This window comes from Streptomyces sp. H27-C3 (genome assembly GCF_030063415.1).
Lineage (GTDB): Bacteria > Actinomycetota > Actinomycetes > Streptomycetales > Streptomycetaceae > Streptomyces.
This window is the reverse complement of sequence record NZ_JASITA010000008.1, coordinates 1-229,505: the sequence shown is the minus strand read 5'-3', so window position 1 is coordinate 229,505 and position 229,505 is coordinate 1. Positions and strand designations below refer to the sequence as shown.

209 protein-coding genes, 5 tRNA genes and 9 pseudogenes (1 of these 223 running past the window's edge) are annotated in these 229,505 nt (G+C 68.4%); 136 read left to right on the top strand and 87 right to left on the bottom strand.

Annotation, left to right across the window (positions count from 1 at the left end; translation table 11 throughout):
• The 9 genes from dnaA to QMK30_RS10710 all read left to right on the top strand — a co-directional run.
• Positions 1-1,498 carry the 3' portion of a chromosomal replication initiator protein DnaA gene (gene dnaA / locus QMK30_RS10750; protein WP_283517130.1) on the top strand. It extends 266 nt beyond the left edge of the window, so 1,498 of the gene's 1,764 nt are visible here — the last part of the coding sequence; its start codon lies beyond the left edge, outside the window; its stop codon occupies positions 1,496-1,498.
• 1,004 nt (positions 1,499-2,502) lie between these two features.
• Positions 2,503-3,633 carry a DNA polymerase III subunit beta gene (dnaN, locus tag QMK30_RS10745; RefSeq protein WP_283517128.1) on the top strand — a complete coding sequence of 377 codons (1,131 nt, stop codon included), beginning with the start codon at positions 2,503-2,505 and terminating at the stop codon, positions 3,631-3,633.
• A gap of 126 nt (positions 3,634-3,759) precedes the next feature.
• Positions 3,760-4,638, top strand: a complete 879-nt coding sequence (gene gnd, locus QMK30_RS10740) for a phosphogluconate dehydrogenase (NAD(+)-dependent, decarboxylating) (RefSeq protein ID WP_283517127.1) — start codon at positions 3,760-3,762, stop codon at positions 4,636-4,638.
• A gap of 30 nt (positions 4,639-4,668) precedes the next feature.
• On the top strand, positions 4,669-5,799 hold the full coding sequence (gene recF / locus QMK30_RS10735) for a DNA replication/repair protein RecF (RefSeq protein ID WP_283517125.1): 1,131 nt from the start codon (positions 4,669-4,671) through the stop codon (positions 5,797-5,799).
• Positions 5,800-5,939: 140 nt separating this feature from the next.
• Positions 5,940-6,494, top strand: a complete 555-nt coding sequence (locus QMK30_RS10730) for a DciA family protein (protein ID WP_283517124.1) — start codon at positions 5,940-5,942, stop codon at positions 6,492-6,494.
• Between the two features lie 269 nt (positions 6,495-6,763).
• The gene (gyrB, locus tag QMK30_RS10725; protein WP_283517122.1) at positions 6,764-8,833 is read left to right on the top strand and encodes a DNA topoisomerase (ATP-hydrolyzing) subunit B; all 2,070 of its coding nucleotides are present in this window, start codon (positions 6,764-6,766) and stop codon (positions 8,831-8,833) included.
• 49 nt (positions 8,834-8,882) lie between these two features.
• A complete protein-coding gene (gene gyrA, locus QMK30_RS10720; protein ID WP_283517120.1) occupies positions 8,883-11,510 on the top strand; it encodes a DNA gyrase subunit A in 2,628 nt (875 codons plus the stop codon).
• A 93-nt stretch (positions 11,511-11,603) separates the two neighbouring features.
• Complete coding sequence (locus QMK30_RS10715) at positions 11,604-12,230, top strand: DUF3566 domain-containing protein (protein ID WP_283517119.1); 627 nt, start codon at positions 11,604-11,606, stop codon at positions 12,228-12,230.
• A 61-nt stretch (positions 12,231-12,291) separates the two neighbouring features.
• Positions 12,292-12,365: transfer RNA gene (locus QMK30_RS10710), tRNA-Ile, on the top strand.
• Positions 12,366-12,586: 221 nt separating this feature from the next.
• On the opposite strand, the gene QMK30_RS10705 is transcribed toward QMK30_RS10710, so the two are convergent.
• Both QMK30_RS10705 and QMK30_RS10700 read right to left on the bottom strand, forming a co-directional pair.
• Positions 12,587-12,913: a DUF6344 domain-containing protein gene (locus QMK30_RS10705; protein WP_283517117.1), complete on the bottom strand. Its 327-nt coding sequence runs from the start codon at positions 12,911-12,913 to the stop codon at positions 12,587-12,589.
• 115 nt (positions 12,914-13,028) lie between these two features.
• Positions 13,029-13,367 (bottom strand): DUF6344 domain-containing protein, encoded by a 339-nt coding sequence (locus tag QMK30_RS10700; protein WP_283517116.1) that lies wholly within the window; start codon positions 13,365-13,367, stop codon positions 13,029-13,031.
• A gap of 293 nt (positions 13,368-13,660) precedes the next feature.
• Here QMK30_RS10700 and QMK30_RS10695 point away from each other — a divergent pair, with 293 nt between their 5' ends.
• The 3 genes from QMK30_RS10695 to QMK30_RS10685 all read left to right on the top strand — a co-directional run bounded on the left by QMK30_RS10695 (position 13,661) and on the right by QMK30_RS10685 (position 17,267).
• The gene (locus tag QMK30_RS10695; RefSeq protein WP_003958712.1) at positions 13,661-13,795 is read left to right on the top strand and encodes a DLW-39 family protein; all 135 of its coding nucleotides are present in this window, start codon (positions 13,661-13,663) and stop codon (positions 13,793-13,795) included.
• A gap of 233 nt (positions 13,796-14,028) precedes the next feature.
• Positions 14,029-15,933 (top strand): vWA domain-containing protein, encoded by a 1,905-nt coding sequence (locus QMK30_RS10690; RefSeq protein ID WP_283517162.1) that lies wholly within the window; start codon positions 14,029-14,031, stop codon positions 15,931-15,933.
• Positions 15,930-17,267 (top strand): hypothetical protein, encoded by a 1,338-nt coding sequence (locus tag QMK30_RS10685; RefSeq protein ID WP_283517100.1) that lies wholly within the window; start codon positions 15,930-15,932, stop codon positions 17,265-17,267. The genes QMK30_RS10690 and QMK30_RS10685 overlap by 4 nt, the downstream gene beginning before the upstream one ends.
• Before the next feature lie 49 nt (positions 17,268-17,316).
• Here QMK30_RS10685 and QMK30_RS10680 read toward each other — a convergent pair whose 3' ends face one another.
• A complete protein-coding gene (locus tag QMK30_RS10680; RefSeq protein ID WP_283517099.1) occupies positions 17,317-18,678 on the bottom strand; it encodes a serine/threonine-protein kinase in 1,362 nt (453 codons plus the stop codon).
• A gap of 85 nt (positions 18,679-18,763) precedes the next feature.
• A complete protein-coding gene (locus QMK30_RS10675; RefSeq protein ID WP_283517097.1) occupies positions 18,764-19,312 on the bottom strand; it encodes a helix-turn-helix domain-containing protein in 549 nt (182 codons plus the stop codon).
• 162 nt (positions 19,313-19,474) lie between these two features.
• On the opposite strand from QMK30_RS10675, the gene QMK30_RS10670 reads away from it, so the two are divergent.
• Both QMK30_RS10670 and QMK30_RS10665 read left to right on the top strand, forming a co-directional pair.
• Positions 19,475-19,547, top strand: a tRNA-Ala gene (locus QMK30_RS10670).
• A 438-nt stretch (positions 19,548-19,985) separates the two neighbouring features.
• Positions 19,986-20,882 (top strand): annotated as a pseudogene (locus QMK30_RS10665) (alpha/beta hydrolase); the annotation flags it as partial.
• Positions 20,883-21,106: 224 nt separating this feature from the next.
• On the opposite strand, the gene QMK30_RS10660 reads toward QMK30_RS10665, so the two are convergent.
• The 3 genes from QMK30_RS10660 to QMK30_RS10650 form a co-directional block, all read right to left on the bottom strand.
• Complete coding sequence (locus tag QMK30_RS10660) at positions 21,107-21,475, bottom strand: methyltransferase domain-containing protein (RefSeq protein WP_283517096.1); 369 nt, start codon at positions 21,473-21,475, stop codon at positions 21,107-21,109.
• A gap of 50 nt (positions 21,476-21,525) precedes the next feature.
• Complete coding sequence (locus QMK30_RS10655) at positions 21,526-21,696, bottom strand: hypothetical protein (protein ID WP_283517094.1); 171 nt, start codon at positions 21,694-21,696, stop codon at positions 21,526-21,528.
• A 320-nt stretch (positions 21,697-22,016) separates the two neighbouring features.
• Positions 22,017-22,571 carry a TetR/AcrR family transcriptional regulator gene (locus tag QMK30_RS10650; RefSeq protein WP_283517093.1) on the bottom strand — a complete coding sequence of 185 codons (555 nt, stop codon included), beginning with the start codon at positions 22,569-22,571 and terminating at the stop codon, positions 22,017-22,019.
• 96 nt (positions 22,572-22,667) lie between these two features.
• On the opposite strand from QMK30_RS10650, the gene QMK30_RS10645 reads away from it, so the two are divergent.
• On the top strand, positions 22,668-23,270 hold the full coding sequence (locus QMK30_RS10645) for a DUF2867 domain-containing protein (RefSeq protein WP_283517091.1): 603 nt from the start codon (positions 22,668-22,670) through the stop codon (positions 23,268-23,270).
• Between the two features lie 383 nt (positions 23,271-23,653).
• On the opposite strand, the gene QMK30_RS10640 is transcribed toward QMK30_RS10645, so the two are convergent.
• Positions 23,654-24,880, bottom strand: a complete 1,227-nt coding sequence (locus tag QMK30_RS10640; RefSeq protein WP_283517090.1) for an MFS transporter — start codon at positions 24,878-24,880, stop codon at positions 23,654-23,656.
• Between the two features lie 117 nt (positions 24,881-24,997).
• On the opposite strand from QMK30_RS10640, the pseudogene QMK30_RS10635 reads away from it, so the two are divergent.
• Together QMK30_RS10635 and QMK30_RS10630 are read left to right on the top strand one after the other, a co-directional pair.
• Positions 24,998-25,276: pseudogene (locus QMK30_RS10635) on the top strand (FAD-dependent oxidoreductase); the annotation flags it as partial.
• A 207-nt stretch (positions 25,277-25,483) separates the two neighbouring features.
• Positions 25,484-25,843, top strand: a complete 360-nt coding sequence (locus tag QMK30_RS10630; RefSeq protein WP_283517089.1) for an ArsR/SmtB family transcription factor — start codon at positions 25,484-25,486, stop codon at positions 25,841-25,843.
• A 34-nt stretch (positions 25,844-25,877) separates the two neighbouring features.
• Here QMK30_RS10630 and QMK30_RS10625 read toward each other — a convergent pair whose 3' ends face one another.
• From QMK30_RS10625 to QMK30_RS10615, 3 genes are read right to left on the bottom strand one after another with little or no spacing between them, the layout of a single operon-like run.
• Positions 25,878-26,933, bottom strand: a complete 1,056-nt coding sequence (locus QMK30_RS10625) for an ArsO family NAD(P)H-dependent flavin-containing monooxygenase (protein ID WP_283517087.1) — start codon at positions 26,931-26,933, stop codon at positions 25,878-25,880.
• On the bottom strand, positions 26,930-28,021 hold the full coding sequence (gene arsB, locus QMK30_RS10620; RefSeq protein ID WP_283517085.1) for an ACR3 family arsenite efflux transporter: 1,092 nt from the start codon (positions 28,019-28,021) through the stop codon (positions 26,930-26,932). Before arsB ends, QMK30_RS10625 begins: the two co-directional genes overlap by 4 nt.
• Positions 28,018-28,326, bottom strand: a complete 309-nt coding sequence (locus QMK30_RS10615) for an ArsR/SmtB family transcription factor (protein ID WP_283517084.1) — start codon at positions 28,324-28,326, stop codon at positions 28,018-28,020. Before QMK30_RS10615 ends, arsB begins: the two co-directional genes overlap by 4 nt.
• A 91-nt stretch (positions 28,327-28,417) precedes the next feature.
• Here QMK30_RS10615 and QMK30_RS10610 point away from each other — a divergent pair, with 91 nt between their 5' ends.
• From QMK30_RS10610 to QMK30_RS10585, 6 genes and pseudogenes are all read left to right on the top strand, one after another.
• Positions 28,418-28,831 (top strand): arsenate reductase ArsC, encoded by a 414-nt coding sequence (locus tag QMK30_RS10610; RefSeq protein WP_283517082.1) that lies wholly within the window; start codon positions 28,418-28,420, stop codon positions 28,829-28,831.
• Positions 28,828-29,258 (top strand): annotated as a pseudogene (locus QMK30_RS10605) (NAD(P)/FAD-dependent oxidoreductase); the annotation flags it as partial. The gene QMK30_RS10610 and the pseudogene QMK30_RS10605, both read left to right, overlap by 4 nt.
• Positions 29,259-29,343: 85 nt before the next feature.
• Positions 29,344-29,565: an IS3 family transposase gene (locus QMK30_RS10600; RefSeq protein WP_283517080.1), complete on the top strand. Its 222-nt coding sequence runs from the start codon at positions 29,344-29,346 to the stop codon at positions 29,563-29,565.
• Positions 29,566-30,140: 575 nt separating this feature from the next.
• Positions 30,141-31,418 carry a molybdopterin-dependent oxidoreductase gene (locus QMK30_RS10595; protein ID WP_283517161.1) on the top strand — a complete coding sequence of 426 codons (1,278 nt, stop codon included), beginning with the start codon at positions 30,141-30,143 and terminating at the stop codon, positions 31,416-31,418.
• Positions 31,415-31,954 (top strand): hypothetical protein, encoded by a 540-nt coding sequence (locus QMK30_RS10590; protein WP_283517079.1) that lies wholly within the window; start codon positions 31,415-31,417, stop codon positions 31,952-31,954. Before QMK30_RS10595 ends, QMK30_RS10590 begins: the two co-directional genes overlap by 4 nt.
• 58 nt (positions 31,955-32,012) lie before the next feature.
• Positions 32,013-33,857, top strand: a complete 1,845-nt coding sequence (locus QMK30_RS10585; protein WP_283517078.1) for a glycoside hydrolase family 15 protein — start codon at positions 32,013-32,015, stop codon at positions 33,855-33,857.
• A gap of 652 nt (positions 33,858-34,509) precedes the next feature.
• Here QMK30_RS10585 and QMK30_RS10580 read toward each other — a convergent pair.
• The 5 genes from QMK30_RS10580 to QMK30_RS10560 form a co-directional block, all read right to left on the bottom strand.
• Positions 34,510-35,397 (bottom strand): slipin family protein, encoded by an 888-nt coding sequence (locus tag QMK30_RS10580; RefSeq protein WP_283517077.1) that lies wholly within the window; start codon positions 35,395-35,397, stop codon positions 34,510-34,512.
• Between the two features lie 325 nt (positions 35,398-35,722).
• Positions 35,723-35,926: an acyl-CoA carboxylase subunit epsilon gene (locus tag QMK30_RS10575; RefSeq protein ID WP_283517076.1), complete on the bottom strand. Its 204-nt coding sequence runs from the start codon at positions 35,924-35,926 to the stop codon at positions 35,723-35,725.
• On the bottom strand, positions 35,923-37,086 hold the full coding sequence (locus tag QMK30_RS10570) for a type III polyketide synthase (RefSeq protein ID WP_283517075.1): 1,164 nt from the start codon (positions 37,084-37,086) through the stop codon (positions 35,923-35,925). Before QMK30_RS10570 ends, QMK30_RS10575 begins: the two co-directional genes overlap by 4 nt.
• Positions 37,087-37,138: 52 nt before the next feature.
• Positions 37,139-38,344 carry a cytochrome P450 gene (locus tag QMK30_RS10565; protein WP_283517073.1) on the bottom strand — a complete coding sequence of 402 codons (1,206 nt, stop codon included), beginning with the start codon at positions 38,342-38,344 and terminating at the stop codon, positions 37,139-37,141.
• Positions 38,345-38,553: 209 nt separating this feature from the next.
• The gene (locus tag QMK30_RS10560; RefSeq protein ID WP_502963111.1) at positions 38,554-39,450 is read right to left on the bottom strand and encodes an RNA polymerase sigma factor SigF; all 897 of its coding nucleotides are present in this window, start codon (positions 39,448-39,450) and stop codon (positions 38,554-38,556) included.
• 297 nt (positions 39,451-39,747) lie between these two features.
• On the opposite strand from QMK30_RS10560, the gene QMK30_RS10555 reads away from it, so the two are divergent.
• The 5 genes from QMK30_RS10555 (at position 39,748) to QMK30_RS10535 (ending at position 48,373) form a co-directional block, all read left to right on the top strand.
• On the top strand, positions 39,748-40,029 hold the full coding sequence (locus QMK30_RS10555) for an STAS domain-containing protein (RefSeq protein ID WP_502963115.1): 282 nt from the start codon (positions 39,748-39,750) through the stop codon (positions 40,027-40,029).
• The gene (locus tag QMK30_RS10550; protein WP_283517069.1) at positions 40,026-40,994 is read left to right on the top strand and encodes an anti-sigma factor RsbA family regulatory protein; all 969 of its coding nucleotides are present in this window, start codon (positions 40,026-40,028) and stop codon (positions 40,992-40,994) included. The genes QMK30_RS10555 and QMK30_RS10550 overlap by 4 nt, the downstream gene beginning before the upstream one ends.
• Positions 40,995-41,213: 219 nt before the next feature.
• On the top strand, positions 41,214-45,518 hold the full coding sequence (locus QMK30_RS10545; RefSeq protein WP_283517067.1) for a HAMP domain-containing hybrid sensor histidine kinase/response regulator: 4,305 nt from the start codon (positions 41,214-41,216) through the stop codon (positions 45,516-45,518).
• A gap of 14 nt (positions 45,519-45,532) precedes the next feature.
• On the top strand, positions 45,533-48,085 hold the full coding sequence (locus QMK30_RS10540; protein ID WP_283517066.1) for a SpoIIE family protein phosphatase: 2,553 nt from the start codon (positions 45,533-45,535) through the stop codon (positions 48,083-48,085).
• A 108-nt stretch (positions 48,086-48,193) separates the two neighbouring features.
• Positions 48,194-48,373 carry a CsbD family protein gene (locus QMK30_RS10535; protein WP_283517158.1) on the top strand — a complete coding sequence of 60 codons (180 nt, stop codon included), beginning with the start codon at positions 48,194-48,196 and terminating at the stop codon, positions 48,371-48,373.
• Between the two features lie 97 nt (positions 48,374-48,470).
• On the opposite strand, the gene ppk2 is transcribed toward QMK30_RS10535, so the two are convergent.
• The 3 genes and pseudogenes from ppk2 to QMK30_RS10520 form a co-directional block, all read right to left on the bottom strand.
• Complete coding sequence (gene ppk2, locus QMK30_RS10530; RefSeq protein ID WP_283517065.1) at positions 48,471-49,442, bottom strand: polyphosphate kinase 2; 972 nt, start codon at positions 49,440-49,442, stop codon at positions 48,471-48,473.
• Positions 49,443-49,546: 104 nt separating this feature from the next.
• Positions 49,547-49,657: pseudogene (locus tag QMK30_RS10525) on the bottom strand (DNA-binding response regulator); the annotation flags it as partial.
• Positions 49,658-49,864: 207 nt separating this feature from the next.
• Positions 49,865-50,569 carry a DUF5324 family protein gene (locus QMK30_RS10520; RefSeq protein WP_283517064.1) on the bottom strand — a complete coding sequence of 235 codons (705 nt, stop codon included), beginning with the start codon at positions 50,567-50,569 and terminating at the stop codon, positions 49,865-49,867.
• A 272-nt stretch (positions 50,570-50,841) separates the two neighbouring features.
• On the opposite strand from QMK30_RS10520, the gene QMK30_RS10515 reads away from it, so the two are divergent.
• Positions 50,842-51,369: a peptidylprolyl isomerase gene (locus tag QMK30_RS10515; RefSeq protein ID WP_283517157.1), complete on the top strand. Its 528-nt coding sequence runs from the start codon at positions 50,842-50,844 to the stop codon at positions 51,367-51,369.
• 151 nt (positions 51,370-51,520) lie between these two features.
• Positions 51,521-52,417, top strand: coding sequence for a rhomboid family intramembrane serine protease (locus QMK30_RS10510; protein WP_283517062.1), 897 nt, complete (start codon positions 51,521-51,523; stop codon positions 52,415-52,417).
• 276 nt (positions 52,418-52,693) lie between these two features.
• Here the strand turns inward: QMK30_RS10510 and crgA are convergent, their stop codons facing one another.
• Positions 52,694-52,951 (bottom strand): cell division protein CrgA, encoded by a 258-nt coding sequence (crgA, locus tag QMK30_RS10505; protein WP_283517061.1) that lies wholly within the window; start codon positions 52,949-52,951, stop codon positions 52,694-52,696.
• Positions 52,952-53,091: 140 nt separating this feature from the next.
• Between crgA and QMK30_RS10500 the strand changes: the two genes are divergently transcribed.
• The 6 genes from QMK30_RS10500 (at position 53,092) to QMK30_RS10475 (ending at position 57,800) form a co-directional block, all read left to right on the top strand.
• Positions 53,092-53,871 carry a DUF881 domain-containing protein gene (locus tag QMK30_RS10500; protein WP_283517059.1) on the top strand — a complete coding sequence of 260 codons (780 nt, stop codon included), beginning with the start codon at positions 53,092-53,094 and terminating at the stop codon, positions 53,869-53,871.
• Between the two features lie 26 nt (positions 53,872-53,897).
• Complete coding sequence (locus QMK30_RS10495) at positions 53,898-54,602, top strand: class E sortase (RefSeq protein ID WP_283517058.1); 705 nt, start codon at positions 53,898-53,900, stop codon at positions 54,600-54,602.
• Between the two features lie 220 nt (positions 54,603-54,822).
• A complete protein-coding gene (locus tag QMK30_RS10490) occupies positions 54,823-54,993 on the top strand; it encodes a hypothetical protein (protein ID WP_283517057.1) in 171 nt (56 codons plus the stop codon).
• On the top strand, positions 54,990-55,667 hold the full coding sequence (locus QMK30_RS10485; RefSeq protein ID WP_283517056.1) for an aminodeoxychorismate/anthranilate synthase component II: 678 nt from the start codon (positions 54,990-54,992) through the stop codon (positions 55,665-55,667). Before QMK30_RS10490 ends, QMK30_RS10485 begins: the two co-directional genes overlap by 4 nt.
• Positions 55,664-57,013 carry a class E sortase gene (locus QMK30_RS10480; protein WP_283517054.1) on the top strand — a complete coding sequence of 450 codons (1,350 nt, stop codon included), beginning with the start codon at positions 55,664-55,666 and terminating at the stop codon, positions 57,011-57,013. Before QMK30_RS10485 ends, QMK30_RS10480 begins: the two co-directional genes overlap by 4 nt.
• A gap of 46 nt (positions 57,014-57,059) precedes the next feature.
• Positions 57,060-57,800 carry a class E sortase gene (locus QMK30_RS10475; protein ID WP_283517053.1) on the top strand — a complete coding sequence of 247 codons (741 nt, stop codon included), beginning with the start codon at positions 57,060-57,062 and terminating at the stop codon, positions 57,798-57,800.
• A gap of 87 nt (positions 57,801-57,887) precedes the next feature.
• Here the strand turns inward: QMK30_RS10475 and pknB are convergent, their stop codons facing one another.
• The 6 genes from pknB to QMK30_RS10445 all read right to left on the bottom strand — a co-directional run bounded on the left by pknB (position 57,888) and on the right by QMK30_RS10445 (position 66,012).
• Positions 57,888-59,909 carry a Stk1 family PASTA domain-containing Ser/Thr kinase gene (gene pknB, locus QMK30_RS10470; protein ID WP_283517051.1) on the bottom strand — a complete coding sequence of 674 codons (2,022 nt, stop codon included), beginning with the start codon at positions 59,907-59,909 and terminating at the stop codon, positions 57,888-57,890.
• 168 nt (positions 59,910-60,077) lie between these two features.
• Positions 60,078-61,541, bottom strand: coding sequence for a peptidoglycan D,D-transpeptidase FtsI family protein (locus tag QMK30_RS10465; protein WP_283517048.1), 1,464 nt, complete (start codon positions 61,539-61,541; stop codon positions 60,078-60,080).
• Positions 61,538-62,950 (bottom strand): FtsW/RodA/SpoVE family cell cycle protein, encoded by a 1,413-nt coding sequence (locus tag QMK30_RS10460; protein ID WP_283517042.1) that lies wholly within the window; start codon positions 62,948-62,950, stop codon positions 61,538-61,540. The genes QMK30_RS10465 and QMK30_RS10460 overlap by 4 nt, the downstream gene beginning before the upstream one ends.
• 22 nt (positions 62,951-62,972) lie before the next feature.
• Entirely contained in the window at positions 62,973-64,487 is a 1,515-nt protein-coding gene (locus QMK30_RS10455) for a PP2C family protein-serine/threonine phosphatase (protein WP_283517156.1), read from the bottom strand.
• Positions 64,488-64,607: 120 nt separating this feature from the next.
• Complete coding sequence (locus QMK30_RS10450; RefSeq protein ID WP_283517040.1) at positions 64,608-65,117, bottom strand: FHA domain-containing protein FhaB/FipA; 510 nt, start codon at positions 65,115-65,117, stop codon at positions 64,608-64,610.
• Positions 65,118-65,127: 10 nt separating this feature from the next.
• Entirely contained in the window at positions 65,128-66,012 is an 885-nt protein-coding gene (locus QMK30_RS10445; protein ID WP_283517039.1) for an FHA domain-containing protein, read from the bottom strand.
• 303 nt (positions 66,013-66,315) lie between these two features.
• Here QMK30_RS10445 and QMK30_RS10440 point away from each other — a divergent pair.
• Positions 66,316-66,398, top strand: a tRNA-Leu gene (locus QMK30_RS10440).
• Positions 66,399-67,413: 1,015 nt separating this feature from the next.
• Here the strand turns inward: QMK30_RS10440 and QMK30_RS10435 are convergent.
• Entirely contained in the window at positions 67,414-67,947 is a 534-nt protein-coding gene (locus QMK30_RS10435) for a hypothetical protein (protein WP_283517037.1), read from the bottom strand.
• A gap of 322 nt (positions 67,948-68,269) precedes the next feature.
• Here QMK30_RS10435 and QMK30_RS10430 point away from each other — a divergent pair, with 322 nt between their 5' ends.
• The 3 genes from QMK30_RS10430 to QMK30_RS10420 all read left to right on the top strand — a co-directional run bounded on the left by QMK30_RS10430 (position 68,270) and on the right by QMK30_RS10420 (position 71,302).
• Entirely contained in the window at positions 68,270-69,709 is a 1,440-nt protein-coding gene (locus QMK30_RS10430; protein WP_283517035.1) for a DUF2252 domain-containing protein, read from the top strand.
• A 48-nt stretch (positions 69,710-69,757) separates the two neighbouring features.
• A complete protein-coding gene (locus QMK30_RS10425) occupies positions 69,758-70,855 on the top strand; it encodes a J domain-containing protein (protein ID WP_283517033.1) in 1,098 nt (365 codons plus the stop codon).
• Positions 70,856-70,957: 102 nt separating this feature from the next.
• Positions 70,958-71,302, top strand: a complete 345-nt coding sequence (locus tag QMK30_RS10420; RefSeq protein WP_283517032.1) for a rhodanese-like domain-containing protein — start codon at positions 70,958-70,960, stop codon at positions 71,300-71,302.
• A 131-nt stretch (positions 71,303-71,433) separates the two neighbouring features.
• On the opposite strand, the gene QMK30_RS10415 is transcribed toward QMK30_RS10420, so the two are convergent.
• A complete protein-coding gene (locus tag QMK30_RS10415; RefSeq protein WP_283517155.1) occupies positions 71,434-72,567 on the bottom strand; it encodes an acyl-CoA dehydrogenase family protein in 1,134 nt (377 codons plus the stop codon).
• A 335-nt stretch (positions 72,568-72,902) separates the two neighbouring features.
• On the opposite strand from QMK30_RS10415, the pseudogene QMK30_RS10410 reads away from it, so the two are divergent.
• Positions 72,903-74,056: pseudogene (locus QMK30_RS10410) on the top strand (GDSL-type esterase/lipase family protein).
• Between the two features lie 63 nt (positions 74,057-74,119).
• Here QMK30_RS10410 and QMK30_RS10405 read toward each other — a convergent pair.
• Genes QMK30_RS10405 through paaA form a run of 5 tightly spaced genes read right to left on the bottom strand, consistent with a single transcriptional unit; the run spans position 74,120 to position 77,818 of the window.
• Positions 74,120-75,208 carry a 2Fe-2S iron-sulfur cluster-binding protein gene (locus QMK30_RS10405; RefSeq protein ID WP_283517031.1) on the bottom strand — a complete coding sequence of 363 codons (1,089 nt, stop codon included), beginning with the start codon at positions 75,206-75,208 and terminating at the stop codon, positions 74,120-74,122.
• A complete protein-coding gene (gene paaD / locus QMK30_RS10400) occupies positions 75,209-75,706 on the bottom strand; it encodes a 1,2-phenylacetyl-CoA epoxidase subunit PaaD (RefSeq protein ID WP_283517029.1) in 498 nt (165 codons plus the stop codon).
• A complete protein-coding gene (paaC, locus tag QMK30_RS10395) occupies positions 75,700-76,416 on the bottom strand; it encodes a 1,2-phenylacetyl-CoA epoxidase subunit PaaC (RefSeq protein WP_283517028.1) in 717 nt (238 codons plus the stop codon). The genes paaD and paaC overlap by 7 nt, the downstream gene beginning before the upstream one ends.
• A complete protein-coding gene (paaB, locus tag QMK30_RS10390) occupies positions 76,413-76,700 on the bottom strand; it encodes a 1,2-phenylacetyl-CoA epoxidase subunit PaaB (RefSeq protein WP_283517026.1) in 288 nt (95 codons plus the stop codon). Before paaB ends, paaC begins: the two co-directional genes overlap by 4 nt.
• Positions 76,697-77,818, bottom strand: a complete 1,122-nt coding sequence (gene paaA, locus QMK30_RS10385) for a 1,2-phenylacetyl-CoA epoxidase subunit PaaA (RefSeq protein WP_283517024.1) — start codon at positions 77,816-77,818, stop codon at positions 76,697-76,699. Before paaA ends, paaB begins: the two co-directional genes overlap by 4 nt.
• A gap of 120 nt (positions 77,819-77,938) precedes the next feature.
• On the opposite strand from paaA, the gene QMK30_RS10380 reads away from it, so the two are divergent.
• The 3 genes from QMK30_RS10380 to QMK30_RS10370 are packed head-to-tail and all read left to right on the top strand — an operon-like array spanning position 77,939 to position 80,543.
• On the top strand, positions 77,939-78,673 hold the full coding sequence (locus QMK30_RS10380) for a DUF5819 family protein (RefSeq protein WP_283517022.1): 735 nt from the start codon (positions 77,939-77,941) through the stop codon (positions 78,671-78,673).
• Positions 78,670-79,851 (top strand): HTTM domain-containing protein, encoded by a 1,182-nt coding sequence (locus tag QMK30_RS10375; protein WP_283517020.1) that lies wholly within the window; start codon positions 78,670-78,672, stop codon positions 79,849-79,851. The genes QMK30_RS10380 and QMK30_RS10375 overlap by 4 nt, the downstream gene beginning before the upstream one ends.
• A complete protein-coding gene (locus QMK30_RS10370; RefSeq protein WP_283517018.1) occupies positions 79,848-80,543 on the top strand; it encodes a TrmH family RNA methyltransferase in 696 nt (231 codons plus the stop codon). The genes QMK30_RS10375 and QMK30_RS10370 overlap by 4 nt, the downstream gene beginning before the upstream one ends.
• 473 nt (positions 80,544-81,016) lie before the next feature.
• On the opposite strand, the gene paaN is transcribed toward QMK30_RS10370, so the two are convergent.
• The gene (gene paaN / locus QMK30_RS10365; protein ID WP_283517017.1) at positions 81,017-82,708 is read right to left on the bottom strand and encodes a phenylacetic acid degradation protein PaaN; all 1,692 of its coding nucleotides are present in this window, start codon (positions 82,706-82,708) and stop codon (positions 81,017-81,019) included.
• A 124-nt stretch (positions 82,709-82,832) separates the two neighbouring features.
• Here paaN and QMK30_RS10360 point away from each other — a divergent pair, with 124 nt between their 5' ends.
• A complete protein-coding gene (locus QMK30_RS10360; RefSeq protein WP_283517016.1) occupies positions 82,833-84,353 on the top strand; it encodes a 3-hydroxyacyl-CoA dehydrogenase in 1,521 nt (506 codons plus the stop codon).
• The gene (locus tag QMK30_RS10355) at positions 84,350-84,976 is read left to right on the top strand and encodes a TetR/AcrR family transcriptional regulator (protein WP_283517014.1); all 627 of its coding nucleotides are present in this window, start codon (positions 84,350-84,352) and stop codon (positions 84,974-84,976) included. Before QMK30_RS10360 ends, QMK30_RS10355 begins: the two co-directional genes overlap by 4 nt.
• 36 nt (positions 84,977-85,012) lie before the next feature.
• Here QMK30_RS10355 and QMK30_RS10350 read toward each other — a convergent pair whose 3' ends face one another.
• Positions 85,013-85,513 (bottom strand): Lrp/AsnC family transcriptional regulator, encoded by a 501-nt coding sequence (locus QMK30_RS10350; protein WP_283517012.1) that lies wholly within the window; start codon positions 85,511-85,513, stop codon positions 85,013-85,015.
• A 189-nt stretch (positions 85,514-85,702) separates the two neighbouring features.
• Here QMK30_RS10350 and pdhA (QMK30_RS10345) point away from each other — a divergent pair, with 189 nt between their 5' ends.
• The 46 genes and pseudogenes from pdhA (QMK30_RS10345) (at position 85,703) to QMK30_RS10125 (ending at position 129,362) form a co-directional block, all read left to right on the top strand.
• Positions 85,703-86,836, top strand: a complete 1,134-nt coding sequence (pdhA, locus tag QMK30_RS10345) for a pyruvate dehydrogenase (acetyl-transferring) E1 component subunit alpha (RefSeq protein ID WP_283517154.1) — start codon at positions 85,703-85,705, stop codon at positions 86,834-86,836.
• Positions 86,833-87,852: an alpha-ketoacid dehydrogenase subunit beta gene (locus tag QMK30_RS10340; RefSeq protein ID WP_283517011.1), complete on the top strand. Its 1,020-nt coding sequence runs from the start codon at positions 86,833-86,835 to the stop codon at positions 87,850-87,852. Before pdhA (QMK30_RS10345) ends, QMK30_RS10340 begins: the two co-directional genes overlap by 4 nt.
• Positions 87,852-89,327, top strand: a complete 1,476-nt coding sequence (locus QMK30_RS10335) for a dihydrolipoamide acetyltransferase family protein (protein WP_283517010.1) — start codon at positions 87,852-87,854, stop codon at positions 89,325-89,327. The genes QMK30_RS10340 and QMK30_RS10335 overlap by 1 nt, the downstream gene beginning before the upstream one ends.
• A 177-nt stretch (positions 89,328-89,504) precedes the next feature.
• Entirely contained in the window at positions 89,505-90,404 is a 900-nt protein-coding gene (locus tag QMK30_RS10330; protein ID WP_283517008.1) for an NTP transferase domain-containing protein, read from the top strand.
• Positions 90,401-91,885 (top strand): molybdopterin molybdotransferase MoeA, encoded by a 1,485-nt coding sequence (locus QMK30_RS10325; RefSeq protein ID WP_283517006.1) that lies wholly within the window; start codon positions 90,401-90,403, stop codon positions 91,883-91,885. The genes QMK30_RS10330 and QMK30_RS10325 overlap by 4 nt, the downstream gene beginning before the upstream one ends.
• Positions 91,882-92,973, top strand: a complete 1,092-nt coding sequence (locus tag QMK30_RS10320; RefSeq protein WP_502963110.1) for a potassium channel family protein — start codon at positions 91,882-91,884, stop codon at positions 92,971-92,973. Before QMK30_RS10325 ends, QMK30_RS10320 begins: the two co-directional genes overlap by 4 nt.
• Before the next feature lie 260 nt (positions 92,974-93,233).
• Positions 93,234-93,623, top strand: a pseudogene (locus QMK30_RS10315) (alcohol dehydrogenase catalytic domain-containing protein); the annotation flags it as partial.
• A 95-nt stretch (positions 93,624-93,718) separates the two neighbouring features.
• Entirely contained in the window at positions 93,719-95,497 is a 1,779-nt protein-coding gene (locus QMK30_RS10310) for a recombinase family protein (RefSeq protein WP_283517004.1), read from the top strand.
• 804 nt (positions 95,498-96,301) lie between these two features.
• A tRNA-Thr gene (locus tag QMK30_RS10305) sits at positions 96,302-96,372 on the top strand.
• Between the two features lie 5 nt (positions 96,373-96,377).
• Positions 96,378-96,451, top strand: a tRNA-Leu gene (locus tag QMK30_RS10300).
• A 73-nt stretch (positions 96,452-96,524) separates the two neighbouring features.
• Positions 96,525-96,878, top strand: a complete 354-nt coding sequence (locus QMK30_RS38775) for an HNH endonuclease (protein WP_502963109.1) — start codon at positions 96,525-96,527, stop codon at positions 96,876-96,878.
• Between the two features lie 266 nt (positions 96,879-97,144).
• Positions 97,145-97,513 (top strand): phage terminase small subunit P27 family, encoded by a 369-nt coding sequence (locus QMK30_RS10290; protein WP_502963114.1) that lies wholly within the window; start codon positions 97,145-97,147, stop codon positions 97,511-97,513.
• A 107-nt stretch (positions 97,514-97,620) separates the two neighbouring features.
• The gene (locus QMK30_RS10285) at positions 97,621-99,174 is read left to right on the top strand and encodes a terminase large subunit domain-containing protein (RefSeq protein ID WP_283516998.1); all 1,554 of its coding nucleotides are present in this window, start codon (positions 97,621-97,623) and stop codon (positions 99,172-99,174) included.
• A gap of 190 nt (positions 99,175-99,364) precedes the next feature.
• Positions 99,365-100,618, top strand: coding sequence for a phage portal protein (locus tag QMK30_RS10280; RefSeq protein ID WP_283516996.1), 1,254 nt, complete (start codon positions 99,365-99,367; stop codon positions 100,616-100,618).
• Between the two features lie 28 nt (positions 100,619-100,646).
• Entirely contained in the window at positions 100,647-101,198 is a 552-nt protein-coding gene (locus QMK30_RS10275; RefSeq protein WP_502963113.1) for an HK97 family phage prohead protease, read from the top strand.
• On the top strand, positions 101,199-102,377 hold the full coding sequence (locus tag QMK30_RS10270) for a phage major capsid protein (protein ID WP_283516992.1): 1,179 nt from the start codon (positions 101,199-101,201) through the stop codon (positions 102,375-102,377).
• A 74-nt stretch (positions 102,378-102,451) separates the two neighbouring features.
• Positions 102,452-102,817, top strand: a complete 366-nt coding sequence (locus tag QMK30_RS10265; protein WP_283516991.1) for a hypothetical protein — start codon at positions 102,452-102,454, stop codon at positions 102,815-102,817.
• Between the two features lie 10 nt (positions 102,818-102,827).
• Positions 102,828-103,259 carry a hypothetical protein gene (locus QMK30_RS10260; RefSeq protein ID WP_283516990.1) on the top strand — a complete coding sequence of 144 codons (432 nt, stop codon included), beginning with the start codon at positions 102,828-102,830 and terminating at the stop codon, positions 103,257-103,259.
• A gap of 9 nt (positions 103,260-103,268) precedes the next feature.
• Positions 103,269-104,267, top strand: a complete 999-nt coding sequence (locus QMK30_RS10255) for a phage tail tube protein (protein WP_283516988.1) — start codon at positions 103,269-103,271, stop codon at positions 104,265-104,267.
• Positions 104,268-104,309: 42 nt separating this feature from the next.
• The gene (locus tag QMK30_RS10250; protein WP_283516986.1) at positions 104,310-104,738 is read left to right on the top strand and encodes an HK97-gp10 family putative phage morphogenesis protein; all 429 of its coding nucleotides are present in this window, start codon (positions 104,310-104,312) and stop codon (positions 104,736-104,738) included.
• Between the two features lie 2 nt (positions 104,739-104,740).
• On the top strand, positions 104,741-105,019 hold the full coding sequence (locus QMK30_RS10245) for a hypothetical protein (protein ID WP_283516985.1): 279 nt from the start codon (positions 104,741-104,743) through the stop codon (positions 105,017-105,019).
• 275 nt (positions 105,020-105,294) lie between these two features.
• Positions 105,295-107,625: a phage tail tape measure protein gene (locus QMK30_RS10240; protein ID WP_283516983.1), complete on the top strand. Its 2,331-nt coding sequence runs from the start codon at positions 105,295-105,297 to the stop codon at positions 107,623-107,625.
• Positions 107,626-107,673: 48 nt separating this feature from the next.
• Entirely contained in the window at positions 107,674-108,471 is a 798-nt protein-coding gene (locus tag QMK30_RS10235; protein WP_283516981.1) for a phage tail family protein, read from the top strand.
• Positions 108,471-109,541: a hypothetical protein gene (locus QMK30_RS10230; RefSeq protein WP_283516979.1), complete on the top strand. Its 1,071-nt coding sequence runs from the start codon at positions 108,471-108,473 to the stop codon at positions 109,539-109,541. Before QMK30_RS10235 ends, QMK30_RS10230 begins: the two co-directional genes overlap by 1 nt.
• A 4-nt stretch (positions 109,542-109,545) precedes the next feature.
• Positions 109,546-110,334, top strand: a complete 789-nt coding sequence (locus QMK30_RS10225) for a hypothetical protein (protein ID WP_283516977.1) — start codon at positions 109,546-109,548, stop codon at positions 110,332-110,334.
• A gap of 11 nt (positions 110,335-110,345) precedes the next feature.
• Positions 110,346-110,588, top strand: a complete 243-nt coding sequence (locus QMK30_RS10220; protein ID WP_283516975.1) for a hypothetical protein — start codon at positions 110,346-110,348, stop codon at positions 110,586-110,588.
• Positions 110,589-110,688: 100 nt separating this feature from the next.
• A complete protein-coding gene (locus tag QMK30_RS10215) occupies positions 110,689-112,446 on the top strand; it encodes a collagen-like triple helix repeat-containing protein (RefSeq protein WP_283516973.1) in 1,758 nt (585 codons plus the stop codon).
• An 82-nt stretch (positions 112,447-112,528) separates the two neighbouring features.
• The gene (locus tag QMK30_RS10210; protein ID WP_283516971.1) at positions 112,529-113,584 is read left to right on the top strand and encodes a peptidoglycan-binding protein; all 1,056 of its coding nucleotides are present in this window, start codon (positions 112,529-112,531) and stop codon (positions 113,582-113,584) included.
• A gap of 106 nt (positions 113,585-113,690) precedes the next feature.
• Positions 113,691-113,909 (top strand): hypothetical protein, encoded by a 219-nt coding sequence (locus tag QMK30_RS10205; protein ID WP_283516969.1) that lies wholly within the window; start codon positions 113,691-113,693, stop codon positions 113,907-113,909.
• Between the two features lie 62 nt (positions 113,910-113,971).
• On the top strand, positions 113,972-114,553 hold the full coding sequence (locus tag QMK30_RS10200) for a nucleoside/nucleotide kinase family protein (protein WP_283516967.1): 582 nt from the start codon (positions 113,972-113,974) through the stop codon (positions 114,551-114,553).
• Positions 114,554-114,728: 175 nt separating this feature from the next.
• Positions 114,729-116,087 (top strand): hypothetical protein, encoded by a 1,359-nt coding sequence (locus QMK30_RS10195; RefSeq protein ID WP_283516965.1) that lies wholly within the window; start codon positions 114,729-114,731, stop codon positions 116,085-116,087.
• A gap of 110 nt (positions 116,088-116,197) precedes the next feature.
• Positions 116,198-116,401 (top strand): hypothetical protein, encoded by a 204-nt coding sequence (locus tag QMK30_RS10190; RefSeq protein WP_283516963.1) that lies wholly within the window; start codon positions 116,198-116,200, stop codon positions 116,399-116,401.
• A gap of 176 nt (positions 116,402-116,577) precedes the next feature.
• The gene (locus QMK30_RS10185) at positions 116,578-117,417 is read left to right on the top strand and encodes a hypothetical protein (protein ID WP_283516961.1); all 840 of its coding nucleotides are present in this window, start codon (positions 116,578-116,580) and stop codon (positions 117,415-117,417) included.
• 60 nt (positions 117,418-117,477) lie between these two features.
• A complete protein-coding gene (locus QMK30_RS10180) occupies positions 117,478-118,158 on the top strand; it encodes a BRO-N domain-containing protein (protein WP_283516959.1) in 681 nt (226 codons plus the stop codon).
• A 128-nt stretch (positions 118,159-118,286) separates the two neighbouring features.
• Positions 118,287-118,997 carry a recombination directionality factor gene (locus QMK30_RS10175; RefSeq protein ID WP_283516958.1) on the top strand — a complete coding sequence of 237 codons (711 nt, stop codon included), beginning with the start codon at positions 118,287-118,289 and terminating at the stop codon, positions 118,995-118,997.
• 167 nt (positions 118,998-119,164) lie between these two features.
• Positions 119,165-119,605, top strand: coding sequence for an HNH endonuclease (locus tag QMK30_RS38770; protein WP_502963108.1), 441 nt, complete (start codon positions 119,165-119,167; stop codon positions 119,603-119,605).
• A gap of 7 nt (positions 119,606-119,612) precedes the next feature.
• Positions 119,613-119,879: a hypothetical protein gene (locus tag QMK30_RS10170; protein WP_283516957.1), complete on the top strand. Its 267-nt coding sequence runs from the start codon at positions 119,613-119,615 to the stop codon at positions 119,877-119,879.
• A 380-nt stretch (positions 119,880-120,259) separates the two neighbouring features.
• Positions 120,260-120,772 (top strand): hypothetical protein, encoded by a 513-nt coding sequence (locus QMK30_RS10165; RefSeq protein ID WP_283516955.1) that lies wholly within the window; start codon positions 120,260-120,262, stop codon positions 120,770-120,772.
• 136 nt (positions 120,773-120,908) lie between these two features.
• Positions 120,909-123,344: a phage/plasmid primase, P4 family gene (locus QMK30_RS10160; protein ID WP_283516954.1), complete on the top strand. Its 2,436-nt coding sequence runs from the start codon at positions 120,909-120,911 to the stop codon at positions 123,342-123,344.
• 75 nt (positions 123,345-123,419) lie between these two features.
• Positions 123,420-125,267: a DNA polymerase gene (locus tag QMK30_RS10155; protein WP_283516952.1), complete on the top strand. Its 1,848-nt coding sequence runs from the start codon at positions 123,420-123,422 to the stop codon at positions 125,265-125,267.
• A gap of 467 nt (positions 125,268-125,734) precedes the next feature.
• Positions 125,735-126,541, top strand: a complete 807-nt coding sequence (locus QMK30_RS10150) for a sigma factor (protein WP_283516950.1) — start codon at positions 125,735-125,737, stop codon at positions 126,539-126,541.
• 19 nt (positions 126,542-126,560) lie between these two features.
• Positions 126,561-126,722 (top strand): hypothetical protein, encoded by a 162-nt coding sequence (locus tag QMK30_RS10145; protein WP_283516948.1) that lies wholly within the window; start codon positions 126,561-126,563, stop codon positions 126,720-126,722.
• Between the two features lie 22 nt (positions 126,723-126,744).
• Positions 126,745-126,999, top strand: coding sequence for a hypothetical protein (locus tag QMK30_RS10140; RefSeq protein WP_283516947.1), 255 nt, complete (start codon positions 126,745-126,747; stop codon positions 126,997-126,999).
• Positions 127,000-127,035: 36 nt separating this feature from the next.
• Positions 127,036-127,467, top strand: coding sequence for a hypothetical protein (locus QMK30_RS10135; RefSeq protein WP_283516945.1), 432 nt, complete (start codon positions 127,036-127,038; stop codon positions 127,465-127,467).
• A 25-nt stretch (positions 127,468-127,492) separates the two neighbouring features.
• Entirely contained in the window at positions 127,493-127,744 is a 252-nt protein-coding gene (locus QMK30_RS10130) for a hypothetical protein (RefSeq protein WP_283516943.1), read from the top strand.
• A gap of 655 nt (positions 127,745-128,399) precedes the next feature.
• Positions 128,400-129,362, top strand: a complete 963-nt coding sequence (locus tag QMK30_RS10125) for a hypothetical protein (RefSeq protein WP_283516941.1) — start codon at positions 128,400-128,402, stop codon at positions 129,360-129,362.
• A gap of 153 nt (positions 129,363-129,515) precedes the next feature.
• On the opposite strand, the gene QMK30_RS10120 is transcribed toward QMK30_RS10125, so the two are convergent.
• A complete protein-coding gene (locus tag QMK30_RS10120) occupies positions 129,516-129,728 on the bottom strand; it encodes a DUF397 domain-containing protein (RefSeq protein ID WP_283516940.1) in 213 nt (70 codons plus the stop codon).
• On the bottom strand, positions 129,715-130,515 hold the full coding sequence (locus QMK30_RS10115) for a helix-turn-helix domain-containing protein (RefSeq protein WP_283516938.1): 801 nt from the start codon (positions 130,513-130,515) through the stop codon (positions 129,715-129,717). Before QMK30_RS10115 ends, QMK30_RS10120 begins: the two co-directional genes overlap by 14 nt.
• Positions 130,516-130,704: 189 nt before the next feature.
• On the opposite strand from QMK30_RS10115, the gene QMK30_RS10110 reads away from it, so the two are divergent.
• From QMK30_RS10110 to QMK30_RS10090, 5 genes are all read left to right on the top strand, one after another.
• Complete coding sequence (locus QMK30_RS10110; protein ID WP_283516936.1) at positions 130,705-130,947, top strand: hypothetical protein; 243 nt, start codon at positions 130,705-130,707, stop codon at positions 130,945-130,947.
• Positions 130,948-131,149: 202 nt separating this feature from the next.
• On the top strand, positions 131,150-131,416 hold the full coding sequence (locus QMK30_RS10105) for a hypothetical protein (protein WP_283516934.1): 267 nt from the start codon (positions 131,150-131,152) through the stop codon (positions 131,414-131,416).
• Positions 131,413-131,625, top strand: coding sequence for a hypothetical protein (locus tag QMK30_RS10100; RefSeq protein WP_283516933.1), 213 nt, complete (start codon positions 131,413-131,415; stop codon positions 131,623-131,625). The genes QMK30_RS10105 and QMK30_RS10100 overlap by 4 nt, the downstream gene beginning before the upstream one ends.
• Positions 131,626-132,120: 495 nt before the next feature.
• Positions 132,121-133,296: a methyltransferase domain-containing protein gene (locus tag QMK30_RS10095; protein WP_283516932.1), complete on the top strand. Its 1,176-nt coding sequence runs from the start codon at positions 132,121-132,123 to the stop codon at positions 133,294-133,296.
• 84 nt (positions 133,297-133,380) lie between these two features.
• Complete coding sequence (locus QMK30_RS10090; RefSeq protein WP_283516931.1) at positions 133,381-134,403, top strand: NAD(P)H-quinone oxidoreductase; 1,023 nt, start codon at positions 133,381-133,383, stop codon at positions 134,401-134,403.
• Between the two features lie 143 nt (positions 134,404-134,546).
• Here the strand turns inward: QMK30_RS10090 and QMK30_RS10085 are convergent, their stop codons facing one another.
• From QMK30_RS10085 to QMK30_RS10060, 6 genes are all read right to left on the bottom strand, one after another.
• The gene (locus tag QMK30_RS10085; protein ID WP_283516929.1) at positions 134,547-135,086 is read right to left on the bottom strand and encodes a bacterial proteasome activator family protein; all 540 of its coding nucleotides are present in this window, start codon (positions 135,084-135,086) and stop codon (positions 134,547-134,549) included.
• Positions 135,087-135,193: 107 nt separating this feature from the next.
• Complete coding sequence (locus QMK30_RS10080; RefSeq protein WP_283516928.1) at positions 135,194-138,025, bottom strand: FtsX-like permease family protein; 2,832 nt, start codon at positions 138,023-138,025, stop codon at positions 135,194-135,196.
• Positions 138,022-138,780 carry an ABC transporter ATP-binding protein gene (locus QMK30_RS10075; RefSeq protein ID WP_283516926.1) on the bottom strand — a complete coding sequence of 253 codons (759 nt, stop codon included), beginning with the start codon at positions 138,778-138,780 and terminating at the stop codon, positions 138,022-138,024. Before QMK30_RS10075 ends, QMK30_RS10080 begins: the two co-directional genes overlap by 4 nt.
• Positions 138,781-139,057: 277 nt before the next feature.
• A complete protein-coding gene (locus tag QMK30_RS10070) occupies positions 139,058-139,726 on the bottom strand; it encodes a PadR family transcriptional regulator (RefSeq protein WP_283516924.1) in 669 nt (222 codons plus the stop codon).
• An 84-nt stretch (positions 139,727-139,810) separates the two neighbouring features.
• Positions 139,811-140,488, bottom strand: a complete 678-nt coding sequence (locus QMK30_RS10065) for a hypothetical protein (RefSeq protein WP_283516923.1) — start codon at positions 140,486-140,488, stop codon at positions 139,811-139,813.
• 279 nt (positions 140,489-140,767) lie between these two features.
• On the bottom strand, positions 140,768-142,495 hold the full coding sequence (locus tag QMK30_RS10060) for a protein kinase domain-containing protein (protein WP_283516922.1): 1,728 nt from the start codon (positions 142,493-142,495) through the stop codon (positions 140,768-140,770).
• A gap of 338 nt (positions 142,496-142,833) precedes the next feature.
• On the opposite strand from QMK30_RS10060, the gene QMK30_RS10055 reads away from it, so the two are divergent.
• On the top strand, positions 142,834-144,468 hold the full coding sequence (locus QMK30_RS10055; RefSeq protein WP_283516920.1) for a protein kinase domain-containing protein: 1,635 nt from the start codon (positions 142,834-142,836) through the stop codon (positions 144,466-144,468).
• 14 nt (positions 144,469-144,482) lie between these two features.
• Here the strand turns inward: QMK30_RS10055 and QMK30_RS10050 are convergent, their stop codons facing one another.
• The 3 genes from QMK30_RS10050 to QMK30_RS10040 form a co-directional block, all read right to left on the bottom strand.
• Positions 144,483-145,610 carry a phosphotransferase gene (locus QMK30_RS10050; protein WP_283517150.1) on the bottom strand — a complete coding sequence of 376 codons (1,128 nt, stop codon included), beginning with the start codon at positions 145,608-145,610 and terminating at the stop codon, positions 144,483-144,485.
• A gap of 45 nt (positions 145,611-145,655) precedes the next feature.
• A complete protein-coding gene (locus QMK30_RS10045) occupies positions 145,656-146,081 on the bottom strand; it encodes a pyridoxamine 5'-phosphate oxidase family protein (RefSeq protein WP_283516918.1) in 426 nt (141 codons plus the stop codon).
• 116 nt (positions 146,082-146,197) lie between these two features.
• Positions 146,198-146,869, bottom strand: coding sequence for a response regulator (locus QMK30_RS10040; RefSeq protein ID WP_283516916.1), 672 nt, complete (start codon positions 146,867-146,869; stop codon positions 146,198-146,200).
• A 324-nt stretch (positions 146,870-147,193) separates the two neighbouring features.
• Here QMK30_RS10040 and pdhA (QMK30_RS10035) point away from each other — a divergent pair, with 324 nt between their 5' ends.
• Genes pdhA (QMK30_RS10035) through QMK30_RS10025 form a run of 3 tightly spaced genes read left to right on the top strand, consistent with a single transcriptional unit; the run spans position 147,194 to position 150,773 of the window.
• Positions 147,194-148,366, top strand: a complete 1,173-nt coding sequence (pdhA, locus tag QMK30_RS10035) for a pyruvate dehydrogenase (acetyl-transferring) E1 component subunit alpha (RefSeq protein ID WP_283516914.1) — start codon at positions 147,194-147,196, stop codon at positions 148,364-148,366.
• A gap of 2 nt (positions 148,367-148,368) precedes the next feature.
• Positions 148,369-149,349, top strand: coding sequence for an alpha-ketoacid dehydrogenase subunit beta (locus QMK30_RS10030; protein ID WP_283516912.1), 981 nt, complete (start codon positions 148,369-148,371; stop codon positions 149,347-149,349).
• Between the two features lie 14 nt (positions 149,350-149,363).
• Positions 149,364-150,773: a dihydrolipoamide acetyltransferase family protein gene (locus QMK30_RS10025; protein WP_283516910.1), complete on the top strand. Its 1,410-nt coding sequence runs from the start codon at positions 149,364-149,366 to the stop codon at positions 150,771-150,773.
• Between the two features lie 165 nt (positions 150,774-150,938).
• On the opposite strand, the gene QMK30_RS10020 is transcribed toward QMK30_RS10025, so the two are convergent.
• Complete coding sequence (locus QMK30_RS10020; RefSeq protein WP_283516908.1) at positions 150,939-151,376, bottom strand: ATP-binding protein; 438 nt, start codon at positions 151,374-151,376, stop codon at positions 150,939-150,941.
• Positions 151,377-151,603: 227 nt separating this feature from the next.
• Between QMK30_RS10020 and QMK30_RS10015 the strand changes: the two genes are divergently transcribed.
• Together QMK30_RS10015 and QMK30_RS10010 are read left to right on the top strand one after the other, a co-directional pair.
• Positions 151,604-152,482, top strand: a complete 879-nt coding sequence (locus tag QMK30_RS10015) for a helix-turn-helix domain-containing protein (RefSeq protein WP_283516906.1) — start codon at positions 151,604-151,606, stop codon at positions 152,480-152,482.
• Positions 152,483-152,484: 2 nt separating this feature from the next.
• The gene (locus QMK30_RS10010; RefSeq protein WP_283516904.1) at positions 152,485-152,661 is read left to right on the top strand and encodes a DUF397 domain-containing protein; all 177 of its coding nucleotides are present in this window, start codon (positions 152,485-152,487) and stop codon (positions 152,659-152,661) included.
• Between the two features lie 66 nt (positions 152,662-152,727).
• Here the strand turns inward: QMK30_RS10010 and QMK30_RS10005 are convergent, their stop codons facing one another.
• The gene (locus QMK30_RS10005) at positions 152,728-153,525 is read right to left on the bottom strand and encodes a VOC family protein (protein ID WP_283516903.1); all 798 of its coding nucleotides are present in this window, start codon (positions 153,523-153,525) and stop codon (positions 152,728-152,730) included.
• 187 nt (positions 153,526-153,712) lie between these two features.
• Between QMK30_RS10005 and QMK30_RS10000 the strand changes: the two genes are divergently transcribed.
• Together QMK30_RS10000 and QMK30_RS09995 are read left to right on the top strand one after the other, a co-directional pair.
• Entirely contained in the window at positions 153,713-154,399 is a 687-nt protein-coding gene (locus QMK30_RS10000) for a GntR family transcriptional regulator (protein WP_283516901.1), read from the top strand.
• Positions 154,396-155,694, top strand: a complete 1,299-nt coding sequence (locus tag QMK30_RS09995) for an MFS transporter (protein ID WP_283516900.1) — start codon at positions 154,396-154,398, stop codon at positions 155,692-155,694. Before QMK30_RS10000 ends, QMK30_RS09995 begins: the two co-directional genes overlap by 4 nt.
• A gap of 42 nt (positions 155,695-155,736) precedes the next feature.
• Here the strand turns inward: QMK30_RS09995 and QMK30_RS09990 are convergent, their stop codons facing one another.
• Positions 155,737-156,561 (bottom strand): maleylpyruvate isomerase family mycothiol-dependent enzyme, encoded by an 825-nt coding sequence (locus tag QMK30_RS09990; protein ID WP_283516898.1) that lies wholly within the window; start codon positions 156,559-156,561, stop codon positions 155,737-155,739.
• Positions 156,562-156,748: 187 nt separating this feature from the next.
• Between QMK30_RS09990 and QMK30_RS09985 the strand changes: the two genes are divergently transcribed.
• Positions 156,749-157,525, top strand: a complete 777-nt coding sequence (locus tag QMK30_RS09985; protein WP_283516896.1) for a carbon-nitrogen family hydrolase — start codon at positions 156,749-156,751, stop codon at positions 157,523-157,525.
• A gap of 30 nt (positions 157,526-157,555) precedes the next feature.
• On the opposite strand, the gene QMK30_RS09980 is transcribed toward QMK30_RS09985, so the two are convergent.
• A complete protein-coding gene (locus QMK30_RS09980; RefSeq protein WP_283516895.1) occupies positions 157,556-158,041 on the bottom strand; it encodes an LURP-one-related/scramblase family protein in 486 nt (161 codons plus the stop codon).
• 53 nt (positions 158,042-158,094) lie between these two features.
• On the opposite strand from QMK30_RS09980, the gene QMK30_RS09975 reads away from it, so the two are divergent.
• On the top strand, positions 158,095-159,873 hold the full coding sequence (locus QMK30_RS09975; protein WP_283516894.1) for an NHL domain-containing thioredoxin family protein: 1,779 nt from the start codon (positions 158,095-158,097) through the stop codon (positions 159,871-159,873).
• 200 nt (positions 159,874-160,073) lie between these two features.
• Here the strand turns inward: QMK30_RS09975 and QMK30_RS38765 are convergent, their stop codons facing one another.
• The 5 genes from QMK30_RS38765 to QMK30_RS09950 form a co-directional block, all read right to left on the bottom strand.
• Positions 160,074-161,429 carry an AfsR/SARP family transcriptional regulator gene (locus QMK30_RS38765; protein ID WP_502963107.1) on the bottom strand — a complete coding sequence of 452 codons (1,356 nt, stop codon included), beginning with the start codon at positions 161,427-161,429 and terminating at the stop codon, positions 160,074-160,076.
• Positions 161,430-161,507: 78 nt separating this feature from the next.
• Positions 161,508-161,735, bottom strand: coding sequence for a DUF6458 family protein (locus QMK30_RS09965; RefSeq protein ID WP_283516892.1), 228 nt, complete (start codon positions 161,733-161,735; stop codon positions 161,508-161,510).
• A gap of 144 nt (positions 161,736-161,879) precedes the next feature.
• Positions 161,880-163,172 carry a M18 family aminopeptidase gene (locus QMK30_RS09960; RefSeq protein WP_283516889.1) on the bottom strand — a complete coding sequence of 431 codons (1,293 nt, stop codon included), beginning with the start codon at positions 163,170-163,172 and terminating at the stop codon, positions 161,880-161,882.
• Positions 163,173-163,282: 110 nt separating this feature from the next.
• Complete coding sequence (locus QMK30_RS09955) at positions 163,283-163,999, bottom strand: hypothetical protein (protein WP_283516887.1); 717 nt, start codon at positions 163,997-163,999, stop codon at positions 163,283-163,285.
• A 109-nt stretch (positions 164,000-164,108) separates the two neighbouring features.
• Positions 164,109-165,935: an acyl-CoA dehydrogenase gene (locus tag QMK30_RS09950; protein WP_283516886.1), complete on the bottom strand. Its 1,827-nt coding sequence runs from the start codon at positions 165,933-165,935 to the stop codon at positions 164,109-164,111.
• 132 nt (positions 165,936-166,067) lie between these two features.
• On the opposite strand from QMK30_RS09950, the gene QMK30_RS09945 reads away from it, so the two are divergent.
• The 3 genes from QMK30_RS09945 to QMK30_RS09935 all read left to right on the top strand — a co-directional run bounded on the left by QMK30_RS09945 (position 166,068) and on the right by QMK30_RS09935 (position 168,855).
• Positions 166,068-166,532: an SseB family protein gene (locus QMK30_RS09945; RefSeq protein ID WP_283516884.1), complete on the top strand. Its 465-nt coding sequence runs from the start codon at positions 166,068-166,070 to the stop codon at positions 166,530-166,532.
• Positions 166,533-166,649: 117 nt separating this feature from the next.
• On the top strand, positions 166,650-167,609 hold the full coding sequence (locus QMK30_RS09940; protein ID WP_283516882.1) for a pirin family protein: 960 nt from the start codon (positions 166,650-166,652) through the stop codon (positions 167,607-167,609).
• A gap of 160 nt (positions 167,610-167,769) precedes the next feature.
• A complete protein-coding gene (locus QMK30_RS09935) occupies positions 167,770-168,855 on the top strand; it encodes an AI-2E family transporter (protein ID WP_283516880.1) in 1,086 nt (361 codons plus the stop codon).
• Here QMK30_RS09935 and QMK30_RS09930 read toward each other — a convergent pair.
• Entirely contained in the window at positions 168,804-170,936 is a 2,133-nt protein-coding gene (locus QMK30_RS09930; RefSeq protein ID WP_283516878.1) for an ATP-binding SpoIIE family protein phosphatase, read from the bottom strand. The genes QMK30_RS09935 and QMK30_RS09930 overlap by 52 nt on opposite strands.
• 165 nt (positions 170,937-171,101) lie before the next feature.
• Between QMK30_RS09930 and aspS the strand changes: the two genes are divergently transcribed.
• The 4 genes from aspS (at position 171,102) to QMK30_RS09910 (ending at position 174,886) form a co-directional block, all read left to right on the top strand.
• Entirely contained in the window at positions 171,102-172,868 is a 1,767-nt protein-coding gene (gene aspS, locus QMK30_RS09925; protein WP_283516877.1) for an aspartate--tRNA ligase, read from the top strand.
• 253 nt (positions 172,869-173,121) lie between these two features.
• Complete coding sequence (locus QMK30_RS38760; RefSeq protein ID WP_502963106.1) at positions 173,122-173,382, top strand: hypothetical protein; 261 nt, start codon at positions 173,122-173,124, stop codon at positions 173,380-173,382.
• Between the two features lie 44 nt (positions 173,383-173,426).
• Entirely contained in the window at positions 173,427-174,197 is a 771-nt protein-coding gene (locus tag QMK30_RS09915; RefSeq protein ID WP_283516875.1) for a L,D-transpeptidase family protein, read from the top strand.
• Between the two features lie 101 nt (positions 174,198-174,298).
• Positions 174,299-174,886, top strand: a complete 588-nt coding sequence (locus QMK30_RS09910) for a Uma2 family endonuclease (RefSeq protein WP_283516873.1) — start codon at positions 174,299-174,301, stop codon at positions 174,884-174,886.
• Between the two features lie 63 nt (positions 174,887-174,949).
• Here the strand turns inward: QMK30_RS09910 and metG are convergent, their stop codons facing one another.
• From metG to QMK30_RS09895, 3 genes are all read right to left on the bottom strand, one after another.
• Positions 174,950-176,566 (bottom strand): methionine--tRNA ligase, encoded by a 1,617-nt coding sequence (metG, locus tag QMK30_RS09905; RefSeq protein WP_283516871.1) that lies wholly within the window; start codon positions 176,564-176,566, stop codon positions 174,950-174,952.
• Between the two features lie 206 nt (positions 176,567-176,772).
• On the bottom strand, positions 176,773-178,932 hold the full coding sequence (locus QMK30_RS09900) for a VWA domain-containing protein (RefSeq protein ID WP_283516869.1): 2,160 nt from the start codon (positions 178,930-178,932) through the stop codon (positions 176,773-176,775).
• A gap of 113 nt (positions 178,933-179,045) precedes the next feature.
• Positions 179,046-179,345, bottom strand: a complete 300-nt coding sequence (locus tag QMK30_RS09895; protein ID WP_283516867.1) for a barstar family protein — start codon at positions 179,343-179,345, stop codon at positions 179,046-179,048.
• Positions 179,346-179,533: 188 nt separating this feature from the next.
• Here QMK30_RS09895 and QMK30_RS09890 point away from each other — a divergent pair, with 188 nt between their 5' ends.
• Both QMK30_RS09890 and QMK30_RS09885 read left to right on the top strand, forming a co-directional pair.
• Positions 179,534-181,609, top strand: a complete 2,076-nt coding sequence (locus QMK30_RS09890) for a PhoX family protein (RefSeq protein ID WP_283516865.1) — start codon at positions 179,534-179,536, stop codon at positions 181,607-181,609.
• 60 nt (positions 181,610-181,669) lie between these two features.
• Positions 181,670-182,047 (top strand): RNA-binding S4 domain-containing protein, encoded by a 378-nt coding sequence (locus tag QMK30_RS09885; protein WP_283516863.1) that lies wholly within the window; start codon positions 181,670-181,672, stop codon positions 182,045-182,047.
• A 60-nt stretch (positions 182,048-182,107) separates the two neighbouring features.
• Here QMK30_RS09885 and QMK30_RS09880 read toward each other — a convergent pair whose 3' ends face one another.
• The 4 genes from QMK30_RS09880 to QMK30_RS09865 all read right to left on the bottom strand — a co-directional run bounded on the left by QMK30_RS09880 (position 182,108) and on the right by QMK30_RS09865 (position 185,869).
• Positions 182,108-184,081 carry an FUSC family protein gene (locus tag QMK30_RS09880; RefSeq protein ID WP_283516862.1) on the bottom strand — a complete coding sequence of 658 codons (1,974 nt, stop codon included), beginning with the start codon at positions 184,079-184,081 and terminating at the stop codon, positions 182,108-182,110.
• Between the two features lie 242 nt (positions 184,082-184,323).
• Complete coding sequence (locus QMK30_RS09875) at positions 184,324-184,575, bottom strand: DUF2630 family protein (RefSeq protein ID WP_283516860.1); 252 nt, start codon at positions 184,573-184,575, stop codon at positions 184,324-184,326.
• A gap of 29 nt (positions 184,576-184,604) precedes the next feature.
• The gene (locus tag QMK30_RS09870) at positions 184,605-185,117 is read right to left on the bottom strand and encodes an endonuclease/exonuclease/phosphatase family protein (protein WP_502963105.1); all 513 of its coding nucleotides are present in this window, start codon (positions 185,115-185,117) and stop codon (positions 184,605-184,607) included.
• Positions 185,009-185,869: a hypothetical protein gene (locus tag QMK30_RS09865; RefSeq protein WP_283516858.1), complete on the bottom strand. Its 861-nt coding sequence runs from the start codon at positions 185,867-185,869 to the stop codon at positions 185,009-185,011. Before QMK30_RS09865 ends, QMK30_RS09870 begins: the two co-directional genes overlap by 109 nt.
• 230 nt (positions 185,870-186,099) lie before the next feature.
• Here QMK30_RS09865 and QMK30_RS09860 point away from each other — a divergent pair, with 230 nt between their 5' ends.
• On the top strand, positions 186,100-186,486 hold the full coding sequence (locus tag QMK30_RS09860) for a hypothetical protein (protein ID WP_283516856.1): 387 nt from the start codon (positions 186,100-186,102) through the stop codon (positions 186,484-186,486).
• A gap of 292 nt (positions 186,487-186,778) precedes the next feature.
• Here QMK30_RS09860 and QMK30_RS09855 read toward each other — a convergent pair whose 3' ends face one another.
• Complete coding sequence (locus QMK30_RS09855) at positions 186,779-187,288, bottom strand: hypothetical protein (RefSeq protein WP_283516854.1); 510 nt, start codon at positions 187,286-187,288, stop codon at positions 186,779-186,781.
• A gap of 151 nt (positions 187,289-187,439) precedes the next feature.
• Between QMK30_RS09855 and QMK30_RS09850 the strand changes: the two genes are divergently transcribed.
• The 3 genes from QMK30_RS09850 to QMK30_RS09840 all read left to right on the top strand — a co-directional run bounded on the left by QMK30_RS09850 (position 187,440) and on the right by QMK30_RS09840 (position 189,443).
• Positions 187,440-188,048, top strand: a complete 609-nt coding sequence (locus QMK30_RS09850) for a MepB family protein (protein ID WP_283516852.1) — start codon at positions 187,440-187,442, stop codon at positions 188,046-188,048.
• A gap of 29 nt (positions 188,049-188,077) precedes the next feature.
• On the top strand, positions 188,078-188,473 hold the full coding sequence (locus tag QMK30_RS09845; protein ID WP_283516850.1) for a nitroreductase/quinone reductase family protein: 396 nt from the start codon (positions 188,078-188,080) through the stop codon (positions 188,471-188,473).
• A 397-nt stretch (positions 188,474-188,870) separates the two neighbouring features.
• Positions 188,871-189,443, top strand: coding sequence for a YhaZ family DNA alkylation repair protein (locus tag QMK30_RS09840; RefSeq protein WP_283516848.1), 573 nt, complete (start codon positions 188,871-188,873; stop codon positions 189,441-189,443).
• An 18-nt stretch (positions 189,444-189,461) separates the two neighbouring features.
• Here the strand turns inward: QMK30_RS09840 and QMK30_RS09835 are convergent, their stop codons facing one another.
• The 4 genes from QMK30_RS09835 to QMK30_RS09820 all read right to left on the bottom strand — a co-directional run bounded on the left by QMK30_RS09835 (position 189,462) and on the right by QMK30_RS09820 (position 192,429).
• Positions 189,462-190,670: a hypothetical protein gene (locus QMK30_RS09835; RefSeq protein WP_283516846.1), complete on the bottom strand. Its 1,209-nt coding sequence runs from the start codon at positions 190,668-190,670 to the stop codon at positions 189,462-189,464.
• A gap of 551 nt (positions 190,671-191,221) precedes the next feature.
• Positions 191,222-191,677, bottom strand: a complete 456-nt coding sequence (locus QMK30_RS09830; RefSeq protein WP_283517148.1) for a tellurite resistance TerB family protein — start codon at positions 191,675-191,677, stop codon at positions 191,222-191,224.
• A gap of 131 nt (positions 191,678-191,808) precedes the next feature.
• A complete protein-coding gene (locus QMK30_RS09825) occupies positions 191,809-191,979 on the bottom strand; it encodes a hypothetical protein (RefSeq protein ID WP_283516844.1) in 171 nt (56 codons plus the stop codon).
• Positions 191,980-192,057: 78 nt separating this feature from the next.
• On the bottom strand, positions 192,058-192,429 hold the full coding sequence (locus QMK30_RS09820) for a hypothetical protein (RefSeq protein WP_283516843.1): 372 nt from the start codon (positions 192,427-192,429) through the stop codon (positions 192,058-192,060).
• Positions 192,430-192,543: 114 nt separating this feature from the next.
• Between QMK30_RS09820 and QMK30_RS09815 the strand changes: the two genes are divergently transcribed.
• A complete protein-coding gene (locus tag QMK30_RS09815) occupies positions 192,544-192,858 on the top strand; it encodes a PH domain-containing protein (protein ID WP_283516842.1) in 315 nt (104 codons plus the stop codon).
• A complete protein-coding gene (locus QMK30_RS09810; RefSeq protein WP_283516840.1) occupies positions 192,855-193,412 on the top strand; it encodes a hypothetical protein in 558 nt (185 codons plus the stop codon). Before QMK30_RS09815 ends, QMK30_RS09810 begins: the two co-directional genes overlap by 4 nt.
• A 24-nt stretch (positions 193,413-193,436) precedes the next feature.
• On the opposite strand, the gene QMK30_RS09805 is transcribed toward QMK30_RS09810, so the two are convergent.
• Complete coding sequence (locus QMK30_RS09805) at positions 193,437-194,297, bottom strand: TauD/TfdA dioxygenase family protein (RefSeq protein WP_283516838.1); 861 nt, start codon at positions 194,295-194,297, stop codon at positions 193,437-193,439.
• A gap of 193 nt (positions 194,298-194,490) precedes the next feature.
• Between QMK30_RS09805 and QMK30_RS09800 the strand changes: the two are divergent.
• A pseudogene (locus QMK30_RS09800) lies at positions 194,491-194,724 on the top strand (VOC family protein); the annotation flags it as partial.
• Between the two features lie 73 nt (positions 194,725-194,797).
• Here the strand turns inward: QMK30_RS09800 and QMK30_RS09795 are convergent.
• Positions 194,798-195,172, bottom strand: a complete 375-nt coding sequence (locus QMK30_RS09795; RefSeq protein WP_283516836.1) for a GNAT family N-acetyltransferase — start codon at positions 195,170-195,172, stop codon at positions 194,798-194,800.
• A 3-nt stretch (positions 195,173-195,175) separates the two neighbouring features.
• Between QMK30_RS09795 and QMK30_RS38445 the strand changes: the two are divergent.
• Positions 195,176-195,265: pseudogene (locus tag QMK30_RS38445) on the top strand (VapC toxin family PIN domain ribonuclease); the annotation flags it as partial.
• Between the two features lie 106 nt (positions 195,266-195,371).
• Here the strand turns inward: QMK30_RS38445 and QMK30_RS09790 are convergent.
• The 3 genes from QMK30_RS09790 to QMK30_RS09780 form a co-directional block, all read right to left on the bottom strand.
• The gene (locus QMK30_RS09790; protein ID WP_283516834.1) at positions 195,372-197,321 is read right to left on the bottom strand and encodes a YncE family protein; all 1,950 of its coding nucleotides are present in this window, start codon (positions 197,319-197,321) and stop codon (positions 195,372-195,374) included.
• A gap of 264 nt (positions 197,322-197,585) precedes the next feature.
• Entirely contained in the window at positions 197,586-198,050 is a 465-nt protein-coding gene (kilB, locus tag QMK30_RS09785) for a plasmid transfer protein KilB (protein ID WP_283516832.1), read from the bottom strand.
• A 238-nt stretch (positions 198,051-198,288) separates the two neighbouring features.
• The gene (locus QMK30_RS09780; RefSeq protein WP_283516830.1) at positions 198,289-199,068 is read right to left on the bottom strand and encodes an alpha/beta fold hydrolase; all 780 of its coding nucleotides are present in this window, start codon (positions 199,066-199,068) and stop codon (positions 198,289-198,291) included.
• Between the two features lie 902 nt (positions 199,069-199,970).
• Between QMK30_RS09780 and QMK30_RS09775 the strand changes: the two genes are divergently transcribed.
• Both QMK30_RS09775 and QMK30_RS09770 read left to right on the top strand, forming a co-directional pair.
• Positions 199,971-201,539: an APC family permease gene (locus QMK30_RS09775; protein WP_502963104.1), complete on the top strand. Its 1,569-nt coding sequence runs from the start codon at positions 199,971-199,973 to the stop codon at positions 201,537-201,539.
• 15 nt (positions 201,540-201,554) lie between these two features.
• Positions 201,555-203,186, top strand: a complete 1,632-nt coding sequence (locus QMK30_RS09770; protein WP_283516829.1) for a flavin monoamine oxidase family protein — start codon at positions 201,555-201,557, stop codon at positions 203,184-203,186.
• A 185-nt stretch (positions 203,187-203,371) separates the two neighbouring features.
• Here QMK30_RS09770 and QMK30_RS09765 read toward each other — a convergent pair whose 3' ends face one another.
• Complete coding sequence (locus QMK30_RS09765) at positions 203,372-205,984, bottom strand: AMP-binding protein (protein WP_283516828.1); 2,613 nt, start codon at positions 205,982-205,984, stop codon at positions 203,372-203,374.
• A gap of 265 nt (positions 205,985-206,249) precedes the next feature.
• Here QMK30_RS09765 and QMK30_RS09760 point away from each other — a divergent pair, with 265 nt between their 5' ends.
• From QMK30_RS09760 to QMK30_RS09735, 6 genes and pseudogenes are all read left to right on the top strand, one after another.
• Positions 206,250-207,269: an iron ABC transporter substrate-binding protein gene (locus QMK30_RS09760; protein ID WP_283516827.1), complete on the top strand. Its 1,020-nt coding sequence runs from the start codon at positions 206,250-206,252 to the stop codon at positions 207,267-207,269.
• Positions 207,266-208,819: an ABC transporter permease gene (locus QMK30_RS09755; protein ID WP_502963112.1), complete on the top strand. Its 1,554-nt coding sequence runs from the start codon at positions 207,266-207,268 to the stop codon at positions 208,817-208,819. Before QMK30_RS09760 ends, QMK30_RS09755 begins: the two co-directional genes overlap by 4 nt.
• Complete coding sequence (locus tag QMK30_RS09750; protein ID WP_283516825.1) at positions 208,816-209,856, top strand: ABC transporter ATP-binding protein; 1,041 nt, start codon at positions 208,816-208,818, stop codon at positions 209,854-209,856. The genes QMK30_RS09755 and QMK30_RS09750 overlap by 4 nt, the downstream gene beginning before the upstream one ends.
• Before the next feature lie 60 nt (positions 209,857-209,916).
• Positions 209,917-210,238, top strand: a pseudogene (locus QMK30_RS09745) (transposase); the annotation flags it as partial.
• A gap of 629 nt (positions 210,239-210,867) precedes the next feature.
• Positions 210,868-211,485, top strand: a complete 618-nt coding sequence (locus tag QMK30_RS09740; RefSeq protein ID WP_283516823.1) for a GIY-YIG nuclease family protein — start codon at positions 210,868-210,870, stop codon at positions 211,483-211,485.
• A gap of 451 nt (positions 211,486-211,936) precedes the next feature.
• Complete coding sequence (locus QMK30_RS09735) at positions 211,937-212,254, top strand: hypothetical protein (protein ID WP_283516821.1); 318 nt, start codon at positions 211,937-211,939, stop codon at positions 212,252-212,254.
• A 41-nt stretch (positions 212,255-212,295) separates the two neighbouring features.
• Here the strand turns inward: QMK30_RS09735 and QMK30_RS09730 are convergent, their stop codons facing one another.
• Both QMK30_RS09730 and QMK30_RS09725 read right to left on the bottom strand, forming a co-directional pair.
• A complete protein-coding gene (locus QMK30_RS09730) occupies positions 212,296-212,856 on the bottom strand; it encodes a hypothetical protein (protein WP_283516820.1) in 561 nt (186 codons plus the stop codon).
• Positions 212,857-212,940: 84 nt separating this feature from the next.
• Complete coding sequence (locus QMK30_RS09725; protein ID WP_283516818.1) at positions 212,941-213,504, bottom strand: hypothetical protein; 564 nt, start codon at positions 213,502-213,504, stop codon at positions 212,941-212,943.
• 289 nt (positions 213,505-213,793) lie between these two features.
• Between QMK30_RS09725 and QMK30_RS09720 the strand changes: the two genes are divergently transcribed.
• The 4 genes from QMK30_RS09720 to QMK30_RS09705 all read left to right on the top strand — a co-directional run bounded on the left by QMK30_RS09720 (position 213,794) and on the right by QMK30_RS09705 (position 221,084).
• Positions 213,794-215,365, top strand: a complete 1,572-nt coding sequence (locus QMK30_RS09720) for a type I restriction-modification system subunit M (protein WP_283516817.1) — start codon at positions 213,794-213,796, stop codon at positions 215,363-215,365.
• Positions 215,358-216,575 carry a restriction endonuclease subunit S gene (locus tag QMK30_RS09715; protein ID WP_283516816.1) on the top strand — a complete coding sequence of 406 codons (1,218 nt, stop codon included), beginning with the start codon at positions 215,358-215,360 and terminating at the stop codon, positions 216,573-216,575. Before QMK30_RS09720 ends, QMK30_RS09715 begins: the two co-directional genes overlap by 8 nt.
• Position 216,576: 1 nt before the next feature.
• Positions 216,577-219,651: a type I restriction endonuclease subunit R gene (locus QMK30_RS09710; protein WP_283516814.1), complete on the top strand. Its 3,075-nt coding sequence runs from the start codon at positions 216,577-216,579 to the stop codon at positions 219,649-219,651.
• 389 nt (positions 219,652-220,040) lie between these two features.
• Positions 220,041-221,084: a phosphotransferase gene (locus tag QMK30_RS09705; RefSeq protein WP_349362058.1), complete on the top strand. Its 1,044-nt coding sequence runs from the start codon at positions 220,041-220,043 to the stop codon at positions 221,082-221,084.
• Here the strand turns inward: QMK30_RS09705 and QMK30_RS09700 are convergent.
• The 11 genes from QMK30_RS09700 to QMK30_RS09650 all read right to left on the bottom strand — a co-directional run.
• On the bottom strand, positions 221,054-222,112 hold the full coding sequence (locus tag QMK30_RS09700; protein WP_283516812.1) for a glycosyltransferase: 1,059 nt from the start codon (positions 222,110-222,112) through the stop codon (positions 221,054-221,056). The genes QMK30_RS09705 and QMK30_RS09700 overlap by 31 nt on opposite strands.
• Before the next feature lie 7 nt (positions 222,113-222,119).
• The gene (locus QMK30_RS09695) at positions 222,120-222,734 is read right to left on the bottom strand and encodes a dTMP kinase (RefSeq protein ID WP_283516811.1); all 615 of its coding nucleotides are present in this window, start codon (positions 222,732-222,734) and stop codon (positions 222,120-222,122) included.
• Entirely contained in the window at positions 222,731-223,663 is a 933-nt protein-coding gene (locus QMK30_RS09690) for a PIG-L family deacetylase (RefSeq protein ID WP_283516809.1), read from the bottom strand. The genes QMK30_RS09695 and QMK30_RS09690 overlap by 4 nt, the downstream gene beginning before the upstream one ends.
• Positions 223,660-224,391 carry a glycosyltransferase gene (locus tag QMK30_RS09685; RefSeq protein ID WP_283516807.1) on the bottom strand — a complete coding sequence of 244 codons (732 nt, stop codon included), beginning with the start codon at positions 224,389-224,391 and terminating at the stop codon, positions 223,660-223,662. Before QMK30_RS09685 ends, QMK30_RS09690 begins: the two co-directional genes overlap by 4 nt.
• Positions 224,388-225,311, bottom strand: a complete 924-nt coding sequence (locus tag QMK30_RS09680) for a phosphotransferase family protein (RefSeq protein ID WP_283516805.1) — start codon at positions 225,309-225,311, stop codon at positions 224,388-224,390. Before QMK30_RS09680 ends, QMK30_RS09685 begins: the two co-directional genes overlap by 4 nt.
• On the bottom strand, positions 225,308-226,180 hold the full coding sequence (locus QMK30_RS09675; RefSeq protein WP_283516803.1) for a glycosyltransferase family 8 protein: 873 nt from the start codon (positions 226,178-226,180) through the stop codon (positions 225,308-225,310). Before QMK30_RS09675 ends, QMK30_RS09680 begins: the two co-directional genes overlap by 4 nt.
• A 65-nt stretch (positions 226,181-226,245) precedes the next feature.
• Positions 226,246-226,455 (bottom strand): hypothetical protein, encoded by a 210-nt coding sequence (locus QMK30_RS09670; RefSeq protein ID WP_283516802.1) that lies wholly within the window; start codon positions 226,453-226,455, stop codon positions 226,246-226,248.
• Entirely contained in the window at positions 226,452-226,895 is a 444-nt protein-coding gene (locus QMK30_RS09665; protein WP_283516801.1) for a hypothetical protein, read from the bottom strand. The genes QMK30_RS09670 and QMK30_RS09665 overlap by 4 nt, the downstream gene beginning before the upstream one ends.
• A gap of 188 nt (positions 226,896-227,083) precedes the next feature.
• A complete protein-coding gene (locus QMK30_RS09660; RefSeq protein ID WP_283516800.1) occupies positions 227,084-228,286 on the bottom strand; it encodes a helix-turn-helix domain-containing protein in 1,203 nt (400 codons plus the stop codon).
• Positions 228,287-228,392: 106 nt separating this feature from the next.
• On the bottom strand, positions 228,393-229,055 hold the full coding sequence (locus tag QMK30_RS09655) for an HAD-IA family hydrolase (protein WP_283516799.1): 663 nt from the start codon (positions 229,053-229,055) through the stop codon (positions 228,393-228,395).
• 225 nt (positions 229,056-229,280) lie between these two features.
• Positions 229,281-229,505, bottom strand: a 225-nt coding sequence (locus tag QMK30_RS09650; RefSeq protein ID WP_283516798.1) for an IS3 family transposase, incomplete at its 5' end; no start/stop codon positions are given.

The following is a 229,505-nucleotide window of genomic DNA, read 5'->3' as shown; positions in this document are numbered from 1 at the left end:
CTCGGCGGGGGATCCCTCCCCGTCGCTGGCCCCGCCCATGCAGCAGCAGTCCCGCTACCAGGGCCCGCCGCACGACGAGCAGCAGTCCCAGCACGAGCAGTACGACAGCTACGGGCACCGGCAGTCCGACGACGACCTCCCGACCGCCAGGCCCGCTTACCCCGACTACCGCCAGCCCCGGCACGAGCAGCCGGGCGCCTGGCCCCGCCCCCAGGAGGACCACGGCTGGCAGCAGCCCCGGCTCGGCGGCTTCCAGGAGCGCGACCCGTACGCCTCGCGCCCCCCGCAGCACGATTACCGTCCGCAGGCACCCGAGCGCCAGCAGTACGACCAGCCGCACTACGACCAGCCGCCGCGTCACGAGCGCCGGGACCACCAGGACCAGTCGATCCAGCACCGCGGGGTCGGCGGTATCCCCGGGCCGCTGGCCGCGCAGCCGTCGTCGGCGCCGGGCCCCGGCGAGCCGCAGGCCCGCCTCAACCCGAAGTACCTCTTCGACACCTTCGTCATCGGCTCGTCCAACCGCTTCGCGCACGCCGCAGCGGTCGCCGTCGCCGAGGCGCCGGCGAAGGCGTACAACCCTCTCTTCATCTACGGAGAGTCGGGACTGGGCAAGACGCACCTACTGCACGCCATCGGGCACTACGCGCGCAGCCTCTATCCCGGCACCCGGGTGCGCTATGTGAGCTCCGAGGAGTTCACCAACGAGTTCATCAACTCGATCCGTGACGGCAAGGGCGACGCGTTCCGCAAGCGCTACCGCGACGTGGACATCCTGCTCGTCGACGACATCCAGTTCCTCGCGAGCAAGGAGTCGACGCAGGAGGAGTTCTTCCACACCTTCAATACGCTGCACAACGCGAACAAGCAGATCGTGCTGTCCTCGGACCGTCCGCCCAAGCAGCTGGTCACTCTGGAGGACCGGCTGCGCAACCGCTTCGAGTGGGGCCTGACCACCGACGTACAGCCGCCCGAGCTGGAGACGCGTATCGCGATCCTCCGCAAGAAGGCGGTGCAGGAGCAGCTCAACGCTCCTCCGGAGGTCCTGGAGTTCATCGCGTCCCGCATCTCGCGCAATATCCGCGAGCTGGAGGGCGCGCTGATCCGGGTCACGGCGTTCGCGTCGCTCAACCGGCAGCCGGTGGACCTCGGGCTGACCGAGATCGTGCTGAAGGATCTGATCCCGGGCGGCGAGGACGCCTCGCCCGAGATCACCGCGAGCGCCATCATGGCGGCGACCGCGGACTACTTCGGGCTGACGGTGGAGGATCTCTGCGGCTCCTCGCGCAGTCGTGTGCTGGTGACGGCCCGGCAGATCGCGATGTATCTGTGCCGTGAGCTGACGGACCTCTCACTGCCCAAGATCGGCGCGCAGTTCGGCGGTCGCGACCATACGACCGTGATGCACGCCGACCGCAAGATCCGCGCGCTGATGGCCGAGCGGCGCTCCATCTACAACCAGGTCACCGAGCTCACGAACCGCATCAAGAACGCCTGACACGCCGAAGCGGATACCTGAGAAAGCAGCTGAAGGGCGCCCCTGGACGAACTCCCGGGGCGCCCTTCAGCGTTGTGAGGGCCTTCCGAGACCTCCTGCGGACCTCCTGAGGGCCCGCTGGGCGGGCCTTCCGAGACCTCCTGCGGACCTCCTGAGGGCCCGCTGGGCGCGTTCCGGGGAGGTTCTGGGGACGCTTCGGAGTGCTGAGAAGCCTTCCCGGGGCCTCCCGGAGTCGTCCCGTCAACGCCTCCGACGTCCTCGGTGTTCGAATAAGGCCCCCGGAGGCCCGGTTCTCCACAGATCAGGGCAGGATGTTCCGTCCACACCCTGGGGACTACGAAGTTGTCCAGATTGAGTCCACAGGCCCGATAGCTGAGACTTCATCACCCCAGGTCAACTGCCTGTGGATTTGTGGTCAACCTTCCTCCACAGCCTGTGGATAGTTTTTCTGTCCACAGGCGAAGATCACCGTTGTCCACCGGCGGCCCACAGGCGGAGCCACGTTTTGCACAGCTTCTCCACACCCCTGTCCACTGTTCGGCAACGAAACGCCCGGCGTCACCAGGTCGAGTGAAAGCGGTCACACCAAGGGGGTCGGTTGGGCTGTGGGGAACCTGGGTAAAGCTGGGGACGGCGCTGGGGAGAACTGCCCCCAGCCTGTGCATCGACTGTGCAGAACTTTCGGGCGTCCACAGGAAGCCCAAGTTGTCCACCGTCGCCGCCCACAGGGTCGGTGGACAAAAAAGTGGGTCTGACCTGCGAAAACGGGGTTATCCACGGTTTCCACAGGCCCTACTACTACTCCCACCTAGAGTTAGCTGAGAAATAGCTTGGAAGAAGGGCCTGTGCACAACTCGGGCCCGGAGCCTCCAGCGGCTCTCATCGCGACTTGACCCCATGCAGCACCGACTGTCGGTGCCGTAGGTCAGACTGGTCCCCGGCAACACAGCCAGACAAAGACGGCCAGCAGGGCGACGAGCCAGCAACAGCAGGAGGCGGTTCCGGTGAAGATCCGGGTGGAGCGCGATGTACTTGCGGAGGCAGTGGCCTGGACGGCTCGCAGCCTTCCGGCCCGTCCGCCGGTGCCCGTCCTCGCGGGCCTTCTGCTGAAGGCCGAGGAGGGCGCTCTGAGCCTCTCTGGTTTCGACTACGAGGTCTCGGCACGGGTCTCGGTGGACGCCGACGTCGAGGAGGACGGGATCGTTCTCGTCTCCGGCCGGCTGCTCGCCGACATCTGCCGCGCCCTTCCCAACCGGCCGGTGGAGATTTCCACCGACGGTGTACGGGCGACGGTGGTCTGTGGATCCTCGCGATTCACGCTGCACACCCTCCCCGTCGAGGAGTACCCGGCGCTGCCGCAGATGCCGACCGCCACCGGCACCGTGCCCGGTGAGGTCTTCGCGTCCGCCGCGGCCCAGGTGGCCATCGCCGCCGGTCGTGACGACACGCTGCCGGTGCTCACCGGTGTGCGCATCGAGATTGAGGGCGACAGGGTCACCCTGGCCTCCACCGACCGCTACCGCTTCGCGGTCCGCGAGTTCATGTGGAAGCCGGAGGACCCGGAGGCGTCCGCCGTCGCGCTGGTGCCCGCGAAGACGCTGCTGGACACCGCCAAGTCGCTGACCAGCGGTGACACGGTCACCATCGCGCTCTCCGGCTCGGGTGCCGGTGAGGGCCTGATCGGCTTCGAGGGCGCGGGACGGCGTACGACCACGCGACTGCTCGAAGGCGACCTGCCGAAGTACCGGACGCTCTTCCCGACCGAGTTCAACTCGATCGCGATCATCGAGACGCCCGCGTTCGTCGAGGCAGTCAAGCGTGTGGCCCTGGTCGCCGAGCGGAACACGCCGGTGCGGCTCAGCTTCGAGCAGGGCGTGCTGATCCTGGAAGCGGGATCGAGCGACGACGCACAGGCTGTGGAGCGGGTCGACGCCAACCTCGACGGCGACGACATCTCGATCGCGTTCAACCCGACGTTCCTGCTGGACGGCCTGAGCGCGATCGACTCGCCGGTCGCCCAGCTCTCCTTCACGACGTCCACCAAACCCGCGCTGCTCAGCGGCAAGCCGGCCATGGATGCCGAGGCGGACGAGGCGTACAAGTACCTGATCATGCCGGTGCGGCTCTCAGGCTGATCGCACGGTTCCGGGCCCGGCGCCGTGGTGGCTCCGGGCCCTGCTCACGCCCGTCGGCCCCTTGCAGGGGCCGGGCGTAGGCTCGGACCCGGGTACGAAATCGTCACAACGCTTAAGGAATCTCTGATGGAGCTCGGTCTCGTCGGTCTCGGCAAGATGGGCGGCAACATGCGTGAGCGCATCCGCCGCGCAGGCCACACCGTCATCGGTTACGACCGGAACCCGGACGTCGCCGATGTCCACAGCCTCGAAGAGCTTGTGGGCAAGCTCAAGGGCCCGCGCGTGGTGTGGGTGATGGTTCCGGCCGGTGCCGCGACCCAGTCCACGATCGACGAGCTGTCCGAGCTGCTCTCCCCGGGCGACGTCGTCGTCGACGGCGGCAACTCGCGCTGGACGGACGACGAGAAGCACGGCGTGGAACTCGGCCTCAAGGACATCGGCTTCGTCGACTGCGGCGTGTCCGGCGGTGTCTGGGGCCTGGAGAACGGCTACGCGCTGATGTACGGCGGCGCCGCCGAGAGCGTCGCCAAGGTGCAGCCCGTCTTCGACGCGCTCAAGCCCGAGGGCGATTTCGGCTCCGTGCACGCAGGCAAGGTCGGCGCCGGGCACTTCGCGAAGATGGTTCACAACGGCATCGAGTACGCCATGATGCAGGCCTACGCCGAGGGCTGGGAGCTGCTGGAGGCGGTCGACTCGGTCACCGACGTGCGCGAGGTCTTCCGCTCCTGGCAGGAGGGCACGGTCATCCGTTCCTGGCTGCTCGACCTGGCGGTCAACGCGCTGGACGGCGACGAGCACCTGGACAAGCTCCGTGGTTTCGCCGCCGACTCCGGTGAGGGCCGCTGGACGGTCGAGGCCGCGATCGACAACGCGGTGCCGCTGCCCGCGATCACCGCTTCGCTCTTCGCGCGCTTCGCGTCGCGCCAGGACGACTCCCCGCAGATGAAGATGATCGCCGCCCTGCGCAACCAGTTCGGCGGGCACGCGGTCGAGTCCAAGAAGTAGTTCAGAGCTGGGGAAGGTCGGCGTACACCCATGCATGTCACGCATCTGTCGCTGGCCGACTTTCGCTCGTACGCCCGGGTCGAGGTGCCTCTCGATCCGGGCGTCACCGCTTTTGTGGGTGCGAACGGCCAGGGCAAGACGAATCTCGTCGAGGCGGTCGGCTATCTGGCGACGCTCGGCAGCCATCGGGTCGCATCCGATGCCCCGCTGGTGCGGATGGGCGCGGAACGCGCTGTCATCCGGGCCGCCGTCACACAGGGCGAGCGGCAGCAGCTGGTGGAGCTGGAGCTGAACCCGGGCCGGGCGAACCGGGCCAGGATCAATAGGTCCTCGCAGGTCAAGCCCCGTGACGTGTTGGGGATCGTACGCACGGTGCTGTTCGCGCCGGAGGACCTGGCGCTGGTCAAGGGGGATCCCGGCGAGCGTCGGCGCTTCCTCGACGAGCTGATCACGGCGCGCTCGCCGCGGATGGCGGGGGTGCGGTCGGACTACGAGCGGGTGCTGAAGCAGCGCAACACGCTCCTGAAGTCGGCCGCCATGGCGCGCAGGCACGGCGGCCGTTCGATGGATCTGTCGACGCTGGACGTGTGGGACCAGCATCTGGGTCAGGTCGGCGCGGAGCTGCTGGCGCAGCGGCTTGACCTGATCGCGACGCTGCAGCCGATGGCGGACAAGGCGTACGAGCAGGTGGCGCCCGGGGGCGGTCCGGTGGGTCTGGAGTACCGGAGTTCGCTGGGCGAGGGCGTCGTGGCGGGGCAGTCGCGCGAGGAGCTGTACGAGCAGGTGCTCGCGGCGCTCGTGGGCGCCAGGAAGCAGGAGATCGAGCGGGGTGTGACGCTGGTCGGCCCGCACCGGGACGATCTGGTGCTCAAGCTGGGGCAGCTGCCGGCCAAGGGCTACGCGAGTCACGGCGAGTCCTGGTCGATCGCGCTGGCGCTGCGGCTGGCTTCGTACGATCTGCTGCGGGCCGAGGGGAATGAGCCGGTGCTGGTGCTCGACGATGTCTTCGCGGAGCTGGACGTACGGCGGCGGGAGCGGCTGGCCGAGCTGGTGGCGCCGGGTGAGCAGGTGCTGGTGACGGCGGCGGTGGACGACGATGTGCCGGGTGTGCTGGCGGGAAAGCGGTATGTGGTGTCCGGCGGCGAGGTGGCGCCCGCATGAGCCCCTTGAGCGGGTCAGGCGGGCCGGACGAGCCGCCCCAGGGGCCCCCGAGGGGGAAATCGCCCAAGAAGTCCAAATCGTACGATTTGCCCCTCTCTTTCTCGTCGCCTCCGCCTTCTTCGTCTCCTTCGTCCTCCCGGGTGCCCGAGGGGTCCCGGTCGCCCGCGTCGCTCCAGCCGCCGAAGGATGCTGAGCCCTCGGGTGTCGACCTGGCGCGGGTCGCGTTGCGTGCGGCCAAGGAGCAGGCGCGGGCGCGGGGTGCGGCGGCGCAGCAGAAGAAGCAGGCGAAGCGCGGCGGTCTGCGCTCGGGCGCGCGGGCCGACGGGCGTGATCCGCTGGCGCTGGGCGCGGCGATCAACCGGCTCATCACGGAGCGCGGCTGGGAGGCGCCCGCCGCCGTCGGCGGGGTGATGGGTCGCTGGCCGCAGATCGTCGGGGACGACGTGGCGAAGCACTGTGTGCCGACGCGGTACGACGATGGGGATGCCGAGCGGGTGCTGACGGTGCAGTGCGATTCGACGGCCTGGGCGACCCAGTTGCGTTTGCTGGCGCCGCAGTTGGTGGCCCGGCTCAACGCGGACCTCGGGCAGGGCGCGGTGAAGTTGATCAAGGTGATGGGGCCGGCGGGTCCGCCGCGCCGTTTCGGTCCGCTGCGCGCGCCCGGCAGCAAGGGGCCCGGGGACACGTACGGCTGAGCAGTGGGTGTACGTGTGAGGCGTCCCTCACGGTAGCGGGCGGTTGACAGCCCGAAGCGCTGGACGCCCGCGTGAGCCGCTTGGAGCCCCTTCCCGAATATGGGGAGTCGGATGGAGGCGGTTCAGGACGGCACATGGGGACTCAGGTACCGGCAAACCCCCATGAGTGTCTGCGGTACCGGTAGACTGGTGGACAATCCCGCCCGCTTGCGGGACACGTCGACTACACAGAACGATGCAGCCGGTCCCGCACGTGGCGGAGTCGGCTTGTGCTGTGCCAGAAAGGGCGCTTCGTGGCCGATTCCGGCAACCCCAACGAGACCATTCCGTCCACTGCCGGCGGGGGCGGCGAGGCAGCCGTCTCGGCCGCCTATGACGCCAGCGCGATCACCGTCCTCGAGGGCTTGGACGCGGTCCGCAAGCGGCCCGGCATGTACATCGGCTCGACCGGTGAGCGCGGGCTCCACCACCTCGTCCAGGAAGTCGTCGACAACTCGGTCGACGAGGCCCTGGCCGGGCACGCGGACATGATCGACGTCACGATCCTGCCGGACGGCGGCGTGCGTGTCATCGACAATGGCCGCGGTATCCCCGTGGACATCGTGCCCTCCGAGGGCAAGCCCGCCATTGAGGTCGTGCTGACCGTCCTGCACGCGGGCGGCAAGTTCGGCGGTGGCGGCTACGCCGTATCCGGCGGCCTGCACGGCGTCGGTGTGTCCGTCGTCAACGCGCTGTCGTCCAAGGTCGCGGTCGAGGTCAGTCGCGACGGCTACCGCTGGACGCAGGACTACAAGCTGGGTGTGCCGACGGCGCCCCTGGTGCGCAACGAGGCCACGGACCGGTCGGGTACGACCGTCACCTTCTGGGCCGACGCGGACATCTTTGAGACGACCGAGTACTCCTTCGAGACGCTGTCGCGGCGCTTCCAGGAGATGGCCTTCCTCAACAAGGGCCTGACGATCAAGCTCACGGACGAGCGTGAGTCGGCCAAGGCCGTCGTCGGCGCGGACACGGCCGAGGAGGTGCCGGCGGAGGAGCAGGCCCTCACCGTCTCGTACCACTACCCCGGTGGCATCGTCGACTTCGTGAAGTACCTCAACTCCCGCAAGGGCGAGGTCATTCACCCGACGGTGATCGACATCGAGGCCGAGGACAAGGGGCGCATGCTCTCGGCCGAGATCGCGATGCAGTGGAACTCGCAGTACAGCGAGGGGGTGTACTCCTTCGCGAACACCATCCACACGCATGAGGGTGGTGCGCACGAGGAGGGCTTCAGGGCCGCGCTGACGGGTCTGGTGAACCGCTACGCGCGCGAGAAGAAGCACCTTCGGGAGAAGGACGACAACCTCGCGGGCGAGGACATCCGCGAGGGTCTGACGGCCATTATCTCGCTGAAGCTGGGCGAGCCGCAGTTCGAGGGCCAGACGAAGACCAAGCTGGGCAACACGGAGGCGAAGACCTTCGTGCAGAAGGTCGTGCACGAGCAGCTGACGGACTGGTTCGACCGCCACCCGAACGAGGCCGCGGACATCATCCGCAAGTCGATCCAGGCCGCCACGGCGCGCGTCGCCGCGCGCAAGGCGCGGGACCTGACGCGTCGTAAGGGCCTGCTGGAGTCGGCTTCACTGCCGGGCAAGCTGAGCGACTGCCAGTCGAACGACCCGACGATGTGCGAGATCTTCATCGTCGAGGGTGACTCGGCCGGTGGCAGCGCGAAGTCCGGTCGTAACCCGATGTACCAGGCGATCCTGCCCATCCGAGGCAAGATCCTGAACGTCGAGAAGGCGCGGCTCGACAAGATCCTCCAGAACACCGAGGTGCAGGCGCTGATCTCGGCGTTCGGCACGGGTGTGCACGAGGACTTCGACATCGAGAAGCTCCGCTACCACAAGATCATCCTGATGGCGGACGCCGACGTCGACGGGCAGCACATCAACACGCTGCTGCTGACGTTCCTCTTCCGCTTCATGCGGCCGCTGGTCGAGGCGGGGCACGTGTACCTCTCGCGCCCGCCGCTGTTCAAGATCAAGTGGGGTCGGGACGACTTCGAGTACGCGTACTCGGACCGCGAGCGCGACGCACTGGTCGAGCTGGGCAAGCAGAACGGCAAGCGGATCAAGGACGACTCCATCCAGCGCTTCAAGGGTCTGGGTGAGATGAACGCCGAGGAACTGCGCATCACCACGATGGACGTCGATCACCGAGTGCTCGGCCAGGTCACCCTGGACGACGCGGCGCAGGCCGACGATCTGTTCTCGGTGCTGATGGGTGAGGACGTCGAGGCACGGCGCTCGTTCATCCAGCGCAACGCCAAGGACGTCCGCTTTCTCGACATCTGAGTCGGCCGTGCAAGCCACCAGCCGCAGCTCGAAAGGACTTTGACCAGCAATGGCCGACGAGAACACCCCTGTGACGCCTGTGACACCCGAAGAGCCGCCCGTTGCCGTTGGCATGCGGGTGGAGCCCGTGGGGCTCGAGACGGAGATGCAGCGCTCGTATCTCGACTACGCGATGTCCGTCATCGTGTCGCGTGCGCTGCCGGATGTACGGGACGGGCTCAAGCCCGTACATCGCCGTGTGCTGTACGCGATGTACGACGGCGGGTACCGGCCCGAGAAGGGCTTCTACAAGTGCGCCCGTGTCGTCGGTGACGTCATGGGTACGTACCACCCGCACGGCGACTCCTCGATCTACGACGCACTGGTGCGCCTCGCGCAGCACTGGTCGATGCGCATGCCGCTGGTGGACTCCAACGGCAACTTCGGTTCCCCGGGCAATGACCCGGCCGCCGCCATGCGGTACACCGAGTGCAAGATGATGCCGCTGTCCATGGAGATGGTCCGCGACATCGACGAGGACACCGTCGACCTCCAGGACAACTACGACGGCCGTAACCAGGAGCCAACGGTCCTGCCGGCGCGCTTCCCGAACCTGCTGGTCAACGGCTCGGCGGGCATCGCGGTCGGCATGGCAACCAACATCCCGCCGCACAATCTGCGGGAGGTGGCGGCCGGCGCGCAGTGGTACCTGGAGCACCCGGAGGCCTCGCACGAGGAGCTGCTGGACGCGCTTCTGGAGCGCATCAAGGGCCCCGACTTCCCGACCGGCGCGCTGGTCGTGGGACGCAAGGGCATCGAGGAGGCGTACCGGACGGGCCGCGGCTCGATCACGATGCGCGCCGTCGTCGCGGTCGAGGAGATCCAGAACCGTCAGTGCCTGGTGGTCACGGAGCTTCCGTACCAGACGAATCCGGACAATCTCGCGCAGAAGATCGCCGACCTGGTGAAGGACGGCAAGGTCGGCGGCATCGCGGATGTCCGGGACGAGACGTCCTCGCGTACCGGCCAGCGCCTGGTCGTCGTGCTCAAGCGCGACGCCGTAGCCAAGGTCGTACTGAACAACCTCTACAAGCACACCGACCTGCAGACGAACTTCGGCGCGAACATGCTGGCGCTCGTCGACGGGGTGCCGCGCACGCTGTCGATCGACGCGTTCATCCGGCACTGGGTGACGCACCAGATCGAGGTCATCGTCCGGCGGACGAAGTTCCGGCTGCGCAAGGCGGAGGAGCGGGCGCACATTCTGCGCGGCCTGCTCAAGGCGCTGGACGCGATCGACGACGTCATCGCGCTGATCCGGCGCAGCCAGACGGTCGATGTGGCGCGCGAGGGCCTGATGGGCCTGCTGTCGATCGACGAGATCCAGGCGAACGCGATCCTGGAGATGCAGTTGCGCCGACTGGCCGCCCTGGAGCGCCAGAAGATCGTCGCGGAGCACGACGAGCTGCAGTCGAAGATCAATGAGTACAACGCGATCCTCGCGTCGCCGGAGCGGCAGCGGCAGATCATCAGCGAGGAGCTCGCGGCGATCGTCGACAAGTTCGGCGACGACCGGCGCTCGAAGCTGGTGCCCTTCGACGGTGACATGTCCATCGAGGACCTGATCGCCGAGGAGGACATCGTCGTCACCATTTCGCGTGGCGGCTATGTGAAGCGGACGAAGACGGACGACTACCGCTCGCAGAAGCGCGGCGGCAAGGGCGTGCGCGGCACGAAGCTGAAGGAAGACGACATCGTCGACCACTTCTTCGTGTCGACGACGCACCACTGGCTGCTGTTCTTCACGAACAAGGGCCGGGTCTACCGGGCGAAGGCGTACGAGCTGCCCGACGCGGGCCGCGACGCGCGCGGTCAGCACGTCGCGAACCTGCTGGCCTTCCAGCCGGACGAGCAGATCGCGCAGATCCTGGCGATCAGGGACTACTCCGCTTCGCCGTATCTGATTCTGGCCACCAAGGGTGGTCTGGTGAAGAAGACGCCGCTGAAGGACTACGACTCGCCGCGTGCGGGCGGTGTCATCGCGATCAATCTGCGGGAGACCGCGGACGGCAGCGACGACGAGCTGATCGGTGCCGAACTGGTCTCGTCCGATGACGATCTGCTGCTGGTCAGCAGGAAGGCGCAGTCGATCCGCTTCACCGCGACCGACGACGCGCTGCGGCCGATGGGGCGCGCCACTTCGGGCGTCAAGGGCATGAGTTTCCGTGAGGGCGACGAACTGCTCTCGATGAATGTCGTGCGAGCAGGTACTTTCGTCTTCACTGCCACCGACGGTGGGTACGCGAAGCGGACTCCTGTCGATGAGTACCGGGTCCAGGGTCGCGGTGGTCTGGGTATCAAGGCCGCCAAGATCGTGGAGGACCGTGGCTCGCTGGTCGGCGCGCTGGTGGTCGAGGAGACGGACGAAATCCTCGCCATCACTCTCGGCGGTGGCGTGATTCGTACGCGAGTCAACGAAGTCAGGGAGACGGGCCGTGACACCATGGGCGTCCAACTGATCAACCTGGGCAAGCGTGATGCCGTCGTCGGCATCGCGCGCAACGCTGAAGCCGGTCGCGAGGCCGAGGAGGTCGACGGTCCCGATGGGGCGGTCGTCGATGCGGTCGAGGGCGATGCGGTCGAGTCTGCCGATGCCGTCGAGGGCGCACAGCCCTCGGTCGGGGAGCACGAGGAGTAAGACGTGAGTGGACCCACGGGCGCCGGAGCGGCCGCTTCCGGAGCTGGAGCACCTGGTGCCCGTGGCTCTGCCGCGGACTCCCAAGGGGGGACTGTGACGGATACCAGAGGGCCTCAGCCGAAGCAGTACGACGCGTACGCGAACGGGCCGTTGCCCAGTGAGCGTGAGCAGTCGGGGCAGGGGCAGTCGCAGCCCTATCACCCGCCCCAGGCGTACGCCACGCCACAGGGCGGCGAGAAGCCCGGCGCTACGCAGGCCGGGCAGCAGCGCGCCGGGCAGGCCGGTCCGGCCGCTCAGCAGGGCACGGCGGCGGTACGTCTGCCGCGCACGGGTGCGCGTACGACGCCGCGCACCCGCAAGGCACGGCTGCGGGTGGCCAAGGCCGACCCGTGGTCGGTGATGAAGGTCAGCTTCCTGCTGTCCATCGCGCTGGGCATCTGCACGGTGGTCGCGGCGGCGGTGCTGTGGATGGTGATGGACGCGATGGGCGTCTTTTCCACGGTGGGCGGGACGATCAGCGAGGCAACGGGCTCGAACGAGAGCAACGGCTTCGACCTGCAGTCCTTCCTGTCGCTGCCGCGTGTCCTGATCTTCACGTCGGTCATCGCGATGATCGACGTGGTGCTGGCGACCGCGCTCGCGACGCTCGGTGCCTTCATCTACAACCTGTCGGCCGGCTTCGTCGGCGGCGTCGAGCTGACGCTCGCGGAAGACGAGTAGCACCGCTCGGAATCCGATTTTGGACCTGCCACTGAGGTGCGCTAATCTTCAGGGGCAGCGCGGGGCTATAGCTCAGTTGGTTAGAGCGCATCCCTGATAAGGATGAGGCCACAGGTTCAAATCCTGTTAGCCCCACCGCGAGGACCGCAAGGTCCAAAGGCCGGTAGATCTCAGGATCTGCCGGCCTTCTGCGTTCCCTTGCGGGGCGCTTTCCGACCGGTCCGTGTGTGGCTCGGGTTCTACGGCTTCGTCCGTGCGGCTCGGGTGTACGTCTTCGGGTGTGCGGCACTTTTGTGCGCCTCATTGATGCGCTCGTTGGTACGGCACGTATGTGCCGCCCGCCGGTGTGGTCCGTCTCACGTTGTGGGAGTTGCTGCCGCTGCGATCTGTCCGAGGTCCGGCCGCTGTACGTCGCCCAGCTCGCGCGGCAGGTGCCGGGAGCTCGGGGAGGCGCCGTGGGCCTCGGCTCGGATGCGCTGCTTCATGGTGGGCGGGACCGACTGTTCGTGCGCCGGGGACCAGGTGACGGCCGCTGAGGCGGCCTCGGCTGCGGGGTGGCTGCTGGTCGGGGCGCTCGCTGTGGCGGGCTGCTGGGCGGCGGTGGCCGCCGTACTCAGCCCCAGGGCGGCGAGGAGTGCGAAGAGGGCTGTGATGAGCGCGGTCCACATCGGCCTGGCCTTCATTGCGGCGCTCCTTGCGTTGCTGCGTGGGCCGTCTGTCGGTCCGTCGGTCTGTCGGGCTGTTGTCTGTGGTGCGACTGCTGGCTGCTGACTGCCGGCGTACGCGGTGCTGCTCCCGCTATCCGGCGAGGAGTGCGTCCGTCTCGGTGAGGTCCGGCTGCGGGGTCCCGGCGAGGTTCAGCGAGCGGTTGCGGGAGGACGGGGAGGCGCCGTGGGCCTCGGCGCGGATGCGCTGCTTCATGGTGGGCGGCATTGAGCGCTCCAGGGCGCCGGCCCGGCGGGCCGCCGGTACCGTCGCCGGTGCGGTGCGCCCGGTGGTGTGCGCGGTCGGCTCCTGCGCCGTCTGAGTGGGGGCCGCGGCGGCGGTGGCCGCGGTGCTCAGCCCCAGGGTGGCGAGGAGGGCGAAGAGTCCGGCGATGAAGGCGGTCCACATCCTGCTGACCTTGATGACGGCCATGGCTTTCTCACTTTCAGGTGGTGCGGTTTGCTTACCTTTCAGATGATGTGCGCGCAACGTGGGGATCAGGGCGAGCGACGCACGCGTTGCGCAGTTCTTCTGATGAACACCACTCGGTTGGGGGAATGGGCTCTGCGGCCAGGTCCTTTCGCATAGGAGGGGGCAGAGGGGTGGAGTTGATTGCTTTGTGCCGGGCGCGAGTTGGGTCGGAACTAGGTCACTGATCGATATCGGTCGGTGTGTATAGTCGGGCGCCAGAAGTCCCCTACGCCAAGGAAAGACGAGGTCGCGCGGTGAAGAAGCTTCTCCTGGTCGCACTGGCCGCCATCGGCGGGCTCCTCGTGTACCGCCAGATCCAGGCGGATCGCGCCGAGCAGGATCTGTGGACGGAGGCGACTGACTCCGTGCCCGCAGGTTCGGGTGTGTGAGAGCCAGCAGCCAGCATTCTGAACACTTGCCCCGGTCGCAGAGCGGCCGGGGTTTTGTGCTGTCCGGGGGTTTCTGGTGGGTTTCTGGTGGGTCGGGTGAGCTGTTGCGGGACCGTGACGCCCCGCCCTTGAATTAGCCTACGCAAATCACTAGCTTGCGAGAGCAAAGCGCGGTCTTGGTTGAGGGGGAACGGGTGAAGGCACGATGGGGCCGCCGTACGGCGGTCGCGCTGATGGGCGCAATACTGCTCGGTCCGGTGGCGGCGACGGCGGGCCCGCTGCCCGCCGTCGCCGCACCCGCGCAGGAGGCGGCCGGCGGGAGCAGCCTGGTGATGGTGCTCGATTCGTCGGGCTCCATGGCGGACGACGACGGCACGGGACGTACGCGGATGGAGTCCGCCCGCGGAGCCGTGTCCACGGTGGTCGACACGTTGCCGGACGGCTATCCGACCGGCCTTCGGGTGTACGGCGCGGACCGGCCCAAGGGCTGCACGGACACCCGGCTGGTGCGGCCCGTACAGCCGTTGGACCGGGACGCCATGAAACGGGCCGTGGACGGCGTACAGCCCAAGGGGGACACTCCCATCGGGCTGTCGCTGCGCAAGGCCGCACAGGACCTGCCCGAGCCCGCCGAGAGGTCGCTGGGTCGGCGCACGATCCTGCTGATCTCCGACGGTGAGGACAACTGCGGTACTCCACAGCCCTGTGAGGTCGCCAGGCAGCTCGGTGAGGACGGGGTGGATCTGCGGATCGACGCCATCGGTTTCCAGGTGCGCGGCAAGGCCAGGGAGCAGCTGGAATGCGTCGCGGAGGCCGGGCACGGCTCGTACTACGACGCTCCTGACGCCGAGGCGCTGGCCCGTCAGTTGCAGCGCGCCTCCCAACTGTCCGCGCACGGCTACCGGTTCATGGGTGAGCGCGTCGAGGGCGGGGCGAGCGTGAGTGGCGCGGCCGGGATCGGGCCCGGCCAGTACACCGACACCATCGGCCCCGGTGAGACCCGTTGGTACGCCGCCGGGCTCGACGCCGGGTCCGCCGCGGACCTCGCGGTGACTGCCGTGCCGCAGCCGGGCGTCAAGGCCGCGTACGGGGACGGGATCGAGCTGGAGCTGACCGCCACCGGGAAGTTCGGCTCGACCTGCGACAGCGCGCGGGAGAACTTCGCGCAGGACGAGGGCGCGATGGTGCTCAGCACCGCGGTCAGCCGCGTCCCGTCCGCCGACGGTGGCCGGTCCTGCGATCCGGCCGGGAAGTATCTGCTGTCCGTGCACCGCACCAGCGCCGCGGGCTCCGACCGGGCGCGCTGGCCCTTCGAGTTGCGCTACGGGACCGAGAAGCCGCTCGCCAAGGGCACGGTGCCCGCACAGTCCGCGACCGAGTACGGCGCGGCGGGCAGGGACGCCATGCCTCCGGCGGGCGATCCGAAGGACATCGAGGGCGGCACGGGCTTCAACGACGCGCGGACCCTGGACAAGGGTGTGTGGCGCGACAAGCTGCTGCCCGCCCAGACCCGCTGGTACAAGGTGAAGGTCGGCTGGGGCCAACAGCTGCGCTACGCCGTGGACTTCGGGAACGAACCGACGCTGGAGGAGGGCGGATCGGACTTCAGCTTCGTCGACACCGCCGCGTTCAGCGCGGGCCGCAAGCCGATCGGTGGCGGCAGTGAGTTCAACGAGCACCGGATGTACAGCGGTAAGCCGGCCGCGGTCGATCTCGGCACCGTCCCGGTGACGTGGACGAACCGCTGGGAGTCGGCGACCCAGGTGGTTCCGGTGCGCGCGGCGGGCGAGTACTACGTCGCCGTGTCGCTCGGCCCGAACGCCGCCAAGTTCGCCGAGAACGCGGCGATCGGCGTGGTCCTGCGGGTGGATGTGGCCGGCCGGGAGCTGGCCGGCCCGCAGCACGACGCGCCGGCGCTCGCGAAGGCGGACGGCGACGCGGGGGGTGACGCGGGGGGCGAAGCGGACAAGAAGGGTGATGCGGCGGCCCCCGGAGACAGCGGTGGGGCCGCCGGGGCAGGATGGACCGGCATCGCGACCGCCGCGGCAGTGGGCGGCGCGGTCGTCCTGCTCGCGGGGCTCGTGTTCGTCACGGTGCGGCGCAGGGCAGCCAAGGCGACGACGAGGGGTGGCGCGTGAAGAGGCAGCGCAGCAGGGGTGGAACGGCGCCGGCCGTGGTGGCGGCGCTATGTGCGGTGGCGGCGCTGTCGGCGCAGGCGTGGGCGGCGGGCACGCCCAGCCCGTACGCCTTCGAGCCGTCCGCGAAGCCGGTCAAGGGCCGCGAGGTCAATACCGACGCCGAGCAGCTGAAGGCCGGGGAGACGTACAAGGACTCCATCAAGCCCGGTGGCAAGCTCTTCTACCGGGTGGTCCTCGACGCGAAGTCCCACGCGTATGTGTCGGCGACGGCGGTGCCCGAACTGGGTACGAAGGTCGCGTACGCCGACGAGCTGAAGGTGACACTCCAGGACCGCGACAGCAGCTCGTGCGGTTACGACAACGCTCAGTTCAACGCGGAGTTCGCGCGGCCCATCGGCACCTACGCGTCGCGGACCATCGAGAAGGACAGCACGTCCTGCCAGAGAGCGGACACGTACTACGTCCTCATCGAGCGGACCAGCGAGGCCACTTCCTCCAGCGAGCCGTGGGACCTGGAGATCCGGCATGTGACTGAACCGGCGCTGAAGGGCGCCGGGCCGACGGCGGCGCCCGAGAACTGGCCCAGGGCGTCCCCCGCGCCGCCGGCCGGCGCCCCGCGCGACCGCAAGGGCGGCACGAGCTTCTTCAACGCCCCCGGGCTTGAGCAGGGCGAGTGGCGCGACAAGCTGAAGCCGGGTGAGACCCGCTTCTACAAGGTGCCGGTCGACTGGGGGCAGCAGCTGTTCGTCAGCGCAGACCTGAGCAGCTCCACGGGCGAGGGTTACGTGCCCAGCGCGCTCGCGGTGTCGCTCTACAACCCGGCGCGGGGGCTCGTCGACAGCGACAACAACCTCGCGTACGACGGAAAGCCGAAGTCGGCGGAGCTGGATCCGCTGCCGCCCGTGGCGTACGAGAACCGGTACGACTCGAAGGAAACCGTGAACGCGATGCGGTTCGCGGGCTGGTACTACCTGCGGGTCAGCCTCAACCCCGCCGTGGAGAAACCGTTCGGGGCGAAGGCGCTGGGGCTGACGCTGCGGCTGAACGTCAAGGGTGACGCCAAGCAGGCGCCCGCTTACGCCGGTCCCGCCGGGGAGTTCCAGGTCAGCGACGACGACCGGGACCAGGCGGCGAGCGGGCAGTCCACGCCGGGGGCGGAGAAGAGCGACACGATGCGGCTCGTCGGGGCCGCGGGGATCGGCGCGGGCACCGTGCTGGTGCTCGGCCTCGGCGGGTGGATGCTGGTCGCCAGGCGCCGCGCGGCGGCCGGTCCCGCGGACCCCGGCCCCGGCAACGGAACACCACCGCAGTACGGGCCGCCGGCCGGTTGGTAGAAGGCTGTTGGGCAGCCCGTGGCCGACTGCCCGCGGGCTGCCCGCCGGGTCAGCTCTGGGTCAGCGCCCAGATGCCCACCGCGAAGCAGACCAGAGCGAGAAGCAGCACCGGGACCGTCACCTTCGGGGGCGGTCCCGGCCGCTTTCGCGGGGCCCGGGCGGGTGCCTGCGCGGGGGCGTGCGCTGCGTTGTTGTACGCGGGGGCGTACGCGCCTGCCTGCGGGGCGAGCGCCTCCGGAGCGGTGTAGGGGCGAGTGAGGGGCTGTCCGTACTGCACCCCGGACGTGGGGGCCTGGTGCTGCGCGGCGTCGAAGCGGGGAGCGGACGCGTGCGCCGGCACGGAGGTGGACGTGGGCGTCGGGGTGGGGGGAGTGGACGGCTGCCGCGGCGGCGGGGCGAGGTGGAAGCTGCCCGTCTCCGACATCGGCGGCGCCTGCGGAGCGGGGGCCTGCGGGCCGTTCTGTACGTGGGCCTGCGGGCTCTGGGTCTGTACGTGGTTCGGGATGCCCGGGGTCGGGGTCGCCTGCGGTGTCTCGGGGCCCGCGGTGCCGAAACCTTCCGGCAGTGGCCCGATCTGGTCGAAGACCTCCACCGGGTCGTCGCCCGGACCCGGCTCGGCCAGCATCTCGACGGCCGCGGTCAACGCCTTGCGCGCGCCCGTCGCCGTACGGAACCTGGCCTGCGGGTCGGGCTGCAGCATCCCGGCGATGACCTGCCACAGCGGCTCCTCGATGCCCTGCGGGGCGCCCGGGGTGCCGTAGGTGGCGAAGTGCTCCACCAGGGCCTGGGAGTCGGGCTTCTGCCCCTGGAGCAGATAGAGCGCGACCAGACCGACCGCGAAGAGGTCGGCAGGGAAGTCCGGCTCGGCGCCCGTCATCTGCTCGGGCGCGAAGTAACCGGGCGTCCCCACCACGTAGTTGGTCTCGGTGAGGCGGGGCTCGCCCTTGCGCATGGAGATGCCGAAGTCGGACAGCCGCAGATGCGGCCTGCCGGTGCCGGTGGCCTCGAGCAGGATGTTGGCCGGCTTGATGTCGCGGTGCACGACACCTTCCGCGTGCACCGCGGCGAGACCGGAGAGGAGCTGGTCCAGCAGGGTGCAGACGAAGCGGGCCGGGAGCGGGCCGTAGTCGCCGATCACATGGGCCAGTGAGCCCCCGCTCACCAGTTCCATGGTGAACAGCACCTTGTCGTCGTCCGCGGCCCAGCTGGCCGGGGCGAGGACATGCGGATGGTCGATCCTCAGCGCCTGCTCGCGCACGAAACGCAGCAACGTGTGTGCGTCGCTCTGCTGCAGGACCTTGGCCGCCACATAGCGGCGTCGCCTGTGGTCCCAGGACCGCCAGACGGCGCCCACTCCACCGCGTCCGATCGGGTCGATCAACTCGTACCGACCAGCGAAGATCTCACCCATTGTGCTGTGCCCGCTCCCCGGTCCGCTGCCTACGCCTTCGGCCGGATTCCGGCAGGCCCTCGCGGACCCTGCCGGACCGACCCCGTCAGCTCTGATGCGCCTCGTAGTGAGCCACCGCGTCAGCGGTGCGCCCGGCGCCGTACACCCGGAGGAACTCTGCCAGTTCCGGGTGGGTCGGTGCGAGGGTGTCCGCCGCATCGATGATGTCGCCGGCGGCGGCCACCGAGCGCAGCAGCGACTGAATCTCGCGCACCACACGGCGTACGGTCGGCGCTCCGGAACTGGCCGTGGTCGAGCCGGTGTTGCTGAGCACCGAACCACCCTGGGACTTCTTGATCTCTTCCATCCGGTCGGTGGCCTCCCCCGCGCTCACACTGCCGTCGGCGACCTGCCCCGCCAGATCCTGCAGGGCCTGGACGCGCTGCACGACGGCCGGATTGCCGATCTTGGCGCGCTGGCCGCTCATCAGCTGGGACAACATGGGTGCGGACAGGCCAAGCACCGCGGCGAGCCTGGCCTGGTTCAGCCCCAGATCATCGATCAGCCGACGGAAGAGCGCCCCCAGCGGCTCCCCGTACCAATTGCGCTGAAGCTCTCTGGCTCTTGCCGTCGCCTCTTGTTGCGCTGCGTCCATTGCGTCTCCCCTTCGCTGCTGCGAACCTCGCCGAGCATCCTACGGAGAGTGGTCACCAACCGGGAGTCCCCATCCTTTTTGCAGGATCGGGGGGTACAACCGGTACTCTGTTCTGCGGCGGTGGTCACGGTGTGTCTTTGACCGGTCATGTCCACCTTTCGAGGGGCCTTAGCTCAGTTGGTAGAGCGCTGCCTTTGCAAGGCAGATGTCAGGAGTTCGAATCTCCTAGGCTCCACAAGATCAGACCCCTTTGACCTGCGGAAACGCGGTTGGAGGGGTCTTTTTGTGTTGTTTGCCGTGAGGACATGCCAGCACGCTGGTGCTGACGAGAGCGGCGGTAGGCCCTATTTTCTGGGGCTCCGGGGGAGCTGCCACTCTCCTGCGGATCTCCTAGGCCTCTCGCAAGGGGGCGGGCGGCTGCTTTCTGGTCGGGATGTGTGTCTGATGCCATGATCCGAGTCCCTGCTGTAGCCGGCTGGCGCCGTCCCGAACGAGCGGCGCCGCACCGCGACCCGCGCGACTGGCACGGATCGGGAAGCCGCACGCCCTGAGCGGCACGCCCCGAGCCGGGCTTCCGGCCCGTGGCTCCCGGGGGCGACCGCTCCCGTCCCTTGAGCCCTCGCCCCGCAGTCCTTGTCCCACCGTCCGCTCGCGCGAAAGGAGTTCCGATCCGATGCCTCAGCTGTCGCCCGTCGCCGCAGCACCGCAGATCCGCGCAACCGCACTGCACGCCGATGGCTTCACCCTGTCCGCCCTGCTCGCCGAGCCGGTGGACGAGGCGCCGCGTGCGGTCGTCGTCGCCCTGCACGGGGGAGGCATGCGCGCCGGCTACTTAGACAACCGTGCCCGCCCCGGCCTCTCCCTCCTCGCCCTGGGAGCCCAGCTCGGCTACACCGTGCTGGCCGTCGACCGGCCCGGATACGGAGTCTCCGCCGCGCGGCTTCCCCGCGGCCTTGCCCTGGAGGATTCGGCTCCGGTCCTGCGTGCCGCGCTGGCCGACTTCTCGGCGCGGCACGACACCGGAGCCGGCCTGTTCTTCGTCGCCCACAGTGACGGGGGCAAGCTCGCCCTGTCGGCCGCCGACGCGTTCGGCGACGTACTGATCGGCATGGACATCTCCGGGCTCGGCAACCGCCTCGCCGTCGCGCCGCACCAACTGCCCGGCCCCGACGGTCAGGGCGACTGGCGCAAGCACTGGGGCGCCCTGCGCCTCTACCCGCCGGACGCCTTCCGGCTGGGGCAGGCGCTGGTCTCCCCGGTCCCGGAGATCGAGGCGGCGCAGGGGCCGCTGTGGCCGGCGCTGTATCCGGAGGTGGCCGCACGGGTACGGGTCCCCGTCCGCTTCACGTTCGCCAAGCAGGAGCAGTGGTGGCGGTACGACGAGGAAGCCGTGGCGGCCCTGACCCGGCCGCTCACATCGGCACCGGTGAGAGTCGACCACCAGCCCGACGCCGGCCACAACATCAGCCTCGGCTGGGCGGCCCGTACGTACCACCTGCGGGTCTGCGGATTCCTGGAGGAGTGCCTCCTCGCGCGCGCTGCGGCGGTGCCGCAGCGGCAGAAGCCCGGCCGGCCCCGCAGGCACACCCCGTGGGGGCGGCGACATGAACACGGGAGGCCCCATGCCGAACCTCATGCTCGATCACGACGACTCCCCGCTCCCGCTCCCGCTCCCACGCCCGCTCACGCTCGCGCCATGGACAGCCGGTCCCCAGCGCCCGGTGCGGCCGGTGCTCCTGGCCGGTGAGGACCTGGACGACCCCGACCAGCACATATTCCGGGGGACCGACTGAGTTACGCCGATGCGGTAACGACGAGGTCGAGATCCGCGCTTTGGCAGGACAGCCCCTCGGGGACCCGCAGCGTGGCGAACGAGACATTGCCCAGGTCGGCACAGTTACTCCTGGCCTGCTCGATTGCCGCACCGGAGCAGTCGGTGGCGAGCACGCTGTCGCAGTGCGGTTCCAGGAGCCGGGTGAGGGCGCCGACGCCGCACCCGATCTCCAGCGCGGAGCCGAAGCGCCCGGCGGGGAGGAGGGACACAGTGTCGGTGAACTTCTCGCGCGCACAGGTCTTGTGCAGGGTGCCCCAGGGATCAGTCCTGACCCGGTACGCCTGGTCGAAGTGTGCGGTGGACATGGAAGTGCGGGGGGCGGCGGACACGGTTCCTCCTGTGTACGTGTCGGGGCGTGGCGGTCGGACGTGTGGGGCGGTCACAGGGCCGCAGGGGTGTTCGTCGTGGGACCGGACAGCGCCTCGTCGGCGCCGCGGGGCTCCAGCTCCCGGACAAGTTCGGCCTGGAGGGGTCCTGGCCGGCGCATGAACGGCCCGTGGCCGACGGCCGGGCGAGTTGCGTCCGGGACGACGGGGCGCCCGGAGATCATCTCGGTTTCTTCTTCCACGTCGCCCGGTGGGACGGCGGACCGGAGAATCTCGAACCGTCCAATGCTCGGCCCTGCAGTGGTTCCGCATCGATGCGGTCCCCGCCGATCTGCTCCCCTATTCGGCGGCAGGCCTCGCCGGATCCATCGCCGACCCGGGCGGGATGTCCCTGTACGGGTGGAAGCAAACCGGCGCTCCCGACTCGCGTGCGTAGACGACCAGCGCCTCGAAGGCCGGGAATGCCCATCGGCCACGCCGGACCGGTACCCGGTCGCCGACTCGCAGGAGGCCTGGCGTGGGCGACACCGCACCGGGCCTCCGGCTACTCCAGCAGCCGTTGCCTGACCAGCTCCATCACTTCCGCGCGGCTGCGCTTGCCGTTGTCGGCGGCGTTGAAGTGGTTGCCGATGCGCACCGAGACGGCGAGCAGGCAGCGGATCTCGACCTCGTCCTCGTCGGGGCAGAAGGAGGAGAACAGGGAGCGCAGGTAGTCCATGCGACGGTTGTCGACTCGGCGCAGGCGCTCGGCGACGGCCGGGTCCCGGCGGGCCCAGTCGCGGACCGCGATGTCGGCGGTGGTGCCGCGCACCGGCCCGTCGGTGGCGGCGGCGGCGAACAGTCGCTCCAGTCTGGCCCTGGCGTGCCCCCCGTCGCTCTCGACCTGCTCGATCACGCCATCGGCGACCTCGTACTCCCAGGTGTCGAGCATTTCGGTGAGCAGCGCGCCACGGTTGCGGAAGTGCCCGTAGAAGCCGCCCTTGCTGACGCCGAGCGCCTGCGCCAGAGCCTCGATCCTGACGGCTTCCGGACCGCCCGAGACCAGTGCCCGCAAGCCTTCCTCGATCCACTTGCCGCGTGGCGTGCGGGTCGCGCCCATGGTGTGTGCCTCCTCACGTCCCGGCCGAGTATACGGCGGCGTATATACGGGTCTACGCTCCATCTGTACGCCACCGTATAGATATGGGGTCTGCTCATGCGACTTCCCCGAACCGCCCACACCGACCGCCCCTGGCGGATCCACGAGATCGCCGACGACTTCACGACCGAGGACGTGTGGGCGATGCCCACCCCCGGCGGGCCCGACGACCTCGATCGGCTGGTGCGCCAGCTCGCCGAGGGAATGAGGGGCGGGGTGAACGGAGAAGGAGCCGTCTCCCGCGCGCTCTTCGCCATCCGCTGGAAGCTCGGAGCGCTGCTCGGCTGGGACGAGTCCGCCGCAGGCGTCGGCGCCCGGCTGCCTTCCCTGCGCGACCGGCTGCCGGCGGACCTTCGTGAGGGCCCTCAGGGCCCCGACCTCGGCTCGTCCCCGTTCACTTCCCTCTACCAGAGGGACGACGAGTGGGCCGCCGAGATGGGCAACAAGACCGTGCACGCGGTGATGCACATCGGCTGGGTCCCGGACGGCGTCGGCGGCCACCGCGGTCAGATGGCCGTCCTGGTCAAGCCGAACGGGCTGTTCGGCGCCCTCTACATGGCCGCCGTCAAGCCCTTCCGGTACGTCGGGGTCTACCCGGCGCTGCTGCGCTCCATCGGCCGCGAGTGGCAGACGAACGCCGCTGGGCGGAGCGTCAGCTGACTGCCGTCCCACCCGGCGGTGGGACGGCGGTCCCCGGAGATCTCCTGGGCCTGGGGCACGTGAGGTGGGCCCATGGGGCGGATTCTCGGAGGTGCTGTGCGGCGCTGTGTGACTGGTGCCTTGATCCGAGTCCCTGTCGAGGTCCGTGACCGGCTCGCGGAACGTCCATCGGTTCCCTGGGTTCAGGAGTTTCGCCAGGAACCTGCTCACCGATGAGAAGCGGGGGCGCGGTTGGAGCGGACCCGCGCCCATCTGGGCGAGCGCTCCTGTGCGGGGGTAGCCGACGGGGAGAGCACTGCGCGGGCGCAGGCTTCACGTTGAATGCCGCCGCGTGATCCAGCACCATGTTGCTCTGGACACGAGTGACAGTCCTCAAACACGCCTCAACATGACGTTGGAGAAGGCTTCGTGCTGAGGCTGATGAGCGCTGCGAGCCCGGAGACGAGGGCGAGCACGGCGAACATCTGCGGGTAGCCGCCCACAGGTCCGGTGAGGGCGGCGCTCGCGAATGGGGCCAGTGCGGCGGCGGCTGTGGTGGGCGCGGTGAGGAGCCCGGACAGGCGTCCGTAGTGGCTGGTTCCCCATCGATCGGTGATCGCGGTGGCCTGGAGGAGCGTGAGGTTTCCGCGGATGGTCCCGGCCGCCATCGACAGGGCGACCAGCAGGGCGTACGGCCCCGGGACGAGCCCGACGGCGGCTGTGGCCAGCCCACCGAGCGCGATCAGCAGGGCGGTACGCGCCCTCGCTGTCGTACGGCGGGCGAGCGTGGCATGGAGGGTGCGGCCGAGGGTCTGCCCCGCGCCGCCCAGGCCGAGGGCCCAGGCTGCCTCAGTGGTCGAGTAGCCGCGCTCCAGAAAGAGCGGGACCAGGGCGACGACCACGGCATAGACGGTAAACGCGGACAGCGTCAGGGCGGTGGCCAGCATCCAGAACCGTTGGCTGCGCTCCACCGTGCCCGCGCTGCCGTTGGCACGGGCGGGGGTGTCCGGGGTCTTCGGCCACGGCGCGTTGAGGGCGAGCGCGTGCGCCGGGAACAGTGACGGCGGCGAGACCAGGGCGAGTACGGCGTAGGTCATGCGCCAGGACAGATGACCGGAGAGCATGGCCGTCAACGGCGCGAAGACTGTGGAGGCCAGCCCGCCGGCCAGTGTGACGATCGTGAGGGCGCGGACGTGGTCGGGGGCCCACCATTGGGTGAGGGCGGCGAAGGCCGGCTGGTAGAACGTGGCTGCCATGGCGAGCCCGGACAGCATCCAACCGGCGAGGAACACCGGAAGATACGGGGCCGCGGCCACGATCAGGATGCTGATCACACCGCGGATCGAGCCGGCGGTCATGACGGTGCGGGGGCCCCGCTGGTCGATGATCCGGCCGACGCGGATCCCGGCGATGGCGGAGACGAGCAGGGCGGCGGAGAACGCGGCCGTGGTCGAACCGCTCGACCAACCAGTGCTGGCGGTGATCTGCGGGTTCAGTACCCGAAAGGCGTAGTAGACGATCCCCCAGCTGGTGATCTGCGTGGCGCACAGTGCCGGGAGCACGGCGCGGGGTCGCGACCGGTCCCCAGTTCCGGTCGCGGCGCCACGTTCGCGGGCGCTGAGGGCGGTCACGACTCGCAGCAGCCGCCCGCCGGAGCCTCTTGCGTCGTCGGGGCCGGGGCGGCGGGGCCGATCCGCACGAGGGCGGCTGCGGGGGCGCAGCAGCCTCCGCCGGCGGTCTGTTCGGAGGTGGGGGCGTCGAAGAGTCCTGGTGGGCAGTCCGGCCTCGCCACCGCGCACGCCCTTCTCGGGCACGGGCTGAAGCCCGTCATCCTGGAGGCATCCGACCGGCCCGCCGGGTCCTGGCCGCACTATGACGACAGCCTCACCCTGTTCTCCCCGGCCCGGTACAGCTCGCTGCCCGGCCTGCCCTTCGGTGGAGACTCCGAGAGGTACCCACACCGCGACGAGGTCGTCGACTACCTGCTCCGCTACGCCGGCCGCCTGGGGGCGGACATTCGGACCAGCCACCACCGCGACGGCATGTCCCTCACGCAGCCCGGCCTCGCCTTTGTGGGTCTGGAGTGGCAGCGCAGTTTGTCCTCGGCGTCGCTGCGAGGTGTCGGCCGGGACGCGCAGCGCGTAGCCCAACGGCTCATGCGGCAGCTCGGCCGGGCCTAGCGGGCGGTGCGGCAACCCCTGGGGTATTACTTCGATGTGTGTCAACATAGACGTATGTCGAATGCAAAGGTGCTGCCATTGCTGGAGCCGCAGGTGGTGCCGTGCTGCCCGCCGCTGAATGAGCGCCCTCTCACACAAGAGGAAGCGGTGCGCACCGCGGCGATGTTCAAGGCGCTCGGTGACCCGGTGCGTCTGCGACTGTTCTCGGCGGTCGCCTCGCACCAGGGCGGAGAGGCGTGCGTCTGCGACATCTCCGACGTCGGTGTCTCCCAGCCCACCGTCTCCCACCACCTGAAGAAGCTCAGGGAAGCGGGGCTGCTCAGCTCCGAGCGCCGCGGCACCTGGGTGTATTACCGCGTCGAACCGTCCGTGGTCGCCGCGATGGGACAGATGCTCCACCACTCCGCGGCCTGACTCTCCCCCCACCATGTCGGTTCACCCCGTGCCGTCAGTGCAGCAGGTCGGCGATCTGGCGGGCCGCTTCGCGCGCGGGGCGGCCGACTCCGATGAGGGTGGCGGAGGCGGGGCCGGTCCAGTCGCCGTATCCGAGCAGGTGCAGACGGGGTTCGCCCGCAGCCTGTGTGCCGTGGGTGGGGATGTACCCGCGCTGCCCTCGGAGCCCGAGCGGTGCGAGGTGGGACAGGGCGGGACGGAAGCCGGTGCACCAGATGACGGCGTCGGCGTCGGCTCGGGTGCCGTCGTCCCACTGCACGCCGTCCGGGGTGAGGCGGCTGAACATCGGCTGGGCCTTGAGGAGTCCGGCGTCGCGTGCCGCGCGTACGGGCGGCACGGCGACGATGTCACCCAGCGACGCCACGCCACCGGTGTCCGTCACTCCTTGGTCAAGCGCGCGGCGCCGGGTGGTGGCCGCGTCGAACAGGGCGCGGCCGTCGATGTCGTCGGCGAGGAAGCGGGCCGGGCGCTGGGTGACCCAGGTCAGCTCGGTGTCGTACGCGAGATCGGCGGCGATCTGTGCGCCGGAGTTGCCGCCGCCCACGACGACGACGCGCTGCCCTGTGAAGTCGCGCGGGCTGTGGTACTCGACGGTGTGCAGTTGGCGTCCGTGGAAGTCGGCCCTGCCGGGCACCGCGGGGAGGAAGGGTCGCCACCGGGTGCCGGTCGCACTGACCGCGGCGCGGGCGGTCCACTCGCCTGAATCGGTCACCGCGCGCAGATTCCGTCCGTCCCGGTGCACTTCCCGCGCCTGTACCGGCCGCTGGACGGGGAGTTCGTAGCGTGCCTCGTACTCGGAGAGATAGCTGACGACGTGCCCGGCGTCCGGGTAGGTCTCACCCGGCTGGCCGGGCATCGGGCGTCCGGGCAGTGAGGAGTAGGCGGCCGGGGAGAACAGGTGCAGGGATTCCCAGGCGTGCCGCCAGGCGCCGCCCGCCCCGGCCTGGGCATCGAGGATGACGAAGTCCAGGCCGAGGCGGCGCAGGTGGTAACCGGCGGCGAGCCCAGCTTGGCCGCCGCCGATCACCACGACCTGTGTGCGGTGGTTCACGAACTCAGCGGGGAGGCCGTGAACTTCTTGCGCCAGGCCAGCGACACGTAGACGAGCGCGACCAGGACGGGGACCTCGATCAGCGGGCCGACGACACCGGAGAGAGCCTGGCCGGAGGTGACGCCGAAGGTGGCGATGGCGACCGCGATGGCCAGCTCGAAGTTGTTGCCCGCGGCGGTGAAGGCCAGGGTGGCGGTGCGGTCGTAGTTCAGGCCGATGGCCTTGCCGAGAAAGAAGGTGCCGAACCACATGACCGCGAAGTAGACCAGCAGCGGCAGCGCGATCCGGACCACGTCCAGCGGCTGCGAGGTGATCGTCTTCCCCTGGAGGGCGAAGAGGATGACGATCGTGAAGAGCAGGCCGTAGAGGGCCCAGGGGCCGATCTTGGGCAGGAAGGTGTTCTCGTACTTCTCCTGGCCCACCTTCTTCTCGCCGATGCGGCGGGTGAGGAAGCCGGCCAGCAGGGGGACGCCGAGGAAGATAGCGACGTTCAGGGCGATTCTCCACATCGAGATGTCGAGTGCCTCTCCGTCGCCCAGGCCCAGCCAGCCGGGCAGCAGGTCGAGGTAGAACCAGCCCAGCACGCCGAACGCGATGACCTGGAAGACCGAGTTGAGGGCCACCAGGACGGCGGCGGCTTCGCGGTCGCCGCAGGCGAGGTCGTTCCAGATGATGACCATGGCGATGCAGCGGGCGAGACCGACGATGATCAGGCCGGTGCGGTACTCGGGCAGGTCCGGCAGGAAGATCCAGGCCAGCGCGAACATGATGGCCGGGCCGATGATCCAGTTGATGACCAGCGACGAGGCCATGAGCTTGCGGTCGCCGGTGACCGCGTCGAGCTTGTTGTAGCGGACCTTCGCCAGCACCGGGTACATCATGATCAGCAGGCCGACTGCGATGGGCAGGGAGATGCCGCCGATCTCGACCTTGGCGAGCGCGTCGTTCAGGCCGGGGATCAGGCGGCCCAGGCCGAGGCCGAGGGCCATGGCGAGCAGGATCCATACGGCGAGGAAGCGGTCGAGTGTGGAGAGTTTCGCGACGACGGAGGCTTCCTCGGTGGTCGCGGGTGTTTCGGTGCGGGTCACGGACAGGCCCTCTTGTTTTCGGCGGCGGTACGAGCGGACTCGGCCAGGTCGGTGAACTGGCCGGCGAGCTGGGCGATGACATCGGGGCGCAGCTTGTAGTAGGTGAACCGGCCGCAGGGCTCGGTCTCCACCACTCCGGCCTCCCGCAGCACCTTCAGGTGGTTGGAGAGGTTGGTCTGCCGGGCCCCGGTCTCCTCCACGAGGTGCGTGGTGCAGAGCGTCTCGCGGGCGAGCAGGGTCACGATCTTGAGCCTGATCGGGTCCGCGAGCACCCGGATCAGTTCAGTGTCGACTGACGTCATCATGGACTGATACTCTCACATCAGTGGCGGCTGACGCCACCGGGTGCTGATGTCACTTGTGCCTGATTTCGTCGCGAGAACAAGAGAGACCCCGATGTCCGAGAAGCCTTCTGTGCTGTTCGTCTGTGTCCACAACGCCGGCCGTTCCCAGATGGCCGCCGCCTGGCTGACCCTCCTGGCCGGGGGCCGTGTCGAGGTCCGCTCGGCCGGTTCCAACCCGGGTGACGCCGTCAACCCGGCAGCGGTCGAAGCGATGGCCGAGGTCGGCATCGACATCTCCGCCGAGACCCCGAAGATCCTGACCGTGGACGCGGTCAAGGAGTCGGACGTGTGCATCACCATGGGGTGCGGCGACACCTGCCCCGTCTTCCCCGGCAAGCGGTACCTGGACTGGGCGCTGGAGGACCCGGCCGGTCAGGGCGTCGCGGCCGTACGGCCCATCCGCGACGAGATCAAGAAGCTCGTCGCGGGCCTCATCGAGGAGATCGCGCCGGAGAAGACGGCGTGAGCGACGAGATCCGCAAGGTCATCGTCATCGGCTCGGCCCGGCCGGTTACACCGCCGCTCTCTACTCGGCCCGTGCCGATCTCAAGCCCCTCGTCTTCGGTGGTGCGATCTTCGTGGGCGGTTCCCTGACCACGACGACCGAGGTGGAGAACTTCCCCGGCTTCCCCGAAGGCGTCCAGGGCCCCGAGCTCATGGAGAACATGCGGGCCCAAGCCGAGCGGTTCGGCGCCGAGATGATCGACAACGACATCGTCTCCGTCGACCTCACCGGCGAGATCAAGGAAGTCACCGACAGCGCCGGTACCGTCCACCGGGCGCGCGCCGTGATCGTCGCGACCGGATCGGGATACCGCAAGCTCGGCCTGGAGCGCGAGGACGAACTGTCCGGGCGCGGTGTGTCCTGGTGCGCGACGTGCGACGGGTTCTTCAACCCGCTTGGTGCGGGCGGGAAATGAGGCGTCCACGGGGTCGGTCGGGGACTCATACGTCAACGCCCTCGCGGAGAACCTGCGGATGCTGATCAAGACTGAGTGCGTTCGCGGCCGCGTCTTCGGCACGAGGGCCGAGGCGAACCTCGCGCTGTTCGAGTACATCGACGGCTTCCATAACGGCCGGCTCATCCAGAAGCGGCTCGGCTACCTCAGCCCGGTCGAGTTCGAGGAGAAGCACTACGCCGACCAGGCAGAGGCCGAACGAGCGAACCTGAACACCCGTCAACCCGACCTGACCAGCTGATCAGCACCTCCCGAACAACGGGGGAACCTCAGGCCCAGTACGGCGGGGCGCGCGGCCTCCACGCCCAGGCGTTGCCCCGGCATATGCGTCAGCCCAGCTTCTTGAGCGAGTTCCCGGACCGACTCGCGATCCGAGCGAGTGTCTCGCTCACGCACAAGGGTGATCGGGCCAGAGTTCACTCGAATGAATACCCGTTGAAATGGGATATTTAAGGCTACTGTTCGGCATGGTGGGCGGTGGTCTGACGTTCCGTGAACCACGCGAGGAATCCCATGGGCGAGATGCACGGCAAGGACGAGGAACCTCTCCAGCCGGATGAGCCGGCCGCCACCGCGGACGTGCCGGGTGGGCACGGCGCGGATGAGGCGTCCGGACAGCAGGAGGACGCAGCCAAAGCGCCTCCGAGCGGGTTGCGCGACATCGGGTTGGATGCGGGACACGAGGAGGCCGGCAGGCGGGAACACGGCTCCGTTGCGGGAGAACCACACCATGGGCGGGAAGGCGCCGGCCGCCTTGCGGCAACTCAGGCGGTGAGTCCGAGCCCGAAGGCGTCGAGGGCGCGCCTTGCTGCTCTGCTGCGGGATGGTCCGCCCGCCGGTCCGTCCCGGCCGGGGTTCTGGCGCAGCCCGTTGCGGGGGCCGTGGCTGACATCGGTGCTCGGCGCGGTTCTGCTCGGAGGCCTCACGGTGCTGCTCGTGACCGGGCTGCTCTCCTACGCCGCGTACAACCCGGATCTCGCGGGCAATGACACGACTCCGCAGAGGGGATGGCTGGGCTTCTATCTTTTCGCCTGGCCCACGGATCCGCACTGGCTCTACCGCCTCAACCAGGGTGTCCACGTCACGCTCGGCATCGTGCTGATCCCGGTGTTGCTGGCGAAACTCTGGTCGGTGATTCCCCGTCTGTTCGCGTGGCCGCCGGTGAGGTCGGTCAGTCAGGCGCTCGAACGGCTCTCGCTGCTGCTTCTGGTCGGCGGCGTGCTGTTCGTGTTCGCGACCGGTGTGCTCAATGTTCAGTTGGACTACATCTTCCCCGGCTCCTTCTATGTCCTGCACTTCTACGGGTCATGGGTGTTCATCGGTGCCTTCGTCGTTCATGTCGTCTTCCGCATCCCTCTGGTGATCCGGACCCTGCGCGGCGGCCGCCTCCGTGCTGAGCTGCGCACGCCGCTCAGCCGCACCAAAGCGGAACCGGCGGACGAGACCGGCCTGGTGACGCCGAACCCGGCTGTGCCGACGATGTCACGGCGGGGCGCGCTGGGCATGGTGGGTGCGGGCTCCCTGGTCCTGCTCGCGATGACGGCCGGGCAGAGCATCGGCGGCCCCCTCAGATCCACCGCTCTGCTCGCACCGCACGGTCAGGACCCGGGACCGGGTCCGAACGGTTTCCAGATCAACAAGACCGCTGCCGGAGTGGGAATCCGTGCCCGCGACACGGGACCCGACTGGCGGCTGGTCGTACGGGGCGGGGGCCGCGAGCGGACACTCACTCGTGAGCAGGTCCTGGAGCTGCCGCAGCACAGCGCGGCACTGCCCATCGCCTGCGTGGAGGGGTGGTCCACCGACGACCAGGAGTGGAGCGGGGTGCGGCTGTCGGACCTGGCCGCGCTCGTCGGCTTCACGGACCGTGCACCGGGTGTGTTCGTCGAATCCGCCCAGCGTCGCGGCGCCTTCCGCTCTGCCATGCTGCGCGACAATCAGGTGCGCGACTCACGCTCACTACTGGCGCTGCGGGTCAACGGGGCGGAGCTGTCGCCGGATCACGGATATCCGGCACGGGTCATCGTCCCGGCCAACCCAGGTGTCCACAACACGAAATGGGTCACCCGTCTGACCTTCGGGGAGAACGCATGAGCGGCTTCCGAACGCGCTACGGGGCCTCGCCCCTGCACCTGCTGCTGGTGCTGTGCTCCTTCGCCCTGACCGGGTACGCGGGAATCCGGCTGCTGGACGGAGACACCTTGATGGTCGTGGTGTGGTTCGTCGGCGCGGCGCTCCTGCACGACCTGGTCCTGCTGCCCCTCTACACGGTCACCGACCGCACCGCCCAGGCCCTGCTGGGCGGCCGCCGCGGCGAATCCGCCGCTCATGCCCGGGGCGAAGGCCGTCCGCTGATCCGGGAGTGGATCAACTACGTCCGGGTGCCGGTCTTCCTGTCCGGTGTGCTGCTCCTGACGTACTTTCCGCTGATCCTGGGGCAGGTGCACCGCTTCACCGCGTACACGGGGCTGTCCGCTGACGTGTTCCTCGGCCGCTGGCTGCTGATCACCGCCGTCCTGTTCGGTCTCTCGGCTCTCGTACTGCTGGCGCGCATGGGGTTCTCCCGCCGAGCGCAGCAGCCACTGAAGACGAAGCCGCGATCAGAGCCGGACGTGGAGTCCACTCCGTGACCGCCCTCCTCGGACCTGCGCCGAGGCTGCCCGCTGTCCCCACCGGCCGGGTGCGGCAGTGAGCACACGCCCCATCGGTGACTACGCACTGCTGTCGGACTGCCGTTCGGCTGCCCTCGTCGGCACCGACGGCTCGGTGGACTGGCTGTGCCTGCCGCGTTTCGACAGCCCGTCGGTCTTCGGCCTGCTGCTCGACGAGGGCGCCGGCCACTGGTCGATCCGCCCTCGCGGTCCCAGCGAGGTCAGCCGACGGTACGTAGAAGAGACGCTGGTGCTCAAGACCACCTTCCGCACACCGACCGGAACAGTGGTTCTGCTCGACGCCCTCGCGATGGGAAACGGAGAACGCGGACATGCGCTGGGCGCGTCCTCGCCCGGAGTCCTGCTGCGGCAGGTCACCTGCACCGCCGGCTCGGTGACGCTGGATACCAGCTACGCGCCGCGCCCGGAATTCGGTCTCATCCACCCCGTGATGACTGCCGTGCGTGGCGGCCTCACCGCTTACGGAGGCGCTCACCGGCTGGTGCTGTCGGCCCCTCGCGCACTCGAGGTCAGCGGGTCAACCGCGCGCGGTGAGATCACGCTGCGCGCGGGGGAGCGGGCCGGCTTCGCCCTGCAGTCCGTGTCCGCCTGGGGGGATACGGAGCCGGTCCCTTGGCGTGCCGGTCAGATCCGCCGCCGTATGAACGACACCATCAAGGGCTGGCGCTCGTGGACGCGCTCCCATCGCGGCTACCGCGGACCGTGGCAGGAACAGGTCGACCACAGCGGACGCGTACTCCAGGCCCTGACCTTCGCGCCGACCGGCGCCATCATCGCGGCGGCCACCACCTCACTGCCGGAAAGCATCGGCGCCGACCGCAACTGGGACTACCGCTACACCTGGGTACGCGACGCAAGCTTCACTCTCCAGGCCCTGGCCACCACCGCCTGTGAGAAGGAGAAGGCGGCCTACTTCGGCTTCCTCGCCCGGGCCGCGGCGACCCAGCTGGAACGGGGTGTGGACCTGCAGGTCATGTACGGGATCGGCGGGGAGAGGGACCTGAGTGAACGCACCCTCCCCCATCTGAGCGGCTGGCGCGGCAGCACACCGGTGCGTGTGGGCAACGACGCCTGGCGCCAGCGCCAGCTGGACGTCTACGGCGAACTGCTCGATGCGGCCCACCAAACGCTCCCCCGCCATGAGTGGTTCGATCAGCCCATCCGTGGCTTCCTCCTCCAGGCGGCCGAGACGGCTGCCCGCCGCTGGAGCGAAACCGACCAGGGCATTTGGGAAGTGCGCGGGCCGGGCCGGCACTTTCTGTACTCGAAACTAATGTGCTGGGTCGCGCTCGACCGCGCCATCGACCTCGCCCCTGCCCTCGGGGCGACCGCCGACCGGGTCGCCTCCTGGAAGGACACCCGGGGGCAGATCCGCGCGGCCATCGAAACCAGCGGGTGGAACCAGCACCTGGGGGCGTTCACCCAGTCATTCGGCAGCAGCGAGCTCGACGCCTCGGCGCTGATGCTCCCCCTGATGGGATTCCTGCCCGGTGACGACCCCCGTGTCCGCTCCACCGTGACGGCGATCGCGACCCAGCTCACCGACGGCCGCGGACAGGTACACCGCTATCTCAGCGATGACTTCGCCGCCGAGGAGGGATCGTTCCTGCTGTGCACCTTCTGGCTCGCCCACGCACTGGCGCTGACCGGCGACGTAAACCGTGCCCGCAAGGTCTTCGAGACCGCCCTCGCCTGTGCCAACGACGTCGGGCTCCTCGCAGAAGAGGTCTCTTCGACCACGGGAGAGGCGCTGGGAAACTACCCTCAGGCATTCAGCCACATCGGCCTGATCAATGCCGCGGATGCCATCCACCGAGCTGAGCAGGAAGCGGGATCGCGCAGTCCGAACGGTGGCCGATAGTCGTCACCGGGCACCTTTTCACGCAGGTGGCGAGTGGCAGCCACTCCGGCGCTCTCCGGGCCCTACGCCGTCCTGAAGTCGCCCGCGAATGGACCTCACCTGCGCGGAAGCCGCGCGGGCCTCCGCAGCCCATCTCCTGCGCCATCTGTCCTAAGGGCTGTCCCGCAATCCCTGGCAGGCGCACGACGACAGCTACGGCACCTCGCCGCGTTGTCGGAACACCCGAATACGTCCAGTATGCGAACGTCCCTCCGCCTTGCGATGCACCGCATCTGACGCCGTGCGCTGATCCACCAGGGATTACGGGACAGCCCTTAGACGCGGAATCATCCCTTATGGGAAACACAGCATCGGCGCTTTGCGTGCCGAGAGGCCGCAGACGACGTGGAAATCGGCACACTCAGGTGCGGGCGGAGGCATGACAACGGTCAGCTTTGGCTCTCAGCCTGGCTGATTTCTCCGACTTCCCGCTGGCCCTCGCCTCGTTTGCAAGGACTTCGAGGCGGTGAGCTTGCACCGTGAGGGCATTGCGGACGGTATCTCTGCTCAAGCCGCGCTCGGTACACATCTCCATCCACCCTTCTGATCTAGCCCGCCGGGCCGACAACCGCCCGGTTCGGGCGATGGGGACCGCCGCTCGCCATGAATGAAGTCACCCGGAACTGGCGCCGGCCTCCTCCTCGGACTCGTCGGTGACGCGCTCCTCAAGTGCGGGCTCGCCCTTTCCTGGCACCACCGGAGGCGGTCCCGTGGACGGCGCCGGGGGCTGGGCGGGTTGCGGCGGGGTGGCCCTTTCCAAGAACCGCAGCAACTCGACCGGGAAAGGCAGGACGAGGGTGGAGTTCTTCTCAGCGGCGACCGCCACCACGGTCTGCAGCAGCCGCAATTGGAGAGCCGCGGGCTGGTCGGACATCACGGCGGCCGCCTGAGCGAGCTTCTTGGAAGCCTGCAATTCGGCGTCCGCGTTGATGACCCGGGCACGGCGCTCCCGGTCGGCCTCGGCCTGCCGGGCCATCGACCGCTTCATCGTTTCAGGAAGCGAGACGTCCTTGATCTCCACCCGGTCGATGGTCACACCCCACTCAACGGCCGGGCTGTCCATCATCAGCTCCAGCCCCTCGTTCAGCTTCTCCCGATTGGAAAGCAGATCATCGAGATCGCTCTTCCCGACAATGGAACGCAGCGAGGTCTGCGCCATCTGGGACACCGCGAAGCGATAGTCCTCGACCCGGATCATCGCCTCGGCCGCGTCAACGACCTTGAAGTAGATCACCGCGTCGACCCGGACCGTGACGTTGTCACGAGTGATTCCGTCCTGCGCGGGAACAGGCATCGTCACGATCTGCATATTGACCTTGTGCAGCCGATCCACGAGAGGGATCACCATGGCGAACCCGGGCCCCCGGACATTGCCACGCAGCCGGCCAAAGCGAAGGACCACCCCTCGCTCGTACTGCTTGACAATCCGGGCTGCCGACGCCACGTACAGCACAGCTGCCCCGCCAATCATGGCTCCCGCTGTCAGTAGCTCCTCGACCATCACAGCCCCCTGTATCCGAACCGGACACGACATGTGAGTTATACCCGAATGGGGGAGTTTGACCCTCGCTCCGTGGAACACGGTAACGGTGGGCGAGACGCTCGATGATCATCAGCTTTTTCCACCCGAGATGGGCCCGCAGCCAGGCAGCGGCCATCGCCTTGGCCGTCTCGGCCGCCTGCCCAGGCCCTGCGCGCAGCCGCCTCGATCAGTCAAGATTTGCTCCGGTCCCCAGCCATCGGAAGGCTTCCTCAAAGACGTTGGCAGGGCTTCGGCTTGGGCAAGCCGAAGCCATACGGGCCGCCACGGGATCACCCTTGCGCCGTCAACAGGCCCAGCAGCCGGCCCAGCATGCGGACGGTCTCCGGTGCGCCTTCCGGGCGTGGAAGGCTGCGGAGCCGCGGAGGTGTCTGGCGGAGGAGTCTCTGCGGCTCTGTAGTCGGGCGAGGATGAGTGTCTTGATCGCGGCGAGTTCCTCGGGCTCGGCGTGGCCCTTTTCGATGCGCAGTCCGATTTCGTCCGGGTTCACCCCGCAGGCGCGGCAGCCGGCTGAGCCGCCGATCCATCGTCCAGGTCACCGTGCGCCTTCGCCTGGGGTTCGCGGCGAAGGACGGCTCTGTCCCGCTCACCGACGAAAGGCGCTGACGCCGTCCAGCGGCCCAGCGTGACCTCCGCGGTGATTCCGGGCCCAAAGCCCGCGATCAGCCCGGTGCCCAGGGCCGCGGTGCTGTCCTCCTCGAAGAGACGGTCCAGCGCGTCAAAGACGACCGCACTGGCGATATTGCCCCGCTCGGTGAGCGTCGCCCTGCTGAACCTGAAGGTCTCGGAGGGCAGACGCAGGATGCTGGAGAGGTCGTCCAGAATGCGCGGACCGCCCGCATGCACGATGTAAAAATCCAGTTCGGACACGTTCCACCGCTGCTGCTCGGTGAGAGTGCGCAGAGCCGGGGCCAGCATGCCCATAGTGGTCGGCACCCGCTTGTCCAGCAGAAAGTGGAAGCCGGTGGCCCGCACACTGTACGAGATCCAGTCCTCCGTATCCGGTACCAGATACGAACCGTTGCGCTCCAGCCGTACGCCCCGGCCTCCCTCGCCGCGCACGACGGCGGCGGCGATGGCGTCGCCGAACAGCCCGTTGGACAGCAGCGAGCCAACACCCAGGTCCATCGGCTGGTAGCACAGCGAGCAGAATTCGCAGGCCACGATGAGCACGTTGGCCTGCGGGTAAGCGCGGCAGAAATCGTGTGCCCTGTTGATCGCCGCGCTGCCGCCCGCGCAGCCGAGCTGTGCGATGGGCAGCTGCCGGGTGTCCGAGCGGAACCCCAGCTTGTTGATCATCCAGGCCGTCATCGACGGCATCATGAAACCGGTGCACGAGACGTAGATGATCAGGTCGATGTCGTGGGCCTCGACCTCAGCATGGCTCAGGGCCCGGCCGACCACCTCGGGGACGCGCGCTTTGGCCTCCGCCGTGTACAGGAGGTTGCGCCGCTCGAATCCCGGATGCTTCAGAGTGTCGGTGAGCGGCTGGACGAGGTGGCGTGTCTGTACACCCGTATTCTCGATCAGCCGCAACACCAGACCGAGCTGCTCATGGCCGGCGTGCAGGGTGCGCGCGAGATCAAGTGTGTCCTCAAGAGTGATGACGTGTTCGGGAACCGCGATCGCCGGTCTGCACAGTGTGGTCACCGAGGGTTGCCTCCGCTGCTTCTTCCGGATCGTTCCGTGGATACCACGCGCGTCACCAGGCGACCGGCAGTGTCTGCGGATAGCGCCAGATCGAGCCGGTGTTCCAGTCGATCTCGTCCTCACGCACGGCCAGCCGCAGCCGCGGGAAGCGCTCAAGGAGCGTGCCGATGGCGACCTGGAGTTCCATCCGGGCCAGGTGTGAGCCCAGGCAGTGGTGCGTACCGTAGCCAAACCCCATGTGGTGGGGGGTGCCGCGCTCCAAGTCCAGTGCGTCGGGACGGTCATACATCTCTGGGTCGCGGTTCGCCGCCAGGTACGACACATGCACCGCCTCACCGGCCCGTACCATCACTCCGTCGATCTCCACGTTCTCGGTGGCCACCCGCGCGATACCGACGCCCTGCCGGAAGGGGATGAAGCGCAGCAGCTCTTCGAGAGCGCGCGGCAGCATCTCCGGCTCGGCCCGTAGTTTCGCCAGCTGCTCGGGATGGGTCAGCAGCGTGTACGTGATGTTGCTGATCTGGTACGTCGTGGTGTCATGGCCCGTGACGAGCAGCACCATGCCCAGGACGGCCAGCTCTCGCTCGTCAAGCAGTTCATCGCCGTCCCGCGCCGTGGCCAGGCTGCTCAGCAGGTCCTCGCCCGGATCGCGCCTGCGCCGGGCCGTGAGGTCGGTGAAGTAGGCACGCAGCTCGCTCTTGGCCTCGTCCGCCGCTTCCCGGTCCGTGACGCCGACGGCCATCATCGCCATCGCCCAACCGCGCAGCCGGGGCCGGTCCAACTCGGGGATGTCCAGCAGCTCGCAAATAGTGGTGAGCGGCAGGCGGGCCGAGAGGTGCTGGACCAGGTCCGCGGGCGCGCCATGTTCGACCATCTCATCGAGCATTCCATCCACGACGCGCTGCGTGGTGGCGCGGAGCCGCTCGACCTGACGGTTGGTGAACCCCTTGGCCACCAGCCGCCGCAGCCTGTTGTGTTCCGGCGGGTCCATCAAGTTGATCGCCTCCGCCTGGGCGATCGGGGTCGGAGTCATACGAGGCAGATCGCGCCCGATGCCGGCCGCGCGGCTGAAACGGCGGTCGGTGGTGACGAACCGTACGTCGTCATACCTGGTCACCAGCCACGCCTCCCCCTCCCCGTAAGGCATACGGATCCGGGCGACAGGAGCCTCGGTCAGCAGCTGCTTGAGCAGCGGGTCGAACTCCAAACCGTTCACATAGTCGAACGGACAGCTATAGACCTCGGCGGAGGCAGTCACAGGTACTCCTAGCTCTCGGGGCGAAGAGATGTAGACCCGCTGAACACGCCGGACCGCCCCGCCATGCCGCTCTGCAACCCACCCGGCCCATAGAACAAACCCGATCAGCCCCGCCCCGGTTCGTCTCCGGAGCCGAGGCAGACCCCAAAAGAGGCCCCCGACCCGCGCTTCCGCGGGTCGGGGGCCTCTTTTTCGGCTGTGGGGGCAGGTCAGTCCTCGGTGAGCATGCCGGCCCTGAGGGTGGCCAGGGTGCCGGTCAGGAGGCGGGAGACCTGCATTTGTGAGACTCCGAGCTTCTCGCCGATCTGCGCCTGGGTCATTTCCTGACCGAAGCGCATCTCCACGATGCTGCGGCGGCGCTCGTCGAGTGCGCCGAGGAGCGGGGCGAGGGTCTGGAAGTCCTCGACCAGTTCCATCGCCGGGTCGTAGTCGCCCATGGAGTCGGCGTATGTGCGGCCGCTCTTGTTCACCGGGCCGTCGTCACCGCCGTCCGCGGACACGTCGAGCGAGCCGGCCGTGTAGCCGTTGGACGCCACCAGTCCCTCGATGACCTCGTCCTCGCTCAGCTCCAGGTGCGCGCCGAGCTCGGCGACGGTGGGGTTGCGGTCCAGCGTGACCGCCAGCTGCTCCTTGGCCTTGGCCAGCTCGACGCGCAGCTCCTGAAGGCGGCGCGGAACGTGGACGGCCCAGGTGGTGTCACGGAAGAACCGCTTGATCTCGCCGATGATGTACGGGATGGCGAAGGTGGGGAACTCGACCTCGCGGGACAGGTCGAACCGGTCGATGGCCTTGATCAGACCGATCGTGCCGACCTGGACGATGTCCTCCATGCCCTCGTTGCCGCGGCTGCGGAAGCGGTTCGCCGCGAAGCGGACGAGGGACAGGTTCATCTCGATGAGGGTGTTGCGGGCGTACTGGTGCTCGTGGGTGCCCTCTTCGAGGACCTGCAACTGGTCGAAGAAGAGCTTCGACAGCTCCCTGGCGTCCTTCGGTGCGATCTTCCCGGCGTCCTCGATCCACGGCAGTCCACCGACCAGTCGCTCGTCGGCGGCCGAGGACGCGGCAGAGGTGAGGGACAGCCCTGCGGACTGCGTGGGTATGGACACGTCATCACCTTTGAGATCGTCGGGGAGGTTGCCGAACCGCGTGTGCCCCCGAATCCCGGCCCCATTCTCTTTCCGCTGTCATTTCCCGATCTTTTTTTGATCACGTGCCTTCGCGGCTGAGGCTGCTGCCGTGGCGGCGAGCGGGACGTGCCCCGCGCCTGGCCATTCGGGTGCGGGCGTGGGCGATAATGAGCCGATGTGACAACGTGACGGCATCCGGGGGGTCTGGTGAAGCGTTCACGCACGACAGCCGGGGAGGCGCACTCGTCGCCCCCGGCCGAGCTTGAGGTCCGCCCGCTGGCGAACCGGTCCGGACTGAGCGCTGCGGGGGAGGTCAGCTTGACCACACACCAGACATGGGCGAGCGCGCTGGATGTCCTGGCCGACCGTCAGGAGGACGTCTATCTGGACCTGGCCGGTCTGACCTTCGTCGATGTGGCCGGGGCCAGCACGCTGGCCGCGACGGCCCTGAGCCGTGGGGTCGGCCGGCGGATGGTCATCGAGCGCCCGCCGCCCTCGCTGCGGCGGACGTTGGACATGTTCTGGCCGGACCTGGCGACGATTGAGGTGACGGGATGACGACCGGCGCAGCGCCGGCGACGGCGACGGACGAGTCGTTCGTACACCCGGCCCTCTTCTACCGGGACGACGACACCTACCTCGCGGGCACCCTGCCGTTCATCGACGCCGGACTGGCCGCGGGTGAACCGGTGGCCGTCGCCGTCCCCCGGCCGCGCCTCGACCTGCTGTCGGTCGAGCTCGGCGACCGGGCCGGGAAGGTCCGCATGATCGACATGGCGCAGGCCGGTCGCAACCCGGGGCGGATCATCCCCCGCGTGCTGCGCACCTTCGCCGACGCCCACCCCGGCAGCCGGGTGCGGATCATCGGCGAGCCGATCTGGCCCGGCCGCAATCAGGCCGAGTACCCCGCCTGCGTCCAGCACGAGGCGCTGATCAATGACGCCTTCCGCGACCGGGCGGCGACCATCCTGTGTCCGTACGACGTCACACGGCTCGACGAGCAGGTCCTCGCCGACGCTCACGCCACCCACCCGGTGCTCATAGAGGACGCGGTCGAGCGGCCCAGTACGGCCTATGCTCCCGACCGCACCGTGGCGGCGTACAACCAGCCGCTTCCGCGGCCGCCGGGGGTGCCCGCCTTCGCCTTCGACGGCCGGCTGCTGCCCGACGTCCGCACGTTCGCGACCCGGCTGGCCGCCGACCTGGGGCTGGTCGACGAGCGTCTCGACGATCTGGCCCTGGCGGTGGCCGAGTTGACCACCAACAGCGTGATCCACGGCGGCGGTACCGGCACCCTGCGTATCTGGGCCGAGGACGGCCAGGTCGTGTGCGAGGTGTACGACCGGGGCCATCTCACCGACCCGCTCGCGGGCCGGCGGCTTCCCCCGCCGACCCGTCCCGGCGGTCGTGGCCTGCTGCTGGTCAACCATGTGAGTGACCTGGTGCGCACCCACACGACGGAGAACGGGACCACCACCCGGTTCTACCTCGACCGCACGCCCCCGCGCTCCGGCAACCGCTAGCCCGGTTTCCGCGGGTTCGCCTGTGGACCGTTCGGGGTTCAGTACCGTTTCCAGGGGGTGCCGGGGTAATCTGCCTCGTACATTTGTCGTAGGGCAACGATCCATGACTGGATGACGGTCCGCGATCGTGGTTCTACGGTGCAGGGGGCGGCCCCGCTCGCGGGCCGTGGTGGTGTCCTGTCTTCGGCAGGGCGCCCGGGGAGCGCAACGAGGATGGGCATGGCTGAGACGACAGTCGAGAACTCGCGTCCAGTACAGCGGGCACGGTCGCGGGGAACCGCCAAGGTGGGGGAGCCGGAACTTCGGCAGTTGCTCGACGGACTCACCGCGGTGCGTGACGGGGACTTCGGCACGCGGCTGCCCGATGAGACGGACGGGCTGCTCGGCGAGATCGCCACCGTGTTCAACGGCATGGTCGATCAGCTGTCACTGTTCACGTCCGAGGTGACCCGGGTCGCGCGCGAGGTCGGCACCGAAGGAACGCTGGGCGGCCAGGCCGAGGTTCCGGGGGTCTCCGGCACCTGGGCGGACCTCACCGACTCGGTGAACGCGATGGCGGGCAATCTCACCACCCAGGTCCGCGACATCGCCCATGTGGCGACGGCCGTCGCCCGCGGCGATCTGTCGCAGAAGATCGACGTGGACGCCCGGGGCGAGATCCTGGAGCTGAAGGAGACCATCAACACGATGGTCGACCAGCTGTCCGCGTTCGCCGATGAGGTCACCCGCGTCGCCCGCGAAGTGGGCACCGACGGACGGCTCGGCGGCCAGGCCGACGTCAAGGGCGTCTCCGGCACCTGGCGCGACCTGACCGACTCCGTGAACTTCATGGCGGGCAACCTGACCGCGCAGGTGCGCTCCATCGCGCAGGTCGCCACGGCGGTCGCCCAGGGCGATCTGTCGCAGAAGATCGACGTGGACGCGCGCGGGGAGATCCTGGAGCTGAAGGAGACCATCAACACGATGGTCGACCAGCTGTCCGCGTTCGCCGACGAGGTCACCCGGGTGGCCCGTGAGGTCGGTACGGAGGGACGGCTCGGCGGTCAGGCCGACGTCAAGGGCGTCTCCGGTACCTGGAAGGACCTCACCGAGTCGGTCAATGTCATGGGCGACAACCTGACGGCGCAGGTGCGTTCCATCGCCGAGGTCACCACGGCCGTCGCGCAGGGAGACCTCACCCAGAAGATCCGGGTGGACGCGCGCGGGGAGATCCTGGAGCTGAAGGAGACCATCAACACGATGGTCGACCAGCTGTCCGCGTTCGCCGATGAGGTCACCCGCGTCGCCCGCGAAGTGGGCACCGAGGGCAACCTCGGCGGTCAGGCGACGGTCCGGGGCGCCTCCGGCACCTGGAAGGACCTCACCGACAACGTCAATGTGATGGCCTCCAACCTGACGGGCCAGGTGCGTTCCATCGCCGACGTCGCCAACGCCGTGGCGCGCGGCGACCTTTCACGCAAGATCACCGTCGAGGCGAAGGGCGAGGTCGCCGCGCTGGCCGAGGTCATCAACACGATGGTCGACACCCTGTCCGCGTTCGCCGACGAGGTGACCCGCGTCGCGCGCGAGGTCGGCACCGAGGGGCGGCTCGGCGGTCAGGCGCGGGTGCCGAACGTCGCCGGCACCTGGAAGGACCTCACCGACAACGTCAACTCCATGGCGAACAACCTGACCGGGCAGGTCCGCAACATCGCCCTGGTCACCACCGCCGTCGCCAACGGGGACCTGTCGAAGAAGATCGACGTCGACGCCCGCGGCGAGATCCTGGAGCTGAAGACCACCATCAACACGATGGTCGACCAGCTGTCCGCGTTCGCCGCCGAAGTCACCCGCGTGGCCCGCGAGGTGGGCAGCGAGGGCCGCCTCGGCGGTCAGGCCGAGGTCGAGGGCGTGTCCGGCACCTGGAAGCGCCTCACCGAGAACGTGAACGAGCTGGCGGGCAACCTCACCCGCCAGGTGCGGGCCATCGCCGAAGTCGCCAGCGCCGTCGCCGAGGGCGACCTGACGCGGTCCATCACCGTCGACGCCTCCGGCGAGGTCGCGGAGCTGAAGGACAACATCAACTCGATGGTCGGCTCGCTGCGCGAGACAACCCGGGCCAACCAGGAACAGGACTGGCTGAAGTCCAACCTGGCCCGGATCTCAGGCCTGATGCAGGGCCACCGCGATCTGGCCGTGGTCGGTGAGCTGGTCATGGACGAGCTCACCCCGCTCGTCTCCGCCCAGTACGGCGCCTTCTACCTCGCGGAAGAGACCCTGGACGGCACCGAGCTCAGGCTCGTCGGCTCGTACGGGCGCCCTGCGGGAAGCACCGGACCCCAGCGCTTCAAGCTGGGGGAATCCCTGGTGGGCCAGGCGGCACGCAGCCGCCGGACCATCGCCGCCGACGGCGTGCCCGGCGACTATGTGTCCATCTCGTCGGGGCTCGGCCGGACGACACCCGGCAGCCTGATCGTGCTGCCGATCGTCGTCGACGACCAGGTGCTCGGCGTCATCGAGCTGGCCTCGTTCACGGCGTTCACCGCCGTCCACCGGGACTTCCTGGAACAGCTCATGGAGATGGTGGGCGTCAACGTCAACACCATCGTGGCCAACGCCCGCACCGATGAACTGCTCGACGAATCACAGCGGCTCGCTGAAGAACTCCAGTCCCGCTCTGGAGAGTTGCAGGACCAGCAGGAAGAACTCCAGCGTTCCAACGCGGAGTTGGAGGAGAAGGCCGCGCTGCTGGCCGCCCAGAACAGCGACATCGAGGGCAAGAACCTGGAGATCGAGCAGGCGCGGCAGGAGCTGGAGGACCGCGCCCAGCAGCTGTCGCTGGCGTCCAAGTACAAGTCGGAGTTCCTGGCCAACATGAGCCACGAACTGCGGACCCCGCTCAACAGCTTGCTGATCCTTGCCCAGTTGCTCGCCCAGAACCCGAACCGCAACCTCACCTCCAAGCAGGTCGAGTACGCGGGCATCATCCACTCGGCGGGGTCCGATCTGCTTCAGCTGATCAATGACATCCTCGACCTGTCCAAGGTCGAGGCGGGCAAGATGGACATCCATCCGGAGCGCGTCGCCGTGCGCCAGCTCCTGGACTACGTCGAGGCCACGTTCAGGCCGATGACCACGCAGAAGAGCCTCGACTTCACGATCACCACCGCACCCGGCGTGCCGGTGGATCTGCTCACCGACGACTCCCGGCTGCGACAGGTCCTGCGGAACCTGCTCTCCAACGCGGTGAAGTTCACCGAGCGCGGCCGGGTGGAACTGCGTATCGAACCGGCGGCCGACAACGAGCTTCCCGGCGTGGTCCACCGCGGCGGCGCCGTCGTGGCCTTCCGCGTCAAGGACAGCGGGATCGGCATCGCGCAGCAGCAGCTGAAGACCATCTTCGGGGCGTTCCAGCAGGCGGACGGCACGACCAGCCGCAAGTACGGGGGCACCGGTCTGGGGCTGTCCATCAGCCGTGAGATCGCCCATCTGCTCGGCGGCGCGCTCACGGCCGAGAGCGCACCAGGCCAGGGCAGCTCCTTCACGCTCTATCTGCCCGTCGCCCGCGCCGACTTCAGGGAGCACACCCCGGACGGCACCGCCCATCCGGCGGGGACCGGCGAGGACGGCGATGAGCCGGGGAGCGAGCAGCGGGCCCCGGCCGCCGCGCCCGCGCAGCCACGGCAACCGCGCCGCCTCCTCGTCATCGAGCAGCGCCCACGCGGACTGCTCTCCCTCGTCGCCGAGAGCGCCGTCGCCGAACTCACCGGCGGTCACGACCTCACCGCCCGCGAGGACATCGAGGTCATCGCGGCGGTGGGCCCGCAGGAGGCCGCCGGCGCCCTGGCCACCGAGCCGTTCCACTGCGTGGTGCTGGAGCTGGACATGGCCGACGGCGAAGCGCTGCGGTTCCTGGACACGATGGACGGCGACCCCGCGCTGCGGTCCGTCCCCGTGCTCGCGCACAACAACCGGCGCCTGGACGCGGCGCACGAGCAGGCACTCCAGTCACGGGCCCGCAGGCGGCCGTTGGAGCTGCTGTCCAGCCTCGACGAGCTGCGCGAACGCATCGCGCTGCATCTGTCCGCCGAGCAGCCGGGCGCGGTGGTGCCCCTGGTCAGGACCGAGGAGACGCACCGGCAGACGCCGCTCAACATCGATGCCGGGCTGCGCGGCCGTACCGTGCTCGTCGTCGACGACGACGCCCGCAACCTCTTCGCCCTCAGCGGCATCCTGGAACTGCACGACATCCAGGTCCTGCACGCCGTGAACGGCCGGAAGGGGATCGAGGCACTCGCCCGGCATCCGCACATCGACCTGATCCTGATGGATGTGATGATGCCGGAGATGGACGGGTACGAGGCCACCGCCGAGATCCGGCAGATGCCCGAGCACGCCGGTATCCCCATCATCGCGGTCACCGCGAAGGCGATGCCGGGCGACCGGGAGAAGAGTCTCGCCTCCGGGGCGAGCGACTACGTCACCAAGCCGGTGGACGCCAACGACCTGATCGCCTGTGTCAGCCGATGGCTGAACGACCGCTAGGGGTGAGCAGCACTATGAGCACTCCTGAACACCATGGAGATGTTGTCGCGGACAGCGCGCTGCCGGCACCCCGCCCCCGCCGGGACCGCGGTCCTGCGGGGTCCCCGGAGACCCGGGATGCCGTGCCGGGCCAGGACTCCGCAGTCGGACGCCTCGCCGCCACGGTCGCGCGGCTGCGCGAGGAAGTACGCGCCGCGCACGCCGCGGCCGACGGCCGCGCCCTGATCGAACTCGCCAAGGGCATTCTGATCGAGCGGCTGGGGTGCGGTCCGGCCCAGGCGTCGCGTCAGCTCGCGGAACTCGCCGAACAGACGGGCCTGTCCCAGGTGGAGTGGGCCGCGGACATCATCAACCAGGCGGCCCGCGACCAGGTCGCCCAGGTCGCCGACGACTTCTTCCGGCGGACGAACGGCGACGCGGCGAGCGACGGGTCGGGCGACCGGCCTGAAGACGGGGCGGGCGCCGGATCCGGAGACGGTTCGGGAACCGGGTCGAGTGACCCGGTGGGCGACGGTACGCACGACGGGTACGCCGGCTCGTCCGTCGCCGTACGCCTGCGCACCGCCGAGAGCGCCGCGCTGGCCGCCGGGGACACCCAGGCCGTCGCCGAGTCCCTGCTCGAACACGCCCTCGCCCCGCTGGGAGCCACCGCGGTCGCCGTCTGGACCGCCAGTTCGGACGCCTCGCTCACGCTCCGCGGGCACGCCGGATTCAGCGCCGACGAAGCGGGACGCTGGCGGTACGTACCGCCCGGTGTGGCGACGGTCGCCCGGCAGGCACTCAGTGAGAGACGTACCGTCCACTTCTCCTCGCTCGCGGAGCAGGGCATTCCCTCCATCGGCCACAAGCAGACACCGGACGGTGGCCGTATCGCCCTGCCTGCCGGAACAGGCGGACGCATCCACGGCGTACTGGAGATCTGCTGGCCCCGGCCGCTCACGCCTCAGCCGCCGGCCGTCGCGCGCCAGATCGAAGCCCTGGCCGAGCTGTGCGCCCACACCCTCGAAGGCCTCTCCGACCCCGGTGTCCACTCCCCAGTGGCGCGCGTTCCCGCCGATGTCTTCGAGCTGGTCGACCTCGCCGACGGGCTGTACGACCCCGCGCTGGTCCTCACGCCGCAGCTCGACGCGGAAGGGCACCTCAGCGACTTCCGGATCCGCCATGTGAACAGTGACTTCGTGGATCCGGCGGGGCGCCCCCGCAGCAGCATCAACGGCGCCCTGTTGCTGGAGGCCTATCCCACGGCCGCCGGTGACAGCGAGCTCTTCGAGAAGGTCGAACGCGTCTACGCCACCGGTGAGCCCTTCCGCGCCCGGCGGATGACGCTGACCGCCCTCGTCGACCAGGTGTCTCTCGCGTCCGTCGCCGATCTCAGCATCAGCCGGCACGGCGACAGCATCCTGCTCATCTGGCGCATCGAGGACGAGACGGCCAGGCTCGCCAGCCTGCTGCAGCACGCCCAACGCCTGGGCCGCATCGGCGGTTTCGAGGAGAACCTCGTCACGGGCGAGATCACCTGGAACAGTCAACTCTTCGCCCTGTACGGACGGTTGGCCACCGCGGAGCCGGTGTCCCTGCAGGATCTCAGTGAGCACGCGCACCCGGACGACGCCGTGGTCATCGGCCGTTTCCTGCAGGCGGTTCTCCACCACCGCCGCGCGACCTCAACGGCTTTCCGGCTGACGCGTCCCGACGGAGTGACCCGGCACATGCGGGTCATCGCCGAGCCCGTTCTCGACGCCGACGACCGGCTCCTGGCCGTACGCGGCGCCTATCAGGACATCTCGTCCCAGCAGTGGACCGAGGTGGCGCTCGCCGCCACCCGTGACCAACTCGCGCAGACCGAGCAGGAGTCGGCCGAACGCAACCGGCTGACCCTACAGCTCCAGCACGCCATCATGCCGCCGACCCGGGGCCCGCTCGACGCCCCCGGCCTGCGGATCGCCGTACGCTACCGGCCGGCCGAGACGGAGTCGCTGGTGGGCGGCGACTGGTACGACGCCGTCGTCCTGCCGTCCAAGCGGATGCTGCTCTGTGTCGGGGACATCGCCGGCCACGGAATCGAGGCGGCCACCAGCATGGTGGTCCTGCGCAACGCCATGCGCGGTCTCGCCGTCACCGGCGCGGGGCCCGGCCAGCTGCTGTCCTGGCTGAACATCGTGGCCCATCACCTCACCGAACAGGTCACCGCCACCGCGGTGTGCGGCCTCTTCGACCCGGAGACCCGGGTGCTGCGCTGGGCCAGGGCGGGCCATCTGCCTCCGGTGCTGGTGCGGGGGCAGGACGCCAGCACTCTCCCGCTGCTCGGCGGGCTCCTGCTGGGCGCTCTTCCCGAGGCGGAGTACGAGGAGTCGGAAGTTCAGCTGGAGCCGGGCGACACGCTGCTGATGTACACCGACGGCCTTGTGGAACGCAAGGACACGGAGGTCCACGACTCCCTGGAGCAACTGCTCGCCGCGGCGAAGGCCCCGGCCCCCGACCTGGAACGCCGGCTCGACCGGCTGCTCTCCCTCAGCAAGTCGGACACCGACGACGACACCTGCCTCATCGGCGTTCAGGTGTCGTGATGCCCTGATGTTGGTGGCACGTATTCCAGTGGCACGTTTGGGGGGGCGCTTTTGCGGTCACATGAAAAGTGTCCCCACCATCCACCGGCAGGACAGGGCGTGATTGTTGTGACTGACAAGAAGAACGAAAAGTCCAAGGCGAAGACCGAACAGGTCAAGGGCAAGGTCAAGGAAACCGCAGGCCGGGCCGTGGGCAATGAGTCCCTTGAGGCCGAAGGCCGGGTCGAGCAGTCCAAGGGTGACGCGCGTCAGGCGAAGGAAAAGATCAAGGACACGTTCAAGCACTGACGTACCGATCTGCTTCTGCGGCCCGGACGGAGGAACTCTCCCGTCCGGGCCGCAGCCAGTCCGTACCGCGCCAGTCCGTACCGCCGTGCGTACCGGCTCAGGGATGGTCGCCGGGGCCGTCGTGGTGCCTGGCCAGCGGGGTCGGTGAGAGCGTGCTGTTCCCCTCGCCGGCCTCCAGCAGGGTGTCCGCCGGGCCGACGATCAGCGGGTCGGGCTTGCCGATCGCCTTGTCGTCCCTGTCGGTGTAGTCGAAGCGCCACAGCAGGCTGCGCATCGCCTCCAGCCTGCCGCGCCTCTTGTCGTTGTTCTTCACGACGGTCCAGGGCGCGTGCTCGGTGTCGGTGGCCCGGAACATGTCGACCTTCGCCGCGGTGTACGCGTCCCACAGATCCAGCGAGGCGAGATCCGTCGGCGACAGCTTCCACTGCCTGACCGGGTCGACCTGACGGATGGCGAACCGCGTGCGCTGCTCGTTGCGGGAGACCGAGAACCAGAACTTCACCAGCAGGACGCCGTCGTCGGTCAGCATCTGCTCGAACAACGGGGTCTGTTCGAGGAAGTTCCGGCACTCGGGCGGTGTGCAGAAGCCCATCACGCGCTCGACTCCCGCCCGGTTGTACCAGGAGCGGTCGAAGAAGGCGATCTCCCCCGCGGCCGGGAGGTGGGCGACGTAACGCTGGAAGTACCACTGGCCGCTCTCGCGTTCGGTGGGCTTGTCCAGAGCCACCACGCGGGCGCCGCGGGGGTTGAGCCGCTCGGTGAAGCGCTGGATGGTGCCGCCCTTGCCGGCCGCGTCCCGCCCCTCACAGAGCACCACGAGCCGCTGACCGGTCTCGCGAACCCATCGCTGCAGCTTGAGCATCTCGATCTGCAGCATCCGCTTGCTCTGCTCGTACTCCTGGCGCCGGATCTTGAGGTCGTACGGATGGTTCTCCCGCCAGGTCTGAAGCGGCCCCCCGTCGTCGTCCAGCAGTATGGGCCGCTCGGGGTTACGGTCGTCGACCGTCAGCCCTTCGAGGAGCGTCCTGTCGTCGGAGCCGTTGCCTGAACTGTCCTCGGCCTCAGTCATGAGTCTGTCGCCGCTCAGTCGCCACCGTGATCACGGTCCCCAATTTTATGAATGGCCGGTGCCTTCCGGAGACTCAGTGCCCGTGCTTCGCCCGCCCAATCACGCTACTCGCGGAGGAACTCCTCGGCGTCCCGGGCCAGCAAGGCGCCCCGCACCCTGTTCTCGCACTCCAGCTTCGCCAGGATACGGCTGACATACGTCTTCACGGTGGCCTCGCCTTAGGACTTCTTCTCGATCAGCTTGCCGTCCTTGAAGCAGAACCGGAAAACCGGCCGATTCTGCGCCCCGCGTACCAGCCCGCTCCGGGACGCGGCGGAGGGGGGGGGGGGGGGGGGGTGCCTGCGGCCACGAATCGTGGCCGCAGGCACCCGCCTCTTCATGCTGAGTACGTGACTACTTAAGTGCGTGACTACTTGGGTATGTCAGGTGCTCTTGTCGCGCTTCGCCGACTCGGCCTCGGCTTCGGCCTGTTTGGCCTGAACCTCGGGATCGAGTGCCTGACCACTGCCGTCGACCGAGGTCAGCGGCGCACGGTCGGGAACCTCGGTGGCGGCGGGGGGCTCGACCAGCCAATCGGGGTTGGCCTGCTTGTCCCACCACTTCCAGGCGGCGAAAGCGCCGCCCGCCAGCACGCCGACCACGGCGAGGCCCTTGGCAAGACGGCCGGCCCTCGCCCGCCGCTCGTGCTTCTTGACGAGCTTCCTGATCTCCTTCTGCGAGACCTGTCCGCGCAGGGCGGCCAGGGCCGCCGCGCTGCGTGCGGTGGCCTCCTCGCGAAGGGGCTGGGCGCTGGCCACCGCGTGTTCCACACGCGGCACCGTGTAGTCCGCGGCCTGTCGGGCGGCGTGCCGGGTGCGAACGGCGGCCCGGTGCGCGGCCTTGTCGACCTTCGGGGGCACATGGGTGCGGGCCTGCTCCACCCGCGGTGCCACATGTGCTCCGTATTGGACCTTGGCCTGCTGTGCTGCTTGCGACACTTTGGGCGCGAGCCGTACGCGGGTCTCGTGCGCAAAATGCGTGGCCTGGTCCTTGGCCGTACCGGCGTAGGGCGCCACCACTTCCGCGGCGTGCAGCACGCTCTCCTTGGCCGATTCGGATGCGGCGCGCACGCTGTCGATGCGGGTCACTGGATCCTCCTCCTTGGTGGCGGTTCGGTTACTCGCCTTTCCGCCCATTTCGAGATCATGCCTGTCAGCGGCCTCCGAGGCACGTATGAACGGGCATCCGGGTCATGAAAAGGGTCATGCGGGGTGACTTCGGGCATTGCGGTGCAAGGGGAGCTTGTCAGCGACAATGCCACGGTTTGCCGCTGAGCGCCCCGGTTCCGCCGCTACTCGTCGCAATCCGGTCCGTGCGAGGATCGGACATATCAATGCAGACGTTTGAGGAAGGCAGCACCGTGGCCGAGCAGCTTTACGCCACCCTGAAGACCAACCAGGGCGACATCCAGGTACGGCTCCTGCCGAACCACGCACCCAAGACGGTCAAGAACTTCGTGGAGCTCGCCAACGGTGAGCGGGAGTGGACGAACCCGACCTCCGGCAAGAAGGTCACGGACCGGCTGTACGACGGGACCGTCTTCCACCGTGTGATCAGCGGCTTCATGATCCAGGGCGGTGACCCGCTGGGCAACGGTACGGGTGGCCCCGGTTACGAGTTCGCGGACGAGTTCCACCCCGACCTCGCCTTCGACAAGCCGTACCTGCTGGCGATGGCCAACGCGGGTCCGGGCACCAACGGCTCGCAGTTCTTCATCACGGTGTCGCCGACGGCCTGGCTGACCCGCAAGCACACCATTTTCGGTGAGATCACGGACCCGGCCAGCCAGAAGGTCGTGGACGGCATCATCGCCGCGCCGACCAACCCGCGCACCGACCGTCCGGTCTCCGACATCGTCATCGAGACGGTCGTCGTCGAGACCCGCTGACGGCCGCTCGTCCGACGACCGCACGCCTTTACGGGAACCATCCCGCCCCGCCCGTCCGTAGTGGATAGGCGGGGCGTGGTGCATTGAGCCGTGCGGCGGGCCGTACCGCCACTGGGCACCGAGCCGACAGGCACCAGTTTCAAGGGGACCGATGGACCAGCCGCCAGGAAACCCGGACCAGAGCGCCGCCACCGGCGGCCCGCCGACCTGCTACCGGCACCCGGGTCGCGAGACGGGCATCCGGTGCACCCGCTGTGAGCGCCCCATCTGCCCGGAGTGCATGGTCGACGCCTCGGTCGGCTTCCAGTGTCCCGACTGTGTCCGCGAGGGGTCGGGTACGGGCCACTCCCCGACCGCGAACCAGCCGCGCACGCTGGCGGGCGGGACGATCGCGGCGGACCCGCGCCTGGTCACCAAGGTGTTGCTGGCCATCAATGTGGCCCTCTTCATCGCGGTGATGGCGACCGGGAGCCGGCTCGTCGGCGATCTCGACCTCATCGGCCTCGCCTACAACCCTCAGGTCAACGAGGTGGTGGGGGTCGCGGACGGCCAGTGGTACCGGCTGGTCACCGCGATGTTCCTGCACCAGGAGATCTGGCACATCGGGTTCAACATGCTGGGCCTGTGGTGGCTCGGCGCCCCGCTGGAGGCAGCGCTTGGCCGCACCCGCTTCCTGGCGCTCTATCTGCTCTCGGGCCTGGCCGGCAGCGCGCTCACCTATCTCGTCGCCGCACCGAATCAGCCGTCCCTCGGCGCGTCCGGCGCGATTTTCGGGCTGCTGGGCGCCACGACCGTGCTGATGCGACGGATGAATTACGACATGAAGCCGGTCCTGGTGCTCCTCGCGCTGAACCTGCTCTTCACCTTCACGTGGAGCGGGATCGCCTGGGAGGCGCACATCGGCGGCCTGGTCGCCGGGGTCGCCCTGGCGATCGGTCTGGTGCACGCGCCGCGCAAGTATCGGGCCCTGGTGCAGTGGGGCACCTGCGCCCTGGTGCTGGTCGTCGTTCTCGGCGTGGTGCTGGTCCGCACCGCCGCGCTCTCCTGAACGATTTCCACACCGGTTGTCGCCCAGTTGTCCACAGCGAGTGGCGGATCTTGTGCATCTTGTGGGGAACAGCTGTGCCCCTTGTCGCTGAACTGAGTTTTCCCAGTAAGGGCAAGGGGCGGGCCGTGTCACCCAGGGGGCCTGGCCGGTCATACCGGTGTCAACACCCTGGAAGTTATCCACAGATCTTCCGACCTTTTCCACCTGTGTGGACAACGCTGTGGATAACCTCTGGTCAAGGCTTGCGGAACCGGGCCGCGAGGGGCCTGGAACGCGCTACTTCCACTGCGTGGAGACACCGAAGCCGGCGGCGATGAAGCCGAAGCCGACCACGATGTTCCAGTTGCCGAAGCTCTTGATCGGGAGATCGCCCTCGGTCACGTAGAAGACCACGATCCAGGCGAGCCCGATCAGGAAGAACGCCAACATGATCGGGGCGACCCAGCTGCGGTTCGTCAGCTTGATGCTCGTTGCCTGCTTCGAGGCGGAAGGCGTCGCGAATTCTGCCTTCTTGCGGATACGTGACTTCGGCACGAGGGACTCTCCTGTCGATGCGCTGCGTTACCGCGCAGGGAACTGTGGCTGGTGCCTGGGGCGGGAGCTGCGGGAACACTGCCTCCCCCGGGCGTCCGTTAGCGTAGTGCTTCCGCGGCGTAGAAGGAGATAAGGGTACGTTGAGCAATTCTGCCGACTCCCCCACCGAGCCGGCTAGGCGTCCGGTCCGACGCCCTGCCCTGCGGCCGGTCAGGCTTCTGACCGCTGCCGTTTTCGCTCTCGCGGGTCTCATCTTCGTCACCAGCTTCAACACGGCCAAGGGCACCAACATCCGCACGGACGACTCCCTGCTGAAGTTGTCCGACCTCATCCAGCAGCGCAGCCGCAACAACGCGACGCTTGAGGAGTCCACCGCGGCCGTCCGCGGGGACGTCGACGCCCTCGCGCAGCGCGACGACGGCAGCACCAAGGCCGAGGACGCCAAGCTCAAGGCGCTGGAGCAGTCGGCCGGCACCAAGAAGCTCTCCGGCGAGGCCCTCACCGTCACGCTCGACGACGCCCCGCCGAACGCCACCGCCAACCCGGGCTACCCCGAGCCGCAACCCAATGACCTGGTCATTCACCAGCAAGACCTGCAGGCCGTCGTCAACGCGCTCTGGCAGGGCGGCGCCGAGGGGATCAGGGTCATGGACCAGCGGCTGATCTCGACCAGCGCCGTGCGCTGCGTCGGGAACACCCTGATCCTCCAGGGCCGCGTCTACTCGCCGCCGTACAAGGTCACGGCCGTCGGCGACCCGGACCGGCTCCAGCGCGCGCTCACGGCCTCCACGGCGATTCAGAATTACCAGCTGTACGTGAAGGCGTACGGGCTCGGGTGGAAAGTTGACGAACACGAGGCGATGACTCTGCCCGGCTACTCGGGCACAGTGGATCTCCACTACGCGAGTCCCGTCGGGTGACCGGCGGGTAGTGCTTGGGGGAGCCGGTGTCGGTGCGACTGGTCGTCAGGACCTTCAGCGAACTGTCCATCACCATCGGCACGGTGATCGTCCTTTTCGTGGTGTACGTGATGTTCTGGACCGGCGTGAAGGCCGCCGACGCGAGCGACGGGCAGATCGACCAGCTCCAGGACCAGTGGGCGCAGGGCGCCGTCCCGGACCGCTCGGCGCCCGTGCAGGGCTCGCCGCCCGACCCCGCGGCGTACCGGCCGGGCAAACCCTTCGCGGTGATGTACGTGCCGCGGCTCGGCAAGGGCTGGGACTGGCCGGTCCTGGAGGGCACGAAGGTGAAGACCCTGAAGAAGGGGCTCGGCCACTACGCGGGGACCGCGCGGCTCGGGCAGAAGGGGAACTTCTCCGTCGCCGGTCACCGCCGCACCTACGGCGACCCCTTCAAGGACTTCCCGAAGCTGCGGCCGGGCGACGCCGTAGTGCTGACCGACGGGGCGACCTGGTTCACGTACCGCATCGACAACAAGCCCTACCTGACCGTGCCGGGCGACACCGGTGTGATCGACCCGGTGCCGCGCCCGCTGGTGCGGAACGCGATCGATTTCGTCGGTCCTGGGCGCTATCTGACCCTGACGACGTGCGACCCGGAATGGGGCAGCAGCCACCGGCTGATCGTGTGGGCGCACCTGGACGCCACCCAGCCCGTCGAGAAGGGCGAGCCGCCCGCTTTGCGCCGCTGACCCACAAGCCACGGCCGCCGCCCTTTACGACCTCGGGGGCGATAGCGCGGGCTCCCGATGTCCCGCGACTCCGCCTCCGGCGTTGTCGTCGGCCGACGACGCTCCGCGTCGCCTCCCTCCTCCGCCTTGGACGCGAAGCCGCAGGACGCCACTCGCTGATCCACGCCCCATTGCCCCCGAGGTCGTTACTCTGGGTCCCGGACCGAACGGAAGGGACAGCATGTACGGCTGGATCTGGCGGCATCTGCCGGGCAACGTATGGGTGCGGGCGTTCGTCGCCTTTGTACTGATCCTCGCGGTCGTCTATGCGCTGTTCCAGTACGTCTTTCCGTGGGCGGAGCCGCTGCTCCCGTTCAACGATGTGACGGTCGACGGAGGGTCGGGCCCGTGAGCGCGCGCATCCTCGTCGTCGACAACTACGACAGCTTCGTCTTCAACCTGGTCCAGTACCTGTACCAGCTGGGCGCCGAGTGCGAGGTGCTGCGCAACGACGAGGTCGAGCTGAGCCACGCCCAGGACGGCTTCGACGGCGTGCTGCTCTCGCCGGGACCCGGGGCGCCCGAGCAGGCCGGTGTGTGCGTCGACATGGTGCGCCACTGCGCGGCGACGGGAGTGCCGGTCTTCGGCGTCTGTCTGGGCATGCAGTCGATGGCGGTGGCGTACGGCGGTGTGGTGGGCCGGGCACCCGAGCTGCTGCACGGCAAGACGTCCGCGGTGACGCACGAGGGCGTGGGCGTCTTCGCCGGGCTGCCCTCGCCGTTCACCGCGACGCGCTACCACTCGCTGGCGGCGGAGCCCGGGTCGCTGCCCGCCGAGTTCGAGGTCACCGCGCGGACGGCCGACGGCATCATCATGGGCGTGCGGCACCGGGACCTGCCGGTGGAGGGTGTGCAGTTCCACCCCGAGTCGGTGCTGACCGAACACGGGCATCTGATGCTGGCCAACTGGCTTGCGCAGTGCGGCGATCCGGGCGCGGTGGAGCGATCGGCCGGGCTCGCGCCGGGATGGGGTCTCCACTGCTCGAACAAAGCTGAGAGCTCGGGGAAGGGCAAGGCCGTCGCGTGACGGAGCTCCGCCCCGAACACGACGCAGGCCAGGAGGGTCCGTACGAGCAAGTCGCGTACGAGGCCGGGGCGGCGGCCGAGTTCGAGGCGGCGGTGGACCGGCTCGCGGATCCGCTGAACGACCCGCTGCCGGGCGGGGAGGGCTCGCCGTGGTTCCAGTCCTCGACCGCGCCAATGGCGCCGCAGCAGGGCCCTCAGGCCCCCTCCTGTCCCCTTCAGCCCGAACCGCAGCAGTCACGGCAACACCAGCAGCCTCAGCAGCAGCCGTATCACGAGCCTCAGGAGTGGTACGACCCCGAGGGCTACCGGCGCGACTGGTACGGCCGGCAACAGCCGGCGCCGATGCCGGCGCCGATGCCCGTACCGGCTCCCGGGCCGATGCCTCCCGAGCGGATATCCGCCTCCGCACCGATGCCCCCTCCCACCCATGCGGTCCGCGAGGGCCGCGGGGCTCACGAGGGCCGAGACGACGAGACGGTCGGGCTGCTGATCGCCGACACCCGGCGGACGCCCGAACCAGGCCCGCCGCCGCCCCCCGGTGGCCGCGCGGAGCGCCGCAGGGCGGCCAAGGGGCGGGGACGCAGACCCGCCGAGCCGGGCGCGCACGGACGCGCGGCGGGCGACGGCCCGGCGCCGCTCTCCCGCCTGGAGGCCAGGCGCGCGGTCCGGGCGGGCAAGGACGGTCCGGCCGTCGTCGCCAGCCGCTTCCTCGGTGAGCTGTTCATCACCGTCGGCGTCCTGATGCTGCTGTTCGTCACCTACCAGCTGTGGTGGACGAACGTCCTGGCCCAGCAGCAGGCCAACGGCACGGCCAGCAGTCTGGAGAGCGACTGGGCGAACGGCCGCAGGCCCGGCGCCTTCGAGCCCGGCAAGGGCTTCGCCATCATGCACATCCCCAAGCTGGACGTGAAGGTCCCGGTCGCCGAGGGCATCAGCAAGCCCGACGTGCTCGACCGCGGCATGGTCGGCCACTACGCGGAGGGCAAGCTCAAGACGGCGATGCCGTCCGACAAGCAGGGCAATTTCGCGGTGGCGGGCCACCGCAACACCCACGGCGAGCCGTTCCGGTACATCAACAGGCTGAAGCCGGGCGACGCGATCGTCGTCGAGACGCAGGACACGTACTACACGTACGAGATGGCGAGCATCCTTCCGCAGACCACACCGCGGAACGTGGCGGTGCTCCGTCCTGTGCCGCTGGGTTCGGGGTTCACCGGGCCCGGCCGGTACGTGACTCTGACGACCTGTACGCCGGAATTCACAAGTACGTACCGAATGATCGTGTGGGGCAAGATGGTCGACGAACGACCGCGCAGCAAGGGCCGGCCCGACGCACTCGTCGGCTGAGACCGCGCCGGTCGAAGGGGAAGCATTCAGGACGGGGTCGAGCGCGGTGGCAGCCAAGACGGAGCAGGACGAGCAGACCGGCGCACCCGCGCCCGCGTCGGCGCCCGCGGCGGGGCGGAGGGCGCGCGGACGTATCGCGGGCGCCGTCAGCCTCTTCGGTGAGCTGATGATCACCGCGGGCGTCGTGCTCGGTCTGTTCGTCGTGTACTCGCTGTGGTGGACGAACGTGCTCGCGGACCGCGAGGCGAACCAGCGGGGCAACGAGGTGCGCGACCGCTGGGCCGGTGGCCCCGGCGCCCTCGACACCAAGGACGGCATCGGCTTCCTGCACGTGCCCGCGATGAAGAGCGGCGAGATCCTGGTCAGGAAGGGCACCGACTCCAAGGGCCTCAACCGGGGTGTCGCCGGGTACTACACGGCCCCGGTCAAGTCCGCGCTGCCGTCCGACAAGCAGGGCAACTTCTCGCTGGCGGCGCACCGCGACGGGCACGGCGCGAAGTTCCACAACATCGACAAGCTCGAGGACGGCGACGCGGTCGTCTTCGAGACGAAGGACACCTGGTACGTCTACAAGGTCTACAAGAAGCTGTCGCAGACCTCGAAGTACAACGTGGACGTGCTCGACGCGGTCCCCGAGGAGTCGGGGAAGAGGAAGCCGGGGCGCTACATCACCCTGACGACGTGTACGCCGGTCTACACCTCGCAGTACCGGTACATCGTGTGGGGCGAGCTGGAGCGTACGGAGAAGGTCGACGCCGACCGCACTCCGCCCCCGGAACTGGGCTGATCCCCGGACCCGGCCGATCCGCCCCTTGCGGGACGCGGGCCCTCCGTGTGTGGCGCGTGCTGTGCGTGTCGTGCGTGCGGCTACGGGCTAGTCGTCGTCCCCGTTACGGCCGAAGGCGCCGCCGATGAAGCCGCCGTTGTCCTGCCCGCCGTTGTCCTGGCCACCGTTGTCCTGGCCGCCGCCCAGGGCGGTGGTGAGGGCGATGGCGGTGCCCTTGGGCACCTGGGTGCCGATCGCGGGCTGCGCGAGGGCGACGAGCGCCTTGTCCTCCTGCGGGCCGCTGATGGCGCCGACGGTCAGGCCCGCGTCCTCGATCGCCTTGCGGGCGTCCTTGAGCTGCTGGCCGACCACGGCGGGCACCGCGACCTGCTCCGGCGCCGGGGGAGCCTTGGCGACGGTCAGGGTGATAGTGCCGCCCTTGTCCGTCTGGCTGTTGCCCACCGGGTCCTGCTTGATGACCGAGTCGGCCGTGGAATCGGACTCCTCGTCCACCCGGGCCACCACGAAGCCGAGGTCCGTGAGCTGCTTCTTGGCCGCGTCGAAGCCCTGGCCGGTGACGTCCGGGACGTCGGCCTTCGAGGTCTTCGCGATGGAGAGGGTGACCGTGGAGCCGTTCTCGGCCTTGGAGCCGCCCTTCGGGTCCTGGTTGATGACCGTGCCGGCCTCTTCCTCGGACTCGACCGACTTGGTCTCCACCTTGAAGCCCTTGTTGTCCAGGATCTCCGTCGCGCTGTCCTTCGACTTCTCCTCGACGTCCGGGACCTCGATCTTCGGAGCGCCGGTGGACACGACGACCGAGACGGCCGTGTTGGGCGCGACCTCCTGGCCGGCGTCCGGGCTCTGGCTGCAGATCTTGCCCTTGGGCTGGTCCTCGCACTCCTCGCTCTTGGACACCTGGACCGTGAGGTCGGCGTTGGCCGCGATCCCCTTGGCGTCGTTGAGCCTCTCGCCGATCAGCTGCGGCACGGTCGAGTCCTTGGTGCTGCCCGCGTTGTCGCCGAAGAACGCCTTGCCGATCAGGATCGCGCCGACGAGCACCAGGACGCCCGCCACGATCAGCAGGATCGTCGAGGTATTGCTCTTCTTCGGCTGCTGCCGGCGGCGGTCCGGACGGTCGTCGTAGCCGTAGCCGCCGTCGTCCGGGTTGATCGGCGGCAGCATCGATGTGGCGCCCGCACCGGAGTCGCTGGGGTGCATCGCCGTGGTCGGCCGGTCGTTCGGGTAGCCGCCGTAGCCGACCGCGCCGACCGAGGCCGTGGCCGCGACCGGCTGGCCGTCGAGACACGCCTCGATGTCGGCGCGCATCTCGTCGGCCGACTGATAGCGGTAGTCGGGGTCCTTGACGAGCGCCTTCAGCACGATCGCGTCCATTTCGGGCGTGATCTCGGGGTCGAAGTTGCTCGGGGTCTGCGGCTCCTCCCGAACGTGCTGGTAGGCGACCGCGACGGGTGAGTCCCCGATGAAGGGCGGGCGGACCGTCAGCAGCTCGTAGAGCAGGCAGCCGGTCGAGTACAGGTCGGAGCGCGCGTCGACCTGCTCGCCCTTGGCCTGCTCGGGCGAGAGGTACTGGGCGGTGCCGATGACGGCGGACGTCTGGGTCATCGTCATGCCGGAGTCGCCCATGGCGCGGGCGATGCCGAAGTCCATGACCTTGACCTGGCCGGTGCGCGTCAGCATGACGTTGGCCGGCTTGATGTCGCGGTGCACGATCTGGGCGCGGTGCGAGTACTCGAGCGCCTGGAGGATGCCCACGGTCATTTCCAGGGTGCGCTCGGGCAGCAGTTTGCGCCCGGAGTGCAGAAGCTCACGCAGCGTCGATCCGTCGACGTACTCCATCACGATGTACGGGATGGAGACGTTGTCGACGTAATCCTCGCCGGTGTCGTAGACCGCGACGATTGCCGGGTGGTTGAGCGAGGCGGCCGACTGGGCCTCACGGCGGAACCGGGCCTGGAAGGACGGGTCGCGGGCGAGATCCACCCGCAGCGTCTTCACTGCAACGGTGCGGCCGAGCCGGGTGTCGTGTGCGAGGTGAACCTCGGCCATGCCACCACGGCCGAGCACCGAGCCCAGCTCGTACCGGCCGCCGAGGCGACGCGGCTCATCCATAGGTAATCCAGCCCTCTCCGTCTGTCCCGACCGCACCGGTGTGCGGTCCGGCGGTGTGCTGCTCGCGGATACGGTACCGGGCACTCCGCACCTGATCGGCCCGCGACGGTCAGCTGATACCCGACCGGTACCCCCACATGGGCATACGGGCCGTCAGCGTGACCGGCGTCACTTCTTGTCGTCCAGAACCGCCTGCATCACGCTCTTGGCGATCGGGGCGGCGAGACCGCCACCCGAGATGTCCTCACGGTTGGCGTTGTCGTCCTCGACGACGACGGCCACGGCCACGGGCGATTCGCCGTTCCCGGTCTTCGCGTACGAGATGAACCAGGCGTACGGCTTCTCGCTGTTGTCGACGCCGTGCTGGGCGGTACCGGTCTTGCCGCCGACGGTGGCTCCGTCGATCTGCGCCCTGGAGCCGGTGCCGTCCTTGACGACGGTCTCCATCATTTCCTGGAGCTTCTGCGCGTTGTCCCCGGAGAGCGGCTGGCTCATCTCCGTGGGGTTGGTCTTCTCCAGGACGTCCAGGTTGGGGTCGGTGAGCTGATCGATCATGTACGGCTTCATCAGCTTGCCGTCATTGGCGATCGCGGAGGTCACCATGGCCATCTGGAGCGGGGTGGTCGCCGTGTTGAACTGGCCGATGGAGGAGAGCGCGGTCTGCGCGCCGTCCATCTTCTGGGAGAAGACGCTGGCGCTGGAGCGTACGGGGACGAACTGCTCCTTGTTGAAGCCGAACTTCTCGACTGTCTCCAGCATCTTCTCGTTGCCGAGGTCGGCGCCGACCTTGCCGAAGACGGTGTTGCAGGACACCCGCAGCGCGTTGCGCAGGGACGCGTCCTTGCAGGGGATGTTGCCCTCGTTGGGGAGGTTCTTGGTGGACAGCGGCAGCCGCCAGGGCAGCGGCGAGTCGGTCTTCTCGTCGATGTCGTCGATGAGGCCGTGCTCCAGGGCCGCGGCGGCGGTGACCACCTTGAAGGTGGAGCCGGGCGGGTAGGTCTCGCGCAGCGCCCGGTTCGCGGTGGGCTTGTCCGGGTCCTTCTCGTACTTCTGCCAGTTCGCGGTGTCCTGGTCGGTGCTTCCGGCGACGAGCGACGGGTCGTACGAGGGGGCGCTGGCCAGAGCGAGGATCGCGCCGCTGCGCGGGTCGATGGCCGCGACGGCGCCCTTGCGGTTGCCGAGCCCCTTGAAGGCGGCCTTCTGCGCGGCGCCCTTGAGGGTGGTGACGACGTTGCCGCCCTGCTTCTTGTCCCCGGTGAACATCGACAGCGTGCGGTCGATGAAGAGGCGGTCGTCGGTGCCGGTGAGGATGCTGTCCTCGATCGACTCGATCTGGTTGGAGCCCATCGCCTGCGAGGTGAAGCCGGTGACGGGCGCCCACATCGGGCCGTCCTTGTAGGTCCGCTGGAACTTGAAGTCGCCGCGCGGGGACTCCTTGGACCCGGTGATCGCCTTGCCGTCGACGATGATGTCGCCGCGCTTGTGGGCGTAACGGTCGATCAGGACCCGGCGGTTGTCGGAGGCCTTGGAGAGCTCGTCGGCCTTGACGTACTGGATCCAGTTGACTCGGACGAGCAGGGCGAGGACGAGCAGGCCGCAGAAGATCGCGACCCGGCGCAGGGGCTTGTTCACGGGCGGACCACCTGGGTCATCTCGGCGTCGGAGGACGGGGCGGGGGCGGGGGCGGGCCTGCGCGCGGTGTCGCTGATGCGCAGCAGGATGGCGACGAGTGCCCAGTTGGCGATGACGGAGGAGCCGCCCTGTGCGAGGAACGGCATGGTCATACCGGTCAGCGGGATGACGCCGGTGACGCCGCCGGCGACGACGAAGACCTGGAGGGCGAAGGCGCCGGAGAGCCCGATGGCGAGGAGCTTGCCGAAGGGGTCGCGGGCGGCGAGCGCCGTGCGGACACCGCGCTCGATGAGCAGCCCGTACACCAGGATGATCGCCATCAGCCCGGCCAGACCCAGTTCCTCGCCGACGGTGGCGAGGATGTAGTCGCTCTTGGGGGCGATGCCGCCGATGAGGCGGGAGTAGCCCTGGCCGAGTCCGGAGCCGAAGAGGCCGCCGGAGCCGAAGGAGTACATGGCCTGGGCGGTCTCGGTGACCAGTCCGCACTCGTTGCCGTTGCAGACGGTCTTCAGGGGGTTGAGCCAGTTTTCGACGCGGGACTGCACGTGGCTGGCGAAGGAGGCGACGCCGACGGCGCCCGCGGCGCTGAGGGTGAGGCCGAAGACGACCCAACTGGTGCGCTCGGTGGCCACGTACAGCATGATCACGAAGAGGCCGAAGAAGAGCAGCGAGGTGCCCAGGTCGGTCTCGAAGATCAGGATCATCAGGCTGATGGCCCAGATGGCGAGGATCGGCCCGAGGTCACGGCCGCGGGGCAGGTACATGCCCATGAAGCGGCGGCTGGCCAGGGCGAGCGCGTCGCGTTTGACCATCAGATAGCCCGCGAAGAAGATCGCAATGATGATCTTCGCGAACTCGGCGGGCTGGAGCGAACCCACGCCGGGGATGGTGATCCAGATGCGTGCGCCGAACTTCGCCGGGAAGAACATCGGCAGGATCAGCAGAACGAGGGCCACGACCATCGAGATGTACGTGTACCGCTGCAGGACACGGTGGTCCTTCAGGAACAGCAGCACGCCCAGGAACAGGGCGACACCGACCGTCGACCAGATCATCTGCTTGGGTGCCATCGCGCCGCCGAGCGCCGCGGTGGTGATCCCCGGCTCCTGGTCGAGACGCCAGATCAGCACCAGGCCGAGGCCGTTGAGCAGAGTGGCCAGGGGCAGCATCAACGGGTCGGCGTACGGGGCGAATTTACGCACCGTCAGGTGCGCGACGCCCGCGAGCAGGCCGAGGCCCAGCCCGTAGCCGAGCATGCCGGTCGGCAGCGTGCCGTCCTTGGCGAGGCCGACATTGGCGTACGCGAAGACCGGGATGATGACGGCGAACACGAGCATGGCGAGCTCGGTATTGCGCCGGCTCGGCGCTTCGATCGCGCCGATGGTGGTCGTGTTGGTGACAACGCTCATGGTGGTAAGGCCCCCTACGGCTTTACGGCTTACCGCACTGCGAGACCAGCTTCAGATCGTCCTCGGAGAGGCTGGGGCCCGGAGTGGGCGTTGCTGTCGCCGTCGGAATCTTCTTGGACTTGTTGGCCTGTGTGGTGGGAGTGGAGCCGGTGGCGCCACCCGCTTCGCCCTCACCGACGGGCGGCTTGCTCTCCCGCTCGGCCTGGCGGCGCTCCTCGTCCTTCTTGCACGCGGACGCCTGGGCACCCAGTTCCGTCACCTTTTCGCGGGCGTCGGGGAGGCTGCCCTCGGTGATGGTCGCCTCGACCTGCTTGCGCTGGTAGGGCGGGAGGTATTTGAGTTCGATCTCGGGGTGGTCCTTCTCGATCTTCGAGAGCGAGACCCACGCCAAGTCCTGGCTGATGCCCCGGTAGAGCGCGACGTGCTCCTCGTTGGCGCCGACGTAGTACTGCGTCTGCGTCCAGCGGTAGCCGCCGTACAGACCGCCGCCGACGACGGCGAGCGCGAGCACGATGTAGAGAGATCTCTTGAACCACCTGCGGCCGGTGCGCGGCTTGACGAAGTCCTCGTCGCCGTACGCGCCGAAGCTCCCGTCGGGGGCCGCGCCGTAGCTGTCGCCTTCGCCGCTGCCTGGCGGGCCGAAGCTGCCCGGCGCGGGCGGGTGCGGCACGGGCCGGCCGAGACCCGCCGCACGGCCCGCGGGGGTCTGCATGGCGGCCGCGTCGTCGGCGGCGTTCAGCGCGAGCTGGTTCTCGGCGACCGCGCCGACGATGACCGGGGTGTCATTGAGCTGACCGGCCAGGGTGTCGTTGCCGTCGACGTCGAGGACGTCCGCGACGATGCAGGTGATGTTGTCGGGGCCGCCGCCGCGCAGGGCGAACTGGATGAGCGCCTGGATGGTCTCCTGCGGGCCTTGGTAGTCGGAGAGCGTCTCCTCCATCGTCTGGTGGGAGACCACCCCCGACAGCCCGTCGGAGCAGATCAGATAGCGGTCGCCGGCCCGGACCTCACGGATGGAGAGATCGGGCTCGACATGGTCACCGCTGCCCAGCGCGCGCATCAGCAAGGAGCGCTGCGGGTGGGTGGTGGCCTCTTCCTCGGTGATGCGGCCCTCGTCGACGAGACGCTGCACCCACGTGTGGTCCTGGGTGATCTGCGTCAGTACGCCGTCCCGCAACAGGTAGGCGCGCGAGTCGCCGACGTGTACGAGGCCGAGGCGCTGACCCGTCCACAGCAGGGCGGTGAGCGTGGTGCCCATGCCCTCCAGCTGGGGGTCCTCCTCGACCATGACGCGCAACTGGTCGTTGGCGCGCTGCACGGCGGTGCCGAGCGAGGTCAGGATGTCCGACCCGGGTACGTCGTCGTCGAGCTGGACCAGGGTGGAAATCACCTCGGAGCTCGCGACCTCGCCGGCGGCCTGGCCGCCCATCCCGTCGGCAATGGCGAGAAGGCGCGGACCGGCGTAGCCGGAGTCCTCGTTGCCCTCCCGGATCATGCCCTTGTGCGATCCGGCGGCGAAGCGCAGTGACAGACTCATGCGCACCTCGCCCGTCGGCTCCGGGTACATCCGCACGGTGCCCACCCTCCGGTCGGAAGCCTGCGGGGGTCCGTTGGTGGGACCGCCGCGACTCGCTCGCTCCGCTCGCTCATTGTCGTACTACTTCCGCAGCTCGATGACGGTCTTGCCGATGCGGATCGGCGCGCCCAGCGAAATCGGTGTCGGGGTGGTGAGTCGGGTCCGGTCCAAGTACGTGCCGTTGGTGGACCCGAGATCCTCGACGATCCACTGGCCGTCACGGTCCGGGTAGATCCTGGCATGCCGACTCGACGCGTAGTCGTCGTCCAGCACGATCGTCGAATCGTGTGCCCGTCCCAGGGTGATGGTCTGCCCCTGGAGTGCCACCGTCGTTCCGGTGAGGGTTCCTTCGGAGACCACCAGTTTGGTGGGTGCGCCACGGCGTTGGCGCTGCTGCGGCGGTGTGGCCGCAGCCTGCTGGCGTCCGGTCTGCGGCGGCCGTTGGTCGGCGTTCGCGGAGCGGCGTGAGCCGCGCTGCGTAACGCGCGTACCGAACAGGTCGCTTCGGATGACCTGGACGGCCACAATCACAAACAGCCACAGAACAGCCAGGAAACCTAGCCGCATGACCGTCAGGGTCAGCTCTGACATTGCCCCCGCTTCACCCTTCGGCTTGCCGATAAACGATGGTCGTACTGCCCACGACGATCCGCGAGCCGTCGCGGAGCGTAGCGCGGGTGGTGTGCTGTCCGTCTACCACGATGCCGTTGGTGGAACCGAGATCCTGGATCGTCGAGGGCGTTCCGGTCCGGATCTCACAGTGCTGGCGCGATACGCCGGGGTCGTCGATCCGCACGTCGGCGTCGGTGCTGCGGCCCATCACCAGGGTCGGACGGGAGATCTGGTGGCGTGTGCCATTGATCTCGATCCAGCGGCGCGTCTGGGCGCCCGGCATCGGGCCGGGACCCGGTGCGCCGGGGCTCTGTCCTGCCGGGCGTGCGGCCGCCGGGCCGGGCCTGGCGCCCTGGGACGACGGTGGGGCCGCGGGCATCGGGGGCGCTCCCGGCGACGCCGAAGGCGGGTAGCCGTAGCCGCCGCCCCTGGGCGCGGCGGGTGCCGCGCCGGCCGGCGGGCCGGCGGCCGGGCTCTGCTGGCCGGGGGACTGCGACGTACTCGCTGCGAGAGTGCGGCTGCGTACGCGGTAGAGACCGGTGTCGAGGTCTTCTGCCTTCTCCAGATGGACCTTGATGGGGCCCATGAAGGTGTAGCGCTGCTGCTTCGCGTAGTCGCGGACCAGGCCGGACAGCTCGTCACCGAGCTGCCCCGAGTACGGGCTGAGGCGCTCGTAGTCCGGGGTGGACAGCTCGACGATGAAGTCGTTGGGGACGACGGTCCGCTCGCGGTTCCAGATCGTGGCGTTGTTGTCGCACTCGCGCTGGAGGGCGCCGGCGATCTCCACGGGCTGGACCTCGGACTTGAACACCTTGGCGAAGGTGCCGTTGACCAGGCCTTCGAGCCGCTGCTCAAAACGCTTCAGGACTCCCATGGGGCACCTCCTCCGTCGTTGTCGCCCTGGTACTGCTTACTGATCGTATCCACGCGTGGGGAAATCGGCTGGTTCCCCTTGTCTGGGCAGTGGATGAGTGTCACCTCTCACAGGGATCGTAGAGGTGGCCTCCTGACAGTGTCCCGCACCCGGCACCGTGAAGGAGGTGCGGACCGTTAGCGGCGTTCCCTGCTCGGGTCCCCCAAAACAACGGGCGTGAATCACCCCGCGCCAGCGTGGTAATCTTCTGCATGTCGTCAGGGGCTCGCACAAACCAGTGAGAGATTCGAACGGCGTCACTTTGCGCGAGTGGCGGAACGGCAGACGCGCTGGCTTCAGGTGCCAGTGTCCTTCGGGACGTGGGGGTTCAAATCCCCCCTCGCGCACAATGAGAAACCGACGAAACGGGTTTCGGCAGGTGACGAAAGTCGCCCACCGGGGCCCGTTTCGCGTTGCCCGGATCGGCTGAGGTCTCGTCAGAGCGGATCGCGCCCCGGGTTCCGGCCTGCTTGCCGAGCCGGTCGGTGCGGTGTCGAGTGCGACGCCGATCGCGAGGCTGGGGAGGGCGATCGGTTCCGGTTCCGGGGTGCCGTCGGCGAGCAGAACGCCGTCGTGGCCGGAGGCCTCATCAGGGTCGCCGGGGGCGGTGCCGGGGTCGCGGTGGTCGCCTTCGCGAACGTACCGGCCGACGTGCGGCTCGGTCGCGAGTTCGGGCTGTTGCTCCGGTTGCTCCGCGGCCCGCGGGAGCGTGCGGATCGGGGTGACGTCGATACCGATGGCTCCGTCGGACTTCTCGGCGGGCAGGCTTTGAGGGGGCTTACGACCTCGGGGGCGATAGCGCGGGCTCCCGACGCCCTGCGACTCCGCCTCCGGCGTTGTCGTCGGTCGACGACGCTCCGCGTCGCCTCCCTCCTCCGCCTAGGACGCGAAGCCGCAGGACGCCGCTCGCCGATCCACGCTCCATTGCCCCCGAGGTCGTTACCGACTCGTCGGGAACGGCCTCGGGGAACTAGGGCCGACGGTGCTCCCGCTCGGCCCGCGGTCTCGGCTGCCGCGATGAGCTTCTGGGCGTCCGCGGGCAGCCGGGGAGGATTTCCGACTTCTGAGCCCCCGGCCCGCTGTGCGCTACGTCACCGGCATGTGTGACGTACATCACATCCGCCTGGGCGCTAACGACCTCACCCACGATTGGCAGCGGCGTCGCGGCGCCTGGGACCTCCGCCTCCGGCGTTGTCGTCAGTCGCGATGGCTCCGCCATCACTCCCTCCTCCGCCTTGGATTCGAAGGCCCCAGACGTCGCTCCTTCTCCCACTGTCAATCGCGGGTGAGGTCGTAATCGCTGAGCTGGATTTATGACTCGACCTGACCGGGTCGGGGCGGGCTTGGCGAACTGGCGTGGTGTCAGGGCCCTGCGGGTGCGGCGAGCGAGTCGAGCCTGGCCTGTGTGCGGCGCGCAACCAGTGCCTGCGGACCATGGATGTCGGAGACCGTGGCCAGGAGTTCGGCGCCGAGTCGGCGGGCCTCCGCGTCGGGGACCGCGATCCACAGGCCGTAGACCCGCCGGGTGGCCTGGTCGGTGTCGGGGTGATCGGGTCCCTGTACGGCGGCGCGCAGCTTTGCTGTGTGCAAGTACCAGCCCAGGGCGGTGCTTTCGTCGCCCGCGAGATGGGCCAGGTGGGCGCGGACCTCGCGGATGTGGACGGTGTGCAGGTGGACCTCGCCGCACTTGGCGGTGATCTCCTCGTCGAGCCGGTGGGCCAGCGTGCCGGCCTTGCCCGGGTCTCCGGCGGCGGACGCGTCGGCGATGGCGGCCAGGCGCTCGCGTACGGCCTCGGGCACCGGCGCGGGGACCTCGGCCGCCGGCGCGGTGGGGGCGCCGGCCCAGAAGAGGGGGGTGACGGTGCCCCAGGGGCGGTAGGCCGGGTCGTCGTCCACGATTACCTCGATCGGTGTGCGCGTGCGGTGGGGCCGCGGGGCGGGGTCAGATCCGCACGCCCTGCCGCCGCAGATAGGGGATGGGGCTGATGTCGGAACCGTAGGCCGGCCCGGTGCGGATCTCGAAGTGCAGGTGCGGGCCGGGCCCGCCGCCACCGCGCGCGAGACCTACCTGGCCGTGACGCTCTCGGCCGGCCGCGCCCGGCTGTTTTCCACAGGGGGCGACGGGTGTCGGCGGGCGGCGGTACGGTCGTGAGCAGTTGATGTTGCCGGCTCGGTGGCCGGTGGCCGGTGTGGTGTGAGAGCGGGGAGGCGGCGCGCCATGGCTGAGTTCGAGACGGCGATGCCCGAACAGCGCACGGATGCTGGGGGCGGGCGGATTCCCGTGGTGCCGGGCTTCGCCCGGCGTATCGCGCAGGGGGCCACGTCGCCCAAGGCGGACGGCAGGGCGCTGCGGGCGCGGGTGCCGCGGTCCTCGCACGATTCGCTGGTGCTCGCGGTCGAGCGCCCCGACGCGGTGCGGGCGGTGGAGGAGTCGAGCAGGGGCCGCGTTCCCGAGCTGGCTCCGATACGAATAGGGCGGATGACCGCCTCCCCCTTCGCTTTTCTCCGGGGTGCGGCCGGGCTGATGGCGCACGACCTGGTGGGTACGCCCGTCACCGGGGTGGGGGCGCAGATCTGCGGTGACGCCCACGCGGCGAACTTCGGTCTGTACGGCGATGCGCGCGGCGATCTGGTCATCGACCTGAACGACTTCGACGAGACTGCCGTCGGCCCGTGGGAGTGGGACGTGAAGCGGCTCGCGACCTCGCTCGTGCTGGCCGGGCGGCAGGCCGGGGCCGACGAGGACGTCTGCCGGAAGGCGGCGTTCGACACGGTCGGCGCGTACCGGCGCACGATGCGGCTGCTGGCCGGGCTGCCGGTGCTGGACGCGTGGAACGCGATCGCCGACGAGAAGCTCGTGTCGCACGCGGACGCGCGTGATCTGGTCGGCACCCTGGAGCAGGTCTCGAAGAAGGCCCGCAACAACACCAGTGCGCGCTTCGCCGCCAAGGCGACCGAGCACGGCCCGGACGGCGGTAGGCGCTTCGTCGCCGCGCCGCCGGTGCTGCGGCGGGTGCCGGACGGGGAGGCGGCTGCGGTGGCCGCGTCGCTCGGTGACTATCTGAGGACGCTCCCGGAGGACCGGCTGCCGCTGCTCGCGCGGTACTCGATCCAGGACGTGGCGTTCCGGGTGGTCGGCACCGGCAGCGTCGGGACCCGGTCGTATGTGGTGCTGCTGCTCGACCACCTGGGCGAGCCGCTGATTCTCCAGGTGAAGGAGGCGCGCGCCTCGGCGTTGACGCCGTATCTGCCGAAGGCCGGCTTCGCGGTGCCCAAGGCCGGGCACGAGGGGCGCCGGGTGGTGCTCGGGCAGAAGCGGATGCAGGTGGTCAGCGACAATCTGCTGGGCTGGACGGCGGTGGACGGCCGGCCGTTCCAGGTGCGGCAGTTCAGGAACCGCAAGGGCAGCGTGGACCCGGCGGCGCTGGCGGCCGACCAGATTGACGACTACGGGCGGATGACCGGCGCACTCCTCGCGCGGGCGCACGCGCACAGCGTGGACCCCCGGCTGCTCGCCGGGTATTGCGGGAAGAACGAGGAGCTCGACGAGGCGGTGGCGGCCTTCGCCGTGACGTACGCGGACCTGACCGAAGAGGATCACGCCGATCTGGTGGCCGCGGTCAAGGACGGACGGATAGCCGCCGAGCCGGGGGTGTGAAGGCGGGCGCGTGACCGCGGGGGCGCTGGACGCCCGTACGCTGGACGGGTGACGCAGGAAGCTCCCGGGGAGCCGACGACCCGAAACGACGAAGCACAGGACCGGCAGGCGGCCGAGCAGGGGGCCGCCGGACAGCAGGCCGTTGGGCGGGAAACCGCTGGGCAGGCCATCGGCGAGGAGGCCGACGGGGAACCCGGTGCGCGGGCAGCCGGTGAGTACGCGGCGGACGCGCCGGCAGCGGATGCGCAGGCTGCGCCTGCACCGGCTGCGGATGCGGAGGCTGTGGGCGAAACGGCCGGTGAGCGTGTGGCTGGTGAGCAGGTGACTGGTGAGCACGCCGGTGAGCGGGTGGCCGGGCAGGCCGGCGACGCGGAGCGGCCCGAGGCGCGGCTGGAGAAGGCCGTGCGCGCCGCCGAGCAGGCGCTGATCGAGTTCGAGATCGCGGTGGAGACCTTCCGCGTCGAGGTGGAGAACTTCTCCCGGCTGCACCACCAGAAGCTCGGCCCCATGTACGCGCGCCTCGACGAACTGGACGCGCAGCTCGCGGAGGCCAGGGCCGCCCTTTCCGGCGATCCGGATGACCTGCGCAAGGCGGACGAGCTGCGGGCGCTGGTCATGCCGATGCCCGGTGTCGAGGAGCTGTTCCACGACTGGATGGACTCGGACGGTCTTTCGCCCGAGGCCTCCGCGATGCTCACCGGCCAGGCCGTGCAGCCGCCCAAGCGGGTCAGGCCCAGCGAGGAGGCGCGCAAGCTCTACCGCGAGCTGGCCCGCAAGGCGCACCCGGACCTGGCGCAGGACGAGCCGGAGCGCGAGCGCAGGGACGAGTTCATCACCCGGGTCAACGCCGCCTACGGGCGCGGGGACGTGGCACAGCTGAAGCAGCTCGGCGAGGAGTGGGCCGCGGGACCGGTGCCCGCGGAGCAGCCGCCCAGCGAGAACGAGGAGCTCTACGCCCGGCTGGAGTGGCTCTCGCGGCGCAAGGAGCTGCTGTCCCTGATGGCTCAGGAGCTGGAGGAGAGCGCGATCGGCGCGATGCTGCGGATGGCGCCCGACGATCCGGACCGGCTGCTCGAGGAGATCGCCGAGCAACTGCTCGCGCAGGTCTCCGAGCGCGAGAAGGACCTGGCCAAACTGGTGCAGTAGGTTGCGTTGCCGGGACGGGCGACTGTTCCGGACTCATCACCGCGTGCACGGGTACGTGTACGCGGGTACGCCCCTGTGTACGTACGAGAGAAGGTATGACCCATGAATTTCGCTCCGCTCCCCGCCGTCGACGCCGCGAAGGTGCCGTCCGACGGCTTCGTGCTGGACGTACGGGAGAACGACGAATGGGCGGCCGGGCACGTCGAGGGCGCTCTGCACATCCCGATGGGTGACTTCGTCGGCCGCTTCGGTGAGCTGACCGAAGCCGCGGAGGACGGCCGGCGGGTGCACGTGATGTGCCGGGTCGGCGGTCGCTCCGCGCAGGTCACGCAGTACTTGGTGCAGCAGGGTGTCGACGCGGTGAACATCGACGGCGGGATGCTCGCCTGGGACAGCGCCGGGCGCCCGATGGTCACCGACAACGGCAGCCCGGCCTTCGTCCTCTGAGGCTTCGGGACTACAGGACGCCGGGACTCCCGGCCTGCCCCCGAGGTCGCAAGGGAGTACAGGACGCCGGGCCTTTAGGACTCCGGCCCCGCCCGATGGATTGTGGCCGGGTCCGCGACGGCTGGGCCGAATCAGCCGAGGGGGTGGGCGGCCAGCAGGTCGCCCAACGCCTCCTCGTGCGCCGCTGCCGGGCCGAGCGACAGCTCGATCTGTTTGGCCCACGCGTGGAAGCGGTGCAACGGGTAGTCGGTGTCCGCGCCGAAGCCGCCGTGCAGATGCTGCGCGGTCTGTACGACGCGGCGTACGCCCTCGGAGGCCCAGATCTTCGCCACGGCGATGTCGCCGGACACGGGCAGGGCGCCGCTCGCTCCCGAGGTCAGCCGCCAAGCCGCCTGCCAGAGGGTGACTTCCATGGCGCGCAGGTCGATATAGCGGTCGGCGGCCTGGACGGCGACGGCCTGGAAGGTCGCGACCGGGAAGCCGAACTGCTCGCGCTTTCCGGTGTATTCGCTCGTCATGGTCAGCACACGCTCGCCGAGGCCCAGCGCGAGCGCGCAGGTGCCGGTGGTGAGCAGGTCGCGCAGCCACTCCCAGGCGCCCTCGGCGTCGATCACCTCGCGACCGGTGACCCGTACGTCGTCGAGGTGGACCTCCGCGAAGGGCTCGCCGCTGGTGGACACCTGGTCGGCGAAGGTGAGGCCGTCCTGGCCGCGGGGAATCAGGGCGAGCACGGCGCGGCCCTCACCGGTGTGCGCGGGCACGGCGATACGGTCCGCGGTCCGGGCCCAGGGAACCCCGGTCTGGAGGCCGTCGAGCACCCAGTCGGCGCCCTCGCGCCGTGCGGTGACGGCCAGTTCGGCCGGGTCGTGGCCGGTGCGGCCGTTGGCGCCGACCGTCAGCACCAACTCGCCGCGTCCGACGGGGGGAAGGATCTCGGCGCTCAACTCGGCGTCGCCGAAATACTCCACGGCCATCGCGACCGCGCTGGTTTCCAGCAGCGGTACGCGGGCAAGCACCTTCGCGGACTCGCGCAGCACCAGGCAGAGCGCGATGGGATCGAGGCCCGCTCCGCCGTGCTCCGTGCCCAGGACCAGGCTCAGCAGGTCGGAGTCGGCGAGCTTGGCCCACAGCGGGCGGTCGAGATCCTCGGCCACCGCGCCCGCGGTGAGTGCGGGGCTCGGTACGCCGTCGGGCGCGACGCCCGAGAAGACCGCCTTCGCCGCCTCTACGGCCGCCTGCTGCTCCTCGGTGAAGGTGAAATCCACGTCCATGCCCTCCCGCGCCCCGGTACCGCGTACACCTGACGGAGCGTCAAGATAGAACACGTTCTAGCAGAAGGGAATGGGGCAGGCTGTAGCCGGTCTCTCAGGGGTATTGCCGTCGGTCCTCAGTGGTCCTGTCGTCGGTCCCTCGGCGGTCCTGCCGTCGGTTCCGCAGTGAGCCTGCCGTCGGCCCCGCAAGGCCTGTCCCCTCGTCCGCACGCGGAAAATGATTGTGCGGACCACGTATCCGGAGGGCAGAATGCGACCATGAACGACCTGCCTGACGACGTCCCGGCGCCCCCACGGCGGCCCGTGCGACGGACTGGATCACCACGCCCATCAGCACGGACCTCCTGCGCGGCGCCCTGGAGCTGGAGCGCACCGAGCACGGGGTGCTGCCGCACCGACTGCCGGCCCGGGCCCGTGCGCAGTGCGCCGACGGGCAGCTGGCCATGGCCGAGGCCCAGCCCTCGGGCGTACGGCTCGCGTTCCGCACGCGGGCCACTGCCGTCGAGCTGGATGCTCTGCGCACCAAGAACGCCTACGTGGGCGCCCCGCCCCGCCCCGATGGCGTGTACGACCTGCTCGTCGACGGGCGGCTGGCCGGGCAGGCCGGTGTGACCGGCGGCCATGTCCTGACGGTGGACATGACCACCGGGTCCGCTGAAATCCAGCCCGGCCCGGTCGGCACCGTCCGGTTCTCCGGCCTGCCTGACCGGCTCAAGGACGTCGAGATCTGGCTGCCGTACAACGAGATCACCCAGCTGGTCGAGCTGCGCACCGACGCCCCCGTCGATCCGCTGCCGGACGGGGGCCGCAGGAAGTGGCTGCACCACGGCAGTTCGATCAGCCATGGCTCCGACGCCGCGAGCCCCAGCACGACCTGGCCCGCGCTCGCCGGTTCCCTCGGCGGTGTGGAGCTGACCAATCTGGGCCTGTCCGGCAGCGCCCTGCTCGACCCGTTCACCGCCCGAGCCCTGCGCGACACCACCGCGGACCTGATCAGCGTCAAGATCGGCATCAACCTCGTCAACACCGACCTGATGCGCGTACGCGCCTTCGGCCCCGGGTGCACGGCTTCCTCGACATCATTCGCGAGGGCCACCCCACCACGCCGCTCCTGGTCGTCTCGCCCGTCCTGTGCCCCATCCACGAGGACACCCCCGGCCCCAGTGCCCCGGACTTCAGCAATCTGAGCGCGGGAAGGATCCAGTTCAAGGCGGCGGGCGACCCCGCGGAACGGGCCGTCGGGAAGCTGACCCTCAACGTCGTCCGGGACGAACTGGCCCGCCTCGTGAAGCAGCGGGCGGCCGACGACCCGAACCTGCACTACCTCGACGGCCGCGACCTCTACGGCGAGGCGGACTTCGCCGAACTGCCGCTGCCCGACCAGCTCCACCCGGACGCCGCCACCCACCGCCGCATCGGTGAACGCTTCGCCGCGCTGGCCTTTGGCTCCGCCGGCCCGTTCGCCGCCGCCTACCGCCCCTGACACGCCCGCCTCGTCCGGCCCCGGTCATGGCCGGGGCCGGAGGGGAAGCGCAGCGGCGCCGGCTCAGCGGTCGAAGTCCAACTCCACTTCCGCGGTGGTCGGATGGGACTGGCAGGCCAGGACATAGCCCGCCTCGGTCTCCTCGGGCTCCAGCGCGTAGTTGCGATCCATCCGCACCTCGCCGGAGACCAGGAAGGCCCGGCAGGTCCCGCACACCCCGCCCTTGCAGGCGTACGGCGCGTCCGCGCGGCTGCGCAGCACCGTCTCCAGGAGCGATTCTCCTTCCCGCACCGGCCAGTTGCCGGACCGGCCGTCGAGTGTGGCGGTGAGGGTCGCGGCGGTGAGTGGCGCGGCGGTGTGCATGATGCCGGTGGCGGTCGAGGCCGCCGTGGCGCCTGTGGTGCCCGCGCCGTCGTCGACGTGGAAGATCTCCTCGTGGATACGGGCCCTGGCGACCCCGAGGCCGCGCAGCGCCCGCTCGGCGCCCTGGACGAGGCCGAAGGGCCCGCACAGGAACCAGCCGTCGATGTCCGCCACCGGAAGCAGCGCGGGCAGCAGCCCGGCCAGCCGCTCCTGATCGAGCCGCCCGGACGGCAGCCCGGACTGCTGCTCCTCCCGGGAGAGCGCGGTGACCAGCTGGAACCGGTCGGGGAACCGGTCCTTGATGTCGGCGACCTCCTCCAGGAACATCGTCGAGGCCGCCGTGCGGTCGCTGCGGATCAGACAGAACCTGGCCGACGGCTGTCGCGCCAGCAGCGTCGCCGCGATCGACAGCACCGGTGTGATGCCGCTGCCGCCGACGATCGCCGCGAAGTGCCCGGCGCGCGGCTCCAGTACGAAGCGGCCCATCGGGGCCATCGCCTCGACGGTGTCGCCGACGGCCAGCTCCTTGAGGGCGTACGTCGAGAACTCGCCGCCGTCGACCAGCCGGATGCCCACCCGCAGCACCGGCTCGGCCGGCTCCTCGGTGGCCGGTGCGCAGATCGAGTACGTACGCCGGATTTCCTCGCCGGCCACGACGCGGCGCAGCGCCAGGTGCTGGCCCGGGGTGTGCCGGAAGGCCTCGCGGAGCTCGGGTGGCACGGTCAGGGTGACGGCCACCGAGTCGTCCGTGAGCCGCTCGATCTCGCGGACCCTCAGCGGGTGGAACATCTACAGCTCCTTGAAGTGGTCGAACGGCTCGCGGCAGGCCACGCAGCGGCGCAGCGCCTTGCACGCGGTGGAGGAGAACCGGCTGAGCAGCTCCGTGTCCGTCGACCCGCAGTGCGGGCAACGCACCGACAGGGTGAGGGGCACCGGGCCGCCGCCGACGGGCTGCGGGCGCGGCGGGGCTATGCCGAACTCGGCGAGCTTGCGCCGGCCCTCGGCACTGATGTCGTCCGTCGACCAGGCCGGGGACAGAACCGTGACGACCGAGACCTCCGGTATGCCGTTCTCGTGGAGGACGCGCTCGATGTCCGAGGACATCGCCTCGATCGCGGGGCAGCCGGTGTACGTCGGTGTGAGCTCGACCTCCACCCGGCCGGGACCCGACACATGCAGGGTGCGCAGGACACCCAGCTCCTCCAGCGTGATCACCGGCAGCTCCGGGTCGGGCACGGCACCGACGAGCACGCGCAGCCGCGTCTCCAGGGCGGTGGCGGTCACCATGACGCCCCCGGGTGGCTGCGGTGCAGGTGCTGCATCTCGGCGAGCATCCGCCCGAACGACTCAGTGTGCAGCCCCTGCCGGCCCGCTCCCGCCGCCCAGGCGCCGCTCTGCGGCCCGTCGGGCACGGTCAGCGTCGCCCGCTCCAGGACAGCTGCGACGGAGGTCTGCCAGGCGGTGTGGAGCTCCTGGAAGTCGGCTTCGACGCCTTCGACGGGCTGGAACATCTCCCCGGTGAACCGCCACAACGCGTCGCAGCCCTGCTGCATCCGCCGGTGGCTCTCGGCGGTGCCGTCACCGAGGCGCAACGTCCACTGCTCGGCATGGTCCCGGTGGTAGGCGACTTCCTTGACCGCCTTGGCCGCCAGCGGGGCGAAGACTCCGTCGCCGGAGGCCAACTGCCCGTAGAGCAGGTGCTGGTAGGTGGAGAAGTAGAGCTGGCGGGCGATGGTGTGCGCGAAGTCGCCGTTGGGCTGCTCGACCAGCTGGAGGTTGCGGAAGGCGCGCTCCTCGCGGAGGTACGCCAGCTCGTCCTCGTCGCCGACGAGGGTGAGCAGCACCCGGGCCTGCCCCAGCAGGTCGAGCGCGATGTTGGCCAGCGCCACGTCCTCTTCCAGGGCCGGGGCGTGGCCCGCCCACTCCCCCAGCCGGTGCGACAGCGTCAGGGCGTCGTCGCCCAGGGCGAGAGCCGCGGGTGCGAGTACGGCGGTCACAGGTGCTGCACCCCTTCCGGGATCTCGTAGAACGTCGGATGCCGGTAGACCTTGTCGGCGGCCGGCTCGAAGAACGGGTCCTTCTCGTCGGGGGAGGACGCGATGATCGCCGAGGACGGCACCACCCACAGCGAGACGCCTTCGGACCGGCGGGTGTACAGATCGCGGGCGTTGCGCAGGGCCATCTCCGCGTCCGGGGCGTGCAGGCTTCCCGCGTGCGTGTGGGACAGCCCGCGGCGCGAGCGTACGAAGACCTCCCACAGCGGCCAGTCGTTGCTGCTCATGCCCGTGCCTCCCCGTGCTGCTCGGTGGTCCCGTACTCAGCGGTCCCACTCGCTGTGGTCCCGTGTGCTGCTGTCCGGTGCTCAGCTATTGCGTCTGCTGCGGTCCGGTGCTCGGCGGTCCGATGGGCGGTGCGCGGATCGTGCTTCGCTGCGTACGCGGATGCCGCATCCCGGACCCAGGCGCCCTCTTCGTGCGCCCGGCGGCGCTGGGTGATCCGCTGCTCGTTGCACGGGCCGTTTCCCTTGAGGACGTCCCGGAACTCGGCCCAGTCGATCGCGCCGAAGTCGTGGTGCCCGCGCTCCTCGTTCCATTTCAGGTCCGGGTCGGGGAGGGTCAGTCCGAGCGCCTCGGCCTGCGGGACGGCGATGTCGACGAAGCGCTGGCGCAGATCGTCGTTGGTATGCCGCTTGATCTTCCAGGCCATGGACTGCGCCGAGTGCGCCGACTCGTCGTCCGGCGGGCCGAACATCATCAGCGACGGCCACCACCAGCGGTCCACCGCGTCCTGCGCCATCTCGTGCTGCGCCCGCGTGCCGTTGCTGAGGGTGAGCAGCAGCTCGAAGCCCTGGCGCTGGTGGAAGGACTCCTCCTTGCAGATGCGGACCATCGCGCGGGCGTAGGGCCCGTACGAGCATCGGCAGATCGGCACCTGGTTCGTGATTGCTGCGCCGTCCACGAGCCAGCCGATCGCGCCGACATCGGCCCAGGTCAGCGTGGGGTAATTGAAGATCGACGAGTATTTCTGGCGGCCGGAGTGGAGCTTGTCGAGCAGCTCCTCACGGCTGGTGCCCAGCGTCTCGGCGGCGCTGTACAGATACAGCCCGTGCCCCGCCTCGTCCTGCACCTTCGCCATCAGGATCGCCTTGCGCCGCAGCGAGGGCGCGCGCGTGATCCAGTTGGCCTCCGGCTGCATGCCGATGATCTCGGAGTGGGCGTGCTGCGCCATTTGCCTGACCAGCGAGGCCCGGTAGGAGTCCGGCATCCAGTCGCGCGGCTCGATGCGCTCGTCCGCGGCTACGGCGGCGTCGAACGCCGCCTCGTACGCCGCGGTGCTGTCGGCCGTCCGATTCCCTGCCGTCTTCTCGGCCGCCGTCCAGTGCGCAGGTGCTGTGGCCATCCGAGCCCCCTTCCGTCCCTACCGACCGATCGTTCGGTTCGCTGACTTCAATGGTCGGCCGGAGGCCCGTAGGGTGTCAACCCTGTGGATAACTTGCTGGATCTCGGGGATCGGGGCGGGATGGATTCGTACGACGACAGGGGCGTGATCGCCGGGCAGGATCCCGGGCCCGCACCGGACACCGCGCGAGGCTCCGACGCACCGAACGGCATCGCCGCGCTGTCCCTCCCGTACCAGGTCGCGGCGGCTGTGGCGCTGGCTCTCGTTGGTGTGCTCGCCTGTGTGCACCTCGGGATGGTCTTCCTGCATGTCGCGCCCGCCAACACCGTCAGCAAGCGGAACGGTGAGTTGGTTGACGACTGGATCTACCCCGAGTTCGAACAGAACTGGAAGCTTTTCGCTCCCAATCCGCTCCAACAGAACATCGCCGTGCAGGCGCGCGCCCAGGTCCGTACCGCCGGGGGCGAGTGGCGGACCACCGAGTGGATTGATCTCTCGGCCCAGGACGGCGCCGCGATCCGCGGCAACCTGCTGCCGAGCCACACCGTGCAGAACGAACTGCGCCGCGGCTGGGACTTCTACACGGGCTCGCACGACAGCGCGAACAAGGCGAACGGCATGCGCGGTGCGCTCTCCGAGCGCTACATCCGTCGCATTGTGATGCTGCGCCTCGCGCACCTGGACGTGGGCGGCAAGATCGCGCGGATCCAGGTCAGGTCCGAGACGACCCTGGTGAAGCCCCCGTCGTGGAGCAACGAGAGGGCCAACAACAAGCCGGCCCACCGGATCCTCCCGTGGTGGTCGGTGACCGAAGCGGACCTGCCCGCCGGGGCGCATACGGAGGTGACCGGGTGAGCTCGTTCAATCGCACGCTCGGCGACGCCGTCCAGCGCGTCACCTCCACCGCCCTCGGCCCGTACCAGAGCGCCGTCGTGCGGATCGGCTTCTCCGCCACCTGGCTGCTCTTCCTGCTCAGCGAACTCCCGCACCGCCGGGAGCTCTACGGACCCGACGGGCCGTGGAGCTGGGACATGGCCCAGCAGTTGATAGCGGGCAACCACGCCTTCACGGCGTTGATGTGGTCGGACACCGCGCTCTGGTTCGAGCTCGTCTACGCGCTCGCGCTCCTGTCCGCCCTGCTGCTGATGCTCGGCTGGCGCACCCGCACCATGTCGGTGCTCTTCATGATCGGTGTGCTCTCGCTGCAGAACCGCAGCATCTTCATGGGCGACGGCGGCGACAACATCGTCCATCTGATCGCCATCTACCTGGTGTTCACGCGCTGCGGGCAGGTGTGGTCGCTGGACGCGCGGCGTGCGGCCGACACCGGTCGGCAGGGTGTCGACCGGGTGGGCCCCGCTCTGTGGGCTGTCCTCGCCCTCGCCCTCGCCGTGGTCACGTTCATGGGTGAGCTCAGCTGGGGCTGGGCGGTCGTCCTCTGGGCGCTGTGGGCCGGTCACGGGCTGTGGTGGGCGGTCAACCGCTACGCGCCGGGGGAGCCGCGCACCCTGCTGGACGTGTTCGCCAACCTCGCGCACAACGCGGGCCTCTTCGTGATCATGGCGGAGGTCTGCCTGGTCTACGCGACCGCGGGCTGGTACAAGATCCAGGGCTCGCGCTGGCAGGACGGCACCGCGCTCTACTACCCGCTGCACCTCGACTACTTCTCCCCCTGGCCCTCGCTCTCCGGGCTGCTCGCCTCCAGCGGCGTGATGGTGCTGCTGCTGACATACGGGACAGTGATCGTGCAGGTCGCCTTCCCTTTCACGCTCTTCAACCGCCGGGTCAAGAACGTCCTGCTCGCACTCATGATCGCCGAGCATGCGGGCATCGCCCTGCTGCTGGGGCTGCCCTTCTTCTCGCTGGCGATGATCGCGGCCGACGCGGTCTTCCTGCCCACGGTCTTCCTGCTGTGGCTCGGCGGCCGGGCGGCGCGGGGGCGCGACCGGCTCCGGACGGCGACCCGGCGCGGCGACCCGGTGCCAGAGCAGCGTTCTGAAGGTGCGGAGGTGGACCGTACGCTCGTCGGGTGAGCAGCGACATCCCAGGCCCCGGGCCTGATGCGGAACCCATCCAGTACGACGAGGGCTTCACGGCGCCCGAGATCGGCGTGGGCCCGCATCCGCGGCCGTGGCCCGAGGGGGAGCGGTACGACCCCGAGCTGCTGGCCGCCGGCGACCGGCGCAACGTCGTCGACCCGTACCGCTACTGGCGCCGCGAGGCGATCGTCGAGGACCTGGACACCCGGCGCCACGACTTCCATGTGGCCGTGGAGAACTGGGGCCACGACTTCAATATCGGCTCTGTCGTACGGACTGCCAACGCCTTCCTCGCGAAGGAGATCCACATCGTGGGGCGGCGGCGGTGGAACCGGCGGGGCGCGATGGTCACCGACCGGTACCAGCATGTGCGCCACCACCCCGGCACGGAGGATCTGACGGCCTGGGCGGCGGCCGAGGGACTGCCGATCATCGGGATCGACAACCTCCCCGGGTCCGTACCGCTGGAGCGGACCGAACTGCCGCGGCGGTGCGTGCTGCTCTTCGGGCAGGAGGGTCCTGGGCTGACCAAGGAAGCGCGGGAGCACGCGGCGATGGTCTGCTCGATCGCGCAGTTCGGCTCGACCCGGTCGATCAATGCGGGGGCGGCGGCGGCGATCGCCATGCATGCGTGGGTGCAGCGGCATGCGGTTATTTCTGGGGACGCGGGGGCTGGGCGGGGCTGAGTAGGCGGTTGCCCCCTTGCCGGTGCCGGTGCCGGTGCCGGTGCCGGTGCCGGTGCCGGCGTCGGCGTCGTGGGGGGTGCGGGTGCGTGGGGGTGGGTGCGGGTGCCTGCGGCGCTGTCCCCCACCCGCCCCTTCCCGAAACTGGGGGGCAAGCCCTCAGGCCCCCTTTTGTCCTCCAACGCCGGACGGGCTGGATGGGCTGGAGGTGCCGGCCGACCGGAGGGGCCGGGTAGGCGGAGGGGCCGGGTGAGCGGGAAGCGCTCGGCCGACCGGATGTGTCGGGCGGGCGGATGTGCCAGCTGGCCGGAGGTGCCGGGTGGCCGGGGATGGCGGGTGGGTGAGAGAGGCCGGTTCCGCTGGATGCGCCGGCGGGGCGGCCGGGCGGGGGCCGGGGGATCGGTCGGCCGGATGCGCCCGTCCGGCTGTTGTGTCGGACGGGCGCAACGGGTCGGCGTGCGGGGCAGGGCGTCTCGTTACGCCTGCCTGCGGACCTCCACCACTCGGAAGCGGTTTGCCACGAATGCCGCGTCGCAGAGGGCCGCGTTCGCCGCCGGGTTGCCGCCCGAGCCGTGGAAGTCGGAGAAGGCCGCCGTCTGGTTGACGTACACCCCGCCCGTCAGGTTCAAGGACAGCTGCGCGGACTCCTCCAGGCAGACTTCCTCGATCGCCCTCTCCGTCTCCGGTGAGGTCGTGTACGCGCCGACCGTCATCGCGCCCTTCTCCCGCACCGTGCGGCGCAGCAGCTCCAGGGCGTCCGCCGTGGAGTCCATGGCGACGGCGAAGGAGACCGGGCCGAAGCACTCGGAGAGATAGGCCGCGTCGGCGTCCGTCTTGCCGCCGTCGAACTTGACCATGACGGGCGTACGGACCACCGCGTCCGGGAACTCCGGATTGGTCAGCTCCCGCGAGGGCAGGGCGACTTCGCCCAGGCTCGCGGCTGCTTCGAGGCGGGCCTTCACATCCGGGTTGACCAGGGCGCCGAGCAGCGCGTTCGCGCGGGCGTCGTCGCCGAGCAGGCCGTCGACCGAGGCCGCCAGGTCCGCGACCACCTCGTCGTACGACTTCGTTCCCGCGTCCGTCGTGATGCCGTCCCGGGGGATGAGCAGGTTCTGCGGGGTGGTGCACATCTGGCCGCTGTAGAGGGACAGCGAGAAGGCGAGGTTGGACAGCATGCCCTTGTAGTCGGCGGTGGAGTCGATGACGACCGTGTTGACGCCGGCCTTCTCCGTGTACACCTGCGCCTGGCGGGCGTTGGCTTCCAGCCAGTCGCCGAAGGCGGTGGAACCGGTGTAGTCAATGATCTTGATCTCGGGGCGGACCGCCAGCGTCTTGGCGATGCCCTCGCCCGGCTGCTCGGCGGCCAGCGCCACCAGGTTCGGGTCGAAGCCCGTCTCGGCCAGCACCTCGCGGGCGACCCGCACCGTGAGGGCCAGCGGCAGGACGGCGCGCGGGTGCGGCTTGACCAGGACCGGGTTTCCGGTGGCCAGGGAGGCGAAGAGGCCCGGGTAGCCGTTCCACGTCGGGAAGGTGTTGCAGCCGATCAGCAGCGCGATGCCGCGCGGGACCGCGGTGAAGGACTTCTTCAGGTCGAGCGGGTCGCGCTTACCCTGCGGCTTGGACCAGTCCGCGTCGGCGGGGGTGCGGACCTGCTCGGCGTACGCGTACGTCACGGCCTCCAGGCCGCGGTCCTGGGCGTGCGGACCGCCCGCCTGGAACGCCATCATGAAGGCCTGGCCGCTGGTGTGCATGACCGCGTGCGCGAATTCGTGCGTACGGGCGCTGATCCGCGCCAGGATCTCCATACAGACGAGGGCGCGGGTCTCGGGCCCGGCCGTCCGCCACGCGCCCATGCCGGCGCGCATCGCGGGCAGCAGGACGTCGAGGTCCGCGTGCGGGTATTCGATGCCGAGCGCCGGGCCGTAGGGCGATACTTCCGCGCCCGTCCAGGCGTCCGTGCCGGGCTGGTCGAGCTCGAAGCGGCTGCCCTGAAGTGCCTGGAACGCGGCAAGGCCATCGGCGGCGCTCAGGCTGCCGTTCTCGCCGTACGCCTTGGGGTGCTCGGGGTGCGGTGACCAGTAGGCGCGTGTGCGGATCACTTCGAGCGCCTGGTCGAGGGTGGACCGGTGCTTCTCGGACAGCTGGGATGTGGTGAGTTCGGCGGCCATGGCGGACCAACTCCTCGTCGAGCTGGGCAGGGACAGGCGGACACGAGATACAGTAACCGAACGATCGGTCGGGACAAGAGGGCCCGGTAAACCTGTGGATAACTTGTACGGGAGGATCGGGGTCATGACAGCAATCGATCGAGCCCGCACCGTCGCCGTCGTCGGCACAGGGACCATGGGCCAGGGCATCGCCCAGGTGGCTCTTCTCGCAGGTCACCCGGTGCGTGTGTACGACGCAGCCCCCGGGCGGGCGCGCGAGGCCGCAGAGGCCGTCGCCCGGCGACTGGACCGGCTCGTCGAGAAGGGCAGGCTCGACGTGGCGGAGGCCGAGGGGGCCCGCGCCCGGCTGCATCCCGCCGATGACCTCGCCGAGCTGGCCGACGCCGCGCTCGTCGTCGAGGCGATCGTTGAGCAGCTCGCGGTCAAGCAGGAGCTGTTCGCGGCGCTCGAAGCGATCGTCTCCGACGGCTGTCTGCTCGCCACCAACACCTCGTCCCTCTCCGTCACGGCCGTCGCGGGCGCGCTGCGCAATCCCGGCCGGTTCGTCGGGCTGCACTTCTTCAACCCGGCGCCCCTGCTGCCCCTCGTTGAGGTCGTCAGCGGCTTCGCGACCGACGAATCGAGCGCCACGCGTGCGTGGGCGACGGCAGCCGCCTGGGGCAAGACCCCGGTCCGCTGCGCGGACACCCCCGGTTTCATCGTCAACCGCATCGCCCGCCCCTTCTACGCCGAGGCCTTCGCGGTGTACGAGGAGGGCGGCGCCGACCCGGCCACCATCGACGCCGTCCTGCGCGAGTGCGGCGGCTTCAAAATGGGTCCATTCGAGCTGACCGACCTGATCGGCCAGGACGTCAACGAGGCTGTCACCCGCTCCGTCTGGGACTCCTTCTTCCAGAGCCCCAAGTTCGTCCCGTCCCTCGCTCAGCGCCGCCTCGTCCAGTCGGGCCGGCTCGGCCGCAAGTCGGGCCACGGCTGGTTCCCGTACGCCGAAGGAACCACGAAAGCCGCCCCGCACACCGCCCCGCAACGGGGCGCCCCGGAATCGGTCACCGTCGTCGGGGACCTCGGCCCCGCCGATGCGGTCGTCGCGATGATGGAGGAGGCGGGCATCGCCGTGAAGCGCGTCGAGACGGGCGGCCCGTACATCGAGCTGCCGGGCGAGGGACAGCTCGTACCGGCGGACGGCCGGACCTCCGTGGAGTACACGGACGTCGTCTACTTCGATCTCGCCCTCGACTACCGGGGCGCCACCCGGATCGCGCTCGCCGCCTCCGCCGACACCTCGCCGCGGACCCTCGACGCGGCCACCGGCCTCTTCCAGAAGCTCGGCAAGGACGTCAGCGTCATCGGCGACGTACCCGGCATGATCGTCGCCCGTACCGTCGCCATGCTGATCGACCTCGCCGCCGACGCCGTCGCCAGGGGCGTCGCCTCGCCCGAGGACATCGACACCGCGATGCGGCTGGGCGTCAACTACCCGCGCGGACCGGTCGAATGGGGCCGCGAGCTCGGCCAGGACTGGGCGTACGACCTGCTCGGGAATCTGCACGAGTGCTGCCCGACCGGGCGCTACGCGGCCTCCCTGGCGCTCTACCAGCAGTCCTTCGCCCAGCCGCTCTCCGCCCAGGAGGGGACCTCCGCGTGACTACCGCCAAGCGCGACACGTACACCCCCGAGACGCTCCTGACCGTCGCCGTGCGGGTGTTCAACGATCGCGGTTACGACGGCACATCCATGGAGCACCTCTCCCGGGCCGCCGGCATCTCCAAGTCCTCGATCTACCACCACGTGTCGGGCAAGGAGGAACTGCTGCGCCGCGCGGTCAGCCGCGCACTCGACGGCCTCTTCGGCATTCTGGACGAGCCGGGAGCGGTGCGCGGGCAGGCGATCGAGCGGGTGGAGTACGTCACCCGTCGTACGGTCGAGGTGCTGATGGCCGAGCTGCCGTACGTCACGCTGCTGCTGCGCGTCCGCGGCAACACCAAGGCGGAGCGCTGGGCGCTGGAGCGGCGCCGCGAATTCGACCAGCGGGTCGCCGATCTGCTGAAGGCGGCGGCCGCGGACGGCGACCTGCGTGCCGATGTGGACATGCGGCTGGCGACGCGGCTGCTCTTCGGGATGGTGAACTCCCTGGTGGAGTGGTATCGGCCGCCGTCGGCCGACGGCACCGCCGACGAGTCCGGCCACCCGGACGGCTCCGACGGCGGCGACCAGCTCGCGGAGACGGTCGTACGGCTGGCCTTCGACGGGCTGCGGACCAGCCGCTGACCACTCGGCGCCCGGTGGCAGCCCCGCCCCGGCCTGCTAGGACTCGCGGGGGAGCTGGGGGTCCAGATCCGTCTCCTCGAAGACCAGCAGGGTGCGCGTGCTGAGCACCTCCGGTATGGCCTGGATCTTCGTGAGTACGAGCTCGCGCAGTGCCCTGTTGTCCGCGGTGTGCACCAGCAGCAGTACGTCGAAATCACCGCTGACCAGGGCGATGTGGGCGGCGCCCGGCAGCGCCTGGAGCTGCTCGCGGACCGTGCGCCAGGAATTCTGCACGATCTTGAGCGTGATGTACGCCGAGGCGGCCTGCCCCGCCCTCTCGTGGTTCACCCGGGCGCTGAAGCCACGGATCACGCCGTCGTCGATGAGCCGGTTGATGCGCGCGTAGGCGTTGGCCCGCGACACATGGACGTGCTCGGCCACGGAACGTATCGACGCACGTCCGTCGGTCTGCAGCATCCGCAGGATGTCGCGGTCGATGGCGTCCAGCGGCCGGGCGGGCGGGTCCTGGCCCGCGTCGGCCATTTGTTCAGCTGTCATGTGTCCCCGCCTCTCTGTCATGGACGACCTGTCCCCATCCCAGGCTGTGGAGAACCGTTTGTCCACAGGCTGGAGGTGCCTGTAGCCAAAATGCGTCATCGACCGAACAATCGGTAGGTGAGGCGCACCACAATCCTGCGCCCCTCTGACCACTCCTATGAGGAGGTGCACGCGATGAAGAAGAGCACGATGACGGTTCAGGAGCTGCCTGGTGCCCCGGCCTACAGGCCCACTCCTCCCCCGTCCTGGAAGCCCCGCACCGACCCCGCACCGCTGCTTCCCGACACCGCGCCCTATCGCGTGCTCGGCACCGACGCGGCGGACCGGCTCGACGCGGCCCTGATGCGCCGGCTGTACGCGGAGCTGGTCCGGGGCCGCAGATACAACGCGCAGGCCACCGCCCTCACCAAGCAGGGCCGCCTCGCCGTCTACCCGTCGAGCACCGGGCAGGAGGCCTGCCAGGTGGCGGCCGCGCTGGTGCTCCAGGAGCGCGACTGGCTCTTCCCGAGCTACCGCGACACCCTCGCCGCTGTGGTGCGCGGGCTCGACCCCGTGCAGGCGCTCACGCTGCTGCGCGGCGACTGGCACACCGGGTACGACCCGCGTGAGTACCGCATCGCCCCCCTCTGTACGCCGCTGGCGACCCAGCTGCCGCACGCGGTGGGCCTCGCGCACGCCGCGCGGCTCAAGGGCGACGACGTGGTGGCGCTCGCCCTGGTCGGTGACGGCGGCACCAGCGAGGGCGACTTCCACGAGGCGCTGAACTTCGCGGCCGTGTGGAAGGCCCCGGTCGTCTTCCTCGTGCAGAACAACGGCTTCGCGATCTCCGTCCCGCTCGCCAAGCAGACCGCGGCGCCCTCCCTGGCCCACAAGGCCGTCGGGTACGGAATGCCCGGCCGGCTCGTCGACGGGAATGACGCGGCGGCCGTGCACGAGGTGCTGGCAGCCGCGATGGAGCGGGCCCGGCGGGGCGGCGGGCCGACCCTGGTCGAGGCCGTGACGTACCGCATCGAGGCCCACACGAACGCCGACGACGCGACCCGCTACCGGGGTGACGCGGAGGTCGAGGCATGGCGGGCGCACGACCCGGTCCAGCTGCTGGAGCGGGAGCTGACACAGCGCGGCATCCTGGACGAGGACGGCATACGCGAGGCGCGCGCGGCCGCCGAGACGATGGCCGCGGACCTGCGCGAGCGGATGAACGCGGAGCCGGTGCTCGACCCGACGGACCTCTTCGCGCACGTCTACGCGCAGAGCACGCCGCAGCTCAAGGAGCAGGAGGCCCAGTTGCGGGCCGAGCTCGACGCGGAGGGCGAAAGATGACCACGGTAGCGAGGAAGCCGGTCGCCACGAAGCCCGCGTCGATGGCGCAGGCCCTCGGGCGCGCGCTGCGCGACGCGATGGCCGAGGACCCGACCGTCCATGTGATGGGCGAGGACGTCGGCGCGCTGGGCGGGGTCTTCCGGGTCACGGACGGGCTGGTCAAGGAGTTCGGCGAGGACCGCTGCACTGATACGCCGCTCGCCGAGGCGGGGATCCTGGGCGCGGCCGTCGGCATGGCGATGTACGGGCTGCGGCCGGTCGTCGAGATGCAGTTCGACGCGTTCGCCTATCCGGCCTTCGAGCAGCTCATCAGCCATGTCTCGCGGATGCGCAACCGCACCCGCGGGGCGCTGCCGATGCCGCTGGTGATCCGGGTGCCGTACGGCGGCGGAATCGGCGGCGTCGAGCACCACAGCGACTCCTCCGAGGCGTACTACATGGCGACTCCGGGCCTCCATGTCGTGATGCCCGCGACCGTCGAGGACGCGTATGGGCTGCTGCGGGCCGCGATCGCCTCGGACGACCCCGTGGTCTTCCTGGAGCCCAAGCGGCTCTACTGGTCGAAGGCCGACTGGTCGCCGGAGGCGCCGACCGCGGTCGAGCCGATCGGCCGTGCGGTCGTGCGGCGCTCCGGAAGCAGCGCGACGCTCATCACGTACGGGCCCTCCCTGCCGGTGTGCATGGAGGCGGCGGAAGCGGCGCGGGCCGAGGGCTGGGACCTCGAAGTCGTCGATCTGCGCTCGCTCGTGCCCTTCGACGACGAGACGGTGGCCGCGTCGGTGCGCCGCACCGGACGTGCGGTCGTCGTCCATGAGTCGACCGGCTTCGGCGGGCCCGGCGGGGAAATAGCCGCCCGGGTCACCGAGCGGTGCTTCCACCATCTTGAGGCGCCGGTGCTGCGGGTCGCCGGGTTCGACATCCCGTATCCGCCGCCGATGCTGGAGCGGCACCATCTGCCGGGTGTGGACCGGGTACTTGACGCGGTCGCGCGGCTGCAGTGGGAGGCGGGGAGCTGATGCCCCAGGTGTTGGAGTTCAAGCTGCCGGACCTCGGTGAGGGGCTCACCGAGGCGGAGATCGTGCGCTGGCTGGTGGAGGTGGGCGACGTCGTCGCCATCGACCAGCCCGTGGTCGAGGTCGAGACGGCCAAGGCGCTGGTGGAGGTGCCGTGCCCCTACGGGGGCGTGGTCACGGCTCGCTTCGGCGAGGAGGGCACGGAGCTGCCCGTCGGGTCGCCGCTGCTGACGGTCGCGGTCGGGGCGGCCTCCGCCCACGAGGTGCCCGTCGTCGCGGGAGCGGCTGCCGCGGGAGGCGCCGCCTCGGGCTCGGCGGCCGGTTCTACTTCCGGCTCGGCCGAGGAGTCCTCGGGCAACGTGCTGGTGGGATACGGCACGGGGGCCGCGGCGGCGCGGCGACGGCGGATCCGGCCGGGTGCGCTGGGCGCGGGCCCTTCGGGCCAGGCGGGTGCTGCTGCCGTGGTTGGTTCGGCGGCGGACGCCACTGCCGGGGCCGGGCCGGGCGCGGCAGTGGGGGCGGCTGCGAGTGCCTCGGCGGCGGCTGCGGAGTCGGCCGTGGAGGTCGGTCCGGTGGCGGCTTCGCCGGAGCGTGCGGCTGGTCCGGTGCCGGTGATTTCGCCGCTGGTGCGTCGGCTGGCCCGGGAGAACGGTCTTGATCTGCGGGAGCTGGCGGGGTCCGGCCCCGACGGGCTGATCCTGCGGTCCGACGTCGAGCAGGCGGTGCGGGACGCGGCGTCTGTGCACGTGCGGGCACCGGAGCCGGTGGCTGCCGTTTCCTCGGCCGTCGTCGGGGAGCGCGTCCCGCTGCGGGGTGTGCGCGGCGCCGTCGCGGACAAGCTTTCGCGCAGCCGGCGCGAGATCCCGGACGCCACCTGCTGGGTGGACGCGGACGCCACCGAGCTGATGGCCGCGCGTGCGGCCATGAACCGGTCGGCGGGGCCCCCGGTCCCGGTCCTCGCGCTCCTCGCCCGGATCTGCACGGCGGCGCTGGCCCGCTTCCCGGAGCTCAACTCCACGGTGGACATGGCCTCCCGCGAGATCGTGCGCCTTTCCGGCGTGCACCTGGGATTCGCCGCACAGACGGAGCGGGGCCTGGTGGTCCCCGTAGTGCGGGACGCGCACGCCCGCTCCGTGGACGCGCTGAGCACCGAGCTGGCCCGGCTGACCGGGGCCGCGCGGGAAGGGAAGCTCACCCCGGCGGATTTGACCGGCGGCACATTCACGCTGAACAACTACGGGGTGTTCGGCGTCGACGGCTCCACGCCGATCATCAATCACCCGGAGGCGGCGATGCTCGGAGTGGGCCGCATCGTCCCCAAGCCGTGGGTCCATGAGGGCGAACTCGCGGTGCGCAAGGTCGTCCAATTGTCACTGACCTTCGACCACCGGGTCTGCGACGGGGGCACGGCGGGCGGATTCCTGCGGTACGTGGCCGACTGCGTCGAGCAGCCGGCGACCCTGCTGCGCGCCCTGTAGCGCCTGCACGCTCCTGAGCGGGAGCTGTAACGGGGTGGGCCTGCCTACGGCGGGCCCACCCCTGACTCTTGCGCGGACCGTGCGCACATTGGTGCTGAGGGGATCGTGCGCACATTGGTGCTCATGGGACGGGGGCCGCGAGGGAGCAGATCACCGGGGTGACCTCATACTCGTGGGATGACCACGTATGACGCCATCGTGCTGGCCGGAGGTGCCGCGAAGCGGCTGGGTGGGGCGGACAAGCCGGGTGTGAGCGTCGGCGGGCGGACGCTCATCGACCGGGTGCTCGGAGTCTGCGGCGACGCCGGGGTGACCGTGGTCGTCGGTGGACCCCGGGGCACTGTGCGGCCAGTCGAGTGGACGCAGGAGAAGCCCCCCGGGGGCGGGCCGCTGGCCGCGCTGGAGGCCGGCGTGCGGCGCACCACGGCGGGGAGCCTGCTCGTACTCTCCGCCGATCTGCCGTTCATCGGCGACGGAACGGTACGACGCCTGCTGGACGCCCTCGACGAGAGTGGCACGGAAGCGGCCCTCCTCGTCGACGCGGACGGCCGGGACCAGCCGCTCGTGGCCGCCTATCGCGGCGAGCCGCTGCGCCGCGAGCTCGCGCTCATCGCCACTGAGCACGGGAGCCTGTCCGGGCTGCCGCTGCGGCTGCTCACCCATGAACTCGACGTGGTCCGTGTCGCCGCAGGGCCCTTCGACTCTTTCGACTGCGACACCTGGGACGACATCGCGGCGGCTCGGGCCAGGATCAGGGAGCATGGACACGTGCTGGACGAATGGATCACCGCAGTCAAGGACGAACTCGGCATCGAGCTCGATGTCGACACCTCCGCCCTACTCGACCTCGCACGCGACGCCGCGCACGGCGTTGCCAGGCCCGCGGCGCCGCTGACCACCTTCCTGGTCGGTTACGCGGCGGCCAAGGTGGGCGACGGCGGCCCCGAGGCCGTCGCGCGGGCGACCCGCAAGGCCACTGAACTCGCCCTGCGTTGGGCGCGGGAGGCCGAGGAGGACAAGGCCAAGGAAGCCGCGGCCAAGGAGAACAAGGCCAAGGAAGAAGACAGGGAAAGGTGACCGGGCAGCCAGGCAAAACCGGTCAGGACCGGGAGACCGACCAGGACCGGGAGGTCGACGAGGCGCTCGCGCTCGTCAGTAGGGCAGCCCCGACCCCTACTCCGGTATCCGTCCCCGAGCACGCCACCGTGCCCTCGCCCAAGTCCCTTACCGGGGACACACCCTGGGCCGAGGCTCGCGCCGTCGCCGCACGGGCGGGCCGTGCCGCGGCTCCCCGCACGCACCGGGTCCCGCTGGGGCAGGCGCTCGGCCAGGTCCTCGCCGAGCCTCTCGACGCCCTCACCGACCTGCCGTCCTTCGACACGTCCGCCATGGACGGGTGGGCGGTCGCGGGGCCGGGGCCGTGGTCCGTCAAGCAGGGCGGCGGGGTCCTCGCGGGCCACGCCGCGCCCGAACCGCTCGCCGACGGCGAGGCCGTACGGATCGCCACCGGCGCCCGCGTCCCACCCGACGTCACCGCCGTGATCCGCAGCGAACACGCACGCGCGGAGGAGGGGAAGGGGAGCGGGAACGGGCTGCTGTACGCACTGCGCGCGGTGCTCCAGGGGCAGGACATCCGGCCCCGCGGCCAGGAGTGCCGCACTGGCGACAGGCTGCTGCCCGCCGGTAGCCTGGTGACCCCTGCCGTGCTCGGTCTCGCAGCCGCCGCCGGCTACGACGAGCTGCTCACCGTCCCCCGCCCTCGCGTCGAAGTGCTCATCCTCGGGGACGAGTTGCTGACCTCTGGGCTTCCCCACGACGGCATGGTCCGCGACGCCCTGGGTCCCCTGCTCGACCCCTGGCTGCGCGCACTCGGCGCCGATGTGACCGCCACCCGCCGACTGGGCGACGACGCCGACGCGCTCCACCAGGCCGTCACCACCTCCGACGCCGACCTCGTGATCACCACGGGCGGTACGGCCGCGGGCCCCGTCGACCATGTCCATCCGATCCTGCGCAAGGCGGGAGCCGAGCTGCTGGTCGATGGTGTCGCGGTGCGGCCGGGCCACCCGATGCTGCTGGCCAGGCTCACCCAGGACCAATACCTGGTGGGGCTCCCCGGAAACCCGCTCGCGGCCGTGTCCGGGCTGCTCACCCTGGCCGAGCCGCTGCTGCGCGCCCGCGCCCGACAGCCTTCGCTGGAGCCGTACTGCTCCCCCGTGCGGGACGCCGTGAGCGGCCACCCGTACGACACCCGCCTCGTGCCGGTCGTCCACCGCACCGAGCGCCGGACAGATCGCCGCACGGAGAGTCGCAAGGAGACCCGCTGGGGCAGCCGTTCGGGCAGCGGCACCTACGGCAGTACCGTCCGCGAGGGCGGCCAGGGAGGGGGTCAGGAGCAGGGACAGGAGCAGGCCGTACCGTTGCACTACAACGGCCCGGCCATGCTCCGCGGCATCGCCGCCGCAGACGGTCTCGCCGTCGTCCCGCCCGGCGGTGCTCAGGCCGACCAGGAGCTGGAGATCCTCGACTTGCCCTGGACAGAAGGACGTTTCACGTGAAACTTCCCGGCCACGATGCGATGGCCAGGCACGCCGACGAGCATCTGGTCACCAGCCGAATCCGGCTTCCGCGCCGCATCATCGACCGGCCTCTGCGCCAGGTCGGCAAACGGCTGGTGATGGCGATGCTCGTCCTGGCGTCGACGGTGTTCATCGTCTACGTCGACAACACCGGCTATCACGACAACTCCGACGACCACGTCGACTTCCTCGACGCCGTCTACTACGCCACCGTGACCCTCTCCACGACGGGTTACGGCGACATCGTCCCGTACAGCGACACCGCCAGGCTCATCAACGTGCTGCTGGTGACGCCGCTGCGGGTGCTCTTTCTGATCATCCTGGTCGGCACCACTCTTGAGGTCCTCACCGAGCGGACCCGAGAGGAGTGGCGGCTGAACCGCTGGAGGGCTCAGTTGCGTGAACACACCGTCATCGTCGGCTTCGGCACTAAAGGCCGTTCTGCGATGCAGACCCTCGCCGCAACGGGGCTGAAGAAGGAACAGGTCGTCATCGTCGACCCGAGCGCGAAGGTCATCGAGGCGGCCAATGCCGAAGGCTTCGTGGGCGTCCTGGGTGACGCGACCCGCAGTGATGTACTTCTGCGGGCCGAGTTGCAAAAGGCCCGCCAGATCGTCATCGCCACTCAGCGCGACGACACGGCGGTGCTCGTCACGCTCACCGCGCGCCAGCTCAACCGGGGCGCGAAGATCGTCGCCGCGGTCCGCGAGGAGGAGAACGCACCGCTGCTGCGCCAGTCCGGCGCCGACGCGGTGATCACCAGCGCCAGTGCGGCCGGCCGGCTCCTTGGCCTGTCCGTGCTCAGCCCCACCGCCGGTACCGTGATGGAGGACCTGATCCAGCAGGGATCCGGCCTCGACCTCATCGAGCGGCCGGTGATAAAGGCCGAGGTGGGACGCAGCGTGCGGGAGACCGACGACCTGGTGGTCAGCGTGTTGCGCGGACACCGGCTGCTCGGTTACGACGACCCGGCGGCCAGCCCGCTCCAGCTCACGGACCGGCTGATCGCCATCGTGCGTGCCTCGCCCGAGGACGAGGGCACGCCCGCACGGCCGACGTTCGGCTGAGGTCCGCCCTACGTACGCCTGCCCTACGTACGCCTGCCCTACGTACGCCTGCCCTACGTACGCCTGCCCTACGTACGCCTGCCCTACGTACGCCTGCCCTACGTACGCCTGCCCTACGTACGCCCGCCCGACCAACGGATGACGGCGCCCGGGGCGGGCCGGGGGCGGCGGGGCGGCGGGCCTCCCGGTGCACGGCTCGAAGGGCGTACGGAGGGGTGTTCGGGAGGTGCTCCACAAGAGCGCGGAGTAGCCTCGCGGCCATGTATGCGATCACGATTCCTGAACCCGGTGGCCCCGAGGCACTTGTGTGGGCCGAGGTCCCCGACCCCGTTCCCGGCGAGGGAGAGGTCCTCGTGGAGGTCGCGGCGAGCGCCGTCAACCGAGCCGACCTGCTGCAGCGCCAAGGCTTCTACGACCCGCCGCCCGGCTCATCCCCGTACCCCGGCCTCGAATGCTCGGGCCGGATCGCGGCGCTGGGTGCCGGTGTCTCGGGCTGGTCCGTCGGTGACGAGGTGTGCGCCCTGCTGAGCGGCGGCGGATACGCCCAGAAGGTCGCGGTCCCGGCGGGGCAACTGCTGCCCGTACCCGAGGGCGTGGACCTCGTCACGGCGGCGGCCCTGCCCGAGGTCACCTCGACGGTCTGGTCGAATGACCGTGTGAAGTCTCCCCCAGGGGGAGCGCGGCACCCGCAGTAGGCAACCGCCCCGCTCCCCCACCTGTAACCAGGAGAGGGAGACCAGACGGCATGTCACGAACGACGCTCAACGGGCACGTAGCCAACGAAGCAGCCGACGACCGGCCCCGCGCGATTCTGTACGCGCGTCAGAGCAAGCTCAACGAAGACGGCAGCGACGCTAGCCCCCTCATGCAGTGGGAGGCAGGCGAAGCCCTATGTGCCGCCCGTGGGTACCGAGTAGTCAAGCGGTTCCGCGATGTAGGTAAGTCCGGGTGGGACCCGAACGTTCAGCGCGACGGACTTGACGAAATGATGCAGTGGGTACGTGACGGCAAGGCCGACGTGGTGGTCATATTCACCTTGTCCCGGCTTACCCGAATGGGCGCTCAAGAGGCTTTCGCCATTGAGAAGGTCATGAGGGACAACGGCGTTTCCCTGGTCAGCGTCCGGGAACCGTACCTTGACACCAGCGACCCAATCGGCGCGGGAATCTTCGCCATCATCGCCGGGCTCGCAAAGCAAGAATCCGACACCAAGTCGGCGTTCATCGTGAACACCAAAGAGCTTGCCCGACAGGCAGGCGGGCACGTTTCCGGGAACGCTCCCTTCTGGGGTGAGAACGTCAAGGACTTCACCCCGGCAGGCGTGAAGTTCATCAAGATCAAGCCCACGGATGACGGGCGCGCAACCGTGCTTGTCATGCGGGAAATGGCGGAGAAGCAAGGACTGACGCCGGGCAAGATTGCCGAAGCGCTGACGGCCGACCCCCAGCATCCCGCACCCGGTTGGAGAACTCCGCAAGGTGTAGCCCGTGTAGCCGCTCGCCGGAAGCGCGGAAACTACAAGCAGCACCCGGAACCCCGTTGGACCCCTCAAGCGGTATTGAGGACGCTTCGAGACCCGCGAATTGCGGGCATGGCCGCTAACCGCATCACGTCCGACAAGTGGGAGATCCGGCGCGACGCCAACGGCGACCCCATGCACGTGCATGAGCAGATCATTACCCCGGCTGAGTGGTACGTCTTGCAGACGGCCATTTCCACCGAAGGGAAGATGCGTCGGCCGTACCACGGTGGCACCTACCTGCTTACCGGATGGCCGATCATGTTCTCTTACTGCGGCGCAACCATGAGTACGACCATGACGGACGGAGTTCCGCGCTACCGCAGCAACCGAGAAGGCAGCGGCGCGAAGCGTATGGGAGTGACGCGTGTGAGCGTCCGCGTGGACCACACCGACGAATACGTTGCCCGCAAGGTGTGGGCTCGCCTCATCAACATCGACGCTGCCAACGAAGATGACATGCGGCTCATGGCGGGTGTCTCCGAGCGCTTCGCACGGCAGCAAGACACGGCCGGTGTGACGATCGAATGCAATGAGCTTGAAGCCCAGCTCAAGCACACGGAAACCAGCCTCTTGGAGATCTACGCCGACAAGAAATCTGGGCTCTACAAGGGCACCGTGGGCCGGGCAGCGTTCACGGAAGCCGTCCAGTCCATGCAGCGGACCGAAGACGTTTGCCGGGCTCGCCTCAAGGCACTTCGGGCGCTCCAAGTCCAAGCCGTCCGCGTGCCGTTGGAAGACTGGAAAAACGGCACCCCGGACAAAGACCCGATCGGCGAAGGCTCGCTCTGGGCTCAGTGGGGCATGATCAAGCGCCGCGAATTCCTGAGCTTCTGGATTGACCATGTTGAGGTTGGCGTCCGCACAAGTACGGGGCGGTACCAGGACATCGCAGGCCGCGTAACGATCCATTGGGCCGAACCTGAGCCTGAGCCTGAGCCTGAAACCGAAGACGACGACCAGGACGCGACAGAAGAGGCAGGCAAGGAACTGATCAGCGCATAGCCGGGGGTGCCCCGGCGTGCGGGTAACACGCCGGGACGTTCCTAGCGTCCCATGAGGCGGCCTAGCCGGTCGCGTGAGTCCCCAAGAGCCCCGTTCGGCCCCAGCGGTCGGACGGGGCTTTCTCATGCCCGCAGACGGCCGCTGAGCCGAAACCGGCCCCAGCGTGACACCCCCTCAACTAGGGTGCTTCTCGTTCCCCTTGAGGGGCCGCGTAGAAGGTAGCTCCCGACACCGCGCAACTCTTGGACGTACGCCCCACCGGTCTAGAACGGTTCAAGCGGGTGGAACGGGCCCCGTCCGGGCTGATCTCCGGACGGGGCTTTCTCATGCCCGCAGACGGCCGCTGACGGCCCCCTGAGCCTCTGAGACGGCCCCGGTGAGGGAATGACCCTGCCGGGGCTCTCTCATGCCCGCAGGTGCGCGCCTAGTCTTGTCATGCCCCTGACATACATAGAGTGGCCGTGCGTGCGCGGAGTGTGAGGGGTTGCCGCCCTCAGCGCGGATGGGTGCGGTGAAACGGTGGTTCTAGAGCCTTTTTGGATATCCCATTGAAAACCACAAGGAAAGCTAGAACGGACCCTCAATCACCGCTTCACCGCACTGTGACCGGCGTCACCTATTCGAGCCCCCGGAAGCCGGGCAACAAAGCCGCTCCAGGGAACCACCACGCTCTAGTAATAGTAGAGAGCGGGGAGTACCGCGCACCCCACCACGACCGGCGGACTGAGTACCACCGCTCTCGCCCTCTTGGGGCTCGCTCGCGATCCCTCGGCATGGTGGGTAGCCCCCACGGAATTGCCTAAAGCGTTGGTCGTTCAGCGGCCTAGGACTCCCCCTTGTCGGGGGTAACGCTGGTTCGAATCCAGCCCGACGCAAGCTAGGCCACCTAGCCCAACGGTACGAGGCGCTGCCCTTAGGCGGCAGAGGTTCCCGGTTCGAGTCCGGGGGTGGCTACACAGAGGCCACCGACTCACGTGAGTCGGTGGTTCGAAGGGTGGGGGGTCTCCCCGGATAGGGGGGGTGTCCCATGCGTACCCGGTGTCTGGACTGCCGAGAGTGGGCGGCCGTCAAGGGGCGGTGCCCCGCGCATCACAAGGCGTACGAGAGTGGCCGGTCATACCAGTCGCACCGTAAGCGCCGTGAGGCTATAGCCCGTGGGCACAACGCGGCAGCCATCATGCGCAAGGGCATACGCAAGGCTGGTCGGTGTGCGTGCACATCGTGCGGCCTGAGCTACCTAGCGTCGGCCATTGACGTTGACCACATCATCCCGCTTGCCAAGGGTGGCGAAGACGTGGCAACGAATGTGCAGCCACTATGCAAGACGTGTCACAAGGCAAAGACGCGTCGTGACTTCGGGTATTCGTCTCCGCCCTTCTGAGGGAGGGGCGGGGCGCTTCCGAAGTTGGCGACACGTGGCCCCTGGCGATCCCGGCCCAAGCTCGCCTTTCGCGCGCTAGGTGTGACGCCGTTTTTGGGTGCCGTGCCCGCGTGAGTGCTGGGCAAGCCCGCATTCGGACCCATGAGAAAGGCACCCGTTAAGGGGTCGGTAAGGCCCGTGAAGGTGGTGTCAGCATGGCCCGAAGTAAGAGCCCCGAACTCCGCACCGGCAATGCCAACGGTGCCGCTGAGCCTGCCGCCCCAATCGTGTACGAGGGGCGAGCCCCGCGCGTGCCTGCCGGACTCAAGAGCGTCGGCCGTGAGGTATGGCGCAATGTCTGGTCAGCGGGCAACGGCGCTTACTCGCCGGACACCGACCGGAACATCATCCTTCGGTATTGCGAGCTTCACGACAGGCGAGCGGCCTTGCTCGCTGCCGTTGAGAATGACGGGCTTATGACCGTGGGCTCTACCGGTCAGCCTGCCGTTCATCCTGCCATGCGTTATGTGGAGTCCACGGAAAGGGAACTCCGCGCTATCGAAACGGTCATTGGCTTCACGCCCGAAGCGCGTATGCGGCTGGGCATTGTGGCAGCCGAAGCGCGCCGCGTAGCCGCTGGTCCCGAGGACTTCTAGCCCGTCACTCTCCGTCCATCCCGCGGTGCCCGTCATGTCCGTTTCTGTCCGGATAGGCCGATGCCGGCGGAGGGCCCAATTTTCACTGAACGTTACGGGGGTGGCGAGTGGGTGACATCGACCCCGTGATTGCTCGCCACATTCCCGCTGACGCGCCTTTCCCGTCTGAGGGCTACCGCGTGGCCAACTGGATTGAGCGCTTCTGTTTCCTCACTGGCTCGTTCGCCGGTCAGCCTTTCCGGCTTCTCGACTGGCAGCGTGACCTACTCGTTGACGCTTATGAGCTGAGGCAAGACATCTTCGGCCGGTGGGTTCGCAAACACCGCATGGTCGTCGTCTGCATTGCGCGGAAGAACGGGAAGAGCACGCTTGCCGCCGCTATCATGCTTTACCACCTGGTTGCCGACAGGGCAGACGCTCAGCGTCAGATCATCGCTGCGGCGAATGACCGCAATCAGGCGAGAATGGTTTTCGACGCTGCTAAGCAGATGGTGAACGCGAGTCCCAAGCTCTCTGCCGTCTGCGACGTTCAGCGCGACGTGATCCGTTTCAAGGACTGCACTTACCGCGTGGTCTCCGCTGACGCCGGACGGCAACAGGGTTTGAACCCGTGTGCGGTCAGCCTTGATGAGTACGCATTCTCAAAGAACGCCGACTTGTTCGACGCGCTGACGCTGGGCTCAGCGGCCCGTAATCAGCCCATGACGCTTGTGGTCTCGACGGCCGGACCTGACCCGGACGGCCCCTTTGCCAAGCTCTGTGAGCAGGGCGAGCGGGTGAACTCCGGTGAGGCGACGGACCCGACCTTGTTCTACCGGTCATGGGGCCCGAAGTTGGGCGACACTGTTGACCACCTTGACCCGGCTGTGTGGCGTGCGTGCAATCCGTCTTTCGAGATCCTGAACGAAGAGGATTTCAAGGCTGCCGCTCAGCGCAGTACGGAAGCTAGCTTCCGCATCTACCGTCTGTCTCAGTTCGTCCGTGGTGCGTCTACGTGGCTGCCTCACGGCCTTTGGGACTCCCTAGCGGTAGACGACACCCTGAGCCCCGGTGACGCCGTTGTGCTGGGCTTTGACGGGTCTTGGAAGGGTGACAGTACGGCCCTGGTTGCTGCCCGCGTGAGTGACCTTCGGGTGTTCGTGCTGGGGCACTGGGAAGCGCCTGCCGACGATGCGCATTGGCGTGTACCCATGGCCGACGTGCGTGACGCTCTCCGCTCCGCGCTGAGCACGTACACCGTGCGCACACTCGTTGCCGACCCGTACCGCTGGGAAGAGACGCTAGACAACCTTGAGGTCGAAGGGCACCCGGTTGAGGCGTTCCCCACCAACTCACTCAAGCGCATGGTTCCGGCGACGCAAGCCGTCTACGACGCGTGCCGGGACGGCCGCTTGTCCCATGACGGAGACCCGGCACTTGCCCGGCACATCGGTAACGCCGTACTCCGCGAAGACCGGAACGGCGCACGGGTCACGAAGGAACACGCGAGTTCGCGCCGGAAGATCGACCTAGCCATTGCCATGATCCTCGCCGTTCACGGTGCGGTCATGTGGCGGGACGAGAACCCCGGCTTGATAGACGCGCCAATCGTCGCCACATGGGAGAGCGACGGAGACGTATTCACCTTCGGCGGTTCAGCCGAATTCTTTGACGATCTATAGCACCGGCTCAACCGGCCACCGACTCACGTGAGTCGGTGGTCTGGGTTGCGAGTCACGGGGGGTGGCTCACATGGGCTTTTGGCGTGCGCTCTTCCGGGGGCCGTCTCAGGAAGTCGAGAAGCGGGCTCAGTGGGATTCGGCGTCAGAGCTATTCCCCATGCCCGGTGTCATATCCGCTGCCGGTCAGAAGGTGGACGCGAACAGCGCGCTTACCGTCTCTGCCGTCTTCGCGTGCGTCCGCCTTCTGAGCGAGACCATTTGCACGCTGCCGGTAGCTACCTACTCCCGAAGGGGTGGGGTCCGCAAGGGCGTCAAGTCGCCTGACTGGCTGGACTACCCGAACGCCGACCCCGGCGGGCTGGGCCGCATCGACCTTATCTCTCAGATCGTCCTTAGCCTGTTGCTGGACGGTAACGCGTATCTCGCCGTTCTCTGGGACGGCCCGAACATCGTGGGTCTTGAGGTACTGGACCCGTCCCGTATCGACACGCATACGGTCATCATCGAAGGCCGACGACGCAAGGTCTTCTACGCGTCCGACTATGACGACGACGGCAACGAAGTCGCCCTAGGTTGGTACACCACGCGGGAAGTCCTGCACATTCCCGGCATGATGCTTCCCGGCGAATTCACCGGCGTATCGCCTATCGCCTTCGCGCGTGAGTCCATCGGTCTCGCCATGGCGGCGCAGACGTACGGCGCAAAGTTCTTCGCCAATGGGGCCATGCCGGGGGCGCTCATTGAAGTGCCCGGCGCAATGTCCGAAGAGGGGCTAGCGCGAGCACGCGAAGCATGGCGACTCGCCAACTCCGGTGCTGAGAACGCGCACCGCGTGGCGCTGCTGACTGAGGGTGCCAAGTTCTCGAAGGTCGCCCTGTCGCCAGACGAAGCGCAGTTCCTACAGACCCGGCAATTTCAGGTCCCGGAGATTTCAAGGATCTTCGGCGTTCCGCCCCACCTGATTGCCGACGCGACCAACTCAACTAGCTGGGGTTCGGGGCTCGCTGAGCAGAACCAAGCCTTTGCGATGTTCAGCCTTCGCCCGTGGCTTGAGCGGATCGAAGCGGGCTTTACCCGCTTGCTCTTCGCTGAGACGGCCGACCGACAGAAGTTCGTCAAGTTCTCGCTAGACGGCATTCAGCGCGGTGCCCCGGCTGAGCGTATGAGCATGTATTCGATCGGCTTGCAGCAAGGCATTTACAGCATTGACGAAGTGCGGGGCTGGGAAGACCTAGAGCCCCTGCCGGACGGCTTGGGCGAAACGCACCGCGTGCCCATGAACCTTGCCGACGTGTCAGCGGATGACGAAGAGCCCGCGACCGAAGCGCCTGCCGCCATCGAGCCCCCGCCCGTAGACGACACCCCGGCAGACGACGGGGCCGACGACGAAGAGGGGGAACCGACGGATGACGACGGAGCGAAGGACCCTAGCCCTACCGGGTGAGGTTCGCACCGAAGGCGACATCGTGACCATGCGCGGATACGCCTACCGCTTCCATGATCTGAGTCAGAACCTAGGGGGTTTCCGGGAACGGATTCTTCCCGGTGCCGGTGCTGACTCGCTCAGGTCAAACGACGTGTTCGCCACGTTCAACCACAACGCGGACAACGTACTTGGGCGGTCGAGTTCGGGAACGCTGCGGACCGGCGAAGACGCCGAAGGCGGCTGGTATGAGATCGACCTACCCGACACCACGACCGGCCGTGACCTAGCCGAACTACTCAAGCGCGGCGACGTGCGCGGCAGTTCCTTCACGTTCACCGTGGACCAGGGCGGGCAGCGTCGGGCAACCGACGATGACCCGGAAACCGGCCTGCCGGTACGGGAGGTCAGCCGCATGAATGTAGTTGAGCTGGGCCCGGTACTGAATCCCGCCTACCTGACCGCAGACGCCACGCTCAGCCGCTCTATCGCGCTGAGCCTTGGCCTTGAGGACCACACCACCGACTCACGTGAGTCGGTGGTCTTTCATCCCGCGCGTGATCTAGTCCGCGCGCTATCACACAAGGGGGGTGTCCGTTAAATGGACGCTACTACTCTCAGCGCGAACTTCGACGCACGCGAGAAGGCGGCTACCGAACTCCGCGCGCTCTCTGATGAGTTCGCCGGTAAGGACATGTCCGCTGAGGCGCGCGAGAAGGAGACTCGACTACTCGACTCCATTGCCGACTATGACGGCCGCGTGAAGCGGGGAGTTGAGGCGATCAAGACTTCTGAGTCCGTGACTTCGCTCATGGCTGGACTCAAGGGCACCGGCAGCAAGAAGGCGACTCAGGACAAGCTAGCCGACGCGGCGGAGCAGCTTCGTTCGATGCCGAAGGACACTTCGGTTTCGTTCGTTCCGGAGAAGCGGGCCGTGGTCGATACAACCACCGGCAAGAACGTCATTCCGCGAACTCTCTTTGCTCAGCTTCTCGCTGAGGCCGTTGAGCGTTCCACGGTCATGCGCAACGGCGCTTCGATTCTCACCACGTCCGGCGGTGAGTCCATCGACTTCACGGTTGTGACCGGTCGCGCGTCGGCTGGGATCGTTGCCGAGAATGCCAACATTCCTGAGAGCACCCCGGCGACAGTTCAGCGGTCGATCCTCGCCTACAAGTACGCGTACGCGTCCGTCGTCTCGACTGAGTTCGTACAGGACCAGGCGCTAGACCTTGTGAGCTTCCTGGTTTCGGACGCTGGTCCGGCGCTGGGTCACGGCATGGGTCAGCACTTCCTAGCGGGTACCGGCACCGGTCAGCCGAAGGGCATTCTGAACGCGGCCCCGGCTGCCGTCGCTACCTACCAGGCAGGCGCAAAGGACGTGACCGTTTCCGATGCGCTCATTGACCTGTTCTACGAACTCCAGTCGTCTTACCGAGGCAATGCGGTCTTCGTCGTCAGCGACAAGACGGCCGCGCTCATGCGCAAGCTCAAGGACGCGAACGGTCAGTACCTATGGCAGTCCGCCCTAACGGCCGGTGCCCCGGACATCTTCAACGGCAAGGCCGTCGCCACAGACGTTGCCATGCCGGACGACAAGGTTCTGTTCGGAGACCTGAGCAAGTACAAGGTCCGGCTAGCCGGACCGCTCCGCGTGGAACGGTCCGTTGATGCCAAGTTCGGCACTGACCAGATCGTCTACCGGTTCATCCAGCGCGCGGACGGTCTGCTTGTTGATGAGCGGTCCGCGAAGGTTCTGACCGTTACCCCCAAGCCGTAAGGCAGGGGCGCTAGTTGAGGCAGACCACCGACTCACGTGAGTCGGTGGTCTGCCCCCTTGGGGGGGGTGGGTGAATGTCGTACGCGACGGTTGAAGAGATTCGAGCGCTGGACGGTCTGGACGACGTGGCGCTATTCCCGAACGAGACGCTGACGGACGCAATCGCGTACGCCATTGAGGTAGTCGAGAACTACACCGGCCGGAAGTGGGAAGGGGTGGACGCTCCCCCCGAAACGATCCGGTGGTGTGTGCGCACACTCACCCGCCAATACTGCCTTGACCTTGTGTCGCGCATTCCGGACAGGGCGCTACAGCTTCAAAGCGAGTTCGGCTCAGTCCAGTTGGCGCAAGCCGGGGGTACGTGGCGACCGACCAGCCTGCCCGAAGTCAACGCGCACTTGAACCGCTACCGCGTACGGCTGCCGTTCATCTTCATGTAAGGGGGCAGTCGTGGCGTTCGTATTCGACGCAAAGGTTGCCCTCTTCGACTGCCTCAAGGCTGCCATTCCGGCAGGGGTGCAATGCACCTTCGCTGAGACCGGCAAGAGCGACAGACGGCAACAGGTGTGGCTAGGGGCCACGGGGGACGAAGAGCTAGCGACCGTCGCCATGCGGCAGGGTCCGCGCAAGCCAACGGCCGTCACAAGCTACGTGGACGTTCACGGGCTGGTCATCACGCCCGGCGACCCCATAGGCGCTGAGAGGGCCGTCTACGGCCTTCGTGACGCCATTGCAGAAGCCTGCCGCTCCGTCGTACCGGCGAGCGTGCCGGGGCTTCTCGACGTGCGGCCGGAATCCTCCGAGACGGAGACGGCCGAATCAACTGACGGCGCGTACGCCGCGCTGACTGTCCGCGTGAGGATTCGCGGCCGGATCACCTAGGGGGAACACATGGCGCTAGACGCTGCCATCGGTATTGGCAAGGAAACGACTTACGGCACCGCTGCCACGGGCACATTGGGCTATGAGGGCAAGTCCGACAGTTGGAAGACCACGCGCGAGTTCATCGAATCCGTGGGCTTCCGTGCCGGTATGCAGACGGCGCGAGCCGACCGGCGAAACATTATCAACATGGGCGGTGAGGGCGAACTAGAGATTGACGTACTGGACGCCGGGGCCGCTGCCCTTCTGGCCGGTTCGTTCGACACCTACAACGGCGGTATCCCGAACGCGACCACGGGGCTTACCACGCACGTCTTCGAGACGGGCTCTAACAGTGCGTCCCCCTCGTTCACGGCACAGATGCTACGGCCGACCACGGACGGCAAGACGGTCGCCTACAAGCACGTCGGATGCGTCGTCACGGAATGGGAACTCACCTCTGAGGTTGAGAACCCCGTGACCCTCACGGCCACGTTCGACTTTCAGGACGTGTCCCATTCGGACAAGCCCGCTGACGCGCTCCCGATTGTGTACCCGGATGAGTCGTACGTGTACGACTGGACGCGTACGGCTATCTCGCTGACCATCGACGGCAACGCCGTAATCGTGGACGCGAACAAGCTTGAGCTGACCGGCGACCGTGGCATGAAGGTTGACCGCCGGTTCCTGCGCGGTAACGCGCTCAAGAAGACTCCCGTACGCGCGGCCATGCCCACGTATGAGGGCACGCTAGAGGGCGAGTTCACCACTGAGGCCGTGAAGCTGTACGAAGCGTTCATTGGCGGCAAGGTCGGGTCACTCGTCATCGACTTCGCGGGCATCCTGCCCGGCACGTCAATGAAGATCGAAGCCCCGGCAATCCAGTTCACGGGCGACAGTCCCGAAGCGTCGGTTGATGACGTGACCGTGACTGAGCTTCCGTTCCGCGTGCTGGACCCCGGAGACGGCCGGTCCGCACTCAAGGTCACGTACGTCGAACCCACCCCCGGCTTTGTTCCGGCGAAGTAGCGAAGCCACCGACTCACGTGAGTCGGTGGTCAAGGGGGAAGCGTGGGGCGCTCGCAATTCTCGGTACAGGTCGAAGGGCTCAACCAACTGAAGAAGACCCTTCGTCAGCTCAAGGACAAAGACCTTTCCAAGAAGGTGCGAGAGGCCAACAAAGAGGCAGCGGAGATAGTCAAGCCGGATGCCCAGAAGGGTGTACCACAGCACACGCGGACCCCGAAGGACAACAAGAGATACCGGCCCGGCAAGTTGGCCAAGTCCGTCAAGGTGGTCGCGTCGGCCAACTCCGCTGCCATCAAGGCGGGAACGTCCGCCCGCGCTCCGTACGCCGGGGCTATTCACTTCGGATTCCCGAAGAGGGGCATTAGCCCGAACCGATTCCTTTACAGAGCCATGGCGCGCAATAGCGACAAGGTCTCTCAGACGTACGAGCGTGAGATTGCCGCCGTACTCCGCGACAAATTGGAGAGCTGAAAATGGGCGCTAAGAAGACCGTGGACGCTGGCAGCCTGGGCGACATCCTTTCCATCGACATCGACAGTCTGTCGATTGATGAGATCGAGACCATCGAAGACATCATTGACGGCCCGCTAGACAGTCTCGGCAAGCCGGGAATGCGAAAGGGCAAGATGCTTCGCGCTATGGCCGTCGTCATCAAGCGCCGTGAGGACCCGACCTTTTCGGCGGACGATGCGGGCAAGCTGCGAATCACGCTCAAGAACAAGCCGAAGGACCCTACCGCGCTCAGCGAGTGATCACGTGCGCGCGTCTGGTCGGCCACTTCCGGGGGCTCACGTGGTCGGACGTACGCGCGCTCTCGCTGAGGGACTTTCACACGCTGACTGACCAGATGATCGCGGACGTTGAGGCACAGAAGAACCAGGACCGGCGCGGCTCGCGCGGCCGTTCCGGGGGTCCGGCGCAAGGGGAGCGACGGACGCCAGTCATGACGTAATTCTCACTCTGTGTATATCAAAACCCCTCGCCGGCTGGGCCGCGGGATATACGCAGCGTAACAACGGGGGGTGTCATGGCTAAGCCGATCACGATTACTTTGCTGGGCGATCTGGACGACCTGAGCCGGTCCCTCAACGAGGGAACCTCAGATGTCACGGCCTTCGCTGATGAGGTTGAGGACGCGCTACGGGCGGCCACGGAGGAAGCCGGGCGGCTGGGTGACGAAGTCGCCAACGGCGCTGACGGAGCGGGTGACTCGCTGGGCGGGCTTGCCGAGAGTTTTGGCGGGCTCGCTGCCGCTGCCGGTATCGCGGTAGGGGCCGCTCTCATTGCCGGTATTGGTGAGGCAATGGACCGGGAAGCCGGTAACGACCTTCTTGCCGCTCAGCTTGGCGCTAACCCCGACGAAGCTAAGCGGCTGGGCGAGGCAGCCGGGGCGATCTATTCGGCCGGATACGGCGAATCCATTGCCGACGCGAATGAGGCGCTAAAAGGTCTGTGGCAGCAAGGTCTAGTTCCGGCCGGTGCCACCGCAGACGAAATGGCGAACATCAGCAAGAAGGCCATGGACGTTGCCAACGTCCTAGGTGACGAAGTCGGGCCGACCGCTAACAGCGTCGGTCAGATGCTCAAGACCGGCATGGCGAAGAACGCCGACGAAGCGTTTGACATTCTCGTCAAGGGCGCGCAAGAGGGCGGCAACAAAGCCGAGGACTTGCTAGACACCTTCAACGAATACTCAACGAACTTCCGGACGCTGGGGCTCAACGGCAAAGACGCCATGGGTCTTATCAGTCAGGGGCTCAAGGGCGGTGCCCGTGACGCCGACTTGGTGGCCGACGCAATCAAGGAATTCAGCCTTGTTGCCGGTGCCGGTGGCGCGGCCGTTGAAGAGACCTTTGACTCAATCGGCCTGAACGGAAAGCAGATTGCCGCTGACGTTGCGGCCGGTGGCGATAGCGCCAAAGGTGCTATGGACAAGGTGCTTGACGCGCTCGCCAAAATGCCCGCGTCGGCTGAGCGGGCAAACGCTGTCAAGACTCTGTTCGGTGGTCCTGGTGAAGACTTGGGCGCTGCCCTCTTCTCGCTGAACGTGGACAAGGCGGCGGGCTCACTCGGCAAGATTGAGGGGGCCGCGAAGAGCGCGGGCGACGTGATGCACGACAACGCGTCACAGAAACTTACGGCCTTCTGGCGTGGTCTCCAGACCCTTGCCGTTGACGTAATCGGGGGCATCGCGCTTCCCGCCATTGAGACACTGGCCGACAAGTTCGCCGCGCTCGCCGGATGGGTGGAACAGAACAAGACCCCCATTCTCACCGTGGCCGGAATCCTTACGGCCGTCATGCTGCCCGCACTCATTCAGTGGGGCGTTCAGTCCGTCGTGTCTGCCGCCCTTGCGGTCGGTGCGTGGATAACCAGCGCGACCGCTTCGACCGGCTCAGCACTGACTCAGGTTGCCGCCTCATGGTCGGTGGTCGGTGGGTGGCTCAAGGTCGGCGTACAGGCGCTTATATCCGGGGCAATCGTGGTGGGTCAGTGGGTGGCCGGTGCGGCTGCCGCGATCCTCAACGGCGCAATCATGGTCGCTACGTGGGTCCTCATGGGGACTCAGGCCATGCTTCACGCGGCCCGCATGGCTGCCGCGTGGCTTCTCGCCATGGGCCCTATCCCGCTCATCATCGCGGCCATTGTGGGGCTCGCCCTTCTGATCTGGGCCAACTGGGACAACATCCAGAAATGGACCGGTGAAGCCTTCGAGTGGGTTTGGAACAAGGTCAAAGCCGTCTTCGAATGGCTCAAGAATCTGTTCCTGAACTTCACCGGCCCCGGCTTGCTCATCAAGCATTGGGACACCATCAAGGTGAAGACGGCCGAAGCCTTTATGTGGGTCCGGGACAAGGCGAAGGCCGGACTAGACGCCGTAGTCGGATTCTTCCGGGACCTACCCGGAAGGGTGCTTGCCTTCGTCGGCAGTGTCGGCAACGCGGCCCGCAACGTCGGTGGGGCGCTGATCAGCAAGCTAGGCGAGGGACTGTCCAAGCTATCGAGCTTCGGGCAGAACATCGGCGCTGCCGTTGGGCGCGGCATCAAGGCGTCTATCAACTCCCTTGTCGACCTACTCAACTGGGCCATTCCCGACCGCATTGGAATTGGCCCCGTGGGTGTCGATATCCCCGCCAACCCCATTCCCAAGATCCGCGCTATGGGTGGTCCGGCTTCCGGTCTGACCAGGGTTGGCGAGCGTGGCCCGGAGTGGCTGAACCTTCCCGGCGGTTCTCACGTGGTCCCGAACCACGCTGCCCCGGCAAGTAGTGGCGTGGTGGTCAACGTGACCAGCAACGCCGACCCGCACGCAATCGGGCGCGAAGTGGCTTGGGCCCTTCGGGTCGCGCCCCGGTAGACCACCGACTCACGTGAGTCGGTGGTCCGAACTCAACAGGGGGCAGGCATGGCGGAGTTGGACGACTGGACATGCGAGTACAACGGTCTGGTCATGGGGTCGCCCGACTCCGCCATATCCCTTGCGGCCGTTGACGGCTTGCTCTCGCTGCCGGACATGCGGACGGCGGACCTGACCCTTGTCCAGAAGCACGGGCTTTACCCCGGTGACGACTACATGAACGGGCGCGCGGTGGTCCTCACGCTTGAGGTCTACGGCAGTACGCGGGAAGAGTTCACGGAAGCGCTGAGCGCCATCTATGCGGCCTTCGCGCCTGCCGACAGGGAAAGACCCCTACGGTTCCTTTTCCCCGGCGTAGCGGGCGACCGAACGGCCTTCGTGAACGTGCGCCCGCGCAAGCGCACGGCACCGCTTGACCTGAACTTCGCACACATGGTGTGCAACGTGTCCGTCGAACTCTTCGCGACCGACCCATACGCCTACGGTGACGCACTGGTCTCGCTGAGCCTGGCAAGCCCCTTCGGTGGCACTGACCCCAAGCTCAGGTTCCGGCAAGCCGGTTCGGTTGCCGCGCTCCCCGTGATTGCGCTGGACAACGCCAAGAACATCAAGCTGACGGATGAGACCACCGGTCAGTTCTTCGGTCTGACCTACGGGGGAAACGCGACCATCAACAGTGCGGCCCAGACCGTGACCTCAAGCACCGGCACGAACCTGAACGACAAGATCACTGCCGGTAGCACGTGGCCGGAATACGGATACGGGGACCACCGGCTAAGCCTCACCAGTGAAGCGACCACGCGCGCCACGGTGGCTAGCCTCATGTGGCGGAATAGGTGGGTCTGATGAGTGCCGCATACTCCGTCGTTCAGACGGACCTCAAGACAGGCAATGTCGTTGCTGTGCTGCCGGTTACCGCAATCCAGTTCACGCACTCGCTGAATGCTGCCGGAACGGCCACGGTCGGCATTCCGCTATTCGCGCCGGAAGCCGACCCGAACTCACTGAGCCCCGGTATCAGCGGCCTTGTCATCCTCCGTAACGGGCTGCCGGTGTGGGGCGGGATTCTCTGGGCTCTAGCCGCTGACATTGCGGCTGGGACGCTGACGCTCAATGCGTCCGGCTATCACTCGCACTACCAGGGCCGTCACTTCGTCACCGGCTGGGCGACACGCACCACGGAGCAAGCCGTCATTCTCAAACGGTTCTTCGACTACTTTAACGCCGACAACGGCATTGGCACGGATGCAAGCGGCATGGCGGCTACCGGCCACTTGAGAACAACGATATGGACCCGGTACGAACTCAAGAATGCCGCTGAGGCCATCGAAGAGCTTGCCGACAACATCGGGGGGTTCAACTTCCGGTACGTCCCTTACTGGGTCACGGCCGGTAAGAAGGTCGGGCACCGCTTCGTCATTTCCAGCCGTGCCGGTACGGCTGCCACGCGCTCGCTGACGCACCGCGTGAACTGCAACGTGACCGGTGTGAGCTACGACAGCACCGCGCTAGCCACGGTCGCCTATGCGGTCGGTGCCGACAAGGGCAACGGGGAAAAGCTGGTCGGCATCTTCGAGAACCCCTCACTTGCCGCCCGAATGCCTGAGCGCGTCATGGTCGGCTCATACGCCGACGTGAAGGAAACCAAGACGCTCATAGATAAAGCACAGGCCACCATCAATGCGGGGGCCGTGCCGGTCGCCATTCCAGAACTCACGCTCTACCCGGACCAGTACAGCCCCCTTGACTTCGTGCCGGGCGACGTGACGGCCATTGACGTTGATGCCGGTTACATCGCGCTGTACGACGAATTCATCGTGACGGAGTGCGCGACGGCCGTTGACGCCAACGGAAGCGAGTCCATCAAGCTCGCTCTAGCGAGTAAGGAACTGTGGAGCAATGCCAACCCAAGCTAACGCCGTGCCCCCGTCCCTGGTAAACGAACTGTCCGAACTCAAGCGGCGCATGACGGCCATTGAGCGAGCCCCGGCACCGGTCAACAGCTTCGACCGGTACCCGCCCGTTGAGTGGGCCGCTCAGGGCCGCCCGCCCGTGGGTAGTAACGTCTGGTCGTCCGTCAGCGTCTCCAACGCTACGGGGCTCACCTTCGACCGCGTTGAGTGCAAGTTCATTACGGACTTCCTTTACACCGGCAAGCGGGAAGCCGAGATACGGCTAGCCGCATTCCGGCACACCGGCAACGCGTCACGCGAGATAGTCAGCGCGTCCGGCGTGCTGAACCTGACCGGCAACGCGAGCCGCACCATTGGCGTTGTGGTCCTCCGCTGGATTCATGGAATCCCGTTCGGCTGGGACTACCAGGACGACACCACCGTTTACACCATCGAGCTACAGCACCGGTACAAGAAGGGCCCGGAGAACCCCAAGGGGCGAACCATCTACGCCATTGCCGCCCCCGAAGATTCAGCCATCAACGGCAACATTCTGAACTGGGGCTACAAACAGGACGACGACGGTAAATGGTGGTGGGTGCCGACGTATCGGGCCGGTAGCCCGTGGGCCCCCGACTTCGTGACCGTGCCGAATGCCGACGAAGGCTCGTACAGCATTTCCGCAATGCAATATTGCGTCGGCCTACCGCAGACCCGCATTCCCGAAGCCAGCGAAAACGGCTGGGCGTGGATCAAGGGAAGTGGCGCGGCGTGGGGGCGTGGGCCGGATCTAACAGAGCCGTTCTTCGGCGTATGAGGATGTGAGCAATGGACTTCACCCGCCTTTACGGCGTCGCTGAGATCGTCATTCCCCTTCTGGTCTTCCTGGCTATCTCCCTGCGGAAGTTCCGCACCGGCATGGAAGCGTCATGGAAGGAAGAGGCGGAAGCCTATCGAAGCAAGGTCGAGCGGCAGTCAGAAGAGCTTGCCGCGCTTCACGTGGAGGTTCGCGCACTCAGGCGCGAGAACGCCGCGCTACAGGCTCAGATTGCTGAGCTTCTGAGCCGCTGACACGTACACCGCAGACCACCGACTCACGTGAGTCGGTGGTCTCTTTCATGCCTAGGGGGTTCGATTGGCAGCGCTACCCGCCAACATTCCTACGGTCGTCGTGCACGGTACCTACATGGGGCCGGACGGCCGACCGCTCGCCGGAACGGTGACGTTCAACGCTCCGTCACTTCTGACGTTCCCAGACTCGGACCTCTTCGTTGCCGGTCCCGTCGTGGCCACGCTGGACGAGAGTGGGCATTTCTCCGTTCGCCTCCCAGCAACGGACGCGCCGAACATGCAGCCTTCCGGCTGGTCGTACGTCGCCAAAGAGAATCTGAGCGGCGTCATTGGTGGGCGCACATTCAGCGTGCTACTGCCGAAGGCCGTACCGGACGTTGACCTTGCCGACATTGCCGCCGCTGACCCGACCACACCCAACTACGTGCCGGTGGCCGGAAGTCAGATATTCACGGGCTCCACTGCCCCGACTTCCGCACTGGGCCGTGACGGCGATTTCTACACGCAGTACGACACGCGCACCCTGCTAGGGATCACGTCCACCACGGTCAGTATGTGGACCAGGGCAGCCGGTTCATGGGCCAAGGTGGGCGACGCGATCCGGGGGGCCGCGTGGTACGTCAGTGCCACATCAACCCCCAGCGCTGACACGAAGGTTGGGGACTTCCTACTCAGGTCCGACACGGGTGAGGTGTGGCAGCGCGGCGCTTCCGGCTGGGGCAACCCCGTTGCGTCGCTCAAGGGTCCGAAGGGGGACGCCGGAGCGACCGGCACGGCTGGGGCTCAGGGGCTCAAGGGCGACACCGGAGCGGCTAGCACCGTGGCCGGACCGAAGGGCGACAAGGGCGACGTGGGCGCGACCGGCGCGACCGGCTCTCAAGGCCCGAAGGGTGACAAGGGCGACCAGGGCGAGCCCGGCAAGGACGGTACCGGAGCGGGCACCGTGACGGCCGTGAACGGCGTGCAGCCGGGCGGTACGGGCAATGTGGCGCTACTGCCGTCCGATGTGGGCGCAATCCCCGTTGCCGACAAGGGAGTTGCCAACGGCGTTGCCACGCTGGACGGCACCGGCAAGGTGCCATCGGGTCAGCTCTCCATTCCGTCCGGCGTTGTCACCACCGTGAACGGCAAGAGCGGGCCCACCGTGACCCTTGCGGCTGCCGACGTGTCCGCGCTCGCTGCCTCAACACGTGGGGCGGTCAACGGCGTTGCCTCGCTGGACGCCACGGGAGACGTGCCCATTGCGCAGATTCCCAACGTCGCACGCAACACGTGGACCCCTCAAGCAATGGGGTTCGCCGCATGGTCCGTCGACCCTGCCGGGGTGGCGAACCCTGCCGCCAAGGCTGCCGTGGTCAAGCGCCTGTACATGTCCGGAATCAACATCACTGAGCCGACCAGCGTCAACGCCGTGGTCATCTTCGCCCGTGGCTGGGCGGGCTCACCGGACGTACCGGCTGCCCGATTCCTCGCCGGTATCTACAACGAAGCGGGTAGCAGAGTCGCAGCGTCGGCCACGATATCCAGCCTTCCCGCCCCCGGTGCCGACAGTGCGCCCGGAGCCAAGAACAACCACATTGGCGCGGTGCCGCTCAAGCTCTCCGCAACCGTGGTTCTGCAACCTGGTCGCTACTGGGCTGCATTCCTCATGTCTGCCGGTGGCGCAACGGACTTCTATTACATGCACACCCAGAATGAGGCCCCTTCGGCACCCGCGAACTTTCACCTAGGCAACGTCTTTCACCGCGCGTGGTCCGTCGCTGGTGACACGCTCACCGCGCTACCGGCAACCGTCAACCAACTGACGGGGGAAGTCGGCATTGACCCTGCCGTAATGGCGCTTGCCGTTGTGGCCTGACCACCGACTCACGTGAGTCGGTGGTCTCTTCGCCCCGTCCGGGCATTCCTGACGGGGCTTTTCCATGGGAGGAACCCAAGACATGGCACGATTCAGCGGCGCTACGTGGCGACCGATTGCAGACAACTACACGGCCGGTGGGCAGGATGCCGTTTACGGCGTGGTCATTCACATCATGGACGGCACGCTAGCCGGTACGGATTCCTGGTTCCGGAACACTGCCGCTCAGGCATCGAGCCACTTCGGTACCGGCCGAAGCGGGGCACTCTACCAGTGGGTTGACACCGCTAACCGGGCTTGGGCTCAGGCAGGCGGAAACCGTACTTGGCTCTCCATCGAGAACGAGGGGCGCGGGGGCGACTCGCTGAGTGACGCTCAGATCAGCCGGTGTGCCGAAGTGCTCGCATGGGCCCACAAGACGCACGGCGTACCGCTACAGCTCACGAAGAGCCCCACGGGGCGGGGGCTGGGCTATCACGGTATGGGCGGTGGCGCGTGGGGCGGTCACACTTCCTGCCCCGGCAGCAAGGTTGTTGCCCAGCTTGACGACATCCTTGCCCGTGCCAAGTCCCTTGCCGGTGGCGGTAGTTCGGGCGGGGGTGGCGCGTCTGGTCCGTCCCGTACGAAGGTCACCATCAACGGGCTTGCCTACGGCTTTGGGGCGCACGGCGACCAGGTGACGAAGGTTGGCAAGGCGCTGGTCTCCAAGGGGTTCGGCAAGCACTACGCGAGCGGTCCGGGGCCGGACTGGTCGGACGCCGACACGCTCAACTATGCGGACTTTCAGCGGTCGTTGGGCTACTCCGGTGCCGACGCTGACGGGGTTCCCGGTGAGACCAGTCTCAAGAAGCTTCTAGGGACGCTGCCGGGCGCGAGCAAGCCCCCGGCTTACCAGCCGTTCCCCGGTGAGGCGTGGTTCAAGAAGAACCCCAAGAGCCCCGTGGTTGCGGCCATGGGCAAGCGCCTTGTGACCGTGGGATGTTCGGCGTACGCGTCGGGTCCGGGGGCTCAGTGGACCGGTGCCGACAAGGCTTCATACGCGAAGTGGCAGCGCAAGAACGGATACACCGGCACGGCTGCCAACGGGTGGCCCGGTAAGGCCACGTGGGACGCGCTCAAGGTTCCGCGCGTCTCGTAACACTCTGTCGTCCCCGCGGTGCCCGGCATGTCCGTTTCTGTCCGGATAGGCCGATGCCGGCGGGGCGCCAGAATTTCACTCAACGTAACGAAACGAGGATTTCAGAATGACCTTCGTCAAGGACCATGCAACCCGCCTTTACGCCGTGCTGGTTGCCGTGCTCGCCCTTCTCGCGCACTACGTGCCGACCCTGCCGACCGCGCTGATTCTGGGCGTTGCTGCGGCCGTGCTGGGTGCCGGTGAGGCAGTGCAGCGCGTAGAGAACGGCAAGACCCTAGACGCGCTTGAGACGGCGGGAATCGTCGCCCGGCACCGCAAGGCGTAATCCGGGGCAACGCTCGCGCTCCCGTGGTTAGGGACAGCACCTAGCCACGGGAGGTAAGCCCCATGGGATATCCGCACATTGCCCTAATCGGTCGCGCTCGCTCAGGGAAAGACACCGTTGCCGCACGGCTGGTAACTCGCTTCGCCTATACCCGCGTTGCCTTTGCCGACCCGCTTAAGGAAATGGCCCTGAGCATTGATCCCGTGGTTGCCTATGAGCCTTCGGGCTTTGGGCCCCTACCGACCCGGCTGAGCGACGTTGTGCGGCGCGTCGGGTGGGAGCGAGCCAAGGAAGAGTTCGGGGAAGTCCGGCGCACGCTACAGCGCGTCGGGCAGTCGGTACGCGAGCAAGACGCCGGTCACTGGGTCGGGCTCGCCATGGACAAGCTAGACGTGGCGGACGCGTGGAACCTGCCGGTGGTGCTGACTGACTGCCGGTACCCGAATGAGGCGGCAGCACTCAAGGCCCGTGGCTTCACGCTGGTGAGGATCACGCGCCCCCAGCGTGCCGCAATGACCATGGGGGAGATCCGCGCGGCACTCCATGAGAGCGAGACGGCGCTAGACGACTATCCGGCCGACGTGACCATTGCCAACGTGGGCACGGTCGATGAACTCAACTCCCTTGCCGACACGCTGACTTGAGCAAACGTCACCCGAAAGAGTGAGCCCCCTTCCTGCTTTGTGCAGGTAGGGGGCTTTTTTCGTATCGGACCACCGACTCACGTGAGTCGGTGCCTTGCGCGCGCTCGCGTACGTGTGCCATTGTTCGACCCGTAAGGCACCGCGAAGGGCGGGGCCACGGGGGGAAGGCGAGAACATGAGCGGCATCACGGCACCGGAGGGTTACCGGACTTTCAGCATGGGGACCGGCAAGGTAGTGCACGCGGCACAGGATGCTGACACGGTCACCCTGTGCGGGAAGCCCTTCAAGGTCGTGAAGCTCGCTCACTCACCTTTCGTGACTTGCTCGGCTTGCGGCAAGAAGGCTGCCATCCTCACCGCCCCGAAGCTTTCCGAAATCGACATTGACACCATCCCCGGACTTGGCAAGAACGCCCGTCCGGTCACCGCAGAGAAGGAAGTTCCCGACATGGCTGCAACGGCGAAGATGGACAAGGCCGCTCAGGACAAGGCAGCCGAAGAGATCCGCACGGACATCGAGCGCCTGCCGTCTCTCATTGCCGAAGGCAAGGCTGACGCCGCTACGGAACTTCAGGCGGAGATCAAGGCCGCATACGAAGCGATCACCGGCACGGGTGCCGCTGGTGTCAAGGCGAAGTTGAGGGCCGAAGCGAACAAGGCCGTCAAGGACGCCGAGAAGGCCGTCAAGGATGCCGAGAAGGCGAAGGCGGCTAAGGCCCCGGCGGCTGAGGTTGAGATCCTGGGAACGAAGGACTTCACGAAGGTTGAGGGTGTCCCGGAGCGCATCACTGCGGCTGCCGAGATGGTCAAGGAAGTTGCCGCACAGAAGTTCGCCCGTGGCAAGGAAGTAGCGGAAGCCATCTTCGACATTCGCTCTCACATTCTTGACAAGGAAGAGGACCCGGACCTGACGGCCCGCAGCGACCAGGCCAAGAAGGCGTCCACCAGCGTCTATGACACCGTGCTTGCCGGGCTGCCGGAAGAGGGCACGAACGAGTCAGCCGACATCATCCGTGAGGCAATCGGGGACATCAAGAAGGATGTCCGTAACGCCATGGGTGATGTGGTTGTTGGCTACGTCCGGTCGCTGGACACCACCCCCGAAGACCCCGAAGAACTCAAGGTAGTTGAGGCGGAGCGGGCGAAGTTCAAGAAGGCACTTGACGCTAACCCGGACCTCAAGCCGTCTGAGGCGATCTACAAGCACTACGAGAAGGCAGGCAAGGCGCTGCCGAGTCAGACCCGCGCCGAGATCGCAAAGGCCAACCGCGAGAAGAAGGCGCTTGAGGCCAAGAAGATCAAGGATGCCGTGGACGCTGGGGAACTCAGCGAGGAAGAGGCCGAAGCGGCGCTCAGCGGTGCGGCTGAGAAGAGCCCCAAGGAACTTCGCGCCGCGTGGATCAAGAAGACTGAGACCGCCTTCAAGAAGCAGATCAAGGCCGTCCGGGAGATCGAAGACGCCGAAGAGCAGGAAGCGGAGTTGGACACGCTGACGGCGCTTCTCGCCAACGTCCGCAAGGAGATCAAGGGCTAAGGCAGACCGGCCACAAGGAAGCCCCCGACTCGCGCCACGGGTCGGGGGCTTCCGCCTAGGAGGGACCACCGACTCACGTGAGTCGGTGGTCCGGGGAAGGGAAGAGCGGCATGACCGAGAACGTGCAAGCGCGCAACTTGGTGCGGGGGGACATGTTCCGCCTCAAGGACGGTAGGCGAGTAGAGATCATGACCGACCCTGAGCCCAGCGTGACAGGGGTCATTGCGGTGACTCTGTGGCAAGTCGACACGGATGACCGCAACTTCTCGTTCACGCTCCGGGGCTCCACAGAGTACGAAGTCGAGCCGGACTAGGTATCGAGCCCGAACCCTGAGCGCCCACCTAAGCGCCCCCTAGCCCCGTCTGGCCCCCGTGGTCCGGCGGGGCTTTGCTATGCCCTCAGAAGGCCACTCAGCCCTTTCTAGGGGTACGGGCAACCCTCACGCTCCCCACCAGGTGACAGAGCACCTAGCCCGTAGGGGGCACACCAGTGGGAAACGTTCGCACAATCCAGCGCGGCGGCAGCCGGTTCTACGTCCACCCGGACCGGCCAGAGATCAAGCACCCCGGCGTTACGTCGGTGGTCGCCATGCTGCCTAAGCCATTCCTCATGTTCTGGGCCGCGAAGATGACGGCCGAACTCGCCGTTGACTCGCTGCCGTTCGTGGCTCAGATGGCTGAGCGCGACCGACAGGGGGCCGTCGACTACCTCAAGGGCGCAAGCCGTAGGTACACGAAGGTGCGAGCCGACGTTGGTTCGGAAGCTCACGACCTGTTTGAGCGCATGATCCGGGGCGAGTTCATCGGCCACGTCCACCCCGACCTTGAGGCGTACCGCGAGAACTTCGCGGCATTCCTGGCAGCCGTGAACCCCGAATTGGTCCGCGCGGAAGACGTGGCTTGGAGTGATGAGCACGGATACGCAGGATCGTTCGACGCCGTGCTACGCGTGTGGCTGGACGAAGACGGCAACCCGACCCCGGACCGTTCCGGCGTGCCGCATCTGCTCATGGTCGATTGGAAGACCAGCAAGGACACATACCCGGACGTTGCCTTGCAGATGAGCGCGTACGCCAACGCTGAGCGGATCATCTCGGCGGACGGGTCCAGCGAGCCCATGCCGGAATTCGACGGCGCGGCCGTACTCCATATCACGCCGGAACTTTGGGCATTCAAGCCGGTACGTATCGACGCTGAGATCTTCGCGTTCTTCCTTGCGCTTCGGAAGGTGTTCACGTGGGACCGGGACGTGTCTAAGTCCGTCATCGGTCGCGCTATCGCGAAGAGCGCCGGACGGCTGATCACCGGCACTCAGCGCCGTGCCCGATAAACGGGGCAACCATCGCGCTCTAAGGGAGCTAGAAACCCATCTAGCTACGGAGACACGCACATGAACGCTCTTGAGGTATTCGAGTTCAACGGCGCTGAGGTTCGTACGCTGACGCGTGATGGGGAACCGTGGTTCGTCGCGTCGGACGTGGCGCGCGTGCTGGGGTACCGGGACGCCGAGAAGATGATTCGCAATCTCGATGCCGACGAAATGGGTACCCACATTGTGGGTACCCATGGCGGGGACCAGCGAGTCAGCGTCATTGGCGAGTCTGGGCTATACGCGGCCGTACTCCGCAGCCGTCGCCCGGAAGCGCGCGAGTTCCGCCGTTGGGTAACCGGCGAAGTCCTCCCGACCATTCGCAAGACGGGCGGCTACGTCCGGGAGGACGCGACAGCTCAGCAAATCGCAGAGCTTAAGGACATGCTCACAACTCAGCTCGAACTCATGCGTCCGGGCTATGAGCACGCATCACGCCAGGAACTCAACAGGGGTGGCGTAACACTGCGCGCTCTCGCTGATGAGTGGGGGGTCACTTACCCCATTGCTTTCGATGTCGCCATGTCATTTGGAGATATCGAGCGCGTCGCATTTCCGAAAGGTGTCACTTACTACGAAGTGACACCCATGGGTCGCCAGTCCGCGCGAGTGCTTCCGGGGGATGCGCGCGGCCGAAGCCCGCGCGTCACGCCCAAGGGGCGAGCTGCATACCTCAAGCGCCTTGAGGCGTGGAGCGCTTAGGCAACCCCCGCGCTCTAGGCCAAGTACGGGGCGGGCCGAAGACGGATAGCACCGACTCACGTGAGTCGGTGCTAGGAACCTCTTCCGCTCGCCCCTCTTCAACCCCCTGACTTGAGGAGTTCGCGCGAATGAAGCTGACCATTTTCGACACCGACCCGAACGCCAAGCCCAAGCCCCGGCAGACCTTTTCCGATGACACCGTTGGCCGGTTCGCTTCCGGCCGACAGGTGGACGGTCAGCCTGAGTCGCTTTCGGAGTGGCGCATTTCCACGGGTGACCCCGTGGTTGCAAAGGCAGTCGCTCAGCTCTTCGGCGGTGAGCCGATCGAGACCGATAGCGCCAACGAGAACTTCATAGACGTGTTCACGGAGCGGGAAACCGTGCTCATTGTGCTGGACGGCCCGGAGTCCGTTTACGCGGATATGAAGCTGTGGAACCGCAACAAGCTGGTTCACCACTGTGACGGCTCCGAATTCCTCTCCCCGGACGAGAAGAAGGGGCAGCCGTGCCACTGCCCGGAACTCTTCGCTGAGCGAAAGCAGGCAGCGAAGGACTTCATGGGCCCCGCCCCTTCGATCACGGTGACGTTCCGGCTCGCTGAGGATCTGGAGCTTGGCAAGTTCAAGTTCCAGTCCGGTAGTTGGACCATGGCGGCCGTGCTTCACGAGTATGAAAACGACCTTGAGGCCGTTGACTGCCCGGCGCTCGCTGAACTCACCCTTGAGCTTGTCGAGTACACCATCAAGAAGGGCAAGAACAAGGGTCGGGCCGTCAGCTACTACAAGCCGGTTATCCACGTGCTCAAGAGCTTCAACGACGCCATTGCAGATGAGCGCTGACCCGTGGCCGACGACATGGTTGCCGACGGTTGGGCGGGCTTCCTAAAGGGGGCGACGGACGAGAAGGTTCGTCGCCCCTTGTGGGAGTACCCACCGGCCGCACGCAAGGCAGTGATCAGCGAACGACGTAGGCGCTTCGGCGTAGACGATGACGAAGGACTTGAGCCGTGACGTGGGATGACTACGACCGGCGCGCCCTTGAGCGGCTGGTGAGCAAGTGCGCGGAGACCGGCGAAGGGTGCTGGGAGTGGTTGGCATCACGCGGTGGCGGTGGGTACGGAAACTTTCACTATCGGGGAACCAACAGGACGGCGCATGTCGCTTCTTACCTGCTGCACATCGGTGACATCCCGGACGGCTTGCAGCTCGATCATCTTTGCCGACTGCGAGCGTGCATAAACCCGTACCACCTAGACCCCGTTACCCCATCCGAAAACACCATTAGGTCAGATCTAGCGGAGCTTCGAAAGACGCATTGCCCGCAGAGGCACGAATACGACCAGGCCAACACATTTGTCGGAGCATCTAAGGCAGGGCGACCCTTCCGAAAATGCCGCGCGTGTGATCGGAACGGAAAGCGCAGAATGAGAGAAGGCGGCGTTGGGTAAGCGCGGAGTGGTCACGGACTATGCCGGGGAAGAGATCTACCCCGGCGATCTCATCAACTACGCGGCCCGGCAAGGCAATCGGGTACGCGTCTCAGACGCCATCGTCATCAAAGTGACGGCCGTCATTGAGAGCGGGCGACTTCGCCCAATGCTCAAGGTGCAGCCGACCGGCACTGAGTCCGGCTTCACGAAGCGCCGGACAATGCGCGCCGAGTGGATCAGCGCGGAACACGCGCGGCTCATCATGGCGAACGCCACGGGCGACGACGACTGACACGGACACCAGGGCCGGACGGTACCCAATGCGGGGCCGTCCGGCCCTTTCGTGTATCTGCACCGACTCACGTGAGTCGGTGGTCAAGGGGAGACATGGAACGGAAGATGACGGCCGACGCTGCCCCCGCACTGGGGGACGTACGGCAGATGGGGCGCGGTGACACGCTATGGCTCGCTCAGGGCACGGAGACGCGCCCCGACTGGTCTAGGTACACCGACGCCATAGGGGGCGCTGTAGCGCGCGGCGCTGACGCAAGGTGGGTGCGGTAGTGGGCTTCTGGGTTTGCGTGGGTGTGCTCGCCGTGCTCGCCGTGGTGGTCTGCTACCTGGTCGGCTGGGCTGTTGAGTCGGCACTGAGCGCGCTATGGGGGTGGCTTCGTGGCTAACCCCAACAAGGTCAAGGGCACTCAGTGGGAGTCAGACGTACGCGACTACCTCAACGCGGCGCTAGGTCTGGTCGATGAATACGGGAAGTTCCTTGACCCGTTCGACGCTCACAACGTCCGGCGACCGGCTCAAGAGGGGTCGGCCGACGTAGGCGACGTGCACGCCGTGCCGTTCATCCTTGAGTGCAAGAACGTCAAGCGGGCGAGCGTCCCAACGTTCCTACGGCAAGCGGAAGTTGAGGCGCGAAACGCGGGCTTCCCGTACGGCGTGGCCGTGGTCAAGGTAGCCCGGATGAACGTCCGGCGCGGCAAGGTGCATTTCAGTGTCGGCACGTGGACGCGCGTACGGCTCGCGCTGGGTCTGCCGTCTCGTTCGTTTGCGGAACGGTACGGCTTTGCTGCCTGCCTTCGGGGACTGGATACCGGCAAGTGGTACGTGACCACTGACCTTGAGGCGTTCCGGTGCTTGCTTGCCGACGTGCGCGCCCAGCATCACGCACGGTAAAAATCTGGCCCTCAGCCGGCTGCCGCATCGGGGGGTGAAACGGACATGATGGGCACCGCGGAATGAACGCAGAGTTACCAGCGGACTGAGGCAACCTTCGCGCTCAAGGGCGAGTAACGAAGGGAGTTGGTTACGAATGAAGTTCGCTGATGTGCTCGCCCGGTTCGCAGACGTGACGGAAGAGGCGGACGGGGGTTACCTCGCTGTGTGCCCGGCACACGCGGACTCGCGTCCGTCTCTCCGTATCTGGCGTGGCGACGATGGCAAGGTACGGATTACGTGCCGGGCAGGCTGCCCGACTGAGAACGTGGTCAAGGCTGTAAGCCTCACGTGGGCCGCGCTCTTCAACGCGACCGGCCCCGGTGCCACGGTGCCGCGTGAGCGTCCGGCCCTGGTCGGTGCGGGCCCAACTGCCGCACTCACTCAGTACGTTGACCAGACTGTTGAATGGCTGCATGACCCTTCGTCTCAGGTCGGTGCCGAAGCGCTCGCCTATGCCGCCGCACGCTTCGGCGTTGACGAAGACACGGCCGATGACCTTTGGCTAGGTGCTGACGACGGTTTCAGCATCCCCAAGTTCCCTTACCGCGCCCGTGCGTTCACGCGGTACCCCCGGCTGACCGTGCCCCTTCTCGACTTCGCGGGGGTGGCTCGTGGCTTGCAGGGTCGAGACCTGAGCGGGGCGTGTCCTGGTCGGTGGGTCTCGCTCCGCAACCCTGACGGGGAGCGCTGGGCCCCCTACGGGGTCTTCAAGGGGCAAGGCGGCTACGGGGTCACATTGGTCACTGAGGGGCCCGGAGACGCGCTTACAGCCGTTGCGGTGGGCTATGACGCCGTTGCCGTCCGGGGCGCGAGCCTCGCCGGTAACCCTGAGATTGCGGCCGAACTCGCTGACGGGCTCAAGGGCTCGCAAGTCATCGTTGCCGGGGACAACGACGCTGCCGGACAGGGATTCACTCAGCGCCTTGCTGAAGGGCTCGCCGCTCATGGCGTGGCCGTCTTCACGCTGAGGCTGCCCAACTCCGGTGACGACCTTACGGATTGGCGCGAGCGCGACCCGCACGCCTTCCCCCTTGCACTTCACCATGCGGTCAAGTCAGCCCGCCCCGTGGTCGATTCGGAGCACGCGAAGGCTGAGGCCGTCTCGGCTGAACTGACCGACCGCACCGGTACCGACGTGGTCACCAGAGACCAGGGCAGCGAAGCGGCCCGCATCCTTGCCGGACTCATCAACCGCTATGGCGAGTCGGACGCCATGAATGCCCATGCGCTAGTTGCTTGGGCGGACGGCTGCATTCGCTTCGCTCCGGGGCTGGGCTATTACGTGTGGGACGGCCGCACTTGGGGTCGCTCAGAAGTCCGCGTAAGGCAAGAGATCCACCGCATGGGGGCCGCCCTGGTCTTGGCCGGTGAGACTCAGAAGGCGCGGGGCTTCACGATGACCACGCGCATTGACGCGCTGATGACTGAGCTTCGCAGTGTGCCGCATGTCCACGTGGACGCTGCCGACTTCGACAACCGGCCGGAACTTCTGAGCTTCCGGAACGGGACCGTTGACCTTCGCACCGGCCGAATGCGCCCGCATGACAAGAACGACATGCTGACGTACACCCTTGATCTGAACTACAACCCGCAAGCGGAGTGCACCCGTTGGGAACAGTTCCTCACGGAGATCTTCCCCGGCGAAGCGGAGTTGCCCGGCTACCTGCAAAGGCTGGTCGGCTACGGCATTACCGGCAGCACCGCCGAACAGTGTTTCTGTGTTCTCTGGGGCAAGGGGGCGAACGGCAAGAGCGTCGCCACCGACGTACTCACGGCCGTCTTCCGGGCAATCAGCCGGACAACCCCGTTCGCCACATTCGAAGAGAAGCCGTCCGGTGGCATCCCCAACGACATTGCCGCGCTCAGGGGCTCGCGTCTCGTCATGGCATCTGAGGGCGAGTCCGGCAAGCCCATGAGTGAGGGGGTGTTGAAGCGGGTCACCGGCAAGGACATGATCAGCGCGCGCTTCCTGCGGCAAGAGTTCTTCGAGTTCAAGCCGACGTTCCTGTTGCTTCTCGCGACGAATCACAAGCCGAAATTCCGGGGGCAGGATGAGGGGCTTTGGCGACGCGTGAAGTTGCTGCCGTTCACTCGCTGGTTTGCCCCCGGTGAGCGGGATTACGGCCTTGACGCAAAGCTCTTGAAGGAGTCCGAAGGCATAGCCGCATGGGCCGTGCGCGGGGCCGTCGAGTGGTTCCGTGACGGGCTCAAGGACCCTGCCGTCATCACCAGGGCAAGCAAGGACTACCGGGCGACCAGTGACGCACTCGCCGGATTCTTCCCCGGCGTGCTTGAGCCGTGCGACGAAGAGCACGTCATGAACGGCAACGACGCTTTCAATCATTACTTGGATTGGTGCGAGGCGGAGAACTTGCCCGCGCGCGAGCGCTGGACGCGCCGCACCTTCTATGGCGCGCTCGAAGAGCGGGGGGTCACCCGCATTGCGAAGCGTGCCGGTATCGCGCTCGCCGGTGTGCGCATGGCGGACCCGAATCCCCCCAGCGAAGGACCCGGCATCTTCGCCAAGTAGCGCACACCGACAACCCCTCAACAGGCCACCGACTCACGTGAGTCGGTGGCCTGTTTGCGTAAGGAGAGAGCGCGCGTGCTGACCTACCGACACCCGATTGCCGGGGATGTGGTGAACGTCCACGTACCGGCCACCCCCGAAGAGCTGGACGACTTCCTTGCGTGGGCACGTGAGGCGAACCGAAGCGGCCCGATCGCGCTGGACACGGAGACCACGGGGCTTGACGTATTCTCCGACGGCTACCGCTTGCGCACGGTCCAGTTTGGCGACGCGCATGACGCATGGGTCATTCACTGGGAGCGCGGGGGGCACTTCCGCCGTGCTGCCCTTGAGGTGCTGACGAAGGCTCGCCGGTTCCTCATTCACAACGCTGCCTTTGACTGGCTGGTCCTTGACCGGTACGCGGGTATCTCCCTAGAAGACCTAGCGCCCCGCACGCGAGATACCAAAGTGATGGCCGCTTTGGTGGACCCCCGCCAACCCCAGGAAGGGGGCATTGGGACGGGCCTCAAGCCCCTGTCCGCGTACTACGTGGACCGGACGGCCCCGGATACCCAAGGGGACCTTACGGCCGTCTTCCGGGGGCTTGGGCTCACGAAGGCAACCGGCTGGGCAGCCATCCCGCTAGCGCACCCAACTTACAACCTGTACGCCGGACTTGACGTGATCCTCACGGCCCGTCTGGAGCCCCACCTGACGGCCGCACTCGCCACGCTGGGCGTGCGTGACCGGCTCGTTGAGTACGAGCATGAGATAGCCCGAATCTGCGCGCACATGCAGCGCAAGGGCATCGTCCTTGACGAAGAGTTCACGCGGGAACTTGCTTCCGCACTCAGCGACGATGCACGCGAGAACGCCGACAAGGCTGCCCGGTACGGCGTCGAGTCGGTCAACTCGAACAAGCAGATATCCGAAGCGCTCGCCGGTATGGGGGAGTCCCTGACGGAGCGGACGGCAGGCGGGGCCGTCAAGGTTGACGCATCGGTCTTGCTCGCCCTTGCCGACATGGACTTGCAATGGAAGCGTCTGGGCATCCGTGAGCCCAACCCGCTTGCGCTCGCCGTGCTCCGGAGCAAGCGCGCCGGTAAGTGGCGCTCAGCGTACGCAGACACGTTCCTAGAGACCGTGGACAGTAGCGGCAGGGTTCACCCGTTCATCAACGCTCTACAGGCCCGCACGGGGCGTATGAGCATCACGCGCCCGGCACTTCAAACCCTGCCGTCGAGTGACCAGATGATCCGGCGTTGCCTTCTCGCTGACGAAGGTCACGTCATGGTCAGTACGGACTTCAAGGCCGTTGAGATGCGCGTACTTGCCGCGCTCGCTGACGTGAAGCGCATGAAGGAAGCAATCCGCGCGGGCGAAGACCTGCACGACTTCACGGCATCGCTGGTATTCGGCCCCGACTTCACGGAAGCGCACCGCAAGCTAGCGAAGGGCATTGGGTTCGGAAAGGTCTACGGGGGTGGTGCGGGAACAATCCAGCGGCAGACCGGCGCACCCATGGCGGAAGTGGAGAATGCCCTAGCCGCCTATGACCGCATCTACCCGGAGATCAAGCGAGCGTCCGGCCGGTGGCAGCGTGAAGCACGCGCAACCGGAATGGTCCACGTGTCGGCTACCGGCCGACGCCTGCCACTCGATAGGGACCGTACCTATGCCGTCGTGAATTATGCGTGTCAAAGTGCGGCGCGCGACGTGTTGGGGCAATCCATGCTCAACATGGAAGCGGCCGGATTGCTTGAGTACATGCGCCTGCCCATTCATGACGAAGTGCTCGCGTCCATACCCGCTGCCGACGCTGCCGACATTGCCCGCGAATTCGAAAAGGCAATGACGTTCGACCTGTTCGGCGTGCCTATCGAGAGCAAGGCAGATGTGGGCGGTCGTTCCTGGGGCTCGCTTTATGGAGCGGATTTCTGACCGCTCCGCGGCTTCACTCTCCGTATACCAAACCGAGGCCGGCGGGCAACGCAGAGTGATTTGCAGGGGCCCTATGGGTCGGTTTGACCACCGACTCACGTGAGTCGGTGGTCCGTGATCACTCCGTTACTCACCTCATCAATCAGGCGTACAACCCCTCATTCGGTGTGCGTACTCCAATCAAGATCGCGCCACACTCGCAACCGTCCATAAAGACAAGCAGTCTTACCCATCACAAACGCCGTTGTCGCGCTTTTGTTCTGAATCTACGTTCAGCGCAGCAACGACGAAGGCAATGCGCAAGCCCCGTTCGAGCGATCCCGGACGGGGCTTTGCCATGCCCTGCATGTCCAGACGCTTTGGTGACTCAGGTCACCTATCGGTCTTTCGTGCTTCGCCCCGTTCCGGGCAACCCTGCCGCTCCGCAAGGAGTGCCAGCAACCCACGGAACACGCGGAGCACTCCAAATGATCGACCTGACCGAAGCACAGATTGCCGCCGCTAAGGACAACGACCTTGCAGCGGTCGCGGCCGTCGTCAAGGCCACCGAAGAGCGCGTACAGCAATTGGCTTGGAAGTACGCCACCGGTTCCGGCCGGACAGACCAGAGCCTTGCCGAAGACCTTGCCCAGACCGGCCGAATAGCCGTATGGGAGGGACTGAGCCGCTTCAACGGGCATTCAGTGGGGGAGTTCTTCACCTTCGTTGACCGGACGCTCAAGGGCTCCATGAGCGACGAACGCAAGGTACAGATGCGCCAAGGGGTAACCCGTGACCGCGCGGCCAACTTTGAGCGCGCCTTGTCTCTCGCGAATGGCGACCCGTACGAAGCCGAGTTCCTGGTGACCACCACTGAGGCCATGGGCAAGGACCGGACCCTTAGCCCCGAAATGGCGTACGCGGCCCGTCTGAGCTACCAGGGTCTTGAGTACCTTGACGCTCCCCTTGGGGAGAGCGAGACCGGCGAGAGCATCACGCTTGCCGACACGCTTGCCGCTGAGAGCGGAATACCGGTTGACCTTCTTGAGCCGAGCGACTATGACCGCGAGCGCCGCAAGAAGACGGGGCTAAAGGTCCGCAAGGTCCTTTCCCGGCTGGGCGAACATCAGCGCGTCGTTCTCATGGGCCTTACCGGCATCCTCCCCGTGGACTTCTACGGCACCGAACGAGACGACGAACTCTCAGCCGACCACGGCATCCCGCGCAATCAAGTGCGCATAGTCCGCAGCAAGGGCAAAGACCGCTTTGCCGAACTGTGGCTTGCCGCCGCGTAGTCGAGAGGAATTCGGCGAAATGAAATTCACGACTGCCGACGGCAGCACGGTTGAGGTAACCCGCGTGGGAATCCGGTCGGATATCCACGTGCGCGACGCTGCCGGGCGCACGGTCGCCACGGTCACCATGAACGGCCACGACACGGCGGGGCTTCTCACCAACCTTCGCGCCAACACCTGAACACCACACAAGGAGAAACGACGTGCTGAACGTAACCCGCGAAACGAAGGCGACCCTGACCGCGAAGAACGGCGGTCGCGTGCTGGCATGGCACACCGACAAGGAACGCGGAACGCTGAGCGTGGCCGTGCCGGGCGACCGCGCGAAGCTGACGCCGGTTGAGGCGCGCAACTTGGCCGCGTGGCTCATCGACGCCGCGAAGGCCCTAGAGACCCCTGACCACTCACCGCTTCGTACGGCCATGCTCCGGACCGAAGAGCGCGCATCGCGCTGGTGACCACCGACTCACGTGAGTCGGTGGTACCTTTTTGGAATGGAAAAGGCCAAGACGTGCAGCGCTTGCGGGAATTTCAAGCCGCCCGAGGAATTCCCCGCATCGGGCGTGAGTCCGAAAACGGGGGAGGTCAAGCGGAATCAACCTTGCAAAGCCTGCAAAGCCGCGCGGCAGGCAGACAGGCGCAAGGCGGACGCCACGGAAGGAAAGGCAAGGGACCACGCCCAAGATAAGATTCGGAGGCGCGCCAAATTGCTGGGGATTTCGGCAGGCGAACTGAATGCCCTGATGGATCGGGCGTGTGGCGTGTGTGGTGTGGAGTCCAATGCGGGTTGGCAGCGGAACAGCGCCTACCAGCACCCCATTACGGGCAAGTTGGTTGGCACAGTGTGCACCAAGTGCGCATCTGGCATCGGATACCTGGGGCACGACCCTGCCCGCATCGCGCGCGCATTGAAGCTCGTTCAATAGCTCCCGAGGGACGAAAGGTAGAGCAATGGCGAACAACACGGATCGCGTGGAATTCCTCGCAACGCTCGGTGCGACACTGGGGGATGCGACCACGCCCGAAGAGGTGACGGCCGCGTATGAGCTTGCGAGAAACGAAGGCCGCCCGCTGGGCAACTCCGCCAACTGGCAGGGTGCTTGCGACTGGTTGACCGCGAACTACGACGAGGCGACTAGCGCCGACCGGCGGAAGTGGGCCGTCGTCGAAGGGTCCACTTTGCTTGCCTACGCGAACACCTAGACCACCGACTCACGTGAGTCGGTGGTCTAGAACTGAGCCTCCGTCAGCAATGACGGGGGCTTTCTCGTGCGCCGAAACAACTTGCTTAGCAAAACTAATGGCATGTGCACGTGACGTGTTTCACAAAAGAGCAAGATCCTTAAGGGAACTTAAAATTGCAGGTGGGAGCCGCGTACAACCATCGGATGAGACCACGGGTCTACACCTGTGCCGAAGGATGAGATTCCGCTTAAGCGCTACCGCAATACGAACGCGTGTTCTAGGGTTACGGCATGGCTACGCACAGTGCAGGGGACGTACTTGTGTCGGTCTGGGTGCCAGAGCTGGGGGACAACCGTCTGTCTTGGCACCCGTGCACCGACTTGCCTTCACCGCTGAGGGAGGAACACATCAACACATGCGATGACACGGCTTCCGTGCTTCGCGCTCAGGGGGCGCTAGTCGCTCGCCTGCTGGGGAGGGGCCGGTTTCACGGCTTCCGGATGACGGTTACTGACGGCCGGTCCGGCGAGCTGGTTGGGCTCGCTGAGTGGTACTCAAGCCCAGAGACAGGGGCCTATCTGCCCTATCCGGGCGGGGCCTGGTCGGCGTGCGACTACGGGCAGCACGAACACCACCAGGACGACACCGAAGAGCCTGCCGTGACGCTCGCTGCATGACGAAGGCGAACGGCACCGACTCACCTACAGGAGAGCACTCGCAGTACCGCACCAAAGCCCGAAAGGGCACGCACACGCACCATGGGGGTTCCATGTTCAACCGTCGCTTCACCCGCCCCGCCTTCGCGCTCAGTGCGACGGCAGCCGTCTTCGGTCTGCTGTCCTGGACGACGACGCACCCTGAGCCCCAGCCCGTGAACGGCCACAGAGTAGCCACTGAGCCCGTGCGCGAGCTGACCGGCCAGACCGGCCCCGAAGGGCCTGCAACGGCCCCTGAGCGGCCCTACGTTGGTCCGGTGGCCCCAGCGGTGCCCATGACCCCCAGCGGCCCACCAGCGCCCGCCGAAGACCCTGCCACGGATGCGGACGACGGCAACGAGCTGGACCACGACGCGAAGCAAGGACCGGAGCCGACGAAGAGCCCCGGAGCACCGACGCGCACCACGAAGCGGCGGCAGCCGGACAACGCCGAGAAGCCCAAGAAGAACCAGGGCGAGAAGAGCGAGAAGGACGCCGGACCGTTCGGCAAGGACAGCGTGGGCAGCGCGCTGGACGTGGTCATGCCGGGCACCGAAGACATGGTTGAGAAGGTGCCGGACTGGGCTTGGCCATTCCGGGCGTACCTCACGACCGTTGCCGACCCCGGAACGGCCGTTGAGCTTGAGGTGACGGCCACCGACCCGGAGACGGACGCCGTGACTGTGATGGCCACGCTGACGGCCGCTGACGGCCCCGGAGACGGCACGCCCATTGAGGTAGCGGTCACGGTGACCCCACCGGCCGACGAGACCCCCAGCGAGCCCGTGACAGTCTCCGTTGAGGTGACCAACACCGAGACGGGGGAGAGCGCCACCACGGAGCGCGAGACCACGCCGGAAGCGGTCACCGTGGTTGCCACGGTCACCACCGTCGCAACGGTCGCTGACGTGCTGCAAGACGGGTACGCGCCTGCCGCGTGATCACGGAGCGTGAGTCCGTGGGCCCCCTATGTCCGTTTCACCCCCCGGAATTCTGGCCGGCTGGACCCCAAATTTTTACGCAGGGTAGCGAAGAGCCCCGCCGCTCCGAAGGGTGGAGTGGCGGGGCTCTGGTCGGGGGCTGGGGTCGGCCGGTCAGCCGTGGGACTTGGCGAAGGCGACCAGTCCGGCGAAGCCTTCGGCACTCAGGTTCAGGTGCGGGCCGTCCGGGTCCTTGCTGTCCCGGACCAGGAATGCGCCGGTGGCTGCCGCGTACTGCGGAGCCCACTCGATGCACTCGCCACCCTGCCCGTTGCTGTAACTGCTCTTGACCCAGTCCGGCGCGGACACGTTCTCATTTTTCGTCATCTTCATACTCTTTCAGGTACGCGTTCAACAGGGACACGCTCTCTCCGCCGTCAAGGGCTTGCGACCGGGCAATGTCTAGAAGCGTTGTCAGCTCCAGCACATCGGCCGGAGTCTCGACGGACACGCCGGACGCGAACGACTCGACATAGGCAAAGGTCGCGCCATCTCGGAGGGTGAGCAAGCTCAAGCTACCGCCCATGAGCGGATGCACTCCACGGGAGAAGGGGGCGACTTGAACCTGTACGGCGCTCTTCGACTCGATCATCTGGAGTATGTGCCGGATCTGCTCAGCCATGACGGACGGACCGCCCACCGGCCGACGCAAGGCCGCTTCATCCATGATCGCCCAGTACAGGGGCGGTTGGGCTGAGTCCAGCACCGCCCGACGATGCGCCCGCTTGGCCACTTGCAGTGCGATGTTCTCAGCATCCTTGCCCGGCATCGACTCGACGTAGAGGGCCGTCGTGTAGGGCTCAATCTGGAGAAGTCCCGGCACCACGCTTGAGTTGAACGTCTGGATGCGACCGGCCCGCTTCTCCGCCTCAAGGACCTTGTGGCCCCACTTCGGCGTCTCAGCGGCCATAGCCCGCGCCACGGCCGCTAGGTCGCTGAACAGCCCGTCTGTCTCATAGAAGGCGTCCATGGTCTCGGCCAGTGCGGCGGACGGCAGTTGCTCGCCGCTCTCAACCCGACTCAGGTACGTGTGTGGGAACCCCAGCTTCTCAGCGAGCGCGCGGAACGTAAGACCAGACCTCTTCCGGGCCCTCTTGGCGCGTGCGGCCAACATTTCCGCAGGTGAAGCGGGCCCGTCGGCCTCTTCCGGCTCTAATTCCATCCTGCTGACCCCCTCTCAAGTGCTTGTTCACTAAGGGTATTTGGTCACACGCCTTCCGTGTACCTGACTCGTTCCTTTGGCAATGGTGGGGAGACCGGAAGCACCCGCCCCCACGGGTGACGGCCAAGGTTCGGAGCTGGCATGACGACGGCAGGCAAGCCACAGACAGCAGGCGACACGCTGAACGATGTGAAGGCAGCGCGCGACGAGCTGGCCGACGCGCTCAGGGCGGTGGGAATCACGCTGCCGTCTCTCAGGCTGGATGTCGCCTCTTGTTCCGGCCCCGCCGCGTACGCCTTGATCGAACTGGGGCGCTGCAACGTCCAGACGGCCCGCGCTCTTGCTGCCGCGCTGAGCGGCCCGACCACGGAGGCAGAGCGGTGAGTGACACCAGGGCCGAACCGGTGCTTCGCGGCCCCGCCCTTGAGCCCGTGCCCGTGGACGGCTGCGATGTGTGCGGGGCTCTGGCTCGGCAGCGTGAGGCGGCCCGAATCCTGGGAAGCCCCGTCACGGTCCGAAGCTGCAACGAAGAGCTTGCGGCCCACCCGCACCGAAGGGCCGACCGGTCATGAGGACGAAGAACCCCGTGGCAAAGCAGCCGCGAAGCGTGAAGCTCGCGCCTGCCTTCCCCAGACCCGAAGCAATCGAAGTGGGGTCGGTCATCTTCGATCGCGACTACGAAATGCCGGGCACCGTGCGCGAAGTCGACGCGCCGTTCATCGAAATGAGCCGTCCGACCGGCCTTACGTGGCGCGTCCACTTCCGAAGACTCCGACCGGCAACCGAGTGGGAGCAGCGGCAACTAGTTGCGGTCGGCAGGCTGCACAGGCAACGGCAGAAGGGCAGGCCATGACGACGAAGACGCGACCCGACGAAACGACGGATTGGGCAGCGGGCACCGTCGGAGAAGACGTGATGACCGTGCACAAGCTCAGGGGTCCGCTCAACGACGACCGGCGAACGAAGGAACTCAAGTCGGTCTGTGGTGCGGGCAAGGCCCGAGACGAGAAAACCGTATGGGCTCGCGCCGTGAACTGCCCCCGCTGTCTCTCCGCCTCATGACGTTGCCCATACCGAATCCGACGCTTGATATCCGGCCCCGTACTCCGTCGACGGACGACGGCAACCACTGGGTCACGGGTGACTGTTGGTTCTTCTGCCGACGCGAGCGTGTACGTGTCCTCTGGGTCGGCCCCGCGCTCACACCGCAAGGGCACGCTGATGTGTTCGCCTGTGAGTTCTGCATGAACGAGCTGACGCACAAGGCACAGAAGCAATTGCGGGAACGGGACCGACGCGAGTTGGTAGCCCGCTAAGACTCCCGTCCCTGCCGGACGTACCGAATGCCGAGGCTCCCCCGTACTTGGCTCGGAATCCTGGCAGGGACGGGGCTAAACCTCCACAACACAAGGGAGCGAGCGAGTACATGACCACAACAGTGAGCACCACGCCCGGAACACCGTGGCCTCAGCCTAAGCAGCCCGAGCCGTATCCGCAGAAGCCGCACCCAGACGGCGGACCCGGATCACTGATTCCGCCCGGTGAGGCGTTCTACCTGTGAGCCAGAATGAGGGGCGGGACGCTCTCAGCGAACTCGGTTCCAGGCTCGTTAAATCGGGTGCTCTCGTGCCGGACTGGGCCCCCGCATTCGCGGCGGTTCCCCGATCGGCATTCCTGCCAGACCTCATGTGGGCGTACGACATGGATACCCGGCAGACGGTAGCCGTGGACCAGTTCACGGACCCGAACGTTTGGCAGGGATATGCGAGCGCCGATGTCCCCATCGTCACGCAATGGGACGATGGAAAGCACCAGGGACCCAAACCGGGCATGTTGTCCACAAGTTCGGCATCCATGCCGTCCGTGGTGTTCTCCATGCTCCGGGACTTGGACGTTCAACCCGGTAACCGGGTCTTGGACATTGGCACAGGAACAGGGTGGACAACAGCGCTTCTCGCACACCGGCTCGGCGACGTGAACGTGACCTCAATCGAGGTAGATCCCAACGTCGCCGACCACGCGCGCACCGCGCTGACACGGCTTGGAGCCGCTCCCACGGTCGTTACCGGGGATGGCTTCAACGGGCACCCGCCCGGAGCCCCATACGACCGGATCATGGCCACATGCGGACTTCGTCGAATTCCCCATGCCTGGATCGAACAAGCCCGCCCCGGTGCGGTCATCGTGAGCCCGTGGGGTACCCACTTCAGCAACCAAGATGCTGTCGCCCGGCTGGTCGTCGCTGCGGACGGCGAGGCAGCAGTGGGTGCCTTTACGGGACCGGTCGAGTTCATGAAACTTCGGGCGCAGCGACTGCCCCCGGTGACGCACGCCGAATACGTCGGAGAGCACGGCATCCGGTCGGGCCTGGAGTCGGACACGATGGTCACAGAGTCGCAATGGTGCCGAGGATCGTTCGATCCGCTGGAATTCGTGCTTGGGCTCCGCGTCCGGGACTGCGTGCAAGTAATGACAGCCAAGAGCGACGGTGTGCGGTCGGTGTGGCTCTACGGCCTCAAAGACCGGTCATGGGCGTGCGTGATGTTCGTGGACGGGCGGAATGGCGGGCACGTGTGGCAATCCGGCCCCCGCCAACTCTGGGATGAAGCCGAGACGGCTTACCAGTGGTGGGCGGGGAAAGGAAAGCCCGGATACGAGCGCTTCGGGCTCACCGTTACGGCGGAAGGGCAGAGCGCATGGGTAGATGACCCGTCCGATTCCTGGCCGGTCTGAGACCCCCGAAACGGCCCCGTCCGTCTGCTACCCCCGTGGCAGATGGGCGGGGCTTCCTGCATGTTCCGGGGGTAGCGTCGCTGTATGAAAGCAATCCAGATCACAGAGCCGGGCGGGCCGGAAGTGCTCGCATGGTCCACCGTGCCGGACCCCGTAGCGGGGCCGGGGGAAGTGCTCATTGACGTGACCGCTTCGGCCGTCAACCGGGCCGACCTGTTGCAGCGGCAAGGCTTCTATGACCCCCCGCCCGGCACGTCGCCCTATCCGGGGCTTGAGTGCTCCGGACACGTGGCGGAGCTGGGTCCGGGCGTGGTCGGCTGGGAAATTGGTCAGCCGGTGTGCGCCTTGCTCTCAGGTGGGGGCTACGCCGAGAAGGTGGCCGTTCCCGCTGGTCAGGTACTTCCCGTGCCCGATGGGGTGAGCGTGGCGGACGCTGCCGCACTGCCGGAAGCCGTCTGCACCGTGTGGTCAAACGTGTTCATGGGACATGGGGGGACTTGCACAAACTCCAATGTCTTCATGATCGCCCACCTGCGGCCCGGCGAGACGCTGCTGGTGCACGGCGGCGCGAGTGGCATCGGCACGATGGCGATCCAGCTCGCCAAGGCGGTCGGGGCGCGGGTCGCGGTCACCGCGGGCGGTCCGGACAAGCTGGCCCGCTGCGCCGAGTTGGGCGCCGACATTCTTATCGACTACCGCGAGCAGGACTTCGTCCAGGAGCTGCGCAAGGCCACGGACGGGGCCGGCGCGGACGTCATTCTCGACATCATCGGTGCGAAGTACCTGGACCGGAACGTGAAGGCGCTCGCCGTCAACGGCCGCCTCGCGATCATCGGCCTGCAGGGCGGGCTGAAGGGCGAGCTGAACCTCAGCGCCCTGCTGAAGAAGCGTGCGGCCATCACGGCGACGTCGCTGCGGGGCCGGCCGCTGGGTGAGAAGGCCGCGATCGTCGCGGCGGTGCGCGAGCATGTGTGGCCGCTGATCGATGCCGGCCGGGTCCGCCCCGTCGTGGACCAGGTGCTGCCGCTGTCCGATGCCGCGCAGGCCCATCGCGCGCTGGACACGGGCGACCACATCGGCAAGATCCTGCTGACCTCGGGCGCGTAAGCGCGTAGACACGTAGACGTCTACGCACGCAGACACGACGACGTGAGGCCCGGCCCGCAGACTGCGGACCGGGCCTCACGCCTGTGCGCTCGTGGTGATCGCTCTCGTGGCTGCGACTGTGACTGCGACGACTGCGCCTGCGACTACAGATACGGGCCGGAGCGGACCGGGCCGTGGTTGTCGTCCTGGTCGTCGTCCTCGTGGCTCGAACCCGGCGGCAGCGCGCGCCGCATCTGCTCCAGCTGAGCCCGCGCAGCCATCTGCTGGGCGAACAGCGCGGTCTGGATGCCGTGGAAGAGGCCTTCGAGCCAGCCCACCAACTGGGCCTGCGCGATGCGGAGTTCCGCCTCGGAAGGAATGGCCTCGTCGGTGAAGGGCAGCGACAGTCGCTCCAGCTCCTCGACGAGCTCCGGCGCCAGTCCGTCCTCCAGCTCCTTCACGGAGCTGGCATGAATGTTCTTGAGCCGTACTCGGCTCGCCTCGTCAAGGGGAGCTGCTCGGACTTCCTCCAGAAGCTGCTTGATCATGCTGCCGATGCGCATGACCTTCGCAGGCTGTTCGACCATCTCTGTCACTGGGACCTCGCGCGACTCGTCACCGCCGCCGCCGAGAGCCGTTCCGTCCTGTCCCACGACAAGAACCTGGGGGCTCTCCTGCGACCGTTCACTCCTCGGCATCTCCATGCTGCCCATTCTCTCGCACACCTGCGTCTGAACACGGTGTGCCCCCGTACAGAGGTGATCCACCCTGTACGGGGGCACGGGAAGCAGTCGTCCGGCTCAGCCCGCGCTCACGCTTCCGCGCGCCGCGACACGGCGGTGCGGGACCGGGTGACGAGTGCCGCGAGGAGCGCGGCGCCCACCGGGACGACGACGAGCAGGGCCGCGAGGGTCGCCCACGGGACGACGATGGGGACGTTCGGCACGTCGTTCATATAGCCGTAGCCCTGATCCAGGGCCTCTTCGTACCACTTCAGCTCCTGGCGTTCCTCGGCCAGCCGCAGCCCGACCGCGGGCAGTATGCCCGCCGCCGAGCCGAGGATCACGCCCATCGCTGCGACCACCCCGCACTGGAAACCGCTCAGCGTCTTGCGTACCCGCGGGGGTGCGCCGACCGCGGCGAGTGTCTTCAGGTCGGGTTCGGCGTCGGTCTGGGCGAGGCCCGTGGCGATGCCGGCCGCACCGATGGTGACCAGTCCGGCGAAGATGGTCAGGGACAGCAGGATGATGCTGTTGTCGCTGGTGTAGCCCTTTTCGACGTACACATCGCTATCGGCGCCCAGCTGGTCGAGCTCCGCGTTGAGCTTCTGCTCCTGGGTGCTGCTCGGCAGCTTGTCCGTCGAGAAGTACGAACCGAACGGGACGGTGGCGAGCCCGGCGGCCTTCGCGGCCGAAGGCGGCAACACGACCTTGATACCGTACGGCTCCGCGGACTTGGCGGCCTGGTGCACGGGGAGCGACTCGACCTTGCCGGGTGCCTCCTTGCCCTTCTCGACGAGCAGATCGGCCTTCGCGGAGTCGGTGATCAGCTTGATGCCGATCTTCCCCTTCTCGACATTGCGGTGGTCGAAGGCGACGGCCTTGCCGCTCTTGAGCGCGCTGACGGACGCCGGGTCGTTGACGGCGAGCGCCGAAAGAAGCTTCTCGTCGGCGACGACCACTTCCTGCTGGGAGTAGTGGTCGCTCTCCTTGCAGCGCCAGTCCTCGCTCAGCTTGTGGCGCTCGGCCGGTGAGAGTTTGTCCGAGTCGTCCCCGTGGAGGGCGCAGAAGTTGGCCTTGGGCACGACCAACTCGTAGCGCCCGCAGCCCTTCTCGGTGCTGTAGGTCTCGCAGCTGGGCCTGCCGACGACGATCCGGTCCACATCGGCGCGTACGTCGACGGGGTAGTTCTTCTGCACGGCGCTGCGGATGGCCGGGACATCGCGGCCACCGGCCTCCATGTTCTGGAAGGTGATCGCGCCGGCCGGCAACTGGGCCTGGTACGCGGCGCGCTGCTGTACGTCGGCACTGGCGGCGTACGTCGCGACGGCGACCGTGCCCGCGACGGCGGCGAGCACCGCTGCCACGGCGGGGGCCGTACGGCCCCGGTTGCGCACGGCGTCGCGCAGGGCGAGCCGGGGTGACAGCGGCAGCCGGCCGCCGATTTTGCCGAAGAGGCCGACCAGGGCCGGGGTGAGCGCGACGATGCCGAGCTCGGCGAGAGCGCTGCCGCCCGCGACGAAGACGACGCTGTCGGTGGACGTGGCCCCGTACAGGGTGATGGCGACGCCCAGGCCCACCGCGCTCAGGCCGATGACCGGCAGGACGCGGCTGGAGCGGCGGACGCCCCGACGGCCGGTGAGGGCGGCCAGCACGGTCTGCCGGGACGAGGTGATGGCCGGGACGATCGCGGCGAGCAGCCCGGTCACGACGGCGAGCAGGCCGATGCCCAACAGTTCCAGCGGGCGGATGTCGAAGCTGCCGAAGCGCCGGCCCATGTAGCCCTCCAGCACCGGTCGCAGCGCGAAGGTGAGGAGCAGACCGAGCGCGGTGCCGACCACGGCAGCGGCGGCGCCGATGACCAGGCCGCCGGAGAGCACGATGGCGCGGATGTGGCGGCGGTCGCCGCCGTTGGCGCCGACCAGCCCGAGCTGTCGGCTGGAGCGCCGGGCGCCGACCGCGAACGCGGGTCCTGCCAGCAGGCAGATCTCCAGCATGGCCAGGCCGACGACGGTGCCGACCACGGCGATCGCCGCGACCTTGGAGGCGTTGCTCTCCTGGTAGTTGCTCCACTCCTCCTGCTGGAAGAGCGGGACCTCGGAGTCGGGGGGCGGGTTGAGGGACACGGACCGCGAAATGACCGTGATTCCCTGGGCGTTGGTCTTCTTGACCATGTTCCACGTGAAACCGTCGCCGCCGAGCGCGACCAGATAGCTGCTGGTTGCCCCTGTGCCGGGCAGGTCGTCCGCCTTGAGCGCCTTGTCGAGCGGTGCCAGGAACGTGCCCGGAAGTGCGTTGACCTCGTCGGCCTTCAACTTGTTGGGGAGCTCGTACCCACCGACGATCCGGAACTCGCTGTCGAGCCCGCGCGCGGTGAGCGTGGAGCCGATGCTGAGTCCGCTGGACTCCAGGAAGTGGCTGGTCGCGGCGATTTCCCCGGCCTTCGTGGGGAAACGGCCGCTGTTGAGGGTCATCAGACCCTCGGCCAGCGGGTCGGTCGCGATCAGCTCACGGATGTCGGTGCTCAGCAGGCCGTGCTCGGTGCGGAGCTTGCCGCCGCCGGAGGTGTCCTTGAGCGTCTTGGCGCCGGCCGGGATCGCCCCCTTGAGGTCACCGGAACCCTCGGGCCAGGGCTTGTCGTCGAAGTTGCCCACCGGCGTGGGGTTGTGGCCGTCCGGGGCCTGGTGCATGGGCACTCCGCCCAAGCGCGGGTCCTCCAGCCGGGCGTCGGCCGCGCCGAGGAGGCGCTCCATCTTCTGCTCGGTGGACAGTTCGGCGCTGCGCAGCGTCAGATCGGCGGCACTCACCCCGAGGATCGGCAGAGCGATCATGGCAAGGACGAGGGTGCTGCGCCCCTTGAAGCGCCAGGCGTCGCGGCGGGCGATACGGACCGCGGCACGCCAGGCGTGGTACGAGCGGTTCACTTGGTGGCCGCCTGCCCGAAGAGCAGCGAGTCGGCCTGGCTGCGCAGGGTCTCGTCGACAACGGACCCGTCGCGCAGGAAGACGACCCGGTCCGCCCAGGCCGCGAAGCGCGGCTCGTGGGTGACGAGAACCCCGGCCGCGCCTGCGTCGCAGCGGGCCCGCAGCAGGGCGAGTACGGACTCGCCCGTCTCGGAGTCCAGGGCGCCGGTCGGTTCGTCGGCGAGGACGAGGCGGCGGTCGCCCACCAGGGCGCGGGCGATGGCGACGCGCTGCTGTTGGCCGCCGGACATCTCATCGGGGAAGCGGTCGGCGAGTTCGTCCAGGCCCATCTCCTCCAGCGCGGAGACGGCGGACACCCGGGCCTTGCGGGCGGATATGCCGTCCAGCTCGCGGGGCAGGGCGACGTTCTCGGCGGCGGTCAGGGCCGGGATGAGGTTGTAGTCCTGGAAGACGTAACCGACGCTGCGGCGGCGCAGGGCGGCGAGCTCCTTGCGGCTGACGGTCGTGATGTCCGTGCCTTCGACCAGGACCTTCCCCGAGGTGGGGTTGTCCAGCCCGCCCGCGATGGTGAGCAGGGTGGACTTGCCCGAGCCCGACGGGCCCATGACGGCGACGAGTTCACCGGGGAAGACGGAGAGGTCGACGCCGCGCAGGGCGTGCACCTCGGTGGCGCCGCTGCCGTGGACGCGGGTCAGCTGCTGGAGTTGCAGCACAGGCTGCGGTGCCTGCTGTGACTGCTGAGGTTGGTCGAGCATGGAGAAGTTCCCCCTGGGGACGGATAGGAAGGACTACAAGGACGACTGGCATGCGTGATGCACGGCGCGTGGTGCCCCGTGATGCGTCATGCACGACGCGTGGTGCGTTGTGCGCGACGCGGTGGTGCGTTGTGCGCGACGCGTGGTGCGTTGTGCGTTGTGCGCGACGCGTGGTGGGGTGGTGCGTGACGCCGTAGCGTGTAGTGCCGCGTGGTGCGTGGTGGCCTGGCGCGTGTGGCGTGGTCTTGGCGGGCGCCGTACGACGCCTCTATCGCCTCTATCGGCGGGTGCTGGCAGCCGTGTTCGGGGCCGGGCCGGCCGGGCCCGTCGGCTCCTGCCGGCCCGTCGTGTCCGGTGTGTGCGGGGTGGCCGAAGCGTTTCTGGCCCTCAGCGCGGCCGTCGCGGAGAGCCGTGCGAGCCGGGACTCGGAGTGGTCGAGCCAGCGCGCCTCGGCCTCGGTCTGGAAGATCAGCTGTTCCAGGACGAGCAGCCAGGCGACGTCGTCACGCTCCCGGTCGGCGTCACCGCTCTCGACGGCGACGAGTGCCTGCGCCTTGAGGCGGGTGTAGTCCTGCATCGCCTGGAGCGTCGCGTGGCGCTGTGCCTGGATGACGGCCCGGATGTCGACGCCGGGCGCGCCGACGGCCATGGCGAGCTTGATGGCGAGCTCGTCGCGCGGCGGGCTTGCCCGGTCCACGGGCCGCTCGAACCAGCTCTTCAGCTCGCCGCGGCCCACGTCCGTGATGGCGTACAGCGGGTGGCCCGCACCGTCCTCGCCGCCCTGGGCGACCATGCCGTCGCGCTCCAGGCGGCTGAGGGTCGTATAGACCTGCCCGACGTTGAGCGGCCAGGTCGCGCCGGTACGGGACTCGAACTCGGTCCGGAGCTGAGAACCGTAACGAGGGCCTTGCTCAAGGAGGGCGAGTAGCCCGTGGCGGATCGACATACTCAGTATGTATACCGAGTATGCCGTCCGGAGCAACCTTCTTCCGACGGACCTCGGGGGTAGGTCCTGAGAGGGATGAGGGGGTCAGATGCGCCGCAACCGCAGCCCGAGGAACCCCAGTCCGAGCCCCACCAGCGCGACCCCCGCGCCCAGCGGCAGCATATGGATGCCCAGTGCGGCGGGCTGCTCGACGGCCTGCTCCGAAGCCTTGCGCGCGGCTGCCGCCGCCGTGTGGGTGGGGCTGGCGGCCGGCTCGCGCCCCGCCTCCTCGTCGGCCTCGCGAGGGGCCTCGGGAACGTACGACTCAGGGACGACAGGAGAGGCGGGGCGCGAGCCGGCCGCGGTCGAAGAAACTGACGGAGAAGCCGACGAGGAGGGGGACGTGGAGGCCGAGGCGGAGGCGGATCCGGAGGCGGAAGCGGCTTCGGAAGGTCCCGTGGTGGATTCACCCCTCGCGCTCGGGCTGCCGCTCGGGATCGCCGCCGCACTCGCGCTCGGTGAAACGGTCGGTGTCCGCCCCGGCCGTGGGCGTCCCTCACCGGCCGTCCGGCCCGCCAGGCCGTCCGGGGAAGGTGACGCGGTGGCGGCCGCCCGTTCCCGCGCGTCGGCACTGGCGCTCGGCCGGGACCGGGGCTCGGTGGAGGCTCCGGGCGCGCGCTCATCGGCGTACGCACCGCTCACCGGCAGCAGCAGCGCCCCCAGCAGGACCCCCAGCAGCGCCGGCCTGACCGCCACGCGCCGTGGGCGGAGCCTCGGAGCCATGGGACGTCGCCTCCCGTACCGGAATGCACCGGACCGCTGAGTCAGCTGATAGCCGTCCTGAACGAAATATCAGACTCAGCGTCACATGCCCGTACATTTCCGGCACCCCAGGCCACACGAAAGGGGCACGGAAGAGCGAAGGGAGAGGCAGGGAGGTGGGGCGGTGGGCAGTTAGGGGGTGTCCGGCCGATCTCCGCAGATGCGCGTGCCAGACCCCGCGACGCCACGGAGATCGGCCGGACACCCCCTAGGAGGGACGGGGGAGCCAATCGGCCCCGGTCAGCTCTGCGGCGGATTCCCGGTGGAGATCTCCAGCTCGACCGTGAGGTTCTTCGGATCCACGCTCGTGTCTTCCTTGGGGTACTGGCTGACCACGATGTCCTCACCCCAGGTGGGGTCGTCGACCTTCAGTTCCTTGATCTTCCAGCCCGCCGCCTGGAGGCACAGCTTCACCGAGCGGAGGTCCTTGTAGACAAAGCTCGGCAGCTCCACCTGGGCCGCGTCGGTGGTGGACTCCGTGCCGGGGGAGCACTCGGTGGTCTTCATGGTCCTGTCGCGGTCCGGCGGCCTGTGGCCCGGCTGCACGTCCCCGCCCGCGTCCACGGTCGCACTCCGGCTCGGGTCGGCGTTGACCTCGGGGCCCTTCTCGTCGTTCCCGTTGAGCGCGAGCATCGTGACCAGGCCGCCGACGGCCAGCAGCGCCACCACGATCGACCCGACGATCACCGGCATGTTCCGACCGCCGCCGCTGCCACCGCTTCCGCCGTGACTGCCACCGCCCTGACCACCCGAATTCTGCTGCATCGGGGGCGACACGGTGTATGGAGACGGCGCCTGCCCGCCCTGCTGCAGGCCGTGCGTCGCGTACGGCGAAGGCGCGGGCGTGTGCTGGGGGGCCTGGCTCGGGTAGCCGTACCCCGGAGTGGGCGCGGGGGTGGGCGGACCGTACGGGCTCGGCGTCTGCGGTTGGTAGGGCGTCTGGACACTGCCCTGCTGCGGGAAACCGCCGCTCTGGTCGACCGGCGGGAAGACCGCGGCCCCGACACCCGAGCCGCTGGTCGCCGGACCACTGCCGCCGACGATGACGGGCGCGGCGCCGGTCTGGCCCGCGCCGGACACCCGGGCGCACTCGTCGCGCATCGCCGCGGCGCTGGGGAAACGTTCGTTCGGGTTCTTCTTGAGCGCCCGTGCGACGAGGGCGTCGACCGCGGGCGTGATGGATCTGTTGATCGTCGAGGGGGCCACCGGCTCCTCCTGGACATGCGCGTACGCGATGGCCAGCGGGGAGTCCGCGTCGAACGGCAGCCGTCCGGTGATCAGCTGGAAGAGCATGATGCCGACCGAGTAGAGGTCGCTGCGCGCGTCGACCCCGCGGCCGAGGGCCTGCTCGGGCGACAGGTACTGCGGGGTGCCGACGACCATGCCGGTCTGCGTCATCGACGTGACCCCGGACTGCATGGCGCGCGCGATGCCGAAGTCCATGACCTTCACGACGTTGCGCTTGTTCATCATGACGTTGCCCGGCTTGATGTCCCGGTGGACCAGGCCCATCTCGTGGCTGGTCTCCAGCGCGGCCAGCACATCCGCCGTGATCTTCAGCGCCTTGTCGGCGGGCATCGCGCCGTACTGCGTGATGTCCGACTGGAGCACGGAGCCGAGCGGCTGCCCCTCGACGTACTCCATGACGATGTACGGCATGACCGCGCCGGAGCCCTCGGTGGCGCCGGCCTCGGTCAGCGTGTCCTCGCCGGTGTCGAAGACCGAGACGATGTTGGGGTGGGAGAGCTTGGCCACAGCCTGGGCCTCGCGCCGGAAGCGCTCGCGGAAGGACTGCTCACGCCCCAGCTCGGTGTGCAGGGTCTTGATGGCGACCTGCCGGTCCAGCGCGGAGTCGTACGCGAGGTACACCGACGCCATGCCACCTTCTCCGAGCAGGTCGCGCAGCTGGTAACGCCCGCCCGCGACCGAGCCGCCCGCGTAGCGGCCCTGTCCGCCGTCCTGGCTCATGACTGTGCTTCCCCCTCGGCGCGCGGCAACCCCGCGGTGATCTGTGATTTACGGGCCAAGTCTGCCCGAGGGCACTGACACGTCAAGCGAGGTGCCCGTTCCGTGACCGTACGCGCAAGAAGCGTCTCGGAAGCGTTACAGGACGGGGATGGAATTTGCCTGGGTACAGCGACAACAGGTTTGATGGCTCGCTATCTCGAAACTGAGCGTCACGCGGAGCCTGTAGCGTGACGTCGCGGTGCACCCTGAGGACCAGTGCAGACTCTGAGGACCGTGCGGACCGTGCGGAGCATCAAGACGATCACCGCGGACGCGGACAGAAACGACGGCGAGGACTGATGGCACCCGAGACCGAGGGAAGCGGCGGCGGAGTGTCGGATGCGCCGGAAGCGTGGGGCAACCACGGGCTGGTCGGAGACGGCCGCTACCGGATGACGCACCGCCTCGGACGTGGCGGCATGGCCGAGGTGTTCGCGGCCGAGGACGTACGGCTCGGCCGCACCGTGGCCGTGAAGCTGCTGCGTTCCGACCTGGCCGAGGACCCCGTGTCCAAGGCCCGGTTCACCCGTGAGGCACAGTCGGTCGCCGGCCTCAACCACCATGCCGTCGTCGCCGTGTACGACTCCGGCGAGGACCAGGTCGGGTCGGCCGTTGTCCCCTACATCGTGATGGAGCTCGTCGAGGGCCGCACGATCCGCGAGCTGCTGATGCACGCGGAGCCGCCGGGCCCCGAGCAGGCGTTGATCATCGTCTCCGGGGTGCTCGAAGCGCTCGCGTACAGCCACCAGCACGGCATCGTGCACCGCGACATCAAGCCCGCGAACGTGATCATCACGGACAGCGGCGCGGTCAAGGTCATGGACTTCGGCATCGCCCGCGCCCTGCACGGCGCGCAGGCCACGATGACGCAGACCGGCATGGTCATGGGCACGCCCCAGTACCTCTCGCCCGAGCAGGCGCTCGGCAAGGCCGTCGACCACCGCAGCGACCTGTACGCGACGGGCTGCCTGCTGTACGAACTCCTCGCCCAGCGGCCCCCGTTCACCGGTGAGACGCCGCTTTCGGTGGTGTACCAGCACGTCCAGGACATCCCCGTGCCGCCGTCCGAGATGTCGGACGTGGCGCCGCCCGAGCTCGACGGGCTCGTCATGCGCTCCCTCGCGAAGGACCCGGACGACCGGTTCCAGAGCGCGGAGGAGATGCGCGGGCTCATCCAGTACGGCCTGTCGATGCTCCAGGAGCAGGGCAGCCACACCGGTACGTGGAACACCGGCCCCGTCGCAATGCACGAGGGCGGCTCCACCCCCGCCGCCGGCACCTACGCGACGACCGCGCTCGGCCACCCGAACCACGGCGACACCTCGCAGTTGCGGGCCGGCGGTGGCGCGATGCTGCCGCCGATGAACCCCGACGACGGGGCGTACGACGGCAATCGCGGCGGGCGTGGCCGCAAGAGCGGCAAGGGCAAGGTGTGGATCTTCGCGGTGCTGGCGATCATCGCCATCGCGGCGGGCATCGCGTACGCGATGGACCAGGTGGCCGACACCGGGACCAAGAAGCCGGGCACCGACAAGTCCCCCTCGATCTCCAGCACCCCCTCCAAGTCGGAGAAGGAGACCTCGCCGTCCCCGGACGAGGAGACCTCGGCGGACACCGGCAATTCCACGTCCACCGGCGGCAACCATCAGGATCCGACCTACCGGCCCTCCTACACGCCGTCGGACAAGCCCAGCAACACCCCCTCGGAGACGCCCAGCGACACCCCGTCGTCCCCGCCGCCGAGCGACCCGGGCACCACCGAGGGCACGACCGAGGGCACGACCGAGGGCACGACGGAGGGCACGACCGAGGGCAACACCAACGAAGGTGCGAACGGCGACCCCGGCACGGCCGAGGGCAACACCAACGAAGGTGCGACCGAGGGCACGGCCGGCGACCCCGGCGGCACGGTCGAGGGTGCCGCCGGCGGCTGACCCCGCCGGGCGCGTCACCCCGCGAACGCCTCGCACACCGCCTCGTACTCCTTCGTCCACCACACCGCCAGGGCCGACGCCGCAGGAAACTGCGGGTCGGCCCTGCGGTCGTGCAGCTGGTAGCGCCAGCGCAGTATCCAGAAGTCGTTGAGCCGCTCCCACCACACCCGGTGCACCGCGGCGGCCAGTTCGGCCGCGTCCGCCCCCGCCGCGCACCGGTACGCGCGCGCGTAGGCGCGTACCTTCGCCAACTCCAGTTCCCCGGTGGGCCGTACGAAGAAGATCGCCGCGGCCCGTACGGCCTCCTCCGCGCGGGGCTGCACGGCGAGCCGGTCCCAGTCGACGATCGCGGCGGGCTCGGCGCCCCGGTAGAGCAGATTGAGCGGATGGAAGTCGCCGTGCACCCACCCGGTGGCGGGCTCGGCGACCGGCGGGGGCCGCCGGTGCGCGTGCCGTTCCAGCAGGTCGCGGCGTTCCAGGAGACGGTGCTCGGCGAGTACGTCGAAGGCGCGGCGGGGCAGCCGGCCACGGGCCAGCGTCAGCAGCTCGCCGATCAGCTCGTACGTGTCGGCGGGATCGGCGGGATCGGCCAGGCCGGTGGGATCGGCCGGATCCGCGGCTTCGCCCGGTCGGGCGGGCGGAATCGGGCGGGCGGAACCGGACGCGTCGGCGCGATCGGGAGGCCGCCGCGCCTCCGCCCCCATCACCAGGTCGAGGCAGGTGTGCACGAGCCCGAGCAGCGACCCCAGCCGCAGTGACTCCACCGCCGTGAGCTGGGCGCCGTCGCGGTGCCGGCCGTCGATCCAGGGGTGCAGCGCGTAGTAGCGGCCCCCGATCACCGTCACGGTGCCGCCGTCGGTGTCCTCGACGGGCGGCGCGACGGGGATGCCGAGTGTCTGGAGGTGATGGGTGGCGCGGTGCTGGCGGCTGATGGTGGCGTGGTCGCCGTCGAGGTGGTGCTTGAGGAAGAAGTCGCCCCGGGTGGTGGCGAGGCGGTAGCCGTGGTTCAGCAGGCCCTGTGCGACGGGCTCGCAGGACAGGGGCTCACCGGTGTTCGTGTAGCGGCGCAGCAGGGCGCGTACGGGCGGCAGCGGGGCCCTGGCGGACGCTGTGGAGGCTGCGGGGCATGCGGCTGCGGGCAGGGGCGCGGCGGGTGCATATGAGCGTGGCACTCGCCAGATGTTAGATCACAGTGCGTGCTCGAACTGTCGCTCCTGGGCACCGTGCAGCGAGTGCACGGTGACGAACCGCGGTTCGATGCGCATGTAGACCGGGTCGAAGAGCGCGCCGTCGACGTACAGCGGCCCGGAGCCGAAGAGTTCGAGCTCGGCGTTGGTCGGCTCGAAGATCTCGGCGGTGCCGGTGAACTGGACGGACCACAGCTCGTCGGCGCTGGAGTTGAAATTGTCCGCGCCGTACGCGACCACGCTGCCGTTGCAGGCCTGGTGGTGGCCGAATCCGGTGTGCATGCGCAGCAGCACCCGGCCCTCCACCACGACGTGCCTGGCGACGGCCAGGAACGGCAGGGCTCGCATGCTCGTCGCGACTCGGCCGTACGGGACGCGGCGGAGCAGTTCGACGGCGTGGAGTTCCTCGGAAGACGCGGAAGGCATGGAATTCACTCTCGGACACCTTCCGGGCGCCCGGAAGGGACGTAAGTCCCGAAGAAAGTCCCGCAGTGATAACGATCAGGAACTCTGTGTCATCACGACCGAGGTGCTTGCCACCGTCAGCGGTGCGACTTGTTCTCCTCCGCCTGCTTGCGCGCCACATAGGCGGCGGCCTGCGAGCGGCGTTCCATACCCAGCTTGGAGAGCAGGCTGGAGACGTAATTCTTGATCGTCTTCTCGGCGAGGTGCAGTCTTTCGCCGATCACCCGGTTGGTCAGGCCCTCGCCGATCAGGTCCAGGATCTTGCGCTCCTGCTCGGTGAGGTTCGCGAGCCTGCTGTCGCTCTTGGGGCTGTTGCCCGAGCGCAGCCGCTCCAGGACGCGGGCAGTGGCCACCGGGTCGAGCAGCGACTTGCCGGCCGCGACGTCCCGTACGGCGTTCAGCAGCTCATTGCCGCGGATCGCCTTGAGTACGTAACCGGATGCGCCCGCCATAATTGCGTCGAAAAGGGCCTCGTCGTCCGCGTACGAGGTCAACATCAGGCATTTGATGTCCTCGTTCTGTGAACGGACCTCGCGGCAGACCTCCACACCGCTGCCGTCGGGCAGGCGTACGTCGAGAACGGCTACGTCCGGACGGGTCGCAACGATCCTGACCAGGGCATCTGCCGCCGTTCCTGCCTCGCCGACGACCTCGATGTCGTCCTCTGTGGAGAGCAGCTCATGGACACCGCGGCGGACGACCTCGTGGTCGTCAACCAGAAATACCTGGATTTTTCCATCTTCGCGCACGCCGTCATCCTCACACACCAAGTCTTCCCGTGCCGCTGGTGAGCGGGATAACGTGCCGTTGTTCCGGCGGCCTGCGAGGCTGTGACCAGTGGTTGTTCCCGAATTCCTCGATTTACTTGGAAATCCAAGCAAAATCGCAGGTCAAGTGGGGTTTCGCAGTTGTGCGAAGCACTGGGTAACGTGCTTATTGCAGGGCGCTCGCCGGGGCACCTGTCACGCCTGTTCCCCGCCGAGTCGCACCCACCCCGTGCACAAGGACGGATACAGGCGAGCCGCACTGGTCACCGGCTACCCCGGGGGCCGGACAGACGGAGGAGCACGCACGTGACCGTGGAGAGCACTGCCGCGCGTAAGCCACGACGCAGCAGCACCAAGCGCGTCAGCGCCAAGAAACCCCAGCCTGAGACCGGCACGGACCCCGAGCTCGTACAGCTGCTCACGCCCGACGGCGTCCGGGTCGAGCACCCGGACTACGCGATCGACCTGAGCGCGGACGAGCTGCGCGCGCTGTACCGGGACATGGTCCTCACGCGTCGCTTCGACGCCGAGGCCACCGCGCTCCAGCGTCAGGGCGAGCTGGGCCTGTGGGCCTCGCTGCTCGGCCAGGAGGCCGCCCAGATCGGCTCCGCCCGCGCCCTGCGCGACGACGACTACGTCTTCCCGACGTACCGCGAGCACGGAGTCGCCTGGTGTCGTGGGGTCGACCCGACCAATCTGCTCGGCATGTTCCGTGGTGTGAACCACGGCGGCTGGGACCCGACCACGAATAATTTCCATCTGTACACGATCGTCATCGGCTCGCAGACGCTGCACGCGACCGGTTACGCGATGGGTGTCGCCAAGGACGGCGCGGACTCCGCGGTCATCGCGTACTTCGGTGACGGCGCCTCCAGCCAGGGCGATGTGGCGGAAGCCTTCACCTTCGGCGCGGTCTACAACGCCCCGGTCGTCTTCTTCTGCCAGAACAACCAGTGGGCGATCTCCGAGCCCACCGAGAAGCAGATGCGCGTTCCGCTCTACCAGCGCGCGCAGGGCTACGGCTTCCCCGGCGTCCGCGTCGACGGCAATGACGTGCTTGCCTGCCTGGCCGTGACCCGCTGGGCGCTGGAGCGCGCCCGCCGCGGCGAGGGTCCGACGCTGGTCGAGGCGTTCACGTACCGGATGGGCGCCCACACCACCTCCGACGACCCGACCAAGTACCGGGCGGACGAGGAGCGCGAGGCCTGGGTGGCGAAGGACCCGATCCTGCGGGTGCGCGCGTACCTGGAGAAGGAGGGCCTGGCCGACGAGGCGTACTTCGCCGGTCTTGAGGACGAGAGCGAGACGCTCGGCAAGCGGGTCCGCGAGGCGGTGCGGGCGATGCCCCAGCCCGACCAGCTGGCGATCTTCGAGAACGTCTACGCCGACGGGCACGCGCTCGTCGACGAGGAGCGCGCGCAGTTCCTCGCCTACCAGGCGTCCTTCACCGAGGGCTCTGCGTCCGAGGAGGGCAACTAATCATGGCCGCACAGAAGTTGCCCCTCGCCAAAGCGATCAACGAGTCACTGCGCAAGGCCCTCGAAACCGACCCCAAGGTCCTGATCATGGGTGAGGACGTCGGCAAGCTCGGCGGCGTCTTCCGGGTCACCGACGGGCTCCAGAAGGACTTCGGCGAGGACCGGGTCATCGACACCCCGCTCGCCGAGTCCGGCATCGTCGGCACGGCGATCGGCCTGGCGCTGCGCGGCTACCGCCCGGTCGTGGAGATCCAGTTCGACGGGTTCGTCTTCCCCGCGTACGACCAGATCGTCACGCAGCTCGCGAAGATGCACGCCCGCTCGCTCGGCAAGATCAAGATGCCGGTCGTCATCCGCATTCCGTACGGCGGCGGCATCGGCGCGGTCGAGCACCACAGCGAGTCCCCCGAGGCGCTCTTCGCGCACGTCGCGGGCCTGAAGGTGGTCTCGCCCTCCAACTCGTCCGACGCGTACTGGATGATGCAGCAGGCCATCCAGAGCAACGACCCGGTGATCTTCTTCGAGCCGAAGCGGCGCTACTGGGACAAGAGCGAGGTCGACACCGAGGCCATTCCGGGCCCGCTCCACAAGGCCCGTGTGGTCCAGGCGGGTTCGGACCTGACGCTCGCGGCGTACGGCCCGATGGTGAAGGTCTGCGTCGAGGCCGCGGCTGCCGCGGCCGAGGAGGGCAAGTCCGTCGAGGTGCTCGATCTGCGCTCGATGTCCCCCATCGACTTCGACACGATCCAGACGTCGGTGGAGAAGACGCGCCGCCTGGTGGTGGTGCACGAGGCTCCGGTCTTCTACGGTTCGGGCGCGGAGATCGCGGCCCGCATCACTGAGCGGTGCTTCTACCACCTGGAGGCGCCGGTGCTGCGGGTCGGCGGCTACCACGCCCCGTACCCGCCCGCCCGCCTGGAGGACGAGTACCTGCCGGGCCTCGACCGGGTACTCGACGCCGTCGACCGCTCGCTTGCGTACTGAGGAGAGCCGTGACGATGACTGAGACCCAGACTTCCCAGCGTTTCCGTGAGTTCAAGATGCCCGACGTGGGCGAGGGGCTCACCGAGGCGGAGATCCTCAAGTGGTACGTCCAGCCGGGCGACACCGTCACCGACGGCCAGGTCGTGTGCGAGGTCGAGACCGCGAAGGCGGCCGTCGAACTGCCCATCCCGTACGACGGGGTGGTGCACGAGCTGCGCTTCGGCGAGGGCGTGACGGTCGACGTCGGCCAGGTGATCATCACCGTCGACGTGGCGCCGGGCACGGCGCTGCCGGCCGCTCCGGCCGCCGCTCCCGAGCCGGTGGTGGCCGACGCACCCAAGGGCCGTACGCCGGTCCTCGTCGGCTACGGCGTGTCCGAGGCGTCCACCAAGCGCCGCCCGCGCAAGGGCAACGCCACGGCTGTTCCTGAACAGGCGCAGCCGGCCCAGCAGGCGGCCGCCGCGCTCCAGGCCGAGATGAACGGGCACAGCGGCGCGGTTACCGCGACGGCCCCGGCGCCCGCCGGGGCCCGCCCGCTGGCCAAGCCCCCGGTCCGCAAGCTCGCCAAGGACCTGGGCATCGACCTCGCGACGATCACGCCGACGGGCCCGGACGGCGTCGTCACCCGCGAGGACGTCCACGCCGCGGTGGCCGCACCGCAGGCGCAGCCGGTCGCCGAGCCCGCCGTGGTGACGTCGGCACCGGTGGCGGTGGACGCGGGCGCGCGGGAGACCCGTACCCCCATCAAGGGCGTACGCAAGGCCATCGCGACAGCCATGGTGAACAGCGCCTTCACCGCGCCGCACGTCACCGAGTTCGTCACCTTCGACGTGACGCGCACGATGAAGCTCGTCGAGGAGCTGAAGGCCGACAAGGACATGGCCGGGGTACGGGTCAACCCGCTGCTCCTCATCTCCAAGGCCCTGCTGGTCGCCATCAAGCGCAACCCGGACGTCAACGCGGCCTGGGACGAGGCGAACCAGGAGATCGTGCACAAGAGCTACGTGAACCTGGGCATCGCCGCCGCCACCCCACGCGGCCTGATCGTCCCGAACATCAAGGACGCGCACGCCAAGACGCTGCCCGAACTGGCAGCGTCGCTCGGCGAGTTGGTGACGACGGCCCGCGAGGGCAAGACGTCACCTGCGGCGATGCAGGGCGGCACGGTGACCATCACCAACGTCGGCGTCTTCGGCATCGACACCGGCACGCCGATCCTCAACCCGGGCGAGTCCGCGATCCTCGCGGTCGGTGCGATCAAGCTCCAGCCGTGGGTCCACAAGGGCAAGGTCAAGCCCCGGCAGGTGACGACCCTCGCCCTGTCCTTCGATCACCGCCTGGTCGACGGCGAGCTGGGCTCCCGGGTCCTCGCGGATGTCGCGGCGATTCTGGAACAGCCGAAGCGGTTGATTACTTGGGCGTGACGGCCTGATGCCCTGACGGCCTGATGCCCCGACGGCCCGAAGAAAGACCACACACGTGCGGCGCCGACTTGGTTCGGTGCCGCACGTATGTGTGCTCGAACGGACAGGTACAAGACGCCGACGGACCCGTCCAGGTGTCCGCACGGTGACACACGCGCGCTGTGGTCAGCGTGCCGAGTGGCCGATGGAGCCCGGGGCGGCGCACTGCGGCGCGAGATCCACTTCCGCCCACACAGTCTTGCCCACGGTGAGCGGCTCGACGCCCCACCGGGATGCGAGGGCCGCGACGATGGTGAGGCCCCGCCCGAACTGCTCGTCGTCCAGCGCGTGGCGCGGCTGCGGGTGGCGTTCGCCGCGCGGGTCGGTGACGGCGATACGTAACGCCTTTTCCAGCAGGTTCACTTCGACCCGGAACAGCCGGTCCCGCAGGCACCCGTGCAGCAGCGCGTTCGCCGCGAGTTCTCCGGCGATGAGCGCGGCGTCCCCGGCGAGTCCCGGATGCCCCCACCCGCAGACGACGTGCGCGACGCGGCGCCGGGCGACGGTGACGTTCTGGGTGTACGGGACGTAGCTGACGACGTCGGTCGGGCTCGCGCTGGTCATGGACGCGTACCTCCTTGTACGGGCCTACGCCGTACCGGTGTTGGCGGTGTCCCTGCCGGTCCGCGCAGGGCGGAGCGGTGCACTTCCGCCGGACGGCTCCGCTCGGTGAGCGGGTGTGTACCGAACGTAGCGAGAAGAAGCTCTCTGGGGCAAGTGACTCGGAGACACTTGTCTCGAACGAGTGGCGCAGGTCGACGCTGTGAGCCCTCAGGAGGGAGAATCGCGCCGTGACTGATTCGGCTCAGCTCGGCAATCGGACCTCAACTGTCCTGGGACGGAAGCTCGGAGGCGAATTGCTGCGCTTGCGCGACGCCTCCCGGAAAACTCAGCAGCAGGCAGCCCACGTCATCACGGCTACCAACTCGAAGATCGTGAAAATGGAGCGGGGCTGGGTGCCCATGCGGGATCCGGACATCCGGGCGCTGTGCGAGTTCTACGGCGTCAGCGATCGCGAGATCATCGAGCGTCTTCTGAATCTGGCCAAGGCTGACCGCGAACGTCGCAAGGCAAAAGGCTGGTGGAACCAGTACCCCGAGCTGCGTTCCCTGGTCGAGTACGTCGCGCTTGAGGACATCGCTACCGGTGTACGAACCTGGCAAGGGGCGTTTGTCCCAGGGCTGCTGCAAACCGTGGGCTATGCACGCTCACTGGCGATCGGCAACGCCGAGTGGGAGGACCCCGAGGAGGTTGACCGCTTCGTCGAGGCGAGGATGGCACGTCAGGCACGATTGACCGAAGACACTCCACTGGACCTGTGGGCCGTTGTCGGAGAGGGCGCGCTGCGCCAGCTGGTCGGCGGGCGGGACGTTATGCGTGATCAGTTGACGCACCTTTTGGCGGCGGCGGAACTGCCGAGCGTCAAGCTTCAGGTAGTGCCGTTTCTCGCCGGCTCACACCCCGGGATGACCAGTGCGTTCAGTATCGTCTCGTTCGCTGAACCTGGCGCAATGGACGTGGTCTACATGGACACCACGTCGTCTACGCTATGGCTGGAGACTGAGGCCGATTCCACGCACCACAGCGTGGCGTTTGACCGGATCGTCAGGAACGGACTCGCCCCACGAGGCTCTGCCGCCTTGATTGAGCGTATCCGCAGGGAGCTGTAGAGATGCCGCAGTTCGAGTTCATGAAGTCCAGCTACAGCAGCGGCAATGGCGAGTGCGTCGAAGTCGCCCTCAACATGCCCGGCGCCGTAGCCGTCCGCGACTCCAAGCGTCCCGCCGGCCCCCTGGTCCTCCTCGCCCCCGCCGCGTGGGACGCCTTCCGGGCCGGGGTCGCCAAGTAGCGGCACGGCACGGCATCGGCCTCCCGGACCGCACCGCTGGTCCCGGAGGCCGACGTCGTGTTCAGGTCACGCGCTGGACAGCTTCGGCATCTCGCCCTTCGTCGTAGTGAGGTCGATCACCGAGAAGGCCGTGCCCGCCGGGTCGGTGACCGCCGCGAACCGGCCGAACGGGCTGTCCATCGGCCCGAACTGAAGCTTTCCGCCGCGCGTGGTCGCCTTCGCCACCGCCGCGTCGCAGTCCTCGACCGCGAAGTACACGTTGACGAACGACGGGACCTCCGGCGGGAAGTCGTCCGTCATCTTCATCCGGCCCAGGACGGTCTCGTCGCCGACGTCGAAGAGTTTGAAGTCGATCGCGTCGTCCTCCATCCGCCGCACGGTGTACGGGAAGACGGCGGGGAAGAACGCGTCCGACTTCTCCACGTCACGGGTGAAGACCTCGGACCAGGCGTACGCGCCCGGCTTGCCGACCGCCTCGAAGCCCTCGTGCGTGTTTCCCTGCCAGACGCCGAAGACCGCGCCCCCGGGGTCGCGGGCGATCACCATGGAGCCGAAGTCGGCGACCTGCATCGGGTCCACCAGCACTTCACCGCCGTTGTCACGGATCTTCTGGGCGGTGGCGGTGACGTCCGGCGATGCGAGATACAGGCACCAGCCCGAAGGAGCGTCGTCCTGTCCGGGCATCGGGGGCGCGACGGCGGCCACGGCCTTGCCGTCCGAGTACGCCTGCGTGTAGTTGCCGAACTCCGGCGCACTCTCGCCGAAGGTCCAGCCCAGTACGTCGCCGTAGAAGCTCTTCGCGGCTTCCATGTCGGCGAACGCGGCGTCGGCCCAACAGGGCGTTCCTTCTGTCTGCACGGCCATGGCTCTGATTCACTTCCTGTTTGGGGTTCGTCCTGCGTTTTGTCCTGCCTTCACGGTAATCAGGTAGGCGGCGGCCCGCGCGGGGAAAGTAGGTAAAATCGGGCACGCCGACGCGCTCCCGGCCCGCGCCGTTCCGCGATACGGACGGGGTTTTCTGTTGCACCTGTGTTGTATCTATGCTGTGCGCATGCCTGCCGCGCCCTCTGTTTCGCCCCCTCCCGCCGCCCCGTCCCCCGCCAAGCAGCCGCCCGCCGCCGAGCGTGTCTACGCGTACATCAAGCGCGCCGTGCTCGACCGCCGCTACGAGGGCGGCACCCTCCTCACCGAGGGGGACCTCGCCGAAGCCGTCGGGGTGTCCAGGACCCCGGTGCGCGAAGCGCTGCTGCGGCTTGAGGTCGAGGGGCTGATCAAGCTCTATCCCAAGAAGGGCGCCCTCGTGCTCGCCGTGTCGGCGCAGGAGATCGCCGACGTCGTGGAGACCCGGCTGCTGGTCGAGGAATTCGCCGTGCGGCGCGTCATGCCCGGGTCCCCCGCGCTGATCGCACGGCTGGAAGAGCTCCTTGATGAGCAGCGGCAGCGCGCGGAGGAGGGCGACTTGGCCGAGGTCGCCGTCACCGACCGGTGCTTCCACGCCGAGATCGTGCGGCACGCCGGCAATCAGATCCTGATGCGGCTGTATGACCAGCTCCGCGACCGGCAGTTGCGCATGGGCGTCACCATCATGGAGGCGCACCCCGACCGCATCGCCAAGAACATCACCGAGCACGCCGAGCTGCTGGACGCCATCCGCGCCGGTGACGAGGAAGGCGCCGCACAGTGCGTGCGCCGGCACGTCAGCCGGGTCCGCGTGCTTGTCAGAGGGGACGACCGATGAGTGCGGCGGTCTCGCTGCCGGGCGACCCGCCGGGCGGCCGGCGCGCCGCCGCGATGTGGGGCATCGGCATCGCCGTCTACTTCGTCGCGGTCATCTTCCGTACGAGCCTGGGCGTGGCGGGACTCGACGCCGCCGACCGGTTCGACGTCAACGCCTCCGCGCTGTCGACGTTCTCCATAGTCCAGCTCCTGGTCTACGCGGGCATGCAGATACCCGTCGGGCTGATGGTCGACCGGTGGGGCACGAAGAAGGTGCTGACGCTGGGGGTGGTGCTGTTCACCGTCGGGCAGCTCGGCTTCGCGCTCTCCCCCTCCTACGGCACTGCCCTCGCCGCCCGCGCGCTGCTCGGCTGCGGCGACGCGATGACGTTCATCGCCGTGCTGCGGCTCGGCACCCGCTGGTTCCCCGCCCGGCGCGGCCCGCTGATCGCGCAGGTCGCGGCCCTGTGCGGGATGGCGGGCAACCTCGTCTCCACGCTGGTCCTCGCCCGGATGCTGCACGGTGTGGGCTGGACCGCGACCTTCGCGGGCAGCTCGCTGGCGGGGGTGCTCGTGCTCGTACTCCTGACGTTGTTCCTCAAGGACCACCCCGAGGGGCACGAGCCCGCGCCCGCCGAGCACGCGGGCGGTGCGTACGTCCGCAAGCAGATCGCGGCCTCCTGGCGCGAGCCGGGGACGCGGCTCGGGATGTGGGTGCACTTCACCACGCAGTTCCCGGCGATGGTGTTCCTGCTGCTGTGGGGGATGCCGTTCCTGGTGGAGGCGCAAGGGCTCTCGCGGGCCACGGCCGGGGAGCTGCTGACGCTCGTGGTGCTGTCCAACATGGCTCTCGGGCTGGTCTTCGGGCAGGTCATCGCCCGTCATCACGAGGCCCGCGCCCCGCTCGCGCTGGGCACGGTCGGGGCGACCGCCCTGCTGTGGGCGGCCACCCTCGCGTACCCCGGTGACCACGCGCCGATGTGGCTGCTGATCACGCTGTGCGCGGTGCTCGGCGCGTGCGGTCCCGCGTCGATGATCGGATTCGACTTCGCCCGCCCGGCCAACCCGCCGCAGCGCCAGGGCACCGCGTCCGGGATCGTCAACATGGGCGGCTTCACCGCCTCCATGACAACGCTGCTCGCGGTGGGGCTGCTGCTCGACGCCACCGGCGACAACTACCGGATCGCGTTCGCCTCGGTCTTCGTCCTTGAGGCGCTGGGGATCGCGCAGATCCTGCGGCTGCGCAAGCGGACGGCCCGCCGCGAGCGGGACCATCTGGTCGCCAGTCGCGTCGAGGCGGTGCACGTCCCTGTGTAGGTGCACGTCCCTGTGTGGCGGGGCGTTACAGCGTCAACAGGGTTACGGCGTCACGGCGAACGCCCGCAGGATCGTGTCCGCCAGATCGTGGTCGCCCTCGACCTTGATCCGGTCGGCGACCGTGTCGTAACGCACCCGGCCGCAGGCCAGCCGCACGTACGTCTCCCAGTCCAGCGTGATCGTCGCCAGCGGGCCCAGCGACGGCGCGCCGTCCACCGTGCCTCGGCCCTGGGCGTCCACGCGGACCGTACGCATGAATTCGAGCGGGCCGTGCACATCGACGACGACCGCCGAGTTCGCGGGGGCGCCCGCGTCCTTCGCGACGACTCTCGCCAGGCCCTCAAGCAGCACGTCCCGGGTGACGAACGCGCCGGGGGAGTCGAGGTTGCCCGGCCTGCCGAGCGTGGCCCGCAGATCCTGCTCGTGCACCCAGATGTCGAACGCCCGCATCCGCATGGCCAGTTCGAGGGTCTGCTCGGTGCCGAGCGGGGCACGGACCTTGGTGTCGGGGGAGCGCGTCTCGTTGCGGAGCTGGCGCGCGCGCCGGATGATCGTGTACTCCAGCTCGGAGGTCATCTCGGGCGCCGTGTGGTGGCGCCGCACATCGACCTGCATCTCCATGTATCTGGCGAACTCCGAGGCCACATGGAAGAGATCGCGCGGCAGCGTGTGGATCGGGCGAGGATCGCCGAGCATCTCGCACTCCATGCCGATGACGTGCGAGACGATGTCGCGCACCGACCAGCCGGGGCACGGTGTGCGGCGGTTCCACTCGCCTTCGACGAGCGGCGTCACCAGCTCGGATATCGCTTCTACGGAGTGGGTCCAGGCGTCGGCGTAGGTTTGGAGGCTGGGATGGACGGTCACGGGACCCCTCGTGCGGTTCAGTGGCGGTGGAGCGGGCTGGGCGGCGGCGGTTGGCCGACAGGACGGCTTACTGGGTTGCGTGGGAGGCTCGCACGCTAAGTTACGCTGCCCCGTGGCACCCCGGCAGTGCTTTGGTGTGACGATCGTAGGCCTGTGTTGACGGCTCGAATGCCAGGACGGTGGTACTGTGCGCGCCTCCCTCATCCAGATCGCTGTAGACCCGGACGAATCGGTCAATTCCCGTCGGCGGCGCGTCGCTTCCCTCGTACGCGAACAGCGCGGAGCCGACCTGGTGGTCCTGCCGGAGCTCTGGCCCGTCGGTGCTTTCGCCTATGAATCGTTCGTCGCCGAGGCCGAACCCGTCGAGGGTGCGACGTACGACGTGATGTCCAAGGCGGCCCGGGACGCCGGGGTTTGGCTGCACGCCGGATCGATCGTCGAGCGGGACCCGGAAGGGCCGCTCTACAACACCTCGCTGGTCTTCTCCCCCGACGGCGAACTCGCCCGCACCTACCGGAAAATCCACCGCTTCGGCTTCGACTCGGGCGAGGCCGTGATGATGGCCGCGGGCGAAGAGCTGGTCACCGTGCGGACCGACGACCTCACCTTCGGCCTCGGCACCTGCTACGACCTGCGCTTTCCCGAGCTCTTCCGCGGCCTGGTCGACGCGGGCGCGCAGGCCTTCGTGGTGCCGGCCGGCTGGCCCGCCCGGCGCCGCGAGCACTGGACCCTGCTGGCCCGCGCCCGCGCCGTCGAGAACCAGGCGTACGTCCTGGCCTGCGGCACCGCGGGCACGCACGCCGGGGTCGAGCAGGCGGGGCACAGCATCGTGGTCGACCCGTGGGGCGAGGTGCTCGCCGAGGCGGGGACGGCGGAGGAGGTCCTCACCGTCGATCTTGACCCGGCGAAGGTCACGACGACGCGCGAGCAGTTCCCGGCGCTGAAGGACCGCTGCCTGCCCTGACGGTCGGCAGTCGGCAGTCGGCAGTCGTCGTCAGTCGTCCTTGTCGGTCATCCGGATCACGCACACCGCGACCGCGATCAGCAAGGCTGTGTCGGCTTCCTCGCGCACCACGTTCACGGCATACGTCTCGCGCACCCGGAACCACTTCCGCGAGATGTGGGCCAGCAGTTCACCGTCGTACTCGATGGTGAACTCGCGATCCAGGATCCGGCCGCTGACATCCAGCTCGGTGCCCTCGGCGAGCTCCACGCGATAGTGGTTGCGCAGCAGCGAGAGCCGCTTCTTGCGCACGGTCGCCAACTGCTCGTCGCCCCGCTCGATGGTCATCGTGTCGCGCAGGCTGAGCATTTTCGCGCGCAGGGTGATCAGGACCTGGCCCGTGGGGTCCTTGATCTCCAGGGTGTCGCGCAGCCGCAGCGCCTTGCCGTCGACGAGAAAGGCCTGCTGCCCGTCCTCGTCCTCGATCCAGTAGTCGTCACCGATGGCGAAGATCTTGTCGCGCACTAGATATTTCATGGCGCGATGCCTACCCCGGAATGACCGCTATGGACGTGATGTTGGACAGGGGTATGGCGAAACGTGCACGTGTCCGCGCCCCCGCGCTTGTCGGCAGTGGTGGGTGGATCAATACAGGTGGTCGGGAACTGAGCCTCGCGGACCTGCGGGGGCGCACCGTAATTGTCGATTTTTGGACCTTTTGTTGCATCAACTGCCTGCATGTCCTCGATGAGCTGCGCGAGCTGGAGGAGAAGCACCGGGACACGCTGGTGATCATCGGCGTCCACTCGCCGAAGTTCGTGCACGAGGCCGAGCACCAGGCCGTCGTCGACGCCGTCGAGCGCTACGAGGTGCACCACCCCGTCCTCGACGATCCCGAGCTCGTGACCTGGAAGCAGTACGCCGTGCGGGCCTGGCCCACGCTCGTGGTCATCGACCCCGAGGGGTACGTCGTCGCGCAGCACGCGGGCGAGGGGCATGCCCACGCCATCGAGAAGCTGGTCGAGGAGCTGGAGGCGGAGCACGGCGCGAAGGGCACGCTGCGACGCGGCGACGGCCCGTATGTCGCGCCCGAGCCGGTCGCCACCGATCTGCGCTTCCCCGGCAAGGCGGTGCTGCTGCCCGCCACCGGCACCTTCCTGGTCTCCGACTCGACGCGGCACCAGCTGGTCGAGCTCGCGGCGGACGGCGAGAGCGTGCTGCGTCGGATCGGCGGACCCGGCGACTTCAAGGAGCCGCAGGGGCTCGCGCTGCTGCCGGACGGGCTTGTCGTGGTCGCCGACACGGTCAATCACCGGCTCCGTACGTTCGACCCCGCGACCGGGGTGATCGAGACCGTTGCCGGTACCGGCAAGCAGTGGTGGCAGGGGTCCCCCGACTCCGGGCCCGCACTGGAGGTGGCGCTGTCCTCGCCCTGGGACGTGGCCTGGTTCGCGGGCAAGGTGTGGATCGCGATGGCCGGCGTGCACCAGCTGTGGACGTACGACCCGGGGACCGGAGTCGTCGCGGCGGCGGCCGGGACGACCAACGAGGGTCTGGTGGACGGGCCCGCGGCCGAGGCGTGGTTCGCGCAGCCCTCGGGGCTCGCGGCGACCGAGGACCGGCTGTGGGTGGCCGACTCCGAGACGAGCGCCCTGCGGTACGTCGACCTCGACCTGGTGGTGCACACGGCCGTCGGGACCGGGCTCTTCGACTTCGGGCACCGGGACGGGCCGGCCGGTCAGGCGCTGCTCCAGCACCCGCTCGGGGTGACGGCGCTGCCCGACGGGTCGGTGGCGGTCAGCGACACGTACAACCACGCGCTCCGGCGCTACGACCCGGCATCCGGCGAGGTGACGACCCTGGCCACGGACCTGCGGGAGCCGAGCGACGCCGTGCTGATCGGGGACGACATCGTGGTCGTCGAGTCCGCGCGCCACCGGCTGACCCGGCTGCGGCTGCCCGACGAGGCGGTGCGGGTGGAGGCGGTCGCCCACCGGACGCAGCGGGCGGCGACCGAGGTGGCGCCGGGGAAGCTGCTGCTCGACGTGGTGTTCCAGGCGCCGGCCGGTCAGAAGCTGGACACCCGCTACGGCCCGTCGTCGAGGCTGCTGGTGTCGGCCACGCCGCCCGAGCTGCTGGTCGCGGGGGACGGCGCCGGGACCGATCTGAGCCGGGAGCTGGAGCTGAACCCCGAGGTCACCGAGGGCGTGCTGCATGTCTCGGCGATGGCAGCCTCGTGCGACGACGACCCGGCGAACGAGTACCCGGCCTGTCATGTGCACCAGCAGGACTGGGGTGTTCCGGTCGTGGTGACCACGGCGGGGACGGACCGGCTGGCGTTGGTGCTCGCGGGGATGGACGACGCGTAGGGCGGCGGAGGACGGGCGGGCGCGGTTGCGGGACGGGCGGTGGGCAGCGGCCGGGTACGGGCGCGTGAGCCCGCGGGTGCTGACGGGTAGGGCTGCCGCGGACGGGCGGGCGGGTGCGGGCGGGCCGCTGGTCCGAGGGCGGGCGGTGAGCACCGGCCGGGTACGGGCGCCGCGGCCGGGCCCCTGCTTCCCCGGCTTGGTCAGCGGGCCGCCGCCAGCCGGGCCAGCGCCTGCTCGTAGCGCTGCTGGTACTCGTCTTCGGCCGTCATCCGCAGCAGTACGGACAGGGCGCCGCAGGCGCCTTCGTCGTATCCCTCGCGCTCCGCGAGACCCGCGGCGCCCATCAGCTGCATCAGGGCCTCCTCGCACTTGCCCAGCGCGGCCAGGGCTTCGCCACGCGCGGTGAACAGCAGGACGCGGCGGGTCATGGAGCCGTCACCCAGGCGCAGGGCGAGGCCGCTCTCCGCGTGGCGCAGCGCCTCCTCGTGGGCGCCCGCGGTCAGGCAGTGCCGGGCGAGATGCTGGTAGGCCAGGATCTCCGTCTGGCGGTCGTCGGCCTGCTGGGCGAGGGTCACGGCGCGGGCGCAGCTGTCGCGGGCCTCGGCCAGGTCGTCGCCCGCCGCCTGCGCGACGGCCAGATTGACGAGCCCGACGGCCTCGTCGGCCCGCCGGCCGGGGGCTGCGGTTTCCCTCGCGGGTGGGGCCAGTTCCAGGTGCGGCTCTGTCGTCCGGCGGCCCTGCCCCGGGGGGCGTTCCCGGGGTGGAGCGGCCGAAGGGGCCGGGGTGGTGGGTGCCCGGTGTTCCGTCAGGTCCGGCTCTTCGGGCTGCAGGATCAGGCCGTACGCCTCCTGGAGCACCCGGCCGGGGGTCGCCCCCAGCTCGTCCGCGAGCAGCCGCCGGGTGCGGTGGTACCAGTCGATGGCGTCCGGCCGGCGCCCGGCCCGGTACAGCGCCACCATCAGCGCGCCGGCGAGGGATTCGCGCATCGGGTGCGCGACGGCCTCGGCGCGCAGCACGGTGACGGCCCTGGTGTGCTCGCCCAACTGCCCGTAGCGGTGGGCCAGATCCTCGACGGTGAGCAGCCGGGTCTCGGTCAGCGTGTGGGCGGCGGCGCGCAGCGGCTCGCTGTCGACGGTGCCGGACAGCGCGGGTCCCCGCCACAGGGCGAGGGCCTCACGCAGCATCAGGATGCTGTCGGCCGGGCGCCGCTGATGGGCGGCGAGCCGCACCAGTTCGTCGAAGCGGTGCGCGTCGAGCAGCGGCCCCGCCAGGTGCAGGACGTACGCCGCCGGTCCCTGCGTGGTCAGTTCGACGCCCGGCCCGGCCGCGCCGCCGTGCAGGAGCGCCCGCAGGTGCGAGACATGGCTCTGGACGACGGTGCGGGCGTGGGCGGGCGGTTCGTGCTCCCAACTGGCTTCGATCAGCTGGTCGATGGTCACTGCGGTGTTGGCCCGCAGTAGCAGCGCGGCCAGCATGCTGCGGCGCTTGGCGGGCCCCAGGGAAAGCTCTTCGGATTCGGTGGCGACGGATACGGCTCCGAGCAACCGGAACTCCACAGGTATTCCCCCTTGTTGAGGAGGCAAGAATACCGCCGTGCCGCTCGGTTCCGGCCTGTCGTTACGCCGCTGCGCGCGTCACTCGTATCGGCGGTGATGCTCCTCCACGATCGGCGCGTCGGGGGAGGACAGATGTGTGGTGCGGCGCCGCTTCAGCACGCTCGTGTACACGGCGATGCCGATGATGCCGACCAGCATCATGATCAACCCGACCATGCGGAGATTGACACCCTCCATTTGCCAGTCGGTGGCAAACGTGAGGATTGCTCCCACCACGACTAGGGCTATACAGCCACCCAGGCCCATATGACTCGCCTCCGGACTTCGATTGGCTGTTCCCGGTTCGGTACGTCTCGGTCCGTCATCGCGTACCCGGACCGGGAACAGCCATGCTCGGAGGGTGCGTTCGAGTTCTCGGGGCTCCTCGGGCTTCGGCGCTTCCGGGGCTCCTCAGGCTTCGAGGAAGGCGGTCATCGCGTTGGCCAGGAGGTACGGGTCGTCGGCCCCGCACAGCTCGCGGGCGCTGTGCATGGAGAGGATCGCGACGCCGATGTCGACGGTCTGGATGCCGTGCCTGGCGGCGGTGATCGGGCCGATCGTGGTGCCGCAGGGCACGGAGTTGTTCGACACGAAGTTCTGCCAGGGCACTTCGGCCTTCTCGCAGGCCGCCGCGAACACGGCCCGCCCGCTGCCGTCGGTGGCGTACCGCATGTTGACGTTGACCTTCAGGATGGGGCCGCCGTTGACCTGGGGGTGGTGCGTCGGGTCGTGGCGCTCCGGGTAGTTGGGGTGGACGGCGTGCCCGGTGTCGGACGACAGACAGACCGTCGACGCGAAGGCGCGGGCCTTGTCCTCGTAGCTGCCGCCGCGGGCGAACAGGGAGCGCTCCAGGACGGTGCCGAGCAGCGGTCCGTCCGCGCCGGTGTCCGACTGCGAGCCGTTCTCCTCGTGGTCGAAGGCGGCGAGCACCGGGATGCTGGTGAGGCCGTCCGCGCCGGCGGCTGCGGCGAGCGCCGCGACCCCCGCGTGCACCGAGATCAGGTTGTCCATGCGCGGGCCGGCCACCAGCTCGCGGTCACGGCCCAGGTACGACGGGGCTTCGAGGGCGTGCGCCAGCAGGTCCCAGCCGACGACCTCGCCCTCGGTGATGTCCTCCTCCTGCTCCAGGAAGCGGATCAGGTCGCCCTCGGTGACCTGGCCGAGGCCCCAGATCGGCTGCATGTGCCGCTGCTTGTCGAGCTTGAGGCCCTCGGTGTTGACCGAGCGGTCCATGTGCACGGCAAGCTGCGGGACGCGCAGCAGCGGCCGGTCGATGTTCACCAGGCGGTGCGAGCCGTCGCGCAGCGTCAGCCGGCCCGCGATGCCCAGGTCCCGGTCGAGCCAGGTGTTGAGCAGCGGCCCGCCGTAGATCTCGACGGCGACCTGCCGCCAGCCCTGGGTGCCCATGTCGGGCTGCGGCTTCACATGCAGGTGCGGCGAGTCCGTGTGCGCGCCGATGATCCGGAACGGCGTGTGGGCGTCGGCGCCCTCAGGTACGTACCAGGCGATGATCGCGCCGCCCCGCAGTACGTACTTTCCGCCCGTTGTCGCATCCCAGACTTCGCTTTCGGCGACTTGCCGGAAACCGGCCTTCTCCAGTCGCTCCGCGGCGTCGGCCACGGCGTGGTACGGCGACGGGTTGGCCGCCAGGAAGGTCATCAGGTCGTCGGTGTGGCCGCGATCGAAGCGGACGGATGCGCTCATGGGGATCACCATAACTAGGGGCCCGAGGCGCCTGCCTCAGGGACTGGTGTGGGGACTTCGCGAGGGTGAAGCGGGGGTGAAGTGGGCGGGAAACAGCGGACTTTGAGGGTCTACAGACCGGGCGGGCGGTCGAACCGGCGCTGCATCGTGCGGCGTTCGCCGCGGCGCAGCGGCGGCAGCATGCGCGGCGCTCCGGGCGGGCGCTGCTGCTGCTGGCGGCGGCCCACGCAGAACAGGCAGCCCTCGCCGGGGGGCGCGGTCGGGTCGATGGGCGAGCCGGGGTGCTCGGAGCAGCCCGATGCGTTGCGCGGGCGGGAGAGCTCGCGGGCCACGATGAACGCGCGGTGCAGGGTGTCCGCCAGCTCGACGTACTGCTCGGCGGGGGAGGAGACGGAGACGGCGAACGCCCGGTCGTTGACCATCTGGAGGTGGTGCTTGAGGATGTCCGGCGTGTACGGCGGGTCCGGCACGGGGTAGCCGAGGCGGCGCTGCTCGGCCGGCGCGGGGATGCTGCGCTCGCCTCGGCGGCGGCGGCCGTTGCACAGCAGGCAGCGGCCCCAGCCCGCCGGGGCCTCGGGGTCGAGGGCGCCGTTGGGGTGCTGGGCGCAGCCGGTGAGGCTCTTGATCGGGGCCAGGTCGGCGGCGGTCTTGAACGCGACGTAGAGGGTATCGGCCACCGGCTCGTACTCGAGGGGGTGTGAGCCGTCGTACAGCTCGCGGACCAGGTCGCCCACCGAGCCGAGCTTTCCGCGCAGCTCGTTGAGCGCGTACGGCCGGCCGGCCGGGACGGAGTAGCCTCCGCCTCTGCGGGATTCCTTGGAACTCATGCTGTCCAGCGTCGCACGTGCCACCGACAACGGGCCGGGACCTTCGGAAAGAAGGCCCCAGCCCGTTATCGGCGCGTGATTCAGGCGTTGGCGGAGTTTCGCCCGAAGGCTAGAAGGCCGCCTCGTCCAGCTCCATCAGGGACTGGTCGACGGACTCGGCCAGCGCGCGCTGCACCGAGACGCCCGGCAGGACGTTCTCGGCGAAGAACTTCGCGGCGGCGATCTTGCCGGTGTAGAAGGGGACGTCCTTCGGGGAGGCGGTCGGCAGCTTCTCGGCGGCCACGGCGGCCCCCTTGAGCAGCAGGTAGCCGACGACGACGTCACCGGAGGCCATCAGGAGCCGGGTGGTGTTGAGGCCGACCTTGTAGATGGACTTGACGTCCTGCTCGGTGGCCGCGAGGTCGGTCAGCATCGCGCCGACGATGGCCTCCAGGTCCACGGCCGCCTTGGCGAGCGTGTCGCGGGCCGTGGCCAGGTCCTGGCCGCCGGTGCCGACCGCGAGGAACTTCTTGATGTTCTCGGCGAGCGTGTTCAGCGCGGCGCCCTGGTTACGGACGATCTTCCGGAAGAAGTAGTCCTGGCCCTGGATCGCGGTGGTGCCCTCGTAGAGGGTGTCGATCTTGGCGTCCCTGATGTACTGCTCGATCGGGTATTCCTGTAGGTAGCCGGAGCCGCCGAAGGTCTGCAGGGACTGCGCGAGCTGCTCGTAGGACTTCTCGGAGCCGTAGCCCTTGACGATCGGCAGCAGCAGGTCGTTCAGGGCGCTGAGCGCCGAGACGTCGTCGCCCGCGGACTCCTGGGCGGCGATCTCGTCCTGGACGGACGCCGTGTAGAGGACCAGGGCGCGCATGCCCTCGGCGTACGCCTTCTGCGTCATGAGCGAGCGGCGGACGTCGGGGTGGTGCGTGATGGTGACCTTGGGGGCGGTCTTGTCCATGAAGTTCGCCAGGTCGGGGCCCTGGACGCGCTCCTTGGCGTACTCCAGGGCGCTCAGGTAGCCCGTGGAGAGCGTCGCGATGGCCTTCGTGCCGACCATCATGCGGGCGAACTCGATGATGCGGAACATCTGGCGGATGCCGTCGTGCCTGTCGCCGATCAGGTAGCCCTTGGCGGGGCGCTGGTCGCCGAAGGTCATCTCGCAGGTGTTGGACGCCTTGAGGCCCATCTTGTGCTCGACGTTCGTGGCGTAGACGCCGTTGCGCTCGCCCAGCTCGCCGGTCTCGAAGTCGAAGTCGTACTTCGGCACGAGGAAGAGGGACAGGCCCTTGGTGCCGGGGCCCGCGCCCTCGGGGCGTGCGAGGACGTAGTGAAGGATGTTCTCCGACATGTCGTGCTCGCCGGACGTGATGAAGCGCTTCACGCCCTCGATGTGCCAGGAGCCGTCGTCCTGCTTCACGGCCTTGGTGCGGCCGGCGCCGACGTCCGAGCCGGCGTCCGGCTCGGTGAGGACCATGGTGGAGCCCCACTGCTTCTCGACCGCGATCTTCGCGGCCTTCTTCTGCTCGTCGGTGCCCTCGGTGAAGAGGATGCCGGCGAAGGCCGGTCCGGACGAGTACATCCACACGGCCGGGTTCGCGCCGAGGATCAGCTCCGCGTACGCCCAGATCAGCGTCGCGGGGGCGGTGGTGCCGCCGATCTCCTCGGGGATGCCCAGACGCCAGTACTCGGAGTCCATGTAGGCCTGGTAGCTCTTCTTGAACGCGGCGGGGACCGGCGCGGTGTTCGTCGCCGGGTCGAAGACCGGCGGGTTGCGGTCGGCGTCGGTGAAGGACGCGGCCAGGTCGTTCTCAGCGAGACGAGTGACTTCGTCGAGGATGCTCTTGGCGGTCTCGACGTCCATCTCCGCGAACGGGCCGGTGCCGTACAGCTTGTCGCGGCCGAGTACCTCGAAGAGGTTGAACTCGATGTCGCGGAGATTCGGCTTGTAGTGCCCCATGGCGACGGCTCCGTAAGGGTTCGGGAGGCAGGATGCTCGTACGTGTACCAATCAGTAACTATCATCATGCTACCCGTCGGTAATAAGAAGCAACCTCTCCTCGTGCATCTGTGACTAAGTACGCTTGCGCGCATGTACGGCTATGACCAGAACCAGGCCGGGCAGCAGCAGCAGTACGCGCCGCCCCAGCCCCAGCCCCAGGGTGGCTACCCGGAGCAGCCGCTCTACCCGGAGCCGTCTCCGCCCTCGCTCGCCGACGCGGTGCGCGCCTTCACCACCGGATCGCTGTCCGCCGAGGACTTCCAGCAGATCTTCGCCACGTCGAAGGTCTACTGCCCGCGCGGCGACAACCCGGGGTTTCTCGCGCTGCACAACACCCAGCAGCCGGTCATCCCGATGTTCACCTCGCTCAAGGAGCTGCGCAGGTACGCGGGCAAGGAGTCCAAGTACTTCGTGATCACCGGGGCGGAGGTGATCGACCTGCTGCCCACCGGGTACGGCTTCGTCCTCGATATGGAGGGTGAGCACCGGATGGTGTTCGACGCGAAGGCGGTGGAGCAGATGGTCGACTTCGCGATGCGCCGGATGTACGGCTAGACGCCATTGCTGCGCAGACGGCTGAGCGCCACCTGGGCCCTACGGGGAATAGGGCGCTCTTGCGGGAAGTTCACTGTTCAACTAAATTGAATGGTGAACAACCTGGAGGAGGCTGTCGTGCCCGCAGTGACCGTAGAGAACCCGTTGACCCTGCCGAAGGTCGGAGTCCCGGCCGAAAGGGTGGCGCGTCCGCGTCCCGTGCTGGCCGTCACGACCGCCCCCGGCGGGTTCGAGGGAGAGGGCTTCCCGGTGCGCCGGGCCTTCTCCGGCATCAACTACCAGTACCTCGATCCGTTCATCATGATGGACCAGATGGGCGAGGTGGAGTACGCCGCGGGCGAGCCCAAGGGCACCCCCTGGCACCCCCACCGCGGCTTCGAGACCGTCACGTACCTGATTGACGGAACGTTTATTCACCAGGACAGCAACGGTGGCGGCGGCACCATCCAGGACGGCGACACCCAGTGGATGACCGCCGGGTCCGGCCTGCTGCACATCGAGGCGCCGCCGGAGTCGCTGGTCATGTCCGGCGGTCTCTTCCACGGCCTCCAGCTGTGGGTGAACCTCCCGGCGAGCGACAAGATGATGGCCCCCCGCTACCAGGACATCCGCGGCGGCCAGATCCAGCTCCTCGCCTCGCCCGACGGCGGCGCGCTGCTGCGCGTCATCGCGGGTGAGCTGGACGGGCACCAGGGTCCGGGTGTCACCCACACCCCGATCACGATGATCCACGCGACGATCCGGCCCGGCGCGGAGGTCGTCCTCCCGTGGCGGGAGGACTTCAACGGTCTCGCGTACGTGCTGGCCGGGCGCGGCTCGGTCGGTACGGACCGGCGGCCCGTCCGCATCGGGCAGACTGCGGTCTTCGGCGAGGGCGGGTCGCTGGTCGTCCGGGCGGACGAGCGGCAGGACTCGAACACTCCGGACATGGAGGTCGTGCTGCTCGGCGGCCGGCCGATCCGGGAGCCGATGGCGCACTACGGGCCGTTCGTGATGAACAGCCAGGCCGAGCTCAAGCAGGCGTTCGACGACTTCCAGTCGGGCCACCTCGGCACGGTACCGGCGGCCCACGCCTGACCCCGGTGACCTTCGGCGGGCGGGGGGGCGTTGCCCACCCGGCCGCCCGTTCAGGGGCGGCGGGGGCCCGGCTTCGGGGCCCGCCCCTCCGCGCCCGCCCCCGTCACCCGCGTGGCCCGGCCCGCGCGCCGCCGTTCCCTCCCCGTGGTCGGGTGGAGTGGTGACGGTCAATCAGAAACCACATCTGCTCCCCGAGCCCGCCCGGCGTATCGCCGCCTGGTGCGTCGTCGCTTTGCTCGTCACCGGGGTCGCCGGGGTCGGGATCTGGCTGTGCGTCACTCTCAAGGCCGCCGTCACTCCTGTGCTGCTCGCCATTCTCGGCACCGCGCTGCTCGGGCCGCTGCACCGGCGGCTCGTCAAGATGAAGGTGCAGCGTTCGCTGGCCGCCGGGCTGACCTGTGCGGCCGTGGTCGCCGTGGTCGGCGGCGCCGGGTACATCGTGGTCGGCGCGCTGATCGACAGCGGGGACCAGATCATCGCCTCGGTCAAGCAGGCCACCACCGATGTCGTCGAGAGGCTGGGCGCCAAGGGCACCTCGCTGGACGACATGTCGTCCAGCCTCAAGGACCTGGTCTCCAAGTTCGGCGGTTCCGCCGCCTCGGGGGTGCTCACCGGGATCGGGATCGTCGGCGGTGTGATCGCCACCGCCGTGCTCGCGCTGCTGCTGATCTTCTTCTTCCTGCGGGACTCCGACCGGGCGGTCGGCGCGCTGCGCTCCCTCGCGCCGAGCAGCACGGCCGACACCGTGGAGGCGGTCGCGCGCCGGGCCTTCGAGGCCGTCGAGGGGTTCATGCGCGGGACCACGTTCATCGCGCTCATCGACGCCCTGTGCATCACCGTCGGGCTGCTGATCCTGCGGGTGCCCGGCGCGGTCGGGCTGGGCGCGCTGGTGTTCGTGGGCGCGTACATCCCGTACCTCGGCGCGTTCATCTCCGGGACCGTGGCCATCCTGGTGGCGCTCGCCGACCGCGGGTTCGTGATCGCGCTGTGGGCGCTGGGGATCGTACTGGCCGTACAGGTCCTGGAAGGGCACATCCTCCAGCCGCTGATCCAGAGCCGTACGGTCCAGATGCACCCGGCCGTCGTCATGCTGGCCATCACCGCGGGCGCCACCGTGGCCGGGATCCTCGGCATGCTGCTCGCGGTGCCGCTGACCGCGGCGGCCGTCGGGGTGATCGCCGAGATCCGGCTGCGTTACGCGGCCGGCCCGGCCCCGGGGCCGGGGTCCGCGCCGCCGGCCTCGTAGAGCTCGAACCAGATCGACTTGCCCTCGCCCCTGGGGTCCACGCCCCACGCGTCGGCGAGCATCTCCATCAGCATCAGACCGCGCCCGCTGGACGCCATCTCGCCGGGGCGCCGCCGGTGCGGCAGCTCGTCGCTGGCGTCCGCGACCTCGACCCGCAGCCGCCGTGCGCCCGGCTTGCCCGTCGCCTCCGCGACCAGCAGCGCGTCGCCGTCCGTGTGGACCAGGACGTTGGTGACCATCTCGGAGACCATCAGCACGGCCGAGTCGACCTGCTCGGCGCCCGTCCAGTCGTGCAGCAGGTCGCGCACCTGCCGGCGTACCCCGGCGATGCGCTCCGGCTCTGCCTGGGCGATGGTCAGCGCGGTGCGCCGGCCCCGGTCGCCGACCGACGGGAGGGCGCCGGGCTCCAGGCTGTCGTCGAGGGCCTCACGGCAGAGCAGCAGCAGCGCGATGTCGTCCTCGCGGCGGTCCACGAGCGGGCCCGTGGTGTGGTGCGAGGAGGGGCCGTGCACGGCGGCGACGAGGGCATCGGCGAGCTTCTCCAGGTTGTCCCCGGCGTGCCCCTCCATGATGGTGCGCAGCCTCGCCCAGCCCGTGTCGAGGTCGTGGCCGCCGGTCTCGATGAGCCCGTCCGTACAGATCATGATCGTCTCGCCCGGTTCCAGGACGAGCCGCGTCGTGGGGTAGTCCGTGTCCGGGTCGATGCCCAGCGGCAGCCCGCCCGCGGTGGGCCGCACCAGCACAGTCCCGTCGGCCATCCGCACCGCGGGCTCGGGATGGCCCGCGCGGGCCAGTTCGAGAGCGCCCGTGGCGGGGTCGGCCTCGATGTACAGGCAGGTCGCGAAGCGCGCGCCGGCATGCTCGTCGGGGGCGTACGTACCGGTGATGCCGTGCAGGAAGCGGGAGGCACGGGAGAGCACGGCGTCCGGGCGGTGCCCCTCCGACGCGTACGCGCGCAGCGCGATCCGCAGCTGTCCCATCAGGCCGGCCGCGTGCACGTCATGGCCCTGTACATCACCGATGACCAGCGCTATTCGCCCACTCGGCAGCGGGATCATGTCGTACCAGTCGCCGCCGACCTGCAGCCCACCACCGGTCGGCACGTAGCGTGCGGCCACGGTCATGCCGGGGATCTCCGGGCCCAGCGTCGGCATCATCGCCCGCTGGAGGCCCTGCGACAGCTCGCGCTCGGACTCCGCGATGCCGGCCCGCGCCAGCGCCTGCGCCAGCATCCGCGCGACCGTCGTCAGCACGGACCGTTCGTCGGGCGTGAAGCCGACCGGATGGGCGAAGCCCGCCATCCAGGCGCCCATGGTGCGGCCCGCGACGATCAGCGGCAAAAACGCCCAGGAGCGGCGTTCGAAGCGCTGGGCGAGCGACCAGCTGGCCGGGTAGCGGCGCCGGTACTCCTCGGGCGACGGCAGATAGATGGCCCGTCCCGTACGGACCACCTCGGCCGCCGGGTAGTCCATGTCCAGCGGCATGTCGGAGAACGGGCCCATGTCGCCCGCGTTGTGCCCGTGGTGCCCGATGATCCTGATCCGGCCGCCCGCGGCGCCGAACACCGCCAGGCCGTCCGGGGAGAACCCCGGCATGGACAGCGAGGCCGCGACCCGCAGCACCTCGGCGGTCGACCGGGCCTCGGCCAGCGCGCGGCCCGCGTCGAGCAGGAACGCCTCCCGGGAGCGCCGCCAGTCGCCGGTGACCGGGGTGCGGGCTGCGGAGCCCGGCTGCTGCTCGGCGACCTCCTGGAGGGTGCCGAACAGCGTGTAGTTGTCGCCCTCGATCACGGGCTTGGAGCGGCTGCGTACCGTACGCAGCAGCCGTCCTTCCTCATCCATGATCCGCAGCCTGGCCTCGGCGAGGGTGCCCTCGGCGACCGCGAGATTCACCACCCCGTTGATCTCGTTCCAGTCGACCGGGTGGAAACGCGAACGCACGGCCGACTCCGCGAGTGTCACGGGCTCGGCGGGCAGGCCGAGCAGCCGGGCGGCTTCCGCGTCGAGGCTGACCTTCCCCGAAGCGCTGTCCCAGCGCCACAGGCCGGTCGCGATGGCGGCCAGGAGGTCCTCGGTGCGCATTGCATCATCTTTACAGGTCGCGGCCGGACCGGCTGTCCGAGGTCCGCCCTCCGGGAAAACACCCCCGGACGGGGCCCCCGGGAAACCCCAGAAAAATGGGCCGCGCGCACCGGTAACCTTGGGGGGCCCAGACGATCCCGAATCCCGAAGGCTGGATGAACGACGATGCATCGGTACAGGTCCCACACGTGCGGCGAGCTCCGCGCCTCTGACGTCGGCACCGACGTCCGGCTGAGCGGCTGGCTGCACAATCGTCGAGACCTGGGTGGCATCCTCTTCATCGATCTGCGCGACCACTACGGTCTGGTGCAGCTCGTCGCCCGCCCCGGCACCCCGGCCAACGAGGCCCTGAGCTCCATCACCAAGGAGACCGTCGTCCGTATCGACGGCAAGGTCTCCGCGCGCGGCGCCGACAACGTCAACGCGGAGCTCGGCACCGGCGACATCGAGGTCGAGGTCACCGAGGTCGAGGTGCTCGGCGCCGCGGCCCCGCTGCCCTTCACCATCAACGCCGAGGACGGCGTCAACGAGGAACGGCGCCTGGAATACCGCTTCCTCGACCTGCGCCGCGAGCGCATGCACCGCAACATCATGCTGCGCTCGTCGGTCATCGCCTCGATCCGCTCCAAGATGGTGGCGCTCGGCTTCAACGAGATGGCGACCCCGATCCTCACGGCCACCTCCCCCGAGGGCGCCCGCGACTTCGTGGTGCCCTCCCGGCTGAACCCGGGCAAGTTCTACGCGCTGCCGCAGGCCCCGCAGCAGTTCAAGCAGCTGCTGATGATCTCCGGCTTCGACCGCTACTTCCAGATCGCGCCGTGCTTCCGCGACGAGGACGCCCGCGCCGACCGGTCGCCGGGCGAGTTCTACCAGCTCGACGTCGAAATGAGCTTTGTCGAGCAGGAGGACGTCTTCCAGCCGATCGAGAAGCTGATGACCGAGCTCTTCACCGAGTTCGGCAAGGGCGCCCCGGTCACCTCGCCGTTCCCGCGCATCCCGTTCCGCGAGTCGATGGTCAAGTACGGCAACGACAAGCCGGACCTGCGCGCCAAGCTGGAGCTCGTCGACGTCTCCGACGTCTTCGCGGACAGCGGCTTCAAGGCGTTCGCCGGCAAGCACGTGCGCGCGCTGGCCGTGCCGGACACCGCGGGCCAGTCCCGCAAGTTCTTCGACGGCCTCGGTGAGTACGCCGTCGAGCACGGCGCCAAGGGCCTCGCCTGGGTGCGCGTCGGCGAAGAGGGCGCGCTCGCGGGCCCGATCGCGAAGTTCCTCACCGAGGACGACGTCAAGGCGCTCACCGCCAAGCTGGGACTGGAGCCCGGCCACGCGGTGTTTTTCGGCGCGGGCGAGTTCGACGAGGTCTCCAAGATCATGTCGGCGGTCCGGGTCGAGGCCGCCAAGCGCGCCGGTCACTTCGAGGAGGGCGTGTTCCGGTTCTGCTGGATCGTCGACTTCCCGATGTACGAGAAGGACGAGGAGACGGGCCGGATCGACTTCTCGCACAACCCCTTCTCGATGCCCCAGGGCGGCCTGGCCGACCTGGAGGAGAAGGACCCGCTGGACATCCTGGCGTACCAGTACGACATCGTCTGCAACGGCATCGAGCTGTCATCGGGCGCCATCCGTAACCACGAGCCCGACCTGATGCTCAAGGCCTTCGAGATCGCCGGTTACGAGCGCGACACCGTCGAGAAGGAGTTCGCGGGCATGCTGCGCGCGTTCCGCCTCGGCGCCCCGCCGCACGGTGGCATCGCCCCGGGCGTGGACCGCATCGTGATGCTGCTGGCCGACGAGCCCAACATCCGCGAGACGATCGCCTTCCCGCTCAACCAGAACGCGCAGGACCTGATGATGGGCGCGCCGACGACGCTGGAGGAGACCCGCCTGCGGGAGCTCAACATCCAGCTGCGCAAGCCGGTGGCCGACAAGTAGGTCTGCCCAGTAGGTGTGCACAGTAGCTCCGCACAGCCGGTCCGCGGACCGGTCGGCCGTCCCTCCGGTTGGCCGACCGTCCGGCCGACAGCCCCGGCAAATAAGAACAAAGGGCCCGGAACCGAACAGGTTCCGGGCCCTTCTTTCATGCCGGGGGTGTCATATCCCGGTGGTTCTTGTCCGCGCGGCAACCTGATGCGCGCCCTACCGCGTTCCACGGTTGTGGGAGACCGAACAGGATGGCGAGGGCAGCATGCTGCACAGCAGCGGTGGTGGCGACGGCGGCTTCGAGGACTTCATCGCCGCGCGCGGACCACGGCTGCTGTGGGTGGCCTGGCTGCTGACCGGCGACGCGCACCTCGCGGAGGATCCGCTCGGGCAGGCCCTGTACGCGGTGGCCTGCCTGGCGGAGCCGACGCCCGAAATCGTCGAGCGCGTCAGCGACGCGCTGCGCACCGCCACCTTCGACACCGGGCCCGGCAGTGATGCGACCAAGCATCCGGGCAAGCGGTAGTGAGCACCACTGTGAACCCAGTCACGACGAGAGAGGCCCGCCCGATGACGGCCGTACGCCGCCGCACGCACCCCCGCGCCCTCGGCGCCCTGCTGCTCGCCACGGGCATCGCGCTCACCGCCTGCCAGAGCGGCGGCGCCCCGGCGGCGACCCGGCAGTCACCGCCCCCGGACGCCAACAAGCTGGGCACCACCGCCGTCGGCCGCCCGGCGCCCCGCCCGATCACCGAACTCCCGGGCCTGGGGCCCAGGACCCGCGGCCAGGTCCCCGACGGCACCCGGCAGGCGCTCGTGGTCACCGGCGAGGGCCGCGACAAGAACACGGGCAGCGCGGTGCTGTACGACCGCGACGCCGAGGGCGGACCCTGGCGGCCAGGCCCGTCCTGGCCCGTGCACAACGCGCTGCGCGGCTGGACGGACGAGCATCGGCGTGGCGACCTGCGCTCCCCGATCGGGGTGTACGGCCTGACCGACGCGGGCGGTCTGCTGCCGGATCCGGGCACGAAGCTCACGTACGACGAGGGCCCCGCCTTCGCGGCGGACGGCACGGGCGCGCTCGGTGAGCCGCTCGCCGGTTCCTTCGACTACGTCATCGCCATCAACTACAACCGCGAGCCGGGCACGACCCCGCTGAACTTGACCCGCCCGCTCGGCGAGGACCGGGGCGGCGGCATCTGGCTGCACGTCGACCACGAGGGCCCGACGCAGGGCTGCGTATCGCTGACTGAGGCCGCGATGAAGGCGCTGCTGCGCACGGTCGACCCGGCGAAGAAGCCGGTGGTGGTGATGGGCGACGGGGCGTCGCTGGCGCGCTGAGCGGGTGGGTCGGCCTACCTCTCGTGGGGGTGAAACGGCCTGCTGCGCAGGGCTCCGTGCCCGTAGTGTGGAGACCGCCACCGATCGCGGAGGAGGCCGCCATGAGCGTGGTCGAGGAGCGGTCCAGCGTCTTGACCCAGGACGAATTCGAAGAGCTTGCCCGCCACGCCATACGGACGAATGAGGCGCTGTGGCTGGAGTTCGTCGACGGGAAGATGGGGATCAAGGCTGTGCCGGACGGCGACCACGGGCGGATCATCGAGTGGCTCTCCCGCCTGTGCATTCAGGCGGACACGAACTGGTGGCTCTACCCCGACCAGGGCCTTCGGGCCGAGATGTACCGCAAGGGCAATGCCCGCCCCGGCGGCTCCCTCGCACCGAGCGGCACCTTCGTCGGCCAGGGCGAGTGGGCGAGCGCCGACGGGGTCCTCATGGTCGTCGAGGTCACTTCCGGTGACGCCGACACCGACCAGCGGGACCGGGTGGAGAAGCCGCGCGCCTACGCCGAGTCCGGCCTCCCTGTGTATCTGCTCATCGACCGCGACGCCTGCGAGGTCAAGGTCCACTCCCAGCCCGACGGGGTGCGGTACGAGCTGGTGTCGACGGTGCCGTTCGGGAAGTCGGTCGTGCTGCCCGACCCGGTCGGCATCGAGTTGGACACCGAGCCGCTCAAGGACTGGGTGCACTGAGGCCAGTACGTACGACGAAGGGGGCCAGGGACCCGTACAAGTCCCTGGCCCCCTTCTCACGCATTACGCCTTCTTCGGCTCTTCCAGCCGCGGGAACAGCACCGCGCCCTTGGTGATCGTCGCGCCGGCCGGGAGGCGGCCCCAGTCGGCCGCGTCCTGCACCCGCTGGTCGGCCAGCGCGCCCAGCACCGCGTCCGCGCCGAGGGAGTCCCACAGCTTCTGCGAGGTCTCCGGCATGACCGGGTTCAGCAGGACGGCCATGGCGCGCAGCGATTCGGCGGCCGTGTAGAGGATCGTCGCGAGGCGGGCCCGGCCCTCCTCCGAGGTGTCCTTGGCCACCTTCCACGGCTCCTGCTCCGTGATGTAGCCGTTGACCTGCTTCACGAACTCGAACACCGCGAGGATGCCGCCCTGGAAGTCCAGCTCCTCGCCGATCTTCAGGTCGGCCTCGGCGACGACCTTCGCGAGACCGTCCTTGACCGCCTGCTCGGCGTCACCGTCGGCGGCCGAAGCGGGCAGCGTGCCCTCGAAGTACTTGCCGACCATGGCGGCGACGCGGGACGCCAGGTTGCCGTAGTCGTTGGCCAGCTCCGAGGTGTACCTGGCGGTGAAGTCCTCCCAGGAGAACGAACCGTCCTGGCCGAAGGCGATGGCGCGCAGGAAGTACCAGCGGTACGCGTCGATGCCGAAGTGCGAGGTCAGGTCCTGCGGCTTGATGCCGGTCAGGTTCGACTTGGACATCTTCTCGCCGCCGACCATCAGCCAGCCGTTGGCGGCGACCTTGCCGGGCAGCGGCAGGCCGTTCGCCATCAGCATGGCGGGCCAGATGATCGCGTGGAAGCGCAGGATGTCCTTGCCGACCAGGTGGACGCTGGCGGGGAACGTCTCGTCGAACTTCGCCTGGTCCGCGCCGTAGCCGACCGCCGTGGCGTAGTTCAGCAGGGCGTCGATCCACACGTAGATGACGTGCTTGGAGTCCCACGGCACCGGGACACCCCAGTCGAAGGTGGAGCGCGAGATCGACAGGTCCTGGAGGCCCTGCTTCACGAAGTTCAGGACCTCGTTGCGGGCCGACTCGGGCTGGATGAAGCCCGGGTTCGCCTCGTAGAACTCAAGGAGCTTGGGGCCGTACTCGCTGAGCTTGAAGAAGTAGTTCTCCTCCTTGAGGAGCTCCACCGGCTTCTTGTGGATCGGGCACAGCTTCTGCCCGGCGAACTCGCCCGCGCCGTCGATCAGATCGCCGGGGAGCTTGTACTCCTCGCAGCCCACGCAGTACGGGCCCTCGTAGCCGCCCTTGTAGATCTCGCCCTTGTCGAAGAGGTCCTGCACGAACTCCTGCACACGGTCCGTGTGCCGCTTCTCCGTCGTACGGATGAAGTCGTCGTGTCTGATGTTCAGGTGCTCCCAGAGGGGCTTCCACGCCTCGTCGACGAGCTTGTCGCACCACTCCTGCGGTGTGACCCCGTTGGCCTCGGCCGTGCGCATGATCTTCTGACCGTGCTCGTCCGTGCCGGTGAGGTACCACACCTTCTCGCCGCGCTGGCGGTGCCAGCGCGTGAGCACGTCACCTGCGACGGTCGTATAGGCGTGCCCCAGGTGAGGAGCGTCGTTGACGTAGTAAATCGGGGTCGAGACGTAGAACGTCCTCGCCGCCTGCTTCTCGGATCCAGTGGCCGCCATGGTCGAAATCCTAACGGCCATCGGGGGGTGCCTTCACACGGATAAACGGGGGACGGTGGCGCGGGGCCGGGTCCTGGGGCGGACGGCGGCCTGGTGGTCACGGTGCGGGTGCCTTGGGTGGGCACTAGCCCCGCGCAGCGGCTCCGGCAACCCTGGGGGTTGCCGGAGCCGGTGGTGCGCTTGCGCCCGCCGGGGCGCGGGGTGGGTCAGGCCTGGTCGGCCTCGGCGACGGTGGCCAGCCAGGCGGGGAGCCCGGCCAGGATCTCCCCGTACAGCTCGGCGTCCGCGATCTCGCGCGGCACCGGACCCGCGTGGAAGAACGCGGCGTTGTCCACGTTCAGCTTGCGCAGGTAGTCGAAGCCCTTGGCCTCGCGCTCACCGAAGCCGACGAACTGCCAGAACAGCGGCAGCCGCGCGGCCTCGGCCAGCGCGATGCCGGCGGCGGCCCTCGACTCCGGGGCGCCGTCCGTCTGGAAGATCACCAGTGCGGGGCCCGTCGACTCGGACTTCTCGTAGTGCGCGACGACCTCTTGGACGGCGCGGTGGTAATTCGTACGCCCCATACGAGCGAGTCCTGCGTGCAGTTCGTCGATCCGGCCCTCGTACGCGTCGAGTGTGATCTCGCCGGTTCCGTCGATGTCGGTCGAGAAGAACACCACAGGAACGGTCGCGTCCGCGTCACCGTCGAGGTGCGCGGCCAGGCCGAGGGCCTGCTCGGCGAGGTGCTGGGCGCTGCCGTCCTTGTAGTACGACCGCATGGACCCGGAACGGTCGAGTACGAGGTACACGGTGGCGCGGGCCCCCGCGATCCCCTGCCCGGCGAGCACGGCACCGGCGGCCGCATAGTGCTCGGCGAGGCCGGGGGCACGGGACCTGACGCGCGCGAGGGAGTGCGCGGGTACGCCGTCGACGGCGGCGGTGGGAGCGACGTCCACCGGCTCGGCGAAGGTGGCGACGGGAGCAGCGGCGATCGGGTCGGGGACGTCGGCGACGACGATCGGGGCGGCCTCGGTGGCAGCGACGATCGGGTCGGCAACGGCAGCGACGATGACCGGGTTGGCCTCGGTCGCGACCGGCTTGGCCTCGGTGGCGTCGGTGACGGGTGCGGCTTCCGGCTCGGCGGCAGGCTTGTCGGCCTCCTGGATGGCGGCGACCTGCTGCGGCTTGATTCGGGCCTTGGGCCGCGTGGCCGGAGCGGCCTCGGGCACAGCGACCGTCTCGGGCTCGCCCTCGCCGTCACCTACGACTACGCCTGCGGCGGCCGCGGGCTCCGCCGTCTTCGGCTCGGCCAACGGCTCCGTACCGGGTTCCGGGACCGTTACGTCGGCCACGGGCTCCGTGGCCTTCGCCTCGACGGCCGGGGCGGCGACCGGCTGGGGCTTGATCCGGGCCTTGGGACGGGTGGCCGGGACAGGTTCGGCCTCGACCTTGGGCTCCGCGTCGGCCTGGGGTTCGGCGTCGACCTTGGGCTCGGTCGCGGCGACCGCGGCGAGCTCGGCGTCGACCTCCGGCTCCACGGCCACGGCCTCGGTCTCCAGCTCCGGCGCCGTGGCCTCGGGCTCGGGCTCGGCGGCTGCGGCCGGCCCGGTGGCGGCCAGGGGGGCGGGGGTCTCGTCCGCCGCCACCTTGGGCACCTTCGGTGTCTTCGTCCTCGGCTTCCTGGGAGCCTTGACGGCGACCGGGGCGGCCTCCGCCGGGGTCTCCTCCGGCGCCACGACGACAGCTTCGACGGGCGGTGCGATCGGGGCCTCGACGGCTTCGACCACGGGCGCGTTCGGGGATTCGGCCGCGACCGGCGTCACCGTCGAGGTCGTCTCCGGGATCGTCTCCGAGGTCGTCTCGGGGATCGTCTCCGCGACCGCCGGCGTCTCGGCGGCCCTCGTGTCCTCGGCAATGACGGCCGGCTTCTCGTCCGCCGTCACCTCCGATCGCGCCTGGGACGGGACCGGGGCCGCGCCCTGGTCCGCGTCCGTGGACTTGGCCTGGGCCGGGACGCTCTTCTCGGCGTTCTCCACGGCCGGCTTCTGGAGCGCCGACGGCTTGTCGAACGCCGCGGCCACCAGATCCGCCGCGATGCCGGCCTCCGACGAATCCGACGACTTCGACGAGCCGGACGGCTCCGAAGTCTTCGTCGACGCCGCTGACCGGTCCGTGCTGTCCGTACTGTGCGTGCTGTCCGTACTGTCCGTGCTGTGCTTGACCGCCGCGGCCCTGGCCGGTGCGGGCACCGAGACGGCCGACTCCGCGGCTGGTGTCTCCGCGGGCTGCGTACGCTCGGTCTGGGGCGGCACTGTGGCCGCCGTCGGCTCGTCGGGCTCCGCTTGGCCGTTTCCAAACACCTTGCGCAGCAAGCTCCGAATGCCCATGGGCGAGGCCTTTCGCATGAGTTGGGCGGTGGATATCCGTACTGGCGGAAAATAATCCTTGGCCAGGGCGGACACGTAAGGTTAGCGGCCTTGGGCGCCGATCTCCGGGAGGGTCATCCGGGTGGTCGAACCCGCTCCAGCCGGGCCCGGCTCGCGTCCGCGAACACCCCCGCCAGCCGGTCGCCGTCAACGGCCCCCGGGGCGAACAGTCCGGCCTCGGTGACCCGTACGACCAACAGGCCGTGCGCGTCCAGGACTTCCGAGATCCCGCCGTTCTCGACCGTGTCCCACCACGCGTCCAGATTCCGCCCGAACCAGTCCGGCAGGGCGCACGGCCCCGCCACCGCGTCCCAGAAGTCGTCGAGCGAGCCGAGCGGCACGGCCCGTAGGTCCACGATCAGTTCGTCGCGCATGGTCACCGATGCTAGCCGGGCGGACAACTTCCGCCCGGCCGTGCCGCATTCACCCGGTGTTCACCAGGAGGCTGCCGGATCGCGGGCATATGCGCCTAACGTCACCGCCGAAGCATTCCGACACGATGTCGGTGATGTCGGCGCAGGCTGCGCCGAGACACAGCCCATACAGCCCATTTGGAGGGTTCGTGCGCAATCTGCTGCCGTTGCTCGGTTCGTCGCACTCGGGGGCGCGCTCCGCGCTCACCTGCCGCTACCGCTGCGGAGACGCCTGTTTCCAGGAGGTCCCCAACACCAGCGACAACGAGTACGCGGGCGATGTCATAGCCGGCGCCCTGTCGAGACGGTCGATGATGCGCGCCGCCGCGGTCGTGACCGTCGCCGGTGCCGCTGGTTCGGCGCTCGTCACGGGGCCGGGCGCCCCGCAGGCCACGGCGGCCGGCCTCGCCGAGGACGGCAAGGGCGCCAAGGGGGATGGAAAGCCCGGCCGTACCGACGGCGCACGCGGGCTGCGCTTCGCGCCCGTCGCTCCCAACACCGCCGACGCCGTCACCGTCCCCTCCGGCTACGCGCAGAGCGTCGTCATCCGCTGGGGCGAGCCGATCCTGCGCGGCGCACCGGCCTTCGACTCGGACCAGCAGTCCGCCAAGGCGCAGGCCGGCCAGTTCGGTTACAACAACGACTTCCTGTCCCTGCTGCCCCTGAAGGGTGAGCACGGCCGTCAGGTGCTCGTGGCCAACCACGAGTACACGGACGAGATCCTGATGTTCAAGGGGTACGACCCGGCCAAGCCGACCCGCGAGCAGGTCGAGACCGCTTGGGCCGCGCACGGCCTTTCGGTCGTCGTCGTCCAGGAGGAGCGCAGGTCCGGCAAGCTCACGCCGGTCACCCGCCACCACCTCAACCGCCGTCTGCACACCACATCCCCCTTCAGGCTGACGGGCCCCGCCGCGGGCAGCGCGCTCCTGAAGACGTCCGTCGACCCGACCGGCACCAAGGTCCTCGGCACGCTCAACAACTGCGCGGGCGGCACCACCCCGTGGGGCACGACCCTGCACGGCGAGGAGAACTTCAACCAGTACTTCGCCAACGGCTCCAGCGTCACCGACAAGCGCTACGGCATCGGCACCGGCGCCACCGAGCGCAAGTGGGAGCTCTTCGACAAGCGCTTCGACGTCAAGCAGGAGCCGAACGAGCCGCACCGCCAGGGCTGGGTCGTCGAGCTCGACCCGTACGACCCGGACTCCACGCCCCGCAAGCGCACCGCGCTCGGCCGCTTCAAGCACGAGGCCGCGCAGCCGCGCCTGACCGACGACGGCCGTCCCGTTGTCTACATGGGCGACGACGAGCGCTTCGACTACTTCTACAAGTTCGTCTCGTCGAAGCGGATGAAGAAGGGCAGCTCCCGCGCCGCCCGTGAGCACAACCTGACCCTCCTCGACGAGGGCACGCTGTACGTCGCCAAGCTCACCGGCGACTCACCGGCCGCCGAGATCGACGGCACGGGCAAGCTCCCCGAGGACGGCGAGTTCGACGGCAGCGGCCAGTGGATCCCGCTTGCCACCGGCGATGAGTCGCACGTACCCGGGATGACGGCCGAAGAGGTGTACGTCTTCACGCGTCTCGCGGGCGACAAGGTCGGCGCCACGAAGATGGACCGCCCCGAGGATGTCGAGCCGTCCCCGCGCACCGGCCGGGTGTACATCGCGCTGACGAACAACACCGACCGCGGCAAGGCCGGCAAGGCCGGAGCGGACGAGGCCAACCCGCGCAACCTCAACAAGCACGGACAGATCCTGGAGCTCGCCGAGCACTGGGACGACCCGTCCTCCGACGGCTTCGCCTGGCGGCTGTTCCTGGTCGCGGGCGACCCGGACGACCCGTCGACGTACTTCGCGGGCTTCCCGAAGGACAAGGTCAGCGCGATCTCCTGCCCCGACAATGTCGCCTTCGACCCGCACGGCAACCTGTGGATCTCGACGGACGGCAACCAGCTCGGCTCGCACGACGGCCTCTTCGGTGTCGCGACGCGCGGGGAGCGGCGCGGGGAGCTGAAGCAGTTCCTGACCGTGCCCAAGGGCGCCGAGACCTGCGGCCCGGTCATCCAGGACCGGCGGGTGCTCGTCTCCGTGCAGCACCCGGGCGAGATCGACGGCGCGAGTGTCGAGAAGCCCGCGTCGGTGTGGCCGGACGGGCCTGGCCGGATCGTGCGGCCGTCGGTCGTCGCGGTCTGGCGCAAGGACGGCCGCGACATCGGCGTGTAGTCGGCAGGGGAGCCCGGGTATCGGGGTGTGGGCGCGGCGCGCGCCCTCTACTCTCGACCCATGGCTTCTGACGACGAGGGAACCGTACGGATGGACGTCTGGATCTGGTCCGTACGGCTCACCAAGACCCGCTCCCAGGCCGCGTCCGCCTGCCGGGCGGGCCACGTCCGGGTCGACGACGAGCGCGTCAAGCCGGCGTACGCGGTGAGTGTCGGGGACCGGGTCCGGGTGTTCCACGCCGGGCGCGAGCGGATCGTGGTCGTGTCCAGGATCGTGCGCAAGCGGGTCGGCCCGGCGGTCGCGGCGGAGTGCTACGTCGACCACAGCCCGCCGCCCCCGCCCCGGGAGTTTGTCGCGCCGGTGGCGGTACGTGAGCGGGGAGCGGGCCGCCCGACCAAGCGCGACCGGCGCGAGATGGAGCGGCTGCAGGGCCCCTGAGTAGCGGTAGCCGCAGCCGGGCCCGGTGGCTGCGGTAGTGGGGGTGCTTCCCCCGCCGTCCTACCCCCGCGGTCGCACGGGTGAGGCGACCGCGCGCGCCGCCGCGACCTCCTGGTGCAGCGGCGTGAGGACGCTGTCCTCGTCGCCGGTCAGGTCGGTACGTACCTCCACCAGCGTGTCACTGGCCCGCATGCCCTGTGCCAACTCACGCAACTCCCTTGCAAGGAAGGCTACTTCGCGCTTCTCCGGCGGCTCCGCGCCGTGATTGACGCGGACCCGCGCCGCGGTCGTGGCGTCCACGATGCGTTCGGTGGCGACGACCAGCGGCCACCAAGCGGCGGCCCGCGTGCCGGTGGGCGGCGGCTCGGTCAGGGCGCGCTGGAACTCGGTGCGTACGAGCGAGAGGTCCCGGTACAGCCGACGGCGCTGCCGCCGCCATTCGGCCTGGTCCCAGTCGGGTCCGAAGGCGCATTCCAGGTAACCCGCCGTGTCGGCGACCGTGTCCGCGAGCCGGGCGCCGACCCGGGTGCGCCAGCTCTCCGGCCACAGCAGATAGCCCGCGACGAGCGCGATGGCGCAGCCGATGAGGCTGTCGAACAGGCGCGGCAGGACCAGTCCGAAGCCCTGGTGGTTGAGGAGGTCGGACAGCAGCAGGATGACGGGGGTGATGGCGGCCGTCTGGAACGCGTACCCCTTCGCGGTGAACGCCGGGATGAGCGCGGCGAGCACCAGCATCACCGGTACGTCCCACCAGCCGCGGTCCAGCTGTGAGAGCACGGCCGCGGCCACGACCAGGCCGAGCGCGGTCCCGAACGCCCGCTGGACGGCGCGGGAGAATACCGAACCGAAGTCGGGCTTGAGGACGAACAGCACGGTCAGCGCGACCCAGTAGGAGCGGGGCACGTCGATGAGCGAGACGAGGGCCTGGGCCAGCCCGATGCACAGGGCGAGCCGCAGTCCGTAGCGCCAGGACCCCTCCGAAAGCAGGACGTCGCGGGTGGCGCGCCGTGCGCGCACGCCGAGAGCGGCTGGGCGGCCGAGCCGGTCGTCGATGTTGGTCGCGTCGGCGTCGGGGTCGAGGACGACGGTGGCGGCGTGCCGCAGCGCGTGGTCGACGGCGCGGGTGGCCTGGGTGGCGGGCTCGGGTAGATCGAGGGCCGGAGTGCCGGTCCGCCCGTGCGCGACGGCGTCCGCCAACTCCCTCACGGCGGCGGGTACTTCGGGCGCCAGTGCTCTGTGGTGCAGATGCGCGGCGGGGGCGGACTCGACGAGCGGGACCACGGCATTGAGCTGCGCCAGCAGCCGTACGAGCGGACTGGAGCGGCCGTGGTCGAGGGCGCGCCGGGCGAGGGTCAGGTCGTACGCCGTGTTGAGGGACAGGGTGACGGCCTGCCGTTTGTCGTCGTACGTGTCGGTGCCCGCCGCCTCCAGCAGGTCGGCGGCGGCGCGGTAGGTGTCGGCGACGGCGTCCCGCTCGGGCACGCCGCCCCGCAGCGGCCAGGCGATCAGCGTCAGCAGGAGGACGAGCAGCCCGCCCACGGTGAGCAGCAGCGGCGCCGTCCACCAGGGGTCGGGCATCGGCAGTCCGGCGCCGACGACGGCCTGGAGCAGGAGCAGCAGCCCGGACACGGAGGCGACCGCGCCGATCGTCGAGATCATCCCGGAGACGAGCGCGACGAGGGTCAACACCCCGACGGCGACCCACCCGTGCCCGTACACCAGCGTGCCCAGGGTCACTCCGAGTGCGCCGAAGAGCTGCGGGATCGCGATGTTGAAGATGCGCATGCGGTACGCGTCGGCGGTGTCGCCGATGACGCCGGCCAGGGCGCCCATGGACACGAGCGCGCCGTACGTCGGCCGGTCGACGGCGAACCCGACGGCGAGCGGCGCGGCCATCGCGACCCCGGCCCGCGCGACGGCGGCCCAGGGCACTGCGGCCCGCTGCGGCCGCAGCCCCTGGGTCAGCCACTCGGGCGGCGCCAGCCGGACTGCCGCCTTGCCGCCACTGCGTTTGCCGTCCCGCTGCTCCGCCATGCCCTTAAAAGATCGAAAGCGGGCCGTTAACGCAAGTCCCGCCGACCCGCTGTGGCAACAAATGTGCTCGGGGCCGCAGGGGCGGCTGGTTCTCAAATCTTATCCACAGGGTGTGGATAAGATTTGAGAACTTGAGAACTTGAGAACTTGAGAACTTGAGAACTTGAGAACTTGAGAACTTGAGAACTTGAGAACTTGAGAACTTGAGAACTTGAGAACCGGGAACCGAGATCGCACGCCTGTCAGTTCTCGTAATTTTCGACCTGCGCCGCGGGCCGGGTCCGCACGTCGTCCGGATTCCCGCCGAACTCCGCCTTCGCCTCGCGGCGGCGCAGCAGGTCCCAGCACTGGTCCAGCTGGATCTCCACGGCGGCCAGCCGGGCCCGCTCGGCCTCGTCCAGGCCCAGCTTCCCGGTGGAGCGCTCACGCAGCTCGCGTTCCATGCCGACCAGATCGGTGATGTGGTCGAGAATCTCCTGGTTGGCGTTGTCCATGGGCGCGGTCGCCTCCGTCGGATGTCGGATCAGTCGTTCGTCCCGCCCCATGCCACCCACCCCAGCACACCTCTAGCCCCTGTGCAGCTCCAGTTCGACGAGTAGGGCCCGGTGGTCGGTGTTGCTGAGCGTGAGCGGGCCGACCGTACGGAGAAGTCGTCGGTGGCCAGGACGTGATCGATCTGGATGCCGACACGCGTGGCGTCCGCGGGCCAGGACGGTGTGCGGAACGCTCCGCCGGCCGCCGCAGCGTCCCGCAGGCTGCCCGCGTCGAGGATCGCGCGGAACGCTGCGTGGTCCTGGGAGGCGTTGAAGTCGCCTGCCACGATGGCTGGTTGGTCCTTGATGCCGTCCGCGTACGTGCGCAGCGCGGCGAGTTCGGTGCGCCAGCTGTCGACGCCGCGTGAGGCCGGCCCCATCACGTATTCGCTGCTCAGAGCGGCTTCATGGGCACAGGGCGCGGCTCGGATCTGCGGGTGCGGAGTCGGGCTGTGAGCCAGGCCGCTGCCGCCAGGACCAGGCCCGCCGCCAGCACCACCCACATCGTCGTGCGGAGCGTGGCCGTCAGTGCGTCGTAGACCGCGCCCGCCGCCGGGCGGTCCACGTCCGGGGGGAGGTCGTCCAGTGTGATGCCCCGGGCCACGGCGACCGTGATGCCGAGCAGGATCGCGCCCACCGCCAGTGCCAGGCCCAGGGCCGTGAGAGCGCGGAGGCGGCGTACGGCCAGGAGGAGGGCTGTCGCCGTGAGCAGCAGCGTGGCGATAGGGAGCCAGATACCGGCGATCTCCAGGGTGTGGAAGACATCGCGCCAAGTGCCGAGGCGGTCGGACTCCAGCACCGTGATGTCCGTGTGGTCCACCGGGATCTGATTCGCGAACGGCAGCCCGCTGTCGGTCAGTTGCTGCTTGACCTGCGCGGTGACAGGAGCCAGGTCGATCGTCACGCTGTCGCCGCTGCCGTTGTTCAGTGCGTCGACGAGTGCCTGGTGGGTGGTCCTGGTGACCGTGTTCCACACCTTCTGGAAGCCGGGGGTGCCGGTGTACGACGTGACGGCGTCGTTGAGCAGCTGCGCCGCGCCGCCCTGGAGCGGACCGAGGTCGATCTGCTTCATGGCCTCGTCCGTGACCCGGTCGGACACCGCGCTCTGTACGTCGGCGTCGGCGGCCAGCGGTGCGGTCGCCGATACGAAGCGGTCGGTGTTCCCGATCTCGCGGTCCGCCCACACGGCGAGCGCACTCAGCGGGACGAGGACGGCCACGAGGGCGATCAGGGCCGTCGAGAGGAAGGTGCGCATTCCACCAGGGAAGGCCGGGCGGGGGACGGGCGCGAGCGGAGCTGCTGCACTTGGGTCAGTGCCGGACCTGATGCTGGTATCGGCCGTGGCATTGGGCCTGGTTTTGGCGCTGGTTTCGGTACGGGACCCGGTCCCGCTCTCGTCGGACCGCGTCTAGATCCACTTGCCGGGCGGCCGATGCGGGTGTGACCTGGTGAGGTGGGGGCGCGTGTGGCGGAAGGAGTTCTGTGATGGCTGCACATGCGGCGGTGCCGGGCCGATCCCTACGGCCTCACCACCTCTCGGCGGCCCTGGGCGTACCCCTCGTCCTGGGCGTGCTCTACGGGATCTACGTGGCCTTCAGGGCCCGCGACGGCTCCTCCCTGACCGGCTGGAACGTCCTCCTCGGGGTGCTGTGCGGGCTGATCGTGACCGCACTCGGCGCGCTGCTGGTGCGCAACGGCGGCGCCCTGCCGCGCGAGCTGCGCGCCGGGGCCTACGGGGCGCTGTTCGGCGTCGCGATGGGCTTCCTGCACAGCCTCGGCGACACCAGCATCCTGCGGTCCGTCACGATGGGCGCCGTGCTCGGCGCCGCGCTGGCCGCCGCTTCGTTCTACGTTTTTTACACGCGGGAGTAGGGCCGACCCGCACGTGGGGCCCTGTGCGTGCGGGTCGGGCCCTGCGCGTGCGGGAGCAGCGCCGCCCGGTACGCGCGGGAGCGCCCGGTGACGTACACGGTCGCCCCGGCCGCCCCCAGCTGCACGGCTATCCCACGCCCCGCCCCACGGGTACCTCCGGCGACCAGAGCGACCTTGCCTGCCGGCGACGTGTCCATGCCTTCGAAGCAAACGCGGGCCGACCACGCACGCGACCCTGCTCGACCCTGTACGTCGGCACTCCGGTCAACCGGGAGCCGAAGCCGCGTCGCCCTCAGCTCTTGGTGGCTGTGATGACCTCGCAGCGCGCGACTACTTCCTTGTGCTCGGGGTCGTAGTGCGACGTTATGGCCTCGGTGGTCGTGCTCGCACCCGATGCGAGCTTCGCCCCGGCGGGTGCGGTCGAGATCGTGGTCCCGGCCGCGTCCTTGAAGGCGATCTCGATGCGGTAGTCGTACGTCTTGCTCGTGCTGTTCGTGTTCGTGACGCGCAGCTTGGCGACGAGCTTGACCTCGGACTCCTTGAAGACACAGTCCTCGATCTTCACGTCACCCGCTGCGGGCGCCGGACGACTGACGTTGCCCGCCTCGCCGGTCGAGCCCCCGGACGTAGTGGAGCTGTCGCTGTCCCCGCTCCCGTTGTTGCTGTGGCCGCCCGAGCTGGAGCTGGACCCCGAACTGCCCGAATCGCTGTCACAACTGCCGCCGCGCGAGCCCCTGGCGCCGGTCAGCGCGATGACCGCGATGGCGCATACGGCTGCGGCGCGAATATGACGTTTAGCCATGGTGAAACCCCCGTTTGATGGCTGCTGTGCAAAGAGCACGACACGGTGGCGCAGCTGTTCGGTTCCTCCGGAACGCTACTTCTGCCCACCAATCCCCGGAGCCGGTCCTGCGGCGGCGCAGTGCGAAGTACGCAGGACGCATCATGAGGGAATGACGACGCAGCACGGGGATTCGCCCGGGTCCCGAGCCACCGACCCCGATCCGTGGGCAGGCGGACCGTACGCGGGCCCGGTCCACCCCGATCTCCTCGCGGCGAAGACCCTGCTGTACGACCCGAGTGGCTTCACCTGCTCACGGCCGGAACCCGAGGCGGAGAGCGCGGAGTACGGGGCGTACGCCTTCACCCTGGACGGCCTGTCCGTGCGGTTCCGGGCGGCGAAAACGACCCCGACGAAGGTCGGCCAGTTCGTCACGGTGTGGAAGAGGTCCCCGGGCGGCCCGATCCAGCCCTTCGACGTCGAAGACCCCGTGGACCTCTTCGTCATCAGCACCCGCGACAGCAGCGAGGGCGACGACCGGGCCCAAGGAGACGGCCGGTTCGGGCAGTTCGTCTTCCCCCGGCACGTGCTCTGCGAGCGCGGCATCCTTGGCAGAAGTGGCTCAGGCGGGAAGCGGGCGTTCCGCGTCTACCCACCATGGACCACGACGGCCAACCGCCAGGCCGGCCGCACGCAGACCTGGCAGCTGGACCACTTCCTGCACATGGCTGAGGGCGAACGGGCTGATTCCGCCCTGGCCCAGGTGCTCTACCACCCCTGATACACCCACGCCGAACGGGAGAAACGCGCATGTCGCGCTTGCACGAGATCAAGTTTCGGGCCGTCACCGCGCTCCAGAGGCGGGTGCTCAACCCCCTCGCCAGACGTTCGCCCAGCCAGACGCTCCTGGAGACGACCGGGCGCACCTCGGGCCTGCCCAGACGCACCCCGCTCGGCGGACGCCGGATCGGGAACGAATTCTGGTTCGTCTCCGAGTACGGCGACAAGTCGCACTACGTACGCAACCTCCAGGCCGACCCGCAGGTCCGCGTCCGTATCAACGGCCGCTGGCACACCGGCACCGCGCACCCGCTCCCGCAGGACGATGCCCGCGCGCGGCTGAAGACGCTGCCGCGCTTCAACAGCGGCGCGGTCAGGGCGTTCGGCACGAACCTGCTGACGGTGCGGGTCGATCTCACCGACTGACGCGCTGCTCAGAGCACCCGCCGGGACCGTGGCCGTCCGTCGCTGTCGGCCGGATGGTCCGCGAGCGGTACGAGACTGTGGGTCTGTACGCAGCCGGCGCAGGCGTACGTCCGACTTCCGGCGCCGGTGGCTGCGTGGACGTTGCCGACGGGGACGGGCCGGTCGGCATCGCCGCGACACCAGGGGCACTACTCGCTGAACGGGCCCTGCTGCCTGGTCATGGCGAGCGTGGATTCCACCTCCTGTCGCGCCCACCAACACGCCGCCGGAGCGCGCAAGGAACCGCAGCTCATTCCAGTCGCGGAAGACATCCGCGTCGCCCGCCTGGGCGGAGATACGACAAGCGGGCCCACGTCTTCCACGGCACCGTCACCGCGATCCGGCTCTGGCTTCGTCCATGATCCGCCGGACGGGACCTGGCGGTGAGGCGCTCGAAAATCAGTGGAACAGCGCCGCTGTGCGCCATTACCGTGCTGCCGAACCAAGTCGTCTAGGCGCCGGGGCCTGGCTCGCCGCCCCGGACGAGAACACCCCGCGTCTCGTCCGGCACGCGTTGCGCTCGCTGATCAAGCAGGGGAACCCCGGTGCGCTCGCGCTCATGGGGTTCGTGGCGGACCCGGCGCTCGACATCGGCGGGCCCGTCCTCGCCGAGGGTGTCGTTCCCTACGGCGGGACCCTTCACTTCACCGCGAGCGTCACCAACACCGCCGCACAGCCTGTGCGGTTGGCCATCGACTACGTCGTCCACCACCTGCGCGCGAACGGGCAGCAGAGCACCAAGACCTTCAAGCTCGTCACCAAGGTCCTGGGCGCGGACGAGACCCTCGACATCTCCCGCGAGCACTCGTTCCGCGAGATCACCACCCGCCGCTACTACCCCGGCGAGCACGCGGTCGAGCTCCAGATCAACGGCACCCGCCACGGCCATGTCACCTTCGACCTCCAGCCACCCGGCGCCATGACCGCGTAGCCACGGGACGGGACGGGCTTACGGCGGGCCGGATCCCAGCAGGGTGAGCGTCCCGTACGCGCCCGACGCCAGCGCGAGCACGGCCAGCGTCCAGCGGGCCCGTACCGGACGCCACCGCGCCAGCGCCACCGCCGCCGGGAGCAGCAGGGGGAACGCGGGCATCATCAGGCGGGGGCGGGAGCCGAAGTAGCCGGAGCCGATGAGGGAGAGCAGGACCAGGGCGATCGTGTAGGCCAGGACCGGCAGGGGCTGGCGTTGGCGTACGCACAGCCACACCACCCAGGCGAGCAGCGCCATCGCCGCGCAGAGGCCGAGGCCGGCCAGGGGCACGCGACCCGTGAGGTTCTTCCAGATGAAGGCCGCCAGCGCCGCTCCGCCGTCGATGTGGTTGCCCCAGTCGCCCTGGACGGTGAAGTACGCGAAGGGCTCCTCTCGGCGGATGCCGACGAAGACCACGTACGCGAGCCAGCCCATCGGGGCCAGCAGGGTGCCCGCGATCAAGCGCCACCGGCGGCGCAGGACCTGGCCGAGGGGTGCCGGCGCGCGGACGTCCCGTACCAGCGTCACCACCGCCGTGATGCCGAGCGCGGCGATCAGTGCCGCCGCCGATGGGCGGGTGAGACCGGCCACCGTCGCGAGGGTTCCGGCGATGATCCACCGGTCGGTGAGTACGCAGTAGAGCAGCCAGGCCGCGGCGGCGGTGAACAGGGTTTCGGTGTACGCCATCGACTGGACGAAGGCGGTCGGGTACACCCCCCACAGCACGGCCAGGATCACCCCGGTGCGGTGGTCCCGCAGCCGGGCGCCGACCGCGTAGATGCCCCAGGCGGCCACCAGTGACGCCGTCCAGGCGACGGTCAGCCCGGCGGTCGCGACGCTGATGTGCGGGATCTCGGACAGGCCCCGCTCCAGGGCGGGCAGGAGCGGGAAGAACGCCAGGTCGGCGTGGACACTGCCGTCGGGCAGGCGCACCTCGTAGCCGTACCAGTCGGCCGCGACCCGCTGGTACCAGACCGAGTCCCACCGGCTGCTCAGCAGGTGGAGCGCGTCCTTGCCGCTCAGCGGCGCCGCCACGGCGAGGATCAGCATTCCGGTCAGCCGGGCGGCGGCGTACCAGAGCAGGGCGGGGGCGGCGGACCGCAGAGCGTTGCGTGCTCGGTCCCGGACGGACGTGGCCGGGAGCGGCGGGAGGCCGGCCGTTCGGTCGGGGGCCAAGTGTTCTGACATGCCGGAACACTATGGGCTGACGGCGCAGGCCCAGGCACTCGACCTCGGGTCCGGCCACGCCCCGCAGATCGGCCCGCGTACACACTCCGCACACGCGCGCAGACCCCCGGTGCCCGATATGTGCGTACCGAACCGGAGGCCTGCGACGTCAACCATACGCACAATCAACGGACTTGGATAACCCCCGAATCCTGCCCCGAATCCTGCCCCGAATCCTGCCGCGGGTGCTGCCGTCGGGGTCACCGGCGGTCCGTGGATCGTGGGTGTCCGGTGCCCGCGTAGGTGATCCAGCACGTTTCTTTCGCCACGTCCGCCAGGTACCAGATGTGACCGCTGCCCGCCACTTCGACGTTCCGGCGGACGTCGGCTTCGTCTTCCTGTCGCGCATCCCGTCACCAGTGGCTCCGTCTCCAGCGCGCGGCCAGCGGGCCGGCGATCACCAGGATCGGGACACCTTACTCCGCGCCTTCGGGCCCGGCTGAGGGGCGGGAAAGGCGGCGGATCGGGCGGCGGCGCGACGGGTGACCCGGGCACCACCGCCCCGGCCGTGACTACAGGTCGAACTCGTGCGGCGGCAGGTCCAGCGTGAAACAGGCCTCCCGTACGAGCGCCTGCTCGGTCTTGTCGAAGTCGCCGTCGGCGCCGCCGATGATGATGCCGATCTGGATGACCGCGCGGGCCTCGGCGGGCTTCTTCTTCGCCTTGGCGACGTCCTGGAGGACGCTGACCTTGCCGAACGCGAAGTCGGCGGTGAGCTTGTCCAGGTAGGCGTTGAAACGACGCTGCAGGTCGTCCGCCGGGAAGTTCTTCAACACGTCGTTCGTGGCGATGAGTTGAGCGACGCGCTGGCGCTCGGCCGCGTCGATGCTGCCGTCGGCCGCGGCGACCAGGGCGCACATGGCCATGCTCGCGTCGCGGAACGAGCCGCTCTTGAGGTCGTTCTTCTTCGCCTCGAGCTGGGTCTGCATCGTCGCGGCGGATTCCTTGAAGCGGTCCCACAGGGCCATGAAGTTCAACTCCGTATGTCTACAGGCTTATGCGTACAGGCGTATGTCTACAGGCGTAGGTGTCGTGGCTGTCCGCGCCGCACGTGGCCCGGCGCGGACAGCCGCTTACCTCTACAGCTATGTAGAAACTATCAGTCGCGGTTTCCGGTCGCGGATGCGTCTCCGGCCGACGGCCCTTCCGGGGAGGCGTCGCCGTTGTCGCCGGGGCGCCGCTCGCCGGGCTGGTCCATGACGGGCTCCTGCGAGCGGGCCACTTCGGCGCGCACCATGGCGTTCAGGGCTGCGTACGGGTCGATGGGCATGCGGGACTTCCTTCGCTGCGACGGATCCGGGTGGTCGATTGCTGTTGCGGTGGGTACGCAGGGGCGTGCCGGGCCGGCTCAGCAGCGAAGGACCACACAGCGGACGGTGCGCGGCGGCACGGGGGCCGGACCGGCGGCGGCGCGGACGGACGACCCCGCCGGTCGTGTACGCGGGCAGGGGGGCGCGGCGTCACGAACCCGCGCACGCGCCTTCCGGCACCTGGCGCTGCCGCCCGGCGACCGCAGCTCGCTGTCGGCGGTGTCCGAAGGCTGGCTCTCTCCCGGGGCGCCACCGCCCATGCCCTCGGCGGCGGACATCGTCCGCACCTCCACCGCCCCGGCGCCGGGCCCGCTCGCGGACAGCACCATGGCGAAGACCGCGGTGAGCACCAGCAGCGCCATCAGGACGCCCCGGCGCACCGCGCGCGGGACGAGGCGCGTGGCAGGCATGGGCCATTCGTCCCCTGGGGGCGCGCGTTCGTAGCCGTTCTACGGGCAAGTCCGCTCAACCGGGTTACCCGGAACGTCGCACGTGCGGTGACTTCCCGTCGTACGGACAACCCTTTGGCCCGTCGAAGCGTCGCCCGTGACCGCACCGCCATCGGGGTGCCGGGCATCCCGTACATCCTGGTGATGCCGCTGCTGCGTTACCGGATGCACCGCTGGGAGGCGGGCGACACGGCCGTGTACTCCCGCACCGGGTGGATCCCAGGGCCGACAGGGTCCTGCCCCCGGGGCAACCGACCCCCCGGCGGACTCGTCGCGCACCCGCGCTGGGCCGCGCGCCGGTACGTTTTCGCCCGGCGCGGCTTCTTCGTCCGGCGCACCGCCGTAAACGGGTGGCGGACCGGGACCGGCGCGGTGAACATGGCCGGATGAGCAAAGGGATACGGCGACTGCTGCGCGACGCCGCCGACGAGCACCGGCGCGTACGGGTGCATCGCTCGCTGCCCGGCGCCGATTCCGTCGAGGGATTCGTGGTCGCGGCGAAGGGTTCCTGGACGCTCATCGCCGAATGTCAAAACGTGCAGCTCGACGGCTTCGTGGCGATCAGGACCGACGACATCGTGCGGATCGACCACCGGGGCCGTCAGGACGTCACGGCGCGCTGGCTGCGGGGCAACGGGCCATGGCCCCCACCCGCTCCGCGCGGCCGGATCAGCCTCAAGGACGCCCGCGCGCTGGCCGAGTCCGCTGCCGGGCACTACGGGCTCATCGGTGTGTACGAGGAGGACGGTAACCCCGATTCGCTGTACATCGGCGCACTGGCCGACAGCGGTGGCAAGGTGCTCCGGCTCCTGGAGGTCTGCCCGAAGGCGCGCTGGGCCAAGGTCCGTACGAAGTACCGGTACGCGGACATCACCCGCATCGACTTCGGCGACCGCTACCAGGCGGCGCTGGCCGGGCTCGCCGGGCCGCGGCCCGGCAGGTGACCCGGCGCGCGGGCCGTGCCGGGCTCAGCCGCCCGCCATGGCGGAGAGGTGTCTGGCGAACCGGGGCCTGCAGCCGGACGTCGTGGTGCGGTGCAGCACGCGCGGCAGGCCGGGAGGCAACACGTCGGCGCGGTGCATGACCCGGGCGTTGTCCCAGATGAGCAGGTCACCGGCCTGCCAGCGGTGTCGGTAGACGAAACGCTCTTCCGTCGCATACGCGTTGAGTTTTTCCACCGGAATTCCGATGAGGGCGCCGTCGAGCGCTTCTATGTCCGTGAGGCACAACTCATTGAGATAGAAGGCCGGCGCCCCGCTTTCCGGATGGACCCGCACCAGCGGATGGCGTACGGCCGGGAATTTCTCGGCGTACCCCGATTCGACGGGTCGCCGGTGGATCACTGAACGCAGGAGGGCGATCCTGTCGTACGTGTGCACTCCGGCGGCGGTGCACAGCGATTCCCGCCAGGACGGCGGGGCCTGCGCGTAGGCCCCGGTCATGTCGGCGAACAGCGTGTCGCCGCCGCGGTCCGGCACCACGGTGGCGCGCAGGAGTGTGTGGCGCGTCGGGCGGGTCAGGAACGAACGGTCCGAGTGCCAGCACTGGTTGCCCACCACCGGCGCTTCCCGGGAGTTGTCCACGACGAGGATGTCGTCGCTGTCCGCGTGCTGGTTGAGCAGGTCGGTGACGGTCTCGGGCTGACCCAGGAACCGGGTCAGCCCGAGATGTTCGGCCGGATCGAGCTCCAGCCCACGAATCACCAGGACCGCGTGGGCGGCGAGGGCTTTCTGCAGATAATGACCACCGCGCTCGGTCAGAAGATCGCGCGGAGTGCCGGATATTTCGGCCACGAATTTCTTCCGTAATGCTGAAACGTTCAACGACATGCTCTTTTCCCCCTTGCGCGCCGGGAGAAAGGTAGCGTCGTTTTCAGCACCCGTCAGGAGCGCCTTTCGGACTCCGGGAAATGTGCTCGAACTGGCCGTTCGGAACGGCCCGTCATCGTTTACGGGCGAGGTTGACTCCGTCGGCCATGCGGAGCATGGACAGGTCGACCCGCCGGTCGCCGAGCAGTCGCTCGTTCCGCCGGAGTCCATCGTCATGCAGCACTACGCCTTCCTCGTCAGCGAGGAGGAGTTCGATGGGATCTTCCAGCGCGTCAAGGAATCCGGCACCGAGTACTTCGCCGATCCGCACGGCAAGCAGCCCGGCGAGATCAACCACAACGACGGCGGTCGTGGCGTCTACTTCATGGACCCCGCGGGTCATGCCATGGAAGCGATCACCCGCCCGTACGGCAGCGGTGGCGTGTAGCTGAACCGGGGGTCCGGGGCGCACTGCCCCGGACCCCCTCACCGGGCCCCAATGCCCTGAAGTCGGCTCGCAATCAGCCCAGTTCGAGACTCGTCACGCCGAACAGGCCGGCCCGGTCGATCTCCGGAGCGGGCCCGGTGTACATGCGCGCCGTCTCGAACGTCGGTGCCAGACCCAGCCGTTCCACCAAACCCACCGCCGCCGTGTTGAAGTCGGGCACGTCGATCGCCACCGGCTCGCCCGATGTGGTGGCCGCGAGCGCGCCCACCAGGGCGGCGGCCACCTCGGGGGAGGCCGCGCCGTACCGTACGACCGAAATGCGTCCGGCGGGCTCACCGTCGAGGCGTCCGATCAGGAAGCCCTGCGGGTCGGTGGCGAAGAACGCGGGGCCGTCGGCATGGCCCGGGTTCCAGCCCTCGGCGTCGGCCCAGTCTCGCAGCAGGCTCATGTCACGGACGCGATCCTCACCCTGGACCGCCGCGACCTCCGTGCCGTGCGCCCGCTCGGCAGCCACAAGGCGTTCCGCGTCCTCCCGCTCTGACCGGTCGGGGACAGCCCCACACTCCCCGGACGGGCGAGAGCCCCGGGCCGTCCGACCCGGGGCTGTCACTTCGTGCTGGGAACGCGGTTTTCACGTAACCAACGGGCTAGTTGGAGAAGTACAGGTACTTCCAGGGCCCGTTCGTCGTCGAGTTCACGGTGTCGCCGGACGACCCGTTAACGTACACCGAGCGCATCCGCGCCTTGATCCCGGACTGTCCGGGCGCTCCCAGCTGTACGGCCGACTTCCCGTTCGTGCCGAGCGCGAAGTACTCCGAGCTCGCGGACTGCCACCTGCCGCCGGAGTGGACCTGCAGGTCGAAGCGCTGCTGACGGCCCTGGTAGTAGCTCATGGTCGTGGTGAGGACCGGGTCGGTGCTCTTGTGGAACCAGTAGTACGACGTCGAGCCGATCTTGCCCGTCTTGTAGTGCTTGGAGACGGCGGTGGAGATCTTGACCCTGGCGTACGCCGTGGACTTCGCCTTCTTGGGCGCGGTGCGCGCGTCACCCTTGAAGACCGCGGTGATGACCGCGTCCCGCGTCATGTCCACCGTGGCCGACAGGTTGCCGCCGGAGTTGACCTTTCCGGTCTTCACCAGCTTGTTGGGCCTGTCACCGCCGTACGGGTCCACCCAGATCTCGACCGTGCGGTTCTTGTACGTCGAGCCGAGGTGCGCGGTGAAGGAGACGTCGGCGCCGTGGTTGTAGAGCTTGCCGTTCTTGTTCACGCTCAGCGTCGGCGTTGTACGGGAGACCGTGACCTTGTCGGTCGCACTGACCGTCGTGTGCCCGGCGTCGCCCGCGTAGGCGACCCGGTACGTGACCGTGCCGCCGGCCGGCGGGGTGTCGGTGAAGCTGTACGAACCATTCGCCTTCACCGGGACCGAGGCCAGCGCCTTGCCGCGGGGGCTGTCCAGGTCGGTGCGGGTGACCTTCAGCGAGACACCGCTCGGCAGCGGCACGGTGGCCGAGAGCTTCCCGGTCACGGTGAGCTTCTTGCCGCGCGTGGCCTTCGACGGGGCGCTCACGGACAGGCTCGGGACGTTCAGCGTCGGGTCGGTGAGCACCTCCAGGGTGTAGCCGCTGCCCGTCCCCACGAGCGCGAAGATCCGTGAGGAGTCCGGGGCCCACGTCAGGGCGGCCGTGCCGGTCGCGCTGGTGGCGTACGTACGGACCGGCTTGGTGGCGCCGGGCCGGAAGACCGCCACCTGGGCGCCACCGGCCTGCGCGATCAGTCCGTTCGCCGCGATGTCGGCGCGCTGCCCCGAGGGGTACGAGCCGGCGGCGGTGAACTTCCCGTCCGCGTACGCGTTCCGCTGGGCGCCGTTGACCAGCACCTGCGGGGCGCCGGGCACGAGGTCGATGTCCCCGATGCCCTTGTTCAGCGTGTAGTCGGCCTGGTGCCAGGCGGTCAGCTGCGAAGTGGCGCCGGAGACGTCGACGACGGCCATCGAGTCCGTGGAGACGCCGGTCTGGCCGACGGCCAGCAGGCCGGGCGATGACGGGTCGGTGTCGAGCAGCGCCGGGCCCCAGACCCCCGCGTTGCCCGACTTCGGGAACTGCTCCAGTGCCACCGGGTCGATCCCGCTCGCCGGGCCGACCGTCGGGTCCATGGAGCCCAGGTCACCGTCCCACTGGTCGCCGTACGAGAACCACACCTTGCCGCCGGAGAAGGCGACATGGCGCGGGCCCGTGTCGGTGGCGACGGGGTGGCGGGCCTTGACGTCGAGGGTGGCCGCCTCGATGACCACGATCTCGTGACTGCCCTCCGCCGCCGCGTAAAGAGTGGCGCCGTCGTCGGACAGGGCCAGGCCGGAGACCCCCTTGATGCCCCTCACCGAGTCGACGAGGGCGCCGGTGTAGTCGGTGGCCAGGATCTTCCCGGCCGAGCGGTCGCCGACGAAGACACGCTTCAGGGCGCCGTCCGCGACGATGCCGCCGGGTGTGGCCACGGTGGCGGATGCGGCCGAAGCCGAACCGGCCGCGGCGACGCTCAGCGCCGCCGAGCTGAAAAGGACCGCGAGCGCTGTCGCGGTCGAGATGCTGCGCGTACGCACAGTGGTGTTCCCCCCACAAGGAAACCCGGTGGATGACCGGGTATTGAGAGCGCCGCGCAACGCCCGGACATGACCGCTGACATGCGGTGACGCGCGGGGCGCGGCTGCTAGGAGGCAGCGTATGGCATGGCACTGACAGGTGAGCAGGGGGTTTCCCGCGAGGGGGGCGATACGGGAGGAGCGGACGTGGCGGCCCCTCACCGCTGCGCGATTCTGGTTCGCACTCCAGAGGCGCTGCACAGCGGTGTGGCCCAGCGGTGTGGCTCAGAGATGCCGCTTGGCAGCGACGACCAAGTCGCTGATGCCGTCCCGGGTGACTGTCCGACGTTCGTCGAGCTCTGCCCGACTGCCAGTCTTGTGCAGGTTCGCGATGCTGTCGAGAACGGCCTTCGCCGCCTCGCTCAGAACCTGGTCCTCGGTGAGCATCTGCGCACGGAACAAAGCCTCTTGGGCGGCGGATCGAAGGTCGTGGGCCCGGATCTGGACTCCGTCGGCATCCTCCCGGGGCGGCCGGTCGTGCAGACAGAACCACAGGTGAATCAGGCAACGCCGGTAGTTCACCAGCGCGCCGGCATACGTCGAGTAGGCGTCCAGGCGCTCCTGCCGCAGCTTCTCGCCGCGTAAGAACTCGTGGCCCCTGTCGACGGTGCGCTGCTGAAACGCGAGGGTGATCCCTGAGCCAAGCAGCGTCCCCAGGACGGCTATCGCGCTGGCGATGATGGCTTCCATCGCAGTAGCTGATCACGCGCGGCACTGATGTGTATCAGCGGGACGGTCCAAGGAGGCGTGCGCCGGGACGCCCCCCTGCCCACCCGGAGGGTCGCCGCCACCCGCTCAGGACCGGCGCCCCCGCAACGCCGGCCAGGCGTCCCCGGCCGCGTCCTCGGACCGCATCCACCAGTACTCCAGCTTGTCCTGCACAGTTATCCGCACCATCTGCCACTTGAACGGGCTTGGCCGGCCCGACCTACCTGGCGCCGAGGAACCTCTCGATCACCATCGCCAGGGCCTCCGGACTTTCGTCCGGGGCGAAGTGGCCGGCATCGTCGAGGACCTCGAACTCGGCGTTCGGATACCACTGCAGCCAGGTGGACCGCATGGTCTCGGGGCCCATTGCGGGGTCGTTCGCACCGGCCACGACAAGCACTGGCGTCGTGTTTCCCTCGACCAGCTCGTGGATGTCGGGACCACGCGTCCAGGATTCGAGATACGAGCGCAGGGCCGCCCGCGAGGAGAGTTCCGAGCCGCTCATTCTGGCGTCCAGCCACGCATCGTCGTGCCGACTGCCGGTGGTGACATCGAAGATCGTCCTGCGGTTGCCGGGGTCCTCCACGGCCCCGACGAATAGCTCCCACATCTCCCCTTCGAGCGGGAACCCGGATGCGGGTACCGGCGAGATGCCGACGATCGAGCGGATCCGCGAGGGGGCGTCCAGCAGCATCTGCTGGGCCGCCTTGCCGCCCATGGAGTGACCGATGACCGAGAAGGTGTCCCAGCCGAGGTCGTCGGCCACGGCGAGGGCGTCCGCCGCGACCTCCTCCATCGTGTAAGTGCCGGGGGTGTCCATCGCCTTGCCATACCCACGGCAGTCCACGAACGCGTAGCTGAACGCGTCCCCGTCCAGGTGCTGCCGCAGATGGCCGAAGCTGGACCTGTCGCCGAGCCAGTGGTGAAGCGCGAGGACCTTTTCGGGCCCTCTGCCCTGTACCTCGTACGGAATTACGTGTCCTGCTACTTGACCTGTCACAAGGCTGGTTCTTCCCCTTCGGTCCGGGCCCGGAATCCCGTCGACTTGAGGCTTCACCCCAACGGCGTACAGGGAAACCAGGCCAGATCAGCTCGCCGAGCTCCAACGACCTCGGGGGCAAGTCGTACGGATCAGGAAGGAGAACCACTTCACCCGGTTCATCGCCGACCGGATCGAAACCTGCGCTCAAGGGCGAGCTCGGTGTGAAGAGCGATCCGCAGGTGTAGTTCTTGCTCGGCCGCGCTCGGTGATCGCCGAGCCCCTCCCGCTCCGAGAGGCTCCAACTGTCCTGTGGCACAACCCGGCTGAAGCGAAGCGGGCCAGGGGTAACGAAGTAGGCCCAGGTCGCTGACCTGGGCCTACTTCCGAGAGCGGGTGACGGGAATCGAACCCGCGCTCTGAGCTTGGGAATCAATGCCGCCTGGATCGGTGATAGTGGCCCTGACCTGCTGTTCTTCCGGTCGGATGGGGTCCTTGACGGGTCTTCCGACACTCGTGTTGACCGCTGTTTACCGCCCTGAAGGGCACGGCTGGGGCACGTGCGCGGCACGCGTCGTTGCGAGCCGCTTCTCGGCTCGACGGAACCGCTACTCCGAGGCCTGACCGGCAGCGCCTGGGCGGTGTTGCGGGCGCAACAGGCTTGTCGACCGCAAGGGGCTGGACCCGGGGGTGGTCGCGGTGGAACCCCCGCTGAACCACGTTCCAGGCCCGGCCATCCCTGTTGTGGGCAGATACAGGCCGTCCTGTTCCGGGTAAATCACCGGGCGGTTACGGAGGCAGAAGTGTCCCCATCCGGGCCGACAACTCGTCGGCTGCGCAGGGCAATTACCGAACCATATGCCGATTGTGGCGTGCGTCACGTGCTGTGAGAGTGGGCGCCCTCACGACAGGAACGAGGAGCCATGAGCACGGAGACCGGCGCGGGCGGCCGCAGGGCCGTCAGCGCGGATACGACCAGCACGCAGCCGGGCACGTCCGGCACACCCCAGGTCCAGCGGCTCAAGGCCAACTCCGTCGGCCTGGTCGGCGTCGTGTTCATGGCCGTGGCCACCGCTGCCCCCATCACGGCGATGACCGGCAACCTCCCCATAGCCGTCGGCTTCGGAAACGGCATCGGCGCCCCGGCCGGCTACCTCTTCGCGACCGTCGTGCTCACCGTCTTCGCCGTCGGCTACGTGGCCATGGCCAAGCGGATCACCGCCGCCGGCGCCTTCTACGGGTACATCTCGCACGGCCTCGGCCGGATCGCGGGCATGGCCTCCGGGATGCTCGCGGTCCTCGCGTACATCGTCTTCGAGGCATCGATCGTCGGTGTCTTCTCCTACTTCACCAAGACCACCGTCCACGATCAGCTCGGCATCGACCTGCCGTGGATCGTCTACGCGGCCGCCATGCTGGCGATCACCGCCGCCCTCGCCCACTTCGACATCAACCTCACGGCCAAGGCCCTCGGCGTGATGCTCGTCGCCGAGATCGCCGTCCTCTTCGCCGTCGCCACCGCCGTGCTCATCGCGGGCGGCGGCCCGGACGGCATCCCGACGGAACCCATCAACCCGAAGAACGCCTTCACCGGCACCTCCGCCGGACTCGGCCTCTTCTTCGCCTTCTGGTCCTGGGTCGGCTTCGAATCCACCGCCATGTACGGCGAGGAGTCCCGCGACCCGAAACGGGTCATCCCCAAGGCGACGCTGATCTCCGTCGTCGGCGTCGGCCTCTTCTACATCTACGTCTCCTGGATGACCATCGCCGGCAACGGCCTCACCAAGTCCGTGGAACTGTCCGCCTCCGCCAGCCCCCTCGACCTGTTCTTCGCGCCCACCCAGACCTTCATCGGCGCCTGGGCCGTCGACGCCTTCCAATGGCTGCTGCTCACCGGCTCCTTCGCCTGCGGCATGGCCTTCCACCAGTGCGCCGCCCGCTACCTGTACGCCATCGGCCGCGAGGGATTCCTGCACCCCGGACTCGGCCGCACCCACGCCAAGCACGGGTCCCCGTACGTCTCGTCCCTGGTCCAGACGGCCATCGCCACCGCCTTGGTCGCACTGTTCTGGCTGACGGGCCAGGACCCGTACATCCACCTCTACACGCTGCTCGCGATCCTCGGCACGATGGCGATCCTCATCGTCCAGACCCTGTGCTCGTTCGCCGTGATCGGCTACTTCCGCAAGAACCACCCCGAGGACCGGCACTGGTTCCGCACCTTCACGGCTCCGCTGATCGGCGGGATCGCCATGGCGGCCGTGGTCGTCCTGCTGCTGGTCAACATGAAGACCGCGGCCGGACTCGCCGCCGACTCGTTCTTCTTCACGCTGATCCCGTGGATCGTCGGGGTGGTGTTCTTCGGCGGGCTGGGACTCGGCCTGTGGCTGAAGTTCAAGGCCCCCGAGCGCTACGAGATCATCGGCCGCGTCGTCCTGGAAGACGCCGCCCAGCGCACCGACGCCCCCGCCCCCTCCGTCGCCACCATCTGAGAAGGAGCCACCGCCATGGCCCGTTCGCCACTGATGCACGCGCTCCGGCAGCTCGCCTTCGAACACGCCGTCGCCCGCCGGCTCGACCTGCCCGTCGCCGAGGTCCGCGGCTCCACGCGCCGCCAACTCCTCGGCCGGGCCGCCGCCCTGGGCCTCGGTACCGCCCTCGCCTCGTCGGCAGGCGCGACTGCCTACGCGGTCGAAGCCATCCCCGACAAGGAGCCTGTCACCCTCGCCCGCGTTGCGATCGTCGGCGCCGGAATCTCTGGGCTGACCGCCGCCCTCACCCTCAAGGACGCCGGGGTGAACTGCACGCTCTACGAGGCCAACCCGAGCCGTGTCGGCGGCCGGATGTGGAGCCAGCGCTCACTGTGGGCGTACGGGCAGACCTCCGAGATCGGCGGCGAGCTGATCGACACCAGCCACAAGAAGATCCTGGAGCTGTGCCGCCGCTTCGACCTGCCCACCGAGGACTTCCTCGGAGGCGGACCCAACGGAGCCGAGGAAGTGCTCTGGTTCAACGGCACCTACTACCCCCGCGTACAGGCCGACGAGGACTTCAAGGCCGTCTACCAGGCGCTGCGCCGTGACCTTCAGGACGCGGGCGAGGTCTCCTGGAACTCGGCCACCCCCGCGGGGACCGCCCTCGACAACATGACCCTGTACCAGTGGATCGAGACCAGGATTCCCGGCGGTCACGGCTCGCAGCTCGGCCGTTTCATCGACGTCGCGTACAACGTCGAGTACGGCGCCGACACCGATCAGCAGTCCGCGCTCGCGCTGGTTCTGCTGATGGGCTACCAGCCCAACCCCGGCAACTTCAACGTCTGGGGCCTGTCCAACGAGCGCTACCACATCACCGGCGGCAACGATCAGCTGCCGAACGCCATCGCCCAGGCCCTGCCCGCCGGCTCGCTCGTGATGGGCCGAGAGCTGACCGCCGTACGCGTCGCCGCCGACGGCACGCAGACCCTGACATTCAACGACGCGGGCGCCACCCGGACCGTCGTCGCCGACCACACCATCCTGTGCCTGCCACTGCCGATCCTCCAGCGGATCGACCTCACCGGGGCCGGCTTCGACCCGCTGATGAAGAACCTGCTGCGCGACGCCCGGATGGGCTACTGCACCAAGCTCAACATGCAGTTCACCAGCCGCCCCTGGCGCGGCACCGGCACCTGGCCGGGGGTCTCCGCGGGGGACTGCTTCACCGACACCGACGTCCAGCAGACCTGGGACACCACCAAGGTCCAACCGGGCAACGCGGGCATCCTGCTCCAGTACGGCGGCGGCAGCCTGGCCGGCTCGCTCACTCCGGCAAGCCCCTTCGCCACCGATTCCGACCCCTACGTACGCGCACTCGCGGGCCGGATGCTCACGGGTATCGACGCCTTCTTCCCCGGCACGAAAGCCGCCTGGACCGGGCGCGCGCAACTCTCGGCCTGGCACCGCTACCCGTACTCCCTCGGCGCGTACTCGTACTGGCCGACCGGCTACCTCCACAAGTACGCCAAGTACGAGGGAACCGCACAGGGCCGCGTCCACATCGGTGGCGAGCACTGCAGCTATGACTTCCAGGGCTTCATGGAAGGCGGTGCCACCGAGGGCGAACGGGCGGCAAGAGAGGTCATCACCGCCCTGACCTGACACAAGCCGTACCGGTCAGGAGACGCAGGCGAAAGGCAAGCCCCAGGTCGGCGGCCTGGGGTTTGTCATGGAGCGGATGCGGGACTCGAGCCCGTCACCAGCCTTTGGACAGCCCATGAACTGCTGTTGTGGCCCTTCAGGCGGGACCACGTAGAGCAAGCTGCGTTGGCTGCGCGGGCCCAGGCTTACGACACGTCGGCCGCACGAGCGGACGTGTGGATACCGCGGGCGTGGCGGAGGAGTGCGGGCAGCTTCCGTGCCACGCGCGTGGCCACTTCGGCGTAGCCGATGCCGAAGGCGAGAGAGGTGAACAGCGCCAGCCAGCCGTAGGACCCGTGGAAGTGGGGGTAGATCTGCCAATGGGTGAGGTAGATGTACAGCGAGCTGCCGGCCAGGATCCCGGCCGCTCGGTTGATCCATCCGCGGCTTGGCAGGCTCGGTGCCCACACCAGCAGTGCGAATCCGGCGATGATGAGAGCCTCCCGGAACGGCTGTAGGCCGGGGAAGAAGCCAGGAACGGTGGCTACCGCCGCCGCCGTCACCAGCCATCGCCGGCGTACGGTGCTCGCCCTCGCCGCGGCCCAGCCCAGCGCGAAGAGCCAGAAGACGGTGACCGCTTCAGGGACGTGGAAGCGGTCCGCCAGGCCGAACACGTCGTAGCGCGTGGTCAGTCCGGCCGCCACGACGGCCATGGGAAGGGCGAAGGGGAAGCGGCGTTCGGCGCGGTCCACGGACCGCAGACCCAGCAGTGCCACCAGGGCGATCAGCAGGTGGACGAGTGCCTCGACGAACCAGAACTGCATGTGGGGTGTGTCCCCGTGCGGCCCCAGGACGCTGTTCAACAGGAAGAGGTTGGCCAGGTCGTAGTCGTCCTTGACGAGCATCACGAGGCCGATCCAGGCCATGCTCGGCAGGGCGACCCGGCCGATGCCGCGCCCCAGGCTCCGGATGCGGTCGCGGCGTTCGGCGGACGGCGTGAGGTGGAAGCGGGCGAGGTTGAACCCGGCGACCGTCAGCAGCAGGTGAGCGCCGCCCTTGATGTAGAAGATGTCGGGGATGTGTGAGCCGACGATGAAGACGATCGCGGCGGCGCGCAGGGCGATACCGGTCTCCAGGCGGCGCCGACGCCCGGCCCGGGGTCCGGGGTTCGAGTCCAGTTTCGCTTGCGCGCCGGGGAGTTCGCGGATCGTCAGGGTGTGCCAGTCGTCCGGCAGGTGGCCGAGTGCCTCCTCCAGGGCGATGGACATCTCGACGTAGGAGAGGGAGTCGCCGCCCAGCGAGACGAAGCTGCTGTCCTCGGTGACCTCACCGCGGTCGAGGATTTCGGCGTACAGACGCAGCAGGTCGGTGAGGTTCGCGGACCGGGCCGCTGTCTCCCCGGGGAGTTGGCCGAGGGCGCGTACGGCCTGGTAGTCGGGCTTTCCGGTGGCCAGGCGGGGCAGTTCGGGCAGGACGTGGACGTGTATCACGCGGGCCGGGAGGCCGCACGCGGCGGTCACGATCCGGCGTACCTCGGCGGGGTCGGTGCCGGTGTCGCCCGCCGTGGCCACGACGAGGGCGTCGTCGGCGCCCGCGCACCAGGCGCTGAAGCCGTGCCGTGCGAGCAGGGACTCGGTCTGCTGGGGGTCGATCCGCAGGCCGAGGATTTTGGCGAAACTGCTGCTGCGGCCCACGATTTCGTACAGCCCGTCCACGGTGCGCCGGGCGATGTCCCCGGTGTGGAGCTCGTCGGTGGTGCGGCCGAGGCGGAGGTCCGAGGGGCGTTCGGCGTAGCCGAGCATGACGTTCGGTCCCGCGTAGAGGAGTTCGCCGGTGTCCTGGCCGGGCCAGTCGGGGTGGGGCTGGAGGTGGAAGGAGCCGCCCGGGACCGGGACTCCGATCGCCCGCGGACGCGTCGCGGCGAGGTCGGGCGGGAGGTAGGCCATGCGCGCGGTGGCCTCGGTCTGCCCGTACATGACATACAGGGCCCAGCCACGCCGCCGGCCCAGCTCCGCGTACGCGGTGACCCTCTCCGGCGCCAGTCGGCCGCCGGCCTGGGTGATGTACCGCAGGTGGGGGAGGTCCATGCCGGTGAAGCCGACTCGGTCGAGCAGGTCGAAGGTGTACGGGACCCCGGCGAGCGCGGTACCGCGGCGATGGCGGAAGAGAGTCCAGAAGCGCTCGTCGGCGACGGAGAGGCCGGTGAGGATCAGGGCGGCGCCGCGCAGCAGGTGGCTGTTGACGACCGACAGGCCGTAGCAGTAGTGCAGGGGCAGGGTGGTGGCGGCGCGGTCGTCCTCGCGGATGCCGAGGTAGTCGGCGATGGATTCGGCGTTGGCCTGGAGGTTGTCGTACGACAGCCGCACCAGTTTCGGCGATCCGGTGGACCCGGAGGTGCTGAGCAGCAGCGCGAGCTCCGGGTGGAGCTTGTGCGCCGAGACGGGGTTGCGTTCGTCGATCACCCACCGGCCGTCGGCGTCCGGCCGGGCCACGACATCCGGATCGTAGGCGGCGGTCAGGGACCGCACGGCCTCCTCGTTGTCACCCGGGACCAGCAGCACCGGGTGCCCGGCCGCGAGGGCGGCGAGGTAGACGACGAGCGCGTCGACGGTGTTGGCGCCTGCGAGCAGGACGAGGCGCCGGTGGTCCGTGCCGAGGCGGCCGACCGTCTCGGCGACCCGTTCGGCGAGTTCACCGTACGACAGATCGCCGTCGGGGCCGAGGACAGCCGGACGATCTCCGTACGAGGCGAGGTGCCGGGCGAACAGCGTCTGCTGGGTGTCCGCTATGCCCGGCAAGGGATGGTGGGGGGTGAGCACAGCGGGAACCTTAGGCGAGCCTTACCTCAATGGAAAGGCACAGAATCATCACGGGCGGCGCGCAGGGCGTGCGTGGCCGGTGCGCGCCAGCGCTTTCGTGGCCGCGGACAAGCCGTTATCACGCCGTTCTTGACGGTGAGGTTAGCTTTACCTTATTCATAGGTTCTGCGGTCTCCGATGGGCCGCTCCGCCGCCCGCTCCCTACGGCCCCGTGACGACGCGATGTCCGGCGACACCACGCAAGCCATATCAGGAAGGCATCACCATGCGACGCCCCACGGCCCGCCGACTCGCCGCCCCGCTCCTCGGTCTGGGCCTGCTGTTGCCCGGCCTCGCGGCCTGCAGCGAGGAGCCCGGTGACATCGTCATCTACTCCGGCCGCAACGAGAAGATCGTCGAGCCGCTCATCGAGAAGATGGAGAAGCAGCTCGGCGCGAAGATCGACGTCCGCTACGGCGACGGCGCCGAACTGTCCGCGCAGATCCTCGAAGAAGGCGACAAGACCAAGGCCGCCCTGTTCTTCTCCCAGGACGCCGGTGCCCTCGGCGCGCTGTCGAAGGAAGGCCGCCTGGCCCCGCTGCCGCAGACCACGCTCGACCAGGTCGACCCCGCCTACCGGAGCAGCGCCGGCAACTGGGTCGGCGTGTCCGGCCGCGTCCGCGTCCTCGCGTACAACCCGGCCAAGGCCCCCACGCCGCCGACCAGCGTCCACGAGCTGGTCAAGCCCGAGTGGAAGGGCAAGATCGGATACGCCCCGAACAACGCCTCCTTCCAGGCCTTCGTCACCGGCATGCGGGTCCTTGAGGGGGACGACGCCACGCGCACCTGGCTCAAGGGCTTCAAGGCGAACGCCCCCAAGGCGTACGAGAAGAACACCGAGATCCTCACCGCCGTGGACGAGGGCCAGGTCTCCGTCGGCCTGATCAACCACTACTACTGGTACGAGAAGGCCGCCGAGGAAGGCGAGGGCAAGCTCAAGGCGAAGCTGCGGTTCCTGCCGAACGGCGACCCGGGCGGCCTGGTCAACGTCGCCGGCGTCGGACTCCTCAAGGGCAAGTCCCCCAAGGAGAGCGGGCTCGCACAGAAGGCCGCCGACTACCTGCTCTCCAAGGACGCGCAGACCTACTTCGCCGAGGAGACGAAGGAGTACCCGCTCGCGGCCGGCGTCGCCCCCGAGAAGGGCTTGCCCGCGCTGGACTCCCTCCAGGCGCCCAAGATCGACCTGGGCAAGCTCGACTCGCTCAGGGAGACCCTGGCCATGCTGCGGGAAACCGGACTCGTCTGACCGTGCCTGCAGTCACCGTCAAGACCACACCGCGCCGGTCCGGCGCGCGCAGACCCCCGTGGGCTCTGGTCGTCCCGGCCGCGGTAGCCGCAGTCTTCGCCGTGCTCCCGCTCGGATACCTCGCCGTCCGGTCGCTTGAGCGCGGTCCCGGATACGCCTGGTCCATCGTCACCACGGAGCAGAGCGGTCTGCTGCTCACCCGCAGCGTCGGCCTCGCCGCTGTCGTCGTGGCGGCCAGCCTGGTCCTCGGGATCTCCTTGGCCTGGCTGACCGCCCGTACCGCACTGCCGTGGGCGCGCGGCTGGTCGGTGCTGGCGACCCTGCCGCTGGCGGTGCCCAGCTACGTCGCCGCCTTCTCCTGGCTGTCGGCCTTCCCCGAACTGGCCGGGTTCACGGGGGCCGCGCTGTCCCTGACGCTGGTGAGCTTCCCGTACGTCTACCTGCCGGTGGCCGCCGCCCTGCGCGGGACGGATCCCGCCCAGGAGGAGGCCGCGCGCTCGCTCGGCCTCGGCCCGGTGCGCACCTTCCGGCGCGTCACCCTCCCGCAGCTGCGCCCGGCCGCCGCGGGCGGCGCGGTGCTGGTCGCGCTGTACGTGTTCTCCGACTTCGGCGCGGTCTCGCTGATGAGCTACGACACCTTCACCCGCGGCATCTACACCTCGTACCGCTCCAGCTTCGACCGCACCCCGGCCGCCGCGCTCAGCGTCGTCCTGGTCCTGCTCACCGTGGCCCTGGTCGCCGCCGAGGCCCGTACGCGCGGCCGCGCCGGCTACGCGCGTACCGGCACCGGCACCGCCCGCCCGGCCGTCCCCGCACCGCTCGGGCGCTGGAGGGTGCCCGCGCTGGGCTGGTGCGGGGTGGTCACGGCCGCCGCCGTCGGCTTCCCGCTCGCCACGCTCGGGTACTGGCTGGCCGTCGGCTCCTCCGCCACCTGGGATCCGGCCGGGCTCGCCGAGACGGCCTGGGCCACCCTGGGCGTCGCCGCCGCGGGCGCCGCGCTCACCACCGTGCTCGCGCTGCCCGTCGGGGTGATCGCCGCCCGCTACCGCGGCCGCACTGCGCATCTGCTCGAGCAGTCCGCGTACGCCGGCCACGCGCTGCCCGGCATCACCGTGGCGCTCTCCCTCGTCTTCTTCGCGGTGCGCTACGCCCGCCCGCTCTACCAGGAACTCCCGCTGCTGGTCTGCGCGTACGCCGTGCTGTTCCTGCCCGTCGCGGTGTCCGCCACCCGCGCCGCCGTCCTCCAGGCCCCGCCCGCGCTGGAGGACGTGGCCCGGTCGCTGGGCCGCAGCCCCTGGCGCGTGCTGCGCGAGATCACGGTGCCCCTGGCCGCCCCCGGAGTCGCGGCGGGAGCCGCGCTGACCTTCGTGGTCTGCATGAAGGAACTCCCCGCCACCCTGCTGCTGCGCCCGACCGGCATGGACACCCTGGCCACCCGGCTGTGGACGGAGACCGGCAGCGGATCCTTCGCGGCCGCGGCTCCGTACGCCGCCGCGCTGATCCTCCTCGCGGCCATCCCCTCCTACCTCCTCGGGAGGCACCGCACATGACCGAACTGCGCATCGAAGGCCTGACCAAGTCCTACGGCGGCGGCGCCGCTGCCCCACCCGTCCTCGACGGCCTCGACCTCACCGTGCCCGCCGGCGCCCTGGCCGCCGTACTCGGTCCCTCCGGCTGCGGCAAGACGACCATGCTCCGCATCATCGCCGGCTTCCTGCGCGCCGACGCGGGCACGGTCACGGTCGGTGGACGCGTGCTGACCGGCCCGGGCGTGTACCTGCCGCCGGAACACCGGCAGATCGGCATCGTCCCCCAGGAGGGCGCGCTCTTCCCCCACTTGAGCGTGGCCCGCAACGTGGCCTTCGGCCTGACCGCCCTCGACCGCACCACCCGTCGCCGCCGTACGGACGAAATGCTGGAGCTGGTCGGGCTCCCGGGCTACGGCGACCGGATGCCCCACGAGCTCTCCGGTGGCCAGCAGCAGCGCATCGCCCTGGCCCGCGCCCTCGCCCCGAGCCCCCAACTCGTTCTACTCGACGAGCCGTTCAACGCCCTCGACAGCACCCTGCGGACCGGGGTGCGGGCCGACGTGCGGGCCGCGCTGCAGGCCACGGGCGCCACCGCGGTCCTGGTCACGCACGACCAGCAGGAAGCCCTTTCCACCGCTGATGTCGTCGCCGTCGTACGCGACGGCCGGGTCGCCCAGTGCGACACCCCGCAGGAGCTCTACCGCCGCCCCGCCAACCCCTGGGTCGCCGCCTTCGTCGGCGACGCCGTCCTGCTCCCGGCCACCGTTGAGTACGGCACGGCGAGTACCGCACTGGGTTCTGTTTCCCTGGCCACCCCCACGGCAGTCCGCCGAACGGGTACGGTCCTTCTCCGCCCCGAGCAGCTCCACCTCAGCGAGACGGCCGCAGCCCGTGGCACGGTGACGAACGTGTGCTTCTACGGCCACGACACCATGGTCACCGTCGCCGTCGACGGCCTGGACACCCCGATCGACGTCCGCGTCGCAGGCCCCCTCAGCGTCCACCCGGGCGAAGACACGGGTATCCGGATCACCGGCGAAGCCATCCTTCATTCATGACCTGGTCGCGCGGTGTCGTCAGCCCGCGGCGTCCTTGCATGGGCAGCACATCGTCTGGGGTGCTGGGACAACCTTAACCTGTACCTCGTCCAGAAGATCTACGATTTCGCCGAGGAGAACAAGCAGTGGCTGCGGATCTTCCAGCTGCCCAGCTGCCCAGCTACGCACCGGAGTTGAACCCGGCGGAAGGCATCTGGTCCCTGCTCGAACGGTCGCCGGCCGACTTCGCCGCCGCCGATCTCCACCACCTCACCCGCGTCATCAAACGCAAGCTGAAGAAGATCCAGTTCCGGCCGCACCTGATCGACGGCTGCCTGCCGCCGACCGGCTTGATCATAGAACCGCCGTGATCGAAGCACCGGACACCGCCAGTTCAACCTGAGTACGTCCACCCCTACGCGCGTGAGGTTGAGGAGGGTACCGAGGGGGCCGAACGGCGCAGGGAGTAGAACGAAACGCCGCTGTCAGTTTGCAGACGTGCTGTTGAGGACTCACGCGCGCAAAGTGATGCAGGGCACGCGCGGCCCGTCGCAGGCTTCAGGATGACCGCGGGGTCTGCACGCGAATCCGCGCCTCCGCACCACTTTGAGCTGCGGAGGCACGCGACTTGGGGCACGCGGAGGGCACGACATCCCCGAAATGGTCCAGGCAACAAAGAAGCCCCCGGCCGCTGGCCTGGGGCTTTTCTTTGGAGCGGGTGACGGGAATCGAACCCGCACTCTGAGCTTGGGAATCACCCTGTACTTCGACTCATGAAGGGCCGCTGACCTGGGGTGATGGCCGCCGGGCGTCTCTTGTGAACAGCTCCGGTGAAGCCTCTGGTGACCGCTGTTTACCGCCTCTACTGGCACGTTGTGGCACGGCCCCTCGTGATGAGCTCGAGGAGACGGGCTCCCTCTTCATGGTGGCGCAGCGCAGCCCGGCTGGACGTCGCAACCACCGGTGTCAGTGGTATCGCCGACGATGGCCTCATCCGGCACCACACCACCCTTTGGACTGAGAGGACTCCTCGTGGCGCAATCCTTCACAGTGCAGTTGGCCTTCGGTAGTCATCGCATCGAGAACGTCACCCTGCAGTGGGGGCTTATGCGGGGCGACGACAGGCGAAGAGACGCTCCCAGTTGGGGCACTGACATCGAAGTCCCAGCTGTGGTTGAGATCCTCGATCTGATTGCTGCTGGAGCAATCACTGCCGAGCAAGCTCGAGACAAGCTGAACCGTCTGACGGTTGCGATCAACGAGCGGATGGATCGTGAGTATGAGGAGATGATCGAACTGATGGAGCAGCCCATGCCTCGTGCAGTGCGCGAGAAGGTTCCCTTCGATGACCGGTGGGTGTATGTCATATCGACCGACGACGCCCCGGAATCAATCAAGATCGGCGTTGCGAGGGACATAGCCCAGCGGGTGAAGTCGTTGCAAGCTGGCTCCGCGGCCACATTGGAACTCCGCTGGACTGCTCGCGGTGGGTTCCCTCTTGAGCGCTACCTGCATGAGCAATTCGACGCCAAGCGTACTCACGGCGAGTGGTTCGACTTCCAGGGTCGCCCCGACCCTGTCCAAGAGATCGATGAGGCTGCTCACGCCTTCCTCCAGCGGTACGCCGATGAAGGGCCCACAAACTCCTAAGGGTTTACCTGCGCCTCACCGATGCACGCGGTGGGGTGTGCCCCGCGGAGGCTCTGCTCACGCCCGCAAACCCTCGCAAACGGATCAACGCCGCAGCAGGAGGTTGCCTCACATGCCCATTCATCGCGCTCTCGCCCGCTCCGCACAGCCACTATGCACCGCGGCTCTCTGCTGAGCGTCTCTCAGTCCCACCAGCCGCCCCTTGTGCGCCGTTCTCGTCGCCTCCAGCGACGAGACCCCCCTGCCAGAGATCGCCGTGCTCGCGGGTATCCCCGATAGTTAGTCCGTCGATTCCTACCTGGCCGAGCTGAAAGACGCTGGCGTGGTCGAGACGGGCGACCACGCGGACCAAGGGCTTGCGCTCACGGCTCATGAAATGCCCGTCGTCCCCTCGCGGCGCAGCCACCCCTGTGTCCCCTGTGTCCGCTGCAGCAAGTGCTCCTGCGAGCACGTGAATGGCATCTGCCGGTCCTGCGACGACATCCGGGTCGACCGGGAGGCTGAGGTCGACATTTCCCGGTGGAAGCGACAACTGGCAGTCGGCGCCACCTACGAGATCGGGCAGAGCGGCAACCGACTGCACCGCTGGGACTGCCCCACCCTCAACTCCGCGGAGAAGGGTCTGCAGAGATTGCAGGGGAACGAGGAACTCGTGGCGTACGGCGCCTACTACTGGTCGCGGCTCCCCGACCTGTACACGGCTGAGGAACTGCGTCTGAAGGGAACGCGGAAGCAGCACTGTGGCGTGTGTGGGCCGGATCCTCTCTAGCCCTCAACTCCCACGTGCCGTGTCCCGACGTCATATCGAAGTCAAAGCTCGAACCCTGGCCGATTCAGATGGCTGCGTGCGGCGACGATGAACTTCTCTGTTGTCGCCGCGAGTCGCCTCTCATGGCCGGGGAGCGCGTGAGGTCCGCCGAGGATGTTGCGATAGGGGCTGAGGTGTCGTTCGCACGACGCGTGCAGGGTCAACGCATCGTGCAGAAGTTGGTTTGCGAGGTCAGCAAGGTGATCCGGACCTTCCAGCCGCACGACAGCGACGGCCTTGGAAAGGTCCGAGACGGGGAGGTTGCTCAATGCTTCCCGCGCCTGCTCCGCCGAGGTCTCGTCCGATGCTAGTGGATCCATGCCCAATCGGCGGACGACCTGATATTGCTCCGCCGCGGAGGCGATCGGGCCGATGTGGGTCGCAAGGTCCTGGGCTTCATGCAGCACCCCGGCGTATGCCTCGCGTTGCGCCGCGCGTCGAACAGAGTCGACAGGCCCCCCATGGGCACCACGGGACTGCGTGCGGCCAGCGGCGTAAGCGGCACCGGCGGCGACCAAGGCGACAGGCGTCGAGATGAGTGCGGCTATCACGGCTGGATCCATGCGGACGATCCTGCCGTACAACAGCGGCGGTCACGACAGTCACCGGCCAGACACAGCAGCGTTGAGCCGGGCTCCGGCGTCTACTCAGAAGCTCCATCGTTCGCGGGCAATACCTCGGTGCGTAAGGAACAGTTCCATGGGGCGAGAGAGAGGGGGTTGGACTTTGAACTCGCTCCCGTAGACGGCTTCTAGGTCATCCCAAGCCTGACTGGCAAGACCCTTCCCTCGTTCAAACGGGTGGATCCAGATCCAGTCCAGCCAACGTTGCCCCTCCACGATGCTCAGTCCAGCGGCGCCGGCCGCGATCGGGAAGGTTGCCTGAACCTTCTTCGCATCGAAGAGGGCGACTTCGACCGTGGGATCAGCGGGATACAAGGCGCTTCGCTTCGCTACGAAGGGCATGAAATCGAATCCGAGCTCTCGTTTGAAGTACTTTCCGAAGGTTTCCGCGACCTTGCGGAGGCGCATGTCGTGCGTGGCGGGTATCAGCACGTGTCCTTGTGGCTTGTCGGCATGGAGTAGCGGGAACAGCTCGATGGCATACCGAGCTCGGCGTCCGTGTGCGCCCGGCCAGAAGTTTTTGTACTCCTCTCGGCGTTCAGCCAGGAGCGCCTTGCGTTCTGTTGGCGACAGGTCGTTGATGGGCATGCGGACATCCTGCTGCAACGACAGGCGGAAGCGACAGACCTTCTTTTCCCCATGAGCGCAGGCTGTACGCCAACCTGGCCCGTGAGATGGAGGCACCGGCTGGTGGAGCTGCCTATCGGCGCGAATCGATGGCCTATGCATTACGAGAGCCTGCAAGATCAGCCGGGATCGTGCCTACGCTGTAGCTCAGAGCTCTAGTCTTGGTGTGTCCGCGATCACGTTCGGTTCGAAGCGTGGTTGCTGGTCATCGTCTGTAGGTCGCTGCTGCCTGCCGTACCGGACTCCTGCAATGTCAGTGCCCTCCTCCATAATCGGGGCACCGTCTTCAACGAAGGACCTCATCTCTGTGACGATCACCCAGCACGAGCTCGAAGCCCGGCTGTGGGACGCCGCGAACGCGCTCCGCGGCCCCGTCGACCCGGCTGACTTCAAGACCTACGTCTTCCCGATGCTGTTCTGGAAGTGGATCAGCGACACCTGGGTCCACGAGCACGACGCGGCATTCGATGAGTACGGCGACGACCTCGACGACGAGATCGAGGCCGACTTCCACCGGTTCGAGCTGCCCCCGGGCACGCTGTGGAGCGAGGTCACCGAGAAGGGCACCAACCTCGGTGCGGAGATCGCAAAGACCTTCCAGCGAATCGAAATGGCCAACCCCCGCTCGCTCGCTGGCGTCTTCGGCGACGCCTCGTGGGGCAACCAGGAGCGCATCCCGGAGTCGGCACTGCTGGGGCTCATCCGAGCGTTCAACAAGATCAGGCTCGATCCGTCGACGGTCTCGCACGACCTGCTCGGCGCGGGCTACGAGTACTTGCTGAAGAACTTCGCCGACGAGTCGGGCAAAAAGGCTGGCGAGTTCTTCACTCCCCGTGAGGTCGTGAACCTGCTCGTCGGGATCCTCCAGCCTGAGCCGGGCGAGTCCGTCTACGACCCGTCCTGCGGCTCCGGCGGGATGCTTGTCGCGACGATCAACCAGCTGCGCGAGTCCGGCAAGGATCACCGCACGCTCAGGGCGTACGGCCAGGAGATCAACCTGACGACGGCCTCGATCGCACGAATGAACCTGTTCCTACACGAGATCGAGGACTTCGACATCAAGCGTGGAGACACTCTCCGCGCTCCTGCGTTCAAGGACCCCAACGGTGCGGTCCGTCAGTTCGACGCCGTGATCGCCAACCCGCCGTTCTCGCTGGTGAATTGGGGAGCGGACCGCTGGTCATCGGATCCGCGAGCCATCTGCGGCGTGCCGCCGGCGCAGAACGGCGACTACGCCTTCGTCCAGCACATGGTCTCGTCGATGAAGCCTGGATCTGGTCGTGTCGGCGTGGTGATGCCCCACGGCGTGCTGTTCCGCGGAGGCGCGGAAGCGAAGATCCGTCGGGGCCTAATCGAGAAGGGCGTTCTGGATGCCGTCGTCGGACTACCGCCCAAGCTGTTCTACTCGACGGAAATCCCGGCATGCCTGTTGATCTTCCGCGACCAGAAGCCTGTCGAACGCAAGGAGCACGTCCTCTTCATCGACGGCTCGGCCCGGTTTGTCAAGGGCAAGAAGCAGAACCGTATGTCCGAGGATGACGTCAAGACTCTCATCGAGGCATACCAGACAAGCCACGACCCAGATGGTGAGGACGGTGCGAATGTCCGGCTGGTGCCGTTCGAGGAAATCGAGCAGAACGACTTCGACCTGAACATCGGCCGCTACATCAAAGTTGCTGCAGAGGAAACTGCCGATCTGGGTGCAGCTTTCGTCGCGTATGCCGATGCTCGCCAACACCGGATGGATACCGAAGCTGTCATGTTCGAGCGACTCGCAGCGGCAGGCGTCGACCTGAGCATGTTCGGGATGTCCAGTGGCTGAGTGGGAGCGGGTCCGGCTCAACGAGGTCATCGCGCTGAACATCGATGCGGTCCCGGCCATGGCGACGACCTCCTATGACATCGTCGGTGTCTTGAACCGCGGTCGGGGCCTGTTGTTCCGGGACCCGATCTCTGGCGATGAGACCTCGTACAAGACGCTGAATCGCATCCGTCCCAATCAGATCGTCTACAGCCGCTTGAAGGCGTTCGAAGGTGCAATCACCGTTACGCCGAACGATCTGGGCGAGGTTTACGCGTCGCAAGAATTTCCGACGTTCACGTGCGGTAAGCGAATGCTACCCGAATACATTCGGCTTCTTACCACCACAAAACGACTCTGGGAGCAACTGCAGGCGTTGTCGACCGGCATGGGCGGCAGGCGTGAACGGGTCAAGCCCGCTAACTTCTTGACGATTGAGATCGCCCTCCCCTCCTTGTCGGAGCAGCGCCGCGTCATTGATGTCATGGCTGCCGTGGACGCGCAGATCGCGACACTGGACGCGGAAGCGGCAACAGTTCGCCACCTCTTGCGGTGTGCGCTGTCTGACCACTTTGAATCAATTCTCGGACGCCAGCTTCCCATTGAGGACCTCTGTTCGCATGTGGTCGGTGGAATTTGGGGCTCGCCCGAGGGCGAGAATGAGGTTGATGTGCTGGCTCTGGGGCCGCGAATCTATGCCCCTACGACAACAGGATTCGTTACTGACGGGTCGCCAATTCGGTCGTTCACACAAAAACAAGTTGAGCGGCGTCTTGTGCAATCTGACGACATTATTCTAGAGCGATCAGGCGGTTCTCCAGAGCAGCCCGTTGGACGGGTAGTCATTGCTCAATCGGGTCTACCGCCGTGCATCCCGACAGACTTTCAGCGACTTTTGCGACCCAGCGTCGAAAAGGTCGAGCCCCGCTATCTATTCTGGCGGCTCCAGCATGACTGGAACGCAGGTCTCACGCGATCCTTCAGTCGGCGAACAACTGGAATCACAAACCTCTCAGTCAAGGACTACATTGCTCGCGCAGTGCCTGTTCCTGACAGAAACGAGCAGCGGGCTATTATTTTCGTTGCGGATGCTATCGCCTTGAGCCTGAATGAGATCACGAACGAGCTTGCTCGCCTCCGCACCATCCGATCCGCGCTCCTGGAATCGCTCCTGAACCAGGAAATCGAGATTCCCGAGTCTTACGACGCTGCATTCGAGGGGGTGTCCTAACGTGGGGTGGACGGAAGCAAGCACCATTCAGCGCTCACTGCTCGAATGGGCGGAGGAAGCCGGCTGGGAACGTCTCCAAGGGGAAGCATTACCGCGCGATGAGCATGACGTCATCGTCGAGGACTGGGCACGCGAAGCCTTGATCGCGCTGAACCCAGAGCTGGTCGACGACCCTGAGTCGGCGGATCTCGTACTGCATGAGGTCAATCAGGCTGTCCTCGATGCACATAATGGTCTCGTTGCAGCCAACGAGCGGCTGACCGTGATGCTTCGTGGCGACCACTCGTTCACGACGATCGATGGTAGGCATGTGCCTCGTCGGCTGATCGACTTCCAAGTCCTTAACAACAACCGCTTCACCGTCGCTGACGAGGTCACCGTCAGCGGTGCGACCAAAACGCGCCGGTTCGACGTCGTCTACTACGTCAACGGGTTCCCATTGGTCGTTGCCGAGACTAAGACGCCTGTAAAGCATCAGGTCTCATGGGTCAACGCCGCGAAGGACCTTTACGACGTATACGAGGAGGAGTACCCGAACTTCTTCGCGACGAACGTCTTCAGCGTAGCCACCGAGGGCCTGGAGTTCCGGATGGCTCCGATCCGCGCGGTCCCGGACCCCGACTCTGAGATCTGGGCCCCGTGGGGGTCAACTGAGGACGACGCAAACACCGTCACGGGACCGGCTCGAGTCGAACGGTCCGCGCGCTTGCTGCTGCGGCCGGAGACAATCCTGCCGATCCTCAAAGACCTGGTGATGTACCGGCACGCTCGTGACGCCTCCGAGGTCGACATCAAGTTCTTGCCTCGGTATCCGCAGTTCGAGGCGGCTCTGGCGATCCAGGCCAAGGTGCTCGCAGGCCGTCCTGGCGGACTGATCTGGCATCACCAGGGATCGGGCAAGACCGAACTCATGGCGTTCGCCGCAGCCCGATTGCTGCGCGACGACGCAGTGACGAGGAAGTTCGGGAGCGCGCCGACGGTCATCGTGATCGCCGACCGTAAGGATCTGGTCCGGCAGACGGCGGAGATGTTCGAGACTGCCGGCATGCCGCGGATGTCGGTTCCCCGCAACCGGCGGGAGTTGCATGCTCTGCTGCGTAGCGGTGAGCCCGGTGTGGTCATCACGACGGTGCACAAGTTCACCGAGGCCGGCCATCTGAACAACCGATCGAACATCGTGGTCCTCGTGGACGAGGCGCACCGCTCGCAGGAGGGGAAGTTCGGCGATGCATGGCGTGCGGCGGTGCCGAACGCAAAGTTCTTTGGTGCGACGGGTACTGCGATCCAGGACAAGGACCGTTCGACGTTCAAGCTGTTCGGCGACCCTGACGACCCGGACTTCGTCATGTCGCGGTATACGCCGGAGCAATCCATCGCCGATGGGTTCACCAAGCCAGTGATCGTGGAGGGCCGGTCTGTCGGGTTCAACCTCGACAAGGAAGCCCTGGACGAAGCCTTCGACGAGCTGGCCACGGAGGAGGGCTTGGACGAGGAGGAGAAGGTCTTTCTGTCGGGGAAGGCGTCTCACATTGAGACGATCCTCTCCAACCCCGAGCGTGTGGCTGCTGTGTGTGCCGACATCGTCGCCCACTTTCTTACCTACGTCGCGCCTCTGGGACAGAAGGCTCAGGTCGTGGCCTACAACCAGCGCCTTGTGATCGCGTACACCAGGGCCATCGAGGCCGAGCTGGAGCGTCGTACCGCAGTCATGCCGGACGGGCGACTCCGTGAGGTCGGTGTGGTGATGCATGTTGCCGACAGCAAGGAGACCCCCAAGGAGCACAAGAAGCACCTGCTCACTCCGGAGCAGGAGGAGGCGCTTAAACGCCGCTTCAAGAAGATCGATGACCCGATGTCGTTCATCGTTGTCACCGCGAAGTGGATGACCGGCTTTAACGCGCCCATCGAGGGCGTGCTGTATCTCGACAAGCCCGCCAAGGACACGAACCTGTTCCAGACGATCACGCGGCCCAACCGTCCGTGGAAGAACCCCGTCACTGGTCAGCGCAAGGACTTCGGGCGGGTCGTCGACTACATCGGGCTTGCGAGGGCCATCGGCAAGGCAGTCGCCGGCCCGAAGGTGAAGGACGACGAAGAGGACGAGCTCAACGTCACCGATGCCTCCAAGCTGGCGGGAAAGTTCGTTGCTGACCTCACGCGTCTGCTCTATCTGTTCGACGGCATCGACACCAGTGACTCGTCGTTCGAGTCGCTCGCCGAGGCCCACGAGCGGATCCCCGAGGGCGGCACGCAGCGCACCGAGTTCATCGAGACCTACGTCGCGCTGCAGACGGTGTGGGAGTTCCTCGACCCGCATCCGATGCTCCAGCCATTTAAGGGGCAGTACTTCTGGCTCGCGAAGGTGTACGAGTCGATCCGGCCCAAGGACGTCTCCAAGACGTTCCTCTGGGCACGTCTCGGCGCGAAGACCACTGACCTGATTCACGGCCACATGACCGATGTGGGTGTGAAGTCAATGCCGTCGAAGACAGTCACGCTCGACGCTGCTGGCCTAGCGCTGGTGAAGAAGATCGCCGATCGGCTGAAGCTCTCTGAGCACCAGACGCCGGAGTCGAAAGCAGAAAACGTGTACCAGGAGGTCCTCGACTCCATCGAGGCACGCCTCCGGCGTCGGCTCGCCAATACCGAAAGCCCGGCGTATCGGTCGCTGGCGGAGCGGATCGAGAAGCTCCGTGCCAAGGCGATCGAGAACGTCGAGGATTCGTTGGCGTTCCTCGAGGCAGCGCTGAAGATTGCTCAGGACGTGGTCGCCGCGGATCGGGCAGCGGAACAGGGCGACCAGGGAACGCTCGACCGGCTGGCCGATCCGAAGCGTGGGGCGCTCACTCAGATCGTCGCGGAGAACACACCGCCTGGGCTGCACAAGATCGTCCCCGACATAGCCTCGCGAATCGACTCGATCGTCGTCGAGGTCGCCTATGCCGGTTGGAGCGCGAGCGACGCAGGCGACAAACGCGTTCGTCGCGAGCTGCGTTCCGTCTTAAAGGAGTACAGCTTGCCGATCAAGGGGAAGCTGTTCGATCGAACGTACGAGTACGTACGGGAGAACTACTGAACGACGTCTCGTGGAACTCCTTCAGATGCGGCTTGGGCATTGCGACATCCTTCCAGTCCGCCTCTCAGCGATCCAGGTCGGGTGTCACTCAACCCTGCAGCAGTTCCTCCTAGGGAATGGATGTCCAGCCGTCATGGTCTGCTGCAGGGTCTGCGTGGAGTCGAAACAAGCGGCGGTCGAGTTCGTGCCGGTAGTGGAGGTCCATGGGCGCATGGCTACCGGCTGTCGCGCTGGCAGACGTGGAGAACTAGGCGTCACGCCTCCTGGTTCACCGGTTCGGCCGACGAATGGTGACCGCTGATGCTCAGGCGGACGGAGGGACTCGCCTGCCTCTAGGTATGTCGTGAACCTCGCTTCTGGGGGTGCCAGCGCGGCGTATCGTCCTTCGCGTGACTGATGCGACAGCGATGGACAGGACTGATATCCCCGGCAGCGTCTTCGCTGAGCTGACCAGTGCTTTCGGCCTTGGGGAGGCGCGAGAGAGGCGCTACCTCGCTGATGGGCTGATGAACGCGAACTGGAAGGTGGAGACCGCGGCCGGGGTGTTCGCGCTCAAGCGGGTCACCGACGTGTCGCTCGATCGGCTCGTGCGCAACCTTGGGGTACTGGATGCGCTGGCCGGCGAGGGTATCCCGGTCAGCGCTCCTGCCCCCACCGTCTCCGGCGCCCTGGTGGCCGAGGTCGACGGTGGTGTCTGGTGCCTCTTCCCGTGGGCGGCCGGGAGCCACCTCCGTGGTGTGGACCTCAGCCTGTCCCAGGCGGCTTCCCTGGGAACGCACCTGGGTCGTCTACACGAGGGGCTCGGCCGGGCCTGCGGCAGCGGTCTGCTGCCTGCGGTGCCTGCGTCGGTGACTTCCGACGTGGCGACGCCGGAGCGAGCGGTGGAGAAGTTGGAACGGTTGGCCGGACTGGTGGAGGGCAATGGGGCCGGCACCGCTTTCGATACGGCGGCAGCGGCAGCTTTGGAGCAGCGACGTGTGCTGATCGGCAAGTATGCGGACCGGTGCCCGCAGGACGAGGTCCCTGGTGGCAGCCATGGGTGGACGCACGGTGACGTCCAGTACCGGAACCTGCTGTGGGAAGGCTGCGAGCTGACCGCCATCCTCGACTGGGACCGCGTCGGTATCCGGCCGTACGCCGAAGAGGTCGCGCGCACGGCCCAGGTGCAGTTCGGCGTGGACGGGGTGTTCGATCTCGCCCGGGTGTCGGCGTTCGTCGGCGGCTATCGGTCGGTGGTGCCGCTGGATGCGTCTGCGCTGTCGGACGGCGTGCGGCGGCTGTGGTGGAAGCGGATGACGGACTTCTGGCAGTTGGAGTTCCACTACGAGCGCGGTGACTTCTCGTTCGACGACCTCTTCACGGCGGACGAGGCGTTGCTGCGCTGGTGGACGGAGCGGCTCGATCAGGTCGAGGACGCGTTCGTCGCGGGGTAGATCCCGAGGGCTTCGAGTGCGGGCAGCTTGGGGCCGGTGAAGCCTGCCGCGTGGTGCTGGGCTTGGCTGCCGAGGGTCTGGCGGTCGGCGGTGTTGATCGCGTGCGCCCAGGCCCGTGGGTCTGCGGTGCGTGGGAGGACGAGCCCGTGGGAGCCGATCGCTTCCGGGATGCCGCCTCGGTCGGTGCCGATGCTGGGAGTGCCATGCAGCGCGGCTTCGACGATCACGCGGGGGAACGCGTCCTCCACGGTGGACGGCACCAGCAGCAGGCGGTGGCTTCGGTAGAGGTTTTCCATGTCGTACGTGCGGGGGACGTAGGCCACGTTCAGATAGGCAGCGAACTCGGCGGCGGTGTTCCACCAGCCTTCGACCAGCGTGAAGTGCTGCTCGGGCATCGTGCGGATGACCTCGTGCAGGAGGACGGAACCCTTCGCCGGAATCGGGTTGACCATCAGCACCGAGTCGGTCCGCAGCACGTTCGTATCCTGCGTGGGCTGCACGAACGGTGGGTGGAGGACTGCGAGGCGAGTGCCGTTGTACTGGGGTGCTCGACTGAGCACGAACTCCGATACGGCCAGGCCGTATTGAGGTCGTCCGTCCAGGACCCCGAGCCCAGTCTTCGATACGGAGTGCAGGATGCCCACGACGAGTGCAACAGGACGGGCCTGCTCGGCGAGGTCGGCAGCACCCTCTTGAGAGGTGAACACGGCATCGGGGCGTAGGCCGACCTGCAGCTCGTGGAGGGTGGGGGCGACCCGGTCCTGCGGTGCGGCGATGCAGTCCACTCCGTTCCAGCGGTAGCGGAGTACTCCCTCGGCCTCCTCGTACGGGAAGCGGTGTGCGCCGAGCAGGCTGCGCAACTGGGGGAGCTGCGTGGTCTGGTCCCAAGGGGCCTGGTGTGAGCCCAGGTAGACGACCTGCCAGCCTGCGGCAGCGAGTTCTTCGGCCAGGAGCTGCTGGGTGACTTCGGCACCGCCGATGAGGAGCGGCGGCGGGGTGCGACGCCAGGCGAAGAGCGCAGTGGGCACGGGCGGGTCACCTGGTCCAGAACGAGACGAGGGCTTCCACCGCGTGGGCGATGCCGTCCCGGCTGGTGTCAGCGGGGATCACGGTGACCTCCCGGGATACCGGAGTCTGCGCGCGGGCGAGGAAGTAGTCGCGGGTGTGCATGAGGAAGGCGGGCTCGTGCAGGAAATAGTCGGGCTCGGTATCGGTGTGGCCGGCGTTCTTGCGACGCAGGCCGAGTGCTTCGCCGGGTACGTCGAGGTAGAGCGTGTGGTCGGGGCGCAGGTGCGGGAGGACCTGGAGCCGGTCGCGCAGCCGGTGCTGGACGAGGTACCCGAACAAGGCGTCGAGGGCGTGAGCGTGAGCCAGGAGGGTGTCCACGGAGCGGTCGAGGATCACGAAGGGCCTCGCGCTGGAGAGCGCCGTGAGGACGCGTGCCTCCTCGACGGCCATGAACGTCTCGAAGGCGGCGACCTGTTCGGCGGCGGACGCGGTGCGTGCCGGCGGTACGGCGTCTCGGCGTCCGATTTGTTTGACGTAGCAGTCCGCGATGTAGGACCGGTCCTCGAAGCCGCGGTCGCGCAGGTGACGTATCGCCGTCGACTTCCCTGCGTACGAGGGGCCTTCGATCGCGATGACCTTCACAGCGACTCCGTCCGGTAGAAGCGCTCGGCGTACGTTCCGGAACTGCCCAGGAGGTCGGCGGCGACGGTCCACGCGTGCCGGATCGGCCGGTACATCTTCCGGGCCGGGTACATCTGCGAGCCGTGCATCCGCATGACGGTGCACTTGTCGAGGACCACCGAGGTGATGTCGACCAGGGACGGTACGAGCGCCGCTCGCGTGCGGGAGTAGAAGAGGTGCTGATCGCAGCCCGCGAGGGCGTAGGTGGACCAGAACGCCAAGTCCTCCCAGAACCACCGGCACCCGAGACGGACCGCAGCGTCGTGTATGAGCAGGTGGTCGGGGTGGCGGGTGACTGCGGCAGGGGCGAGGAGTTCGGCGTTCGGGTGGGCGGCGACGATTGCGCGGAGTTCCTCCGTGATCTGGTCGAGGCGGGCTTGGTCGTACGGGCGGTACGGAGCTTCCGCGTCCTTGTGGCCGAGCGCGAGGCGGGTCGCGGTGAGCGGAGCGAGTGCGGCGGCGCCTTCCCTGTCGCGGAGGTGGGAGACCGCGGACTCGCTGCTGTAGGCGTCCTCCAGGGTCGGGTGGACGCTGGTGGAGCGGGTGAAGACCGTGGCCACGGTGAGTGGGCGGGGATGGATGAGGAAGGTCCCGGAGGCCGACAGCGCGAAGTCGTCGTGGTGCGGTTCGAGCGCGAGGACGGGCCGGCCGGAGGGACGGCGCACTTCGATGAAGTGGGGCCGGCCGCTGTGCGGGGCCATGAGCTCGATGACCTGGTGGTCGTGGGCGCGGTGGCGGTCGAGGAGCTGGCGGGTCCACTGCTGGTGGGCGCGGTCGAGGTCGTCGGGGAACGTGTAGATCCCTGTCGCGTCCGGCACAGGCAGGGCGACCGGCCGCGAGGACGCGTGAGCGAAGGCGGTTGTGGCGTGAATCCGGGGCTCCTGGTTCATCGGACGGTGGTCTCGTACCAGTGGCGCCACATGCGCGGGGAGCCCAGCCGCAGGCGAGCGGTGACCGGGTTCTGCCACCACAGCATCCGGAGGCTCGACCACTGGTCGTAGCGGCGGGTGGAGGGGCGCACGCGCAGGTCGTCCAGGATCGCGACCGGTGCGGCGCTGGCGCGGCCGTGGGCGGTCAAGCGGGCGAAGAAGTCGACGTCCTCGCTCATGAGCAGGTCTTCGCGGTAGCCACCGACCATCTGGAATGCGGTGGCGGTGGCGAACTGGGCGACCCCCTGCGCGCCGCCATGACGGGCACGGTAGTGGTCCCAGTACGCACACAAAAGCCGCGCCCCGAGCCGCTCCGGTGTGTAAAGGGGCGGGATCGCTCCACCGACGGCTCCGGCATCCAGCGCGGATGCTGCCGCGCCGATCGCCTCGACGGGCAGGGCTACATCGGCGTCGGTGAAGAACAGCCAGCGGCTGCGCGCAGCGGACGCACCGGTGTTGCGCACCCGGCCGATGCTGCGGACAGATTCGCTGATCACGCGGGCGCCAAACGTGGCGGCCATATCGGCGGTGGCATCAGTGGAGGCGTTGTCGACCACGATCACTTCCCCCTGCTCACCGCTCGTTGCCTCCCACCGTGCGAGGGAAGCGAGGACGGTGGGGAGGTAGCGCGGCAGGTAGGCGACCTCATTGTGGGCGGGGATGACGACGGTCAGGCCAGGGTTGCTCATCGGGCTCTCCTTCTCGCGTGCGGTGCGGGGGAGTGCCCTGCGTCGGGCCGAAAGAGGTGCGGTGTTCGGCGGGACAGGTCGGCCAAGCGAGCGGACCAGATGGTCCGCTCGTTGCCGGGGCAGGCATGAGCCCAGCAGCGCACCATGAGGAACGCCGTCCATGCCGAGAGGTGGGCGTCGCTCAGGGCATAGGGGTAGGCGCCGAGGAGGGCGTGCCGGTCCCACTGCGAGTGGGCGTCGGTCATGACGAGGGCGTGTGCCAGGTCAGCCTCCCGGCGCCCTGGGGCGGCGTCGGTGAAGTCGACCAAGTGGCGTGTCTGCCGAGCTCCGGCAAGGACGACGTTTTCGAGGTGAGGGTCGCCGTGACACCACACGGCCGACTCCCCGTCGTGTGGTGCGCTGGTGATGACGGAGAGCGCGGGTGCGAGTCGGTCGAGCACGGCGGGTGGGCAGCGGCGCCCCAGGGAGGCAATGCTCTCGACCACGAGGCTGTGATGGACCGTGTCAGGAACGGGCGCTTCGTGCATGCGGCCGAGCAGTGTGCCGAGGTCCCTGAGTGCCTGGGAACGCGGGACGCTGCCCGAGCGTACGGCGGAGCCGAGGGTGTCCAGCCCCAGGTCGGAGGTGATCAGGGCGGTCGCGCCGGCGCTGGAGGTGGTGCCGTATCCGAGCACCCTCGGTACGGGTACGGCAGCCGAGACCGCACGTATCGCTGTTGCTTCGGTGAGGGCATTCCGGCGTGCGGTGTGGGAGTAGAGCTTCACGATCACCCTCGGACCGTCGTGGACGGCGACCCGGTAGACGGCGGTACGGGAGCCCGCAGCCAGGCGTTCCGCGGCCTTGGCGGGACTTCTCAGGAACAGGCTGCAAGCACGCGAGACCATCGGCGGGACGGGCGAGACGACGGGAGTGGTGTTCATCGGAGCTCCGGTTGCTCGGGGTATGCGGAGCCCAGGGCGCGGACGTGGCGCATTGTGCGTCGCAGGAGCGTGCGGTACTCCCGGACTTCCTCGGTGCGGGGGCAGGTTGTCTGCCACGGTTTCTCGGGACCCACGAAGTGGACGAGGGGCGCGGCGGCGTCGGGGCGAGGAGAGCGGGTGACGACGCGGCGAACCCAATTGCCGCGTTCGAGGAACCGGCCCAGCTCGAAGCGGTTGTATCCGGGGCCGACCGGTCGGACGCGACCGGTGCGGAGGAGCCAGAGGTTCAGGGCGTCCTGGTCGTTGTGGAGGATGTGCCGACGCTGCCGGACCAGTGCGTGACCCACTCCGCGACGTACACGGGGCAGGTCGGCGACGTGGGCCCACAACAGGCCGGCGTTGTAGTACGGCCTGCCTTTCAGGTGAGGCCAGCGTTCTGCGGCACCGGGCAGGGCGTGGCCCTCGCCGACCGATGGGGTGAATTCGTCCCGCACGGCGCCGACTTCGCCCGGCGGTAAGTCGCTCAGTGGCGCGCTCAGATCGCCTCGTACGAGCGTGTCGGCATCGACGTAGATCAGATACGGGCGTCGGACGAACTCGGCGGTGAACTCGAACCGCAGGTAAGTGGCGACGCTGATGTACGAGGCTTCCGCCATCCGCGCGGTACGCAGCGGGGCGCGGTGGGCCAAGTCGAAGGAGCCGAATCCGGCGCGACGCACGAGGTGCGCGAGGAGGACGGACTGGGACGGAATCAGGTCGAGGGTGAGGACGCGCAGTGCCACGCCCCGACGGGCCCGCGGGGTGAGGCTGTCCGCGAGGGCGGTGATGGCGGCCAGGCCGGGGACGAGATAGCGCTGGTCGATGCACAAGCCGAATGCGTACACAGGAGGTTCGCCTTCCAGAAGCAGGGAGGGAAATGTGCTGCGCGGGCCGCTCACTGTTCGCCCCGCTCGCGCGCCAACCGGAACATGCGTGTCTCCAGGACGTGAAGGGAGTCAGGGTCCTCGGTCTCCCACTGCCGTGTCATGACGCCTGCCGGTGGACGCAGGACCCAGGTTTTTCCCTGCTTGATGTCGGTCACGATTGCTTCCCGGCCGGTGCCGTCCCGGACCAGATCGCCGACCTCCGCACGTGCCCCGCTCATCGAACGATTCCGGGGACGAGGTGTCCCCACGGCGTCCAGCCGGACGCTGCCTCGAAGAGGACGCGGCGACGCTCGCACTGACCGGGCGTGTGACGGGAGGGTGCGTTCGTCGCCTCGGCCAGGAAACCGCCACGGTCGCGGATCAGGACGCCGAGAGCAGCGAACTGGGCAGCGTCGTTGCTGACGTGGGCGGCTTCGGCGACGACGATGCCACGGACCAGACCTGACGCCAGGGCACCCGTGATGGCCGACCAGCCCAACCGGGTGTCCAGCGGCACGGCGGGGTCGTCGTCGGACCAGACCCCGGCGACGTGCCAGTGGCGGGCATCGGCGTAATGGCGAGCGCGACGCTCCGCCTCGCATACGGCAGGGGAATCGGCGGCGCAGGAGTAGACGGCGACGGGGACGTGTCCGAGACCGGCGGACGAGGTGTTCGGCATGCCCCCAGCGTGCTGAGAAGGCACTCTCGCCAACAGGTACGGGCTGTGGCTACGGCGGAAGTTGAGTGGGGTGCGGGCTGTCATGCCCCGTACTGGTAGCGCCGATAAGCACGATACGGAGTGCTACGGAGCGTGGCAGGCGTCGCAGCCCTGACCGGTAAACTGCCACGAAGCGTGGTGGTCGGCGGTCAGCGCACGCCCAGAGGGACGCCGGCCGCGTGCGCGAGCCCTCGAAGTCGGCCCACGGATACGCCCGCCAACCGCGAAATGATCACGCCGGGCAACATCTGATGCTGAACCCACCCCGGTGCCATGGCGCAGACCCCCGCCAGGCTGTCAGCCGCTCGCTCCCACCGGCGGCACTCCACATGGGTCAGGGCGACGTCGAGCCCGTATCGGGCCCGGGTCGCGAGCGGAACGGTCTCGTCCAACTGGACGGTGTCCATGAGCCTCAGCGCCCCCGCTGTATCGCCCAGGGCAACAGCGATGCTCATGGCCTGGGTAGCGGCGTACAGCGGACCGTACGGCTGGCCATGGCCGCCACGCGCATGCTCACCGCCGAGGCGGGCGCCGACCGCGTGAGCCTGGGACAGGTACTCGCGCGCCGTATCGGCGGAAGCCCCTCCCCGCGAGGCGGCCACGGCCGCGTTGGTGACGAGCTGCCCGTACACCGACAGCCGGTCGGGGTCGTGCTCGGACATCCTCGGCTCGATCCGGTCGGCCTGCGCGGTGGCCAGCGCGAAACCCTGGGCCGTACGCCCGTCGCGGAGGTTCACCCACGCTGTCGTGGCGGCGAGATGCGCCTCGCGCAGGTCGTCGCCGGCCTGGACCGCGATCTGGCGCCCGTAGGTGAGGGCGGCGTAGGCCAGGTCCCGTGAACCCCAGATGTTCGCGGCCATGCCCGCAGTCTGGAAGACGTCGGCCAGTACACCGGCCGCGGCTTCTCTCTCGTCGGTGTCTGCGGCGTCGTACCGAGCACGAGCTTCTGGCAGCAAGGCGGCCAGCAGAGTGCCGAGTTCGGTGTACCGGCCTGCCCAGTAAGCGGCGTCCGCGTGCTGAATGACGGTCCGCAGCTCGGCGACGGTGCCCGGCTCGGTATCGCCGGGAATGCCGATCGCGGCATCGTGCGTGGCCGCCGAAAGGGTTCGCAGGGCCGCCCGCTCGTCACGGTCCATCGAGCGGCGTGGTGCCTGCTGCCCGAGGAGTACGGCGATGTCGGTACCGAGCGTGGAAGCGATGGACAGCAGGGAGGGAAGAGAAGCAGTGCCGCCGCGCTCCAGCTTCCGTACGACACCGACCGAGACCCTGGCAGCCTCCGCCAACTGCTCTTGCGTCATCCCGCTGCGGAGGGCTTTGAGCCGTTCAGCGGTGGTGTATTCCGACCATTGCATGGCAGTAACTCCCCAGGCCAATCGAGCCAGACCTGGACCGTACCCACTTCACCGTGGCCGCGCGCCCTTTCGCGGAAGGGGAGTTGGTGGGCTGGCTGGATAGTGCCTATGCCGGCAGGACCGAGCTCACCCCGAGCAGGCGCTCCAGCTCGGCGACCGTCTCGTCCTCCGTGGTCGCGAGGACGGTGGTGATGCCGAGGGCTTCCGCAGGCGGAAGGTTCACCGGGTGGTCGTCGACGAAAACGCAGGCCGGGCCCGGCAGGCCAAGGCGGTCCAGGGTGAGCTGGTAGATCGCCGAGTCCGGCTTCGCCAGGCCGACCGCCTCTGAGACCACATGGACATCGAACAGCTCCCAAATACCGGCTTGCTCATACGGGTTGAACGGCTCCAGCCCGAAGCTGTTCGACAGGAGCGCCAACCGGTATCCCGCATCCTTCGCGCCACGGGCGAGTGCCGCCATCCGTCGGGCCGGCGGTACCTTCGCCCACGCGCGCCCCATGAGGTTCTCTGCGGCAACATGCGCGCCGAGTAGGGCGGCGGTCCCCTCGTTCCACTCGGCCTGGCCGATCTGTCCGATCTCCAGGGCCGTGTACAGCCGTCGGCCTTCTGGGTGGTCGTTGAGGGTCGCGCGCCAGGCTTCCGCGAGAAGCCCTTCCGACTCGCACCATGCGCGGTGCACGGAGCGCGGATCACCGGTGAGTACCCCGGCGAAGTCCAGGATGAGCCCGCGCGGGGTGTCGTGGTAGTCGTGGTCCGTGCGCTGCGGCATGCTGCGGCATTCCTCTCCGTTGACCTCAACGCCGACGCTACCGCGAGGTGTTCCGGTCTTTCACCGTGTATCTCTTCGGCTCTGCCGACGACGCTGTGTAGGACATCTTGGGGCAGGCAGAGTCTGGGAACCTGGAGGGTGCGGCTGTAGGATCTCGCCGCCCGTGTCATATGACATCCCGCTGACCAGTGGGTTGAGGTTCCCCCGTTGCTCGGGAGATGCTGATCAGCTGGTCAGGGAGGGTTGACGGGGTTTCAGGTTCGCTCTTCTGGTCGTTGCCTGATCGGAGTAGTACCTCTCCTCGAACTCGATCGGGCTGAGGCAGCCGAGCCGCTTCTGGATGCGCCGACTGTTATAGAAGCCGTCGAAGTACTCGAAGAGTGCGAGGTTCGCTTCGGCCCTCGTGGCGAAGACACGGCCGCGGACGCACTCGGTCTTTGTCAGCATCCA

Excerpts from the sequence above, each read along its gene's own strand:
- QMK30_RS10450 (WP_283517040.1), bottom strand. The coding sequence starts at position 65,117 with ATGTCAGAGCTGACCCTGACGGTCATGCGGCTAGGTTTCCTGGCTGTT.
- QMK30_RS10110 (WP_283516936.1), top strand. The coding sequence starts at position 130,705 with ATGACGACGGCAGGCAAGCCACAGACAGCAGGCGACACGCTGAACGAT.
- QMK30_RS10460 (WP_283517042.1), bottom strand. The coding sequence starts at position 62,950 with ATGAGCGTTGTCACCAACACGACCACCATCGGCGCGATCGAAGCGCCG.
- QMK30_RS09840 (WP_283516848.1), top strand. The coding sequence starts at position 188,871 with ATGATCCGCCGGACGGGACCTGGCGGTGAGGCGCTCGAAAATCAGTGG.
- QMK30_RS09720 (WP_283516817.1), top strand. The coding sequence starts at position 213,794 with ATGTCAGTGCCCTCCTCCATAATCGGGGCACCGTCTTCAACGAAGGAC.
- QMK30_RS09825 (WP_283516844.1), bottom strand. The coding sequence starts at position 191,979 with ATGCCCATCGACCCGTACGCAGCCCTGAACGCCATGGTGCGCGCCGAA.
- QMK30_RS10070 (WP_283516924.1), bottom strand. The coding sequence starts at position 139,726 with ATGTCGATCCGCCACGGGCTACTCGCCCTCCTTGAGCAAGGCCCTCGT.
- paaB (WP_283517026.1), bottom strand. The coding sequence starts at position 76,700 with ATGAGCAGCAACGACTGGCCGCTGTGGGAGGTCTTCGTACGCTCGCGC.
- QMK30_RS10220 (WP_283516975.1), top strand. The coding sequence starts at position 110,346 with ATGGACTTCACCCGCCTTTACGGCGTCGCTGAGATCGTCATTCCCCTT.
- QMK30_RS09895 (WP_283516867.1), bottom strand. The coding sequence starts at position 179,345 with ATGCGCGACGAACTGATCGTGGACCTACGGGCCGTGCCGCTCGGCTCG.
- QMK30_RS10005 (WP_283516903.1), bottom strand. The coding sequence starts at position 153,525 with ATGGCCGTGCAGACAGAAGGAACGCCCTGTTGGGCCGACGCCGCGTTC.
- QMK30_RS09875 (WP_283516860.1), bottom strand. The coding sequence starts at position 184,575 with ATGGACAACGCCAACCAGGAGATTCTCGACCACATCACCGATCTGGTC.
- QMK30_RS09980 (WP_283516895.1), bottom strand. The coding sequence starts at position 158,041 with ATGAAATATCTAGTGCGCGACAAGATCTTCGCCATCGGTGACGACTAC.
- QMK30_RS09910 (WP_283516873.1), top strand. The coding sequence starts at position 174,299 with ATGAGCGTGGTCGAGGAGCGGTCCAGCGTCTTGACCCAGGACGAATTC.
- QMK30_RS10335 (WP_283517010.1), top strand. The coding sequence starts at position 87,852 with ATGCCCCAGGTGTTGGAGTTCAAGCTGCCGGACCTCGGTGAGGGGCTC.
- QMK30_RS10265 (WP_283516991.1), top strand. The coding sequence starts at position 102,452 with ATGTCGTACGCGACGGTTGAAGAGATTCGAGCGCTGGACGGTCTGGAC.
- QMK30_RS09835 (WP_283516846.1), bottom strand. The coding sequence starts at position 190,670 with ATGTCAGAACACTTGGCCCCCGACCGAACGGCCGGCCTCCCGCCGCTC.
- QMK30_RS09965 (WP_283516892.1), bottom strand. The coding sequence starts at position 161,735 with ATGGGCCTGGGTGGCTGTATAGCCCTAGTCGTGGTGGGAGCAATCCTC.
- QMK30_RS10135 (WP_283516945.1), top strand. The coding sequence starts at position 127,036 with ATGGAAAAGGCCAAGACGTGCAGCGCTTGCGGGAATTTCAAGCCGCCC.
- QMK30_RS09680 (WP_283516805.1), bottom strand. The coding sequence starts at position 225,311 with ATGAACACCACTCCCGTCGTCTCGCCCGTCCCGCCGATGGTCTCGCGT.
- QMK30_RS09775 (WP_502963104.1), top strand. The coding sequence starts at position 199,971 with ATGAGCACGGAGACCGGCGCGGGCGGCCGCAGGGCCGTCAGCGCGGAT.
- QMK30_RS10590 (WP_283517079.1), top strand. The coding sequence starts at position 31,415 with ATGAGCGGCTTCCGAACGCGCTACGGGGCCTCGCCCCTGCACCTGCTG.
- QMK30_RS10580 (WP_283517077.1), bottom strand. The coding sequence starts at position 35,397 with ATGGTCGAGGAGCTACTGACAGCGGGAGCCATGATTGGCGGGGCAGCT.
- QMK30_RS10510 (WP_283517062.1), top strand. The coding sequence starts at position 51,521 with ATGGACCAGCCGCCAGGAAACCCGGACCAGAGCGCCGCCACCGGCGGC.
- gnd (WP_283517127.1), top strand. The coding sequence starts at position 3,760 with ATGGAGCTCGGTCTCGTCGGTCTCGGCAAGATGGGCGGCAACATGCGT.
- QMK30_RS10115 (WP_283516938.1), bottom strand. The coding sequence starts at position 130,515 with ATGTTGGCCGCACGCGCCAAGAGGGCCCGGAAGAGGTCTGGTCTTACG.
- QMK30_RS09900 (WP_283516869.1), bottom strand. The coding sequence starts at position 178,932 with ATGGGCATTCGGAGCTTGCTGCGCAAGGTGTTTGGAAACGGCCAAGCG.
- QMK30_RS10455 (WP_283517156.1), bottom strand. The coding sequence starts at position 64,487 with ATGAGTCTGTCACTGCGCTTCGCCGCCGGATCGCACAAGGGCATGATC.
- QMK30_RS09810 (WP_283516840.1), top strand. The coding sequence starts at position 192,855 with ATGAGCAAAGGGATACGGCGACTGCTGCGCGACGCCGCCGACGAGCAC.
- kilB (WP_283516832.1), bottom strand. The coding sequence starts at position 198,050 with ATGGAAGCCATCATCGCCAGCGCGATAGCCGTCCTGGGGACGCTGCTT.
- QMK30_RS10350 (WP_283517012.1), bottom strand. The coding sequence starts at position 85,513 with ATGACAGCTGAACAAATGGCCGACGCGGGCCAGGACCCGCCCGCCCGG.
- QMK30_RS10275 (WP_502963113.1), top strand. The coding sequence starts at position 100,647 with ATGCGCGGATACGCCTACCGCTTCCATGATCTGAGTCAGAACCTAGGG.
- QMK30_RS10430 (WP_283517035.1), top strand. The coding sequence starts at position 68,270 with ATGGCTGAGTTCGAGACGGCGATGCCCGAACAGCGCACGGATGCTGGG.
- QMK30_RS10055 (WP_283516920.1), top strand. The coding sequence starts at position 142,834 with ATGGCACCCGAGACCGAGGGAAGCGGCGGCGGAGTGTCGGATGCGCCG.
- QMK30_RS09845 (WP_283516850.1), top strand. The coding sequence starts at position 188,078 with ATGTCGCGCTTGCACGAGATCAAGTTTCGGGCCGTCACCGCGCTCCAG.
- QMK30_RS10420 (WP_283517032.1), top strand. The coding sequence starts at position 70,958 with ATGAATTTCGCTCCGCTCCCCGCCGTCGACGCCGCGAAGGTGCCGTCC.
- QMK30_RS09975 (WP_283516894.1), top strand. The coding sequence starts at position 158,095 with ATGGCGAAACGTGCACGTGTCCGCGCCCCCGCGCTTGTCGGCAGTGGT.
- QMK30_RS10230 (WP_283516979.1), top strand. The coding sequence starts at position 108,471 with ATGAGTGCCGCATACTCCGTCGTTCAGACGGACCTCAAGACAGGCAAT.
- QMK30_RS09860 (WP_283516856.1), top strand. The coding sequence starts at position 186,100 with ATGGCTGCACATGCGGCGGTGCCGGGCCGATCCCTACGGCCTCACCAC.
- QMK30_RS09750 (WP_283516825.1), top strand. The coding sequence starts at position 208,816 with ATGACCGAACTGCGCATCGAAGGCCTGACCAAGTCCTACGGCGGCGGC.
- paaD (WP_283517029.1), bottom strand. The coding sequence starts at position 75,706 with ATGGTGACCGCCACCGCCCTGGAGACGCGGCTGCGCGTGCTCGTCGGT.
- QMK30_RS10195 (WP_283516965.1), top strand. The coding sequence starts at position 114,729 with ATGAGCGGCATCACGGCACCGGAGGGTTACCGGACTTTCAGCATGGGG.
- QMK30_RS10085 (WP_283516929.1), bottom strand. The coding sequence starts at position 135,086 with ATGGAGATGCCGAGGAGTGAACGGTCGCAGGAGAGCCCCCAGGTTCTT.
- QMK30_RS10045 (WP_283516918.1), bottom strand. The coding sequence starts at position 146,081 with ATGCCTTCCGCGTCTTCCGAGGAACTCCACGCCGTCGAACTGCTCCGC.
- QMK30_RS10380 (WP_283517022.1), top strand. The coding sequence starts at position 77,939 with ATGGATTCGTACGACGACAGGGGCGTGATCGCCGGGCAGGATCCCGGG.
- QMK30_RS10210 (WP_283516971.1), top strand. The coding sequence starts at position 112,529 with ATGGCACGATTCAGCGGCGCTACGTGGCGACCGATTGCAGACAACTAC.
- QMK30_RS10445 (WP_283517039.1), bottom strand. The coding sequence starts at position 66,012 with ATGGGAGTCCTGAAGCGTTTTGAGCAGCGGCTCGAAGGCCTGGTCAAC.
- QMK30_RS09795 (WP_283516836.1), bottom strand. The coding sequence starts at position 195,172 with ATGAGCCTGCTGCGAGACTGGGCCGACGCCGAGGGCTGGAACCCGGGC.
- paaN (WP_283517017.1), bottom strand. The coding sequence starts at position 82,708 with ATGGCCGCCGAACTCACCACATCCCAGCTGTCCGAGAAGCACCGGTCC.
- QMK30_RS10360 (WP_283517016.1), top strand. The coding sequence starts at position 82,833 with ATGACAGCAATCGATCGAGCCCGCACCGTCGCCGTCGTCGGCACAGGG.
- QMK30_RS38760 (WP_502963106.1), top strand. The coding sequence starts at position 173,122 with ATGCTGCACAGCAGCGGTGGTGGCGACGGCGGCTTCGAGGACTTCATC.
- QMK30_RS09960 (WP_283516889.1), bottom strand. The coding sequence starts at position 163,172 with ATGAGCGCATCCGTCCGCTTCGATCGCGGCCACACCGACGACCTGATG.
- QMK30_RS10060 (WP_283516922.1), bottom strand. The coding sequence starts at position 142,495 with ATGAGCCAGGACGGCGGACAGGGCCGCTACGCGGGCGGCTCGGTCGCG.
- QMK30_RS09945 (WP_283516884.1), top strand. The coding sequence starts at position 166,068 with ATGTACGGCTATGACCAGAACCAGGCCGGGCAGCAGCAGCAGTACGCG.
- QMK30_RS09955 (WP_283516887.1), bottom strand. The coding sequence starts at position 163,999 with ATGAGTTCCAAGGAATCCCGCAGAGGCGGAGGCTACTCCGTCCCGGCC.
- QMK30_RS09830 (WP_283517148.1), bottom strand. The coding sequence starts at position 191,677 with ATGGCCCTGTGGGACCGCTTCAAGGAATCCGCCGCGACGATGCAGACC.
- QMK30_RS10490 (WP_283517057.1), top strand. The coding sequence starts at position 54,823 with ATGTACGGCTGGATCTGGCGGCATCTGCCGGGCAACGTATGGGTGCGG.
- QMK30_RS10100 (WP_283516933.1), top strand. The coding sequence starts at position 131,413 with ATGACGACGAAGACGCGACCCGACGAAACGACGGATTGGGCAGCGGGC.
- QMK30_RS09770 (WP_283516829.1), top strand. The coding sequence starts at position 201,555 with ATGGCCCGTTCGCCACTGATGCACGCGCTCCGGCAGCTCGCCTTCGAA.
- QMK30_RS10150 (WP_283516950.1), top strand. The coding sequence starts at position 125,735 with ATGATCGACCTGACCGAAGCACAGATTGCCGCCGCTAAGGACAACGAC.
- QMK30_RS10675 (WP_283517097.1), bottom strand. The coding sequence starts at position 19,312 with ATGGACGCAGCGCAACAAGAGGCGACGGCAAGAGCCAGAGAGCTTCAG.
- metG (WP_283516871.1), bottom strand. The coding sequence starts at position 176,566 with ATGGCGGCCACTGGATCCGAGAAGCAGGCGGCGAGGACGTTCTACGTC.
- QMK30_RS10020 (WP_283516908.1), bottom strand. The coding sequence starts at position 151,376 with ATGACCAGCGCGAGCCCGACCGACGTCGTCAGCTACGTCCCGTACACC.
- QMK30_RS10330 (WP_283517008.1), top strand. The coding sequence starts at position 89,505 with ATGACCACGTATGACGCCATCGTGCTGGCCGGAGGTGCCGCGAAGCGG.
- QMK30_RS10025 (WP_283516910.1), top strand. The coding sequence starts at position 149,364 with ATGACTGAGACCCAGACTTCCCAGCGTTTCCGTGAGTTCAAGATGCCC.
- QMK30_RS10205 (WP_283516969.1), top strand. The coding sequence starts at position 113,691 with ATGACCTTCGTCAAGGACCATGCAACCCGCCTTTACGCCGTGCTGGTT.
- QMK30_RS09820 (WP_283516843.1), bottom strand. The coding sequence starts at position 192,429 with ATGCCTGCCACGCGCCTCGTCCCGCGCGCGGTGCGCCGGGGCGTCCTG.
- QMK30_RS10550 (WP_283517069.1), top strand. The coding sequence starts at position 40,026 with ATGACGACCGGCGCAGCGCCGGCGACGGCGACGGACGAGTCGTTCGTA.
- QMK30_RS10075 (WP_283516926.1), bottom strand. The coding sequence starts at position 138,780 with ATGCTCGACCAACCTCAGCAGTCACAGCAGGCACCGCAGCCTGTGCTG.
- QMK30_RS10600 (WP_283517080.1), top strand. The coding sequence starts at position 29,344 with ATGCTGATCAAGACTGAGTGCGTTCGCGGCCGCGTCTTCGGCACGAGG.
- QMK30_RS10680 (WP_283517099.1), bottom strand. The coding sequence starts at position 18,678 with ATGGGTGAGATCTTCGCTGGTCGGTACGAGTTGATCGACCCGATCGGA.
- QMK30_RS09655 (WP_283516799.1), bottom strand. The coding sequence starts at position 229,055 with ATGCCGCAGCGCACGGACCACGACTACCACGACACCCCGCGCGGGCTC.
- QMK30_RS10145 (WP_283516948.1), top strand. The coding sequence starts at position 126,561 with ATGAAATTCACGACTGCCGACGGCAGCACGGTTGAGGTAACCCGCGTG.
- pdhA (WP_283517154.1), top strand. The coding sequence starts at position 85,703 with ATGACGGTTCAGGAGCTGCCTGGTGCCCCGGCCTACAGGCCCACTCCT.
- QMK30_RS10690 (WP_283517162.1), top strand. The coding sequence starts at position 14,029 with ATGGGCGCAATACTGCTCGGTCCGGTGGCGGCGACGGCGGGCCCGCTG.
- QMK30_RS09950 (WP_283516886.1), bottom strand. The coding sequence starts at position 165,935 with ATGGGGCACTACAAGCCGAATCTCCGCGACATCGAGTTCAACCTCTTC.
- QMK30_RS10630 (WP_283517089.1), top strand. The coding sequence starts at position 25,484 with ATGTCGAATGCAAAGGTGCTGCCATTGCTGGAGCCGCAGGTGGTGCCG.
- QMK30_RS10065 (WP_283516923.1), bottom strand. The coding sequence starts at position 140,488 with ATGGCTCCGAGGCTCCGCCCACGGCGCGTGGCGGTCAGGCCGGCGCTG.
- QMK30_RS10235 (WP_283516981.1), top strand. The coding sequence starts at position 107,674 with ATGGCGGAGTTGGACGACTGGACATGCGAGTACAACGGTCTGGTCATG.
- QMK30_RS10245 (WP_283516985.1), top strand. The coding sequence starts at position 104,741 with ATGGGCGCTAAGAAGACCGTGGACGCTGGCAGCCTGGGCGACATCCTT.
- QMK30_RS10310 (WP_283517004.1), top strand. The coding sequence starts at position 93,719 with ATGTCACGAACGACGCTCAACGGGCACGTAGCCAACGAAGCAGCCGAC.
- QMK30_RS10270 (WP_283516992.1), top strand. The coding sequence starts at position 101,199 with ATGGACGCTACTACTCTCAGCGCGAACTTCGACGCACGCGAGAAGGCG.
- QMK30_RS10645 (WP_283517091.1), top strand. The coding sequence starts at position 22,668 with ATGCGACTTCCCCGAACCGCCCACACCGACCGCCCCTGGCGGATCCAC.
- QMK30_RS10160 (WP_283516954.1), top strand. The coding sequence starts at position 120,909 with ATGAAGTTCGCTGATGTGCTCGCCCGGTTCGCAGACGTGACGGAAGAG.
- QMK30_RS10240 (WP_283516983.1), top strand. The coding sequence starts at position 105,295 with ATGGCTAAGCCGATCACGATTACTTTGCTGGGCGATCTGGACGACCTG.
- QMK30_RS10190 (WP_283516963.1), top strand. The coding sequence starts at position 116,198 with ATGACCGAGAACGTGCAAGCGCGCAACTTGGTGCGGGGGGACATGTTC.
- QMK30_RS09685 (WP_283516807.1), bottom strand. The coding sequence starts at position 224,391 with ATGAGCAACCCTGGCCTGACCGTCGTCATCCCCGCCCACAATGAGGTC.
- QMK30_RS09885 (WP_283516863.1), top strand. The coding sequence starts at position 181,670 with ATGGCTTCTGACGACGAGGGAACCGTACGGATGGACGTCTGGATCTGG.
- QMK30_RS09805 (WP_283516838.1), bottom strand. The coding sequence starts at position 194,297 with ATGTCGTTGAACGTTTCAGCATTACGGAAGAAATTCGTGGCCGAAATA.
- gyrA (WP_283517120.1), top strand. The coding sequence starts at position 8,883 with ATGGCCGACGAGAACACCCCTGTGACGCCTGTGACACCCGAAGAGCCG.
- QMK30_RS10650 (WP_283517093.1), bottom strand. The coding sequence starts at position 22,571 with ATGGGCGCGACCCGCACGCCACGCGGCAAGTGGATCGAGGAAGGCTTG.
- QMK30_RS10340 (WP_283517011.1), top strand. The coding sequence starts at position 86,833 with ATGACCACGGTAGCGAGGAAGCCGGTCGCCACGAAGCCCGCGTCGATG.
- QMK30_RS10705 (WP_283517117.1), bottom strand. The coding sequence starts at position 12,913 with ATGAAGGCCAGGCCGATGTGGACCGCGCTCATCACAGCCCTCTTCGCA.
- paaA (WP_283517024.1), bottom strand. The coding sequence starts at position 77,818 with ATGGCCACAGCACCTGCGCACTGGACGGCGGCCGAGAAGACGGCAGGG.
- QMK30_RS10655 (WP_283517094.1), bottom strand. The coding sequence starts at position 21,696 with ATGATCTCCGGGCGCCCCGTCGTCCCGGACGCAACTCGCCCGGCCGTC.
- pknB (WP_283517051.1), bottom strand. The coding sequence starts at position 59,909 with ATGGATGAGCCGCGTCGCCTCGGCGGCCGGTACGAGCTGGGCTCGGTG.
- QMK30_RS09865 (WP_283516858.1), bottom strand. The coding sequence starts at position 185,869 with ATGCGCACCTTCCTCTCGACGGCCCTGATCGCCCTCGTGGCCGTCCTC.
- QMK30_RS09660 (WP_283516800.1), bottom strand. The coding sequence starts at position 228,286 with ATGCAATGGTCGGAATACACCACCGCTGAACGGCTCAAAGCCCTCCGC.
- QMK30_RS09670 (WP_283516802.1), bottom strand. The coding sequence starts at position 226,455 with ATGAGCGGGGCACGTGCGGAGGTCGGCGATCTGGTCCGGGACGGCACC.
- QMK30_RS09855 (WP_283516854.1), bottom strand. The coding sequence starts at position 187,288 with ATGGCTAAACGTCATATTCGCGCCGCAGCCGTATGCGCCATCGCGGTC.
- QMK30_RS10700 (WP_283517116.1), bottom strand. The coding sequence starts at position 13,367 with ATGGCCGTCATCAAGGTCAGCAGGATGTGGACCGCCTTCATCGCCGGA.
- QMK30_RS10175 (WP_283516958.1), top strand. The coding sequence starts at position 118,287 with ATGAAGCTGACCATTTTCGACACCGACCCGAACGCCAAGCCCAAGCCC.
- QMK30_RS09850 (WP_283516852.1), top strand. The coding sequence starts at position 187,440 with ATGACGACGCAGCACGGGGATTCGCCCGGGTCCCGAGCCACCGACCCC.
- QMK30_RS10120 (WP_283516940.1), bottom strand. The coding sequence starts at position 129,728 with ATGACGAAAAATGAGAACGTGTCCGCGCCGGACTGGGTCAAGAGCAGT.
- QMK30_RS09915 (WP_283516875.1), top strand. The coding sequence starts at position 173,427 with ATGACGGCCGTACGCCGCCGCACGCACCCCCGCGCCCTCGGCGCCCTG.
- QMK30_RS10405 (WP_283517031.1), bottom strand. The coding sequence starts at position 75,208 with ATGTTCCACCCGCTGAGGGTCCGCGAGATCGAGCGGCTCACGGACGAC.
- QMK30_RS09690 (WP_283516809.1), bottom strand. The coding sequence starts at position 223,663 with ATGAACCAGGAGCCCCGGATTCACGCCACAACCGCCTTCGCTCACGCG.
- QMK30_RS09730 (WP_283516820.1), bottom strand. The coding sequence starts at position 212,856 with ATGGATCCAGCCGTGATAGCCGCACTCATCTCGACGCCTGTCGCCTTG.
- QMK30_RS10180 (WP_283516959.1), top strand. The coding sequence starts at position 117,478 with ATGAACGCTCTTGAGGTATTCGAGTTCAACGGCGCTGAGGTTCGTACG.
- QMK30_RS09665 (WP_283516801.1), bottom strand. The coding sequence starts at position 226,895 with ATGCCGAACACCTCGTCCGCCGGTCTCGGACACGTCCCCGTCGCCGTC.
- QMK30_RS10545 (WP_283517067.1), top strand. The coding sequence starts at position 41,214 with ATGGCTGAGACGACAGTCGAGAACTCGCGTCCAGTACAGCGGGCACGG.
- QMK30_RS10000 (WP_283516901.1), top strand. The coding sequence starts at position 153,713 with ATGCCTGCCGCGCCCTCTGTTTCGCCCCCTCCCGCCGCCCCGTCCCCC.
- QMK30_RS10255 (WP_283516988.1), top strand. The coding sequence starts at position 103,269 with ATGGCGCTAGACGCTGCCATCGGTATTGGCAAGGAAACGACTTACGGC.
- QMK30_RS10030 (WP_283516912.1), top strand. The coding sequence starts at position 148,369 with ATGGCCGCACAGAAGTTGCCCCTCGCCAAAGCGATCAACGAGTCACTG.
- QMK30_RS10010 (WP_283516904.1), top strand. The coding sequence starts at position 152,485 with ATGCCGCAGTTCGAGTTCATGAAGTCCAGCTACAGCAGCGGCAATGGC.
- QMK30_RS10200 (WP_283516967.1), top strand. The coding sequence starts at position 113,972 with ATGGGATATCCGCACATTGCCCTAATCGGTCGCGCTCGCTCAGGGAAA.
- QMK30_RS10130 (WP_283516943.1), top strand. The coding sequence starts at position 127,493 with ATGGCGAACAACACGGATCGCGTGGAATTCCTCGCAACGCTCGGTGCG.
- recF (WP_283517125.1), top strand. The coding sequence starts at position 4,669 with ATGCATGTCACGCATCTGTCGCTGGCCGACTTTCGCTCGTACGCCCGG.
- QMK30_RS10090 (WP_283516931.1), top strand. The coding sequence starts at position 133,381 with ATGAAAGCAATCCAGATCACAGAGCCGGGCGGGCCGGAAGTGCTCGCA.
- QMK30_RS10125 (WP_283516941.1), top strand. The coding sequence starts at position 128,400 with ATGACGAAGGCGAACGGCACCGACTCACCTACAGGAGAGCACTCGCAG.
- QMK30_RS09995 (WP_283516900.1), top strand. The coding sequence starts at position 154,396 with ATGAGTGCGGCGGTCTCGCTGCCGGGCGACCCGCCGGGCGGCCGGCGC.
- QMK30_RS10540 (WP_283517066.1), top strand. The coding sequence starts at position 45,533 with ATGAGCACTCCTGAACACCATGGAGATGTTGTCGCGGACAGCGCGCTG.
- QMK30_RS09880 (WP_283516862.1), bottom strand. The coding sequence starts at position 184,081 with ATGGCGGAGCAGCGGGACGGCAAACGCAGTGGCGGCAAGGCGGCAGTC.
- QMK30_RS38775 (WP_502963109.1), top strand. The coding sequence starts at position 96,525 with ATGCGTACCCGGTGTCTGGACTGCCGAGAGTGGGCGGCCGTCAAGGGG.
- QMK30_RS10615 (WP_283517084.1), bottom strand. The coding sequence starts at position 28,326 with ATGATGACGTCAGTCGACACTGAACTGATCCGGGTGCTCGCGGACCCG.
- QMK30_RS10610 (WP_283517082.1), top strand. The coding sequence starts at position 28,418 with ATGTCCGAGAAGCCTTCTGTGCTGTTCGTCTGTGTCCACAACGCCGGC.
- ppk2 (WP_283517065.1), bottom strand. The coding sequence starts at position 49,442 with ATGACTGAGGCCGAGGACAGTTCAGGCAACGGCTCCGACGACAGGACG.
- QMK30_RS09760 (WP_283516827.1), top strand. The coding sequence starts at position 206,250 with ATGCGACGCCCCACGGCCCGCCGACTCGCCGCCCCGCTCCTCGGTCTG.
- QMK30_RS09725 (WP_283516818.1), bottom strand. The coding sequence starts at position 213,504 with ATGCCCATCAACGACCTGTCGCCAACAGAACGCAAGGCGCTCCTGGCT.
- aspS (WP_283516877.1), top strand. The coding sequence starts at position 171,102 with ATGCATCGGTACAGGTCCCACACGTGCGGCGAGCTCCGCGCCTCTGAC.
- QMK30_RS09930 (WP_283516878.1), bottom strand. The coding sequence starts at position 170,936 with ATGCGCACCGAGGACCTCCTGGCCGCCATCGCGACCGGCCTGTGGCGC.